The 230,686-nt window shown below is 73.8% G+C and carries 196 protein-coding genes, 3 tRNA genes and 3 pseudogenes (2 of these 202 cut by a window edge); 75 read left to right on the top strand and 127 right to left on the bottom strand.

All coding sequences use genetic code 11. From position 1 onward, the window contains the following. Window positions 1–654: the 3' portion of an alpha-hydroxy acid oxidase gene (locus Asera_RS26005; protein ID WP_030448119.1), read on the top strand. 390 nt of this gene lie to the left of the window's left edge; 654 of the gene's 1,044 nt are visible here — the last part of the coding sequence; the start codon falls outside the window, past its left edge; it ends in the stop codon at window positions 652–654. A gap of 18 nt (window positions 655–672) precedes the next feature. Here Asera_RS26005 and Asera_RS26010 read toward each other — a convergent pair whose 3' ends face one another. Next, window positions 673–2,232 (bottom strand): DEAD/DEAH box helicase, encoded by a 1,560-nt coding sequence (locus Asera_RS26010; protein WP_051802680.1) that lies wholly within the window; start codon window positions 2,230–2,232, stop codon window positions 673–675. Window positions 2,233–2,547: 315 nt separating this feature from the next. On the opposite strand from Asera_RS26010, the gene Asera_RS26015 reads away from it, so the two are divergent. After that, window positions 2,548–3,171 carry a P-loop nucleotide/nucleoside kinase family protein gene (locus Asera_RS26015; protein ID WP_211255691.1) on the top strand — a complete coding sequence of 208 codons (624 nt, stop codon included), beginning with the start codon at window positions 2,548–2,550 and terminating at the stop codon, window positions 3,169–3,171. Between the two features lie 25 nt (window positions 3,172–3,196). On the opposite strand, the gene Asera_RS26020 is transcribed toward Asera_RS26015, so the two are convergent. Further along, entirely contained in the window at window positions 3,197–3,964 is a 768-nt protein-coding gene (locus tag Asera_RS26020; protein WP_030448122.1) for an SDR family NAD(P)-dependent oxidoreductase, read from the bottom strand. A 285-nt stretch (window positions 3,965–4,249) separates the two neighbouring features. Here Asera_RS26020 and Asera_RS26025 point away from each other — a divergent pair, with 285 nt between their 5' ends. Further along, window positions 4,250–6,181: an outer membrane protein assembly factor BamB family protein gene (locus Asera_RS26025; protein WP_030448123.1), complete on the top strand. Its 1,932-nt coding sequence runs from the start codon at window positions 4,250–4,252 to the stop codon at window positions 6,179–6,181. 185 nt (window positions 6,182–6,366) lie between these two features. Here the strand turns inward: Asera_RS26025 and Asera_RS26030 are convergent, their stop codons facing one another. The 4 genes and pseudogenes from Asera_RS26030 to Asera_RS34055 all read right to left on the bottom strand — a co-directional run. Continuing rightward, window positions 6,367–6,993, bottom strand: coding sequence for an HAD family hydrolase (locus Asera_RS26030; RefSeq protein WP_030448124.1), 627 nt, complete (start codon window positions 6,991–6,993; stop codon window positions 6,367–6,369). A 115-nt stretch (window positions 6,994–7,108) separates the two neighbouring features. Next, window positions 7,109–10,675: a chromosome segregation protein SMC gene (smc, locus tag Asera_RS26035; protein ID WP_030448125.1), complete on the bottom strand. Its 3,567-nt coding sequence runs from the start codon at window positions 10,673–10,675 to the stop codon at window positions 7,109–7,111. Window positions 10,676–11,201: 526 nt separating this feature from the next. Further along, a complete protein-coding gene (locus Asera_RS26040) occupies window positions 11,202–11,396 on the bottom strand; it encodes a hypothetical protein (protein WP_030448127.1) in 195 nt (64 codons plus the stop codon). A gap of 152 nt (window positions 11,397–11,548) precedes the next feature. Then, window positions 11,549–11,767 (bottom strand): annotated as a pseudogene (locus tag Asera_RS34055) (acylphosphatase); the annotation flags it as partial. A gap of 239 nt (window positions 11,768–12,006) precedes the next feature. On the opposite strand from Asera_RS34055, the gene Asera_RS26050 reads away from it, so the two are divergent. Beyond that, a complete protein-coding gene (locus Asera_RS26050; protein WP_051802681.1) occupies window positions 12,007–12,687 on the top strand; it encodes a TMEM175 family protein in 681 nt (226 codons plus the stop codon). Here the strand turns inward: Asera_RS26050 and mutM are convergent. The 9 genes from mutM to rsmD all read right to left on the bottom strand — a co-directional run bounded on the left by mutM (window position 12,623) and on the right by rsmD (window position 19,133). Beyond that, entirely contained in the window at window positions 12,623–13,489 is an 867-nt protein-coding gene (gene mutM / locus Asera_RS26055) for a bifunctional DNA-formamidopyrimidine glycosylase/DNA-(apurinic or apyrimidinic site) lyase (protein ID WP_030448129.1), read from the bottom strand. The two genes, Asera_RS26050 and mutM, sit on opposite strands and share 65 nt — an antisense overlap. A gap of 9 nt (window positions 13,490–13,498) precedes the next feature. Beyond that, window positions 13,499–14,689 carry a mannosyltransferase family protein gene (locus tag Asera_RS26060; protein ID WP_051802682.1) on the bottom strand — a complete coding sequence of 397 codons (1,191 nt, stop codon included), beginning with the start codon at window positions 14,687–14,689 and terminating at the stop codon, window positions 13,499–13,501. Beyond that, window positions 14,686–15,420, bottom strand: coding sequence for a ribonuclease III (gene rnc, locus Asera_RS26065; protein WP_030448131.1), 735 nt, complete (start codon window positions 15,418–15,420; stop codon window positions 14,686–14,688). The genes Asera_RS26060 and rnc overlap by 4 nt, the downstream gene beginning before the upstream one ends. After that, entirely contained in the window at window positions 15,417–16,433 is a 1,017-nt protein-coding gene (locus Asera_RS26070; RefSeq protein WP_051802683.1) for a phosphate acyltransferase, read from the bottom strand. The genes rnc and Asera_RS26070 overlap by 4 nt, the downstream gene beginning before the upstream one ends. 12 nt (window positions 16,434–16,445) lie before the next feature. After that, window positions 16,446–16,619 carry a 50S ribosomal protein L32 gene (gene rpmF, locus Asera_RS26075; protein ID WP_030448133.1) on the bottom strand — a complete coding sequence of 58 codons (174 nt, stop codon included), beginning with the start codon at window positions 16,617–16,619 and terminating at the stop codon, window positions 16,446–16,448. A 192-nt stretch (window positions 16,620–16,811) separates the two neighbouring features. Then, a complete protein-coding gene (locus Asera_RS26080; RefSeq protein WP_030448134.1) occupies window positions 16,812–17,381 on the bottom strand; it encodes a YceD family protein in 570 nt (189 codons plus the stop codon). Between the two features lie 120 nt (window positions 17,382–17,501). Beyond that, entirely contained in the window at window positions 17,502–18,005 is a 504-nt protein-coding gene (locus Asera_RS26085) for a hypothetical protein (RefSeq protein WP_030448135.1), read from the bottom strand. An 88-nt stretch (window positions 18,006–18,093) separates the two neighbouring features. Beyond that, entirely contained in the window at window positions 18,094–18,579 is a 486-nt protein-coding gene (gene coaD, locus Asera_RS26090; protein WP_030448136.1) for a pantetheine-phosphate adenylyltransferase, read from the bottom strand. Then, the gene (rsmD, locus tag Asera_RS26095; RefSeq protein WP_030448137.1) at window positions 18,576–19,133 is read right to left on the bottom strand and encodes a 16S rRNA (guanine(966)-N(2))-methyltransferase RsmD; all 558 of its coding nucleotides are present in this window, start codon (window positions 19,131–19,133) and stop codon (window positions 18,576–18,578) included. Before rsmD ends, coaD begins: the two co-directional genes overlap by 4 nt. Window positions 19,134–19,443: 310 nt before the next feature. On the opposite strand from rsmD, the gene Asera_RS26100 reads away from it, so the two are divergent. From Asera_RS26100 to Asera_RS26110, 3 genes are read left to right on the top strand one after another with little or no spacing between them, the layout of a single operon-like run. Beyond that, a complete protein-coding gene (locus Asera_RS26100) occupies window positions 19,444–20,490 on the top strand; it encodes a hypothetical protein (RefSeq protein ID WP_157035032.1) in 1,047 nt (348 codons plus the stop codon). Continuing rightward, window positions 20,490–20,669, top strand: coding sequence for a hypothetical protein (locus Asera_RS26105; protein ID WP_030448139.1), 180 nt, complete (start codon window positions 20,490–20,492; stop codon window positions 20,667–20,669). The genes Asera_RS26100 and Asera_RS26105 overlap by 1 nt, the downstream gene beginning before the upstream one ends. 4 nt (window positions 20,670–20,673) lie before the next feature. Then, a complete protein-coding gene (locus Asera_RS26110) occupies window positions 20,674–21,297 on the top strand; it encodes a nucleoside/nucleotide kinase family protein (RefSeq protein WP_030448140.1) in 624 nt (207 codons plus the stop codon). Between the two features lie 9 nt (window positions 21,298–21,306). Here Asera_RS26110 and recG read toward each other — a convergent pair whose 3' ends face one another. The 4 genes from recG to Asera_RS26130 form a co-directional block, all read right to left on the bottom strand. Further along, window positions 21,307–23,514 (bottom strand): ATP-dependent DNA helicase RecG, encoded by a 2,208-nt coding sequence (gene recG, locus Asera_RS26115; protein WP_030448141.1) that lies wholly within the window; start codon window positions 23,512–23,514, stop codon window positions 21,307–21,309. Between the two features lie 71 nt (window positions 23,515–23,585). Then, window positions 23,586–24,665, bottom strand: a complete 1,080-nt coding sequence (locus Asera_RS26120; RefSeq protein ID WP_030448142.1) for a hypothetical protein — start codon at window positions 24,663–24,665, stop codon at window positions 23,586–23,588. Window positions 24,666–24,928: 263 nt separating this feature from the next. Beyond that, the gene (locus tag Asera_RS26125) at window positions 24,929–25,408 is read right to left on the bottom strand and encodes a GNAT family N-acetyltransferase (protein ID WP_030448143.1); all 480 of its coding nucleotides are present in this window, start codon (window positions 25,406–25,408) and stop codon (window positions 24,929–24,931) included. A 119-nt stretch (window positions 25,409–25,527) separates the two neighbouring features. Beyond that, the gene (locus Asera_RS26130) at window positions 25,528–26,466 is read right to left on the bottom strand and encodes a thiamine-phosphate kinase (protein ID WP_030448144.1); all 939 of its coding nucleotides are present in this window, start codon (window positions 26,464–26,466) and stop codon (window positions 25,528–25,530) included. A gap of 181 nt (window positions 26,467–26,647) precedes the next feature. On the opposite strand from Asera_RS26130, the gene Asera_RS26135 reads away from it, so the two are divergent. After that, window positions 26,648–26,881, top strand: coding sequence for an Lrp/AsnC ligand binding domain-containing protein (locus tag Asera_RS26135; RefSeq protein WP_030448145.1), 234 nt, complete (start codon window positions 26,648–26,650; stop codon window positions 26,879–26,881). Between the two features lie 156 nt (window positions 26,882–27,037). After that, window positions 27,038–27,604 carry a DUF3515 family protein gene (locus tag Asera_RS26140; RefSeq protein WP_157035033.1) on the top strand — a complete coding sequence of 189 codons (567 nt, stop codon included), beginning with the start codon at window positions 27,038–27,040 and terminating at the stop codon, window positions 27,602–27,604. A gap of 97 nt (window positions 27,605–27,701) precedes the next feature. On the opposite strand, the gene Asera_RS26145 is transcribed toward Asera_RS26140, so the two are convergent. Beyond that, window positions 27,702–28,799 carry a D-alanine--D-alanine ligase family protein gene (locus Asera_RS26145; RefSeq protein ID WP_030448147.1) on the bottom strand — a complete coding sequence of 366 codons (1,098 nt, stop codon included), beginning with the start codon at window positions 28,797–28,799 and terminating at the stop codon, window positions 27,702–27,704. A gap of 214 nt (window positions 28,800–29,013) precedes the next feature. Here Asera_RS26145 and Asera_RS26150 point away from each other — a divergent pair, with 214 nt between their 5' ends. After that, window positions 29,014–29,568, top strand: coding sequence for a universal stress protein (locus Asera_RS26150; protein ID WP_051802685.1), 555 nt, complete (start codon window positions 29,014–29,016; stop codon window positions 29,566–29,568). Between the two features lie 4 nt (window positions 29,569–29,572). Continuing rightward, the gene (locus Asera_RS26155) at window positions 29,573–30,214 is read left to right on the top strand and encodes a response regulator (RefSeq protein WP_030448149.1); all 642 of its coding nucleotides are present in this window, start codon (window positions 29,573–29,575) and stop codon (window positions 30,212–30,214) included. A 42-nt stretch (window positions 30,215–30,256) separates the two neighbouring features. Here the strand turns inward: Asera_RS26155 and Asera_RS26160 are convergent, their stop codons facing one another. The 4 genes from Asera_RS26160 to Asera_RS26175 all read right to left on the bottom strand — a co-directional run bounded on the left by Asera_RS26160 (window position 30,257) and on the right by Asera_RS26175 (window position 35,036). Beyond that, window positions 30,257–31,948, bottom strand: a complete 1,692-nt coding sequence (locus Asera_RS26160) for a sensor histidine kinase (protein WP_051802686.1) — start codon at window positions 31,946–31,948, stop codon at window positions 30,257–30,259. Window positions 31,949–31,960: 12 nt separating this feature from the next. Continuing rightward, the gene (locus Asera_RS26165) at window positions 31,961–33,112 is read right to left on the bottom strand and encodes a cystathionine gamma-lyase (RefSeq protein WP_280529747.1); all 1,152 of its coding nucleotides are present in this window, start codon (window positions 33,110–33,112) and stop codon (window positions 31,961–31,963) included. A gap of 179 nt (window positions 33,113–33,291) precedes the next feature. Then, on the bottom strand, window positions 33,292–34,296 hold the full coding sequence (locus tag Asera_RS26170; RefSeq protein ID WP_030448152.1) for an NAD(P)H-dependent glycerol-3-phosphate dehydrogenase: 1,005 nt from the start codon (window positions 34,294–34,296) through the stop codon (window positions 33,292–33,294). Beyond that, window positions 34,293–35,036, bottom strand: a complete 744-nt coding sequence (locus Asera_RS26175; RefSeq protein ID WP_030448153.1) for a lysophospholipid acyltransferase family protein — start codon at window positions 35,034–35,036, stop codon at window positions 34,293–34,295. The genes Asera_RS26170 and Asera_RS26175 overlap by 4 nt, the downstream gene beginning before the upstream one ends. Before the next feature lie 192 nt (window positions 35,037–35,228). Here Asera_RS26175 and Asera_RS26180 point away from each other — a divergent pair, with 192 nt between their 5' ends. The 3 genes from Asera_RS26180 to Asera_RS26190 all read left to right on the top strand — a co-directional run bounded on the left by Asera_RS26180 (window position 35,229) and on the right by Asera_RS26190 (window position 38,831). After that, window positions 35,229–35,426: a hypothetical protein gene (locus Asera_RS26180; RefSeq protein ID WP_030448154.1), complete on the top strand. Its 198-nt coding sequence runs from the start codon at window positions 35,229–35,231 to the stop codon at window positions 35,424–35,426. A 108-nt stretch (window positions 35,427–35,534) separates the two neighbouring features. Continuing rightward, window positions 35,535–37,934 carry an RNA degradosome polyphosphate kinase gene (locus Asera_RS26185; protein WP_084132295.1) on the top strand — a complete coding sequence of 800 codons (2,400 nt, stop codon included), beginning with the start codon at window positions 35,535–35,537 and terminating at the stop codon, window positions 37,932–37,934. Window positions 37,935–37,946: 12 nt separating this feature from the next. Beyond that, on the top strand, window positions 37,947–38,831 hold the full coding sequence (locus tag Asera_RS26190; RefSeq protein WP_030448156.1) for an NUDIX hydrolase: 885 nt from the start codon (window positions 37,947–37,949) through the stop codon (window positions 38,829–38,831). Window positions 38,832–38,930: 99 nt separating this feature from the next. On the opposite strand, the gene Asera_RS26195 is transcribed toward Asera_RS26190, so the two are convergent. The 3 genes from Asera_RS26195 to leuC all read right to left on the bottom strand — a co-directional run bounded on the left by Asera_RS26195 (window position 38,931) and on the right by leuC (window position 41,410). After that, window positions 38,931–39,299 carry a hypothetical protein gene (locus Asera_RS26195; protein WP_030448157.1) on the bottom strand — a complete coding sequence of 123 codons (369 nt, stop codon included), beginning with the start codon at window positions 39,297–39,299 and terminating at the stop codon, window positions 38,931–38,933. Between the two features lie 108 nt (window positions 39,300–39,407). Next, window positions 39,408–40,001, bottom strand: coding sequence for a 3-isopropylmalate dehydratase small subunit (leuD, locus tag Asera_RS26200; protein ID WP_030448158.1), 594 nt, complete (start codon window positions 39,999–40,001; stop codon window positions 39,408–39,410). 14 nt (window positions 40,002–40,015) lie between these two features. Continuing rightward, window positions 40,016–41,410 carry a 3-isopropylmalate dehydratase large subunit gene (gene leuC / locus Asera_RS26205; RefSeq protein ID WP_030448159.1) on the bottom strand — a complete coding sequence of 465 codons (1,395 nt, stop codon included), beginning with the start codon at window positions 41,408–41,410 and terminating at the stop codon, window positions 40,016–40,018. A 66-nt stretch (window positions 41,411–41,476) separates the two neighbouring features. Between leuC and Asera_RS26210 the strand changes: the two genes are divergently transcribed. Then, window positions 41,477–42,163: an IclR family transcriptional regulator gene (locus Asera_RS26210; RefSeq protein ID WP_030448160.1), complete on the top strand. Its 687-nt coding sequence runs from the start codon at window positions 41,477–41,479 to the stop codon at window positions 42,161–42,163. 558 nt (window positions 42,164–42,721) lie between these two features. Beyond that, window positions 42,722–43,084 (top strand): annotated as a pseudogene (locus tag Asera_RS33310) (serine protease); the annotation flags it as partial. On the opposite strand, the gene Asera_RS33315 reads toward Asera_RS33310, so the two are convergent. The 3 genes from Asera_RS33315 to Asera_RS26225 all read right to left on the bottom strand — a co-directional run bounded on the left by Asera_RS33315 (window position 43,063) and on the right by Asera_RS26225 (window position 43,808). After that, on the bottom strand, window positions 43,063–43,221 hold the full coding sequence (locus Asera_RS33315) for a hypothetical protein (protein WP_244844025.1): 159 nt from the start codon (window positions 43,219–43,221) through the stop codon (window positions 43,063–43,065). The pseudogene Asera_RS33310 and the gene Asera_RS33315 overlap by 22 nt on opposite strands. Before the next feature lie 420 nt (window positions 43,222–43,641). Next, window positions 43,642–43,714, bottom strand: a tRNA-Glu gene (locus Asera_RS26220). 22 nt (window positions 43,715–43,736) lie between these two features. Then, window positions 43,737–43,808 (bottom strand) — tRNA-Gln (locus Asera_RS26225). A gap of 411 nt (window positions 43,809–44,219) precedes the next feature. Here Asera_RS26225 and Asera_RS26230 point away from each other — a divergent pair. Together Asera_RS26230 and Asera_RS26235 are read left to right on the top strand one after the other, a co-directional pair. Continuing rightward, a tRNA-Glu gene (locus Asera_RS26230) sits at window positions 44,220–44,292 on the top strand. Window positions 44,293–44,614: 322 nt separating this feature from the next. Continuing rightward, window positions 44,615–45,451 carry a class I SAM-dependent methyltransferase gene (locus Asera_RS26235; protein WP_030448162.1) on the top strand — a complete coding sequence of 279 codons (837 nt, stop codon included), beginning with the start codon at window positions 44,615–44,617 and terminating at the stop codon, window positions 45,449–45,451. A gap of 102 nt (window positions 45,452–45,553) precedes the next feature. Here the strand turns inward: Asera_RS26235 and Asera_RS26240 are convergent, their stop codons facing one another. The 3 genes from Asera_RS26240 to Asera_RS26250 form a co-directional block, all read right to left on the bottom strand. Then, the gene (locus tag Asera_RS26240) at window positions 45,554–46,255 is read right to left on the bottom strand and encodes an HAD family hydrolase (protein ID WP_030448163.1); all 702 of its coding nucleotides are present in this window, start codon (window positions 46,253–46,255) and stop codon (window positions 45,554–45,556) included. Window positions 46,256–46,391: 136 nt separating this feature from the next. After that, on the bottom strand, window positions 46,392–47,909 hold the full coding sequence (gene gltX / locus Asera_RS26245) for a glutamate--tRNA ligase (RefSeq protein WP_211255694.1): 1,518 nt from the start codon (window positions 47,907–47,909) through the stop codon (window positions 46,392–46,394). Beyond that, window positions 47,902–48,690, bottom strand: coding sequence for a fumarylacetoacetate hydrolase family protein (locus tag Asera_RS26250; protein ID WP_084132300.1), 789 nt, complete (start codon window positions 48,688–48,690; stop codon window positions 47,902–47,904). Before Asera_RS26250 ends, gltX begins: the two co-directional genes overlap by 8 nt. 149 nt (window positions 48,691–48,839) lie before the next feature. Here Asera_RS26250 and Asera_RS26255 point away from each other — a divergent pair, with 149 nt between their 5' ends. After that, window positions 48,840–49,763: a 3-methyladenine DNA glycosylase gene (locus tag Asera_RS26255; RefSeq protein WP_244844028.1), complete on the top strand. Its 924-nt coding sequence runs from the start codon at window positions 48,840–48,842 to the stop codon at window positions 49,761–49,763. Between the two features lie 15 nt (window positions 49,764–49,778). On the opposite strand, the gene Asera_RS26260 is transcribed toward Asera_RS26255, so the two are convergent. Then, window positions 49,779–50,444, bottom strand: coding sequence for a response regulator transcription factor (locus tag Asera_RS26260; RefSeq protein WP_030448167.1), 666 nt, complete (start codon window positions 50,442–50,444; stop codon window positions 49,779–49,781). Between the two features lie 97 nt (window positions 50,445–50,541). Next, on the bottom strand, window positions 50,542–51,702 hold the full coding sequence (locus Asera_RS26265) for a sensor histidine kinase (RefSeq protein ID WP_030448168.1): 1,161 nt from the start codon (window positions 51,700–51,702) through the stop codon (window positions 50,542–50,544). A gap of 194 nt (window positions 51,703–51,896) precedes the next feature. Between Asera_RS26265 and Asera_RS26270 the strand changes: the two are divergent. Both Asera_RS26270 and Asera_RS26275 read left to right on the top strand, forming a co-directional pair. Beyond that, a pseudogene (locus Asera_RS26270) lies at window positions 51,897–52,784 on the top strand (ABC transporter ATP-binding protein); the annotation flags it as partial. 170 nt (window positions 52,785–52,954) lie between these two features. After that, window positions 52,955–53,737 carry an ABC transporter permease subunit gene (locus Asera_RS26275; RefSeq protein WP_030448170.1) on the top strand — a complete coding sequence of 261 codons (783 nt, stop codon included), beginning with the start codon at window positions 52,955–52,957 and terminating at the stop codon, window positions 53,735–53,737. A 136-nt stretch (window positions 53,738–53,873) separates the two neighbouring features. Here the strand turns inward: Asera_RS26275 and cimA are convergent, their stop codons facing one another. The 4 genes from cimA to Asera_RS26295 all read right to left on the bottom strand — a co-directional run bounded on the left by cimA (window position 53,874) and on the right by Asera_RS26295 (window position 60,028). Then, on the bottom strand, window positions 53,874–55,472 hold the full coding sequence (gene cimA / locus Asera_RS26280) for a citramalate synthase (protein WP_030448171.1): 1,599 nt from the start codon (window positions 55,470–55,472) through the stop codon (window positions 53,874–53,876). A 342-nt stretch (window positions 55,473–55,814) separates the two neighbouring features. Continuing rightward, entirely contained in the window at window positions 55,815–56,954 is a 1,140-nt protein-coding gene (locus Asera_RS26285; RefSeq protein WP_051802687.1) for a branched-chain amino acid aminotransferase, read from the bottom strand. A gap of 366 nt (window positions 56,955–57,320) precedes the next feature. Then, a complete protein-coding gene (locus Asera_RS33680) occupies window positions 57,321–58,511 on the bottom strand; it encodes a hypothetical protein (protein WP_157035034.1) in 1,191 nt (396 codons plus the stop codon). A gap of 482 nt (window positions 58,512–58,993) precedes the next feature. Next, entirely contained in the window at window positions 58,994–60,028 is a 1,035-nt protein-coding gene (locus tag Asera_RS26295; RefSeq protein WP_030448174.1) for a 3-isopropylmalate dehydrogenase, read from the bottom strand. Between the two features lie 1,409 nt (window positions 60,029–61,437). Here Asera_RS26295 and Asera_RS26300 point away from each other — a divergent pair. Further along, complete coding sequence (locus tag Asera_RS26300; RefSeq protein WP_211255695.1) at window positions 61,438–62,928, top strand: hypothetical protein; 1,491 nt, start codon at window positions 61,438–61,440, stop codon at window positions 62,926–62,928. Window positions 62,929–63,096: 168 nt separating this feature from the next. Here the strand turns inward: Asera_RS26300 and ilvC are convergent, their stop codons facing one another. From ilvC to Asera_RS26315, 3 genes are all read right to left on the bottom strand, one after another. After that, window positions 63,097–64,110 (bottom strand): ketol-acid reductoisomerase, encoded by a 1,014-nt coding sequence (gene ilvC / locus Asera_RS26305; protein WP_030448176.1) that lies wholly within the window; start codon window positions 64,108–64,110, stop codon window positions 63,097–63,099. Window positions 64,111–64,164: 54 nt separating this feature from the next. Beyond that, the gene (gene ilvN, locus Asera_RS26310; protein WP_030448177.1) at window positions 64,165–64,680 is read right to left on the bottom strand and encodes an acetolactate synthase small subunit; all 516 of its coding nucleotides are present in this window, start codon (window positions 64,678–64,680) and stop codon (window positions 64,165–64,167) included. A 75-nt stretch (window positions 64,681–64,755) separates the two neighbouring features. Continuing rightward, on the bottom strand, window positions 64,756–66,585 hold the full coding sequence (locus tag Asera_RS26315; RefSeq protein WP_030448178.1) for an acetolactate synthase large subunit: 1,830 nt from the start codon (window positions 66,583–66,585) through the stop codon (window positions 64,756–64,758). A gap of 385 nt (window positions 66,586–66,970) precedes the next feature. Between Asera_RS26315 and ilvD the strand changes: the two genes are divergently transcribed. Beyond that, on the top strand, window positions 66,971–68,866 hold the full coding sequence (gene ilvD, locus Asera_RS26320) for a dihydroxy-acid dehydratase (RefSeq protein WP_030448179.1): 1,896 nt from the start codon (window positions 66,971–66,973) through the stop codon (window positions 68,864–68,866). Window positions 68,867–68,905: 39 nt separating this feature from the next. On the opposite strand, the gene Asera_RS26325 is transcribed toward ilvD, so the two are convergent. Then, window positions 68,906–69,541: a TetR/AcrR family transcriptional regulator gene (locus Asera_RS26325; protein ID WP_030448180.1), complete on the bottom strand. Its 636-nt coding sequence runs from the start codon at window positions 69,539–69,541 to the stop codon at window positions 68,906–68,908. A gap of 94 nt (window positions 69,542–69,635) precedes the next feature. Between Asera_RS26325 and Asera_RS26330 the strand changes: the two genes are divergently transcribed. Beyond that, window positions 69,636–70,628, top strand: coding sequence for a quinone oxidoreductase family protein (locus Asera_RS26330; RefSeq protein ID WP_030448181.1), 993 nt, complete (start codon window positions 69,636–69,638; stop codon window positions 70,626–70,628). Between the two features lie 63 nt (window positions 70,629–70,691). Here the strand turns inward: Asera_RS26330 and Asera_RS26335 are convergent, their stop codons facing one another. From Asera_RS26335 to Asera_RS33685, 3 genes are all read right to left on the bottom strand, one after another. After that, a complete protein-coding gene (locus Asera_RS26335) occupies window positions 70,692–71,294 on the bottom strand; it encodes a hypothetical protein (RefSeq protein ID WP_030448182.1) in 603 nt (200 codons plus the stop codon). A gap of 70 nt (window positions 71,295–71,364) precedes the next feature. Beyond that, window positions 71,365–71,649, bottom strand: coding sequence for a ubiquitin-like small modifier protein 1 (locus Asera_RS26340; protein ID WP_030448183.1), 285 nt, complete (start codon window positions 71,647–71,649; stop codon window positions 71,365–71,367). A 5-nt stretch (window positions 71,650–71,654) separates the two neighbouring features. After that, complete coding sequence (locus Asera_RS33685; RefSeq protein ID WP_280529748.1) at window positions 71,655–71,783, bottom strand: hypothetical protein; 129 nt, start codon at window positions 71,781–71,783, stop codon at window positions 71,655–71,657. 1,537 nt (window positions 71,784–73,320) lie between these two features. Here Asera_RS33685 and Asera_RS26350 point away from each other — a divergent pair. Continuing rightward, window positions 73,321–74,271 (top strand): helix-turn-helix domain-containing protein, encoded by a 951-nt coding sequence (locus tag Asera_RS26350; protein WP_051802688.1) that lies wholly within the window; start codon window positions 73,321–73,323, stop codon window positions 74,269–74,271. A gap of 44 nt (window positions 74,272–74,315) precedes the next feature. Here the strand turns inward: Asera_RS26350 and Asera_RS26355 are convergent, their stop codons facing one another. From Asera_RS26355 to Asera_RS26365, 3 genes are all read right to left on the bottom strand, one after another. Continuing rightward, window positions 74,316–75,968: a class I adenylate-forming enzyme family protein gene (locus Asera_RS26355; protein ID WP_030448186.1), complete on the bottom strand. Its 1,653-nt coding sequence runs from the start codon at window positions 75,966–75,968 to the stop codon at window positions 74,316–74,318. A 51-nt stretch (window positions 75,969–76,019) separates the two neighbouring features. Further along, complete coding sequence (locus tag Asera_RS26360) at window positions 76,020–77,372, bottom strand: beta-ketoacyl-[acyl-carrier-protein] synthase family protein (protein WP_051802689.1); 1,353 nt, start codon at window positions 77,370–77,372, stop codon at window positions 76,020–76,022. Window positions 77,373–77,624: 252 nt separating this feature from the next. Then, window positions 77,625–80,309 carry a putative bifunctional diguanylate cyclase/phosphodiesterase gene (locus tag Asera_RS26365; protein WP_084132306.1) on the bottom strand — a complete coding sequence of 895 codons (2,685 nt, stop codon included), beginning with the start codon at window positions 80,307–80,309 and terminating at the stop codon, window positions 77,625–77,627. Window positions 80,310–80,526: 217 nt separating this feature from the next. Between Asera_RS26365 and Asera_RS33325 the strand changes: the two genes are divergently transcribed. Together Asera_RS33325 and Asera_RS26375 are read left to right on the top strand one after the other, a co-directional pair. Next, the gene (locus Asera_RS33325; RefSeq protein ID WP_051802691.1) at window positions 80,527–81,567 is read left to right on the top strand and encodes a PadR family transcriptional regulator; all 1,041 of its coding nucleotides are present in this window, start codon (window positions 80,527–80,529) and stop codon (window positions 81,565–81,567) included. A gap of 144 nt (window positions 81,568–81,711) precedes the next feature. Beyond that, window positions 81,712–82,278: a PH domain-containing protein gene (locus tag Asera_RS26375; RefSeq protein WP_157035035.1), complete on the top strand. Its 567-nt coding sequence runs from the start codon at window positions 81,712–81,714 to the stop codon at window positions 82,276–82,278. 119 nt (window positions 82,279–82,397) lie between these two features. Here Asera_RS26375 and Asera_RS26380 read toward each other — a convergent pair whose 3' ends face one another. Beyond that, on the bottom strand, window positions 82,398–83,336 hold the full coding sequence (locus Asera_RS26380; protein WP_030448191.1) for an NADP-dependent oxidoreductase: 939 nt from the start codon (window positions 83,334–83,336) through the stop codon (window positions 82,398–82,400). A gap of 164 nt (window positions 83,337–83,500) precedes the next feature. Here Asera_RS26380 and Asera_RS26385 point away from each other — a divergent pair, with 164 nt between their 5' ends. Both Asera_RS26385 and Asera_RS26390 read left to right on the top strand, forming a co-directional pair. Continuing rightward, the gene (locus Asera_RS26385; protein WP_030448192.1) at window positions 83,501–84,658 is read left to right on the top strand and encodes a PQQ-dependent sugar dehydrogenase; all 1,158 of its coding nucleotides are present in this window, start codon (window positions 83,501–83,503) and stop codon (window positions 84,656–84,658) included. A 126-nt stretch (window positions 84,659–84,784) separates the two neighbouring features. Continuing rightward, the gene (locus Asera_RS26390) at window positions 84,785–86,398 is read left to right on the top strand and encodes a metallophosphoesterase (protein ID WP_169745883.1); all 1,614 of its coding nucleotides are present in this window, start codon (window positions 84,785–84,787) and stop codon (window positions 86,396–86,398) included. 51 nt (window positions 86,399–86,449) lie between these two features. On the opposite strand, the gene Asera_RS26395 is transcribed toward Asera_RS26390, so the two are convergent. The 5 genes from Asera_RS26395 to Asera_RS26415 all read right to left on the bottom strand — a co-directional run bounded on the left by Asera_RS26395 (window position 86,450) and on the right by Asera_RS26415 (window position 91,559). After that, window positions 86,450–87,352, bottom strand: a complete 903-nt coding sequence (locus Asera_RS26395; protein WP_030448194.1) for an SMP-30/gluconolactonase/LRE family protein — start codon at window positions 87,350–87,352, stop codon at window positions 86,450–86,452. Between the two features lie 165 nt (window positions 87,353–87,517). Further along, entirely contained in the window at window positions 87,518–89,017 is a 1,500-nt protein-coding gene (gatB, locus tag Asera_RS26400; RefSeq protein WP_030448195.1) for an Asp-tRNA(Asn)/Glu-tRNA(Gln) amidotransferase subunit GatB, read from the bottom strand. Beyond that, complete coding sequence (gene gatA / locus Asera_RS26405; RefSeq protein WP_030448196.1) at window positions 89,014–90,507, bottom strand: Asp-tRNA(Asn)/Glu-tRNA(Gln) amidotransferase subunit GatA; 1,494 nt, start codon at window positions 90,505–90,507, stop codon at window positions 89,014–89,016. The genes gatB and gatA overlap by 4 nt, the downstream gene beginning before the upstream one ends. 45 nt (window positions 90,508–90,552) lie before the next feature. Further along, window positions 90,553–90,852 (bottom strand): Asp-tRNA(Asn)/Glu-tRNA(Gln) amidotransferase subunit GatC, encoded by a 300-nt coding sequence (gene gatC / locus Asera_RS26410; protein WP_030448197.1) that lies wholly within the window; start codon window positions 90,850–90,852, stop codon window positions 90,553–90,555. A gap of 167 nt (window positions 90,853–91,019) precedes the next feature. Next, the gene (locus tag Asera_RS26415; RefSeq protein ID WP_030448198.1) at window positions 91,020–91,559 is read right to left on the bottom strand and encodes a PadR family transcriptional regulator; all 540 of its coding nucleotides are present in this window, start codon (window positions 91,557–91,559) and stop codon (window positions 91,020–91,022) included. Between the two features lie 169 nt (window positions 91,560–91,728). Here Asera_RS26415 and Asera_RS26420 point away from each other — a divergent pair, with 169 nt between their 5' ends. Then, complete coding sequence (locus Asera_RS26420; protein ID WP_051802693.1) at window positions 91,729–92,454, top strand: alpha/beta fold hydrolase; 726 nt, start codon at window positions 91,729–91,731, stop codon at window positions 92,452–92,454. Window positions 92,455–92,503: 49 nt separating this feature from the next. Here Asera_RS26420 and Asera_RS26425 read toward each other — a convergent pair whose 3' ends face one another. The 4 genes from Asera_RS26425 to Asera_RS26440 all read right to left on the bottom strand — a co-directional run bounded on the left by Asera_RS26425 (window position 92,504) and on the right by Asera_RS26440 (window position 99,228). Beyond that, window positions 92,504–94,573 carry a putative bifunctional diguanylate cyclase/phosphodiesterase gene (locus Asera_RS26425; protein ID WP_030448200.1) on the bottom strand — a complete coding sequence of 690 codons (2,070 nt, stop codon included), beginning with the start codon at window positions 94,571–94,573 and terminating at the stop codon, window positions 92,504–92,506. A gap of 248 nt (window positions 94,574–94,821) precedes the next feature. Further along, window positions 94,822–96,999: an NAD-dependent DNA ligase LigA gene (ligA, locus tag Asera_RS26430; protein ID WP_244844031.1), complete on the bottom strand. Its 2,178-nt coding sequence runs from the start codon at window positions 96,997–96,999 to the stop codon at window positions 94,822–94,824. 318 nt (window positions 97,000–97,317) lie between these two features. Beyond that, entirely contained in the window at window positions 97,318–97,869 is a 552-nt protein-coding gene (locus Asera_RS26435; RefSeq protein ID WP_030448203.1) for a ferritin, read from the bottom strand. A gap of 342 nt (window positions 97,870–98,211) precedes the next feature. After that, window positions 98,212–99,228 (bottom strand): uroporphyrinogen decarboxylase/cobalamine-independent methonine synthase family protein, encoded by a 1,017-nt coding sequence (locus tag Asera_RS26440; RefSeq protein WP_030448204.1) that lies wholly within the window; start codon window positions 99,226–99,228, stop codon window positions 98,212–98,214. 272 nt (window positions 99,229–99,500) lie between these two features. On the opposite strand from Asera_RS26440, the gene Asera_RS26445 reads away from it, so the two are divergent. Both Asera_RS26445 and Asera_RS26450 read left to right on the top strand, forming a co-directional pair. Further along, entirely contained in the window at window positions 99,501–100,874 is a 1,374-nt protein-coding gene (locus Asera_RS26445) for an NADP-dependent succinic semialdehyde dehydrogenase (protein ID WP_030444497.1), read from the top strand. A gap of 281 nt (window positions 100,875–101,155) precedes the next feature. Then, a complete protein-coding gene (locus tag Asera_RS26450; RefSeq protein WP_035295142.1) occupies window positions 101,156–102,139 on the top strand; it encodes a zinc-binding dehydrogenase in 984 nt (327 codons plus the stop codon). A 46-nt stretch (window positions 102,140–102,185) separates the two neighbouring features. On the opposite strand, the gene Asera_RS26455 is transcribed toward Asera_RS26450, so the two are convergent. Next, entirely contained in the window at window positions 102,186–102,974 is a 789-nt protein-coding gene (locus Asera_RS26455) for a GNAT family N-acetyltransferase (RefSeq protein WP_169745792.1), read from the bottom strand. A 179-nt stretch (window positions 102,975–103,153) separates the two neighbouring features. On the opposite strand from Asera_RS26455, the gene Asera_RS26460 reads away from it, so the two are divergent. Continuing rightward, window positions 103,154–104,020, top strand: coding sequence for an oxidoreductase (locus Asera_RS26460; protein WP_030444494.1), 867 nt, complete (start codon window positions 103,154–103,156; stop codon window positions 104,018–104,020). Window positions 104,021–104,023: 3 nt separating this feature from the next. On the opposite strand, the gene Asera_RS26465 is transcribed toward Asera_RS26460, so the two are convergent. Next, the gene (locus tag Asera_RS26465) at window positions 104,024–105,232 is read right to left on the bottom strand and encodes an MFS transporter (RefSeq protein WP_030444493.1); all 1,209 of its coding nucleotides are present in this window, start codon (window positions 105,230–105,232) and stop codon (window positions 104,024–104,026) included. Between the two features lie 126 nt (window positions 105,233–105,358). Between Asera_RS26465 and Asera_RS26470 the strand changes: the two genes are divergently transcribed. Next, complete coding sequence (locus Asera_RS26470) at window positions 105,359–106,225, top strand: LysR family transcriptional regulator (RefSeq protein WP_030444492.1); 867 nt, start codon at window positions 105,359–105,361, stop codon at window positions 106,223–106,225. Window positions 106,226–106,346: 121 nt separating this feature from the next. Here the strand turns inward: Asera_RS26470 and mnmA are convergent, their stop codons facing one another. Beyond that, window positions 106,347–107,429, bottom strand: coding sequence for a tRNA 2-thiouridine(34) synthase MnmA (gene mnmA, locus Asera_RS26475; RefSeq protein ID WP_030444491.1), 1,083 nt, complete (start codon window positions 107,427–107,429; stop codon window positions 106,347–106,349). 120 nt (window positions 107,430–107,549) lie between these two features. Here mnmA and Asera_RS26480 point away from each other — a divergent pair, with 120 nt between their 5' ends. Then, a complete protein-coding gene (locus Asera_RS26480; RefSeq protein ID WP_030444490.1) occupies window positions 107,550–107,954 on the top strand; it encodes a hypothetical protein in 405 nt (134 codons plus the stop codon). 217 nt (window positions 107,955–108,171) lie between these two features. On the opposite strand, the gene Asera_RS26485 is transcribed toward Asera_RS26480, so the two are convergent. The 7 genes from Asera_RS26485 to Asera_RS26515 all read right to left on the bottom strand — a co-directional run bounded on the left by Asera_RS26485 (window position 108,172) and on the right by Asera_RS26515 (window position 113,654). Continuing rightward, on the bottom strand, window positions 108,172–109,347 hold the full coding sequence (locus Asera_RS26485; RefSeq protein ID WP_030444489.1) for a cysteine desulfurase family protein: 1,176 nt from the start codon (window positions 109,345–109,347) through the stop codon (window positions 108,172–108,174). Window positions 109,348–109,380: 33 nt separating this feature from the next. Further along, entirely contained in the window at window positions 109,381–109,611 is a 231-nt protein-coding gene (locus tag Asera_RS26490; RefSeq protein ID WP_030444488.1) for a DUF2630 family protein, read from the bottom strand. 135 nt (window positions 109,612–109,746) lie between these two features. After that, window positions 109,747–110,421, bottom strand: coding sequence for a hypothetical protein (locus tag Asera_RS26495; protein WP_051801591.1), 675 nt, complete (start codon window positions 110,419–110,421; stop codon window positions 109,747–109,749). Beyond that, entirely contained in the window at window positions 110,418–111,005 is a 588-nt protein-coding gene (locus Asera_RS26500; protein ID WP_030444486.1) for a biotin transporter BioY, read from the bottom strand. The genes Asera_RS26495 and Asera_RS26500 overlap by 4 nt, the downstream gene beginning before the upstream one ends. 331 nt (window positions 111,006–111,336) lie before the next feature. Next, window positions 111,337–112,296 carry an electron transfer flavoprotein subunit alpha/FixB family protein gene (locus Asera_RS26505; RefSeq protein ID WP_030444485.1) on the bottom strand — a complete coding sequence of 320 codons (960 nt, stop codon included), beginning with the start codon at window positions 112,294–112,296 and terminating at the stop codon, window positions 111,337–111,339. A 41-nt stretch (window positions 112,297–112,337) separates the two neighbouring features. Beyond that, window positions 112,338–112,865: a hypothetical protein gene (locus Asera_RS26510; RefSeq protein ID WP_211255455.1), complete on the bottom strand. Its 528-nt coding sequence runs from the start codon at window positions 112,863–112,865 to the stop codon at window positions 112,338–112,340. Window positions 112,866–112,874: 9 nt separating this feature from the next. Continuing rightward, on the bottom strand, window positions 112,875–113,654 hold the full coding sequence (locus tag Asera_RS26515) for an electron transfer flavoprotein subunit beta/FixA family protein (protein WP_030444483.1): 780 nt from the start codon (window positions 113,652–113,654) through the stop codon (window positions 112,875–112,877). A 210-nt stretch (window positions 113,655–113,864) separates the two neighbouring features. Between Asera_RS26515 and Asera_RS26520 the strand changes: the two genes are divergently transcribed. The 4 genes from Asera_RS26520 (at window position 113,865) to Asera_RS26535 (ending at window position 119,317) form a co-directional block, all read left to right on the top strand. Beyond that, window positions 113,865–114,662: a class I SAM-dependent methyltransferase gene (locus Asera_RS26520; protein WP_030444482.1), complete on the top strand. Its 798-nt coding sequence runs from the start codon at window positions 113,865–113,867 to the stop codon at window positions 114,660–114,662. A 33-nt stretch (window positions 114,663–114,695) separates the two neighbouring features. Further along, complete coding sequence (locus tag Asera_RS26525; protein WP_030444481.1) at window positions 114,696–116,210, top strand: DUF885 family protein; 1,515 nt, start codon at window positions 114,696–114,698, stop codon at window positions 116,208–116,210. 92 nt (window positions 116,211–116,302) lie between these two features. Further along, window positions 116,303–117,586: a glycosyltransferase family 4 protein gene (locus Asera_RS26530; RefSeq protein ID WP_211255454.1), complete on the top strand. Its 1,284-nt coding sequence runs from the start codon at window positions 116,303–116,305 to the stop codon at window positions 117,584–117,586. Between the two features lie 240 nt (window positions 117,587–117,826). Continuing rightward, entirely contained in the window at window positions 117,827–119,317 is a 1,491-nt protein-coding gene (locus Asera_RS26535; RefSeq protein ID WP_030444479.1) for a glycosyl hydrolase family 18 protein, read from the top strand. Window positions 119,318–119,438: 121 nt separating this feature from the next. Here the strand turns inward: Asera_RS26535 and Asera_RS26540 are convergent, their stop codons facing one another. The 6 genes from Asera_RS26540 to Asera_RS26565 all read right to left on the bottom strand — a co-directional run bounded on the left by Asera_RS26540 (window position 119,439) and on the right by Asera_RS26565 (window position 125,954). After that, complete coding sequence (locus Asera_RS26540; RefSeq protein WP_030444478.1) at window positions 119,439–121,019, bottom strand: thiamine pyrophosphate-binding protein; 1,581 nt, start codon at window positions 121,017–121,019, stop codon at window positions 119,439–119,441. Between the two features lie 60 nt (window positions 121,020–121,079). Beyond that, window positions 121,080–121,781: an acyltransferase gene (locus Asera_RS26545; protein WP_084130881.1), complete on the bottom strand. Its 702-nt coding sequence runs from the start codon at window positions 121,779–121,781 to the stop codon at window positions 121,080–121,082. A gap of 61 nt (window positions 121,782–121,842) precedes the next feature. Continuing rightward, window positions 121,843–123,186, bottom strand: a complete 1,344-nt coding sequence (locus Asera_RS26550) for a hypothetical protein (RefSeq protein WP_030444476.1) — start codon at window positions 123,184–123,186, stop codon at window positions 121,843–121,845. Further along, the gene (locus Asera_RS26555) at window positions 123,186–124,145 is read right to left on the bottom strand and encodes a class I SAM-dependent methyltransferase (protein WP_030444475.1); all 960 of its coding nucleotides are present in this window, start codon (window positions 124,143–124,145) and stop codon (window positions 123,186–123,188) included. The genes Asera_RS26550 and Asera_RS26555 overlap by 1 nt, the downstream gene beginning before the upstream one ends. 4 nt (window positions 124,146–124,149) lie before the next feature. Beyond that, window positions 124,150–124,935: an enoyl-CoA hydratase/isomerase family protein gene (locus Asera_RS26560; protein ID WP_030444474.1), complete on the bottom strand. Its 786-nt coding sequence runs from the start codon at window positions 124,933–124,935 to the stop codon at window positions 124,150–124,152. Between the two features lie 194 nt (window positions 124,936–125,129). Beyond that, on the bottom strand, window positions 125,130–125,954 hold the full coding sequence (locus Asera_RS26565; protein ID WP_030444473.1) for an ABC transporter ATP-binding protein: 825 nt from the start codon (window positions 125,952–125,954) through the stop codon (window positions 125,130–125,132). Between the two features lie 277 nt (window positions 125,955–126,231). Between Asera_RS26565 and glgX the strand changes: the two genes are divergently transcribed. Further along, window positions 126,232–128,256: a glycogen debranching protein GlgX gene (glgX, locus tag Asera_RS26570; RefSeq protein WP_051801583.1), complete on the top strand. Its 2,025-nt coding sequence runs from the start codon at window positions 126,232–126,234 to the stop codon at window positions 128,254–128,256. Between the two features lie 97 nt (window positions 128,257–128,353). Here the strand turns inward: glgX and Asera_RS26575 are convergent, their stop codons facing one another. After that, window positions 128,354–129,013: an N-acetylmuramoyl-L-alanine amidase gene (locus Asera_RS26575; protein ID WP_051801578.1), complete on the bottom strand. Its 660-nt coding sequence runs from the start codon at window positions 129,011–129,013 to the stop codon at window positions 128,354–128,356. Between the two features lie 425 nt (window positions 129,014–129,438). Between Asera_RS26575 and Asera_RS26580 the strand changes: the two genes are divergently transcribed. Further along, window positions 129,439–130,428, top strand: a complete 990-nt coding sequence (locus tag Asera_RS26580) for a LacI family DNA-binding transcriptional regulator (RefSeq protein WP_030444470.1) — start codon at window positions 129,439–129,441, stop codon at window positions 130,426–130,428. Here Asera_RS26580 and Asera_RS26585 read toward each other — a convergent pair. The 3 genes from Asera_RS26585 to Asera_RS26595 form a co-directional block, all read right to left on the bottom strand. Beyond that, a complete protein-coding gene (locus tag Asera_RS26585) occupies window positions 130,397–130,834 on the bottom strand; it encodes a GntR family transcriptional regulator (protein ID WP_084130880.1) in 438 nt (145 codons plus the stop codon). The genes Asera_RS26580 and Asera_RS26585 overlap by 32 nt on opposite strands. A 12-nt stretch (window positions 130,835–130,846) precedes the next feature. After that, window positions 130,847–133,435, bottom strand: coding sequence for an alpha-glucan family phosphorylase (gene glgP / locus Asera_RS26590; protein WP_030444468.1), 2,589 nt, complete (start codon window positions 133,433–133,435; stop codon window positions 130,847–130,849). A gap of 118 nt (window positions 133,436–133,553) precedes the next feature. Next, window positions 133,554–134,756 (bottom strand): ROK family transcriptional regulator, encoded by a 1,203-nt coding sequence (locus Asera_RS26595; protein WP_051801576.1) that lies wholly within the window; start codon window positions 134,754–134,756, stop codon window positions 133,554–133,556. Window positions 134,757–134,986: 230 nt separating this feature from the next. Here Asera_RS26595 and Asera_RS26600 point away from each other — a divergent pair, with 230 nt between their 5' ends. The 8 genes from Asera_RS26600 to Asera_RS26635 all read left to right on the top strand — a co-directional run bounded on the left by Asera_RS26600 (window position 134,987) and on the right by Asera_RS26635 (window position 145,822). Continuing rightward, complete coding sequence (locus Asera_RS26600; RefSeq protein ID WP_030444466.1) at window positions 134,987–136,312, top strand: extracellular solute-binding protein; 1,326 nt, start codon at window positions 134,987–134,989, stop codon at window positions 136,310–136,312. Window positions 136,313–136,466: 154 nt separating this feature from the next. Further along, on the top strand, window positions 136,467–137,435 hold the full coding sequence (locus Asera_RS26605) for a carbohydrate ABC transporter permease (protein ID WP_030444465.1): 969 nt from the start codon (window positions 136,467–136,469) through the stop codon (window positions 137,433–137,435). Beyond that, a complete protein-coding gene (locus Asera_RS26610) occupies window positions 137,435–138,295 on the top strand; it encodes a carbohydrate ABC transporter permease (RefSeq protein WP_030444464.1) in 861 nt (286 codons plus the stop codon). Before Asera_RS26605 ends, Asera_RS26610 begins: the two co-directional genes overlap by 1 nt. Window positions 138,296–138,351: 56 nt before the next feature. Next, window positions 138,352–139,830: a glycoside hydrolase family 3 protein gene (locus Asera_RS26615; protein ID WP_030444463.1), complete on the top strand. Its 1,479-nt coding sequence runs from the start codon at window positions 138,352–138,354 to the stop codon at window positions 139,828–139,830. 222 nt (window positions 139,831–140,052) lie between these two features. After that, window positions 140,053–140,382 carry a hypothetical protein gene (locus Asera_RS26620; protein ID WP_157034613.1) on the top strand — a complete coding sequence of 110 codons (330 nt, stop codon included), beginning with the start codon at window positions 140,053–140,055 and terminating at the stop codon, window positions 140,380–140,382. Window positions 140,383–140,521: 139 nt separating this feature from the next. Then, window positions 140,522–142,489 carry an alpha-1,4-glucan--maltose-1-phosphate maltosyltransferase gene (locus Asera_RS26625; protein ID WP_030444461.1) on the top strand — a complete coding sequence of 656 codons (1,968 nt, stop codon included), beginning with the start codon at window positions 140,522–140,524 and terminating at the stop codon, window positions 142,487–142,489. Window positions 142,490–142,559: 70 nt separating this feature from the next. After that, window positions 142,560–144,407, top strand: a complete 1,848-nt coding sequence (treS, locus tag Asera_RS26630) for a maltose alpha-D-glucosyltransferase (protein ID WP_084130879.1) — start codon at window positions 142,560–142,562, stop codon at window positions 144,405–144,407. Beyond that, window positions 144,404–145,822 (top strand): maltokinase N-terminal cap-like domain-containing protein, encoded by a 1,419-nt coding sequence (locus Asera_RS26635; RefSeq protein ID WP_169745791.1) that lies wholly within the window; start codon window positions 144,404–144,406, stop codon window positions 145,820–145,822. The genes treS and Asera_RS26635 overlap by 4 nt, the downstream gene beginning before the upstream one ends. Window positions 145,823–145,857: 35 nt before the next feature. Here the strand turns inward: Asera_RS26635 and Asera_RS26640 are convergent, their stop codons facing one another. Beyond that, window positions 145,858–146,052: a PLDc N-terminal domain-containing protein gene (locus tag Asera_RS26640; RefSeq protein WP_030444458.1), complete on the bottom strand. Its 195-nt coding sequence runs from the start codon at window positions 146,050–146,052 to the stop codon at window positions 145,858–145,860. Between the two features lie 73 nt (window positions 146,053–146,125). Here Asera_RS26640 and Asera_RS26645 point away from each other — a divergent pair, with 73 nt between their 5' ends. Further along, on the top strand, window positions 146,126–146,944 hold the full coding sequence (locus Asera_RS26645) for a MerR family transcriptional regulator (protein WP_030444457.1): 819 nt from the start codon (window positions 146,126–146,128) through the stop codon (window positions 146,942–146,944). Between the two features lie 55 nt (window positions 146,945–146,999). Then, complete coding sequence (locus Asera_RS26650; RefSeq protein WP_030444456.1) at window positions 147,000–147,674, top strand: uracil-DNA glycosylase; 675 nt, start codon at window positions 147,000–147,002, stop codon at window positions 147,672–147,674. 50 nt (window positions 147,675–147,724) lie between these two features. On the opposite strand, the gene Asera_RS26655 is transcribed toward Asera_RS26650, so the two are convergent. Beyond that, window positions 147,725–148,573, bottom strand: a complete 849-nt coding sequence (locus tag Asera_RS26655) for an FHA domain-containing protein (RefSeq protein ID WP_211255453.1) — start codon at window positions 148,571–148,573, stop codon at window positions 147,725–147,727. A 192-nt stretch (window positions 148,574–148,765) separates the two neighbouring features. Then, the gene (locus tag Asera_RS26660; protein ID WP_084130878.1) at window positions 148,766–150,643 is read right to left on the bottom strand and encodes a serine/threonine-protein kinase; all 1,878 of its coding nucleotides are present in this window, start codon (window positions 150,641–150,643) and stop codon (window positions 148,766–148,768) included. 264 nt (window positions 150,644–150,907) lie between these two features. Between Asera_RS26660 and glgB the strand changes: the two genes are divergently transcribed. After that, complete coding sequence (gene glgB, locus Asera_RS26665; RefSeq protein ID WP_244844035.1) at window positions 150,908–153,100, top strand: 1,4-alpha-glucan branching protein GlgB; 2,193 nt, start codon at window positions 150,908–150,910, stop codon at window positions 153,098–153,100. Window positions 153,101–153,182: 82 nt separating this feature from the next. Beyond that, complete coding sequence (locus tag Asera_RS26670) at window positions 153,183–154,025, top strand: alpha/beta fold hydrolase (protein WP_030444452.1); 843 nt, start codon at window positions 153,183–153,185, stop codon at window positions 154,023–154,025. 185 nt (window positions 154,026–154,210) lie between these two features. On the opposite strand, the gene Asera_RS26675 is transcribed toward Asera_RS26670, so the two are convergent. Further along, the gene (locus tag Asera_RS26675) at window positions 154,211–155,656 is read right to left on the bottom strand and encodes an MFS transporter (protein WP_169745790.1); all 1,446 of its coding nucleotides are present in this window, start codon (window positions 155,654–155,656) and stop codon (window positions 154,211–154,213) included. 256 nt (window positions 155,657–155,912) lie between these two features. Here Asera_RS26675 and Asera_RS26680 point away from each other — a divergent pair, with 256 nt between their 5' ends. Continuing rightward, on the top strand, window positions 155,913–156,548 hold the full coding sequence (locus Asera_RS26680) for a TetR/AcrR family transcriptional regulator (RefSeq protein ID WP_051801567.1): 636 nt from the start codon (window positions 155,913–155,915) through the stop codon (window positions 156,546–156,548). Here Asera_RS26680 and Asera_RS26685 read toward each other — a convergent pair. Together Asera_RS26685 and Asera_RS26690 are read right to left on the bottom strand one after the other, a co-directional pair. Then, a complete protein-coding gene (locus Asera_RS26685; RefSeq protein ID WP_157034611.1) occupies window positions 156,539–156,760 on the bottom strand; it encodes a hypothetical protein in 222 nt (73 codons plus the stop codon). The genes Asera_RS26680 and Asera_RS26685 overlap by 10 nt on opposite strands. Window positions 156,761–156,765: 5 nt before the next feature. Next, window positions 156,766–157,818 (bottom strand): MerR family transcriptional regulator, encoded by a 1,053-nt coding sequence (locus Asera_RS26690; RefSeq protein ID WP_051801565.1) that lies wholly within the window; start codon window positions 157,816–157,818, stop codon window positions 156,766–156,768. A gap of 124 nt (window positions 157,819–157,942) precedes the next feature. Here Asera_RS26690 and Asera_RS26695 point away from each other — a divergent pair, with 124 nt between their 5' ends. From Asera_RS26695 to arfB, 3 genes are all read left to right on the top strand, one after another. Next, window positions 157,943–159,052: a bifunctional NAD(P)H-dependent oxidoreductase/GNAT family N-acetyltransferase gene (locus Asera_RS26695; RefSeq protein ID WP_030444447.1), complete on the top strand. Its 1,110-nt coding sequence runs from the start codon at window positions 157,943–157,945 to the stop codon at window positions 159,050–159,052. A gap of 140 nt (window positions 159,053–159,192) precedes the next feature. Next, window positions 159,193–159,774: a DUF6642 family protein gene (locus Asera_RS26700; RefSeq protein WP_030444446.1), complete on the top strand. Its 582-nt coding sequence runs from the start codon at window positions 159,193–159,195 to the stop codon at window positions 159,772–159,774. 53 nt (window positions 159,775–159,827) lie between these two features. Further along, window positions 159,828–160,253: an alternative ribosome rescue aminoacyl-tRNA hydrolase ArfB gene (gene arfB, locus Asera_RS26705; RefSeq protein WP_030444445.1), complete on the top strand. Its 426-nt coding sequence runs from the start codon at window positions 159,828–159,830 to the stop codon at window positions 160,251–160,253. Here arfB and cydC read toward each other — a convergent pair. The 4 genes from cydC to Asera_RS26725 are packed head-to-tail and all read right to left on the bottom strand — an operon-like array spanning window position 160,222 to window position 166,040. Beyond that, window positions 160,222–161,895 (bottom strand): thiol reductant ABC exporter subunit CydC, encoded by a 1,674-nt coding sequence (gene cydC / locus Asera_RS26710; protein WP_084130876.1) that lies wholly within the window; start codon window positions 161,893–161,895, stop codon window positions 160,222–160,224. The two genes, arfB and cydC, sit on opposite strands and share 32 nt — an antisense overlap. Then, complete coding sequence (gene cydD, locus Asera_RS26715; protein ID WP_084130875.1) at window positions 161,892–163,853, bottom strand: thiol reductant ABC exporter subunit CydD; 1,962 nt, start codon at window positions 163,851–163,853, stop codon at window positions 161,892–161,894. Before cydD ends, cydC begins: the two co-directional genes overlap by 4 nt. Further along, complete coding sequence (locus Asera_RS26720; RefSeq protein WP_030444442.1) at window positions 163,853–164,788, bottom strand: cytochrome d ubiquinol oxidase subunit II; 936 nt, start codon at window positions 164,786–164,788, stop codon at window positions 163,853–163,855. The genes cydD and Asera_RS26720 overlap by 1 nt, the downstream gene beginning before the upstream one ends. 13 nt (window positions 164,789–164,801) lie before the next feature. Beyond that, window positions 164,802–166,040, bottom strand: a complete 1,239-nt coding sequence (locus tag Asera_RS26725) for a cytochrome ubiquinol oxidase subunit I (protein ID WP_211255452.1) — start codon at window positions 166,038–166,040, stop codon at window positions 164,802–164,804. 109 nt (window positions 166,041–166,149) lie between these two features. Here Asera_RS26725 and Asera_RS26730 point away from each other — a divergent pair, with 109 nt between their 5' ends. Beyond that, the gene (locus Asera_RS26730) at window positions 166,150–166,470 is read left to right on the top strand and encodes a PadR family transcriptional regulator (protein WP_030444440.1); all 321 of its coding nucleotides are present in this window, start codon (window positions 166,150–166,152) and stop codon (window positions 166,468–166,470) included. 143 nt (window positions 166,471–166,613) lie between these two features. On the opposite strand, the gene Asera_RS26735 is transcribed toward Asera_RS26730, so the two are convergent. From Asera_RS26735 to Asera_RS26755, 5 genes are all read right to left on the bottom strand, one after another. Then, window positions 166,614–167,288, bottom strand: coding sequence for a permease prefix domain 1-containing protein (locus Asera_RS26735; RefSeq protein ID WP_157034610.1), 675 nt, complete (start codon window positions 167,286–167,288; stop codon window positions 166,614–166,616). Between the two features lie 95 nt (window positions 167,289–167,383). After that, window positions 167,384–172,456, bottom strand: coding sequence for an NAD-glutamate dehydrogenase (locus tag Asera_RS26740; RefSeq protein WP_084130874.1), 5,073 nt, complete (start codon window positions 172,454–172,456; stop codon window positions 167,384–167,386). Between the two features lie 253 nt (window positions 172,457–172,709). Then, complete coding sequence (locus Asera_RS26745; protein ID WP_212804730.1) at window positions 172,710–173,846, bottom strand: arginase family protein; 1,137 nt, start codon at window positions 173,844–173,846, stop codon at window positions 172,710–172,712. A gap of 35 nt (window positions 173,847–173,881) precedes the next feature. Then, entirely contained in the window at window positions 173,882–174,808 is a 927-nt protein-coding gene (locus Asera_RS26750) for a tetratricopeptide repeat protein (RefSeq protein ID WP_030444436.1), read from the bottom strand. A 139-nt stretch (window positions 174,809–174,947) separates the two neighbouring features. Continuing rightward, window positions 174,948–175,193 carry a winged helix-turn-helix domain-containing protein gene (locus tag Asera_RS26755; protein WP_030444435.1) on the bottom strand — a complete coding sequence of 82 codons (246 nt, stop codon included), beginning with the start codon at window positions 175,191–175,193 and terminating at the stop codon, window positions 174,948–174,950. Window positions 175,194–175,400: 207 nt separating this feature from the next. Here Asera_RS26755 and Asera_RS26760 point away from each other — a divergent pair, with 207 nt between their 5' ends. Next, window positions 175,401–175,592, top strand: a complete 192-nt coding sequence (locus Asera_RS26760) for a hypothetical protein (protein ID WP_030444434.1) — start codon at window positions 175,401–175,403, stop codon at window positions 175,590–175,592. A gap of 26 nt (window positions 175,593–175,618) precedes the next feature. Here the strand turns inward: Asera_RS26760 and Asera_RS26765 are convergent, their stop codons facing one another. From Asera_RS26765 to Asera_RS26780, 4 genes are all read right to left on the bottom strand, one after another. Next, window positions 175,619–176,707 carry a TFIIB-type zinc ribbon-containing protein gene (locus tag Asera_RS26765; protein WP_030444433.1) on the bottom strand — a complete coding sequence of 363 codons (1,089 nt, stop codon included), beginning with the start codon at window positions 176,705–176,707 and terminating at the stop codon, window positions 175,619–175,621. Between the two features lie 63 nt (window positions 176,708–176,770). Beyond that, window positions 176,771–177,955 carry an SPFH domain-containing protein gene (locus Asera_RS26770; RefSeq protein WP_030444432.1) on the bottom strand — a complete coding sequence of 395 codons (1,185 nt, stop codon included), beginning with the start codon at window positions 177,953–177,955 and terminating at the stop codon, window positions 176,771–176,773. A 155-nt stretch (window positions 177,956–178,110) separates the two neighbouring features. Next, complete coding sequence (locus Asera_RS26775; protein ID WP_157034609.1) at window positions 178,111–178,680, bottom strand: WD40/YVTN/BNR-like repeat-containing protein; 570 nt, start codon at window positions 178,678–178,680, stop codon at window positions 178,111–178,113. Further along, window positions 178,677–179,177 carry a beta propeller repeat protein gene (locus Asera_RS26780; protein WP_030444430.1) on the bottom strand — a complete coding sequence of 167 codons (501 nt, stop codon included), beginning with the start codon at window positions 179,175–179,177 and terminating at the stop codon, window positions 178,677–178,679. The genes Asera_RS26775 and Asera_RS26780 overlap by 4 nt, the downstream gene beginning before the upstream one ends. A gap of 88 nt (window positions 179,178–179,265) precedes the next feature. Between Asera_RS26780 and Asera_RS26785 the strand changes: the two genes are divergently transcribed. Both Asera_RS26785 and Asera_RS26790 read left to right on the top strand, forming a co-directional pair. Then, a complete protein-coding gene (locus tag Asera_RS26785) occupies window positions 179,266–179,616 on the top strand; it encodes a helix-turn-helix transcriptional regulator (RefSeq protein WP_211255451.1) in 351 nt (116 codons plus the stop codon). Window positions 179,617–179,788: 172 nt separating this feature from the next. Beyond that, window positions 179,789–180,730 carry a pyridoxal-phosphate dependent enzyme gene (locus tag Asera_RS26790; RefSeq protein ID WP_030444428.1) on the top strand — a complete coding sequence of 314 codons (942 nt, stop codon included), beginning with the start codon at window positions 179,789–179,791 and terminating at the stop codon, window positions 180,728–180,730. A gap of 30 nt (window positions 180,731–180,760) precedes the next feature. Here Asera_RS26790 and icmA read toward each other — a convergent pair whose 3' ends face one another. Together icmA and Asera_RS26800 are read right to left on the bottom strand one after the other, a co-directional pair. Beyond that, a complete protein-coding gene (gene icmA / locus Asera_RS26795; RefSeq protein ID WP_030444427.1) occupies window positions 180,761–182,455 on the bottom strand; it encodes a coenzyme B12-dependent isobutyryl-CoA mutase large subunit in 1,695 nt (564 codons plus the stop codon). 245 nt (window positions 182,456–182,700) lie between these two features. Then, window positions 182,701–183,711, bottom strand: a complete 1,011-nt coding sequence (locus Asera_RS26800) for a potassium channel family protein (protein WP_169745789.1) — start codon at window positions 183,709–183,711, stop codon at window positions 182,701–182,703. An 80-nt stretch (window positions 183,712–183,791) separates the two neighbouring features. On the opposite strand from Asera_RS26800, the gene Asera_RS26805 reads away from it, so the two are divergent. After that, the gene (locus tag Asera_RS26805; RefSeq protein ID WP_030444425.1) at window positions 183,792–184,526 is read left to right on the top strand and encodes a nucleotidyltransferase domain-containing protein; all 735 of its coding nucleotides are present in this window, start codon (window positions 183,792–183,794) and stop codon (window positions 184,524–184,526) included. 126 nt (window positions 184,527–184,652) lie between these two features. Here Asera_RS26805 and Asera_RS26810 read toward each other — a convergent pair whose 3' ends face one another. The 9 genes from Asera_RS26810 to Asera_RS26850 all read right to left on the bottom strand — a co-directional run bounded on the left by Asera_RS26810 (window position 184,653) and on the right by Asera_RS26850 (window position 196,965). Beyond that, window positions 184,653–185,168: a MarR family winged helix-turn-helix transcriptional regulator gene (locus tag Asera_RS26810; protein WP_030444424.1), complete on the bottom strand. Its 516-nt coding sequence runs from the start codon at window positions 185,166–185,168 to the stop codon at window positions 184,653–184,655. 23 nt (window positions 185,169–185,191) lie between these two features. Then, window positions 185,192–185,497 (bottom strand): MTH1187 family thiamine-binding protein, encoded by a 306-nt coding sequence (locus Asera_RS26815; protein WP_030444423.1) that lies wholly within the window; start codon window positions 185,495–185,497, stop codon window positions 185,192–185,194. 11 nt (window positions 185,498–185,508) lie between these two features. After that, window positions 185,509–186,069 carry an Asp23/Gls24 family envelope stress response protein gene (locus Asera_RS26820; RefSeq protein ID WP_169745788.1) on the bottom strand — a complete coding sequence of 187 codons (561 nt, stop codon included), beginning with the start codon at window positions 186,067–186,069 and terminating at the stop codon, window positions 185,509–185,511. A gap of 326 nt (window positions 186,070–186,395) precedes the next feature. Next, window positions 186,396–187,490, bottom strand: coding sequence for an ABC transporter ATP-binding protein (locus Asera_RS33820; RefSeq protein WP_342344427.1), 1,095 nt, complete (start codon window positions 187,488–187,490; stop codon window positions 186,396–186,398). Then, complete coding sequence (locus tag Asera_RS26830) at window positions 187,487–188,362, bottom strand: ABC transporter ATP-binding protein (RefSeq protein WP_244844038.1); 876 nt, start codon at window positions 188,360–188,362, stop codon at window positions 187,487–187,489. The genes Asera_RS33820 and Asera_RS26830 overlap by 4 nt, the downstream gene beginning before the upstream one ends. Window positions 188,363–188,438: 76 nt before the next feature. Next, on the bottom strand, window positions 188,439–191,546 hold the full coding sequence (locus tag Asera_RS26835) for an FtsX-like permease family protein (protein ID WP_030444419.1): 3,108 nt from the start codon (window positions 191,544–191,546) through the stop codon (window positions 188,439–188,441). After that, a complete protein-coding gene (locus Asera_RS26840) occupies window positions 191,546–194,581 on the bottom strand; it encodes a hypothetical protein (protein ID WP_157034608.1) in 3,036 nt (1,011 codons plus the stop codon). Before Asera_RS26840 ends, Asera_RS26835 begins: the two co-directional genes overlap by 1 nt. A 221-nt stretch (window positions 194,582–194,802) precedes the next feature. Continuing rightward, window positions 194,803–195,780, bottom strand: coding sequence for a methylmalonyl Co-A mutase-associated GTPase MeaB (gene meaB / locus Asera_RS26845; protein ID WP_030444417.1), 978 nt, complete (start codon window positions 195,778–195,780; stop codon window positions 194,803–194,805). 3 nt (window positions 195,781–195,783) lie between these two features. Continuing rightward, on the bottom strand, window positions 195,784–196,965 hold the full coding sequence (locus Asera_RS26850; RefSeq protein WP_030444416.1) for an acetyl-CoA C-acetyltransferase: 1,182 nt from the start codon (window positions 196,963–196,965) through the stop codon (window positions 195,784–195,786). Window positions 196,966–197,077: 112 nt separating this feature from the next. Here Asera_RS26850 and mce point away from each other — a divergent pair, with 112 nt between their 5' ends. The 4 genes from mce (at window position 197,078) to Asera_RS26870 (ending at window position 202,043) form a co-directional block, all read left to right on the top strand. Continuing rightward, complete coding sequence (gene mce, locus Asera_RS26855; RefSeq protein WP_030444415.1) at window positions 197,078–197,581, top strand: methylmalonyl-CoA epimerase; 504 nt, start codon at window positions 197,078–197,080, stop codon at window positions 197,579–197,581. A 539-nt stretch (window positions 197,582–198,120) separates the two neighbouring features. Beyond that, complete coding sequence (locus Asera_RS26860; RefSeq protein WP_051801550.1) at window positions 198,121–199,440, top strand: DivIVA domain-containing protein; 1,320 nt, start codon at window positions 198,121–198,123, stop codon at window positions 199,438–199,440. Window positions 199,441–199,645: 205 nt separating this feature from the next. Further along, a complete protein-coding gene (locus Asera_RS26865) occupies window positions 199,646–201,202 on the top strand; it encodes a DivIVA domain-containing protein (protein WP_035295131.1) in 1,557 nt (518 codons plus the stop codon). A 64-nt stretch (window positions 201,203–201,266) separates the two neighbouring features. After that, window positions 201,267–202,043, top strand: a complete 777-nt coding sequence (locus tag Asera_RS26870) for a trimeric intracellular cation channel family protein (RefSeq protein WP_084130871.1) — start codon at window positions 201,267–201,269, stop codon at window positions 202,041–202,043. A 145-nt stretch (window positions 202,044–202,188) separates the two neighbouring features. Here Asera_RS26870 and Asera_RS26875 read toward each other — a convergent pair whose 3' ends face one another. Next, window positions 202,189–203,052, bottom strand: a complete 864-nt coding sequence (locus tag Asera_RS26875; protein ID WP_030444411.1) for a sulfurtransferase — start codon at window positions 203,050–203,052, stop codon at window positions 202,189–202,191. 42 nt (window positions 203,053–203,094) lie between these two features. Here Asera_RS26875 and Asera_RS26880 point away from each other — a divergent pair, with 42 nt between their 5' ends. Together Asera_RS26880 and Asera_RS26885 are read left to right on the top strand one after the other, a co-directional pair. Beyond that, window positions 203,095–203,790 carry an iron-dependent transcriptional repressor DtxR gene (locus Asera_RS26880; protein ID WP_030444410.1) on the top strand — a complete coding sequence of 232 codons (696 nt, stop codon included), beginning with the start codon at window positions 203,095–203,097 and terminating at the stop codon, window positions 203,788–203,790. Window positions 203,791–203,891: 101 nt separating this feature from the next. After that, window positions 203,892–204,515, top strand: a complete 624-nt coding sequence (locus Asera_RS26885) for a hypothetical protein (protein ID WP_030444409.1) — start codon at window positions 203,892–203,894, stop codon at window positions 204,513–204,515. 69 nt (window positions 204,516–204,584) lie between these two features. Here Asera_RS26885 and Asera_RS26890 read toward each other — a convergent pair whose 3' ends face one another. Further along, entirely contained in the window at window positions 204,585–205,187 is a 603-nt protein-coding gene (locus Asera_RS26890) for a hypothetical protein (RefSeq protein ID WP_157034607.1), read from the bottom strand. Window positions 205,188–205,414: 227 nt separating this feature from the next. Continuing rightward, window positions 205,415–206,269: an aldo/keto reductase gene (locus tag Asera_RS26895; RefSeq protein WP_030444407.1), complete on the bottom strand. Its 855-nt coding sequence runs from the start codon at window positions 206,267–206,269 to the stop codon at window positions 205,415–205,417. Window positions 206,270–206,501: 232 nt separating this feature from the next. Between Asera_RS26895 and Asera_RS26900 the strand changes: the two genes are divergently transcribed. The 4 genes from Asera_RS26900 to Asera_RS26915 all read left to right on the top strand — a co-directional run bounded on the left by Asera_RS26900 (window position 206,502) and on the right by Asera_RS26915 (window position 209,178). Beyond that, a complete protein-coding gene (locus Asera_RS26900) occupies window positions 206,502–207,122 on the top strand; it encodes a hypothetical protein (protein ID WP_157034605.1) in 621 nt (206 codons plus the stop codon). A gap of 72 nt (window positions 207,123–207,194) precedes the next feature. Continuing rightward, complete coding sequence (locus tag Asera_RS26905; protein ID WP_051801545.1) at window positions 207,195–207,626, top strand: MerR family transcriptional regulator; 432 nt, start codon at window positions 207,195–207,197, stop codon at window positions 207,624–207,626. Further along, a complete protein-coding gene (locus tag Asera_RS26910) occupies window positions 207,623–207,952 on the top strand; it encodes a thioredoxin family protein (protein WP_030444404.1) in 330 nt (109 codons plus the stop codon). Before Asera_RS26905 ends, Asera_RS26910 begins: the two co-directional genes overlap by 4 nt. A gap of 110 nt (window positions 207,953–208,062) precedes the next feature. Continuing rightward, window positions 208,063–209,178, top strand: a complete 1,116-nt coding sequence (locus tag Asera_RS26915) for a peptidoglycan recognition protein family protein (protein ID WP_030444403.1) — start codon at window positions 208,063–208,065, stop codon at window positions 209,176–209,178. Window positions 209,179–209,191: 13 nt separating this feature from the next. Here the strand turns inward: Asera_RS26915 and Asera_RS26920 are convergent, their stop codons facing one another. Further along, window positions 209,192–209,896, bottom strand: a complete 705-nt coding sequence (locus Asera_RS26920) for a peptidyl-tRNA hydrolase (protein WP_211255450.1) — start codon at window positions 209,894–209,896, stop codon at window positions 209,192–209,194. Window positions 209,897–209,959: 63 nt separating this feature from the next. After that, entirely contained in the window at window positions 209,960–210,760 is an 801-nt protein-coding gene (locus tag Asera_RS26925) for a class I SAM-dependent methyltransferase (protein ID WP_030444401.1), read from the bottom strand. Window positions 210,761–210,880: 120 nt separating this feature from the next. On the opposite strand from Asera_RS26925, the gene Asera_RS26930 reads away from it, so the two are divergent. After that, entirely contained in the window at window positions 210,881–213,367 is a 2,487-nt protein-coding gene (locus Asera_RS26930; protein ID WP_030444400.1) for a Tex family protein, read from the top strand. A gap of 466 nt (window positions 213,368–213,833) precedes the next feature. Here Asera_RS26930 and Asera_RS26935 read toward each other — a convergent pair whose 3' ends face one another. The 7 genes from Asera_RS26935 to Asera_RS26965 all read right to left on the bottom strand — a co-directional run bounded on the left by Asera_RS26935 (window position 213,834) and on the right by Asera_RS26965 (window position 220,810). Then, window positions 213,834–214,265, bottom strand: coding sequence for a protein-tyrosine phosphatase family protein (locus Asera_RS26935; RefSeq protein ID WP_030444399.1), 432 nt, complete (start codon window positions 214,263–214,265; stop codon window positions 213,834–213,836). Window positions 214,266–214,334: 69 nt separating this feature from the next. Further along, a complete protein-coding gene (locus Asera_RS26940; RefSeq protein ID WP_030444398.1) occupies window positions 214,335–215,813 on the bottom strand; it encodes a bifunctional RNase H/acid phosphatase in 1,479 nt (492 codons plus the stop codon). Next, complete coding sequence (locus tag Asera_RS26945) at window positions 215,810–216,547, bottom strand: zinc ribbon domain-containing protein (protein WP_030444397.1); 738 nt, start codon at window positions 216,545–216,547, stop codon at window positions 215,810–215,812. Before Asera_RS26945 ends, Asera_RS26940 begins: the two co-directional genes overlap by 4 nt. Continuing rightward, on the bottom strand, window positions 216,544–217,473 hold the full coding sequence (locus Asera_RS26950; RefSeq protein WP_035295129.1) for a Nif3-like dinuclear metal center hexameric protein: 930 nt from the start codon (window positions 217,471–217,473) through the stop codon (window positions 216,544–216,546). Before Asera_RS26950 ends, Asera_RS26945 begins: the two co-directional genes overlap by 4 nt. A gap of 105 nt (window positions 217,474–217,578) precedes the next feature. Further along, window positions 217,579–218,106, bottom strand: a complete 528-nt coding sequence (locus tag Asera_RS26955) for a flavoprotein (protein WP_035295127.1) — start codon at window positions 218,104–218,106, stop codon at window positions 217,579–217,581. A gap of 236 nt (window positions 218,107–218,342) precedes the next feature. Beyond that, a complete protein-coding gene (locus Asera_RS26960; protein WP_030444394.1) occupies window positions 218,343–219,596 on the bottom strand; it encodes a helix-turn-helix domain-containing protein in 1,254 nt (417 codons plus the stop codon). 323 nt (window positions 219,597–219,919) lie between these two features. After that, on the bottom strand, window positions 219,920–220,810 hold the full coding sequence (locus Asera_RS26965) for a metallophosphoesterase (protein ID WP_212804732.1): 891 nt from the start codon (window positions 220,808–220,810) through the stop codon (window positions 219,920–219,922). Between the two features lie 283 nt (window positions 220,811–221,093). Between Asera_RS26965 and Asera_RS26970 the strand changes: the two genes are divergently transcribed. Beyond that, complete coding sequence (locus tag Asera_RS26970) at window positions 221,094–223,421, top strand: alpha-L-fucosidase (protein ID WP_030444392.1); 2,328 nt, start codon at window positions 221,094–221,096, stop codon at window positions 223,419–223,421. A 138-nt stretch (window positions 223,422–223,559) separates the two neighbouring features. After that, the gene (locus Asera_RS26975) at window positions 223,560–224,411 is read left to right on the top strand and encodes a class I SAM-dependent methyltransferase (RefSeq protein ID WP_030444391.1); all 852 of its coding nucleotides are present in this window, start codon (window positions 223,560–223,562) and stop codon (window positions 224,409–224,411) included. Between the two features lie 69 nt (window positions 224,412–224,480). On the opposite strand, the gene Asera_RS26980 is transcribed toward Asera_RS26975, so the two are convergent. The 6 genes from Asera_RS26980 to ileS form a co-directional block, all read right to left on the bottom strand. Next, a complete protein-coding gene (locus tag Asera_RS26980; RefSeq protein ID WP_030444390.1) occupies window positions 224,481–225,155 on the bottom strand; it encodes an endonuclease V in 675 nt (224 codons plus the stop codon). Between the two features lie 185 nt (window positions 225,156–225,340). After that, the gene (locus Asera_RS26985) at window positions 225,341–226,357 is read right to left on the bottom strand and encodes an ABC transporter permease (protein ID WP_030444389.1); all 1,017 of its coding nucleotides are present in this window, start codon (window positions 226,355–226,357) and stop codon (window positions 225,341–225,343) included. Between the two features lie 76 nt (window positions 226,358–226,433). Beyond that, window positions 226,434–228,026, bottom strand: coding sequence for a sugar ABC transporter ATP-binding protein (locus tag Asera_RS26990; RefSeq protein WP_035295124.1), 1,593 nt, complete (start codon window positions 228,024–228,026; stop codon window positions 226,434–226,436). Next, on the bottom strand, window positions 228,023–229,156 hold the full coding sequence (locus tag Asera_RS26995; RefSeq protein WP_051801542.1) for a sugar ABC transporter substrate-binding protein: 1,134 nt from the start codon (window positions 229,154–229,156) through the stop codon (window positions 228,023–228,025). Before Asera_RS26995 ends, Asera_RS26990 begins: the two co-directional genes overlap by 4 nt. A 146-nt stretch (window positions 229,157–229,302) precedes the next feature. After that, the gene (locus Asera_RS27000; protein ID WP_030444386.1) at window positions 229,303–230,334 is read right to left on the bottom strand and encodes a LacI family DNA-binding transcriptional regulator; all 1,032 of its coding nucleotides are present in this window, start codon (window positions 230,332–230,334) and stop codon (window positions 229,303–229,305) included. Window positions 230,335–230,554: 220 nt separating this feature from the next. Then, window positions 230,555–230,686: the end of an isoleucine--tRNA ligase gene (ileS, locus tag Asera_RS27005; protein ID WP_211255467.1), read on the bottom strand. The gene runs 2,994 nt beyond the window's last position; only the last 132 of its 3,126 coding nucleotides appear in the window; its start codon lies off the right edge, out of view; its stop codon occupies window positions 230,555–230,557.

The raw sequence follows: 230,686 nt of genomic DNA on the forward strand, positions 1-230,686 counted from the left end.
GCCGAGACGTCGATCGGCCGCCGGGTCGCCCGGCGGGCGGTGGATGCCGGCGCCGGGGCGCTCGTGCTGACCATGGACACGCCGTACACGGCGGTCAAGAAACGACTCGCCGGCGTGCCGGTCGACGACGACCAGTACCTGGTCAACTTCGCCGAGCACGTGCCCGCCGGCATCGACCCGTTCCAGGCGACCACCCAGGACCCGGCCTGCACGCTGGACGCGCTGCACGAGCTGACCGGCTACGGCGTACCGGTGCTCGCCAAGGGCGTGCTGCGCGGTGACGACGCGCTGGCCTGCCTGGATGCCGGCGCCGCCGGCATCGTGGTCTCCAACCACGGCGGCCGGCAGCTCGACCGGGCGGTGGCCACCGCCGACGCCCTCGGCGAGGTGGTCGAGGCGGTCGCCGGTCGGGTCCCGGTCCTGGTCGACGGCGGGATCCGGTCCGGCCTGGACGTGCTGACCGCACTCGGGCTCGGCGCGGACGCGGTACTGCTCGGCCGGCCGATCCTGTGGGCCCTCGCTGCCGACGGCGCGGCCGGCGTCACCGCCGCGCTGGACGCGCTGCGCGACGACCTGGCCGAGGGGCTCGCGCTCGCCGGCGCCACCTCCCCGGCCGGCCTGCCGCCGGGTCTGGTGACGCGGACCACAGCCTAGGGTCGGCGCCCTGCGCGATCAGTACGAGCGCGGCGCCCGCCGGCCGAAGTCGCGCTCCCGCCCGAACTCCCGACCACGGACCGCGTCCCGATCCCGGACGGCGTCCCGGCTCCGGCCGAACTCCCGGCCCCGGACGGCGTCCCGATCCCGGACGGCGTCCCGATCACGGCCGAACTCCCGGCCGGAGCCGCGGTCGCCGCGGCCGTGGCGGGGGCCGCGCTGGCCGGGGATGCGGTCGTCGCGGCGGGGCCTGCCCCGGCGCGCCGGCTCCTCCCGGACCGGGATGCCGCTCGGCTCGCGGGCGCCGGTGACCTCGGCCAGCAGCGGGTCGATCCGCTGCGCCGTCTCGCCGAGTCGGCGCAGCCGGAGCCGGCGTGCACTCACCCCGGCCTGCTGGGCGATCGACTCGGCGAACCGGCGCTGGCGCGGCGTCACCAGCGTCACCACGGTGCCGGTCTCACCGGCCCGGGCGGTACGGCCGGCGCGGTGCAGGTAGTCCTTCGCGTCACCGGCCGGATCGACGTGCAGTACCAGGCTGACGTCGTCGACGTGGATGCCGCGTGCCGCGACGTCGGTGGCCACCAGGGCGGTGACCCGGCCCTCCCGGAACTCGGCGAGGGTACGGGTGCGTACCGCCTGGGTCTTGCCGCCGTGCAGGGCGCGCGCGGCGACGCCGACGGAGCGCAGCTGCTCCTCCAGCCGGTCGGCGAAGCTGCGGGTGCGGACGAACAGCAGGGTGCGGCCGGCGCGGTTGGCGATCTGCGCGGTTACCGCCTGCTTGTCCGGCGGGAACACCGTCACCAGGTGATGGTCCATTGTGGACACCGAGGCGGTGCCGGGGTCGGTGGAGTGCGTCACCGGATCGGTCAGGTACTTCGCCACCAGCGAGTCGACCTCGCCGTCCAGGGTGGCGGAGAACAGCATCCGCTGGCCGCCCGGGCGGACCTGGTCGAGCAGCTCGGTGACCGCCGGCAGGAAGCCCATGTCGCACATCTGGTCGGCCTCGTCCAGCACGGTGACCACCACGTCGGACAGGTCGCAGGCACCCTGGGCGATCAGGTCGGACAGCCGGCCGGGGGTCGCGACGACCAGCTCGGCGCCGCGGCGCAGCTGGCTGATCTGCTTGACGAACGGCGCGCCACCGACCACCGCGGCGATCCGCACGCCGAGGACGCGACCGAGCGGCTCCAGCGCGTCGCGTACCTGCAGGGCGAGCTCGCGGGTGGGCACCAGCACCAGACCGCGCGGCCTCGTCGGGGCGGCGGCCGGGCCATCGGCGAGCCGGACGAGCGTCGGCAGGCCGAACGCGAGCGTCTTGCCGGAGCCGGTACGGCCGCGGCCGAGCACGTCGCGGCCGGCCAGCGAGTCGGGCAGGGTCGCCGCCTGGATCGGGAACGGCGCGCGCATCCCGCGCCGGTGCAGCAGCGAGACCAGCCGGTCCGGCAGCCCGAAGTCGGCAAAGGACGGCTCGGGCGCCGCCGGGAGCGCGGTGCTGGTTTCGCGGGGGACGGTGGTTTCGGGTGAGGTGCCGGTTTCGGGCGAAGCGGAAACCTGCCCGGGGATGGAGATCGTGGGCACGACAGGGTTGTTCAACAGGAACCTTCCGGAGACAGGGCGCGTCTCAACACAGGCTCCGCAGTCCAACAGGCCTTCGGCCCAGAACACCACGGGGACACCATCACGGGTGGCGGACGATCGTCGGAAGGCCACCGGGATGAACAAGACGTGCCCGGCGCTCGGTGCGCCGATGACAGGTACCCGACGAGTTTAGCCGGCCGCGACCGCATCGATCACCTGCCGGGCGCGCCTGTGACCCGCGCCTCCGGTGGCTCCACCACCGGCGATCGGCGAAACCGGTTGCCCACCCCCGTACCCGGCCGGGACGATGCTGCCGTGACCGCGCTGCCCTCGGCCCAGAGCCCGCCCGGCAGCCGCCCGCCGGCAACCGCGCCGGAGCCGGGCCGCCCCGGGTCGGCCGAACCCGCGCCGGTCGGCGTGATCCTGGTAACCGGGATCATGGCGGCCGGCAAGTCGACCGTGGCCCAGCTACTCGCCGAGGCGCTCCCGCGGGCGGCCCACGTGCGTGGCGACGTGTTTCGCCGGATGATCGTGCGCGGGCAGATCACGCCCTCCCCGGACGCGCCACAGCACGCCCTGCGCGAGCAGCTGGAGCTGCGGTACCGGCTGTCCGCGCGCACCGCCGACGAGTACGCCGCGGCCGGCTTCACCGCCGTGGTCCAGGACATCGTGCTCGGCGCCGACCTGCCCCGCTACCTCGAGCGGCTGCGGACCCGCCCGCGGCATCTGGTCGTCCTGGCGCCGGACCCGGCGGTGGTCGCGGAACGCGAGCGCGAGCGCGGCAAGTCCGGCTACGGCGGTGGCTGGACGCCCGAACTGCTGGATCGCGAGCTGCGCGCCACACCCCGGCTCGGCCGCTGGTTGGACACCGGTGGTCACACCCCGGCCGAGACGGTCCAGACGATCCTCGCCGACCTACCCGCGGCCCGGATCGACTGACCGGGCGGCGGCACCCGCCGTCCGGTCAGCGGAGCAGGCGGCCCTCCATGCCACCGGCGATCGTCACCGTCTCGCCGGTGACGTGGCCGGACAGCCGGTCGGAGGCGAGCACCACGGTCGCGGCCGCGACATCGGCCGGCCGGCCCAGCTTGTCCAGCGCCATCGTCGCGGTACGAGTCCGGACGAAGGCCGGGTCGGTCAGCCGGTCGGCATTGCGGTCGGTGGCCGTCCAGCCCGGCGCCACCACGTTGATCCGACCTGCTGGCGCGATCCGGACGATCTCGTTCTTCAGGCTCAGCGCCAGCCCGGTCAGCCCGGCCTTCGCCGCCGCATAGTCCGCGTGATCGGCCTCCCCGAACCGGGCGGCGGTCGAGCCGACCAGCACGATCGTGCCGACGCCGGTGGTCACCACGTGCCGCAGGAACGCGCGGCAGAGCAGGAACGTCGCGTCCAGGTTCGCCGCGACGGTGGCCCGCCAGCGCGCCGGGTCCAGCTCCCACACCGGCGCCGCCGGCGTCGGGTACTTCCCCGCGTTCGCCACCAGGATCTCCAGCCCGCCCAGCGACTCGACCGCCGCCGCGACCAGACCGTCCACTTCGGACTCGACGGTCAGGTCCGCGGCGAGCGCGACCCCGCCGTACCGGGTCGCCAGTTCCTCCGCGCGCGGCGGATCGCTCCGGTGGTGCACCCCGACCCGGGCGCCCTCGGCGGCGAACGCGGCGACGATCTCGCCGCCGATCCCGCCGGTCGCGCCCGTCACCAGTACCCGCTTGCCCGCCAGCCCCGTCTCCATGCCGGCCACGGTACGGCCCGGCCCTGCCCGCCCCGACCGCGGCACCGTTCCCGCGCTGGCACCGCGGCGCGCCACCCCGCCACGCCACGCACCCTGCGCCACGCACGCCGGCCCGGCGCCGCGCCGCCCCGGGGCCGCGCCGTCCCGGGGCCGTGCCGGGCCCCGCCGGGATCGACCGGGCGCGGGGGCGGGTGCCCGCGATCCGGACGGGGCGTTGACAGCGGGACGGCGAGCACATCTAATGGGCGCCAATTGCTTTTCGGACACGACCGAAAAGGGGTCGGCATGCTCAGAGCACTCGCGGCAGGACTCGCGGCGGTCCTCGCCACGGCGCTGGTACCGGCTACCGCGCACGCCGCGCCCCCGCGGCCGGCGACACCCGCCGCCACGACCGCGCCCCGGGTCGACGACCTCGGGCCCGGCATCGTGTCGGCGCCGGTCACCGGTGCCGCGATCGACGGCAACTCGCTCTACCTGGTGACCCGCGGGCTGCAGCCGGCCGTCATCGCCCGGTACGACCTGACCACCCGCACGGTCGTCGACCACGCCGAGCTGCCCACCGGTACCGGCGGGTGGGCCGCCACGGTCGACCACGGCGCCGTGTACGCGGGCATGTACGGCGTCGCCGACATCCACCGGTACGACCCGGCGACCGGCACCGCGACCCGGCTCACCGGACTGGGCACCGACGCGTACGTGTTCGACCTGGCCGCGGCGCCGGACGGCACCCTGTACGCGGGCACGTACCCGTCCGGGAAGCTCTACGCGGTCGACCCGGACACCGGCGCGACCAGCGACCTCGGCCAGGTCAGCCCCGGGCAGCGCTACGTGCGGTCGGTCGCGGTCGCCGGCGACGGCACCGTCTACGCGGGCACCGGCGCCGCGGCGCGGCTCGTCGCCTACGACCCGGCGACCGGGCAGCGCACCGAGATCCTGCCGGAGCAGCTGCGCGGCGAGGCGTTCGTCTACGACCTCGCGGTCACCGACGACCTGATCGCGGTCGGCACCGAGCCGTCCGGCAAGCTCGCCCTGATCGACCGGCACGACCCGAGCCGGTACACGATCGTCGACACCGGGGACCGCACCGTCGACGCGATCACCATCGACGGCGACTCCGTCTACCTGACCGCGCGGACCTCCGGCTCGGTCTACCGGTACCGACGCAGCACGCAGACGTTGCAGCGGCTGGGCACCCCGGTTCCGCAGGACGAGACGCGCGGCGTGTTCGTCTCCGGCGGCCAGCTCGTCGGAGTCGCCGGCAGCGGCGAGGTGTGGACGCTGGACCCGGACACCGGGGCGACCACGGTCACCGATCTGGTCGCGGCCGGAATGCCGGCCGCGCCGGAGCCCGCGCAGTCGGTCGCGGTGCAGGACGGTCGGTACGCCTACGTCGGCGGCAACTTCGGCCTGCAGGTGCACGACCTCGCGGCCGGGACCAGCCGCCGGGTCCGCGCGTTCGGCGAGCCGAAGCGGATCGTCCCCGTCGACGGCCGGGCCTACCTCGGCGTCTACCCCGGAGGTTTCGTCGACACGTACGACCCGGCGACCGACACGATGGCCCGCCGCGGCGAACTCGGCGGCGGCCAGAACCGGCCCCGGGCGATGGCCTGGCTGCCCGACCGCGGGCAGCTCGCGATCGGCAGCCGCGCCGAGTACGGCACCGTCGGCGGCGCATTCACCCTGTACGACGTGGCCAGCGACACCGCACACCGGTACGACCCGGTACCCGGGCAGTCGATCAGCGCGGTCGCTGCCCAGGGCCACGTCGGGTACGTGGGGTCCGAGATCGCCGCGGACGGCGTGCCACCGGCGGCGACCGAGGCGCAGCTCGCCGCCGTCGACCTGAACACCGGGCGCACGCTGTGGCGCTGGACCGCGGTACCGGGCGCGACCGGCTGGTCGGATCTGCTGGCACACGGCAACCGGCTGTACGGGCTGACCTCCGCCGGCCGCCTCGTCGTGCTGGACCCGGGGAGCCAGACCGTACTCGCGAGCTACCAGCTCGCCGACGCCGGTGGCGGGCAGCTGTTCTGGCGCGGTGGCACCGTGTACGGCGTCACCAAGGACACGCTGTTCCGGCTCACCGACGCCGGGCCGGCCACCGTGCTCGGCGGCCTCGGCGGCGGCTGGTTCAACGAGCCGCAGGCCTCCTACGACCCGGCCGCCGACGTGGTCTACACCCTGCGCGGCACCGACCTGGTCCGCATCCACCTCTGAGCCTCGCCCCCGCGGCTCGCGCACCGCCCGGCCGGCGGTGCGCGGCTCGGCGTCGGCGCGGCCGGGCCGACACCAGCGCCGACGCCGGCACCGGGGAGCGCCGGCGAACCGGATCGGGCCAGCGCCGTCGGCGGCCCCGGGCCTTCCGGCGGTGGCCGGAACCAGCGCCCGCGAACAGGCAGCGGTCAGGCGGTGGCCGGGACCAGGGCGGCGGACAGGTAGGCGAGGTCGGACGGGCCGGTGTAGCGGATCGCGGCCAGGCCGGCGGCACGGGCGCCGCGGACGTTGCGGTCGCTGTCGTCGACCAGCAGGCACAGCCGGGCCGGCACGCCGAGTCGGTCGCAGGCCGCCGCGTAGAACTCGGCCGACGGCTTCGCATGCCCCAGCTGCGAGGAGTTGAGCACCCCGTCGACCTCGTCGACCAGCCCCAACTGCGCGAGATCGGCGTCGAGCCAGTCGGTGGCGTTCGAGGCGAGCAGCACCGGCACCCCGGCGGCCCGCACCGCACGCACCGCCTCGAGCACCGCCGGCACCACCACCCCGCGGTACGCCGACCAGGCGGCCACCGCCCGCTCGGCGCGCGGCCGGTCGTCGGTCGCGGCGGCCAGCGCGTCGGTGATCGAGGCGAGCCACTCGTCGTGGCTGGACCGGCCGGTCACCACGGCACGCAGCCGGTCGGGTTCGAACGCGAGGTCGGTGAGCATGCCGTCCGGCAGCCCGTGCGCCGCCGCGACGGCCCGTTCGTGGGCCGGGTCGAACTCGCGCAACACGCCGTCCAGGTCCAGCACCAGCGCCTCGCACCGCTCCCGCATCTGCTCTCCCGCCCGCGCACCGTGGTGCGGCCGGAGCGCCGCACCGGCCGCAAGGTTAACGGGCCCGCACCGACCACGGCCACCGGCCACCGGCCGGCACCGCGGGACCAACCGGTCAGCCGGCGGCGGCCTCGGCGAGGCGCTGGCTGATCACCTGGGTGACTCCGCCGCGCATCGTCACCCCGTACAGCGCGTCGGCGATCTCCATGGTGCGCTTCTGGTGGGTGATCACGATCAGCTGCGACTCGGCCTGCAGCAGCCGCATGACGTCGAGCAGCCGGCCGAGGTTGACGTCGTCGAGCGCCGCCTCGACCTCGTCCATCACGTAGAACGGGCTGGGGCGGGCCCGGAAGATCGCGCACAACAGGGCGATCGCGGTCAGCGAGCGCTCACCGCCGGACAGCAGCGACAGCCGCTTCACCTTCTTGTTCGGCGGCCGGGCCTCGACCTCGATGCCGGTGGTGAGCAGGTCGTCCGGGTCGGTGAGGCTCAGCCGCCCCTCGCCGCCCGGGAACAGCACGGCGAACACCTTCTCGAACTCGCGCGCGGTGTCCTCGTAGGCGCTGCGGAACACCTCCAGGATCCGGTCGTCGACCTCCTTGACCACGGTCAGCAGGTCGCGCCGGGTGCCCTTGAGGTCCTCCAACTGCTCGGAGAGGAACTTGTACCGCTCCTCCAGCGCCGCGAACTCCTCCAGCGCGAGCGGGTTCACCTTGCCCAGCAGGGTCAGCTCCCGCTCCGCCCGGGCGGCACGCTTCTCCTGGGTGGCCCGATCGAACGGGGCCGGCTGCGGTACCGGCTTCTCCGCCGCCTCGGCCGCGGCCACCTCGGCGGCGGTCGGCGGCACCGGCTGGTCCGGCCCGTACTCGCCGAGCAGCGTCTCGACGTCGATCGCGTACTCCTCGGCGGCCTTGGCCTCCAGCTGCTCGATCCGCATCCGCTGCTCGGCCCGCGCCACCTCGTCCCGGTGCAGCGCATCGGTCAGCCGTTCCAGCTCACCGCCCAGGTCACGCACCCGGGTACGCACGTCGGTCAGCTCCGCCTCCCGGCCGGTACGGGTGGCGGCGATCTCGTCGCGCTCGGCGGCCGCGGCGGTCAGCGACTCGCCGATGCGGTGCAGCGCAGCCTGCGCGGCGAGCGACACCGCCCGCGCGATCGTGGCGCCGCGCTCCCGGCGCGCCTTGCGGGCCGCGGCGCGTTCCCGGGCGGCCCGCTCCTGCGCGGCCTGCCGGGCCAGCCCGTCGGCGCGGCCGGACAGCGCCCGGACCCGCTCCTCGGCGGTACGCACCGCGAGCCGGGCCTCCATCTCCGCCTGCCGGGACGGGCCGACCGCGGCGGCCAGCTCGTCGCGGCGGGTGGCGTCCGGCTCCTCGTCGGCCGGGGTCGCCTCGGCCAGCCGCAGCCGCTCCTCCAGCTCGGCGAGGCCGGCCAGGTCGGCGTCGCGGGCCTGCTCGGCCTTCTGCCGGGAGGTCTGCAACCGGTCCGCCTCGCCGCGCGCCGACCGGGCTGCCGCCCCGTACTCGGCGAGCTGCCGGGACACCGCATTGCGCTGCTGCTCGGCCGACCGGCGCGACTGCTCGGCCGCCTTGGCCGCCTCGGCCCGTTCGGCCACCACCGCGCGGGCCCGTTCCAGCTGATCGCCCAGCTCCTCGACCCGCTGTTCGGCCTCCGCCCGGCGCTGCGCCGCCTCGTCGACCGCGGCCTGTACCTCGATGAAGCTCGGCGCCGAGGCGGAGCCGCCGGCGGCGTGGTCGGCGCCGAGCACGCCGCCGTCCCGGCTGACCGCGCGCAGCTCGGGCCGGTCGGCGACCAGGCTGCGGGCCGCGGCGAGGTCGTCGACCACCGCGGTGTCGCGCAGCAGCGCGGCGAGCGCGGGTCGCAGCTCGGCCGGCGCCTGCAGCACCTGCAGCGCCCAGCGGGCACCGCCGGGCAGCGTGCCGGTCGGCTCGGCGGCCGGGCCTCCGGTACCGACCAGCATGGTGGCGCGGCCGGCGTCGTCGGCCTTGAGCAGTTCGACGGCGGCGACCGCGTGGTCGACCGCGCGCACCGCCACCGCGTCGGCGAACGGGCCGAGCGCGGCGGCGACCGCGGCCTCGTACCCGGTCTCGACGGTGAGCAGGGCGGCGACGCTGCCCAGCACGCCGGGCAGCCGCTCGGCGCCGGCGGCGAGCAGCGCGCCGGCGCCGTCCTTGCGCCGCAGCCCGAGCGCGAGCGCCTCCTCCCGCGCCTTCCACTGCGTCGCCTCACGCTCGGCGGCGCGTTCGGCGGCGGTGAGCTGCTTGACGGTCGCCTCGGCGTCCTGCCGGGCCTGCTTGGCCTCAGCGAGCTGCTGTTCGAGCTGTAGATCGTCGGAGTCGATGCCGTCGGCGCTCTCCTGGGCGACGGCGAGCTCCTCGGCGGCGGTCTCGTACCGCGCCTGCGCCTCGTCGAGCGCCACGGTGAGCCGGGCGATCTCGTCCTGGGCCGCGCGGGACCGGGTCTGCAGCGCGTTGACCTGACCGGTCAGCTTCGCCAGGCCCTCGCGCCGGTCGGCGACGGCCTTGGCCGCGGCGACCAGTTCGCGCTCGGCGTCGGCGAGGTCGGCCTCGACCTGCTGCCGGTACTCGACGGTCTCGGCCAGCCGCGCCTTGTCCTCCTCCAGCGCGAGCCGCAGCTCGGTCTCCTGCTCGCGGACCCGCTCCGCCTCGCGCTCCAGCGCGTCCGGGTCGCGGCCGGTGCGCTCGTCGTCGCCGGCCGCGGACAGGAACCGGACCCGCTCGGCGGCGAGCTGGCTGGTCGAGCGGAACCGTTCCTGCAGCCCGGACAGCTTGTACCAGGTCTCCTGCGCCCGGGCGAGCACCGGCGCGTCGGCGGCCAGCGCTTCCTCCAGTTCGGCGAGCCGGCGCTGCGCGGTGCCGTACTCGGCCTCGATGCGTTCCCGGCTGCTGCGGATCGACTCCTCGTCGGAGACGTCCTTGCGCAGCGCGCCGCGGACCGCGGACAGGTCGTCGGCCAGCAACCGCAGTCGCGCGTCGCGCAGGTCGGCCTGGATGCCGGCGGCCCGGCGGGCGATCTCGGCCTGCTTGCCGAGCGGCTTGAGCTGGCGGCGCAGCTCGCCGGTGAGGTCCTGGACCCGGTTCAGGTTGGCCTGCATCGCGTCCAGCTTGCGCAGCGCCTTTTCCTTGCGCTTGCGGTGTTTCAGGACGCCGGCGGCCTCCTCGATGAACCCGCGCCGGTCCTCCGGCTTGGCGTGCAGCACCGCGTCGAGCTGGCCCTGACCGACGATGACGTGCATCTCCCGGCCGATGCCGGAGTCGGACAGCAGTTCCTGGATGTCGAGCAACCGGCACCGGTCGCCGTTGATCTCGTACTCGCCGTCGCCGGTGCGAAACAGCCGCCGGGTGATCGACACCTCGGTGTAGTCGATGGGCAGCGCACCGTCGGCGTTGTCGATGGTCAGGGTGACCTCGGCGCGCCCGAGCGGGGCCCGGCCGGACGTACCGGCGAAGATCACGTCGTCCATCTTGCCGCCGCGCAGCGCCTTGGCGCCCTGCTCGCCGAGCACCCAGGCGATGGCGTCCACGACGTTGGACTTGCCCGAGCCGTTCGGCCCGACCACGCACGTGACGCCGGGTTCCAGCTTCAGCGTCGTGGCGGTGGCGAACGACTTGAAGCCCTTCAGCGTGAGGCTCTTGAGATGCACTGGGCTGTCGATCCTCCATGCGGGTATGACCTGCGCGCAGCGCGACGACCTGCGGCTGCGGGCCCACCGACGTGCCGGCCGGGGCGAAAAGGCCCGAGTCGCAGGTTACCGTGCCGCACCGCGCCCGACGGGCAGGAGCGCACCTCCGGCGCGCCAGGGGGACCCCCGGAGCGGGTGGACCGGCCGGCGTGCGACCACGACAGGAGCACTCGGGCCGGATCGACCGGAGCGCGAAAACACGGATGCGCCGACGCGGAGCTGGGCGCCCACGCCGAGCTGGGCGTCGGCGCCGAGCTGGGCGTCGGCGCGGGCCACCCGCGGGTACCCGGTGGCGGCGTTCCGGTGGCCACCGACGCGCGGCCGCGAAGCGGCGGCCACGCCGGGGCTTGGGGGTACCGGTCCCACCGCGGCGGGACCCGTCGGTACTGCGGTGATGCGTGCGCCGTCGGCCGGTGCGCGGTCCGTACGGATCCGGGCCCGGCCGGGCGTCTGCCCCGCTGCCGGCCCGGTACGGATCAGCGCCGGCTCAGGTCAGCGCGGGTTCGGAGATCCGGAACAGATCGTCGGACTCCTGACGCGCCGCGGTCAGCCGGTCGTTCTCGGCCTGCAACCGCGCGGTCTCGAACTCCAGCGCCCGCACCCGGGCGCGCAGTCGGGTGACCTCGTCGATCAGACGCCGATCGGGCGCGTGACCGACGTGGCCGTAGAGGGCCTTCGCCATGGTGTCTCCTTGCGAATGCGTCGCCGGATGGCCGTAGGTGCACACCCGCGGCCTGATCGGCGAGACGGGCGGGTGCAGTGGCGACGTCCATATGGTGTGCCAGCACGGCCGACATCGTCAAGGATGTCATGAGTCTGGTGGACTCAACTTCATCACCCCGTCGCAAATCCAGCCAGGTCGCCGCGGGCCCGCTCCACCCGTACCACCACGGCATCCACCCGTCCCGGGGCCCGTGGACCGCCGAGCCAATCGGTGAGATCGTGACATGCAGCACGATCCCCCTCCGCGACCACCTCGACCCGCCCATCGGGGAGATTCCGGACCCAACCGGACAGGCCCAGCGCCTCCGCCCGGGACCGGGTCCGGTAGCGGAAGCCGACCCCTGCACGAGGCCACGCACCAGCGCGACCACGCGGATCGACCCGCCCGTTGCGTCCGGTACCGCCGCACCCATCCGACCGTCCAGATCAGAGCCGAGAGTGGTCCCGCTGCATACATAGCGTAGTCCGAGAGGCCCGTTCCGGCGACATTTGCCGGCCCGGTCACTCGCCGGCGCGGTCGCCGGCGCCTGCCGACGCGCGGCGGGCATCAGCCACCGATAATGCCCCGGGTGAACCCCACCACGATCACGCCGGCACGGCTGTCCGCGCTCAGCGACGCGATCATCGCGATCGCGGCGACACTGCTGGTACTCGACATCCGCGCACCGGTGGCGGCGGCCACGGTGTGGCCGGCGCTGGGCCACGAGTGGCCGTCCCTGGTCGGCTACGTCGTCAGCTTCCTGATCATCGGGATCGCCTGGATCCACCACCACAACCTGTTCCACCAGGTCCGGGCCGTCGATCGCACCCTGCTGCTGCTCAACCTCGGCATGCTGCTGACCATCGGCTTCCTGCCGGTACCGACCGCGACCATCGGCGAACACCTCGCCGACGGGCACGACGCGACCGGCGCCGCGGTGTTCTACGGCGCCGCGCTGACGCTCACCTCGGTGTGGTTCACGCTGTTCTGGCAGCACCTGTACCGGCATCCGGAGCTGCTGCAGCCCGGCGGCACCGAGACCGCCCGCCGGGCCCGGCGCACCTCGCTGATCGGCCCCGCCGGGTACCTCGCGGCGACGGTGCTGGCACTCGCCACCCCGATCGGGTCGATCCTGGTCGAGGCGGGGCTGGTGGTCTGGTTCGTCCTCGGCCGCGGCGCGCCCTCCGGGCGCACCGGTGCACCGGTCACGGACGCGGCTGGCGGGGGCGCGGCTGGCAGTGCGGGCAGCGGTACGACGAGCGGTTCATGAACGGCTCGCGCCGGATCGGCGTGCCGCACCGGTGGCACGGTTCGCCGTCCCGGCCGTACACGTCCAGCGACCGGGCGAAGTAGCCGGACTCGCCGTTGACGTCGACGTACAGCGCATCGAAGCTGGTGCCACCGGCGCGCAGCGCGTCGCCGAGCACCGCGCGCACGTCGGCCAGCAGCGCCCGCGCGACCGGGCGGGTCATCGTGTCGGTGGCACGGGCCCAGTGCAGCCTCGCCCGCCACAGCGCCTCGTCGGCATAGATGTTGCCCACCCCGGAGATCAGCGACTGGTCCAGCAGCGCCCGCTTGATGCCCGTCCGGCGGCGGCGCAGCGCCGCGACGAACGCCTCGTCGTCGAAGGCGGGATCGACCGGGTCGCGGGCGATGTGCACGATCTCCGCCGGCAGTTCGGCGCCGCCCGCGGCGAGCGACAGCCCGCCGAACGTGCGCTGGTCGACGAACCGCAGCTCGGTGCCGGCGTCGGCGAACCCGAGCCGTACCCGCAAATGCTTCTCGTCCGGCTCCTCCGGCGGCTGCACCAGCAGCTGACCGGACATGCCCAGGTGGGCGAGGATCGCGTCGCCCGGTTCGCCCGGCCCGTCCAGCGGCAGCCACAGGTACTTGCCGCGGCGGCGGGCGCCGACGATCGTGCGGCCGACCAGCGCCGCGGCGAAGTGCTCGGCACCCGGCGCGTGGCGGCGGATCGCCCGCGGGTGGCGCACCTCGACGCGCTCGATCCGCCGGCCGGCCACCCACGTCGCCAGGCCGGCACGGACGGTCTCCACCTCGGGAAGTTCAGGCACCCAGCACCTCTAGATCGTGTACGGCCAGACGGTGATCATGTACGCCCCGAACCAGCAGCCGACCAGGCTGATCGCCACCAGGCAGGGCACCAGCACCCGGGTACGCGCGTGCAGCAGCGCCGCGCCGACCGGCAGCAGCACCGACAGCACCGGAACCAGCAGGCGCGGGCGGGAGTTGAAGTAGCCGGACGCGCCGGCCACCGTGCCGTAGGCCAGCAACCCGTACAGCGCGACCGGCCACCAGGCGCCGCCGGTGCGGTCCAGCAGCGCCCACAGCACCAGCGCACCGGTGAACACCAGCAGCAACGCCGTCGCGATCTGGACGAAGCCGTCGGCGTTGCGGAACGTGTCGGCGACGAAGCGCAGGCTCGCCGCACCCCAGTCGATGCCGGTGCCCCAGCCCTGCGACTGCTCGACGAACCAGCCGTCGGCGCGGCCCAGCCGCCGCCCCACCCAGAACCAGAAGCCGGGCACCGCGGCGAGCCCGGCCACCGCCGCGACCACCGGCCGCACCCGCGGCGCACCGGCGAGCCGCCGATCGGCCCACAGCCGGTACCCGGCGTAGCAGGCCAGCGCGACCGCGGCGGCCAGGCCGGTACTGCGGGTCAGCCCGGCCGTCACCGCGAACGCGCCGGCGAGCAGCCACTGCTGCCGGTGCAGGCACAGCAGCATGGCCAGCACCAGGGCGCAGAACAACGCCTCCGAGTAGGCCATCGAGAACACCACCGACATGGGCTGCGCGCAGAACAGCACCGCGAGCACGTAGCCGAACCGCTCGCCGCGCAGCCGCCGCCCCAGCAGGTGGATCAGCACCGTACCGGCGGCGCCGGCGAGCAGCGACACCACCACCCCGGCGGCCGGGTACGGCACCCCGAACAGGGCGACGAACCGGACGCACAGCGGATAGCCGGGGAAGAACGCCAGCGTGTTGCCGATCAGGTGGCCCGACCCGTCGTACTGCAGGGCGTGGTCGTAGCCGTCCCGGGCGATCCGCAGGAAGAAGTCGGCGTCCCAGATGGACAGTCGCGAGTAGACGGTCTGGCCCGGTCGGGCCAGCAGCGCCAGCAGCACGAACTGCACCAACCGGTTCGCCGCGAAGATCGCCACCGGCGCGAGCACCTGCCGGACCACGAACTCCGAGTGCGGCGACCCGGCCGTCGCCGCCGGCGCCGCGGCACCGACGTCGAGCCGCTCGGTCACGCCCGACCGGTCGACGCGCCGCCGGATCCCTCCTCGGCCCGGGCCGACAGGTCCTGCCAGGCCTGCTCGGCGGCGCGCTGCTCGGCCTCCTTCTTGCTCCGGCCGTCACCGGAACCGAACCGCTCGCCGGCGACGACCGCCCAGGCGGTGAACGTCTTCGCGTGGTCCGGCCCGTCCTCGGCCACCTCGTACTCGGGGACGCCGAGGTTCTGGTTCGCGGTCAGCTCCTGCAGGCTGGTCTTCCAGTCCAGGCCCGCGCCGCGCCGCGACGCGTCCGCCATCAGCGGATCGAACAGCTTGTGCACCAGCACCGACGCCACATCCGTGCCGTGCTCCAGGTAGACCGCGCCGAGCAGCGCCTCGGTCGTGTCGGCGAGGATGCTCGCCTTGTCCCGGCCGCCGGTGGTCTCCTCGCCCTTGCCCAGCCGCACGTACGCGCCGAGCCCGTGCGGGCCGAGCCCGCGCGCCACCTCGGCCAGCGCCCGCATGTTGACCACCGAGGCGCGCAGCTTCGCCAGCTGCCCCTCCGGCAGGTCGGGGTGGGTGCGGTAGAGCGCGTCGGTCACCACCAGCCCGAGCACCGCGTCGCCCAGGAACTCCAGCCGCTCGTTGGTCGGCAGCCCGCCGTGCTCGTACGCGTACGACCGGTGCGTCAGGGCCCGCTCCAGCAGCGGCGGCGACAGCTCGACGCCCAGCGCCGCGGTCAGTTCGGTCGGTGTCGCACTACTCATCGCCGTCTCCGGTCGTCCTCGGCGGGACCTGTCGTCGCCTCATCGCCTCGCACACCTCCTGGCGCCCGGGTCAGCTCCCGGAACACTCGATCCATCTGCGCCACCCGCTCGATCGTGTGCCCGGTCGCCATCCGCGCGGCGAACCCGATCCCGGAGGCGACATCCGACCCGTTCGCCGCGCCGTGGCAGACCACCACCGGCGCGGCCACACCCAACAGTGCCGCGGCCCGCGGCACCCCGTCCGCGGCCGGCACGCCACCGACGCCCAGCTCGCCCGGGCCCGAACCCAGCCGCAGGGCGCCCTCGATGCCCTTGAGCAGGACGTTTCCGGTGAAGCCGTCGGTGACCACCACGTCCGCCACGCCGCCGACGGGTACGTCGTAACCCTCCACCAGGCCGGCGTACTCGGTGTCCGGCGGGAGCATCCCGGCGGCCAGCAGCCGGTCGGCGGCGCGCCGCAGCTCGTCGCCGACACCCGGCTCGGTACCGATGGACAGCAGCCCGACCCGGGGCCGGGCGACGCCGAGCGTCGCCATCGCGTACCCGGCGCCGAGGACCGCGTGCCGCACCAGGTCGGCGGCGGTCGGATCGGGCGCGGCGCCCACGTCGAGCAGGATCAGTGGCCCGCGAGCCGCCGGCACCGTGACCGCGAGCGCCGGGCGCCGCAGCCCCGGGTACCGACCGCAGTGGGCCACGGCGGAACGCACCGCCGAGCCGGTCGCACCGGCCGACACCACGGCGTCGGCGCGGTCGGCCGAGACCAGTCGGATCGCCGCGTGCACCGGCAGGGTCCCGTCGGTCTCGACCGGGACCGGTTCGACCCGGTCACTGTGGGCAGCCGGCAGCCGGGCCAGCAGGTCGTCGAGGACGGCCCGGGGCCCTACCGGCAGGAGCCGGAGCACGGGGTCGGCGTTCAGCGCCAGCAGAGCGCCGTCAACCACGACGGCGGGAGCATCGTCCCCGCCGAGGAGGTCGACGGCGATCCGCGCGGCACGCCGCTCGGATCGCGTCATGTCGCGGGCGGATCAGACCTCCACGACCTGGCGGCCGTTGTAGGTGCCGCACACACCGCACGCCGCGTGCGGCAGCTTCGGCGACCGGCACTGCGGGCACGGCTGGGTCGCCACCGCGGTGGCCTTCCACTGGCTGCGGCGAGACCGCGTGTTGCTCCGCGACATCCGGCGCTTCGGAACGGCCACGTCACTCACTCCTGATGATCTTCTCGTTGGATCGGGCACCGTGCGCCGGGGCACACGGAATCGCTCGGCTCACCGAGCTGCCCAGCTATTGTCACCCATCCGGCGCCGACGACCACTGGCGGGTCGCCCACAGCCGCTCGAACGGGGCCGGCACGACCCCGATCGCCCACGACCCGCGGCCGGCGGTACCGGTCACGAATCGCCGAGTTTGTCCTTCAGACCGGCCAGCGCGGACCAGCGCGGGTCGGCCGTCTCGTGGCTGTGGTCGGCCGGCAGCTCGGCCAGCGGCTGCCCGCACTGCGCGCACAGGCCGGCGCAGTCGGGGCTGCACAGCGGGCTGCTCGGCAGCTCCAGCACGATCGCGTCCCGGATCACCGGCTCCAGATCCGCCAGCTCGTCCTGCAGCCGGCGCACCTCGTCGCTGTCGGCGGTCTCGTCGGTGGTGCTGCCCGGGTAGGCGAACAGCTCACCGATGTGCACCGTGACCGTGTCGGAGATCTCCTGCAGGCACCGGGCGCACTCGCCGCGCAGCGGCGCGGTCACCGTGCCGGAGACGAACACCCCCTCGGAGACGGACTCCATCCGCAGCTCCAGCTCGAGCTCGGCGCCCTCCGGCACCCCGATCAGCGGCAGCCCGAGACCGGCCGGCGCGGGCGCGGTGCGCGTGACCTCGCGCATCTCCCCCGCACCGCGGGGCAGCTCGCGGGTGGACAGCACCAGCGGCGACGTGGCGTCCGGCGGACGCGGCGTGCTTTCAGCCATGATGTCTCGGTCGACCTCGATCGTGTGTGGGACGCCGGCACAGCCCGGCCGGCACCGTGGAAGGCTACCCGCGGGCGCCGGGCAGCGTCGAACGGCGGCCCGCCGCCCGCCCAGGGCCGGTCAGGACATCGACGTCTCGGACAGTTCCTCGTCGTCCGGCGCGTACGAGCCGATCTCACGCAGCGCGTGCATCTTGTCCCGGCCGCGTTCGATGGTGGCGAGCGACTTGGTCAGCAGCCGCTCGAAGTTGCCGAGCGTGGTGTCGACGTACTCCTCGCACTCCTCGCGCAGCCGCTGCGACTCCTCGCGAGCCTCGCCGACGATCCGGTTGGCCTCGTGTTCGGCGGAGACGGCGACCTCGTTGGCCGAGACCAGCCGGGCGTGTTCGGCCTCGCCCTCGGTGATGATGCGCTCGGCCTCCCGCTGGCCGGCCGCGATGATCTTGTCGCGCTCCTCCAGCAACGCCTGCGAGCGGCGCAGCTCGCCCGGCAGTTCGGCCCGCAGCTCGTCGAGCATTGCGATGATCTCGCCCCGGTCGACCATGCAGTTGCGCGACGACATCGGCACCGATCGGGCGGACTCGACGTAGTTCATGATCTCGTCGATGCGCTCCAGCGGATCCAACCCGGTCACTTCCCTCCTGCCAGGCGCGGACCGCCTGCCTTGTGCTGGTACCGGGCCCACCGCACACCGGCGCGCCCGGGCCGCCGGGTCAGGCCGTACCGGGGCGCAACCGCGTGGCGAGCCGCTGGGCCACCACGTCCGGAACGTGCGGTGACACGTCCCCGCCCCACTTCGCGACGTCCTTGACCAAACTCGACGACAGAAAAGAGTAAAGCGGGTTCGTGGCCATGAAGAGGGTTTCCACGCCGGCCAGGCCCAGGTTCATCTGAGACTGCTGCAACTCGTAGTCGAAGTCGCTGACCGCGCGCAGCCCCTTCACGATGACCGAAATGTCGTGTGCCCGGCAGTAATCGACGGTCAGCCCGGCGAACGAGTCGATCGTCACGTTCGGGTACTGGCGGGTGACCTCGGTGAGCATCTCGATGCGCTCGCCGACGTCGAACAGCCCGACCTTGGACTGGTTGACGAAGACCGCCACCACGACCTCGTCGTACAGGTTGGCCACCCGGCCGATGATGTCCAGATGCCCGTTCGTGACGGGATCGAACGAGCCGGGGCAGATCGCACGCCTCATGATCGGCGACCGTACCAAAGGGTGGTCTCGCCGTAGCGCCGTCCGCGCCGGTCGGTGATCTGCTCCGGCCAGTCCGGCTCGGGGGTACGGGTCGAGCGCTCGACCACCAGCACGGCGTCCGGCGCGAGCCAGTCGGCGGTGAGCTCGGCCAGCACCGCGGTGAGCGTCTCCTGCGCCAGCGCGTACGGCGGGTCGGCGAAGGCCAGGTCATAGCGCTGCGCCGGGGGCCGCTCCAGGGTCCGGGACACCGGGCCGGCGACGATCCGGGCCGCGCCGCCGACCCCCAGCGCCGTGGCGTTGCGCCGCAGTACGGCCGCCGCCCGGGCGTCGGACTCGACGAACAGCGCGTGCGCGCAACCGCGGGACAGCGCCTCGAAGCCGACCGCGCCGGACCCGGCGTACAGATCCAGCATCCGGGTGCCGGGCAGGTCCAGCAGCGTGCCGAGGGTGTTGAACAGCGCCTCGCGCACCCGCTCCGAGGTCGGCCGGGTGGACTGCCCGGCCGGTACGGCGAGCCGGCGGCCACCGAGGGTCCCGGCCACGATCCGGGTCATCCGCGCGCTCCGTGGGCATCCTGCACGGCGTGACGGTACCCGGCCGGGGACCGGAGGCCGGGTACCGCCCCGGCGCGACGGCGTCACCACTCTGCGTATCCGGCCACGGTTCGTCGCGGCCGCCAACCACCGGCCGCCTTCCGGCCGCTGGTCCCGGATGGTTAAGGTCGGGCGTCGAGGAGGTCGCGCGGACCGGGGCCGTGGGCGAGACCGAAGTCCTTCCCCGCGCACCGCCTCACCCGCGGTCACCGCAGCCCGTCGCGGCACCGCACGCATGGCCAACCCGATCACCCCTGTCGCGGAGTACGCCTTGCCTGGCACTGACCTGGTGCGCCGGATACCGGCGCTGCTCGCCGCCCTGGCGGTCGGGCTGTTCGGCGCGCTCACGTTCGCCGCGCCGGCCGCCGCCGCGACCCACGACGCGCCCGCGACAGCCACGCTCAGTTGCGAGAACGGCAAGGTCGCGGTGCGCTGGACGATCCGCAACGGCTGGCCGGACGTGGCCGACGTCAGCGACGTCTCGGGCAAGCCGGTCGACGTGGCCCTGAGCGGTGCCGAGCTGGAGGGCAAGGGCGACAAGATCGCCGGCAAGCAGCTGGTGCCGACCTCCGCCGACACCGCGACGCTGAGCTACACGGTGCGCTGGGCCGATCGCGTCACCACCACCCGGACCGCCACCAAGACGATTCCGGACGACGTGTGCTCTACCGCGCCGCCGAAGTGCATCGAGGCCGCGGACGCGAGCTACCAGCACAGCTTCGACGGGACGAAGGGCACCGCCACCGTCGCGCTGCTCGCCGGGCAGAAGCTGTGCAAGGGCTCCAGCCAGGACTTCTCGCTGGCCAGCTACACCGCGGCCAGCGCCGGCGGCTACTCCTCCGCACTGCCGCAGCAGCTGTTCCGGCAGCAGACCCGCACGCTGAGCGCCAAGCATCCGTCCGTGACGCTGCGGGTCGCGGTACCCGACTGTTACACCCAGGTGGTGCTGATCTGGGGCGACCACGACGAGGTGCTCACAGACTTCCGCAAGGACACCCCCAGCTACGGGGCGAAGGTGCTCGGGCACAGCGGCGCGCCCGGCAACCGGTCCATCGGTCCCGTCGGCAGCTTCCGCGGTGGCCGCACCGCCTGTGTGGTCAGCGTGACCGACTCGGCCTCGCCGTCCGAGCCGCCCGCCGCGGCGCCGGCCCGGTCCGCGTCCGCCAGCAGCGCGGCCGCCGCCACCAGCGCGAGCAGCCTGCCGGTCACCGGCGGTTCGCTCGCCGCGATCATCGTGGCCGTGGTGGTCCTCGCCGGCGGCGGGCTGGTGCTGTTCGCCGCCGCCCGCCGGCGGCGCGTCACCCCGACCGACCGCTGATGCCCGACCCGACACCGCTGCCCGGCCGAGCGCGGGTGCTCCCGGGACGGCCGCCATCCGAGCCGGCGCCGACGCCGGACCACATCTCGCTGCCCGAGCCGACGCCCGGCCGCACCTCGCTGCCCGAGCCGGCGCCGGTGCCCGGTCGCACCGTGCTGCGCCGGCCGGACGGACACTGAGCCGGTGCGGGTCGAACCGGTCACCCCGGTGCTGCTGGTCGAACGGCTGGTGGCGCGCATCGTCGCGGCCGGCCCGGGCCGTACCCGGGTGCTGCTGGACGGTGCACCGCCGGCCGGGCCCGGCCGGCTCGCCGCGGCGCTGACCGACCCGCTGCGTGCCCTCGGCCGGCCGGTGGTGACGGTGCACGCCGCCGACTTCCTGCGGCCGGCATCGCTGCGACTGGAGTACGGCCGGCACGACCCGGACAGCTACTACGACGGCTGGCTGGACGCGGCCGGGCTGGTCCGCGAGGTACTGGCGCCGCTCGGGCCGGACGGGTCCGGCCGCTACCTGCCGACGCTGTGGGATGCGGTGGCCGACCGGGCGACGCGGGCCGCCTACCGCGACGCGCCGACCGGTACCGTCCTGCTGCTCGACGGCGACCTGCTGCTCGGGCGGGGGCTGCCGGCCGAGCTCGCGGTGCACCTGGACGTGTCGCCGACCGTACTGGCGCGCCGGCTGGATGCCGACGCGGCCTGGACGCTGGACGCCTACCGCCGGTACGCCGCGGAGGTGGCGCCGCGGCGCACCGCCGACGTGGCGGTGCGCTACGACGACCCGGAACACCCCGCCCTGATCCTCGACTGACGGGCGCGATCAGCCCTTCTCCAGGTACTCGGCGCGGTCCTCGTCGACCAGGACGGCGACGGTCTCGGCCAGCAGCGGATGCTCGGTCAGCTCGCGGTCGGCCTCGATGACCCGGACCGCCTCGTCCCGCGCCTCGGCGATCAGCTTGGCGTCGGAGAGCAGCGACAGCAGCCGCAGGTGCGAGCGGCGGCCGGACTGCGCGGCGCCGAGCACGTCGCCCTCCCGGCGCTGTTCCAGGTCGAGCTCGGCGAGCCGGAACCCGTCCACGGTGGACGCGACCGCGGTGAGCCGCTCGTGCGCGGGCGACTCCGGGGCCGCCTCGCTGACCAGCAGGCACAGCCCCGGCGCCGAGCCACGGCCGACCCGGCCGCGCAGCTGGTGCAGCTGCGAGACGCCGAACCGGTCGGCGTCCAGCACCACCATGACGGTCGCGTTCGGTACGTCGACGCCGACCTCGATCACCGTCGTGGCGACCAGCACGTCCAGCTCGCCGGCGGCGAACGCGCGCATCACCGCGTCCTTCTGGTCGGCGGGCAGCCGGCCGGTGAGCTGGCCGACCCGCAGCCCGGCGAGGGGCCCGTCGGCGAGCTGCGGCGCCACCTCGGCCACGCCCAGCGGCGGGCGACGCTCGTCGTCGGCCGGCGCCCCCTCGTCCGCGTCCTCGTCGGTGGGGTCCACCCCGATCCGCGGGCACACGACGTATGCCTGGTGGCCGACGGCCACCTCCTCCCGCACCCGGGCCCAGGTACGTTCCATCCAGCGTTCCCGGTTGCCCGGCACGACGTGCGTCGCGATCGGCGACCGGCCGCGGGGCAGCTCGGTCAGCGACGACACGGACAGGTCGCCGAACACCGTCATCGCCACCGTGCGCGGGATCGGGGTGGCGGTCATCACCAGCACGTGCGGCGGCTGGGTTGCCTTGTCCCGCAACGCATCGCGCTGCTCGACCCCGAACCGGTGCTGCTCGTCGACCACGATCAGCCCGAGGTCGGCGAACTCGACGCCCTGGTACAGCAGCGCGTGCGTGCCGACCACGATGCCGGCCGTACCGGCGGCGATGTCGGCGAGGACCCGGCGCCGGGCGGCGGCCGGCAGCGACCCGGTCAGCAGCGCCAGCCCGGTCGCGCCGGCCGCCTCGTCACCGAGCGGCAGCTCACCGTCGGCCGGTGCCGGGCCGGTGCGGGCGAGGTCGCCGAGCAGCGCGGCGAGGCCCCGGTGATGCTGCGCGGCGAGCACCTCGGTGGGCGCCAGCAGCACCGCCTGCCCGCCGGAGTCGACCACCTGCAGCATCGCCCGCAGCGCGCACACCGTCTTGCCGGACCCGACCTCGCCCTGCAACAGCCGGTGCATCGGGTGCGGGCGGGCCAGATCCTCGGCCACCTCCTCGCCGACCGCGAGCTGCCCGTCGGTCAGCTGGTAGGGCAGGCGGGCGTCGAACGCGGCGAGCACCCCGTCGGTGCGCCGGGGGCGCTGCACCGCCGGCCAGTCCGCCGCGCGCGCCTTGCGCTGCACCAGCGTCAGCTGCAGCGCGAACGCCTCGTCGAAGGTCAACCGCTTCCGCGCCGCCGCGCGGGCCTGCCAGCTGCTGGGACGGTGGATGTCGTGCAGCGCGGCGGCCAGGCCGACCAGCTCGTGATCGGCGCGCAGCGACTCCGGCAGCGGATCCGGCGGCGGCTCCAGGGTGTCCAGCGCGACCCGGACGCACCGGGCGACCGTCCAGCTCGGCATCGTCGCCGCGGCCGGGTAGACCGGGATCAGCGCGCCCAGGAACTCCTCGATCTCGGTGTTGTCCTCCGCCGCCTCGCCGGGATCGGACAGCAGCTGGAAGTCGGGGCCGTTGAGCTGCCGCTTGCCGCGGAACTCGGTGACCTTGCCGGCGAACAGCCCCCAGCGGCCGACGGTCAGCTGCCGCTGCCGCCAGGCCTGGTTGAAGAACGTCAGGGTCAGCGTGCGCTGCCCGTCGCCGACGGTGACCTCCAGCAGGTTGCCGCGCCGCTGCCGCATCGGCCGCACGTTCACCCGCTGTACCTGGGCGAGCACGGTGACCTGGTCACCGACCTGCAACGCGGACAGGTCGGTGTGCTCGCCGCGCTCGGCGTAGCGGCGCGGAAAGTGGTAGAGCAGGTCACCCACCGTGGCCAGGCCGAGCGTCTCGGTCAGTGCCGCGGCGGTCTTGTCGCCGAGCACCTTGCCCAGCGGCGTGCTCAAGGTCGCCATCCGGCAACCCTAACCAGCCGCACCGACAGCCCCGGCCGCGCCGCACCACGCGGCCGGCCGGGCCAGGTCGGTCAGGGCTTCGGGCTCAGCGTGCCCGCGGCCTTGCGCATCTGCTTGTTCAGGTCGTCGTGGCCGTCCGGGACCGAGCCCCAGAAGCCGGCCGCCGTGCCGTCGCCGGCATCGAGCACCGCGATCACCACGTACTCGGTGGTCTTCTTGCCGGCCGAGCTGGTGTAGGTGACGTCGAATGCCCACAGCCACGCCTTGCGGCCGAGCTGGGTGAGCTGCTCGTCGAGGTGGTCCTTGCCGGCGTCGACCTTGGCGCCGGTGCCGTAGTAGCTCTTCAGGATCGACGTGGCCAGGTCGGACTTGACGGTCTTGAGGTCCTTCGGACCGCTGTAGTCGAACTCGTCGGACAGCTTGCCCAGCTGCATCGTGGCGTACACGTTGGTGTCGATCTTGACCGACTGGCCGACCGGGCTCTGCAGCTCCTTCGCCGCCGGCGCCACCGAGTCGACCCACGGCGAGCCGGCCTTGGTGAAGCCCCAGCCGGTCGCCGAGTCGATGATCTTGTTGCCGTGCACCCCGTCACCGGACGGACCCGGCGACGGCGTCGTGCTGGCGCTGGTCGACGGCCGGGCGCTCGCGCTCGAACTCGGGTCCGCCACCGGCGGCTTCTTGTCGTCGCCGGTGGAGACCAGAGCGATCACCGCGACGATGGCGAGCACCAGCACCAGGGCACCACCGCCGACGAACAGCCACGGCGCGATCGACCGCTTCTTCGGCGGCACCGGCCCACCCGGCGGCGGGAACCCGCCCGGGTGGGCCGGTTGGTACCCAGCGGGCGGGCCACTGGCTTGGTAGCCGGCGGGCGGGCCGCTCGGCGGTGCCATCCCCGGCGCGAGCGGCGCCCCGTACGGCGGGGGCTGCGCGCCGGGCTGCGAGTACTGCGGCGGCTGTTGCTGCCAGCCGGCGTCGAGCGAGTACTGCTCGAGGCCGGACGGCTCGTCGCCGGCGGCCGGCGCCCCCGACGAGGGACCGGCCGGCGGCCCGAACGGGTCGGCCCCGGCACCCGAGTACGGCTGCTGCGGTGGTTGGCCCTGCGGCGGCTGATCGGGCCAGCCACCGGGCGACTGCGGCGGGTAGGTCACGACCGGAGGGTAAGCGGTCGGGCCCAACACGGCCGAGGTGAGGTCGCGATACCACCGTGCGCACGAGCGCACGCACGTCCGGTGATCCGGTGCGGCCCTAGGGTCTGTTTCGGAGTCCCCGGCCGAGCGAGGCGAGTCCCGTTTGTCTGCTCGCAAGGCGGAGGGCAGTTCGGGTGCCGGGCTTGCACACGGGCTGTCCGACAACGCCGCGAGCGGGCAAACGGGGCCGCCGCAGCCGGCACGCGGGACTTGCGAAACAGACCCTAGAGGTCGCGGGCGAAGGAGAGGCAGTCGGGCTCGTCGGCGTAGTAGCCGTAGTTCGGGATCCGCCGGTAGCCGAGCTTGCCGTACAGCGCGATCGCCTCGGGCTGCTTGCCGCCGGTCTCCAGGATCACCCGGGTACGCCCGGCCCGGCGGGCGTCGGCCTCGATCGCCGCCAGTACCGCGGTGGCCACCCCGGTACCGCGGGCGGCCGGCACCGTGAACATCCGCTTGATCTCCGCGGTGCCGTCCCCGTGCGAGCGCCAGGCGCCGCAGCCCACCGGCGTCTGGCCCCGGTAGGCGACCAGGAACGCGCCGTTCGGCGGCTCGAAGTCGGCCGCGGCGATGGGCGTCTCGTCGCCCTCCCCGCCGTACCGGGCGCCCAGGTCGGCCAGCGCCTGCGCCACCAGCTGCCGGGCCACCGGCTCGGCGAAGCCGAGCCGCTCGATGCGCAGCGCGGTCGTGGTCGCGTCGTCGATCATCACCCCGCCATTGCACCAGCAGGCCGGCCCGATCGGCGAGCCGATGTGAACAACGCGACGAGCCGCACCGGAGGCGGTCGGACCGGTCCGGTGACCGCGGGCAGGATCGGCCGGCCCGGTCAGCGGAAGTGGTCCCAGCCGCCGCGGCCGGTGAACGGCTCACCGTCGACGGTCATGCCGCCGCCCGCGGCGACGCTGCCGATCACCCGCCAGTCGGCGGTCAGCACGCTGCCGGCCGGGAACGTCGCCACCAGCGCGTGGTCCTCCCCGCCGGTGAGCACCCACTCGTACGGGTCGACGCCGAGCGCGCGGGCCGCGTCCACCATCTGCTCGGGCAGCTCGAAGAGCTCGCGCCGGACGTCGATCGCGACGCCGCTGGCATCGGCGATGTGCCCCAGATCGGCGAGCAGCCCGTCCGACACGTCGATCATCGCGGTGGCGCCCTGCCGGGCGGCGACCGGACCGCACTGGTACGGCACGAGCGGCCGCCGGTGCGCGTCCACCAGCGCGCGGGGCGACCGGAACCCGCGGGAGAGCACGGTGAAGCCGGCCGCCGCCCAGCCGAGCCGGCCGGCCAGCGCCACCTGGTCGCCGGGCTGGGCGCCGGAGCGGGTCACCGGGCTCACCCCGCGCAGGTCGCCGAGCGCGGTGACCGAGATGGTCAGCGTCGGGCTCGCCACCGTGTCGCCGCCGACCACGCTCGCACCGACCAGCGCCGCCTCCGCGGCGAGGCCGTCGGCGAGCTGCTCGGCCCACTCGACCGGCAGCTCCGGCGGCGCGGACAGCCCGACCACCAGCGCGGTCGGGGTGGCGCCCATCGCGGCGATGTCGGCCAGGTTCGCACCGGCGGCGCGATGCCCGACATCGGTCGCCGAGGACCAGTCGCGGCGGAAATGCCGGCCGTCGACCAGCACGTCGGTACTGACCACGACCCGGTTGTCGGAGGTGGTCACCACGGCCGCGTCGTCCCCGGGCCCCAGCAGGCACGTCGGGCCCGGCGCCAACCGCCCGGTGACCCGCTCGATCAGCCCGAACTCGCCCATCTCGGCAACCGTCATTGCCGCTCCTCCGATCGCCGGCGGTGGATGCGCGCCGCCGCCGCTGTCGGCCGCTGTCGTCGGCTTGTTCGCATCCTGCCACCTCGGGGCCAGCCCACTCCGTACGGAGGTCGACGCGGTGCGCGCTGCGTACGGTACGTTCTGTTTCGGCCGGCAGTTCCGTCGGAGGAAGGGCACCGTCGTGGTCCAGGCGTACATCCTCATCCAGACCGAGGTCGGCAAGACGCACGACGTGGCGACCGCGATCGGGCATGTCGACGGCGTGGTCCGGGTCGACGCGGTCACCGGACCCTACGACGTGATCGCGCTCGCCGAGAAGCACACCGTCGACGAGCTCGGCAAGGCGGTCGTCAGCAAGGTCCAGTCGGTGGACGGCATCACCCGGACCCTGACCTGCCCCGTGGTGCATCTCTAGGGTCCGCCGACCGGCCGGCGGCCGGGCACATCCGCCGACCGGGCACACGGACTGCGAGGCGGGCCCCAACCGCACCGGCCCGAGCGCGGCGGCCGATCCGCCGGCGGGCACAATCGGCAGCCGATCCACCCGAGCTTTTCGCCGGAGGTGTCCTCGGTGGCCGACGCCGACTCCCGTGCCGCGGCGCGGACCGCGACGCTGATCGCCCTGCCGCTCGCCCTGATCGCCGGAGCGGTCGCGTTCTGGGCACTCGGCGGACTCGGCGGCGGCAACGGTGGCAAGCAGGCGGCCGGTTCGCCGAGCCCGCAGCCGTCCAGCACGGTACGGATGGCGGCCCCGTCGCTCGCCCCCACCCCGACCACCGTCTGCCGGGGGCTGATCGCCCAGCTGCCCAGCAAGATCCGGTCCGCGCAGCGACGCCCGGTGTCGGCCGGTGCCGAGCAGAACGCCGCGTACGGCCAGCCGGCGCTGCGGGTGGCCTGCGGTGTCGCGGCACCGAAGGTGGCGAAGACCGCCACCGTGTACGAGCTGTCCGGTGTCTGCTACCTCGCCGCCAAGCAGCGGGACGGGTCGAGCGTGTGGACCACCGTCGACCGTACGGTGCCGGTGGCCGTCACGGTGCCCGCCTCGTACTCGGGGGCCGGGCAGTGGGCGGCGGAGTTCTCCGACACGATCGCCGGCACGGTGCCCTCGTCGGACACCGCCCCGTCCGGCTGCCACTGACCGCCCCGGGCGCGCACCCGCCGGCGCCGGGCCGGCGTTACCGGATCGCGCGCGCCGGCGCCGGGCGGTACCGGACCGGGTGGCGCCGGACGAACCGTCAGCCGTGCTCGGCGCGGCGGTGCAGCGCGGTACGGATCAGCCGGGAGATCAGCTTCGGGTAGTCCAGGCCGCTTCGGGCCCACATCTTCGGGAACGCCGACGCGGCGGTGAAACCTGGCATCGTGTTGATCTCGTTGACCACCACGTCCAGTTCGGGCGTGACGAAGAAGTCGACCCGGGCCAGGCCGGCGCAGTCCAGCGCGGTGAACGCGCGGCACGCGGTCCGCCGGACCTCGTCGATCACGTGCTCAGGCAGTCGCGGCGGGATGTCCAGCTCCGGCTCGTCGAGGTACTTGGCCTCCAGGTCGTACCAGCTGTGCCGGGAGTCGATGTGCACCTCGGCCGGCAGGCTCGCCTCCGGCTCCCCGCCGTACTCGCCCTCCAGCACGCCGCACTCGACCTCGCGGACGCCGGTGAACGCGGCCTCCACCAGTACCTTCGAGTCGATCTCGCGGGCGGTGGCGATCGCCGCCGGCAGCTGCGCCCAGTCGTCGACCCGGGTGATGCCGACCGAGGAGCCGGCCCGGGACGGCTTGACGAACACCGGCAGGCCGAGCCGGTCCATGTCGGCATCGGCCAGCGACTGACCGGCGCGCAGCACCGCGTACTCGCCCACCCGCAGGCCGTCGGCGGCCAGCAGCTTCTTGGTGAACTCCTTGTCCATGCAGGCCGCCGAGGCGAACACGCCGGCACCCACGTAGGGCAGCCCGGCCATCTCCAGCAGCCCCTGGATGGTCCCGTCCTCGCCGTACGCGCCGTGCAGGACCGGCAGCACCACATCCACGTCCGCCAGGGCCGCGGCGCCCTGCGCCGGGTCCAGCGCCACGATCCGGCCGCCGGAGCCGGCCGGCAGCGCCACCTCCGTACCGGCACCGTCGGTGATCTCCGGGAACTGCCGGCCGCGGATCGCCAGCTCGCTCGGATCACCGTCGGTGAGCAGCCAGCGGCCCTGCCGGGTGATGCCCACCGGCACCACCTCGAACTCGTCCGAGTCGATCGCCGACAGCACGCTGCCGGCGCTGACCGCGGACACGGCATGCTCGCTGCTGCGACCGCCGAACACGACGGCGACGCGTGGTCTGCGTGGCGTAGTCACGCCCCCGGACATTACTCGACGTGCTCGCCACGACAGCGACGGATCGGACGATCCCACCACCTCGGGGCGGCCCGGTCACGACCGGTTGCGGGTCCGGGACCAAGGTCCCGGCCGAGGTGAACCTTGGCACCTGGTACGGCCCCGGTGCCCGATTGTTGACTGGAGGTCATTGTCGCCGTCGGGCTCGGGGGGTCGGGCCGAGGAGGTCGTCGCCATGGCAGCGTCCGGTACCGGTGTGATCGTGGTCGGGGTGGACGGCTCACCCACCTCGATCGCCGCGCTGCGCTGGGCCGCCGTCGAGGCGTCCCGGCGGGCCGGGCGGCTGCTCGCGGTCCGGGCGGTCGGCGGCGGCGAGCCGACCGCGCAGCTCGCCGCCGAGCACGCCGTGCTGTCCGCCTCGGTCCGCGCGGCGCTCGGCGTCGAGCCGGAGGTACCGGTGGTGGAGCGGATCATCGCGGCGCCGCCGCACCAGGCGCTGCTGTCCGCGGCCCGGGGCGCGGACCTGATCGTCGTCGGCTCCCGCGGCCACTCCGGGCTGCTCGGCCGCATCCTGGGTTCCACCGCGATCTCGGTGGCCCGTACCGCGTCGGTGCCGGTGGTGGTGGTGCCGGCAGCGGATACTCCGGACGAGCAGGACGATTCGGACCCGACCGAGCAGGCGGGCGCGGACTCCACCGGTCCCGGCGCCGGCTCGCTCGCCGACCCGGCACCGCCGCACCCGTTCGCCCCCGTACCGCCCCGCCGCAGGCCGGGGCAGGCCGTACGCTGACCGTGTGATCCGGGTCTTCCTGCTCGACGACCATGAACTCGTCCGACGTGGTCTGATCGATCTGCTCGCCGGCGAGCCGGACGTCGAGATCGCCGGCGAGGCGGGTACCGCCCGGCAGGCGCTCGACCGGGTACCGGCGGTGCGCCCCGACGTGGCCATCCTGGACGTGCGGCTGCCCGACGGCGACGGCGTCGAGGTCTGCCGGGACCTGCGCAGCCAGCTCCCCGCACTACGCTGCCTGATCCTCACCTCGTACAACGACGACGATGCGCTGGTGCGGGCGGTACTGGCCGGCGCGTCCGGGTACGTGCTGAAGGACATCATCGGCAACGACCTGGTCGACGCGGTACGCACGGTCGCCGCCGGCGGTTCGCTGCTGGACCCGACGGCGGCCGGCGCGCTGATGGAGGCGATGCGACGCCGCTCGGACCCGGACGACCCGCTGGCCGACCTGACCACGCAGGAACGCAACATCCTGCGGCTGATCGGCGACGGCCTGACCAACCGGCAGATCGGTGAACGGCTGTTCCTGGCCGAGAAGACCGTCAAGAACTACGTCTCGAACGTGTTCACCAAGCTGGGGCTCAACCGCCGCACCCAGGCCGCGGTGCTCGCCACCCGGATCTGGCCACGCCCCGAACGCTGAGCCTCCCGGCGCCACGCCGTGCCACGGGTCGGCGGCGGTCTCCTAGGCGTGCAGAGGCACCTGCCAGACGACGATGGTGCCGCCGCCCGCCCGGGCCTCGGCGGTCATCTCCCCGCCCAGCGACAGCGCCCGCTCCGCCAGGTTGCGCAGCCCGCTTCGACGGCCCCCGTCGGGCAGCCCGACGCCGTTGTCCGCCACGCTCAGCCGCAGCTGGCCCGATCCGACCGTGAGCTCCACGTCGGCCCGGCCGGCCCGGGCGTGCCGGGCCACGTTGGCAAGCAGTTCCCGCACCACGGCGACCAGGTGCTCGCGCAGCCGTACCGGCAGCTCGATGTCGGGGGTGAGGTCGAACCGGACGCTCGGCGCGAAGCCGAGCGCGTCGGCGGCCTGGTCGGTGACCGACAGCAGCGCCGACCGCACGTCCTCGACGGTGCCGGCCGGCGGCTCCTCCAGCTGGTAGATCGTGGCGCGGATCTGGCGCACCGTCTCGTCCAGCTCGCCGACCGCGCGCAGCAGCCGTTCCTGCACCTCCGGCAGGACCACCATCCGGGCGGTGCCCTGCAGCAGCATGCCGGTGGCGAACACCCGCTGGATCACCTGGTCGTGCAGGTCGTGCGCGATGCGCTCGCGGTCGGCGTACAGCGCGACCTGCTCGCGCCAGGTGCGTTCCCGGGCCAGCCGCAGCGCCACCGCCGCCTGGCTGGCGAACGTCTCCAGCATCCGCAACGCCACGGTCGGGAACGGCGGCCGGCCGCGGAGCCGGCTGACCATCACCACACCGAGCGCGTCGTCGGCCAGCCCCAGCGGTACCAGCGCGCACGGGCCGACCGGCGGCAGCGTGTCGGACAGCCACGGCGCCCGCCGCGTGTCCTCCCACATGTCCGGCACCACCACCGGGGTACCGGAGCGGAACACGTCACCGGCCCGCGACGCGTCCATCGGCAGCACCCGCCCCAGCGTGCTGTCTGCCTCCACCCCGTCGGCGGTACGGATCACCATGTGCTCGCGGGTCTGGTCGACGTGGAACACCACGGCGAAGTCGGCGTCGGTCAACCGCCGGGCGGTACGGATGATCGTGGTGAGCTGGCTGTCCGGGTCGGTCCCGGCGAGCAGATGGTGGGTCAGCCCGTAGTTCGCCGCGAGCCAGCGCTCCTGTTCCCGGCTCGTTTCGTACCTCCGTGCGTTGAGCAGCGCGATCGACGCGGCCGCGGCGAACAGTGCGAGCAGGCTCTCGTCGTCGGAGTCGAACGGCTTCCCGTCCCGCCGGTCGGCGAGGTAGAGGCTGCCGAGGTTGCGGCGCCCGTCGCCGATCGGTACCCCGAGGAAGGAGCGCATCGGCGGGTGGTGTGGGGGGAAGCCGGTCGAGGCCGGGTGCCGGCCGATGTCGTCGACCCGCAGCGGTCCGGAACGGCGGCGCGGCTCGCCGAGCAGCCCGTGGCCGTCCGGGAACGCGCCGATCCGGGCGGCCTGCTCGGCGCTGATCCCGGTCCACACGAAGTGCTCCAGCCGGCCGTCGGTGCCGCGCACCCCGAGCGCGCCGTAGCGGGCGCCGATCTGTTCGGCGGCGAGGTCGATGACCCGCTGCAGCACCACCGACAGGTCCAGCTCACCGGCGATCGCCACCATCGCGACCAGCAGTTCGACGAACCGCCCGCGGCGTCGGGAGCGGTTCGTGTCGCCGGGCAGCCCGCCGGGCGGACCGCCCTGCGCTCCACCGTCCGGCGAGTCACTCATCGACGCAGTGTGTCATCCGCCGCCCAGCCCGGCGCGGAGATCGTCGATCAGGTCCGCCGGGTCCTCACAGCCCACGGACAGCCTGATCAGTCCGGCCGGTACCGGGTCACCGAACTGGGCACGCCGGTCCGCCGAGGAGTGCAGCCCGCCGAAGCTGGTGGCGTTCGCGACCAGCTTCGTGGCCCGCAGGAACGCCGTCGCCGCGGCCTCGCCGGCCAGCTCGAACGTGACCAGGCCGGGCAGCCGGGTCAGCTGCCGGCGGGCCAGCGGGTCCAGCCCCGGCCAGCGCAGCCCGGTGACCTCGGGCCGGCCGGCCAGGAACTCCACCACCGCGGCGGCGTTGGCCTCCTGCCGGGCGAGCCGCAGTTCCAGGGTGGCCAGCGACCGGTGCGCGAGCCACGCCTCGAACGGGCCGCAGATCGCCCCGGTCATCGCCCGCCAGTCGCGCAGCCGTCCGGCGAGCCGCGGGTCGGCGGTGGCGACGTAGCCGAGCACCAGGTCGGAGTGGCCGGTCAACGCCTTGGTACCGGACGCCACCACCACGTCGGCACCCAGCGCCAGCGGCCGCTGCCCCAGCGGCGTCGCGGTCGTGTTGTCCACGGCGAGCACGGCACCCAGATCACGCGATGCGGCCGCGACCTCGGCGATGTCGCAGACGGCCAGCCCCGGGTTCGCCGGTGTCTCCAGCAGCACCAGCCGCGGCGCCAGCTCGGCCAGCTCGTACGGGCCGGACGTCGGCACCGTGTGCACCGTGACGCCCCGGTTGGCCAGGACCGTGCCGGCGAACTCGCGGACCTTGAAGTAGCCGTCGGAGGGCAGCAGCACCGTGTCACCCGCGGTGAGGGTGGCGAGCAGCAGCCCGGTGATGGCCGCCATGCCGGAGGCGAACGCGACGGCCTCGCCGCCCTCCAGCTCGCCGATCGCCGCCTCCAGCGCGCGCACGGTCGGGTTGTCGGTCCGCCCGTAGGCGTCGGCGCCGTCCGGCCCCTCGGCGGCCAGGTGGTACGGCGCGGCCAGGACCGGGCCGGCCCGGAACGGCGCACCGGGCGTCGCGGCCGGCTCGCCCGCGTGCACCACCCGGGTCGCGTCCCGCCAGCCCGCCGCGCCCGCGCCGCCGGACCCGCCGGCCGGGGCGGCCGGCTCCGGCTGACCGGAGCGGTCCACCCGATCGGGCCGGTCCGACTGCTCGAGTCGGCTCGCGTGATCGGGCCGGTCCGGCTGCTCGGATCGGGACGCGTGATCGGGCCGGTCCGACTGCTCGAGTCGGCCCGCGTGATCGGGCTGGTCCGGCTGCTCGGATCGGGACGCGTGATCGGATCGGTCCGGCTGCTCGATGCGGTCCATCACTCGGCCTTCATGTCGCGGCTCATCAGCTCCCGCACCGCCACCGACGGCGGTACCTGCTCGTAGCAGACCCGCTCGACCTGCTCGGTGATCGGCATCTCCACGTGGTACCGGTGCGCCAGGTCGCGGATCGACCGGCAGCTCTTGACCCCCTCGGCGGTCTGCCGGGTGGCGCGCTGCGCGGCGGCCAGGCTGTCGCCGCGACCGAGGTACTCGCCGAAGCGGTGGTTGCGCGACAGCGGCGACGAGCAGGTGGCGACCAGGTCGCCCAGCCCGGCCAGGCCGGAGAACGTGCGCGGGTCGGCGCCGAGCCGCTCCCCCAGCCGGGACGTCTCGGCCAGCCCGCGGGTGATCAGCGTCGCCTTGGTGTTGTCGCCCAGCCCCAGCCCGGAGGCCATCCCGTACGCCAGCGCGATGACGTTCTTGACCGCGCCGCCGATCTCCGCGCCGACCACGTCGGTGTTGGTGTACGGCCGGAAGTACGGCGCCGCCACCGCTCGCTGCACCAGCTCGGCGCGGTCCAGGTCGGTACAGGCGACCACGGCCGCGGTCGGCTGCCCGTGCGCGATCTCCGGCGCCAGGTTCGGCCCGGTCACCACCACGACCTGATCGGTCGGGATGCCGGTGACCTCGGCGATCACCTCGCTCATCCGCAGCAGCGTGTTCAGCTCGATGCCCTTGGCCAGGCTGACCACGCTCGCGGCCGGGTCGAGCAGCGGCTTCCAGGCGACCAGGTTGTCGCGCAGTGCCTGGCTGGGCGTGGCGAGCACCACCAGGTCGGCGCCGTCCAGCGCGACCGCCGGGTCGGTGGTGGCGCGCACCGCGTCCGGCAGGCGCACCTCGGGCACGTAGTCCGGGTTGGTGTGGCTGTCGTTGATCGCGTCGGCGACCTGCGCCCGGCGGGCGAGGATGCGCACCTCGCGACCGGCGTCGGCGAGCACCTTGCCGAACGTGGTACCCCAGGAGCCGGCGCTGAGCACCGCCGCGCGCTTGATCTCGGTCATCGTCCGCCTTCGCCGTCGGGGGTGGCCGGCCGCTTCGGCGGCCATGCGTACAGCTGCTCGGGTGGCTGCTCGTCGCGAAGCTCGGTGAGCAGCTCCCGGATGCGGTACATGATCGCGTCGGACAGGCCGCTGAGGACGGTGCGGTCCGGCTCACCGCCGGCGGCCCGCTCCCGCCAGTCGGACAGGTCCATCGGCGGGCCGGCCAGCACGCTGACCGGGGTACGCGGCCGGGGCCGCACGCTGTGCGCGACCGGATCCTGGAGTCGCTGCGCGCCCCACTGCGCCACCGGGATCACCGGTGCACCGGTGGCCAGCGCCAGCCGGGCCACGCCGGTACGGCCGTGCATCGGCCAGAAGTCCGGGTCACGGGTGGTGGTGCCCTCGGGGTACACCACGACGACGTCGCCGTCGCGCAGCGCCGCGGCCGCCTCGTCCACCGAGCGGGCCGCGTCGATGCTGCCCCGGTGCACCGGGATCTGGCCGGTACTGCGCAGCGCCGGGCCCATCAGCGGCACCTGCAGCACGCTCGCCTTGGTCAGGAACCGCGGCACCCGGCCCGTCGCGTACACGAAGCGGGCCATCACCATCGGATCGACCTGGGAGATGTGGTTCGCGGCGACGATCGCGCCGCCGGCGGCGGGGATGTGCTCGGCGCCCTGCCAGGTGTGCCGGCTGAAGACCGTGAGCGTGGAGTTGATCACCCCCATGCCGATCCGCACCCAGAAACCTCGACGCGCCACCGCACCTCCCCACCCTCGTCACCGTACCCGTGCCCACGATGATGCCCGCCCGACCACGGCACCCGGACGCGGGCCGCCCGAGCACCCGCCGACGGTGGCCACCGCGCCGCCCGGTGACTCGGGCGGCACCGCCCAAACTCCCCGGCGAACGTCGCTGCCTGTCCTGGGGGCCGGTACCGGTACGGTCGGGGCATGCAGGGGACCGTGGCGACGTTCGAGGGTGACACCGGGGCGGGCACGGCGGTGCTGGACGACGGCACCCGGGTCGCGTTCGATGCGGCCGCGTTCGCCGCCGGTGGGCTGCGCCACCTGCGGCCCGGCCAGCGGGTCCGGCTGGACACCGACGATCGGGGCCGGACAACGCGGGTCACTCTGGTCACCATGGGCTGACTGCTCGCGACGGCGGGATGCGGTGAGGCCGGTACGAGCGCCGGCTCGGCACGGTGCGGTTGACCGGTGTTTCTCGCTCGTTTGGCCGGATCGGGTCATGATGAATTCATGACGCACGCCAGCGAGGAGAGCACCCGTACGGGCGACCGGTCGACGCGGCGCGGCGCCAGCACCCGGCCCACCGCTGCCCCGCGGCAGCCCGGTCCGGAACCCGCCACGGCACCCCTGCACGGCGCACCCGACAACAGCCCCGCCCCGGCCGGCACCGACCTGCGCGGTAGCGCCGGCACGGCGGAGCGCGCCGCGGGTACGACCGCGGAGCGCCCGGCGGGTGACTCGACCGCGGTGCGCGAGGCCGGTGAGGCGGCCGCGGTGCGCGAGGCCGGTGACGCGACCACGGTGCGCGAGGCCGGTGAGGCGGCCGCGGTGCGCGGCGCCGAGCCGGTCGATCGGGAGGAGCTGCCGGACGGGCGGTTCCTCAACCGGGAGCTGTCCTGGCTGGACTTCAACGCCCGGGTGCTCACCCTGGCCGAGGACCGGGAGCAGCCGCTGCTGGAGCGGGCCAAGTTCCTGGCCATCTTCGCGAGCAACCTGGACGAGTTCTACATGGTGCGCGTCGCCGGGCTGCAGCGCCGGCTGTCCACCGGCCTGACGCTGCGCACGCCGGACCGGATGCCGCCGCGCGAGCAGCTGGAGCGGATCAGCCAGCGGGCCGCGGAGCTGGTGGGCCGGCACTCCCGGTGCTTCGCCGACGACGTCCGGCCGGCGCTGGCCGAGGCCGGGGTGCGGATCCTGCGCTGGTCGGAGCTGACCGCCGACGACCAGGAGCGGCTCCGCGGGTACTTCCGGGACCAGGTGTTTCCGGTGCTCACGCCGCTCGCGGTGGACCCGGCGCACCCGTTCCCGTACATCTCGGGGTTGTCGCTGAACCTGGCGGTGCTGGTGCGGGCGGCCGACGGCAGCGGCGAGCGGTTCGCCCGGGTGAAGGTGCCGAACAACGTGCCCCGGTTCGTCACGGTACAGCGGCCCACCGCCGGCCGCTCGGCGTTCCTGCCGGTGGAGGACCTGATCGCGGCGCACCTCGACCAGCTGTTCCCCGGTATGGACGTGGTCGACCACCACGTCTTCCGGGTCACCCGCAACGCCGACCTGGAGGTCGAGGAGGACCGCGACGAGGACCTGCTGCAGGCGATGGAGCGCGAGCTGGCCCAGCGCCGGTTCGGCCCGCCGGTGCGGCTGGAGGTGGCGTCCACCACCTCCGACCACGTGCTCGAGCTGCTGGTCCGGGAACTGGACATGACCTCGCAGGACGTGCTGCGGGTGCCCGGGCTGCTGGACCTGACCGCGCTGTGGCAGATCTACGACGCGGCCGACCGGGACGACCTGACCGACCGTCCGTTCGTCCCGGCGACGCCGGCCGCGTTCAGCGAGGGCGAGACGCCCAAGAGCGTGTTCGCCACGCTGCGCGGTGGCGACGTGCTGGTGCACCACCCGTACCACTCGTTCTCCACCACGGTGCAGCGCTTCATCGAGCAGGCGGCCGAGGACCCGGGCGTGCTCGCGATCAAGCAGACGCTGTACCGCACCTCCGGCGACTCGCCGGTGGTCGACGCGCTGGTGACCGCCGCCGAGGCGGGCAAGCAGGTGGTGGCGGTGGTGGAGATCAAGGCCCGGTTCGACGAGGAGGCCAACATCTCCTGGGCCCGCAAGCTGGAACAGGCGGGCTGCCACGTGATGTACGGCCTGGTCGGGCTCAAGACGCACGCGAAGATGGCGCTGGTGGTGCGGGCCGAGGCGGGCGGCATCCGGCGCTACTGCCACATCGGTACCGGCAACTACAACCCGAAGACCGCCCGCACGTACGAGGACTTCGGCCTGTTCACCGCCGACCCGGAGGTCGGTGCGGACGCCACCGACCTGTTCAACGTGCTCACCGGGTACTCCCGGCAGACCAGCTACCGGCGGCTGCTGGTGGCGCCGCAGGGGGTGCGGGCCGGCATCATCGACCGGATCGAGCGGCAGGCCGACCGGGTCCGGGCGGGCAAGCCGGCGCGCATCCAGTTCAAGGTGAACTCGATCGTGGACGAGCGGGTGATCGACGCGCTGTACCGGGCGAGCCGCGCCGGCGTGCACATCGACCTGGTGGTGCGCGGGATCTGCTCGCTGCGGCCGGGTGTGCCGGAGCTGTCGGAGAACATCCGGGTCCGGTCGATGCTCGGCCGGTTCCTGGAGCACTCGCGCATCTTCCGGTTCACCGCCGACGGCTTCGACGAGTTCTGGATCGGGTCGGCCGACCTGATGCACCGCAACCTGGACCGCCGGGTGGAGGCGCTGGTGCAGGTGACCGACGCCGCCGCGCAGCGTGAGCTGGCCGGCGTGCTGGATCTCGCGATGGCCGACAGCACCGGCGGGTTCGACCTGACCCCGGACGGCTCCTGGACCCGGCGCAACGGCGGCCTGAACGACATGCAGGCCGTGCTGCTACGCGAGACCGTCGACGAGACCTGACGAGGTGAGCGCATGTCCGTACCGCTGATCCGGGCGGCCGGTGGGCTGGTCTGGCGGGAGGGGCCGGCCGGTGTCGAGGTGGCGCTGGTGCACCGGCCCCGGTACGACGACTGGTCGCTGCCCAAGGGCAAGCTGGACCGCGGCGAGCACCCGCTGGCCGGCGCCTGCCGGGAGGTGGCCGAGGAGTCGGCGCTGCGCCCGGTGCCGGGGGTGCGGCTGCCGTCGGTGCGCTACCGGGTGGCGGGTCCGGGCGGCGCGACCGACAAGGTGGTCGACTTCTGGTCGATGGCTGCGGTCGACGGCGCCGGGTTCGCCCCCAACGACGAGGTCGACCAGCTGCGGTGGGTCCGGCTGGACCAGGCACCGGCGGCGCTGACCGACGACGACTACCTGCCGGTGCTGGCGGCGTTCGCCGCGCTGCCGCGGATCACCGCGACGGTGCTGCTGGTTCGGCACGCGAGTGCCGGCCGCGCGGACGCGTGGCCGGACGCCGACGAGCTACGACCGCTGGACGGGGCCGGCGTCGCCACGGCGGGCCGGCTGGCCGAGCTGCTGCCGCTGTTCGCGCCGGTACGGCTGCTGACGGCGACGCCGCTGCGGTGCGTGCAGACGATCGAGCCGACCGCCCGCCGGCTGGGCCTGGAGCCCGCTGTCGCGCCGGTGTTCGACGAGGTGGCGCACGATCCGCTGGGCGCGGTGGCCCGGTTGCGGCAGCTCGCCGAGCGCGGCGGCGCGAGCGTGGTCGCCAGCCAGGGTGGCATCATCCCCGCCGCGCTGGACGTGCTGGCGCATCAGGACGGTGTCACGGTGACCGACCCCAGCACGCCGAAGGGCGCGGTGTGGGTGCTGTCGTTCGCCGAGGACCGCCTCGCCGCCGCCGACCTGCTCCGCCCCTGACGCCGGACGCTCGAACCTCCACTGTGGACCTACCGGCGCGGCCGGGCGTCCCGCGCACCAGCCGACCTCGGTCGTCGACGCCGGCTACTCGGCGTCGGGTCAGGCTTCCGCCGGCTGCTCGGCGATCACGAGCATGGTGTGCTGCCCCTCGAGGCCCTCGACCATCACCAGCGTGCAGGCGGTGACCCGGCCCCGCCACACGCCGGCGACGGGCAGCTCCGGCCGCGGTTCGAGCGGGTAGCTGTTGGCGAAGAACGGCAGGCCGCCGTTGCCGCCCGCCGAGCCGTGCACGTGGTTCATGTACCGGATGCCGGTGTCCAGGTCGACCACCGCCGGGAAGGTGGCCGCCTCGAAGCGGCCGTCGCCGCGGCGCTTGCCGTCCGGCCGGGTGTCGGCGAACTGGGTGACCTCGACGGTGTGCCCGACCGGGATCGGCGCCGGGAAGTTCAGCCTCAGCGTGCGTGCCATCTCCCCACCGTACGGCCCGCGCCCGCGGACCGGTACCGACGCAGCGGCAGGCGTTGCAGGCCGACGCCCCTGCTCGTCCACAGTGGACAAGCAGGGGCAGCGGGTGGGTCAGGCGGTGGCGATGCTCGGCTTGAACGACGGGCGCGAGCTCTCGTACGCGGCGATGTCCGCCTCGTGCCGCAGCGTCAGGCTGATGTCGTCCAGCCCCTCCAGCAGCCGCCAGCGGGTGAAGTCGTCCAGCTCGAACGACCAGGACCGGCCGTCGGCCCGCACCTCCCGCTCGACCAGGTCGACGGTGATCTGGGTGGTCGGGTCGTGCTCGATGAGCTTCCACAGCGTCTCGACGGCGTCGATCGGCAGCTGCACCGGCAGCAGCCCGCCCTTGAGCGCGTTACCGCGGAAGATGTCGCCGAACCGAGGCGCGATGACCGCGGCGAACCCGTGGTCCTGCAGCGCCCAGACGGCGTGCTCGCGCGACGAGCCGGTACCGAAGTCGGTGCCGGCGACGAGCACCGTACCGCCGGCGAACGACGGGTTGTTCAGCACGAACTCCGGATCGTTGCGCCAGGCCGAGAACAGCCCGTCCGCGAAGCCGGTGCGGGTGACGCGCTTGAGGTACACCGCCGGGATGATCTGGTCGGTGTCCACATTGGACCGTCGCAGCGGCACCCCGGTGCCGGTGTGCACGGTGAACTTCTTCATGGCGAACTACCTCCCTACAGATCGGCCGGTGCGGCGAGATGCCCGGCCACCGCGGTGGCCGCGGCGACCGCCGGCGAGACCAGGTGGGTACGCCCACCGCGGCCCTGCCGGCCCTCGAAGTTGCGGTTGGACGTGGACGCCGAGCGCTGGCCGGGCGTCAGCACGTCCGGGTTCATGCCCAGGCACATCGAGCAGCCGGCGAACCGCCACTCGGCGCCGGCGGCGGTGAACACCTCGTGCAGCCCCTCCGCCTCGGCGGCCGCCCGTACCTTCGCCGAGCCCGGTACGACGAGCATGCGGACGCCCTCGGCGACCTGGTGGCCGGAGATCACCTCGGCCGCGGCGCGCAGGTCCTCCAGCCGGCCGTTCGTGCAGGAGCCGAGGAAGACCACGTCGACCGGGATGTCGCGCAGCTTGGTCCCGGCGGTCAGGTCCATGTAGGTCAGGGCCCGCTCGGCCGCGGTGCGCGCCGCCTCGTCGGCGAACGACTCCGGCGCCGGCACGGTGCCGGACAGCGGCGCACCCTGACCCGGGTTGGTACCCCAGGTGACGAACGGCTCGACCGCGCCGGCGTCGATGGTGACCTCGGTGTCGAACTCCGCGTCGTCGTCGGTGGCCAGGCCCCGCCAGTACTCCACCGCGGCGTCCCAGTCCGCGCCGGCCGGCGCGTTCGGCCGGCCCTTCAGGTACGCGAACGTCGTCTCGTCCGGTGCGACCATGCCGGCGCGCGCACCCCACTCGATCGACATGTTGCAGATGGTCATCCGCCCCTCCATCGAGAGGTTGCGGATGGCCTCGCCGCGGTACTCGACGATGTGCCCCTGCCCGCCGCCGGTGCCGACCTGGGTGATCAGCGCGAGGATCAGGTCCTTCGCGGTGACCCCCGGCCGCAGCGCGCCGGTCACGTTGACCGCCATCGTCTTCGGCTTGGCCTGCGGCAGCGTCTGGGTGGCGAGCACGTGCTCGACCTCGGAGGTACCGATGCCGAACGCGATCGATCCGAACGCGCCGTGCGTGGAGGTGTGCGAGTCGCCGCACACGATGGTCATGCCCGGCTGGGTGGCGCCCAGCTGCGGGCCGATCACGTGCACGATGCCCTGCTCGGCGGCGCCGAGCGAGTGCAGCGGTACGCCGAACTCCTCGGCGTTGCGGCGCAGCGTCTCCAGCTGGGTGCGCGAGACCGGGTCGGCGATCGTGACCAGGTTGTCGGTGGGTGTGTTGTGGTCCTCGGTGGCAAGCGTCAGGTCCGGCCGGCGGACCTTGCGCCCGGCCGCCCGCAGGCCGTCGAAGGCCTGCGGGCTGGTCACCTCGTGGACGAGGTGCAGGTCGATGTAGAGCAGGTCGGGTTCGCCCTCGGCGGACCGTACGACATGCGCGTCCCAGATCTTCTCGGCGAGTGTGCGCCCCATCTCACTTCTCCCACGATATGGACTTCCCGAATGATGGGAGGTATGTTTCGGCTCGTGGGACACAGTATCAGTGGTGTCGGGGTGCTCGACAAGGCCATCGTGATCCTCGAGGCATGCGTCGACGGCGCGAGCCTCGCCGAGCTCGTCGACCGGACCAAACTGCCGCGCGCCACGGCGCACCGGCTCGCCCAGGCACTCGAGACGCACCGGATGCTGGTCCGCGACCAGCACGGCCGGTGGCGCCCCGGCCCGCGGCTGGGTGAGCTCGCCAACTCCGCACCGGACGTGCTGCTCACCGCCGCCGAACCCGTGCTCACCGCGCTGCGCGACCAGACCGGCGAGTCCGCCCAGCTGTACCTGCGGCGCGCCGACGAGCGACTCTGCGTCGCCGCGGCCGAACGCGCCAGCGGGCTGCGGGACACCGTCCCGGTCGGCGCGGTGCTGCCGATGACCGCCGGCTCCGGCGCGCAGATCCTGCTCGCCTGGGAGCCGCCCGAGGCGATCCTGCCGTTGCTGCCGCGCTGCAAGTTCACCGCCCGCACCCTGGCCGAGGTGCGCCGGCGCGGCTGGTCGCAGAGCGTGGCCGAGCGCGAGGCCGGTGTGGCGAGCGTCTCCGCGCCGGTGCGCGACCGCACCGGCCGCGTCATCGCCGCGGTCTGCGTGTCTGGACCGATCGAGCGGATCGGCCGCCGTCCGGGCGACCGGCACGCGATGGCGGTCGTCCGCGGCGGCCAGCGCCTCTCCGGCCTGTAGCCGCGGTCGTCCGCAGCGGCCAGCGCCTCTCGGTCCGTCACCGTGGTCGGCTGCGGCGACCAGCGCCTCTCGGGGCCTGTAGCCGCGGCCGTACCTCGACGGATGGGCGCTATCGTGCCCGGGCATTGTCGCGTGTCCTGGCTTCTCGTGGCATGTGGCGGCACCGTGTCGGCTGACGGGGTTCCGCCGTTGTGCGGTGAACTGTCCGGTTGTGCCCGAGTCCACCGTCCTCTAACCTCATGACCTTCATCAATCCGACGTACCCGGCTGTTCCGGCGCGTCGGACGATCGTCTGGGGAGGACGCAATGCCGCGACACCTGACCCGGCGCCTGCTCGGCGTCGCCGCCGGCGCCACCCTGGCGGCGGGACTGCTGACCGCCGCCGCGCCGACCGCGCTGGCCGCACCCACCACCGACCGGCCAGCCCCGGTCGCCGACGTGTCGTTCGCCGGCACCGTCGCGCTGAGCAACTGCTCCGGCTCGCTGGTACGGGTGCCGAGCGCGACCGACGACGACCGGGCGCTGGTGCTCACCAACGGTCACTGCCTGGAGTCCGGGATGCCCGGGCCCGGCGAGGTGATCGTCGACCAGCCGTCGCACCGGACGTTCTCGCTGCTGTCCGCCGACGGCCGGGATTCGGTCGGCACGCTGACCGCGACGACCGTCGAGTACTCGACGATGACCGACACCGACGTCACGCTCTACCAGGTGTCGCAGACCTACGGCGAGATCCGGCAGCAGTACGGGATCGCGGCGCTCGCGCTGTCCACCGGGCATCCGACGGCCGGTACCGACATCGCCGTGGTGTCGGGCTACTGGCAGCAGACGTACTCGTGCGCGATCGACGGGTTCGTGCCGGAGTTGCACGAGGCGGACTGGGTCTGGAAGGACTCGGTGCGCTACACCGAGCCGTGCCACGTGATCGGCGGTACGTCCGGCTCGCCGGTGGTGGACACCGCCACCGGCCAGGTGGTGGCGATCAACAACACCACCAACGAGGACGGCGAGCAGTGCACCCTCAACAACCCCTGCGAGGTCGCCGCCGACGGCACCGTCACCGTGCACCAGGGCATCGGCTACGCCGAGGAGACCTACGGCCTGGCCACCTGCATCCAAGGCTCCACCATCGACCTCACCTCCCCCTGCCCCTCCCCAAACCCTGACCAGGGCGAGCCCCCGCCACTCGGGTCCGGACCCGCAGCCACCTCACAACGGCGACCACGGCGGGTTGGGCGATCCGAAGCGAAACCCCCACCGGGCCCACAGCGGGGGTTGGGCGAGCCGAAGGCAAAGCCCCCACAGCGACCACAGCGTGGGTTGGCGAGCCGAAGGCAAAGCCCCCACGGTGACCACAGCGGGGGTTGGGGGGTGCCGGGGGGCGGAGCCCCGCCGGCGCGGGGCCCGGGGGCTGCGCCCCCGGAAGGCATACGAAACCGACCCCATCCGCGCCCTCCGCGGATGGGGTCGGCCCATCGGTGTAGCCCCGACCGGATTCGAACCGGCGCCGCCGCCTTGAGAGGGCGGTGTCCTAGGCCGCTAGACGACGGGGCCCCAGGCGGTGCGCGGACAAAAGCTGGGGTACCAGGACTCGAACCTAGACTAACTGGGCCAGAACCAGTCGGGCTGCCAATTACCCCATACCCCATCGGTGCCCGCGCACCGGAGAGAACTGTACCCGACGATCAACGCGGCCCTCAAATCGGCCCGACCCCCACGGGCGGTGGTGGCGGCCACCGGCTCGTACCGGCGTGCCCCGGCTCGTGTCGCCGGCTCCCGCGGTGCGCCGATGTCGGGTTGCTGCGCCTCCGTAGCCGGTTCGCCCACCGGGGGAGACCGGTACGCGGACGACACCGCGAGGCGCCGGATGGCCGGTTCGACGCCGCGACCGTCGCCACCGACGGTCGCCTCGACGTCGCCGCCATCGGCACGGACGGTCGCCGTCGACGCCGCCGTCGGCACGGACGGGTCTCCGGAAGCGGCGACCGGATCGGCGGTTCGGCGCCGACCCGCCCGATGTCCGCCACGCCGGCGGCAGCCGCTAGAGTGACGCAGGTACGGCCCCGTCGTCTAGCGGCCTAGGACACTGCCCTCTCAAGGCAGCGGCGCCGGTTCGAATCCGGTCGGGGCTACACGACCTTGGTGGCCCCTGTCCGCATGAAGCGCGGACGGGGGTCGTTCCGTATGCCCTCCGGGGGCGCAGCCCCCGGGCCCCGCGCCGACAGGGCTCCGCCCCGGCACCCCCGACACACCCTGTGGTCACCATCCGTTGGCTTTAGTGACCCCTGTCCGCATGAAACGCGGACAGGGGTCTGGGCTGGAGTTTGGGGGAGAGAGAGTTCGGGTGGTTGGCGGGTGTCAGGAGGTGGGAGGGGGCGGGGGTGGGCTGGGACGCGTGGGGCGGGGGCGCCATCGTTCGGGGAGTCTGGGCGTTGGCGGGGCGGAGGCGGGCTGGTGAGCGGGGTCGATGCGGGGGCGCGGGCGGTGTGGGGCGGGCAGGCTCGTGCGTACGCGGGATCGTTCGCGGCGGTGTGTGCCCGGCCGGTCGGGGAGCTGCTCGACGCCGTCGGCGCCGGCGCCGGCGTGCGGCTGCTGGACGTCGGTACCGGGTCGGGCAACGTGGCCGTCGCCGCCTGCGGGCGCGGTGCCCGGGTGACGGCCGTCGACGCCGAGCCGGGCATGGTGGAGCTGACTGCGAACGCCGTAGCGCGGGCCGACGTCGGGGTCGCCGCGCTGCCGTCGCTGCCGTTCGCCGACGACGTCTTCGACGTGGTGACCGCGAACTTCGTGCTGGACCACGTCGGTTGGCCGCGGCGGGCGGTCGCCGAACTGGGCCGGGTGACCCGGCCCGGCGGTCGCGTCGCGGTGACGGTGTGGTCGGTACCGGCCGGCGCCGGCCACGCGCTGCTCGGCCGGGCGACCCGGGCCGCCGGCGTGCCGCGCCCCGAACACCGGACGGTGCTGCCACCGGAGACCGACTTCCCGCGTACCGAGAACGGCGTGACCGGGCTGCTCCGGGACGCCGGGCTGGCCACACCGGTCGCCCGGACGATCGCCTGGGAACACCACACCGACGCGCGCCAGTGGTGGCGCGCGGCGGAGTCCGGCGTCGGGTTCAACGGCCACCTCATCGCCAGCCAGCCGGCCGCGACCCGGGCGGCGATCCGGCGGCAGTTCGAGGCGCTCGCGGCCGGGTTCGTCGGCCCGGACGGCCGGCTCGCGCTGCCGCACCGGGCGCTGCTCGCCACCGGTACCGTCCCCGCTTCCCCGGGCCGACGACACGACTCGTGACCGCCGCGCCCGGGACCGCCGACTCGATGCCGGCACACCGTTCGCCGACCTGTACCGGATGGGCCTGTGCCGGCTGGATCCGGCGCGGCGCAACGTATCCGGTCAGTGGGCGGCGAGCCCGAGGGCGGCCGGAAGGGCGGCGAGGTCCGGGATCCGGTGCACGCCGGGCGGGGTGGCGGCCGCCGTCGACCGGCGGTCCAACCAGACGCCGGTGAGACCGGCGGCGTGGGCGGCGACCGCGTCGGTACCGGGATTGTCGCCGACGTACGCCGCCTCGTGCGGGGCGACCGCGAGCGCGCGGCACGCGTACCCGAAGATGGCCGGATCGGGCTTGGCGCAACCGGCCGTGTCGACGCACACCACGCAGGCGAACCGCTCCAGCAGGCCGGTGGCGGCGAGCTTGCGCCGGGCGTGCGCCTCGTCGTTGTTGCTGACCACCCCGACCGCCGCCGCCGCGGCCACCACCCGCAGGCAGTCCGCCACGTCGTCGAACGGGCGCATCGCAGCCTGGTAGTGCCGGCGGTACCCGCGGAACCAGGCCGCCGGGTCGGCCGGTGCCGGCCGGCCCAGCCACCGGGTCATGGCCACCGCGCGGGCGTCCTGCTGACCGGCGAAGGTCAGCTCACCGGCCAGGTAGCGGGCGAACTCCTGCTCCTGCAACGCATTCCAGTACACCGCCGCGGCCGGCCGGTCGGCGGCCGGTACGCCCAGTTCGGCGAGGTAGCCGAGGATGCCGCACCGCTCCGCCGTCGAGTAGTCGACCAGCGTGTCGTCGACGTCGAACAGCACCGCCCGCACCACCATGGCTCTCCCGCCGGTCGCCCCGGCCGCAGCCTACCGAGGCACCGGGCGGCCGTCCGGGTTGCCTGTGGGCCGACCGGCCACCGCCGCGCGGGTTCGGCCGTCGCCGACCGGTGCCGCAGCACCGGTCGGCGAGCCGTCAGCCCAGGTTCGCGCGGGCGGTACGGAGCCGGGACAGCGAGCGGTCGCGCCCCAGCAACTCCATCGACTCGTACAGCGGGGGCGACACCGTGCGGCCGGTCACCGCGACCCGGACCGGGGCGAACGCCTTGCGCGGCTTGAGTTCCAGCCCGTCGACCAGCGCCACCTTCAGCGCCTCCTCCAGGTCGGCGGCACGCCAGTCGGCGAGGCCGTCGAGCGCGGCGATCGAGGCGTCCAGGATCGGCGCCGCGTCGGCGCCGAGCGCCTTGGCCGCGCTGGCCTCCTCCGGGGCGAACGACTCCTCCGGGGTGAACAGGAACCGCAGCATGTCCGGTGCCTGGCCGAGGGTGGTGATCCGCTCCTGGATCAGCGGTGCGGCGGCGGCGATCACCGCCCGCTCGGCGTCGGTCGGCGTCACGAGCCCGGCCTCGACCAGGTACGGGACGATCCGGTCGACGAAGTCGTCCGGGGTGAGCAGCCGCACGTGCGCGGCGTTGATCGCGGCCATCTTCTTGCCGTCGAACCGTGCCGGGTTGACGTTGACGTCGGCGACGTCGAACGCCTCGACCAGCTCGGCCGGGCCGAACACGTCCCGGTCCGGGGCGATCGACCAGCCCAGCAGCGCCAGGTAGTTGACCATGCCCTCCGGCAGGTAGCCCTCCCGCCGGTACTGGAACAGGTCGCTGGAGGGGTCGCGCTTGGACAGCTTCTTGTTGCCCTCCCCCATCACGTACGGCAGGTGCCCGAACCGCGGCGTGCGCTCGGCCACGCCGATCGCGATCAACGCACGGTAGAGCGCGAGCTGGCGCGGGGTGGACGGCAGCAGGTCCTCGCCGCGCAGGACGTGGGTGATCCGCATCATCGCGTCGTCGACCGGGTTGACCAGCGTGTACAGCGGGTCGCCGGTGCCCCGGACGATGACGAAGTCGGGCACCGAGCCGACCTTGAACGTCACCTCGCCGCGGACCACGTCGTCCCAGGTCAGGTCCTCGTCGGGCATGCGCAGCCGCAGCGACGGCGTCCGCCCCTCGGCCCGGAACGCGGCCTTCTGCTCCTCGGTCAGGTCCCGGTCGAAGTTGTCGTAGCCCAGCTTCGGGTCGCGGCCGGCGGCCCGGTGCCGGGCCTCGACCTCCTCGGCGGTGGAGAACGACTCGTACGCGAAACCGGCCTCCAGCAGCCGTTTCGCCACGTCGGCGTAGATCTCGCGGCGCTGGCTCTGCCGGTACGGCGCGTACGGACCGCCGACGTCCGGGCCCTCGTCGTAGTCCATGCCGAGCCACGACATCGCGTCGAGCAGCATCCGGTAGCTGTCCTCGGAGTCGCGCGCGGCGTCGGTGTCCTCGATCCGGAAGATCAGCTTGCCGCCGGTGTGGCGGGCGTACGCCCAGTTGAACAGCCCGGTGCGCATCAGCCCGACGTGCGGGGTACCGGTCGGCGACGGGCAGAACCGCACCCGCACCTCGCTGCCGGTCGGGGCCGCCTCGCCGGCGTCGCGGGCGGAGTCGTGCTCAGTCAAGGTTCACCACCGGGTTGCTCAGGGTGCCGAGGCCGTCGATGGCCACGGTCACCGTGTCGCCGTCGGTCAGCGGCCCGACGCCGGCCGGCGTACCGGTGAGGATCACGTCACCGGGCAGCAGCGTCATCACGTGCGACACGTACGACACGAGGGTCGGGATGTCGAAGATCAGGTCCTTGGTGCGGCCGCGCTGGCGCACCTCCTCGCCGACGGTGCAGGTCACCTCGACGTCGGAGACGTCGGCGTCGGTGTCGATCCACGGGCCGAGCGGGCAGAACGAGTCGAAGCCCTTCGCCCGGGTCCACTGCCCGTCGCTGCGCTGCAGGTCGCGCGCGGTGACGTCGTTGGCGCAGGTGTACCCGAAGATCGCGGCCGGCGCGGTGGCCCGGTCGATGCGGCGGGCACCGGTCATCCCGATCACGACGGCGAGCTCCGCCTCGTGCTCGACCTGCTTGGACTGGGTGGGCAGCCGGATCGCATCGCCGGGGCCGGCCACCGAGGTGGACGGCTTGAGGAACAGCAGCGGTTCCTTCGGCACCTCGGCGTTGTGCTCGGCGGCGTGCGCGGCGTAGTTGCGGCCGACGCAGACGACCTTGCTCGGCAGGATCGGGGACAGCAGCCGCACATCGTCCACGGCCCACCGTTGCCCGGTGGTCTGCACCCGGCCGAACGGCAGCCCCTCGATCTGGGCGACGGTCAACCCCTCCGTCCCCGCCCCGGGGTCACCCTCGACCACCCCGAACGACATGCCGCCACCGTGGGCGAACCGTGCGATACGCACAACACAACCTTCCCGTCGCCGTCCGCCGCCGATCGGCCCGGCGACGGTACGAATTGCCTCTGGGAAAGAATCTAACGTTCCGCGAGGTCCCGGCGTCGACGGGATAACGCACCGGCCGGCCGGTGCGTCGTCACTGGCAGACTGGAGGCATGTCCGTACCGCCCCGTGCGCGTCCCGACGCCGGCCCGCCCGGCGCGGTGTCGACCCGCGCGCGCCCCCAGGTGCTGGCCGAACCGGAGTGGCGTCGCCGGCGGGCGCAGCACGAGCGGCGGGTGGACGGCTGGACCGGGCCGCACCTGGCCCGGCGCCGGGACGGAATCCGGCATCCGGTGCAGGACTTCCTGTTCACGTACTACTCGCACCGACCCGCCCAGCTGCGCCGGTGGCACCCGGGCGCCGGGGTCGTGCTCGCCGGTGCCGACCCGGCCGAGTTCGGCGACCGGTACGAGCCGGTCGACGGCGGCGCGGCGCTGGTCGCCGGCCCGCTGCTCGCCCGCCGCCGCGACACCCTCGCCTGGGTTCGCGACCTGCTGGTGCGCACCGCGGGCCGGCCGGCCCAGTTCGGCTGCTTCGGCCTGCACGAGTGGGCCATGGTGTACCGGCAGACGCCCGAGCAGGTGCGGCACGCGGCCTGGCCGCTGCGGCTGTCGTCGGCCGACACCGACCGGGTGGTCGCCGAGCGCGGCGTGCGGTGCAGCCACTTCGACGCGTTCCGGTTCTTCACCGAGCCGGCCCGGCCGCTCAACGTGCTGCAGCCCACCCGCGAGCGGCAACCCGAGCTGGAGCAGCCGGGGTGCCTGCACGCGACGATGGATCTGTACAAGTGGGCCTACAAGCTGTCCCCGCTGGTCGGCAGCGACCTGGTGGCGGACTGCTTCGCGCTGGCCCGGGACGTGCGGGAGATCGACATGCGCGCCTCGCCGTACGACCTGAGCGCGCTGGGCTACCGACCGATCCCGATCGAGACGCCGGCCGGTCGCGCCGAGTACGCCGCCGCCCAGCGGGCGATGTCCGACCGCGCGGCGCCGCTGCGGCACCGCCTGATCGCCGCCTGCGACGACCTGCTCCGCTGACCCGACGCGGCGGGGTCACGGTCGGGAACGGGTGCCGACCAGGCCCGCCTCGTACGCGGCGATGACGAGCTGGGCGCGATCCCGCGCGGCGAGCTTGGCGAGCAGCCGGCCGATGTGCGACTTGACCGTGCCGTGGCTCAGGTGCAGGTGCTCGGCGATCTCGGTGTTGGACATCCCGCGGCCGACCAGCGTGAGCACCTCCCGTTCCCGGTCGGTGACGCCGGCCGGCGCGGTCCGGGCCGGCCCGGCCGGCGCCGGCCGGGCGGCGAACTCGGCGAGCAGCCGGCGGGTGACGCTCGGGGCGAGGAGCGCCTCGCCGGCCGCGACGACCCGGATGCCGGCCAGCAGGTCCGCCGGCGGGGTGTCCTTGAGCAGGAAGCCGCTGGCCCCGGCGCGCAGGGCCGCGTAGACGTACTCGTCGAGATCGAACATGGTCAGGATCAGCACCCGGGTGTCCGGCAGGTCGGCGCAGATGCGGCGGGTCGCCTCGATGCCGTCGGTGCCGGGCATCCGGACGTCCATCAGCACCACGTCCGGTCGCAGCCGCGCGGCCTGGGCGACGGCCTGCGCGCCGTCCGCGGCCTCGCCGACCACGTGCAGGCCGTCCGCGGTGTCCACCAGTACCCGGAACGAACCGCGCAGCAGCGCCTGGTCGTCGGCGATCAGTACCGAGGTCGTCACGGTGCCTCCGGCGCAACGATCGATGCCCGCATCGTCGCGGTGCCCGGCCGGACGTGGGGCTCGGACCGCGCGCCCGGCGGGCGACCCGGCGACCGGGTCACGACGCGCTCCGGTACGGCAGTACCGCCTCGACGGCGAACCCGCCGCCGGCGCCCGGGCCGGCGGTGAAACCCCCGCCGTGGGCGGCGACGCGTTCCCGCATCCCGATCAGGCCGTGACCGATCGACGGCAGCAGCCCACCCGCGGGCACCCGGGTGCCGTCGTCGGTGACCTCGATGCGTACCGCGGTGTCGGTGCCGGTCACCGCGACCCGGCAGCTCGCCGGCGCGGCGTGCTTGACCACGTTGGTGACCGACTCCTGCACGATCCGGTACACCGAGACGCCGAGGCTGTCCGGGACCAGCTCGGCGCCGCGTACCGACAGCTCGACCGGCACGCCGACCAGCGCCGCCCGGTCCACCAGCTCCCCCAGCCCGGACAGGCCGGGCGCGGGCGCCAGCTCGCCCGGTTCGCCGTCGCGCAGCACGCCGAGCAGGTCCCGCATCTCGGCGAGCGCCTGCCGGCTGGTGGTCTCGATCACCCCGAGCGCGTCGTGTGCCTCGGCCGGCCGCTGGCGTACCACGTGGTTCGCCACGCCTGCCTTGACCGCGATGACCCCGAGGGCGTGGGCGACGACGTCGTGCATCTCCCGGGCCAGCCGCAGCCGCTCCTCGGCGACCGCCCGCTCGGCGGCCTGCTGCGCCCATCGGGCCGCGTACTCCCGGCGGTCGGCGACCGCCCGGCCCAGCGTCCACGAGCACCCGAGCAGCACCAGCCCGAACACCAGCATCGAAAGCGACCGGTCGGTACCGCCCGCCGCGGAGCCGCTGGTCGGCCCGGCGGCGGTCATCGCGAGCAGCCCGACGGCGCTGAGGACCCCGATCGCGACGGTCGGCACCCAGCGGCGGCGGGGTTGGGCCACGGCCACCGAGTAGAGCGCGCAGGCCGCCGGCAGCAGGGTGTACGGCGAGAGGGTGCCGGCCGCCGCGCCGAGCACCACCGCCGCCAGCGCGACCACCAGCGCCGGGCCCGGCCAGCGGCGCCGGACCAGCAGGGCGCCGGCGCCGAGCACCGCCGGTACGGCCGCCAGCGCCGACCAGCCGCCGGCGGGTCCGAGCAGCAGCGCCGGCAGCGCGTCCGCGGCGAGCACGCCGGCGGCCAGCACCGTGTCGATCGCGATCAGCTGCCGTGGGGTCAGCCGCCACCTGCCGTCCTGCACCGCTCGACGGTAACCGGCCGGCGGCCGGTGCGCCTCCGACCACGGTCCGTCGGCCCCAGGTCCCAGTCACGGCGCTGGCCGGGCCGGGTACCGGACCGGGGTGCCGGCCCACGTCCGGACCGTGGCCAGACGCGCCGGACCCGGTCGGTCCCGCAGCCTGGTGCCATGACCACGCGAGCCGCCGAGGTGCGGGCATGATCGAGTTGAGACAGCTGACCAAGCGGTACGGCCGAACCGTCGCGGTGGACGACCTGTCGTGCACCGTCGAACCGGGCATCGTCACCGGTTTCCTCGGCCCCAACGGGGCCGGCAAGTCCACCACGATGCGCATCCTGCTCGGCCTGGACGCGCCGAGCAGCGGGGCGGCCCTGATCGGCGGGCGTCGGTACGCCACGATCGACCGGCCGCTGCGCGAGGTCGGCGCGCTGCTGGACGCCACCGCCGTGCACGGCGGCCGCACGGCGCGCAACCACCTGCGCTTCCTGGCCCGTACCAACCGGATCCATCCCGCCGCGGTCGACACGGTGCTGGACCGGGTCGGGCTCGCGCAGGTCGCCCGGCGCCGGGTCGGCGGGTTCTCGCTGGGCATGAAGCAGCGGCTCGGCATCGCCGCGGCGCTGCTCGGTGACCCGGCCGTCCTGATCCTGGACGAGCCGGTGAACGGTCTGGACCCGGACGGCGTGCGGTGGATCCGGCAGCTGCTGCGCGGGCTGGCCGCCGAGGGCCGCACCGTCCTGCTGTCCAGCCACCTGATGAGCGAGATGCAGCTGACCGCGGACCGGGTCGTCATCATCGGCCGGGGACGGCTGCTCGCCGACACCACCGTCGCCGAGCTGACCGACCGGTACGCCGGCGGCGTGCTGGTGCGCACCCCGCGCCCGGCAGAGCTGGCGGCGGTACTGACCCGGGCGGGCGGCACCGTCACCACCCAGCCGGACGGGCAGCTCGGCGTCACCGGGTTGACCGAGTCCGCGATCGGTGACCTGGCCGCCGAACACCGCCTGCCGCTGCACGGCGTGGCCCGCCGCGACGCCTCGCTGGAGGAGGCGTACCTGCAGCTGACCGCCGGGTCGGTCCAGTACGAGACGCCGCGGTCGACCCCCGGTGGCCCAGCAGCGCCGGACCACCGGACGCCGGCCGCGACGACGCCGCACCCGGCACCCGCCGCGCCGCCGCCCGCCGCCGAGCCGGCCACCACCACCGGCCCGGACGCCGCCGGTACCGCCGCCACCCCGACCGGAAGGGACGCCCGATGATCGCCGTACTGTCCGCCGAGTGGCTCAAGATCCGCTCGCTGCGCTCCACGTACGCGCTGCTCGCCGTGGTGCTCGCCGGGTTGGGCGGTGCCGCGGCGCTGTGCGCCTACCTCGTCGCCGTGTACGAGGGCGCCGCGGCGGACATGCGGGCGCACATCAGCGTGGCGCCGGTGGCCGGGCTGGTCGGCAGCATGACCGAACTGCTCGCCGGCGTGCTGGGCACCCTCGCGATCACCGGCGAGTACCGCAGCGGGACGATCCGGGCCAGCATCGCCTCGGTGCCGAGGCGTGGCCGGCTGTTCGCCGCGAAGGCGGCCGCGGTCGCGGCGATCGGCCTGGTCGCCGGCGAGGCGGCGGTGTTCGCCGGGTACGCGATCAGTCACGGCATCGTCGGCGACCGCACGCTGCTGCTGGACTCCCGCGGGTTCGCCGACCAGGCGCCGCTGCTCGTCGCGCAGGGGCTGACGGTACTGCTGTTCGCGCTGCTCGGGCTGTCGCTCGGCACGCTGACCCGCTCGGCCGCCGGCACCATCCCGGTGCTGGTACTGCTCTGGTACATCCTGCCGATCGTGGCGAACCTGCTGCCGCAGCCGTGGCACGGGCGGATCGGCTCGATCGTGCCGGACTCGCTGCCCGGCCAGCTCGCCGGCGTCGGCAACGACCACTCCGTGTACGGCGCGCTGCTGCCACCCTGGGGTGCCGCCCTCGCGATGGCCGCCTGGATCGGGGTCCCGCTGGCTGCCGCCGCGACGGTGTTCGCCCGCCGCGACACCCGCTGACGCCCGCCCTCTCCCGGAGAGACGGTCACGGGATCGCGACACCTCGTCGGCGGACGGGGTGCCGCGATCCCTCGACCGACGCCGGCGGCTCGATCAACGCGGGCGGGCCTTGATCGAGGGGGCGAGCGTCAGCCGGTCAGACGGTGGCCGGGGTGGCGGCCCGGACGCCGTAGGTGAGGGCGTCGACCAGCGCACGCCAGCTCGCCTCGACGACGTTCTCGTGCACGCCGACCGTGGTCCAGTTGCGCTGCTCGTCGCCGGAGTCGACCAGTACCCGGGTCACCGCGCCGGTGCCGTGGCTGCCCTCCAGGATCCGTACCTTGTAGTCGAGAAGGTCCACTGTGGACAGATGTGGGTAGTGCCGCACCAGTGCCGCCCGCAGCGCCGCGTCCAGCGCGTTGACCGGGCCGTTGCCCTCGCCGGTGGCGATCACCCGCTCGCCCCGCACCCGTACCTTGACGGTCGCCTCGCTGACCACCGCGCCGTCCTCCCGGTGCTCGACGATCACCCGGTACGACTCCAGCGTGAACGCGGTGACCGGCGCGGCGTCGAGCTCCCCGCGGACCAGCAGCTCGAAGGAGGCGTCCGCCGCCTCGTACGACCAGCCCTGCGCCTCGCGCCGCTTGACCTGCTCGGTGACCGACGACAGCACCTCGGGACGGCCGGTCAGGTCCAGGCCGAGCTCGCGGCTCTTGAGCTCGACGCTGGCCCGACCGGCCATCTCGGTCACGAGGATGCGCATGTCGTTGCCGACGATGGCCGGATCGACGTGGTTGTACAGATCCGGGTCCACCTTGATCGCACTCGCGTGCAACCCCGCCTTGTGAGCGAAGGCGCTGGCCCCGACGTAGGCCTGGTGGGTGTCGGGGGCGATGTTGGCGATCTCGGCGATGGCGTGCGACACGCGCACCATCGTCTCCAGGCACCCGTCCGGCAGGACCCGGCGCCCGAGCTTGGTGGTGAGGTTGCCGATCACGGCGAAGATGTCCGCATTGCCGGGCCGCTCGCCGTAGCCGTTCGCGGTGCCCTGCACGTGCATCGCGCCGGCCTCGACGGCGGCGATCGTGTTGGCCACCGCGCAGGCGGTGTCGTTCTGCGCGTGCATGCCCAGCCGCGGCTCGCCGCCGAGCTTGCCGCGCAGTTCGCTGACGGTGCGGTGGACGGTGGAGGGCAGGCCGCCGCCGTTGGTGTCGCACAGCACCACCACGTCGGCGCCGGCGTCCAGCGCGGTGCGTACCACCGACAGGCCGTAGTCCGGGTCGTACCGGTAGCCGTCGAAGAAGTGCTCGCAGTCGAGGAAGACCCGGCGACCGTGCTCGACGAAGTACCGCACCGAGTCGGCGATCATCGCGAGGTTCTCCTCGCGGGTGGTGCGCAGCGCCCGCTCGACGTGCCGTACGTCGGACTTGGCGACCAGGCACACGGTGCCGGTCTGCGCGTCGAGCAGGGCGCGTACCTGCTTGTCCTCGGCGACGTCGACACCCGCCTTCCGGGTCGACCCGAAGGCGACGAGTTCCGCGTGCCGCAGCGACAGTTCGGTCCGGGCCCGGGCGAAGAACTCGGTGTCCTTGGGCATCGCGCCCGGCCAGCCGCCTTCGATGAAACCCACCCCGAGCTCGTCGAGCAGCCGGGCGACGGCGAGCTTGTCGGTGACCGAGTAGCTGATCCCCTCGCGCTGTGCGCCGTCCCGCAGCGTGGTGTCGAACAGGTGGAACTCGTCGGCGGGCGTACCCATGGTGGTGTCCTCTCCCGGGGAGGTCGGATGGCGGAACGAACTGGCTGAGGCGAAACTGGCCCGGAAAACGAAAAGACCCCCCGGGTCACGGGAGGTCTGCGCGCTGGCTCGACGGGTAGGTCGGCGAAAGCGCGCTAGGTGCCAATAATCAGGCCGCGAAGAGTCCGGGTCATGACCGACACGATGCCACGCTGTCCGCCTTGTGGCCGGCACATCCCACCATGCGGGCGGCTTCGTGATCGACTTCACGTTGCCGGGCGGTCACCGGCGGCACCGACGGCGCGGCCCCGGTACCGCATCCGGTACCGGGGCCGTGGCCTGGTCGTTCGACCCAGCGCGATGTCAGAGCAGCCGGTGCACCCAGCCGTGCGGGTCGGGCAGCTCGCCGTGCTGGATGCCCAGCAGCGTCTCACGCAGCCGCCGGGTCACCGGGCCCTCCACCCCACCGCCGATGGTGAAGTCGAGATCGGCGCCGCGGATCCGCCCGATCGGCGTGACCACCGCGGCGGTACCGCAGGCGAACGACTCGCGCAGCCGGCCGGACTCGGCGTCGGCCTGCCACTCGCTCAGCGCGTACGGCCGCTCCTCGACCCGCCAGCCGCGGTCGGTGGCGATCGACAGCACCGAGTCGCGGGTGATGCCGGGCAGGATCGTGCCGGCCAGCGGCGGCGTCACCAGCGTCACGTCGTCGCCCTCGCCGTACACCGAGAAGACGTTCATGCCACCGAGCTCGTCGACGTAGCGGCGCTCCACCGCGTCCAGGAACACCACCTGGTCGCAGCCGGCCTCGATCGCCTCGGCCTGCGCCGCCAGGCTCGCCGCGTAGTTGCCGGCACACTTCGCCGCACCGGTACCGCCGGGCGCGGCCCGGGTGTACTCGGCGGACACCCACACGTCGACCGGGTGCACGCCGCCGGCGAAGTACGACCCGGCCGGCGAGGCGATCACGCAGAACAGGTACTCCGAGGACGGCTTGACGCCGAGGAACACCTCGGTGGCGAACATGAACGGCCGGATGTAGAGGCTGCCGCCGTCCTGCGTCGGGATCCACTCCCGGTCGCGCTCGACCAGCAGCCGCACCGCGGTCAGGAACGCCTCCTCCGGCAGCCGGGGCATCGCCATCCGGTCGCAGGTGATCTGCATCCGGCGGGCGTTGGCCTCCGGGCGGAACATCGTGACGCCGCCGTCCGGCGCGTGGTAGGCCTTCAGCCCCTCGAAGATCTCCTGCGCGTAGTGCAGCCCCGCGGTGGCCGGGGACAGCGAGATCGGGCCGAACGGCTCGATTCGCGCGTCGTACCACCCTTTGGCGTCGCTGTAGCGGATCGTCGCCATGTGGTCGGTGAAGACCCTGCCGAAGCCGGGGTCGGCCAGCAGCGCGGCGCGCTGCGTCGCGGCGACCGGTGCCGGGTTCGGCCGGATCTCGAAGTCCAGCGTGGCCAAGCCAGCCGCACTGCCCGATGCTGTGTTGCTGCCAGCACTCATCGTTTGCGTACCTCCCAGGCACGTCGTTGGACCGCGGTACGTGTCAACAGGCCGAACTTATCGTCCGTTCAGCCGCCCCGGACGGTGCCGGTCGGCGCGGTCGAGGCGAGGCCTCGCACACCGACCCGGCATCTCGGCTGGGCGGGTCGACGGGGACGCATCCCGGCGACCGCGGTCGGATCGTCGTTGTGGGCGCGGCACGCGCACAGGATGCGGCGCGGCAGGGCGACCCGGCCCGCGCCCGGCCGATAGGCCACGCACGGACACCACGGTCAGCATAACCGCAGCACTGAACGTTCCCTCAGGGGCGCCGACCGGGTTCCACCGGGACGCCGACCGCACCGACGGTCGACGCCCCGGCGGCGCTCACTCGCCGAGCAGGGTGTCCTCGATGGCGTTGAAGACGCCGTTACCGGTGGAATCCGCCTTCTTGTTGCTGGGCAGTGCCCCGTCGTACCGCAGCACCGTCACGATGATCATGTACCGGTGGTACGCGCCGTAGTACGCCCGCCACCGCGGCGTCGCACCGTCGTCGCACAGGTGGCTGGAGGCGCCCGACTTCGGGCAGAAGTAGTGCAGCCCGTTGAACGCCGCGCTGCCCCCGTCGAGCCCCGACTCGACCGCGTCCGCGTCGTCGTCGGTCGGCAGCGGGATCACCATCACGCTCGCCAGCAGCTTCTTGTCCGGATCCGGGTAGTCGGCGGTCGCCATGTTCCCGCAGTCGTGCTTGCGCAGCAGCGCCTCGGTGTTGGAGTCACCGGCGTCCGAGCAGGCGCTGAAGAACCCCTCCGAGTCCAGGGTGAGGCCGGCCGCGGTCTCCGGGAAGATCGAGTCGAGCTCGAACGGGACGGGATCGGTGTCCTCGTCGTCCAGGTCGGTCGGATCGCGGTACTCGTCGGTCGGCGAGACGCTCTCGCTCGGTGACGGCGAGTCGCTGTAGCTCGGCGAGGCACTCCCCTCCGCCGCGGACGCGCTCGCGCGTGCCTGGGCCGCCCTGCGGCTCGCCTCGTTGCTGCTGTGGATCAGGAACACCAGTCCGAGCACCACCACCAGCAGCAGCGCGCAGCCACCGCCGACGATGCCGGCGATCGCGCCGCCGGACAGCTTGCCCGAGGTGGTCGGCACCGGTGCCGGTTGGCCCCACGCCGAGGTGGGCGGGCCGTACGGCGAGTTCGGGTCGGGCGGCATCCCCGGCCCATACGGTGAGTTCGGGTCGGGCGGCATCCCCGGCCCGTACGGCATGCCGGACGCCGGCATGCCCGGCTGGTCGTACGGCACACCCGAGGCCGGCCCGCCCGGCTGTTCGTAGAACGTGCCCGGCTCGGCCGCGCCCGGACCGTAGCCGGGATCCGGCATCCCCGGCGAGTACGGCGGCAGGCCGGGATCCGGCGCGCCCGGGCCGTAGGGCGGCGGCATGCCGGGACCGCCGGACGGCGGCTCCGCCCCGTACGGCGGCAGGCCCGGCCCGGGCGCGCCCGGGTAGGGCGGGCCGGACTGGGGCGGCGGCATGCCGGGGCCACCGGACGGTGCACCCGGCCCGTACGGCGGCTGTGGCATGCCGAACCCACCCGGGGGGCCGGGCTGTCCTGGAACGGGCTGGCCGGGAGCGGGCTGGCCGGGAGCGGGCTGGCCGGGAGCACCCTCGGGGTGCATCCCGTTGGTCAGGTAGGGATCGCCCCCAGGCCGGTAGCCGCCAGGCACGTTTCCCCCCGGCGGCTCCGGCTCGGACCCGGGGCGCTGATTGTCCGACATGGCCACAACATAGAGCGAACACACAACCAGCCGGAACCCGGTAGCCCGCAACCGATGCAGCACCGAGAGATCGACCCGGGTCGCTGGCCACCGGCACGACCCATCGCTGAGAAACCCTTACGGTTTCGCGGCGCCCCGGGCCCGTCGCCACGCCCCGGAGGCGCCACGTGTGGCCGCCACCGGGACCCCACGAGTCCACGCCCCGAGGCGCCAGGAGTGACCGCGCCCCGGGGCGCGGCGGGTCCGCGCGCCACGACTCGAGGCGCGGCGCGACCCGGGAGGCGAGGTCAGCCGGCGAGTGCGGTCGCGATCGCGTCGCCGACCTCGGCGGTACGCAGCTTCTCCCCCGGCACCCGCTTGGCCACCTCGGCGCCGACCGCCTCCTCGACCCGCCGGGCTTCGGCCGGGCGGTCCAGGTGGTCCAGCAGCAGTGCGGTGGACAGGATGGCCGCGGCCGGGTCCGCGACGCCCTGCCCGGCGATGTCCGGCGCCGAACCGTGCACCGGCTCGAACATCGACGGGTACGCGCGGGTCGGGTTGATGTTGCCGCTCGCGGCCAGGCCGATGCCGCCGGTCACGGCGGCGGCCAGGTCGGTGAGGATGTCGCCGAACAGGTTGTCGGTGACGATCACGTCGTACCGCTGCGGGTCGGTGACGAGGAACATCGCCGCGGCGTCGACGTGCTGGTACTCGGTCTGCACGTCCGGGTACTCGGTGGCCACCTCGGCGAACGTGCGCGCCCACAGGTCCCCGGCATTGACCAGCACGTTGTTCTTGTGCACCAGCGTCACCTTGCGCCGCGGCCGGCGCATCGCCCGCTCGAACGCGTCCCGCACCGCGCGCTCGGCGCCGTACCGGGTGTTGAGGCTCTCCTCGGTGGCGACCTCGGCCGGCGTGCCCTTGCGCACCGAGCCGCCGGCCCCGCAGTACAGCCCCTCGGTGCCCTCGCGGACCACGACCAGGTCGATGTCGCCGGGCGCGACGCCGGCCAGCGGGCTGGTGGTACCGGCCCACAGCCGGGACGGTCGCAGGTTGACGTAGTGGTCGAAGGCGAACCGCAGCTTCAGCAGCAGGCCGCGCTCCAGCACTCCGGAAGGCACGCTCGGGTCGCCGACCGCGCCGAGCAGCAGCACGTCCTCACCCGCCAGCTGTTCGAGCACCTCGTCCGGCAGCACCTCGCCGGTGCGGTGGTACCGGGCCGCGCCCAGGTCGTACTCGGTGGCCGCCACATCCGGCAGCACCACGTCGAGGACCTTGCGCGCCTCGGCGACCACTTCCGGCCCGATACCGTCGCCGCCGATGACCCCCAGCCGTACCGTCACGCCGTACCTCCCGCGGTTGCTGTCGCCGGCGGCCGCGCACCGGTCCGCCCACCCGCAAGTCTCCCGCGGAGCCGGCCGAGATCCCAGGACGCGATATCGGCTTCTCATATATTGGGAGTCGTGATGGCATCGGGCAGAACGGTGAAGGGTGGCCGAATTACGCGATGCGGACAGATGCCCGGCAGTGGCCGCATCGGCCAGCAGAAAGCCGAAGAATCATAAAAATGGCCACTACTAGTGTCGCGTTATTGACAGAGACACCAGTGTCGATCGAGTATGGGACCCCTTAGGTCAGATACGGCACGACAAAGGTGTCGGATCTTCCCGACGGAGCACGCCGAACACTGGGCGTCCGCGGACGCAGCGCACGGCCCCCGCGACCGCGGCCAGGTCACGGGGGCCGGCAGGGAGCGCGAACGCGGGGGGTGAGCGTCGCGCTGTGGGGGGTGCAGGCCCGCACGCTGCAGCATCCTCGGGCAGCCTCGCATCTGTGCACGGACCGTTCGGACCGTGACAATGACCCAAGAACCGCCAGATGGACCTCTGTATCGTGTAGCCGACATGAACGGTATCCGGAATAACGACACAGCGCAAGCGCGAGACGGCTCTGCGTTGCATCCGGCGATACGTCATGCCCGCCAGGCACATCGCGACTGATTCGTGATCAAGCAATCGACCTGCGGGAATACCGTTCGAGGCCGATCCTGGCCGCAACCGGTCGGCGCAAGACGCCAAACAAGCCCCGGGAAAACGCCCGACGCTCTTCCCTCCCGGCCATCACCATGGCACGGTACAGCCGATGCGTAACGGTCCGGGGAGTCCGCATTCCGGCAAAACCCGTATTACGGCAAACCGCGGCAACGACGGCAGCGGCTCGCTCGGACGGGTACCAGCGCGGTGCGATCGGACCGTTTCCGCCGATACGATCCAGTTGCAGGTTCGGACGAAGGGATGCACCTGTGACGTTGGGTGATCGGAACGACCGATCGTCCGACCGTTCCGGTCGGTCGAACGGTCGGCCCACCCCGGCACCGGATGCGGAGCCGCACCCAACCGCGCCCGACGACTGGCCCACCATCCCGTGGGCCGGTCCGGAGCCCGCGGTCGGCGCGCCACCGCCGCCCGCGCCCCGCCGCGCCGGCGAGGCGCCGACGACCGGCCCGACGCCGAACTTCGCCGACCACGCCGGCGACGAGAGCTACTGGACCCGGGCCGTCCGGCAGCGTCCGATCGACCCCTTCGCCGGGCCACCACAGCCCGGCTTCGTCCCACCGCCCGACCCGCCGTGGCTCCACGCGCCCGAGGCGGGTCCGACCCCGCCTCGACCGGCCGGACCGCACCCGCCCCCAACCGGGCCGACCGTCCCCCAGGGCGCCGGGCCGACCATCCGCCGGGCGGCCGGGTCGGCCATGCCACCGACGCCCGATCCGGCCTCGTCCACCGGGGCCCCCACGATGCCGTCGGACGGCGACCAGCCCCGCACCGGCTCGGCCGGCGCCGCCACCGGTGTCCGGCCCACCGATGCCGGCGTGGGTCCGGACTCCCCTCCCGGCGACGCCGGTCGGAACGACCAGGGCGGCGACCCGCTCGAACCACCGCCCTGGGTCCGGCCGGACTGGGCGCGCGGCGAGACGCCCCCGGGCCCGTTCGGTGTCCCGCCCGACGCGGCGGATGTCGGCGCGCCGCACCGATCCGGTGGCGCGCAGCGAACCGGCGCCGATCCGGCCGACACCGTCCCACCGCGGCCCGGTGCCGACCGGTCCGGCGCCGACCGGTCTGGTGCCGACCGGTCCGGTGCCGACCGGTCCGGTGCCGACCAGGCCGGTGCCGACCGGTCCGGTGCCGACCGGTCCGGTGCGACCGCGAACGGCCGGTCCAGCCCCCGAGACACCGGCCCACGAGACACCGGCCCACGAGACACCGGGCCGCGAGACGGCCGGCCACACGACACCGGGTCCTGGGACACCGGGTCCCGGGATGCCGGGCCACGCAAGGGCGGGTCGTCGGACGGCAGGACCTGGGACGCCGGATCCTCGGCTGCCGGACCACGGAACGCCGGTCGCTCGGACGGCAGGACCTGGGACGCCGGGCCCTCGCCCGCCGGGCCGGACGGTTCCCGGACCGATGACGGCGGTGGCGAGCCGTCCGACGTCGACGACGACGAGTTGCTGCCACCGGCCGGTACGGCCCGGCGTGGTCAGCTCACGGTGGCCCGGCTGCAGCCGGCCAACGTACGCCAACTGGTCCGCGCGGCGCCGCCGCAGCCGGCCGGGAAACCGCCCGGCTCGGCGAGCGCCGCCGGCGTGCTGTGCGGGATCCTCGCCGTACCGATGCTCGCGACGACCGGCGCGCTGTTCGCCACCGGCGCCCACCCGGCGCTCGCCGGGAGCACGTTCGTCATGGCGATCCTGTCGGTGGTCGGCGGGGTCCGGCTGATCCAGCGCGGCAGTCCGCTGTTGCCGCTGCTGTGTGCGGCGTTCTCGGTGCTCGGCGGCGTACTGCTGATCAGCGGTGCGGTCGGCTCCGGCGTCCTGATCAGCGTCGTCGGTACGGTCTGGCTGCTGTTCACGGCGCTGGCACTGATCATGGTGCTGCTGTTGCGGCGCCGCCGGGTGCGCCGGTGGCTGACCGCGCGCGGCAGGGAGTGGCAGCGCGGCCGGCCGGCGCCGCGGCGCTGGCGCTGGCGGCGCCGCATCCAGCTGCCGGAACGGCTGCGGGTACGACCGAAGCTGCGCCTGGTGTCCCGGCTGCGGCCGGCGCAGCAGACCCGCCGGACCCGCCGGCCGGCCAAGGTCAAGCGGGTCGGCCGGCACGTGCGTGGCGGGCGGCGGCCCGGCGCGCGGTCCGGCCCGGTCGGCTTCGTCGGCCGCGACTCCCCGGACCGGCCGCCACAGGACTGAACCACCGGCCCCGAAACCCCGCGCGCCGCAGGCGGTACCGCGGGCCGCGGGCGGGGCGCACTCCCGGAGACGGTCGCGCGAGGCTTCCGGAGACGCAGACGGGGTCGGGGACGGAGACAGAGACGGGGCCGGCACCGGTGTGCGCGGCCCCGTCCTGGTCGGTACGGCTCAGGCGGTCTCGGTGATGGGGCGGTCGACCCAGCTCATCATCGAGCGCAGCTGCTTGCCGACCACCTCGATCGGGTGGTTGGCACCCTCCTCACGCAGCTTGGTGAAGTTCGGCCGGCCGTTGTCGTCCTCGGCGATCCACTCGTTGGCGAAGGTGCCGTCCTGGATCTCGCCCAGGATCTTCTTCATCTCCGCCTTGACGTGCGCGTCGACAACGCGCGGGCCGCGGGTGAGGTCGCCGTACTCGGCGGTGTCGGAGCAGGAGTAGCGCTGCCGGGCGATGCCGCCCTCCCACATCAGGTCCACGATCAGCTTCAGCTCGTGCAGCACCTCGAAGTACGCGATCTCCGGCTGGTAGCCGGCCTCGGTCAGCGTCTCGAAACCGGCCTGGACCAGCGCCGAGGTACCGCCGCAGAGGACGGCCTGCTCGCCGAACAGGTCGGTCTCGGTCTCCTCGGTGAACGTGGTCTTGATGACGCCGGCGCGACCGCCGCCGATCGCCGCCGCGTACGACAGGGCGGTGGCGAAGGCGTTGCCGGTGGCGTCCTGCTCGACCGCGACCAGGTCCGGCACGCCCTTGCCGTCCGCGAACTGCCGGCGCACCAGGTGACCCGGGCCCTTCGGCGCGACCATCACCACGTCGACGCCCTCCGGCGGCTTGATGAAGCCGTACCGGATGTTGAAGCCGTGGCTGAACAGCAGCGTCTTGCCGGCCGCCAGGTTCGGCGCGACGTCGTTGGCGTACAGCGAGCGCTGCACGGTGTCCGGCGCCTGGATCGAGATCAGGTCCGCCTCGGCGGTCGCCTCGGCCGGGGTGAGCACGCGCAGTCCCTGCTCCTCGGCCTTGACCCGGCTCTTGGAGCCCTCCGGCAGACCGATCCGGACGTCGACGCCGGAGTCGCGCAGGTTGAGTGCGTGCGCGTGCCCCTGGCTGCCGTACCCGATCACGGCGACCTTCTTGGCCTGAATCACCGACAGGTCGGCGTCGTCGTCGTAGAAGACCTCAGCGGCCATTGTTTCCCTCTCCTCGGAACTGCTTGTTGGCGAAAACGGTGCTGCGAAGCCGGATCAGGCTGTACTACGCAGGGTGGGGCTGGTGATGGAGCGGGCGCCGCGGCCGATCGCGACCAGGCCGGACTGCACCATCTCCTTGATGCCGAACGGCTCCAGCATCCGCAGCAGCGCGTCCAGCTTGTCGCTGGTACCGGTGGCCTCGATGGTCAGCGCCTCCGGCGAGGCGTCCACCACCTTGGCGCGGAACAGCTGGACCGCCTCCATCACGTGGGTGCGGCTCTGCACGTCGGCGCGGACCTTCACCAGCAGCAGCTCGCGCTGAACCGAGGCGTCGGTCTCCAGCTCGACGATCTTCAACACGTTGACGAGCTTGTTCAGCTGCTTGGTGACCTGCTCCAGCGGCGAGGATTCGACGTTGACCACGATGGTGATCCGCGAGATGCCCGGCTGCTCGGTCTCGCCGACCGCGAGCGAGTCGATGTTGAACCCGCGCCGGCTGAACAGCCCCGACACCCGCGCCAGGACGCCGGGCTTGTCCTCCACCAGTACTGACAAGGTGTGCTTACTCATGGCCGTCCTCGCTTCGCTCCGGGCGGCCATGAGGCACGAAACGCCGTGCCCATGATTCGCTCCACTTCGTTTCGCTCATAGGTCGTCCTCATCGAAGGCGGGGCGGACACCCCGGGCGAACAGGATGTCGTCGTTGCCGACGCCGGGCGGCACCATCGGCCACACCATGGCGTCCTTGCCGACCACGAACTCGGCGACCACCGGCCGGTCGTCGATGTCCATCGCCTGCTTGATCGTGGCGTCCACGTCGTCGGCCGACTCGGCCCGCAGCCCCACGCAGCCGAGCGCGTCGGCCAGCTTGACGAAGTCGGGCACCCGGTGCTTGTGGGTACCGAGGTCGGTGTGCGAGTAGCGGCCGTCGTAGAACAGCGTCTGCCACTGCCGGACCATGCCCAGGTTGCCGTTGTTGATCACGGCGACCTTGATCGGGATGCCCTCCAGCGCGCAGGTGGCGAGCTCCTGGTTGGTCATCTGGAAGCAGCCGTCGCCGTCGATGGCCCAGACGGTACGGTCCGGCCGGCCGGCCTTCGCCCCCATCGCCGCGGGCACCGCGAACCCCATGGTGCCGGCGCCGCCGGAGTTGATCCAGGTACCGGGCTTCTCGTACGAGATGAACTGGCTCGCCCACATCTGGTGCTGGCCCACGCCGGCGACGTAGATCGCGTCCGGGCCGACCAGCTCGCCCAGTCGCTGGATCACGTACTGCGGGGCGAGCGTGCCGTCCGACGGCTCCTCGTAGCCCAGCGCGTACCGCTCGCGCAGGTCGCGCAGCTGCGCCCACCAGGCGGACAGTTCCGGGCCCTCGCCGCCGTTGTCGGCGATCTCGGCCCGCATCGCGGTCAGCAGCTCGGTCAGCACCCACTTGGCGTCGCCGACGATCGGCACGTCGGCGTGCCGGTTCTTACCGATCTCGGCCGGGTCGATGTCGGCGTGTACCACCGTCGCGTCCGGCGCGAACGAGTCAAGCCGGCCGGTCACCCGGTCGTCGAAGCGGGCGCCGAGGGCGACGATCAGATCGCTGCGCTGCAGCCCGTACACCGCGCTGACCGAACCGTGCATGCCGGGCATGCCCAGGTGCTGCGGGTGCGAGTCGGGGAACGCGCCGCGCGCCATCAGGGTGGTCACCACCGGGATGCCGGTCAGCTCGGCCAGCTCCCGCAGCTGGTCGGTGGCGTGCGCCTTGAGCACCCCGCCGCCGACGTAGAACACCGGCCGCTGGGCGGTGCGCATCAGCCGCGCCGCCTGGCCGATCTGCTTGCCGTGCGGGTGCGTCGTCGGGTGGTAGCCGGGCAGGTCCAGCGCCGGTGGCCAGCTGAACGTGGTCTGCGCCTGCAGCACGTCCTTCGGGATGTCCACCAGCACCGGGCCGGGCCGGCCGGACAGCGCCAGGTGGAACGCCTCGGCGACCACCCGGGCGATCTCCGCCGGGTCCTTGACCAGGTAGTTGTGCTTGATGATGGGCAGCGTGATGCCGCAGATGTCGGCTTCCTGGAACGCGTCGGTGCCGATCAGGGCGGTGCTCTGCTGCCCGGTGATCGCCACCACCGGCACCGAGTCCATGTACGCGTCGGCGAGCGGCGTGACGAGGTTGGTCGCGCCAGGCCCGGAGGTCGCCATGCAGACGCCCACCTTGCCGGTGGCCTGCGCGTACCCCTCGGCGGCGTGGCCGGCGCCCTGCTCGTGCCGGACAAGTATGTGCCGGATCTTGGTGGAGTAGAACAGCGGGTCGTAGGCCGGCAGGATGGTGCCACCGGGGATCCCGAAGACGACCTCGGTGTCCAGCGCCTCGAGCGCGGCGATGAGTGCCTGGGCGCCGGTCATGGGAGTGCTGGTACCGGTGCCGCCGGGGCGGGGGGCCGGGCGGGCGGCCCGACTGGCCGCCGGCGGGGTTGCGGGTTTCGTCATCGCAGTCCGATCCGGGTTGACGGTGAGCTTCAGGTGGACGGCGTGCTTCGGGCCACGGCCCCCGGCGGCCGGGCAGGTCGACCGAAGGCAAAAAGAAGGCCTGCGTGCCACACGCACACAGGCCGCGCACCGTCACCGGAGTGACGGTGCGCTAAATAAGTACTACGAGGACGTGCCGACTCGACTGCATGAGCTAACTCTGACGCATCCCAGCGCTCCCGTCAACCAGTCTCACATCGTGGTTCACGCCACTTCTCGCCGGGCAGATCCCCTGGTTCCCACGCTCGTTGAAGGCTGAATGAGGGTTAAGTAAGTGTCCCGAGTGGTGGAACGAACGACCCGGGTCGGTGTTCACCGGCCGGTTTCGCGTGACAGACTGTCCGCCATGGCTGAACTGAGGTCGCGGACCTCCACCGCGGGACGCAACATGGCCGGCGCCCGGGCGCTGTGGCGGGCCACCGGGATGACCGACGACGATTTCGGCAAGCCGATCGTCGCGATCGCCAACAGCTTCACCCAGTTCGTACCCGGTCACGTGCATCTCAAGGACCTCGGGCAGCTCGTCGCCGGCTCGGTCGCCGAGGCCGGTGGCGTCGCCAAGGAGTTCAACACCATCGCGGTCGACGACGGCATCGCGATGGGCCACGGCGGCATGCTCTACTCGCTGCCGTCCCGCGAGCTGATCGCCGACGCGGTCGAGTACATGGTGAACGCGCACTGTGCCGACGCCCTGGTGTGCATCTCCAACTGCGACAAGATCACGCCGGGGATGCTGATCGCCGCGATGCGGCTCAACATCCCCACCGTGTTCGTCTCCGGCGGGCCGATGGAGGCCGGCAAGACGGTCGCGATCGAGGGCATCGTGCACGACAAGATCGACCTGATCGACGCGATGATCGCCTCCGCCAACGACTCCGTCACCGATGACCAGCTCGACTCGATCGAGCGGTCCGCCTGCCCGACCTGTGGCTCGTGCTCCGGCATGTTCACCGCCAACTCGATGAACTGCCTGACCGAGGCGATGGGGCTCGCCTTGCCCGGCAACGGTTCCACGCTCGCCACGCACAGCGCGCGCAAGGCGCTGTTCGAGCGCGCCGGTCGGACCATCGTCGACCTGGCCAACCGGTACTACGGCAAGGACGACGAGTCGGTGCTGCCGCGCTCGATCGGCAGCCGGCAGGCGTTCGAGAACGCGATGGCGCTCGACGTGGCCATGGGCGGGTCGACCAACACCGTGCTGCACCTGCTCGCCGCGGCCCGCGAGGCCGGGCTCGACTTCGGCGTCCGCGACATCGACGCGATCTCCCGCCGGGTGCCCTGCATCGCCAAGGTGGCGCCGTCGGTCGCGAGCGGAGCGAGCAAGGACGGCGCTGCGGGCCCGGTCCGGATTTATCACATGGAGGACGTGCACCGGGCCGGCGGCATCCCCGCGATCCTGGGCGAGCTGGACCGCGGCGGGCTGCTGCACCGCGACGTACACGCGGTGCACGCCGACACGCTGGACGAGTGGCTGTCCCGCTGGGACGTGCGGGCCGCCGAACCCGCGCCGGAGGCGGTCGAGCTGTACCACGCGGCGCCCGGCGGGGTGCGCACCACCGAGGCGTTCTCCACCGACAACCGGTGGGACCGGCTGGACACCGACGCCGAGCACGGGTGCATCAGGGACGTGGCGCACGCGTACACCGCCGACGGAGGGCTCGCCGTGCTGCACGGCAACATCGCCGTGGACGGCTGCGTGGTCAAGACCGCGGGGGTACCGGAGGAGGTCTGGACGTTCCGCGGCCCGGCGAAGGTGTTCGAGTCGCAGGAGCAGGCGGTCGACGGGATCCTCGACAAGACCGTGCAGCCCGGCGACGTCGTCGTCATCCGGTACGAGGGCCCCAAGGGCGGGCCGGGCATGCAGGAGATGCTGCACCCGACCTCGTTCCTGAAGGGCCGCGGGCTGGGAAAGGCGTGCGCGCTGATCACCGACGGCCGGTTCTCCGGCGGGACCAGCGGGCTGTCGATCGGCCACATCTCCCCCGAGGCGGCCGGTGGTGGGCTGATCGCGCTGGTGCGCACCGGCGACGAGATCGCGATCGACATCCCGAACCGGTCCATCGAGCTGCTGGTCGACGACGCCGAGCTGGCCCGGCGCCGGGCCGCGCAGGAGGCGCGGGAGCGGCCGTACACGCCGGTCGACCGGCAGCGCACGGTGTCCGCGGCGCTGCGCGCGTACGCGGCGATGGCGACCGCGGCGAGCGACGGCGCCTACCGCGACGTGGACCAGATCGCCCGCTGACGACGGCTCCGGCCGGCGAGCCACGGCGCACGGCCGCGGTCAGTGGCCCGGGGCCGCGAGCAGGTCGGTGACCAGGCGGCGCATGGTGTCCCGGACCCGGCCGGCCGCACCGTCGGCAAGAAGCGTCCGGATCGGCGGGGCGTGCAGCGAGCCGAGCAGTACGTGCCCGACCAGTTCGGCATCCAGGTCCGGGCGGGCCTCGGCGATCAGCCCGGTGAGGTGCTCGTACCACCAGGCGTAGGCGTCAGTGGCGGCCTGGGTCGCGGTCGCGTCGTGGTCCTCCGGCTCGGCGCGCTGCGCGGCGGCGGATCGTTGCGGGCCGGCGGCGGCGTACTCGTAGGCGGAGATCAGCACGCTGTTGCGGCTGGCGACGTCGACCACGGCATCGAAGAACGCGGTGAGCCGCTCGACGGCGGGCGCGCCCGGGCCGAGCGGCGGCGGTCCGGTACGGATCCGCCGGGACAGGTCGTCCATCCGCTCGTCCACCAGCGCCCGCAGCAGGCCGGCGCGGCTGCCGAACCGCCGGAAGACCGTGCCCTTGCCGACTCCGGCGGCGGCCGCGACGGCGTCGACCGAGACGTGCTCGGCGTCCTCGCGGGCGAGCAGTTCCTCGGTGGCGCGCAGGATCGCGGCACGGTTGCGGGCCGCGTCCGCCCGCTCGGCGCCGATCGCCATGCTCACCCCACTAGCGGACCAACGGTCCGGATAGTATCGTCGACAGCAAGCGGACCGTCAGTCCGCTTGATTCTTGTTCTCGAAGGGGAAGCATATGCGTGCGATCGTGCTGCACCGGACCGGCGACCCGGACGTCCTGCAACCCGCCGATCTCCCGGCGCCCGAGCCCGGCCGCGGTGAGGTGCTGGTACGCACGGAGGCCATCGGCACGCACTTCGCCGAGACCCGGCTGCGGGCCGGCACGCTGCCCGGGATGCCGGCGGCACTGCCCGCGGTACCGGGGTTCGAGGCGGCCGGCGTGGTCACCGCGGCCGGACCGGACGTCGACACCGCGCTGGTCGGCGCCCGCGTCGCCGCCATGGCGGTGGGCGGCAGCGGCAGCTACGCCGAGTACCTGACGGTGCCGGTCAGCGGCGTGGTCCGGCTGCCCGCCGGCGTCTCGGCACTCGACGCGGTCGCCGTCGCCACCCCGGGGGCGGTGGCGCTCGCCCTGGTCCGTACCGCCCGGCTGACCGGCACCGAGCAGCTCCTGGTCGAGGCGGCGGCCGGCGCCGTCGGCGGCTACCTGCTGCAGTTCGCCACCGAGGCCGGCGCAGGCCGCATCGTCGCCACCGCCGGTACCCCCGCCAAGCGCGAGCACGTCCTCGACCTCGGCGCCGACGTGGCGGTCGACCACCGCCGACCCGGCTGGCCGGAGCGGGTCGCCGAACTCGCCCGCGCCGACGGGCGACGCGGGCTCGACGTGGTCTTCGAGTCGATCGGCGGCGCCTCGGTCGGCGCGCTGCTGGCCGCGATGGCGCCCGGCGGCCGGATCCTGCTGTACGGCAACCTGTCCGACCAGCCGGCCGCGATCGGCGCCGGTGACCTGCTGCCGCGCGGGCTGACGCTGATCGGGTGCAGCGGCGCACCCGGCGACGGCGCCTGGTACGACACCACTCTGGCGGCCCGCGACGAGGTGCTGGAACGGTTGGCGCGCAAGCAGATCCGGCCGCTGATCGACAGCGTGCTGCCGCTCGCGGATGCGGCCGAGGCGCACCGCCGGCTGGAGGCCGGCGGCAACACCGGCAAGATCATCCTCGTGCCCTGACCCGGCGCAGCGGCGAGCCCCGGCACGCCGCTGACGCCCGCGTGCCGCGCCGGCCGGCCGCGCTCAGGCCGAGACGAACTTCGGCTCGTGCAGGTCGATGTAGTGGACGTCGTCCAGGTGCGACATCTCCTCGTCGATGATCCGGGCCGCGTCCGGCGGCGGGGACTTGCGCTCGGCCTTCCGCGCCTCGGCCTCGCTCGTGAAGGCCACCGTCTCGGTGAAGTACCCGTCCTCGTCGATGGCAACGGTCGCGCCCACGACATCCGGGCGGTACCGGGAAATCATCTCGCCGGACTGCTCGACCAGCGTGTGCAGCCTCTCCCGGCCGTGCACGCGACCCTGGATCACCTGCACGAACCCGGCATCGTCCCGGCCGCCGGAGAGCACCGTCGTGACGTCGTGGCAGTCGTGGAACGTGGCGCCGTCGACGAAGTTGCGCTCCATCCGCGACCACCAGTCCGACTGCTCCGCACGCCGGCTGTTGCGCTCGGCCGCCTCGGCGGACTCGAACCGGACCAGGATCACGCAGGTACCGTCCGCGCTGATCCCGTACGTCGAGCCGAGGAAGCCGATGGCACCCGGTTCGATCTCCTGGTGCCACTGTTCCAGCGTTGCCATGGTCGCGTCCGCGTCGCTGACCTTGCCCTGGATGATCTGCATGAACATGTCGCTCACCCCCGCAACTTCCACGGTAGAGGCGAGCGACCGCCAGCACCTCCGTCAATCAGCGCACTCGTCAACCGCCTGCCACCGACGGGATCACGTGCAGTTCGGCGCCCGCCGGGACGGGCGTGTCGAGGCCGGCGAGACCGCGGCATTCCGCCCCGTTGACGTAAAGGTTCACGTATCGGCGCAGGGTGCCTTGCTCGTCCCGGAGGCGACGATCCAGTCGCGGGTAGCTCGCGGCCAGCCGGTCGAGGGCTCCGCGCAGCGTGGTGTCCGGCGGCAGGTCGAGCGACAGGTGACCGGAGCCGCCGGCATCGGCCCGCAGCACACCGGGAAGCAGCACGGTGACCGTCATCGTCCTCACCCCACCACGGCGGCCCGGACGCACAGCACGTCGGGCAGGTGCGCGGCGATCTGCTGCCAGTGCTCCCCCTCGTCCGGGCTGGCGAACACCTCGCCGGACCGGGTGCCGAAGTAGACGCCGGGCACCGGCGCATCGTCCACCCCATCGCGTCGCGCAGCACGGTCGGGTAGAACCGCTGCTGGGGCAGGCCCTCGGTGAGCGCGGTCCAGCTGCCGCCCGCGTCCTCGCTGCGGTACACCCGGCAGGCCGCCTCCGGCGGGATGCGGTACTCGTCGGCCTGGATCGGGAAGTTGTAGACCACGCCCGGCCGGTGCGGATGCGACACCATCGTGAAGCCGAAGTCCGACGGCAGCCCGTCGGCGATCGAGGTCCACGCCGCCCCGCCGTCGTCGCTGCGGTAGACGCCATGGTGGTTCTGCGCGAACAGCTGGTCGGGCCGGTCCGGATGACGGGCCACCTTGTGCACGCACTGGCCGAACTCCGGGTACTCGTTCGGCAGGAACTTCGCCCGGATGCCGTGGTTGTTCGCCTGCCAGCTGGCACCGCCGTCGGTGGTGGTGTAGACGCCGCCGGTCGACATCGCCACCACGACCCGGTCGGCCTCGTGCGGATGCGGCAGCACCGTGTGCACCGCCTTGCCACCGAACCCGGGCGTCCACTCCGGCCGGTGCGGGTGGTCCCACAGGCCGCGGACGAACTCGAAGCTGCGGCCGCCGTCCTCGGACCGGAACAGCGCCGACGGCTGCACGCCCGCGTACACGACGTCGGGCTGGTCGGTGGGGCCGGGGGCCAGCTGCCACACCTGTTCCAGGCTGGCCTCGGTGTCGTCCGGGAAGGCGATCGGCGCGTCGGCCGGCTCCTGCCAGGTCGCGCCGAGGTCGTCGCTGACCGACACCCCGGGACCCCAGTGCTGGCTCGCGCTCCCGGCCAGGATGCGGGGCCGGGCGCCGCGGGTGTCGATCATCGCCGCGTAGACCGCGTGCATCGGGAAGTGCGGTCCGGTGAACTCCCAGTGGCTCCGGTCGCCGCTGGTGGCAAGGAACAGGCCCTTGCCGGTGCCGATCGCCAGCGCAACGGTGCCGGCGGCCGAACCGTGCTGTGCTGTCATCGTGGTCACCCTCTCCCGCCGGTGACCGCGTCGCCCCGGCCCGGCGTGCACGAAACGTGGCCGCTAGTATGCGCCGGCCCTCCGACAGCTTTCGCCCGAACGAGCGACCTCGCGCGACGGCACCGGTGGGTACCGCCGCGCGAGGTCCGGGGATCCAGCGTGGTCATGAGGCTCGGTACCGCACCGGCCCGGTGGCGTGGTGGTGGACCGACAGAGCCAGGACCAGCCACCGAGGGTCATGCTCAACGAGCCGTGGGACAGCGGGCCGGGCGTGGAGCCGCCGGGCTGGTCACGATGGCGGCGAGCGCCAGGGCGGCGGTCATCCCCACACCGGCGAGCCGTAACAGAATACGGTGGGGCATCTGCCCCTCCTCGTGCCGAGATCCACAAGATGGACGAAAGGCGACATCGATGAAAGGTGACATGTCGCATCTTGTCGGCCCAGGCGGGCGGGCGGAACCGCCGCACGCGGCGGGAAGGTGTCGGCGGCGGCATCCCGCCGGGATCGCAGCGGCCGACGGGAGGCCGACGGGGACGGTGTTCGGGAGGAAGTCATGTTCGAGACGTTGGGGCTGTCCACCGCGGCCGAGCAGCTCTACCTGGAACTGCTGGAGCGGCCCGGCGCCCGCCCGGACGCCCTGACCCGGTCCGACCGGGATCCCGACGCCGTCGGCGCCGCGATCGGCGAGCTGCGCGGGGCCGGACTGCTGCTGCCCGGTCCGGGCTGCACCGCGGTCGCGCCGGACGTCGCGGTCGAGCTGCTCGCGCACCGCCAGGAGGAACTGCTGCGCCGGGCTCGGGCCGCGGTCGAGCCGCTGCTGCTGCGCTACCGCCAGGTCGGCAGCCCGGATCCGGTCGAGCTGGTGGCCGGCAGCGAGCAGGTGTCACTGCGCTACGAGCAACTGGTTCGCTGCGCCCGCAAGGAGATCCTCGGCTTCGACAAGCCGCCGTACGTGGTGCCCGTGCGCGATCTCGGCATGGAGCTGGCGAGCCTGGGCCAGCGGGTGCGCTACCGCGCCGTGTACGCGCGGCCCGCGCTGACCATGCCCGGCCGGCTGTCCGATGTGGACACCCTGAAGAACGCGGGCGAGCAGGCCCGGATCCTGCCCGACCTGCCGTTCAAGCTGCTGATCGTGGACCGCCGGTGGGCGATGGTTCCGGTCAGCGAGGGCACCGAGGTGGAGCGCGCGATGGTGGTCCGGCCGTGCTCGCTGCTCGATGCGCTCGTCGCCACCTTCGACTCGTACTGGCAGCGCGCGGTGCCGTTCGGCGACGCCGGCCGGGCGAGCACCACCGGCGGCCGGGCCGCGCCGGACGATCTCTCCGAGGCCGACCGGCAGGTACTGGCGCTGCTCGCCACCGGGCTCACCGACGAGCGGATCGCCGCGCACCTGGGCCTCGGCCTGCGTACCGTGCAGCGCCGGGTGCGCGGTCTGATGGACCGGCTCGGCGCCGGAAACCGCTTCCAGGCCGGCCTGCAGGCCGCCCGCACCGGGCTGCTCTGAGCAGCACCGGTCGGGCGCGGCGCTCAGGGCCGTTCGAGCAGCGCTCAGGGCCGTTCGAGCAGCACGGTGGCACCCTCGTCGGCCAGTTCGGCGCGGATCAGGTAGTGCATCTTCTTGCCGGTGGCGGTGCGCGGCAGCTCGTCGACGAACCGGTACGCCCGCGGGCGCTTGAAGTCGGCCAGCATCGGATGCTCGCGGCAGTGCCGGTCGCATTCGGCCGCGGTCAACCCCTCCCCCGCCGGCTGCACGTACGCGACGACCAGCTGGCCCCACCGCTCGTCCGGGATGCCGACCACGATCGAGTCGGCGACCAGCGGATGCTCGTTGAGTACCTCCTCGACCTGCACCGGGTGGACGTTCTCGCCGCCGGAGATGATCATGTCGTCGCGGCGGCCGACGACCGTGACGAACTCCTGCTCGTCCCAGGTGCCGAGGTCGCCGGAGTAGAGCCAGCCGTCCCGGAACCGGGCGGCCTGCTCGGCAGCGTTGTTGACGTAGGAGTAGCCGGACTTGACCGAGCGCATGATGATCTCGCCGGTCTCGGTGCCGTCCTTGGCCACCGTGTCGGTCGGGTCCGTCGGCCGGTCGTCGTACACCTTGACCACCGCGACGTCGTCGTCGGTGCAGGCCCGGCCGGCGCTGCCGGCGTGCTCGGGCAGGTCGCCGGGGCGCAGGAAGGTGTTCCAGAACGCCTCGGTGGTGCCGTACCCGTTGAAGATGCGCGGCGTGAGCACCTGCTGGTAGCGCAGGCACGCGGCCCGCTCCAGCGGCGCGCCCATCGTCACCACGCCGCGCAGCGTGGACAGGTCCCGCGGGTTCTTCTCCTGCGCGTCGGCCAGCATCGCGAGGTTGGTGGGCGCGCCGATCAGGTACGTCAGGCCGTGCTCGGCGACCATGTCCAGGCACGCGTCCGGATCGAACTTGCGCATCGTCACCCCGGCCGCGCCGGCGTAGAAGATCGCGTTCGGGCCGCCCGGCGAGATGCCGCCGCGGTGGAACCACGGCGTCATGTTGAGCGTCCGGTCGGTCGGGTCCAGCGGGAAGTGCATGATCACGTCGTGCGCGGTGAGCACCTCGGCGACGCTGGGCAGCGACACACCCTTCGGCATCCCGGTGGTACCCGAGGTGTACAGCCGCACCGTCTCGTCGAAAGCGCCGGCCGGGTGCGCCGGTACCGCGCCGTCGGCCGGCAGCCCGTCGGCGAGCAGGTCGTCGAACGCGGTGATCCCGTCGGGTGCGGGCGCCTCCGCGGTCGCCGCCGCGACGATCGCCGGGACGTGCCCCGCGCGCTCCAGCGCCGCGACGGCCATCGGCGCGATCGCCGCGTCGAACACGTAGCCGACGGGCTCGCTGTCGTCGAGCACGTGCGCGGTCTCGCCGGCGGAGAACCGGAAGTTGATCGGTGCGGCGATCGCGCCGAGCTGCTGCGCGGCGAGGTAGCACAGCGCGAACTCGCTGCCGTTGAACAGCTGGAAGACCAGCACGTCGCCGGGCGCCACGCCGCGCGCGGCCAGGCCGGCGGCGAGCCGGTTCACCTCGGCGCCCAGCTGCGCGTACGTGTAGGACCGGTCGCGCGCGGTGTCGTGCAGCGCGAGTTCGTCGGCGAACCGGTGCACGTTGCGCCAGAAGCCGGACAGGAACGTGAAGTGCTGCTCGAAGACCGCGCGGTAGGCGGTCGGATCGTAGGTGTAGGACACGGTTGCCTCTCAACACCAGTCGGGCCGGCGCCGCCGGCGCTGTCGCGGGGATCAGTCGGGTCGGGTGAAGACCGCGACGCAGTTCTGGCCGCCGAAGCCGAACGCGTCCGCGATCGCCGCGGACACCGGCAGCGTCCGGGCCGCGTGCGGTACGTAGTCCAGGTCGCACTCCGGATCCGGGGTGTCCAGGTTGATCGTCGGCGGCACCCGGCCGTCCCGGACGGCGAGCGCGCAGACCATCGCGCCGAGCGCGCCGGCCGCGCCGATCATGTGGCCGACCATCGACTTCGGGCTGGAGATCGCCAGCCGGTCGGCGGCCGAGCCGAACGCCGCGTGCAGCGCCGCCGTCTCGGTCCGGTCGTTCGCCCTGGTCCCGGTGCCGTGCGCGCAGACATAGTCCACCTCGTCGGGTTTGACGTCGGCGTTGCGCAGCGCGCCGGTGATCGCCGCGGTGGCCTGCGCCGCGGTCGGATCGGGCGCGCTGACGTGGAACGCGTCCGCGGTCAGCGCGCCACCGGCGAGCGTCGCGTACGGCGCCGCGCCGCGCCGCGCCGCGTGCTCGGCGGACTCCAGTACGGCGAGCACGGCGCCCTCGCCGAACACGAAGCCGTCCCGGTCGGCGTCGAACGGCCGGCTCGCCGCCGCCGGATCGTCGTTGCGGGTGGACAGCGCGCCCATCCGGCCGAGCCCGGCGAACATCACCGGGGTGATCGCCGCGTCGGTACCGCCGCAGATCACCACGTCCGCCTCGCCGGCCGCGATCAGCCGCCGCGCCTCGACGAACGCGTACAACCCGCTCGCGCAAGCCAGCGCGCTCGCCGTCACCGGTCCGTGCACGCCCAGGTCGATGGCCACCTCGCAGGCCGGCATGTTGGTCAGCGACGAGGCCACGAAGTACGGCGAGATGTGCCGCTCGTCGCCCGCGAGCAGCTGCCGGGTCGCGCCCTCGATCGTGTCGAACCCGGCGACCGCGGCGTTGACGATCACCCCGACCCGGTCCGCCGGTACCGCGTCGGGGTCCGGCCGGGTGCTCGCGGGCGCTGGACCGGCGTCGCCCGCGGCGCGCGCCGGGGCCGGTTCGCCGGCCGTCGCCGCGGTGCCGATCCGCAGCCCGGCGTCGGCGACCGCCTCGCGGGCCGCGGCGACCGCGAACCGGGTGAACCGGGCCGAGCGGCGCAACCGCTTGCCGGTCAGGACCGCGGCCGGATCGAAGTCGCGCACCTCGGCGGCGATCCGGACCGGCGCCCCGGCCGGGTCGAACGCGGTGATGGGGCCGACGCCGGACCGGCCGGCGAGCAGGGCACGCCAGGTGCTCTCCCGGTCGTTGCCGACCGGCGTCACCGCACCGAAGCCGGTGACGGCGACGCCGCGGGGCGCGCCCGCGGCGGATCCGGCGGCGGTCATGGCCGCCTGCTCGCCTTCGGCATCGAGCGCCTTCCTTCCTCGACCGCGGGCCACCGCCCGACATGCAGTTTCTCCGGACGTTACCCGCGCGAGCGGCTCCCGGGACGGTCCACACGGGTATAACTTGTCACGGCCGTAGCCTTCACATGGCGGACAAACCGACCAGCTGGGCAGGATCCCGGGCGAGTGAATGCGCGCGATGCCGGCACGGCGCCGTCGGTCGACGCCCCGCCGGGCCGCACGATCGGCCTGTCACTCCACAGTGGATGGACCGATGACCCGGGGAACGCCGTCGGAGTGCAGGTCGAAGAACGCCTCCACGTGCTCCACCGGCATCGGCCGGCCGAACAGGTACCCCTGGGCGTAGCCGCAGCCCGCCGCGGCGAGCGCGGCCACCTGCTCCGCGGTCTCGACGCCCTCCGCCACCACCGACATGCCGAGCCGCTCGCCGAGGCGTACCACGATCTCGGCGAGCGGCGCGGCCGGCGCACCCGGACTGACCGGCTCCGCGATCAGCGCGCGGTCGGCCTTCAGGATGTCCACCGGCAGCCGGCGCAGGTAGGTCAGCGCGCTGTGCCCGGTACCGAAGTCGTCCAGCGCCACCCGGACGCCGAGCTCCCGCAACCCACCGAGGGTGCGTACCGCGGCCGGCACGTCGGCCACCACGTCCGCCTCGCCGGCCTCCACGATCAGCGCCTCCGGCGGCACCTCGTACGCGTCGAGGACCGCGGCGACCTGGGCGACGAAGTCCGGCTCGCGCAGCTGGACCGCCGAGAGGTTGACCGCCACCTGTACCGGCCGGTCGTCGGCACGCCAGGTGGCCACCCGCCGGCAGGCCTGGTGCAGCACCCAGCCGCCGATCTCGTCGATCAACCCGGCCGCCTCCGCGATCGGGACGAACTCCTCCGGGTTCACCGTGCCCAGCTGCGGGTGCCGCCAGCGCAGCAACGCCTCCACCGCCACCGGGCGCCGGTCGCCGACCGCCACGATCGGCTGGTACAGCAGGTCGAGCTCGCCGCGCCGGTCCGCGCCGGGCAGCTCCGCGGTCAGCATCGAGCGACGCATCAGCTGCACCTCCAGCGACTCGTCGTAACGCTCGGACCTGTTGCCGCCCAACGTCTTCGCCCGCCGCATCGCCACGTCCGCGCCGGCCACCAGCTCGTCCGGCGTGGCGGTCGGGACGAACTCGGCCACCCCGGCGCTGGCCCCGAGCAGCACCCGGCCGCCGCCCACCGCGTACGGCTCGGCCAGCACGCCGATCAGCCGGGCCGCGACCCCGTCCGCGGTCGCCGGGGCGCAGCCGACCAGTACCGCGAACTCGTCGCCGCCGAGCCGCGCCAGCACGTGGTCGGGCGCCAGCGCCGCGCGCAGCCGCCGCGCCACCTCCACCAGTACCGCGTCGCCGACCTCGCGACCGCGGGTCTCGTTGACCTCCTGCACCCCGGACAGGTCGAGCACCAGTACGCAGCCGCGCCACGGGTGCGGCCGGTCATGCAGCTCGGCGAGGGTACGCAGCAGCGCCCGCCGGTTCGGCAGCCCGGTCAGCGGGTCGCTGTAGGTCAGCCGGCTGACCTGGTGGGTCAGCTCGCGGTTCGCGCTGACATCGCGCAGGTGCACCACCACCCCGGCCACCGCCGGCTCGTCCCGGTGGTCGGTCGCGCTGGACTCGGTGAACCGCCAGGTACCGAAGCCGTCCCGGAGCCGGCCGCTGACCAGCACCCGGGCGTCCGGCGGGTCGACCAGCAGCTCGCGCAGCTGCTCGGCCAGCGACGGCGCATCCTCCGGGTGGAACAGCGCGCTGAACGGTCGGCCCAGCACCTCGGCATCGGACAGCCCGAACCGGCGGGCCGCGGCCGGCGATTGCCAGCGCACGATCAGGCTCTCGTCCAGCACCATCGTCACGTCGTCCGAGCCGGCCACGATCGACCGGAACCGCGCCTCCTGCTCGGCCAGCTCGGCGGCGTAGCAGCGCACGTCGAACACCGCGAAGGCCTCCCGGCCGGCCACGGTGAGCACCACCAGCACGGCCACCCCGGCCGAGTAGGTGCCGAAGGTCCCGACGGTGGCGAGGTGGTACACGGTGGCGACCACGGCGAGCGCGACCGGCACCGACAGCAGCGGCATCCCGGCGAACGAGCTCGGCTGGGTCACGCCGGTGGTGTCGGTGCGCGTGCCGCTGCGGGAGGCGCCGAGGAAGATCAGCGCCGGCCCGGCCACGGTGCCGGCGGCGGCCGCGAACAGCGCGGCCGGGGGGACGCGCAGTAGCACCAGGACCACCAGTACCGCCTGGCCCAGCAGCACCAGCGCGACGCCCGCGCCGCAGGCGAGCGCCGCCCGCCGGTAGCGGAAGGCGCGGGCGCTGATCAGTACCGTGCAGGCCAGCGACACCGCCGCGACCAGCCAGACGAGGACGGCAAGCAGCACCCGGGGTCCGGACGGGCCCAGCCCGTCGCCCTCCAGCGGCACGATCACGAGCAGCCAGGCCGCGTAGAACACGCTGATCCCGATGCCGAACCCGTCCAGCAGCCGGCGCAGCCGGATCCGCCAGTTCGGCGCCGTACCGGGCAGCATCAGCAGGCCGAGCAGGCACAGTGCGGCCGAGATGGTGAAGCCGATCGCGAGCAACCGGGCGCCCCAGCCGTGCGGTACGGCGGCGAGCACGACCAACGCGGCGCCGGCGGCGAGCGAGCCCAGCGCCAGCATGCCGGCGCCCCGGCAGGCACCGTGCGGCAGCACCAGCGCCAGCCGCACCAGCAGCACGGCGCACAGCACCGGGCCGACGCCGATCGCGGCGAGCGCGGCGCGGGCCGGCAGCACGCCGGCGAGCGCCGCGAGGATGGCCCACCCGTACACCACCGGGGCGACCGACAGGAGCACCCAGGCTGCCGTCGACCAGCCGGAGTGTCGCAACGCCCGCGAGATGGCCGTCGTCGTCATCCGCCGTCAACCCCTCTCCGCGAGGCCCGCGTGCGCGCCGGGTGCGGCGTGCGGCCCACGCCCGCGTCCCCCTGTCGGGTGCACAGTCACCGACACAGGTGACAACGAGTCGGGGAACGCGTGGTTCCGGTCACGTTTGCAGAACCCTCGACAGGCCGATCATCGCGATATATCGTCGAACCATCGCGACCTGTTCCGATCAATCGAGGAGACGCGCATGTTCTCGCCGCACCACGGCCACGGGCCGCACCCGGCCGGTGCGCCGGTTCCGCCGGGCGCCCGGCCGTTCCACGACGCCCGCTTCGGTCCGCACCCCACGAACGCGCCGCCCCCCGTGCCGCCGCATCCGGCCCCGCCCCCGGACCGCGCCCACCCGGTCCCGCCGGCGGACTGGGTCCACCCGGTCCCGCCAGGACCGCCGGCCGGCTGGGGCCACTCCGACCCGCCGGGGCCGCCGTACGGGTGGCCGCCACATCCGGGCGCGCCACCGGAGGCGCCCGCACCGCCCGACGAGGCCGCGGACCCGTTCGACTCGATCGAGCCCGAGCCCCCGGCCGGCGACGAGCCGGGCTGGCGCCCCGCCGGCGACGAGCCGGGCTGGCGCTCCGCCGGCGACGGCGGCCCGCCCGTACCGCCGGTGCCGCCCGGCCCGCCGCCCGCGCCCGGTTTCGGCCCGAACCCCGGACCCGGCTTCGGCCCGCCGCCCGGCTTCGGCCCGCCCGGCCCCGGGTTCGGCATGCCCGGGTTCGGCGGCCCGGGGCCGTACGGGCCGGGGTTCGGTCCGGGTGCTCCGCGACGCGGCGCGCGGGTCCGGCGCGGCGACGTGCGGGCCGCGGTCCTCGCGCTGCTCGCCGAGCAGCCGCGCAACGGCTACCAGCTCATCCGCGAGATCGCCCGCCGCTCCGGCGGCGTCTGGCGGCCGAGCCCCGGGTCGGTCTATCCGGCGCTGTCCCAGCTGACCGACGAGGAACTGGTCGAGGAGTCGGGCAGTGCGCGGCGCCGCGAGTTCGACCTCACCGACGCGGGCCGAACGTACGTGCAGGAGCACCCGGACGAGCTGGCCGCACCGTTCGCCAACGCCGCCGAGGCGGCGTCGGACGAGCCGACCGAGCTGTGGCAGTCGCTCGCCGCGGTGCACGCCGCCACCGGCCAGGTGGTGCACGCCGGCACGCCCGAGGCGGTCGACGCCGCCCGGCGGGTGCTCGACCGGGCACGTCGGGACATCTACCGCATCCTCGCCGGGGATGCCGACGACTGAGCCGCCGGGCCCGGTGCGGGCCGGAGGAAGGGGCTCCGCCGGCCGCACCCGGGGGCGGCTACCGGCCGGGCCGGGGCACGGATGCCGCCGGCCCGCGCCGGGTCGGCTACCGGACCGCCGGGTGGGAGTGCGACGATGGGCGACGTGGCAACAGACGTGACCGCCCGCTTCCGCTACAACGCGGCCATGCCGATCGCGGCGTTCGTGGCGCTGTGCGGCACGGTTCCGCTCACCGTCGCCGGGTGGCCGTTCGCCTTCGTGCTGCTCATCCCGTTCGCCGTGCTGGTGTGGGGCTGGCGGGCCGGGGTGGACGTGCGCGGCGGGCGGCTGGTCGTGCGGTGGCCGGTCGGGTCCCGCACCATCGAGCCGGCCGACATCCGTGGCTTCACGATCACTCACCGGAGGGTCAGCGCGGTGCTGGCCGACGACCGGGCGGTGTGGCTGCCCGCGGTGCCCGGTACCCGGGTGCCGGTGCTCGCCGAGGCGCTCGGCCTGCGGGTGGCCGGGGCCCCCGCGGCCGCGGAGGCCGACGATGAGGGCCCCGGCGAGCCGGCCGAGCAGGCCGCCGACACCGCCGCCGACGAGGTCACGGCGTCCGACGAGGCCACGGCGTCCGACGAAGCCACGGTGTCCGACGAGGGCGCGGCGTCCGACGACGACGCGGCACCGGCCACCGGCGCCGGCGCGCGGCCGTCCACACCCGCGCGCTGACGTCGCTCGAACGCGCCGGCCCGCCGTTGTCCACACCCGCGCGCTGACATCGCTCGAACGCGCCGGCCCACCGCCGCTCGCGAAGGGCGCGCCCGTCGCCGAACAGCAGCCGCGGCCGGTCAGAAGGTGAGCACGAGGCGGCCCCGGGTGCCGCCGGCGGCGAGCCGGCGGTGCGCGTCGGCGGCCCGGTCGGCCGGGTACGTGTCGGCGACCCGCGCGGTGAGCACGCCGGCCTCGGCGGCCCGGCGCAGCCCGTCGAGCACATCGGTCCGGTGCGCCGCCGCGGCGACCCTGATGCGGTGCACGGTGATCCCGCGCCCCGGCTCGCCCTCCCAGTACCGGAGCGAGGCGATGCCGCCGCCGTCGGCCACCGCCGGCACGATCAGCTCGTCCAGCACCGCCGCGTCGATCAGGCCCGGCACCCCGTCCGGCGCCTCGTTCCGGAACCGCTGCGCCACGTCCTCGCCACGGTCCACCACGACGTCCGCGCCGAGCGCGGTGATCAGCTTCCGGTCCGCGGGCGCCGCGTCGGCGAGCACCCGCAGGCCACGCTCCCGGCCGAGCTGGATGGCGTACCCGCCGACCGCGCCGGCCGCGCCGGTCACCGCGAGGGTGTCGCCCGGCCGCAGCGCGAGCGCGTCGAGCGCGAGCACCGTCGTCAGCCCGTTCATCGGTACGGTCGCGGCCTCGACCAGGCTCAGCCCCGCGGGTACCGGGACCGCCTGGGCGGCCGGCACCACGAGCAGCTCGGTGTAGGCGCCCTTGGTCGGGCTGGTGGGGACCGCGATCGCCATCACCTGCTCACCGACCGCGCGCCCGGTGACGTCGGCCCCGACCTCGTCGATCGTGCCGGCGGCGTCCATGCCCGGGACGTACGGCGGGTCCTGCGCGGTGAGCCGGGCACGGTGGCCGCCGGCGCGCAGCCCCGCGTCGGTGGGGTTGACGGCAGCCGCTGCGACCCTGATCCGTACCTGCCCCGGGCCGGCGTGCGGCTCCGGCACGTCCAGGCTGCGCAGCTGTTCGGGCCCGCCGAACTCGGTCACACCGACGACCTTCATCGAGGTCCCCTCCCACGATCGCGCCTCATGTTCGACAACTATCGAACCATAGCGCACGGGCAGGGCAGCGCATCGCCGGTGGGCACTGCGAGCCGGCCCGCCACCCGTACGGCCACGTCGCGGGCGGTCAGCCGGTGCCCAGGCGCGGGTCCTAGGCTGGCGGGGTGACGACCCACGCCCTCCGCCGGCGGCTGGCGGCCGCCGGACTCGCCGGACTGCTCACCGTGCTGGCCAGCGCCGGCTGCGCGTTCGGGCCGCCGAACGAGGAAGACCAGGGCACGCCGCCGAAGCTGCCGAGCCCGTCGGTGTCGTCGGACTCCGACGACGGCGGCGCCACCGTGCAGGTGATCGCGAAGCGGCTGACCGTCCCGTGGGGCATCGCCTTCCTGCCCGACGGGTCGGCGCTGATCACCGAACGAGACAGCGGCAAGATCCTCAAGCTCAAGTCCCGCGGCGGCAGCGTGGCGAAGCCGACGACCGTACAGACGATCAAGCAGTCGGTGCACGACGGCGAGGGCGGGCTGCTGGGCATCGCGGTCTCGCCGAAGTACGCCACCGACAAGACGGTCTTCGTCTACTACTCGACCGCCGAGGACAACCGGATCGCCAAGCTCAAGCTCGGTGGTACCCCGAAGCCGATCGTCACCGGCATCCCGCACGCCTCGGTGCACAACGGCGGCGCGCTCGCGTTCGGCCCGGACGGCTACCTGTACGCCGGCACCGGCGACGGCACCGAGACCAGCAACGCGCAGGACAAGTCCAGCCTGGGCGGCAAGATCCTGCGGATGACCACCGGCGGCAAACCCGCGCCGGGCAACCCGTTCGGCGACTCGCTGGTCTACTCCTACGGGCACCGCAACGTGCAGGGCCTCGCCTGGGACCGCGGCAAGCGGCTGTACGCGACCGAGTTCGGCCAGGACAGGTGGGACGAGGTCAACCTGATCAAGCCCGGCAGGAACTACGGCTGGCCCAAGGCCGAGGGCAAGAGCGGCAACTCCGCGTACACCAACCCGCTGGAGACGTTCAAGCCCTCGCAGGCGTCCTGCTCCGGCGCCGCGATCTCCGGCTCGATCCTGGTGACCGGCTGCCTTGCCGGCCAGCGGGTGTACCTGATGCAGCTCGACGGCAAGGGCGGCATCCTCGGCGCACCCCAGCACACGCTGGACAAACAGTACGGGCGGCTGCGGGCGGTGGTGGCCGCGCCGGACGGCACGCTGTGGGTGTCCACCTCCAACAAGGACGGTCGCGGCTCGCCGATCGGCGACGACGACCGCATCCTGCGGCTGGTGATCTCGGGCGGCAACAAGGTGGACAAGAGCTGACTCCACGCCGCGATTTGGCGACGGTACGTCACGGCAGCGCGGGGCGCCCCGCGTGTGAAGTGGTAGCGGTCCGCACTTCGCGGCACCATGGGGGCCGGCCGTGCCGCCAACCCGACGGAGTTCAGCGTGACCAGTGACCCGCACCGCGTGGCGGCGTCCGCCGCGGGAGTCGCCGAGGCACTTCAGCCGGCCACCCGCCGGTTGCGCACCGGCGCCGGGCGGGTCCGCGCGGCGCTGTCCAGCCGGCCCGGACGGATCACCTGCCGGTACCTGTTGATGCTGGTGGTGACGCTGATCGGGATGGCCGGCGGGCTGCTGCTGGGTGGCCAGCGATCGGCCGCGGTCGGCCCGTTCCAGGCGCACCTGGCGATCACCCCGAGCCTGGTCGGCGACACCAAGGTGCAGATCCCGCCGCTCGGGTCGCTGTCGCTGGACAGCCACGACGGGCCGCTGCACCTGACCATCAACCTCGGTTCGCTGGACCGCAAGCGGGCCGAGGCGCTCGTCAGCGACCCGAACGGGATCGCCGCGGCCAGCCAGCACGCGATCGGCGACCTCAAGCACGGCATCGAGCTGCTCGCCATCCAGGCCGGTGCGTCGGCGCTGCTCGGCGGGGTGGTGCTGAACGCGCTGGTGTTCCGCCGGTGGCGGCGCACCGCGATCGCGGCCGGGATGTCGGTGCTGCTGCTCGCCGGCGCCGGCGCCTGGACCGCCGCCTCGTTCCGGCCGCAGTCGATCGAGGAGCCACGGTACGAAGGGCTGCTGACGATGGCGCCGGCGGTGGTCGGCGACGCCCGCAACATCGTGAACAACTACGGCCAGTACTCCCAGGAGCTGCAGCGGCTGGTCGACAACGTCGCCAAGCTGTACGGCACGGTCTCCAACCTGCCGGTCTACGAGCCGAGCGAGGGCACCACCCGGGTGCTGCACATCTCCGACATGCACCTCAACCCGGCCGCCTGGGGCGTGGTCGAGACGGTCGTCAAGCAGTACAACATCGACCTCGTGGTGGACACCGGCGACATCGTCGACTGGGGCTCCAAGCAGGAGGACGCCTACATCGCCAACGTCAAGAACATCAAGGTGCCGTACGTGTACGTGCGCGGCAACCACGACTCGCCGGCGACCGCCGCCGCGGTACGCAAGCAGGGCGCGATCGTGCTGGAGAACCAGGTGCGCGCCGTCGACGGGATCACCTTCGCCGGCATCGGCGACCCCCGGTTCACCCCGGACAAGGACACCGAACCGGCCAACCCGAACGACCCGGAGCCGAAGGACCTCACCGTCGAGGAGTCCGGCAAGCAGCTCGCCGGCACGATCCAGGGGTACGACAAGGACCACGTCGACGCGCCGGTGAACGTGGCGCTGGTGCACGACCCCGGTGCCGCGCCGGCGCTGGCCGGCAATGTACCGCTGGTGCTCGCCGGGCACCTGCACCACCGCGAGACGCGCAACCTGGGCAGCGGTACCCAGCTGATGGTGGAGGGGTCGACCGGTGCCGCCGGGCTGCGCGGGCTGGAGCCGAAGACGCCGACGCCGCTGGAGCTGTCGGTGCTCTACTTCGACACCCAGCACGCGCTCAAGGCGTACGACGAGATCAGCGTCGGCGGCACCGGACAGTCCGAGGTGACGCTGCAGCGGCACATCGTCGGGGACGGCAAGCCCGGCGAGTCGCCCTCCCCCAGCGGCTCGGGCTCGGGCTCGCCGTCCGGCGCGTCGTCACCGACGCCGCGCCGCTGACGGCTCCTCGCCGTCCGTCCCGGCGCACCGGCCGGCCGCCCGCGGCGCCGGTCAGCGCAGGCCGTTGATGGTGAGCCGCAACGAGTACACCGAGGTGCTGGCGGTGACGAACAGGTGGTTGCGCTTCGGCCCGCCGAACGTGAGGTTCGAGACGATCTCCGGCAGCCGCAGCTTGCCGATCAGGTCGCCGTCGGCGGCGAAGCAGTGCACCCCGTCGTGGGCGGCCGCCCACAACCGGCCCGCGTCGTCGAACCGAATGCCGTCGAACGAGCCGGCGTCGCAGTCGGCGAACACCTCGCCGCCGCCCAGCATCCCGCCGCCGAGCACCTCGTCGGTCACGTCGAACCGGCGGATGTGCTTGCGCGGCGTGTCGACGATGTACAGGCTCGTCCAGTCCGCGTCGAACGCCAGGCCGTTGGGGCGGTGGAAGTCGTCGGCGACGACCCGGACGGTGCCGTCCGGGTCCAGCCGGTACACGTGGCAGGCGCCGATCTCGCTGTCGGCGCGGTTGCCCTCGTAGTCGCTGGAGATGCCGTAGTCCGGGTCGGTGAACCAGACCGAGCCGTCCGGGTGCACCACCACGTCGTTCGGGCTGTTGAACCGCTTCCCCTGGTACCGGTCGGCCAGCACCGTGACGCTGCCGTCGTGCTCGGTCCGGGTCACCCGGCGGTTGCCGTGCTCGCAGCTGACGAGCCGGCCCTGCCCGTCCCGGGTGTGCCCGTTGGCGTACCCGGCCGGCGCCCGGAAGACACCAACGGCACCGGTCGTTTCGTCCCAGCGCAGGACCCGGTCGTTCGGGATGTCGCTGAAGATCAGGTAGCGCCCGGCCGGGAAGTACGTCGGGCCCTCCACCCACCGGCATCCGGTGTGCAACCGCTCGACCCACTCGTCGCCGTTGACCGGGCGGAACCGCTCGTCCAGCACCTCGAACTCGGTCCGAATGAGGTCAGCCATGGTCCCTCCACGCACGTCGGCGACGGCCTGTCACGCTATCCCACCCGCGCGGCGAAACGGCGACGGCCCGGCGTCTCCCGCGAGACGCCGAGCCGTCGGGCGTCCCCACGAGACACCGAGCCGTCGGGCGTCTCCCCCGAGACGCCGAGCCGTCGGGCGGGCTCGCTACTGCGCGCCGAGCCGGGCGATGATCAGCTCGCGCACCGACTTCGCGTCGGCCTGGCCGCGGGTCGCCTTCATCACCGCGCCGACCAGGACGCCGGCGGCGGCCACCTTGCCGTCGCGTACCTTCGCGGCGACGTCCGGGTTGGCCGCGATCGCCTCGTCGACGGCGGCGGTCAGCGCGCCGGTGTCGTTGACGACCTCCAGGTTGCGGGCCGCCATGACCTCGGCCGGGGTGCCCTCGCCGGCCAGCACGCCGGAAAGCACGGTACGGGCCAGCTTGTCGGTCAGCCGGCCGCCGTCCACCAGTGACTGGAGTTCGGCGACGTGCGCGGGGGTCGCGGTCAGCTCGGCGAGCTCGGCGTCGTGCTCGTTGGCGTAGCGGGACAGCTCACCCAGCCACCACTTGCGGGCCGACTCCGGGCTCGCGCCGGCCGAGACGGTCGCCTCGATCAGGTCGAACGCGCCCGCGTTGTCGATCGCCTGCATGTCCAGCTCGGACAGGTTCCACTCGGACCGCAGCCGGGCGCGCTTGGCGGCCGGCAGCTCGGGCAGCTCGGCACGCAGCTTGTCCACCCATGCGCGCTCCGGAGCGAGCGGCACCAGGTCGGGCTCCGGGAAGTACCGGTAGTCGGTGGCGGTCTCCTTGACCCGTCCGCCCATCGTCTCGCCGGTTGCCTCGTTGAAGTGCCGGGTCTCCTGGTGGATGACGCCGCCGCCGTCCAGCACCTCGGCCTGCCGCCGCATCTCGAACCGGACCGTACGCTCCACGCTGCGCAGCGAGTTGACGTTCTTGGTCTCGGTGCGGGTACCGAACTCGGTCGCACCGATCGGCATCAGCGAGACGTTCACGTCGGCGCGGATCGAGCCCTGGTCCATCCGCGCGTCGGACACGCCCAGCGCGCGGACGATGTCGCGGATGGCCGCCACGTACGCCCGGGCGATCGCCGGCGCGTCGGCGCCGGCGCCGACGATCGGCTTGGTGACGATCTCCACCAGCGGGATGCCGGCCCGGTTGAAGTCCAGCAGCGAGTGGGTGGCTCCGTGGATGCGGCCGGTGGCGCCGCCCACGTGCAGCGACTTGCCGGTGTCCTCCTCCATGTGCGCGCGCTCGATGCCGATCGTGACCGGCTTGCCGTCCACCTCGACGTCGATCGAGCCGTCGAAGCAGATCGGCTCGTCGTACTGGCTGGTCTGGAAGTTCTTCGGCATGTCCGGGTAGAAGTAGTTCTTCCGGGCGAACCGGCACCACTGCGCGATGTTGCAGCCCAGCGCCAGGCCGATCTTGATCGCCGACTCCACGCCGACCGCGTTGACCACCGGCAGCGCGCCGGGCATGCCGAGGCACACCGGGCAGATCTGGGTGTTGGGCTCGGCGCCGAACGTGGTCGGGCAGGAGCAGAACATCTTCGTCCGGGTCCCGAGTTCGACGTGCACCTCCAGCCCCATGACCACCTCGTACCGGCTCAGCACGTCGCTGAGGTCGCTCACTGCCGTGGTCATGCCGTCACCTCCGGGGTCTGGTCCGCCAGGCGCGGGGACTGGGTCGACTCCAGCGCCGCGGCCACCCGGTACATCCGGTCGTCGGCCATGGTCGGCGCCATGATCTGCAGGCCCACCGGCAGCCCCTCCGACAGTCCACAAGGGACGGAGATGGCCGGCCCGCCGTACAGGTTGGACGGGATCGTGTACAGATCCGCGAGGTACATCTGGGTCGGGTCGGCGGTGCGCGAGCCGAACGGGAACGCCACGAACGGCGTGGTCGGCGCGGCCAGCACGTCGACCTGCTCGAACGCGGCGGTGAAGTCGCGGGTGACCAGCGTGCGCACCTTCTGCGCCTGGCCGTAGAAGGCGTCGTAGTAGCCGGCGGACAGCGCGTAGGTGCCGAGGATGATCCGCCGCTTGACCTCCGGGCCGAAGCCGCGGTCGCGGGTCAGCGACATGACCTCCTCCAGCGCGCGGCTGCCATCGTCACCGACCCGCAGGCCGTAGCGCACGCCGTCGAACCGGGCCAGGTTCGACGAGCACTCGCTCGGCGCGATCAGGTAGTAGGCGGGCAGCGCGTACTCGAAGTGCGGGCAGCTGACCTCGACCACCTCGGCGCCGAGCTTGGTCAGCGTCTGCACGCCGGCCTCGAACGCCGCCACCACACCCGGCTCGGCGCCCTGCGCCGCGGCGAACTCGCGCACCACGCCGACCTTCACCCCGGTCAGGTCGCCGGTCAGGCCGCGGCGGGCCGCCTCGACGACCGGCGGTACCGGGGCGTCGATGCTGGTGGAGTCGCACCGGTCGTGGCCGCCGATGACCTCGTGCAGCAGCGCCGCGTCGGTCACCGTCCGGGTCACCGGGCCGGCCTGGTCCAGCGACGAGGAGAACGCGATCAGCCCGTACCGGGAGACGCCGCCGTAGGTGGGTTTCGCGCCGACGGTGCCGGTCACCGCGCCGGGCTGGCGGATCGAGCCGCCGGTGTCGGTACCGATGGCGAGCGGCGCCTCGCGGGCCGCGACCGCCGCGGCCGAGCCGCCGCCGGAGCCGCCCGGGATCCGGCCGGTGTCCCACGGGTTGCAGGTCGGCCCGTACGCGGAGTATTCGGTGGACGAGCCCATCGCGAACTCGTCCATGTTGGTCTTGCCCAGGACGACCAGGCCCGCCTCGCGCAGCTTGCGCACCAGCGTCGCGTCGTACGGCGGGAGCCAGTTCTCCAGGATCTTCGAGCCGGCGGTGGTCGGCATGTCCTGGGTGACGATGATGTCCTTGACCGCGATCGGGACCCCGGCCAGCGGGCCGAGCTTCTCCCCCGCCGCGATCCGCCGGTCCACCTCGGCCGCCTGCGCCACCGCGGACTCGCCGGCCACGTGCAGGAACGCGTGCACGGCGGGATCCACCGCGTCGATGCGATCCAGGTGGGCCCGGGTCACCTCGACCGCGGACGTCTCGCCGGCGGCGATCGCCGCACCCAGCTCCTCGGCCGTCCGGCCGGTCAGCTCACTCATGCCCGCTCCCCACTCGCTGCCGGGCCGCTGATCTGCGCGCGCACCTCAGGTCTCCTCGGACAGGATCTGCGGCACCCGGAACCGGTCGTTCTCGACCGCCGGCGCGCCGGCCAGCGCCGCCTCGCGGGACAGCCCGGGGCGCGGCTCGTCGGCGCGCATCACGTTGGTCAACGGCACCGCGTGCGAGGTCGGCGGGATGTCGTCGGCGGCGACCTCGCCGATCCGCGCCACCGACGACACGATCTGATCGAGCTGGCCGGCGAACGTGTCCAGCTCGTCCTCGGTCACGGCAAGCCGCGCGAGGTGCGCGAGGTGCGCGACCTCCTCGCGGGAGATGGCGGCCATCACTGGCTCCTTGTCGGTCTTGGCTTGGGTGTGATCTCGACCGGCGGGCACCGGTCCACCTGCGCATTCGTACGCGCTACGCAGCGTCTCCGCGAGTCTATTGCGGCGCCCTCGCCCGCTTCTTCCCGGTCCACCGCCAGCCAGCCCGCCCCACCGGCGCCCGGTCGCTACCGGCCGGCCAGCTCGGCCTCCAGCTCGGCGATCGTCGCCCGCAGCCATTCCTTGTCCGCCTTTCGGGTGGCGGCGCCCAGCGTCAGCATGCCCCGGCGGTACCGGTCGGTCATCTCGGCGGCGCGCCGGGGCCGGCCGCGGTCGTAGAAGAAGCTCGCCGGCTGCGAGTAGAAGTCCAGCCGGCGGCGCAGCACCGCGAGTTGGTCGGCCACGTCCGGCAAGCGCGACAGGAACGCCATCAGGACGAAGAACGAGTTGCGGTCGGTGATCTCGACCTCGCCGGGCTCGCGCAGCCGCCGCAGCAGCTCGGCCCGGCCGGACTCGGTGAGCGACAGCACCTGGCGGGGCGTCGCACCGGCCCCCTGCTGCTGATGCCGGTCGAGGTACCCGGCGGCGCGCAGCCGGTTGATCGCGGGGTAGAGCGCGCCGTCACTGACCGGGCGGACGTGCCCGGACAGCCCGGAGATCCGCGACCTCAGCTCGTAGGCGTGCAACGGCTCCTCGGCGAGGAACCCGAGGATGCACAGGCTCAGCATGGCCCTCCTGTCGGTCGGCTCACAAACCATCGTAACGAGTTGACTCGATCCGACCTACCTCTATTAGAGTCCTCACCAACATACCTCGATTCGAGATAGTCGGAGGGCGCCGTCCCTCGCGACGTGTGCCCACCGGCCGGCCGACCCTCACCGAAGGACAGGTGCCCGAATGACCATCCGCCACGCCCAGGTACGCCCCGACGCGCGGATGCGCTGGGTCGAACTACCCGGCACCGACCCGGCCCGGGTGTACGTGCACGGCCTCGGGTCCAGCTCGCCGGCGTACTTCGCCGGCGCCGCGACGCATCCGGCCGATGCCCGCCGGCGTTCGCTGCTCGTCGACCTGCTCGGGTACGGGATCAGCGACCGGCCCGCGGACTTCTCGTACACGCTGGCCGCACAGGCCGAGGCGCTCGCCGCCGCACTGGACTCCGCCGGCGTACGCGCCGCGGAGGTGGTGGCGCACAGCATGGGCGGCGCCGTCGCGATCCTGCTCGCCGCCCGCCGACCCGACCTGGTCTCGCGGCTGGTCGCGGTCGAGGCCAACCTCGACCCGACACCGCGGCGCCGCCTCGACGGCTGGGACGAGGAGTCCTTCGCCGCCGAGGGGTTCGCCCGCACGCTGACCGCGGTGGGTGAGGAGTGGGCCGCGACCATGCGGCTGGCCGACCCGGTCGCGGTCTACCGCAGCGAACGGTCCCTCGGCGCGGCCGACCTGCGCGGCACGATCACCAACCTGCCGATGCCGACCGTGTACGTGCAGGGCGCCCGCAGCGGCCCGCTGGCCGGCGCCGCCGAGCTGGCCGAGGCGGGCGTCGAGGTACGCGTGGTCGCCGACGCCGGGCACAACGTCATGCTCGACAATCCAGACGGCTTCGCCGCCGCCCTGGCGTAGTGGCCCGCAGGTACCGCCGCCAGTCAGGGCCGGGAGGGTACCGAAGGCGTCAGGTGTGGGCGGGGTCGGCGGCGTCGGCGGGCTGGCGCACCCGGGGCGGGCGGTAGCGGGCCAGCCAGCTGGTCAACTCGGCGGCCGGCATCGGCCGGGCGTAGAACCAGCCCTGGGCGACCTGGCAGCCCAGCGACGACAGCCGGCGCCAGGTGCGCTCGTCCTCCACGCCCTCGGCGACCACCCGCATGCCGAGCGCGCCGGCCAGCTCGATGATCGACCGGACGATCGCCGCGTCGTCCGGGTCCGAGCCCATGCCCAGCACGAACGACCGGTCGATCTTCACCTCGGACAGCGGCAGCCGGCGCAGGTGCAGCATCGACGAGTAGCCGGTACCGAAGTCGTCCAGCGACAGCGCGATGCCGAGCCGGTCGAGCCGGCGCAGCGTGGCGAGTACCCGGCGCGGGTCGGCCATCAGCGCGCCCTCGGTGATCTCCAGTTCGATCTGGCTCGGCGCCACGTCGTGCTTGTCCAGCAGGGCGGCGAGGTGGTCGACCAGGTCGGCGGTGTGCAGGTCACGGACGCTGACATTGACCGCGGCCCGCAGCCGCAGCCCGTCGCGCTGCCACTGCGCCACCCGCGCCACCACCTCGTCGAGCACCCGGTAGGTCAGCAGCCGCATCACCGCGGTGTGCTCGGCGGCGCGGATCACCTCCTCCGGTCCGACCATGCCGTGCTCGGGGTGGCGCCAGCGCAGCAGCGCCTCCACCCCGACCACCTCGCCGGAGTCGATCGCCACCTGCGGCTGGTAGAACACGCCCAGCTCGCCGAGTTCGGGACGGTCCGGCCGCTCCAGCGCGCGGCGCAGGTCGCCGAGCAGCCCGAGCCGGGCGGCGGAGTTGTGGTCGGCCTCCGGTGCGTACACCGAGACCGAGTCGTTGCGCTGCTTCGCCTCGTACATCGCGACGTCGGCGTGCTGCAGCAGCTCGTCGAAGTCGGTGCCGTGCCGCGGGTACACCGCCACCCCGATCGAGGACGCCACCTCCAGCGGCATCCCGTCCAGATGTACCGGCCCGGCCAGGACGGCCGCGACCCGCTCGGCGAACGCGTGCGCGGTGTCCAGGTCGCCGACCGTGGTGCGCACCACCGCGAACTCGTCCCCGCCCAGCCGTGCGACGAGCACGTCCTCGGGCAGCCGGGCCCGCAGCCGGCGGCCCGCCTCGACCAGCAACCGGTCCCCGACGCCGTGCCCGAGCGCGTCGTTGACCTCCTTGAACCGGTCCAAGTCGAGCACCAGCAGCAGCGGGCCGGGGCGCGCGTCGCCGTCCCGGCGGGCGATGTCGTCCTCGATGCGTTCCTGCAGCGCCTTGCGGTTGGCCAGGCCGGTGAGCGGATCGTGCCGGGACTCCCGGTCGCGTTCGGCGGCGACCCGGGCACTGCGGTACACCGCGAACAGCGGCACCAGGATCAGCGCGATCAGCCACGGGCTGGTGCTGATGGCACCCGCCAGCACCGGCGCGAGCAGCAGCAGCGCGCCGGTGGTCTGCAGCTCGAAGGACAGCCCGCCCCACACCGTCGACCACCAGTTGCCGCCGAACCGGAGCCGGACCGCCGTGTCCACGATCAACTCGCTGACGACGAACCACGCGGCGGCGGCGCCGACCACCGCGACCGCGTGCCAGCCGGTGGCGCGGAACACGTCGTCGCGGACGGTGTGCAGCACCAGTGCGGCGGCCCCGTAGGCGAGCAGGTACTGGGCCAGGTTGAACGCGGCGCGCCACAACTTCGCGTGCAGTCGCCAGGTCGACCCGAGGATGGCGACGACGGCGAGCAGCACGGCCGGCCCGAGGCCCCACAGCAGCAGCACGGTGAACCCGAAGCACACCGACGGGAACACCCCGACCGAGCTGCTCCGCTGGCGCGGACCGCTGAACGGACCGGCGTCCACCACCGCCGCCAGCAGGATCAGCAACCAGGCGTCGACCGGCAGGTCCGGGATGGCGCGGACGAGCCCGGGCAGGCCGAGCGCGACGACTGCGGCACCGGCGGCGATCACCGCGGCGAGGTAGCCGACGAAGACCCGCTTGTGCCGCAGTGGCGGCTCGTTGCGCAGTGCCGTCGACTCCATCCACCCCTCCGAGACGGAAGAAGGTCACCGGCGGGCCGACGCGCCGGGGCACATGCCCGCCGGTCGCCGAGGTTGCGCCGTGTGGACCCGCACAACTGGACGACCTCGGTGTGAAACGAGGTCGATCGGGCACAGTGACGCCTACCTGGCGCAGTATGGACCTGCCATCCGTGACAACGCTGAGTGTCCGCCGAACGGCGAACAAAGTCGGCCGTTTTGTTACCTCCGGGTGATGCGGCCCGATCTGGTCACTCTGCGTCGACGCCCGAGCCGGTGGTGTCCTCCGCCGGGCCGACCTGGGCGCGTTCGGCCGCGGCTTCCGGACCGTCGGACAGCAGCACCGCGAAGCCGTCCTCGTCCAGCACCGGCACCTTCAGCGCCACCGCCTTGTCGTACTTGCTGCCCGGGTTCTCGCCGACCACCACGAAGTCGGTCTTCCTGGACACCGAGCCGGTCACCTTGCCGCCGCGGGACTGGATCTCCTCGATCGCCTCGTCCCGGGAGTAAGCGGCGAGCGAGCCGGTCACCACGATCGTCGACCCGGCCAGCGGCCGTGGCTCGTCGTCGGCGTGTTCCTCCGCCATCCGGACCCCGGCGGCGCGCCACTTGTCGATGATCTCGCGGTGCCAGTCGACCGTGAACCAGTCGTGGACCGCCTCGGCGATCGCCGGCCCCACGCCGTCCGCGGCGGCCAGCTCGGCCCGGTCGGCGTTCGCGATGCGCTCGATGGAGGAGAACTCGCGGGCCAATGCCCGTGCCGCGACGGGCCCGACACGCCGGATGGACAGGCCCACGAGCACCCGCCACAGCGGCGTGGACTTCGCCGCGGCCAGATGTTCGAGCAGTGCCTGGGCGTTGCTACCGAGGGTGCCGTCCTTGTTGACGAAGAAGGGCGAGGCGGCGAGTTGCTTCGCGTCGAGCCCGAACAGGTCGCCCTCGTCGACGATGACGCCGTCGTCCAGCAGCGCGGTGGCCGCCTTGTACCCCAGCGCCTCGATGTCGAACGATTCGGGTCCGGCCAGGTGGAAGACGCGTTCCCGGCGCTGCGCCGGGCAGTACCGGGCGTTCGGGCAGCGAATGTCGGCGTCGCCCTCCTTCTCCGGACGCAACGGGGTGTCGCACTCCGGGCAGCGGCTCGGCATGACGAACTCGCGCGCGTCGGCGGGCCGCAGGTCGGCGACCGGACCGACCACCTCCGGGATCACGTCACCGGCCTTGCGCACCACGACGGTGTCGCCGATCAGCACCCCCTTGCGCTTCACCTCGGAGGCGTTGTGCAGGGTGGCGAACGTGACGGTCGAGCCGGCCACCCGGACCGGTTCGAGCACCGCGTAGGGCGTGACCCGGCCGGTGCGACCCACGCTGACCTGGATGTCGGTCAGCTTGGTGTTGACCTCTTCGGGCGGGTACTTGTAGGCGATGGCCCACCGGGGCGCCTTGCTGGTGGCGCCGAGCCGGCGCTGCACGCTCACCTCGTCGACCTTCACCACGACACCGTCGATCTCGTGCTCGACCTGGTGCCGGTGCTTGCCGTAGTAGGCGATGTAGTCCTGGACGTCGGACAGCGACGACACCACCCGCCACCGCGTCGAGGTCGGCAGCCCCCACGCCTGCAGCGCCGCGTACGCCTCGGACTGCCGGGCCGGCTCGAACCCCTCCCGGGCGCCGAGCCCGTGCACGATCAGCCGCAGCGGCCGCTGCGCGGTGATCCGCGGGTCCTTCTGCCGCAGGCTGCCGGCGGCGGCGTTGCGCGGGTTGGCGAACGGCGGCTTGCCCTGCTCCACCAGCGACGCGTTGAGCTCGGTGAACCTCTCGACCGGGAAGTAGATCTCGCCACGCACCTCCACCAGCGCCGGGACCGGGAACTCGTCGGAACCGGTCAGTTCGTCCGGGATGCCGTCGACGGTGCGCACGTTGGGGGTGATGTCCTCGCCGGTGCGGCCGTCGCCTCGGGTCGCGCCGCGCACCAGCCGCCCGCCCCGGTAGACCAGGTCGACGGCCAGCCCGTCGACCTTCAGCTCGCACAGGTAGGAGACCCGCGCGCCGCCGGCCTCCCGCTCGACCCGATTCGCCCACGCGGTCAACTCCTCCGCGGTGACGGCATTGCTCAGGCTGAGCATCCGCTCGACGTGCTCGACCGCGGTGAACTGGGTCGAGTAGGTACCGCCGACCCGCTGGGTGGGCGAGTTCGGCGTGCGCAGCGCCGGGAACTCGTCCTCCAGCCGCTCCAGCTCGCGCATCAGCCGGTCGTACTCCGCGTCCGAGACCGTCGGCGCGTCGAGCACGTAGTAGCGGTACTGGTGGTCGTCGATCTGCTCGGAGATCTCCCGATGCCGCTGCCGGGCCGCCGCGGTCGGCTCCGCGCCGGCAGCGGCCACCTGCTCGGCGGTCGGCGTGGCGTACAGCTCGTTACCGCTGGTGCTCACGATGGGCTCCCGTTCCCGGTCGGTCGCGTCGTCGCCGGCCCGCTGCCGGCACCGTTACCGTATCGGCCCGGCACCGCGTCGGCCCGGTGCTGCGTCGGCCCGGTGCTGCGTCGGCCCGGTGCTGCGTCGGTCCAGGGCGCGTCGGCCCGCTGTCGATGGACCGTCGAGACGCTCCGCGACGAGCCGTGCACCCGGTCGGCCGTTCCCGCCGGCAGCCGCGCCTCGGCTCGGCCGGCGCCCACGGCTCGGCCGGCGCCCACGGCTCGGCGGGCGCCACGATCCGCGTGGCGCTCCAGCCCAGGGCGCGCTGCGACCGGGTCAGAGGATGCCGCCGGCGGCCCGGGGCGCGGTCGGGCTCACCGACTGGTCCCCGACCCGCTCCCGGGCGAGGAAGTTCTCCACGTCGAACAGGTTGCCGTTGCTGCGGCGCACCACGTTGAGCAGGGTCGACATCTGGGCGATCTCCTCGACCTGCTCGCTGACGAACCACTGCACGAACGTCTCGCCGGAGTAGTCGTGGTCGGCCCGGGCGGCGGCCATCAGCGTGTCGATCTCGTCCGCCACGTCGCGTTCCTGCTGCAGCGCGAGCGCGATCAGCTCCTCGGCGTTGTCGAAGTCGTTGCGCACCTCGTCCACACCCGGCACCGCGACCGGCATGTTCTGGTCCATCAGGTACTGGATCATCATCATCGCGTGGTTGCGCTCCTCGAGCGCCTGCCGGTAGAAGTGCGCGGCGAGCCGCGGCAGGTCCCGGTTGTCGAACCAGACCGCCACCGCGACGTACTGCTGGGCCGCGGTGAACTCGTTGCGTACCTGGGTCTGCAACAGCTGCGCGAACTTGGTGCGGGGCAGCTTCTTCGGCACCGACATGCGCCGCACCCTACCCCGCGTCACCCCGCGACGACCCGGTTTCGCCGCGAGCGACGGCGCTGCGCCGGCTGATCCGGGCGTTGGCCGTCGACGAGCGGACACGGCATCGTGATCGACACCCGGAGCCGGGTCCGCATTGCCAGCCACCCGGCTCGCTCCGCGTGGAGCTTTGCAGAGACCTTCCAGGGTCGGTTTCGGAGTCCCGCGTGCGGCTGCGGCGGCCCCGTCTGCCCGCTCGCAGCGTTCTCGCCCAGCCCGTGTGCAGGCCCGGCACACGAACGGCTCGCCTTGCGAGCAGACAAACGCACCTCGCGTCGCTCGGCCGGGGGCCCGAAACAGACCCTAGCGGACGTCCGGTTCGTCGGCGATCCGGCGGGCGGCGTCCCGGGCGTACCGCAGGGCCGCCCTGGCCTGGTCCGGGCCGGCGCCGACCAGCCCGCACGCCTGCGTGAGCACCATCTGCCCGGGCAGCCGGGACGGCGGCAGCCCGAGCCGGTGCCAGAACTCGCGTACCGCGTCCGCCGCCGCCGCGTCCGCGCCCCGCGACGCGGTGGCCGGCACCGCACCGGCGAACAGGCCGAGCCCGGCGTCCAGCGCCTCGCCCCAGGCGTCCAGCCCCGCCGCGTCCGAGGGCAGCAGCGCGGTGTCCACCGCGACCGCGGCGGCGCCGGCGGCCCGCACCAGCCCGACCGGTACGTCGGCGGCGCAGCAGTGCACCAGCGCCGGCACCCCGCCGGCGGCCAGCACGGTGTGCAGGGTCTCGGTGGCGTCCGGCTCGGCCACCGGCCGGTAGGTGCCGAGGCCGCTCTCGGTGCGCACCCGCCCGGCGAGCACCGCCGGCAGCGAGGGCTCGTCGAGCTGCAGCAGCACCCGGGCACCCGGCACCCGGGCGGCGACGTCGGCGACGTGCGCGGCGACGCCCTCGGCCAGCGAGGCGGTCAGGTCGCGCAGCGCGCCGGCATCGCGCAGCACCGTGCCGCCGGACGGCAGCTCCAGCCCGGCCGCGAGCGTGTACGGCCCGCCGACCGCGACCTTCAGCAACCCGGTGTAGCCCTCGGCCACCTCGACGAGCTGGTCGAGGTCGCGTTCCAGCAGGTCACGGGTTCGGCGCAGGTCGCGGCCGGGGCGGGCGGCGATGCGCCAGCGGGCCGCGTACAGCTCGACCGGAAGCTCGGTGAGCAGCCCGGCGGTACGGCCGAGCAGCTCGGCGCCGGGGCCGCGGTCGGGCAGCTCGGGCAGGTACGGCAGGTCGGGCAGCTCGCCGAACACCACCCGCAACGCCTCGCCCGGGTCGGTACCGGGCAGCGATCCGACGCCGGTGGCCGCGCCGGCCGGCCACGGGTACCCCTGTTCGCTCACGACGGCAGGCTACTTGGCCGCGCCCGCACCGCCGGCCCCGGGCGCGTTGATCAAGGGCCCGCGAAGTTGATCAAGGGATCGGGACATCCCCATCTGGGACTTCGTGCCCCGATCCCTTGATCAACGCGGGCGGCGCGCGGCGGGGGCGCGGGCGGCGCGCGGGGGGCACGCGGCGGGGGCGCGCGGGGGGGGGGGGGGGGGGGGGGTGCCTGTGGCGGGCCGGATCGCCGAAACCCGCCACGGCGCGGTGCCGGCGGGGCGAGGCTGTCGGCATGGCGATCGCGACGGTGAATCCGGCGACTGGCGAGACGCTGCGCACCTTCGAGCCGTACCCGGACGAGGAGGTCGCGGCGCGCATCAGGCGGGCGTACGAGACCTTCGGTGGCTATCGGAACACCAGCTACGGTCAGCGGGGCGAGTGGCTGCGGGCCGCGGCGGACCTGCTGGATGCCGAGGCCGACCGGACCGCGGTCACCATGACCACGGAGATGGGCAAGCCGCTGCGGCAGGCGCAGGCCGAGGTCGGCAAGTGTGCCCGAGCGATGCGCTTCTACGCCGACCGGGCGGCGGAGTTCCTCGCCGACGAGCCGGCGGATGCGACCGCGGTCGGCGCCCGCCGCGCGTACGCCCGCTACCAGCCGCTCGGCGTGGTCCTTGCGGTGATGCCGTGGAACTTCCCGCTGTGGCAGGTGGTGCGGTTCGCGGCGCCGGCGTTGATGGCCGGCAACGTCGGACTGCTCAAGCACGCCTCGAACGTGCCGCAGACCGCGCTCTACCTGGGCGAGCTGTTCGAACGGGCCGGGTTCCCGGCCGGCTGCTTCCAGACCCTGCTGATCTCCTCCGGCCAGGTGGAGCGGGTGCTGCGCGATCCGCGGGTGGCGGCGGCGACGCTGACCGGCAGCGAGCCGGCCGGCCGCTCGGTGGCGGCGATCGCCGGCGACGAGGTGAAGAAGACGGTACTGGAGCTGGGCGGCTCGGATGCGTTCGTGGTGATGCCGTCGGCCGACCTGGACCGGGCGGCGCAGGTCGGGGTCACCGCCCGGGTGCAGAACAACGGCCAGTCCTGCATCGCGGCGAAGCGGTTCATCGTGCACACCGAGGTGTTCGACGAGTTCTCGGCCCGGTTCGTGACCCGGATGAAGGAGTTGCGGATGGGCGACCCCACCGACGAGATCACCGACGTCGGTCCGCTCGCCACCGAGACCGGCCGGGACGACGTGGAGGAGCTGGTGGCCGACGCGGTCGGCCGCGGCGCCACGGTACTCACCGGCGGGGTCAGCCCGGACCGCAAGGGCTGGTACTACCCACCGACCGTGGTCGGTGACCTCACCCCGGGCATGAAGATGTACGGCGAGGAGGTGTTCGGGCCCGTCGCCGGGCTCTACCGGGCCAGCGACATCGACGACGCCATCCGGATCGCCAACGACACCGGCTTCGGCCTCGGCGCGAACGCCTGGACCACCGACCCGAACGAGGCGGACCGGTTCGTCGACGAGCTCGCCGCCGGCGCGGTGTTCGTCAACGGCATGGTCACCTCGTACCCGGAGCTGCCGTTCGGCGGGATCAAGCGCTCCGGGTACGGCCGGGAGCTGTCCGCGCACGGCATCCGCGAGTTCTGCAACGTCAAGTCGGTCTGGCTCGGCTGACGGCGCGCGGCGCGGTCGACCGCCGGCACGCACCACGCAGTGCGGCACCCTGGCCGAGCCCCGGGCGGCGCAGGGCGGCACCCCGGCCGAGCGGCACGCACCACGCAGGGCACGCACCACGCAGGGCACGCACCACGCAGGGCACGCACCACGCAGGGCACGCACCACGCAGGGCGGCACCCCGGTCGAGCGGCCCGCGCGGCCCGCGCGGCGACAGGGCGGGCACCTCGGCCGGGCGCCGGTGGCGGAGATCGGGCAGTGGTGACGGGTGGGAGTACGCGATGGGCGAGACGATGCGGGCGGCGGTCTGGACCGGACCCGGCGGGCCGGAGACGATCGAGGTACGGGCCGTGCCGCGGCCGGCCGCCCGCGACGGGTGGACGCTGGTCCGGGTGCGCGCCGCCGGACTGAACCGGTCCGAGCTGATGACCCGGCAGGGCCACTCCCCCGGCGTCGACCCGCCGCGGGTGCTGGGCATCGAGTGCGTCGGCACGGTCGCCGAGTCGCTCGACCCGCTGCTGCCGGCCGGTACCACGGTCGCCGCGGTGATGGGCGGCATGGGCCGCGCCTTCGACGGCGGGTACGCGCAGTACGCGTTGCTGCCGGACCGGCTGCTGATCCGGCTGAGGACCACGCTGGACTGGCCGACGCTCGGCGCGCTGCCCGAGACGTTCCTGACCGCGCACGGCTCGCTCACGGCGCTCGGCGCCGGCAGCGGCGAGACCCTGCTGGTGCGCGGCGGTTCGTCGGCGCTGGGGTTGGCGGCCGTGTCGCTCGCCCGCGAGCGCGGCCTGAGCACGCTCACCACCACCCGCAACCCGGAGAAGGTGGCGCGGCTGGCCGCCAACGGCGCCGATCACGTGGTGCTCGACGACGGCGACCTGGCGGCCGCGGTACGCCGGATCCTGCCGGCCGGGCCGCACCTGATCCTCGATCTGATCGGCGCGCCGACGATGCTCGACTCGCTGCACCTGGTGCGGCGCGGCGGCACCGTGTGCATGACCGGGCTGCTCAGCGGCGAGTGGGTGGTGCCCGAGTTCGAACCGGTCGGCTCGATCCCGTCCGGTACCAAGCTGACCGCGTTCGGCTCGGGTGACCTGGCCGGCCGGGCCGGCGCGGATGCGTTGCGGCGCATCGTGTCCGACGTCGAGGCCGGCCGGTACCGGCCGGTCGTGGACCGGGTGTTCGAACTCGACGAGGTCGCCGCCGCGCACCGGTACACGGAGGAGAACCGGGCCACCGGCAAGGTGGTGCTGCGGTGTTGAATCCCGCTCGCGCGAAGCCAGCCGCGTCCCCCACCCCATCCGGTCGCTAGTCGGTGGCCACCGTGAACGGGGTGAACAGGCGCTTGACGTCGCCGGGTGGGGTGCCGCCGGTGGACATCAGGCTGACCCGGGCGCCCCGCTCCAGCCGGTCCGCGGCCCACGCCTCGAACTCCGGCTGGTACGAGGAGATGTCCAGCCGGATCGGCCCGTCGGCCAGGTCGGTGCACAGCGCCATCGCGGTCGCCACGTCGTCCGCGACCACCGGGCCGAGCAGGTTGTGCGCGCCGTTGCGCCAGCTCGCGCCGTACCCGCCGGCGGCGATCCGGAGCCGGCCGAAGCCGGCCAGCCGGCGCAGCAGCCGGGACCGGTCGGCGCCGAACGCGTCGGCGTCCAGCCGCAGGATCTCCGGCAGGTCGGTCGGCCAGGCCGGCCGGGTCGGTGGCAGGTCGGGGCGGGGCCCGGACAGCGTACCGACGTAGGTGACCGAACTGCCGTCGGTGGCGAACCCGAGCTGCTCGTACAGCGGGCGGCCGTTGTCGGTGGCGCGCAGGCAGACCGGGCCGCCAGCGGCCGCCAGCGCGCGCGACATCAGGGCCCGGCCGAACCCCTGCCGCTCGTACCGGGCGGCGACGAGCATCATGCCGATCGCGGCGTGCGTGTCGTACCGGGTCAGCGTCACCGCACCGGCGAGACCGCCGTCGGCCGCGTCGATCCCGTACACCTCGGCGAGCTCGATCAGCAGCGCCCAGCGGCGATCCTCGCGCAGCCAGCCGCGGTCGGCCGACAGCTCCTGACAGGCCGGCACGTCGGCTGACGTCAACCTGCGTATCTGCACGCTGATCATCCTCACCGGCGGCACCGGGCCGCGTCACTGTGTTTCGGCTCTCGCCGGCACGACCGCGGCCGCGGCGAGCCTGGTCCTCGCGCTCCCAGGACAACCGGAGCCTGGTCGCCGGCGCCGACGCGGACGACGGTGAAGACAGCCGCGGCGAGCGCCGTGGCGGAAAGGCAACGATGACAGCGAAGCAGCTTCCCGGCGGCACCTACCGCGTCGGCGACCTCGACCTCACCCGCGTGGGGTACGGCGCGATGCAGCTCGCCGGGCCCGGGGTGTTCGGTCCGCCGGCGGACCGGGACGGTGCGATCGCGGTACTGCGCGCCGCGGTCGACGCCGGCATCAACCATCTCGACACCGCCGACTTCTACGGCCCGTACGAGACGAACGAGCTGATCCACGAGGCGCTCGCGCCGTACCCGGACGACCTGCACATCGTGACGAAGGTCGGTGCCCGGCGCGACGAGCAGGGCGGCTGGCCGCCGGCCCGGCGCCCGGAACAGCTGCGCGAGCAGGTCTACGAGAACCTCAAGCACCTCGGCCTGGACGTGCTCGACGTGGTCAACCTGCGGGTCGGCGGGGTGCACTCGCCCGAGCCCGGCTCGCTGGCCGAGCCGTTCGAGGCGCTCGCGCAGCTGCGCGAGCAGGGCCTGATCCGGCACCTGGGCGTCAGCAACGTCACCGCCGAGCAGCTCGCCGAGGCGCGCGCCATCGCGCCGGTGGTGACCGTGCAGAACATGTACAACATCGCCCAGCGCGACGACGACGGCCTGGTCGCGGCGACCGCGGCGGACGGTATCGCGTTCGTGCCGTACTTCCCGCTCGGCGGGTTCTCGCCGCTGCAGTCCGACGCGCTGGACGCGGTGGCAAAGCGGCTCGACGCCACCCCGATGGCGGTCGCGCTCGCCTGGCTGTTGCGGCGCTCGCCCAACATCCTGCTGATCCCCGGTACCTCGAACGTCGCCCACCTGCGGGAGAACATCGCCGGCGCCGGCCTGGACCTGCCCGCCGACGCCCGCGCCGAACTCGACGCCATCGGTACCTGACGGTCAGGCCGGCTGCCGCGACCGGCGGCGGTCCAGGCGCAGCACCGCGAGCAGGGCGCCGAGGGACACGACCGCGACCGCGGCGGTGAACGCGATCCCGGCGGTACGCAGCCCCCACAGGGTGGCCGCCACGCCGACCGCGACGACCGGCAGCGAGATGCCGACGTAGGCGACGACGAAGAAGCTGGAGACGGTGGCCGCGCGCTCGGCCTCCGGGCTCGCGGCGGTGATCGCCGCCATCCCGGACCGGAAGCTGAGCGCCTGCCCGACGCCGATCACGACGGTACCGGCGATCAGCGCCGCGACCGACCGGCCGAGCAGGCCACCGGCGATGCCGGCCAGCCCGGCCACCAGCACCAGGCAGCCGGCCGGCAGCGCGACGCGGCTCGGTACCCGGGCCAGGCCGACCTGGCCGATCGCGGAGCCGGCGAACATGGTGAACACCACCAGGCCGGCCAGCGCGCGCGAGTCGAGCCCCAGCACGCTGGCGAGGAAGCCCGGCTCGATCGAGGTGAGCAGCCCGAACACGGCGAACGCCGCGAACGCCGCCACCGATGCCGGGACGAACACCGCCCGCGCCGGACCCGCCACCGACGGCCGCTGCACGCTCAGCCGCGCGCCGGGCCGCACCGCGACCGGCTCGGGCGCGCGCAGCACCCCGATCGCGGCCGGTACCAGCAGGACCAGGTTCGCCAGGAACGGCAGGCGCAGCGGCAGCGGCGCCCATTCGGCGAGCACCCCGGCAAGCAGCGGACCGCAGCCGAGACCGAGCATGTTGACGGTGGTGGCGACCAGCGCCGCGGTCCGCTGCCGGGCCACCGGCGCCAGGTCGACCAGGGTCACGGTCGCGGTGGTGGTGAAGATCCCCGCCGACAGGCCGGACAGCACCCGACCGACGAACAGCGCGGCCAGCCCGGCGTCGGACAGGAACACCAGGGCCGAGGCGGCGGAGGCGGCGAGCCCGACGAGCAGCACCCGGCGCCGACCGTACGCGTCGGAGGCCCGGCCGAACAGCAGCAGCGCGGCGATCACGCCGGCCGCGTACACCGCGTAGATGACCGTCGTCAGCAGGCTGCCGAAGCCGTATTCGTGCTGGTAGATCGCGTACAGCGGGGTCGGCAGGGTGGTACCGACCATCGTGACGCCGAACGCGTACGCGACGAACGCGAAGCCGACCGCCGCGCCCCGCCGGGCCGTCCGCTGCTGGGTCATGGACCCCATCGTGCCCCTTCCACCGGTTCGTCCTCGGCTCCTTGCGCCGTTCTTCCCCAGCCTGCCAAGCGGCCGGCGATCTCTCCAACGGATTGCTTCGATCCTGTCGATCGGTACGATCGATCAATGGAGCTGCGCCAACTCGACCACTTCGTCGCCGTCGCGGAGGAGCTGCACTTCACCCGGGCGGCGCGGCGGGTGCACGTGGTGCAGTCGAGCCTGTCCGGCTCGATCCGGGCACTGGAGCGCGAGCTCGGCGCCGACCTGTTCGTGCGGACCAGCCGGCGGGTCCGGCTCACCGCCGCCGGCGCGGCCCTGCTCCCCGCCGCCCGGCAGGCGCTCGCCGCCGCCGCGGACGGCCGCGACGCCGTCGCCGGGGTACGCGGCGTGCTGCGCGGCCGGCTGTCGATCGGCGTGCTGCAGACGCTCGGCGGCATCGACCTGCCGGCGCTGCTGACCGAGTTCCACCGCAGGCATCCCGGGGTGACGCTGCGGCTGACCAATTCCAGCGCGTCCGAGCTGGCCCGGGCCACCGCCTCGGGCGAGCTGGACGTCGCGTTCGTGGACCGGCCGATCGACCCGCGCGGCCTGCGCGAGATCCCGCTCGGGAGCGAGGATCTGGTGCTCGCGGTCGCTGCCGCCGACCCGCTCGCGGCGGCCGGCACCGTCGCGCTCGACGCGCTCGGCGACCGCGACTTCGTCGAGTACCGGCCGGACTCGTCGCTGCGCCGGCGCATCGACGAGGTCTGCGCCCGGTACGGGCTCACCCGCCGCGTCTGCTGCGAGGTCGACACCATCGCGCACCTGGTCGAGCTGGTCGCGCACGGGCTCGGGGTGTCGCTGCTGCCGCCGCTGACCGTGCGCGGCACCGACCGGATGGTCGGGCTGCGTACCGACCCGCCGATCCGGCGGGAGCTGCTCGCGGTCGTCGCCGCCGACCGCACCCCGCCGCCGGCCGCCACCGCCCTGCTCGCCCTGCTCCCCGACGCCTGAGCTGACACCGCCGCCGGCATCCGTGCTGCGCCGCGCTCGACGGCGCCCCGCTCACCAGCCGCACGAACGCTCGGCCGGCCCCGCACGAACACGTCGACCCGCCGCGTACGAGGGGCCGGGGTCAGGCGGCGCGGGCGGCAGCGGCGATGGTCGCCGAGCCGAGCACCACGTCGCCGGCCGGATCCGGGCGGTACGCCACGATCGCCTGGCCCGGCGCGACCCCGCTGGCCGGCGCCCGCAGCGTCGCGGTGAGCCCGGCGGCGTCGTAGTCCACGGTTGCGTCGAACACCTCGCCGTGCGCGCGCAGCTGCACCTGGCAGTCGAACGGGCCGACCGGCGGCGGCACCGTCCACACCGGACGCTCGGCGGTGACGGTGTCGACCGCGAGCGCCTCCCGGCGCCCCACCGTCACCGTGTTCTGCACCGGCGTGATGGACAGCACGTACCGAGGCTGGCCGTCGGGCGCCGGCCGGGTCAGGTTCAGCCCGCGCCGCTGCCCCACCGTGTACGCGTAGGCCCCGTCGTGGCTGCCGAGCACCTCGCCGGTGTCGGCGTCGACGATGTCGCCCGGCTCGCTGCCCAGCTCGCGGTGCAGGAACCCGCGGGTGTCGCCGTCGGCGATGAAGCAGATGTCGTGGCTGTCCGGCTTGTCGGCGACGGCGAGGCCCCGCTGCGCCGCCTCGGCCCGTACCTGCGCCTTGGTCGAGTCGCCGAGCGGGAAGACGGCGCCCGCCAGCTGGTCGGGCCGCAACACGGCCAGCACGTACGACTGGTCCTTGGCGTGGTCGACGGACCGGCGCAGCACCCCGTCGGCCAGCCGGGCGTGGTGGCCGGTGACCACCGCGTCGAAGCCCAGCGCGCGGGCCCGGTCCAGCACCGCGGCGAACTTGATCTTCTCGTTGCAACGCAGGCACGGGTTCGGGGTGCGACCCGCCGCGTACTCGGCCAGGAAGTCCTCGACCACGTCCTCGCGGAACTCCTCGGCCATGTCCCACACGTAGAACGGGATGCCCAGCACGTCGGCGGCGCGCCGCGCGTCCCGGGAGTCCTCCAGGGTGCAGCAGCCGCGCGCGCCGGTCCGGTAGGCCTGCGGGTTCGCCGACAGCGCCAGGTGCACGCCGGTCACGTCGTACCCGGCGTCGACCGCGCGCGCGGCCGCCACCGCCGAGTCGACCCCGCCCGACATCGCCGCCAACACCCTCATGTCCGTTCCCTCCTCGACGCGTACCCTGCCGAGCGTATCCGGCGCGCCGGCGCCGGCCGCTGCCGCGCCGGGGCGGCCCGGCCGATCGGACACGAACGACAGAACGGAACAAGGCGGGCGATGAAACGGCTTTCCTGGTGGCCGGTACTGGTGCTGGCGGCGCTGTGCGTGGGGAGCTTCGCGCTGCTGGCCTGGGGCGCGCACGAGGCGCGGACCGCGTACGACTGCCTCACCAACGGCGTCTACCCGGCGAGCATCGGCGACGGTGCCTGCGAGCTGCACACCCCGAACGGGATCCGGCGCATCCCGCTGCACGGACCGGGCTTCCTGGCCACCGGCATCGCCGGCGTGGTCGGCGCGGTGCTGCTGATCGTCGTCGCGGTACAGACGATCCGCCGGCTGTTGCGCGCCGGCGCCGCAAACCGGCCGCAGCCCGAACCGAGCGACCGCTCCACCGGCGAGCACGGCGTCACCGGCGCGCAGGACGGCCCGGCCGGGCGCGGATCGGTCCGCCGGAAGCGCTGATCGAGCCTCGGTACCGATCGGCCCCGGCGCCGAGAAAGCCGGTGCCGAGAAAGCCGGTGCCGAGAAAGCCGGTGCCGAGAAAGCCGGTGCCGAGAAAGCCGGTGCCGAGAAAGCCCGGCGCCCGAGACCCAGCGCGATCGGTCCTCAGCGGCGGCGGGAGACCGCGGTGGCGCGCTGCGAGAACCCCGGATCGAGAGAGCCCGGTGCCGATCGGTCCTCAGCGGCGGCGGGAGACCGCGGTGGCGCGGCGGGCCCGGTCGACCGCGGCCGGCAGCGCGTCGAGCAGGGCGGTCACGTCGGCGGCGGTCGAGGTGTGGCCCAGGGAGAACCGCAGCGAGCTGCGCGCCCGGTCGGTGTCGGCGCCCATCGCGAGCAACACGTGACTCGGCTGCGCCACCCCGGCCGAGCAGGCCGAACCGGTCGAGCATTCGACGCCGGCCGCGTCCAGCAGCATCAGCAGCGCGTCGCCCTCGCAGCCGGGGAACGAGAAGTGCGCGTTGCCGGGCAGCCGGTCGACCGGATCGCCGTTGAGCACCGCGTCGGGCACCGCGGCCCGGACCCGGGCGACGAGGTCGTCGCGCAGCGCGGCCACCCGCCGCGCCTCCTGCTGTTGCTGGGAGACGGCATGCTCCACGGCGACCGCCAGCGCGGCCACCCCGGCCACGTCGAGGGTGCCGGACCGCACGTCGCGTTCCTGCCCGCCGCCGTGCAGCACCGGCGTGCACGCCACGTCGGTACGCAGCAGCAGCGCGCCGACGCCGACCGGGCCACCGATCTTGTGCCCGGTGACGGTCATCGCGGCGGCACCGGAGGAGCCGAAGTCGACCGGGACGGCGCCGAGCGCCTGGACCGCGTCGGTGTGCAGCGGTACCCCGGCCTCGGCGGCGACGGCGGCCAGCTCGGCGACCGGGGTGACGGTACCGACCTCGTTGTTGGCCCACATGGTGGTGACCAGCGCGGCCCGGTCGCCGTGTGCGGCGAGCGCGTCGGCGAGCGCGTCCGGCGTCACCCGGCCGGCCGCATCGACCGGCACCGGGACCACCGTGACGCCCTGGCGATCGGCCAGGAAGTGCGCCGAGTCCAGCACCGCATGGTGTTCCGCGGCGCCGACCAGCAGGACGTCCCGGTCCGGTTCGGCGGCGCGCCTGGACCAGGTGATGCCCTTGACCGCCAGGTTGTCGCTCTCGGTCCCGCCGGAGGTGAACACCACCTCGCTCGGCCGGGCGCCGAGACGCTCGGCGATCTGCTCTCGCGACTCCTCGACCACCCGGCGGGCGGTGCGGCCGGAGGCGTGCAGCGACGAGGCGTTGCCGAACCGGCCGGCGGCCCGCACGTACGCGTCGAGCGCCGCCGGCAGCACCGGCGTGGTGGCCGCGTGGTCCAGATACGCCATGCCCCTCAGCCTATTGGCCCCGGTCGGCGGCGCCTATTGCAGGTAGGACTCGACCTCGGAGCTGGGGCGCACCCGCTCCGCGGTCGGGTCCTGGCCGGCGTCCTCCCGGGCCCGGCGCCGGCGCAGCAGATCCCAGCACTGGTCGAGCTGCTGCTCGACGGTGGCCAGCCGGGCCCGCTCCTCGTCGCTACCGCCGGCTTCGCGCAGCCGATGTTCCTCGGCCACCAGGTCGTGGATCTGCCCCAGTACGTCCTTGTCGTTCACCGCACCCACCCCAGTTCTGTTCACCGTGGCTCGACCGTACCGGGAAACCCGCCGGGACTGCCGATGACTTGGTACACCTCGCGCCGGCGGGCGCCCGGCGCCGGTGCGCCCGCCCGGCCGTCGCACACCGGGCCGTCAGACCGGCGCGACTCGCTCGATCCAGGGATGCCCGGGGTGGATCAGCCGCAGCGCGCCGGCCAGCCAGTCGCGCTGCGCCTCCGACAGCAGCGGCAGCGTCGCGGTGAAGTCCGCCACGTCCTTGCCCCGGGCGTGCTTGGCCTTCATCAGCAGCACCACCTCGGCCCGCTGGTACGGCACGCCGGACGCGGACCGTGCGATCGTGTCGGCGAGCGGCCGGACGAGCCGATCGTCCCGCTTGCACACCCACTGCCGGTGACTGCCCGGATCGAGGAACAGGTCGGTACGGAACACGTCGTCGGCTGCGGTGGCGGTCCACACCTGGGTGATCTGCGGCGGCGGCAGCTCGTCCGCCGGCAGCGGCCACAGCTTCCCGCCGCCGGCCGAGTACTGGGCGAGCCCGCCGCCGGCGAGCAGCGCGGCCCGGACCACCGGGAAATCGGGCCGGCAGATGCCGAACTCCAGATCCTCGTGCCCACGCAGCGGACCGGTACCGGCGTCGCGGTGGAACAGCTCGAGCGCCCAGCCGCCGCACACCCACCACGGCACGTCGATGCCGGCCAGCCGCTGTGCGAGCTGCTCGGGCGTCCACGGGCCCCAGTTGGTCAGGTCGAGGTCGGCGGGCGCGCCCGCGGCGGGTGCGGGCACGCTCTCGATCGGCGCGTCGGTCACTTGCCGAAGCGGCGTACGAGCGCCCAGGTGCCGGGCAGCACACCGGCCGCCAGCGCCACCTTGATCGCGTCGCCGATCAGGAACGGCAGCACGCCGGCGACCAGCGCGGCGGGCACCGTCATGCCGATCATGCCGACCAGCCAGGACACCCCGAACGCGTAGATCACCGCGTTGCCCAGCAGCATCGTGCCGACCGTGCGCAGCGGGGTCCGGTCGCCGGCCCGGCGGGCCAGCTCGCCGACCAGCAGCCCGGCCGCGACGTAGCCCAGGATGTAGCCGAACGACGCGCCACCGGCGCCGGAGCTACCACCGGCGAACCACGGCACGCCCGCCATCCCGACGGCAAGGTACAGCGCCATCGACGCGAGCGCCCGCCACGGCCCCAGCGCCGCCGCGACCAGCAGTACCGCGAACGTCTGGCCGGTCACCGGCACCGGGGACAGCGGCTCGATCGACACCGACAGCTGGGCGGCCAGCCCGGTCACCGCGGCACCGCCGACGACCAGCAGCGCGTTGCGGGCGACCGAACCGGGGATCAGGTCGGCGAGCACCTGCCGACGCAGCACGACCGGGCTAGTGGACACAACTTCCTCCAGGGGTGCACGTGAAGTCAACCGCGGACAGCCTAAGGCACCGCAATCGGCGCACCTGTCGGCTTTCCCGCCGGGTACGGCCGGTCACGGGGTCGGGGAGGTGCGCCACGCCCGGCGTTGCCGGGACGCGGCGCGGTGTCAAGCCCTCGCGACGACAGATCGACACCGCAGACCCTGTGCCGTGACCGGCCAGGCACGGGCCGAACCGGCGGCCGGGGGCCGGTCGGGGCGGGTACGGCCGCGTCCGGAGCCGGGTCGGCGTCGAACAGCACGAAGCGGTACGCCGCCGCTGCGACGTACCGCTTCGCTCGTGGATGCCGGGTCAGCCCTGGCGCTTGCGGATCTCCTCGACCGCCTGCGGGACGACCTTGAACAGGTCGCCGACGATGCCGTAGTCGGCCAGCTCGAAGATGGGTGCCTCATCGTCCTTGTTGATCGCGACGATCGTCTTCGAGGTCTGCATGCCGGCCCGGTGCTGGATCGCGCCGGAGATGCCGATCGCCAGGTACAGCTGCGGCGACACCGTCTTGCCGGTCTGGCCGACCTGGAACTGGTGCGGGTAGAAACCGGAGTCGACCGCGGCCCGGGACGCGCCGACCGCGCCGCCGAGCAGGTCCGCCAGCTCCTCGATCAGGGCGAAGTTCTCGGCGCTCGCGACGCCGCGACCGCCGGAGACGACCACGCCGGCCTCGGTCAGTTCCGGGCGGGAACCCTTCTGCTCGGCGACCCGCTCCAGCACCCGGGCGCCCTTCGCGGCGTCGGACACGGTGGCGTCGACGCTCACCCGCTCGCCGGCGGCCGGGGCGGGCTCCGGGGTCACCGAGTTCGACCGCACGGTGATCACCGGCAGCCCGTTCGCCTTCGCCGTGACGATGGTCGAGCCGGCGAACACCACCTGGGTGACGGTGCCATCGGCGGCGATGTCGGAGACGTCGGTCAGCAGCCCCGCGTCCAGCTTGACCGCGAGCCGGCCGGCGATCTCCTTGCCCTCCTGGCCGGAGGCCAGCAGCACCGCCGCCGGCGATACCTCGCCGGCCAGCCGGGCCAGCACCTCCGCCTTCGGCGCCACCAGGTGGCCGGCGATCTCGTCGCTCTCGGCGGCGTAGATCTTGACCGCGCCGTACTCGGCCAGCGGGCCGGCGAGCGCGTCGGCGGTGCCAGGCGCCCCCAGGACCACCGCGGCCGGCTCGCCGAGCCGGCGGGCCAGCGTCAGCGCCTCCAGGGTCACCTTCTTCACGCCGCCCGACGCTGTGCCGTCCGCGACGACCAGTACCTCAGCCATCTGTCCCTGCCTCCGCGATCGCGGTCAATGGGTGCGGGCGACTACCGCCCGGCGGCCTTCTTGACCTTGTGGTATTCGTACATGTTCCGGAAGATCGCCCACCAGTTGAAGACCAGCACCGAGCTGATCGACCACCAGCCGAACAGCAGGTTGTGCGTCTGTGCCTTGGTGTACGCCCGCCGCAGGTCCTCGACCGTGCCGGTGTGGGTGTTCGTGCTCTGCTGCCACCACAGCAGCATCCCGGTGTGCTTGAGGAAGTCCGCCTGCAGCTGCTGCTGCCCGTCCTGGCCGGGTGGGAGCTGACCGGGCTGCGGGTACTGCTGGGCCGGCGGGAACTGGCCCTGCTGCGGGTACTGCTGAGCCGGCGCGGCGGGTGCCTGCTGGTACGGCCCCGGCTGCTGGTACGGCCCTCCCTGCTGGTACTGCCCCGGCTGCGGGTACTGGCCCTGCGGCGGGTACTGCGCGGGCGGCTGCCCGTACTGGCCCGGCGCGTACTGCTGGGGTGGCTGCGGCGCGCCGGCCGGCTGCTGCCAGCCCGGCGCCGACACCTGGTTGTGGGGTGAAGTCATGGCCAGACGCTAGACGAACTTCTCAACAGCCAGGAATTCGACCAGCCTGACGCCGCCCTCGCCCTCGTCCGGCACCCGGGTGCCGGACTGCCGCGGCGGCCGCGGCTGCCCGGCCAGCACCGTGGTACGCGCGTTGGCGCCACCCACCGCGTCGGCGGCGACACCCAGATCCGCCAGCGACAGCGACTTCACCGGCTTCTTCTTGGCCGCCATGATGCCCTTGAAGGACGGGTACCGCGGCTCGTTGATGGTGTCCCAGACGCTGACCACGGCCTTGCCGGTGGCCTGGACGACCTCGTAGCCCTCGTCGGTCTGGCGCTCGATGGTCCGCGTGTCGCCGTCCACGGTCAGCTTGCGGGCGCCGGTGAGCGCCGGCACGCCGAGCCGCTCGGCGATCATGTGCGGGACGACCTGGACGCGGCCGTCGGTGGCCTCGGCACCGGCGAGCACCAGGTCCCATTCCAGGGTGTTCAGCGCGGCGGCGATGACCGCGGAAGTCTGCACCGCGTCGGAGCCGGCGATCGCGTCGTCGACGACGTGCACGGCGCCGTTCGGGCCCATCGACAGCGCCTTGCGGATCGACTCGGTGGCGCGGTCGGGACCGACGGTCAGGATCGTGACCTCACCGCCCTGCGCCTCGGTGATGCGCAGCGCCTCCTCGATGGCGTACTCGTCCATCTCGTTGATGACGTTGCTGGCCGACGCGCGGTCGACCGTCCAGTCATCGGACTTCAGCGTGCGCTCGGCACCGGAGTCCGGTACCTGCTTGACCAGGACGACGATGTTCATCGCTGCCGCAGACCTCCTGCTAACCCGAGCATTGTCACGAGACCACGACCGGTGACCGGTCGCACGCAGCCAACATAGTCTGCCGGCCGCCGGGGCCCTTCCCGGGCAATGTTACTAGTCGGTAGCCAGCGGCGCGCGGCGACCACCGCGATACATCTCACAGCCCGACCGGCCCGGCAGCCGCGCGGGCCGGCCCTCTAGGGTGCGGGCATGTCGACCGTCCCCGTGCTGCCGCTGACCGGCGAGCGCACCGTCCCCGACCTGCCGGCGGAGAACTACTGGTTTCGCCGGCACGAGGCCGCGTACCGGGCGGTCGAGCCGCTGCTGCCGGTGGGGCGGGTGCTGGAGATCGGCGTCGGCGAGGGGTACGGCGCGGACCTGCTCGGCGCGGCCGGGTACGGCGCGGACCTGCTCGGCGCGGCCGGTGCCCGGCGCCTGACCGGGCTGGACTACGACGCGGGCACGCTCGCGCACGTGCGCCGGCGCTACCCGGCGGTCGCGGTGGCGCGGGGCAACGCGGTGGCGCTGCCGGTGCGTACCGGTGCGGTGGCGGCGGTGGTCAGCATGCAGCTGATCGAGCACCTGTGGGACCAGCCGGCGCACCTGTCCGAGTGCGCCCGGGTGCTCGCACCCGGCGGCACCCTGGTGCTCAGCACGCCGAACCGGCTCACGTTCTCCCCCGGGTACGACCCGGCCACCGACCGGCCGCGCAACATCTACCACTCCCGCGAGCTGTCCCCCACCGAACTCGCCGGGCTGGTCGCCGCCGTGCTCCCGGGCGCGACCATGTACGGGCTGCACGCCGGCGCCCGGCTCGCCGAGGTGGACGCCCGCTGCCGCCGGCGCTACGGCACGGACCTGGTCGAGGCGCAGCTCGCGGTGCCGGCCGCGGAGTGGCCGGCCGGGCTCGCCGAGCTGGTCGGCTCGGTGACCGCGGCCGACTTCGTACTGTCCACATCGGACCTCGACGGTGCGCTGGACCTGATCGTGGTCGCGGCAAAAAGCTGATCATGCCGGCGGCCGGGGCGGTAGGGTCCGCGCATGGATGCACGGCTGCGCGCGCTCTGCGACCTGATGGTGCCGACCGCACGCGAGTCGGTCGGCCGGCACGAGTACGACGGCGTGGTCCAGGACCTGTCACCCGCAGGGGTGGCCGCCGCGCTGTCCCGGCTGGCCCCGGCCGGCGCGCACGTGTACCCCGACCCGCACGACGAGGCGCACGCCACGGCGGCCGAGAACGCGGCCCGGGTCGAGTACGGCGAGCTCGCGCTGCACCGCAGCAACCCGCTGCACCACGTCGCGAACCTCGACCTCGCCTGCTACGACCGGCAGTACGCGCCGGCCGCGGAGCGGTCCGCCGCCCGCAGCGCGCACCTCGCGGCGTGGCCGGACGCGGTCGACGCGGCGATCGACGCGCTCGACGCGGTACCGGCGCCGGTCGCCCGCGCCACCCTGTCGGCGGCGCGCGGCCTGGCCGGCCAGATCCGGCCGGCCGACGGTGACGCCGGCACGGCCGCCGCAACCGCCCACCGCCGGCTGCTGGACCACCTGCAGCACTGCGCCCGGACCGGGCCGGATTCCCCGGCACTGGGCGAGGCGCGGCTGGCCGGCCTGCTGTCGGCGGCCGAGGCGATGCCGGTACGGCTGGGCGATCTCGCGGTCGCCGCCGACACCGAGCGGCACCGGCTGCGCGCGATGCTCGCCGAGGCGTGCCGGCGCATCGACCCGGACACCGACCCGGCGACCACGGTCGCGGCGCTGGCCGCCGACCACCCCGGCATCGACGGGGTACTCGCCGAAGCGCGGGCGCTGACCGCCGAGGTGCTCGACTGGACCGCCCGGCACGAGCTGGTGCCGTACACCGACGGCGAGTGCCTGGTCGGCCCGGCACCGGAATCGCGGCGCTGGGCGATGGCGATGATGGCCTGGGCCGCCCCGTACGAGGCGGACGCGCCGAGCTGGTACCACGTGACGCCGCCGGAGGTGAGCTGGCCGGCCGCGGACCGGGAGCAGTGGCTCGCGGTGTTCAGCCGGACCAGCCTGCCGGCGATCACCGTGCACGAGGTGGCGCCGGGCCACTTCTCGCACTCCCGGGCGCTGCGCCGGGCGCCGTCCGCGGTGCGCCGCACCCTGATCGGCGAGGCGTTCGTGGAGGGCTGGGCGCACTACGCCGAGGAGATGGCGCTGGAGCAGGGGTTTCACGCCGACGATCCCCGGTACGCCGCGGGCGTCGCGCTGGAGGCGCTGGTCCGGGTGGTCCGGCTCACCGCCGCGATCGGGCTGCACACCGGCGCGATGAGCGTCGACGAGGCGGCCGCGCTGTTCACCTCCGACGCGCACCTGCAAGGGCCGGCCGCGCTGGCCGAGGCGTACCGGGGCACGTTCGACCCGACGTACGGCCGCTACACCTGGGGCAAGCTCGTGCTCGGACAGGTACGCGACCGGGCTCGGGCGGCGTGGGGCGCGGGGTTCTCGCTGCCGCGGCTGCATGCCGCGGTGCTGGAGCTCGGCGCGCCGCCGCTGGGGCTGCTCGACACCGCGATCGAACGCGGCTGATCCGGCCGGCCCCGCGACCGGAGCGATCCGCGGCCCGGCCCGGGCGACCCGGGGTGCGTACCGGCGGGTAACGGGTGCCAGAATCGGTGCCCATGCGCGTGCTGATGCTGTCCTGGGAATATCCGCCGGTCGTCGTCGGTGGCCTCGGTCGGCACGTGCACGCGCTGTCGGTGGCGCTCGCCGCGGCCGGGCACGAGGTCACCGTGGTGACCCGGCACGGTAGCGAGCCGGACGGCACCGACGCGCCGCTGGACGAGATCCGCGACGGGGTACGGGTGGTGCGCGCGCCGGCCGACCCGCCGCTGTTCCCGTTCAGCACCGAGACGCTGCTGGCGTTCACCATGTCGCTCAACCACGCGCTGACCCGGGCCGCCCTGCGGGTGGCCGGCGAGCAGGGCTTCGACGTGGTACACGGGCACGACTGGCTCGTCACGCACGCCGCGGTGACGCTCAAGCACCACCTGGGCGTGCCGCTGGTGGCGACCGTGCACGCCACCGAGGCGGGCCGGCACTCCGGCTGGCTGCCCGGCGAGCTGAACCGCTGCATCCACTCCGTCGAGTGGTGGCTGACGTACGAGGCGCGCCGGGTGCTGGTCTGCTCGGACTACATGCGCTGGGAGGTCAGCCGGCTGTTCGAGCTGCCGGGCGGCAAGGTACGGGTGATCCCGAACGGCGTGGACCCGGCCGCGTTCGCCGCCACCCCGGGCCAGGTGCGCGCCGCCCGGCAGCGGTTCGGCGGCGACGGTCCGCTGGTCGTGTACGCCGGCCGGCTGGTGCACGAGAAGGGTGTGCAGGACCTGATCGCGGCCACGCCGACGCTGCGCCGGCGGTTTCCCGGGCTGCGGGTGGTCGTCGCCGGCGAGGGCAAGTACGCCGAGGAGCTGGTCGCGGAGGTCCGGCGCCGGCGGCTGTCGCGCACCGTCGAGTTCGTCGGCTTCCTCGACGCCGAGCTGCCGGCGCTGTTCGCCGCCGCCGACTGCGCGGTGGTGCCGAGCCGGTACGAGCCGTTCGGGATGGTGGCGGTGGAGGCGGCGAGCGCCGGCGCACCGCTCGCGGTGTCGGCGACCGGCGGGCTCGGCGAGTTCGTCGCCGCCGGCCTCGCCGCGGTCAGCTTCGCGCCGAAGGATCCCCGCTCGCTCGCGGAGGCGGTCAGCTCGGTCCTGGCCGACGAGGTACTGGCGCGCCGGCTGGCCCGGCAGGGCCGCAGCCTGGTGGCGGAGCGGTACGCCTGGCCGGTGATCGCCGAGCGCACCCTGGAGGCGTACGGCCAGGCGCAGCGGGACGAGCGGGCACTGCGCGCGGCCGGTACCGCCGACGGCCCGATCCCGCCGATCGTGGTCCCGGACGGCAACCTGCTCCGCGACGGCTCCGCCTGACGCCGGGCGATCGTGCCGGACCGATCGACGCTCGAGCCCCGGGCGGGTTCCCTCCGTCGTGCCCGCCGTCCGACCGACCGCGCCGAGCGCGCCGGCCAAGCGGACGATGCTTGACAGGCGGGGTGAAACGTACTTAAGTGCACCTCATCAGTTAGGAAACTTTACTGATGGGCCGGGCGCGCGACCGGCCTGCGTCCCTCCGCACCTCCCCTGCGTCACACCCCGCGTCAAGGAGTCCCCATGCTTCGATCACGCCTGACCGCCGCACTCGCGGCGGCCGGTACCGTGCTCGGCGGCGCCGTCGCCATCGGGTTCGCGGTCAGCGGACCGGCGACCGCGGCGAGCACCCTGCCGTCGCACGTGTCCGCCCCGTACTTCGAGACCTACAACGGCGACAGCCTGGCCCAACTGGCCCAGCAGTCCGGCAACACGTACCTGACGCTCGCGTTCCTGCAGACCGCGTCGAAGGGCTCGTGCACGCCGTACTGGGACGGCGACACGTCGATGCCGGTCGACGCGAGCCAGTACGGCAGCGACATCGACACGATCCGCGCCGGCGGCGGCGACGTGATCCCGTCGTTCGGCGGGTACACGGCGGACAACACCGGTACCGAGCTCGCCGACTCGTGCACCGACGTCGGCCAGATCGCCGCCGCGTACGAGAAGGTGATCACCACCTACGACGTGACCCGGCTCGACCTCGACATCGAGGACAACTCGCTGACCAACTCGGCCGGCATCGACCGCCGCAACGCCGCGATCAAGCAGGTGCAGGACTGGGCCGCGAGCAACGGCCGCACCGTCCAGTTCGCCTACACGCTGCCGACGACCACCGGCGGACTCGCCAGCTCCGGGCTGAACGTGCTGCGCAGCGCGGTGTCGCACGGCGCGCGGATCGACGTCGTCAACATCATGACGTTCGACTACTACGACGGCGCGAACCACGAGATGGCCACCGACACCAAGACCGCCACCACCGGGCTGCAGAGCCAGCTCGCCGGGCTCTACCCGGACAAGTCGGCCGCCGAGCTGTGGCACATGATCGGCGTCATCGAGATGCCGGGCATCGACGACTACGGCGCGGCGGAGACGTTCACCACCGCGGACGCACCGGTCGTCGAGCAGTGGGCGCAGGACAAGGGCCTCGCCGGCCTGTCGTTCTGGGCCCTGCAGCGCGACAACGGCGGCTGCCCCGGCACCGGCGGTTCGGACAGCTGCTCCGGCATCCAGCAGGACACCTGGTACTTCAGCCACACGTTCGCCGCGTTCAACGGCGGCGGCACCAGCCCGACCACCCCGCCGACGACGCCGCCCACCACCCCACCGACGACCCCGCCGGCCGGCAGCGGCCTGGTCGACGGTGACTTCGAGGCCGGCTCGCTCGCCCCGTGGACCTGCACCGAAGGGTCCGGGAGCATCGTGTCCTCGCCGACCCACGGCGGTGCCGGCGCGCTGAAGCTGTCGCCGACCTCGTCCGACAACGCCACCTGCAGCCAGTCGGTGACGCTTCGCGCGAACGCCAGCTACACCGTCACCGCGTACGTGCAGGGCGACTACGCGTTCCTCGGCACCACCGGCGCCGCCACCGACGCGAACGCCTGGACGAACGCCGGCGAGTACACCAAGCCGTCCGCCACCTTCACCACCGGAGGCAGCGGCACCGTGCAGGTCTTCGTGCACGGCTGGTACGGGCAGGGCGCCGTCTACGTCGACGACGTCAGCGTGAGCTGACCATGCCGACAACCTCAGCGTGAGCTGGTCTACCCACAACGTCAGCGTGAGCTGACCGTATGCGGAATCGGGGTCAGGGCTCGGCGCGGTCGCGCGCCGAGCCCTGACCGTCGGGATCCGGCTACACCGGGTCGGTGCGGGGCTCGATCAACACGTTGAGCAGGTACGGCACCCGGGACTCGAACGCGCGATGCAGCGCCGGGGCGAGTTGCCGGGCGGTGGCGACCGTCTCGCCGGCACCGCCGAGCGCGGCCACCACCTTCTCCAGGCGCAGCCCCGGAGTCCGGTCGTCGGCGCCGCGCAGCCCGGCGGTGCCGAAACTGCCGTTGTTGCCGACCACCAGCACGACCGGCAGGTGGTGTCGCACCAGCGACTCGACCTCCAGTACCGAGCCGGCGGCGGCGCCGTCACCGAGCAGCCCGCACACCGGACGGTCCGGGCAGGCCAGCGCGGCACCGAGCGCGTAGCCGAGGCCGGCGCCGCCGTTGCCGTACCGGCCGCCGTCCAGCCAGCTGCCCGGCCGGCCCGGGTCGAGGTGCCGGGCGGCGGCGGTCACCACGTCGCCGCCGTCGCCCACGATGATCGCGTCGTCGGTCAGCGCCCGGCGCAGCTCCGCGTACAGCCGGGTGGCGCGGATCGGTTCGCGGTCGTCGGCGAGGTGGCCGGCCTCCTGGGCCCGGGCGGTGTCCTCGGCAACGCGCAGCAGCTCGATCCAGTCCGCGTGGTCGGCCCGCACGCCCCGGTGATCGGCCATCCCGGACAGCACCAACCGCAGGTCACCCGCCACCCAGAGCATGCCGTCGTCTCCGGCCGGCACCCCGGCCGCCGGTGGCGCGTCCACCACGTGGATCAACCGGGCGTCGGTCCCGCCGCCAAGCCGCAGGTCCGGCGCGGTACCGAGGACCGCGACCAGATCCGCCCGCGCCAGCGCGGCCCGCTTGCAGCACCGGAACGCGAGCGGATGGTCGCCGGGCAGCGCGCCGCGCGCGAGCCCGGTGGTGAAAACCGGGACCCGCCAGGTCTCGGCGCACTCGCGCAGCGCGGCGACCGCGTCGGAGCTGTACACGTCGGAGCCGGCGATGATCACCGGCCGTTCGGCCGCGGCCAGCAGCGCACCAGCCCGGGCCACCGCCGCCGGATCCGGCTCGACCGGCGGCGGCAGCGTCGGCGCCGGCAGCTGCGTCTCGCCGGTGCAGAACACCACGTCCATCGGCAGGTCCAGGAACGCCGGGCCGCGGTGCGGGGTGAGCGCCGCGACGACCGCCGCGTGCACGTCGGCGCCGATGTTGCCCACCTCGGTGCAGGTGGCGGCCGAGTTCGTCACCGAGTCGACGATGGCGACGTGGTCCAGCGCCGGCAGGCTGCCCGTACCCCAGCGCCACGCCGGCGCCCGGCCGGCCAGCACCACCACCGGGGCGGCGTTGAAGTGCGCGGCGGTGATCGCCGAGACGGCGTTGGTGACGCCCGGGCCGGCGCCGAGCACCGCCAGCCCCGGGCGGCGCAGCAGCGTCGCGACCGCCTCCGCGGCGAACACCGCCGTCTGCTCGTGCCGTACCTCGACGACGCGCATCCGGGCGGCCCGCGCGGCATCGTGGATCGCGGGCACGTGCTCGCCGGCCGGCGTGAACACCTCGCCGATGCCGTACCCGGCGAGCGCCGCCACGGCCAGCTCCCCGCCGCGCCCGGAGACCATCCGCGCCACCCCCTCCGCCCGCCGATCAACCCCCGCCGGCGCGGGGGCGTCGAGACGGGCCTGGGTCGATCATGGCCCGGCCGGTGTCGGTCCGGGCGCGAACCGGGCAGGACGGCCGGGCCGGGCGGGCGCCTCGACCCGCAGCTGCGGCAGCGGCAGCCGGCTGCGCAGCGGTCGGGCCGGCACCCCGCCGGCGATCGTGTACTCGTCGATGTCGCGGGTGGCCACCGCGTTCGCCGCGAGGACGCTGCCGCGGCCGATCCGCACCCCGCGGGTGACGGTCGCCTTGGTACCGAGCCAACAGTCCGGCCCGATGCGCACCGGAGACTTGACGATGCCCTGGTCCTTGATCGGCCGGGACAGGTCGGTCGTGACGTGGTCGAAATCGGCCACGTAGACCCAGTCCGCGATCAGTGTCGCGGCACCGACCTCGATGTCCAGGTAGCCGTTGATCCGCACGTCGGCGCCGAGCACCGCCTTGTCGCCGATGCGCACCGTGCCCTCGTGTGCCCGGATCGCCGTGCCGTCACCCAGGTGCGACCAGCGGCCCAGCACGATACGGCCCCGGCCACGCGGTGCGGTCAGCTCCACCCGCCGGCCCAGGAACACGAAACCCTCGGTCACCACGTCCGCCCGGCGCAGCCGCAGCAGCGCGAACCGCCAGTAGCGCAGCAGGTAGTACGGGGTGAACGCCCGGTGCCGCCAGATCCAGGCGAGCGACGCACGGGTCGCGAACCTCGCCTGCCGCCCATCGCGTCGCCGCCGCACCATGCCCCGAACGTACCCGACGGGCCGGTCCGGCCGGGCCACCGTTCGCCGGGCGCCGCGACGCTCAGCGCAGCGAGCCGGCCAGGGCACGCGCGGTGCGGGTGACCCCGCGGCTCGGATCCTCGATGTCCCCGGACGCGTCCAGTCGCAGCACCAGGTTGCTGCGCCGGACCAACACGGTGGTACCGGTGTCCGAGGTGACCCGGACCGCCTCGTCGCCGAGCCCGGGCAGCGTGGTGCGGTGGCGGGTGCCGGACAGATCCGAGCGGAAGCCGGCGTGCGCCATGCGCGGCGCGGACAGCGGCCCCTTCGTGCCGTACCGGGTCAGGGTGAGGGTGACCCGCGCGTTGCGGCCGGACGCGGCGCCGCCCAGGTAGGTGCAGGTCGACTCGTCGCCGGTGTCCGACGGGTAGTCGCGGACCAGGCCGGCACCGAACGCCGCCCGTACCCGCTGCGCGGTGAGCCGGGCGCACGCGTCGGGGGCATGCCCGTACGCGCCGGGGTCGGCGAACGCGCCGGTGAAGAACAGGATGCCGGCGCCGCACGGCACCAGGATGACCAGCGCCACGACGGTCAGCGCGCCGAACAGGCCCGGGTACCGCAGCCAGTGCCGCCGCGGCTCGTCGGCCCCGCCGTCCAGCGCCGCGGCCAGCTCGTCCAGCTCCCCGGTGTCGCTCAGCTGGTTGGCGCCGGGCAGTACCGACTGCGCCCCGTTCTCCTCGCCCGCCGGCGCGTCGTCGGCGCCGCCCTCAGCCGGGCCGGCCCCGCCACCCGCGGCCTCGTCCCGCAGCGCGCCGCTCTCACCGTCCTCCGGCGAGCCCGCCTCACCATCCTCGACGGCGGCGGCAGCCGCGCTCGGCACCACCACACCGCCGTCGACCGCGGCCGCATCCGCGCTGTGCGCCACCTCGACCGCGGCCTCATCCGCGCTCGGGGCCACCTCAACGGCGTCGACCGCGGTGCCGTCGGCATCCGGCGCCTCGTCGGCATCCGGCGCCTCGTCGGCGTCCAGCGCCTCGTCGGCGTCCAGCGCCTCGTCGGCGTCCAGCGCCCGCTCGTCGGCATCCCGCGCCTCGTCGGCATCCGGGATTTGCCCGTCGGCATCCGGCGCCTCACCGGCGTCCAGCGCCCGCTCGTCGGCCTCGGGCGCCTGGTCGGTGGTCGGGGCCCGGTCGTCGCCGTCGGCCGGTGCCCGGTCCTCGCCTGCGTGGGCGTCGGGGTCGGTGGCGGCTTCGGCAGACGGTGAGCCGGCCGACACACCGTCCACAGTGGACTCCGTGGCCTCCGGTTCGCCCGCGGCGGTGTCGTTCCCGGCCGGTTCCGGCCCGGTCGGGTCGGACAGCGCCGCGTCCGGCGCCGGGGTGGCGGCGCCGGACGACTGGTCGGCGGTACCGGCGATGTCCGGCACTACGGCTTCACACCCGTGATCTCGACGTTGTAGAACAGCTCCTTCGGCACGATGTGCGACAGCACGTTCGTGTCCACACTGGACAGCGCCCGCCAGGAGCGGTAGGCGAAGTTGGCCCAGCCCCAGCCGAGCTTCTCCTTCGGCACCGCCGCCTCGAAGGTACGCACCGGCCAGCCGAGCAGCGCCGCGGTCAGCTCGTCGGTGGCCACCTCGACGTCCATCGCGCCGGCCCGGATCGCGGTACGGCGCAGCTGCTGCGGATCGAACGTGTGGATGTCGACGACCGCCTCCAGCGCCGCCGCGGCGGAGGACTCGTCGAGTTCGGCCTGCGGCCGCCGCCAGTCGGTCAGTCCGGGCAGCTTCGTGAGGTTCGTGGTCGCCCACCAGGTCAGCTGGCCCAGCTTGCGGGCGTAGAAGTCGCCGACCTTGCTCGGCTCGCCACAGAACACGAACCGGCCGCCCGGTCGCAGCACCCGCAGCACCTCGCGCAGCGCCTGCTCGACGTCCGGGATGTGGTGCAGCATGGCGTGCCCAACGACCAGGTCGAAGCTCGCGTCGTCGTACCCGATGGTCTCGGCGTCGCTGACCCGGCCGTCCACGTCCAGCCCGAGCTGCTTGGCGTTGCGCAGCGCCACCTCGACCATGCCCGGCGAGATGTCGGTGACGTGGCCCTTCTCGATCACCCCGGCCTGCATCAGGTTGAGCAGGAAGAACCCGGTGCCGCAGCCCAGCTCCAGCGCGTTGCGGTACGGCCAGCCGCCGGTGCCGGCCACGTGCGCGAACCGGTCCCGGGCGTAGCTGACGCAACGCTCGTCGTACGAGATGGACCACTTCTCGTCGTAGGTGTTGGCCTCCCAGTCGTGGTAGAGGATGTTCGCCTGCTTCGGATCGTCGCGGGCGGCCTCGACCTCGGCGGCGCTGGGATGCGACTGCGTGCTCGCGTGACCGGGCTCGTTCATCGGGTCACTTCCCCGTGAAGTCGGGCTTGGCCTTGGCCACGAAGGCCCGCATGCCGACGTTCTTGTCCTCGGTGGCGAACAGGGCGGCGAACAGGTGGCTCTCCAGTGCCAGCCCGCTCGCCAGGTCGACCGACAGGCCGCCGTCGATCGCCTGCTTGGCGGCGCGCAGCGCCTGCGCCGGGCCGGTCAGGTAGGGCTGGACCGAGGCCACCGCGGCGTCCAGCACCGACTCGCCGGCCGGTACGAGCGCGTCGACCAGGCCGAGGCGCAGCGCCTCCTCGGCGGCGACGTGCCGGCCGGTGAAGATCAGTTCCTTGGCCTTCGACGGGCCGATCAGCCGGGGCAGCCGCTGGGTGCCGCCGGCGCCGGGGATGATGCCGAGGCCGATCTCCGGCTGGCCGAGCTTCGCGTCCGCCGCGGCGATCCGGAAGTCGCAGGCCAGCGCCAGCTCGCAGCCGCCGCCCAGCGCGTACCCGGCGATCGCGGCGACGACCGGCTTCGGGATGCGGGCGACAGCGTCGAACGCGGCGGTCAGCTCCGGCGCCCGGGCGGCCATCTGGGCGTACCCCTCGTCGGCCATCTCCTTGATGTCGGCGCCGGCGGCGAACACCTTCTCACCGCCGTACACGATCACGGCGCGGATGTCGTCCCGGCTGGTCGCCTCGCCCGCGGCGGCCCGCAGCTCGTCCTGGACGGCCCGGTTGAGCGCGTTCATCGGTGGCCGGGTCAGGCGGATCACGCCGACCCCCGGCTGCTCGTCGAGCGTCTCCAGCCGAACGAACTCCCCCACTGCGACCTCCTCGATCACGAAGCTGCGGGCCGGGTCGCGGCGCCGCCTGGCCCCGACCTTAACCGGTCGGTAGCCTCCGCCCAGCGCACCCCACCGGTCCGTCGATCAAGACCCGCCGAGTTGATCAAGGGCCCACTCGGTTGATCAAGGGATTGGTGCGCGGAGTCCTCGCACGATGTGGACGAATCCCTTGATCAACTGGGTAGGGGGTGGGACAGGGCGGTGTAGCGGTCGCCGATGCGGTTGACCGACAGGGGCAGGCCGAAGGTGTCGGACAGGTTGTCGCCGGTGATCACCTGGTCGACCGGGCCGGCGGCGACGACCGCGCCGTCGCGGACCAGCAGGGCATGCGTGAACCCCGGCGGAATCTCCTCGACATGGTGGGTGACCAGCACGATCGCCGGCGCGTCCGGGTCCGCCGCGAGCGTCGCCAGCCGGCGTACCAGATCCTCCCGGCCACCCAGGTCGAGCCCGGCCGCCGGCTCGTCGAACAGCAGCAGCTCCGGATCGGTCATCAGCGCCCGGGCGATCTGCACCCGCTTGCGCTCGCCGTCGGAGAGCGTGCCGTACCGCCGCCCGGCGAGCCCGGCGACGCCCCAGCGGGCGAGCAGCTCGCCGGCTCTCGCGTCGTCCATCGCGTCGTAGCTCTCCCGATACCGGCCGAGCACGCCCCAGGCCGCGGTGAGCACCGCGTCGTGCACCGTCTCGTCCGGCGGGATCCGCACCACATGATGCCCGCCGACCAGCCCGAGCCGGGTACGCAGCTCGGCGATGTTGGTGCCGCCCAGCCGCTCGGCGAGCACGTGCACCGTGCCGGTGGACGGGTAGAGCCGGCCGGCCGCCAGGTTGAGCAGGGTGGTCTTGCCCGCACCGTTGGGGCCGAGCACCACCCACCGCTCGTCCAGCTCCACCTGCCAGCTCACGTCGCGGACCAGGGCGTTGCCGTCGCGGGTGACCGTCACCGCGTCCAGCGCGACGACCAGATCGGGATCGGTGTTGGCTGCCACCGCGCCATCCAATCATGGCCGCCGCCGGGTGCGATCGGGTGGCGGCGGCGATCATGAAGGTCGGCACCGACCGGCGGTGGAGACGGAGGTCGGCACCGACCGGCGGTGGAGACGGAGGTCGGCACCGACCGGCGGTGGAGACGGAGGTCGGCACCGATTGGCGGTGGAGACGGAGGTCGGCACCGATTGGCGGTGGGAGTGGGAGCGGGTGCCGGCCAGCGGCGATCAGCGTGTCGGCGCCGATCGGCGGGGATCATGGGCGTCGGGGCCGGCAGGTGGTGGAGGTGGCATGGAGCTGGGTGCGACGCCGATCGCGGACGGGGTGCGCTTCGCGGTGTGCGCGGCGGACGCCGACGCGGTCGAGGTGTGCCTGTACGACGGCGCGGGCGGCGAGCGGCGGGTGCGGCTGAGCGAGCGTACCGACGACGTGTGGCACGGGCACGTGCCCGGCGTCGGTGTCGGCGACCGGTACGGGCTGCGCGCGTACGGGCCGTGGCAGCCGCACCGCGGGCACTGGTTCAACCCGGCGAAGCTGCTGGTCGACCCGTACGCGCGGCGGTTGACCGGGGCGCCGGCGGACCATCCGGCGTTGGGCAGCGTGGCCGCCGGTGGTGCGCCGGACGACCGCGACTCGGCGCCGTACCTGCCGCGTGCGGTGGTGACCGCGGCGCCGGCGCAGGTGTGGCGCCCGCCGTTGCGCCCGTGGACCGACACCGTGCTGTACGAGCTGCACGTGCGCGGGTTCACCGCCCGGCTGCCGGAGGTGCCGGAGCCGCTGCGGGGCAGCTACGCAGGGCTCGCGCACCCGGCGGCGGTGTCGCACCTGCGCCGGCTCGGGGTGACCGCGGTGGAGCTGCTGCCGGTGCAGCACGCCGCCACCGAGCCGTTCCTCGCGCAGCGCGGCCTGACCAACTACTGGGGTTACAACACGCTCGGGTACTTCGCGCCGGACAGCCGGTTCGCCGCGACCGCCGACCCGGTCGCCGAGTTCCGGGACATGGTCGCGGTGCTGCACGACGCGGGCATCGAGGTGATCCTCGACGTGGTCTACAACCACACCGCGGAGGGCCCGCCGACCGGCCCGACGCTCAGCTGGCGCGGCCTCGCGAACCGCACGTACTACCGGCTGGAGCCGGGCGATCCGGCCCGCTACCGCGACTTCACCGGCTGCGGCAACACCCTCGACGTCCGCCAGCCGGCGACGCTGCGCCTGGTCCTGGACTCGCTGCGGTACTGGGTGCTCGCGCTCGGCGTCGACGGGTTCCGGTTCGACCTGGCCAGCGCGCTGCTGCGGGGCGAGTCGGGCGTGGCGCAGTACCCGGGCTTCCTCGCCGCGATCGCGGCCGACCCGGTGCTGCGCGAGGTACGGCTGATCGCCGAGCCGTGGGACCTGGGCGCCGGTGGCTACCGGGTCGGCGGGTTCGGGCCGGGCTGGTCGGAGTGGAACGGCCGGTACCGCGACGCGGTGCGCGACTTCTGGCGGGGCCGCGCGGACAGCCTGGCCGAGATCGGCACCCGCCTGGCCGGCTCCGAGGATCTGTACGGCGAGGGTGGCCGCGGACCGGGGGCGTCGGTCAACTTCGTCACCGCGCACGACGGCTTCACCCTGCGCGACCTGGTCAGCTACGCGCGCAAGCACAACGAGGCGAACGGCGAGGGCGGCGCCGACGGTACCGACGACAACCGGTCGGAGAACAACGGCGTCGAGGGGGACACCGACGACCCGGCGGTGCTGTCCCGGCGCCGCCGTCAGGTGCGCAACCTGCTCGGCACGCTGCTGCTGTCGGCCGGTGTGCCGATGCTGCTGGCGGGCGACGAGCTGGGCCGCACCCAGCACGGCAACAACAACGCGTACTGCCAGGACAACGAGGTGTCGTACGTCGACTGGGACGGCGCGGACCCCGAACTGCTCGCCTTCACCGCCCGGCTGCTGGAGCTGCGCGCCGCCGAGCCGGTGTTTCGCCGCCGGCACTTCTTCACCGGCGCCGCGCTCGACGGCCGGCGCGACCTGGTCTGGTACCGGGCCGACGGCGCCGAGGTGACCGCCGCGGACTGGCACGCCGGCGGCGCCGGCACCCTCGGCGCCTTCCTCGACGGCGCTCGCGCCGACGCCGGTACCGGCGGCTCCTTCCTGATGTACCTGCACGGCGCCGGGGTGGACGCGACGGTTCGGCTGCCGCCGGCGGCGACCCGGTGGCAGGTCGTGGTCGACACCGCGGAGGCGCTGGCCGGCGAGTATCCGGCGGGTGACCGGATCACGCTGACCGCGCGCAGCCTGCTCGTGCTGCGCGCCGTCGACGTCGCGGCCGGGTGAGTGCCGGCCGGGTGAGTGCCGGACGGCTGAGTGCCGGCCGGGTGAGTGCCGGACGGCTGAGTGCCGGCCGGGCCCGCCGCCCGTGCGGGCCGGGCGATCAGGCCCGGACGAGGGCCAGGTACTTGTCCCAGTCCCAGTACGGGCCGGGGTCGGTGTGGTCGGTGCCCGGCACCTCGACGTGGCCGATGATGTGGTCCCGGTCCATCGCGATGCCGTACCGGTCGCAGATGTCGCGGGTCAGTTTCGCCGATGCGGTGTACATCGCGTCGGTGAACCAGCTCGGGTCGTCGACCCAGCCCTCGTGCTCGATGCCGATGCTGCGGGTGTTGTAGTCCCAGTTGCCGGCGTGCCAGGCGATGTCCTTCTCCCGCACCATCTGGTCGATGTACCCGTCGGCGGAGCGCGTCACGTAGTGCGCGCAGGCGGCGTGGCTCGGGTCCTGGAACAGGGTGATGGTGTCGTCGAACGTCTCCTGGGTGACGTGGATGACCACCAGCTCGATCGGGTACGTGCTGGGCCGGTTCGACCTGGTGTAGTTGCTGGTGCTGGCCGGCACCCAGTGCGCGGCCGGGTAGTCGACGCCGCTGGCACCGCGGCGAGCCGCTCCGCTGGCACCGCGGCGAGCCGCGTCGCTGGCACCGGTGCGCTGTGGTGCGGCTGCGGCGGCGCCGGCCAGGCCGGCGCCGAGCACGCCGGCGGCTCCGGCCGCGGCGGTGAACAGCGCGCGGCGAGACAGTCCTCTGTGGACCGAAGTCATGGGCACTCCCCAGAACCTGGGCCCGGCGCCGGACGGCACCGGGCGATAACCGGATAATCCGATCAGACAGGCTTAATACATCGAAATACACATGTCAATAGTTTCCAGTAGAAACAGGCATCGCGATTCTTTCCTACACGACCGGGTCGTTCCGCTCCGGCCGGCGGCGTGTGCCGTGCCCCAGTGCCCGCCGCCGGCGACCCCGACGCCGCCGCCAGCCGATACAGTCCCGGTACGAAGGGACGCGGCGTGACGGCCGCGCGAACGGGAGGTGGCATGGGGTCGACACGACGCGAGCCCAGGGCGTGGCCCGGAACCCCCGGCGCGCGGGGTTCCGCACCGCGCCCGTGGCTGCCGGGCAGCCCCCGGCAGGACGCGAGCCGCCCGGGACCGCACGGTCCCGGCGCACCGGCGAGCCGGTAGCCGTGCGCGTCACCATCCGCGACGTGGCCCGCGCGGCCGGCGTGTCGGTGTCGACCGCCTCGCGCGCGCTGACCGGCGCCCGCCCGGTCGGCGAGCAGATCGCGGTCCGGGTCCGGGACGCCGCCACCGCGCTCGGCTACCGGCAGAACCGGGTCGCGAGCGCGCTGCGCACCCAGCGCACCGACACCATCGGCATGGTCGTCCCGCAGATCTCCAACCCGTTCTACCCGGTCCTGGTCGAGGCGATCGAACGCTGCCTCGGCGACGACAACCGGCAGCTGCTGCTGTGCGACGCGCGGCGCGACGCCACCGTCGAGTCCGCCCGCATCCACGCGCTGGCCGACCGGCAGGTCGACGGGCTGATCGTCGCCCCGGTCAGTACGGTCGCCAGCGCCGCGGCGCTGACCTCGATCGCCGGCGAGGTACCGGTGGTCCAGGTCGACCGGTCGGTCGCGGACACCGCGCTGGACTGGGTCGGCGTCGACGATGTCGCCGGCCTGCGGCTGCTCACCGAGCACCTGGCGCAGGTCGGCGCGCGCACCGCCGTGCTGGTCGGTACCGTCTCCGAGTCGTCCGCCGGCCGCACCCGGCTCGCCGAGTTCGGCCCGGCCGCGGCCCGGCACGGGTTGTCGACCGCCGAACCGCTGCTCGGCGCGTACGGCGTGGAATGGGGCGTCCGCGCCGTCGACGAGCTGCGCGCGCGAGGCCCGCTGCCGGACGCCATCGTCTGCGTCAACGACGAGATCGCCCTCGGCGTACTCCAGGGGCTGCGCGCCGCCGGCATCTCGGTGCCCGGCGAGGTCGTGGTCACCGGGTTCGACGACAACGGCTTCGCCGCGCTCGCCGACCCGCCCCTGACCACCGTGCGGCAGCCGCACCAGCAGATCGCCGCCGAGTGCCTGCGGCTGCTGGACCGTCCGCGCGGCGGCCCCACCCGCCGCATCGCCCTCGCCCCCACCCTCATCGTCCGCGCCTCCACCACCCTGCGCTGAGCCCGACCGGCCGGGTCACCACGCCGACCACCCGGTCACGCGTCAACGGTCCGTACCTGCGCAAGTGGCGGTGCGCCGACGGTGTCAGGACAGGCGGTGCCTGGGCCCGGCATCGCCGTAGCTCCAGCCGCAGCGGTCCGTGCGCGGCGAGGGTGGCGTCCGCCAGCGTGCGGGTCACGAACGTACCCACGCCCGGTCTCGCCGCGACGAGCCCGTCGTGTTCCAGCTCCCGGTACGCCTTGAGCACGGTGTTGGGGTTGATCGCGAGCCGGCCGACCACGTCCTCGACCGTGGGCAGCCGGTCGCCCTCGCGCAGCATGCCCAGCCGCAGGGCGTGCCGCACCTGCTGAACGAGTTGCGCGTAGGGCGCGACGCCGGACCGCCCGTCGAGATGGAACTCGATCATCCCTTCCAGCGGTCAGGCCTGGTCCGGGTAGCGGACCAGGGGAAGGTCGGTGGGCCGGGAGAGCAGCGGGTGGGCGGGCAGGACGCGGACCGTGCAGCCGGCGGCGCCGGCGCGGGTCAGCGGGACGTCCGCGGCGTAGCTGTAGCCGGCGTCGGGATCGCCGTCGACCAGCCGCATCGGCTCGGTGACCACCCCGGTCAGCTCGTCCGAGCCGTCCTCGCCGAGCGCGCCGGTGCAGACCTGCACGCGTACCTCGGCCGGCGTCAACCGGCCGAGGCGCACCCGGGCCCGTACCCGCAGCGCCGCGCCGAGCGCGGGGGCGGTGCGGTCGTCGAGCTCCACCTGTTCGACCGCGACCGCCGGCCAGGCGGCGGTCGCCCGGCCGGCGAACTCGGCGAGCTCGCGGCCCGGTGCGCCGCCGTCGGCGGTCATCCGCCGCGACGCCAGCGCGGCCGGACGGTACAGCCGGTCGACGTACTCGGTGAGCATCCGGTCGGCGAGCACCCGCGGGCCGAGCGTGGTCAGCGTGTGCCGGACCGCCTCGACCCAGCCGCCCGGTACGCCGTCCTCGTCACGCGCGTAGAACAGCGGTACCACCTGCTGTTCGAGCAGCTCGTACAGCGCGCCGGCCTCCAGCGCGTCACGCCGGCCCGGATCGCCCACCCCGGCCGCGGTGGGGATCGCCCAGCCGTTGCGCCCGTCGTACAGCTCGTCCCACCAGCCGTCCCGGATGGACAGGTTGAGCCCGCCGTTGAGCGCCGACTTCATCCCCGAGGTCCCGCACGCCTCCAGCGGCCGCTGCGGGTTGTTGAGCCACACGTCGCAGCCGGCGACGAGGAACCGGGCCAGCCGCATGTCGTAGTCGGGCAGGAACACGATCCGCTGCCGCAGCCGCGGATCGTCGGCGAACGTGACCATCTCCTGGATCAGCCGCTTGCCGCCGTCGTCGGCCGGATGTGCCTTGCCCGCCACCACGACCTGGACCGGCCGGTCGGTGTCGGTGAGCAGCCGCTGCAGCCGGGCCCGGTCGGCGAGCATCAGGGTCAGCCGCTTGTAGCTCGGTACCCGCCGGGCGAAGCCGATCGTCAGCACGTCCGGGTCGAGCGCGTCGGCCACCCAGCCGAGTTCGGCCTCGGTGGCGCCGCGCCGCAGCGCCGACGCGCGCAGCCGGCGGCGCACCTCGGCGACCAGGTTGGCGCGCAGCTCGCGGCGCACCGCCCACAGGTCGCCGGCGGGCATCGCGGCCACCCTCGCGAACGCATCCGTCTCGTACGGCGCCTCGGCCGCGGCCGAGTCCGAGGTGTCGACGCCGGCTCGCTGCGCCAGCTCCAGCCCCGGCCTGGACACCCAGGTACCGCCGTGCACGCCATTGGTGACCGAGGTGATGGGCACCTCGGCGACGTCGAAGCCGGGCCACAGCGAGGCGAACATCTCCCGGCTGACCTGGCCGTGCAGGGCGGACACGCCGTTGGCGTGCTGGGCCAGCCGCAGCCCCATGTGCGCCATGTTGAACACCGCCGGGTCGGTCTCCGCACCCAGCGCGAGGATCCGGTCGGCCGGCATCCCGGGGCTCGCGTTGTCCCCGCCGAAGAACCGCTCGATCGTCTCGCGCGGGAACCGGTCGATGCCGGCCGGTACCGGGGTGTGGGTGGTGAACACGGTGCCGGCCCGCACGATCCGCAGCGCCGCGTCGAAGTCCAGCTCGCCCGGCTCGACCAGCTCCCGGATCCGTTCCAGGCCAAGGAATCCGGCGTGCCCCTCGTTGGTGTGGTACACCTCCGGCGCGGGCGCACCGGTGACCCGGCACCAGGCCCGTACCGCGCGGACACCGCCGATGCCGAGCAGCGCCTCCTGGACCAACCGGTGGTCGACCCCGCCGCCGTAGAGCCGGTCGGTGACGGCCCGCTCGGCCGGCCCGTTGTCCGGCACGTCGCTGTCGAGCAGCAGCAGCGTGACCCGGCCGACGTACGCCTGCCAGACCTGGGCCCGCAGGGTGCGCCCCTCGGGCAGCCCGACGCCGATCAGCACCGGCGCACCGGACGCCTCGCGCAGCAACCGCAGCGGCAGCTGGCCGGGGTCCACCGTCGGGTACTGCTCGGTCTGCCAGCCGTCCGCGGTCAGCCCCTGGGTGAAGTACCCGGCGCGGTAGAGCAGCCCGACCGCGACGATCGGTACGCCCAGATCGCTCGCCGTCTTCAGGTGGTCGCCAGCGAGGATGCCGAGCCCGCCGGAGTACTGCGGCTGCGTCTCCGTGATGCCGAACTCCGGGGAGAAGTACGCGATCGAGACCGGCGCGTCGGCCGGCAGCGTCTGGTACCAGCGGGGTTCGGTCAGGTAGCGGCGCAGGTCGGCGTGGACCGCGTCGAGCCGCAGCCGGAACTCCGGGTCGCCGGCGAGCTCGGCCAGCCGCGGCGCGGACACCTGCGCCAGCAGCCGGACCGGGTCCTGCCCGACCGAGCGCCAGCCGGCCGGGTCGATCGCCGCGAACAGGTCACGGGTGGGTGGATGCCAGGCCCAGCGCAGGTTGCCGGCAATGTCGTCGAGGGCGGCCAGCGGCTCGGGCAGGGTGGCCCGGACCGTGAACCGTCGGAGCGCTCTCACGGGTTCTGGACAGTACCGGCTGCGCGCCGCAAGCTGGGCCGAAACGCCCTAGAGCCGGTGGGGGAACCTTCGAACGAGCGAGCCGGAGTCGGTTCGCCCGCTCGCCTGAACGCACCCGTCACGGCGCGGGGTCCGGTTCGGGTTCGTCGGCGTCGTTGCCCTCGAAGATCTCCTCCCGGGCGGAGGCCAACGCGGTCAGCACCGCGCCGTGCAGCACCGGGTCGGCGGCGATGGTGGTACCGACGACCCTCGGGGCGACCGGCGCGAGCTCGCGCACCTCGCGTTCCACCCGGGCCGCGAGCTCGTCGCCGCCGGCCTGGCCCACCTCGCCGGCGAGCACCACCAGCCCGGGGTCGAGCACGACGGACACGGCGGCGGCGCCGAGCGCGATGCGCCGGGCGATCTCGTCCAGCAGCGCCCCGCCGCGGTCCGGGTCGGCGACCGCGGCGGCCACCGCCGCGGCGGCGGTGCGCTGGCGGAAGCCGTGTTCGCGGGCGAGCGCCCGGATCGGCTCGGCGCCGGCGAGCGCGCTGAACGGTGCCTTGTGCGCGCGGGTGACCCCGTGCACCAGTTCGACGCCGGGCACCGGCAGGTAGCCGACCTCGCCGGCGGCACCGAGCACGCCCTGGTAGAGCCGGCCGTCGAGCATCACGCCGACGCCCATGCCGCGGTCGCACCACAGCAGCACGAAGTCGTCCACGCCGGCGCCGGCACCGAGCCGGTGCTCGGCCACGGCGGCCAGGTTGACGTCGTTGACGATCCGTACCGGCCGGTTCAGGTCGGCGGTGAGCGCGGCGAGCAGGCCGCGGTGCCAGCGCGGGAGCTCCCAGGAGAACGACACCTCGCCGGAGCGTGGGTCGATCACGCCGGGCGAGCCGAGGACCACGTGGCGGATCTTGCCGGCCGGCACCTCGGCGGCCTTCGCCGCCTGCGCGAGCACCTCGTGCACCAGCCCGACCGGGTCGTCGGAGATGTCGGCGGCGACCTCGACCCGGCCGTGTTCGACGCCGGTGAGGTCGGCGGCCGAAGCGGTGACACCGTGCGGCCCGATCGCCATGCCCACCACGTACGCGGCGGACGCCACGACCGCGTAGAGCTGGGCGTTTGGCCCGCGGCCACCGGCGGACACGCCGACCCGCTCGACCAGGCCGCGCTGCTCCAGCCGTTCGACCAGCTGGGACGCGGTGACCTTCGACAGCCCGGTCAGCTCGCCGAGCTTGGCCCGGGTCAGCGGGCCGTGCGCGAGCAGCAGTTCGAGGGCAGCGCGGTCATTAAGAGCTCGTAACAACCGCGGCGTCCCGGGCTGACGGCGTCGACTCATCACCATTCGTCCTCTAGTCTTTAGGAAACTTTCCTATTAAATTCTCTCAGGGACACCCGCCAGCTTAGAGCGCCGTGCGGTCGCGGTTGCCGTGCGCCGCACGGTGCCCGCAGTCGACCGCGCCCGTACCGGTCGTCGACGGGCGGCCGGCAGCGGCACCGTGCCGCGCGGCGACCGGCGAGCGTGCCGGCGGGCTCGCCCTTCGAGCGCACCACATCCAGGGAGGATGCGTGAAACATCGGCTGATGGCCGCCGCCGGACTGGCCGCGGTTCTGTTGGGAGCCGCGGCGTGCGGCAACGGCAGTGGCTCCACCGGCAGTACCGGCAAGATCGACACCAGGGGCGACAAGAGCGCGACCGGCACGCTCACGGTCTGGCTGCAGGTGGACGCGCAGTCCAGCTGGCCGAACGCGGTCAAGGCCGCCACCACCTCGTTCCACAAGAAGTTCCCCAAGGTCAAGGTCAAGGTGAGCTACCAGGCCTGGAACGATCACCTGACCAAGCTGGACGCGGCCCTGACCGGCACCCACGTGCCGGACGTGGTCGAGATGGGCGACACCGAGACCACCTCGTACCTCGCCAACGGCGCGTTCCGGGACCTGACTGACTCGAAGAACCTGTTCGCCGACTCGGCCAACTGGAACTCCGGCCTCGCCGCGTCCTGCACGTACGAGGGCAAGGTCTACTGCGTGCCCTACTACTCGGGCAGCCGGATCGTGTTCTACCGCAAGGACATGTTCGCCAAGGCCGGCATCAGCGCTCCGCCGAAGACCCTCGCCGAGCTGATGACCGACGGCGGCAAGCTGAACAAGAAGTACGGCTCCGACCCGAAGTTCTCCGCCTTCTACATGCCGGGCAAGTTCTGGTACTCGGCGATGTCGTTCGTGCAGGACGCCGGCGGCACCATCGCCACCAAGAAGGGCGACAAGTGGGTCGGCGGACTCGACTCGCCGGCCGCGATCAAGGGCCTGACCCAGTGGAAGGCGCTGTCCGACCAGCTGTCGAAGGCCAGCAAGACCAACGACGAGGCGCACCCGCAGCAGTACACGGTGATGGCCCAGGGCCACGTGGCCATGATGTACGGCCTGGGGTGGGAAGGCGGCAGCGTCTCCGCCGACGGCAACGGCGGCAACCCGAAGCTGAAGGACTCCATCGGCAGCTTCGCGATGCCCAGCGGCTCGGGCAAGCAGGCCATGCAGTCGTTCGCCGGTGGTTCGGACCTCGCGATCACGGCCAAGAGCCAGCACCCGGACTGGGCGGCGGCCTGGACCGCGGCGATGACCTCGCAGTCCAACGAGACGCTGCTGATGAAGGCCGGCAACGTGCCGAACACCACCACGCTGCTGGAGCAGGCCAAGTCGGACCCGACGCTGTCCGCCGCCGCCTCGTCGGCCACCGACAGCTGGATGGTGCCGATCGCGACCGGCTGGCCGAAGGTCGAGAAGAGCAACATCCTGCAGAACGGCCTGTCCGCCATCGCGACCGGCTCCCAGAGCGTCGCGGACGCCTGTAAGCAGATGAACCAGCAGGTCGAACAGGCGCTCAACGCGTCCTGACCGACGAAGACCCGCCGGGTCGGCTCCCCTCGATCGGGTCGGCCCGGCATCCACCCCGCACGGCCGGGCCGGGCCGATCCGATCTCCGGGTCGGCCCGGCGAGCACGCGCACCGCAGAGCCGGCCGGTGTACCACACTCACCGCAGGGAGCAGCATGTCCGCGTCCACCCAGGCCCCGGCCAAAGCCGCCGGTGCGGCTCCGCCGGGGCCGCCGCCTCGCCGCCGGCGCCGTCTCGCTCCGACGGCGATCGGCTACCTGCTCATCCTGCCGACCGTGGTCGTGCTCGTCGGCGTCCAGGGGTACCCGCTGGTCAAGCTCGCGCTGCTGTCGGTGCAGGACCTGACCCAGCGGGAGCTGTTCAGCGGGCTGCCGGCGCCGTTCATCGGCCTCGGCAACTACGCGACGATCCTCTCCGACCCCGACTTCCTCCTCGTGGTGCTGCGCACCGTGGTGTTCACCGCAGCGAACGTGGCGCTGACCCTGGTGCTCGCCACCGCGCTCGCGCTGGTGATGCGGGCGGCATCGCGGTGGTGCCGGTTGCTGCTCACCGTCGTCCTCATCTGCGTGTGGGCGATGCCGCAGGTGGTGTCGACACTGGTGTTCAACTGGCTGTTCGACTACGAGTTCGGCGTGGTGAACTGGCTGATCGGACGGTTGCCCGGGGTCGACATGAACGGGCACGACTGGTACGCGAACACGATCTCCGGGTTCGGTGTGATCACCCTGATCGTCGTCTGGGGTGCGATCCCGTTCGTCGCGATCACCCTGTATGCCGGCATCTCCCAGGTGCCGAAGGAGCTGGAGGAGGCGGCCCGGGTCGACGGCGCGAACGGTCGGCAGATCTTCTTGCGGGTCACCTACCCGATCCTGCGGCCGATCTACACCATCGTCACGGTGCTGTCGGTGATCTGGGACTTCCAGGTGTTCAACCAGGTCTGGGTGGCGCGCGGCGGCCGGCCGGAACCGCAGTACCAGATTCTCGGGGTCTATTCGTTCGTGCGGGCCTTCGGCGTCAACGAGTACAGCCTCGGCGCCGCGATCGCGGTGATCACGGTGCTGCTGCTGCTGGTCTTCACGGTGTTCTACATCCGGCAGAGCCTGCGCCGAGGGGAGATCGACTGATGACGAGCGAGCCCACCAGGCCGCCCCGCCGCGGCCGGCGCGGTGGCGGCCGGATCGCCGCCAACATCGTCGGCGTGGCCGCCTCGGTCCTGCTGATCTTCCCGGTGTACTGGATGGTGCTCACCGCCTTCAAGCCGGGCGACGAGCTGCTGACCTACACCCCGCACTTCGCCACCCTGCATCCCACGCTGGCGAACTTCTCCCGCGCGATCCACGCGCCGCACTTCGGTGACGCGCTGGGCAACAGCGTGCTCATCGCGTTCAGTACGATGATCATCGCGTTGGTGCTGGCGCTGCTCGCGGCCGTCGCCATCGCCCGGTTCCGCTGGTACGGGCGGCGGGCGTTCATCTTCGCCATCCTGGTCGTGCAGATGGTGCCGATGTCCGCGCTGCTCATCCCGCTCTACCTGATGCTCAACTCGATCGATGCGGTCAACAAGCTGTCCGGGGTGGTCCTGACCTACCTCGCGTTCGTCCTGCCGTTCAGCATCTGGACGCTGCGCGGGTTCGTCGCCGGCGTGCCGGCGGAGCTGGAGGAGGCGGCGATGGTCGACGGCTGCACCCGGCTGCAGGCGTTCTTCCGGATCGTGCTGCCGCTGGTGTTCCCCGGGCTGGTGGCGACGTCGATCTACGCGCTCATCCAGTCCTGGAACGAGTACATCATGGCGTACGTGCTGCTCTCCGACCAGAAGAAGGAGACGCTGCCGGTGTGGCTGGTGTCGTTCGTCTCCGCGCACGGCGTCGACTACGGGGCGCTGATGGCGGGCGCGACGATGATGGCGCTGCCCGTGGTCGTGTTCTTCGCCATCATCCAGCGGCACGTCGCGAGCGGCCTGACCGCCGGCGCGGTCAAGGGATGAGGCAGGCAGCGCAGCTCGTCCGGGGAGCACAGTGAGCGATCGAAAGGCCGTAACCGATGACCGATGATCCGTCGTTGCGCAGCCAGGCGCTGCGCACCCTGCTCGCCGCGTTCCCGACCGCCACCGCCCCGGACTGGGTGCGCCGGCTCGGCGACCAGGGGCTCGGCGGGGTGGTCCTGTTCGGGCACAACATCGTGGACGAGTCCCAGGTCACCGGGCTGATCTCGACGCTGCGGGCCGGTCGGCCGGAGCTGATCGTGGCGCTCGACGAGGAGGGCGGCGATGTCACCCGGCTCGGCTACACCTCCGGGTCGCGCTACCCGGGCAACGCGGCGCTGGGTGCGGTCGACGACGAGAACCTCACCCGCCAGGTGTACGCGGCACTCGGCGGCGAGCTGGCCGCGCTGGGCATCACGCTCGACCTGGCCCCCACCGTCGACGTCAACTCCGCGCCGGACAACCCGGTCATCGGTACCCGCTCGTTCGGTACCGACCCGGCCCGGGTCGCCGCGCACACCGTCGCCGCGGTCCGCGGGCTCGGCGACGCCGGCGTCGCCGCCTGTGCCAAGCACTTCCCCGGCCACGGTGCGACCCGGGTCGACTCGCACGAGGCGGTACCGGTGGTCGACGCGCCGCTGTCGGTCCTGCGGGAGCGCGACCTGCCGCCGTTCGCCGCGGCCATCGGCGCCGGTGCGCCGGCGATCATGACCGCGCACCTGCGGGTACCGGCGCTCACCGGCGACCTGCCGGCCACCTTCAGCCCGGCCGCGCTGGGCGACCTGCTGCGGGGCGAGCTCGGCTTCGGCGGCGCGATCATCACCGACGCGCTGGAGATGGGCGGCGCCGCCGGCGACGCCGGCATGGGTATCGCCGCGGTGCGCTCGCTGGCCGCCGGCGCCGACCTGCTCTGCCTCGGCGCGAAGATCACCGAGGAGCTGGTCGAGGCGACGGTGGCGGAGATCGTCGCCGCGGTGCACGACGGCCGGCTGCCCGCCGAACGGCTCGCCGACGCCGCCCGCCGCTGCGCCGTGCTGGCCGCCGCCACCCGGGCCGACCGGGCCACCGGCGGCGTTTCGGTGCCGGTACCGGACGAGATCGGGCTCGCCGCGGCCCGCCGCGCGCTGCGCGTGTACGGCACGCTCCCCCGCTCGCCGCGACCGCTGATCGTCGAGCTGGACGCGCCGCCGACGATCGCGGTCGGCGAGGTGCCGTGGGGGCTGCTGCCGTACCTGGAGGCGACCGACGCGCCGGCCGATCTGGTCCGGCTGCGACCGCTGTCGGACGAGCCGGTCGACGTCGACGCGCTGGCCCGCCGGGCCGCCGGCGGGCCGCTGATCCTGGTCAGCCGGGACACCCACCGGCACGCCCGGATCCGCGAGGTGATCGAGCAGGTCACCGCCGCCTACCCGCAGGTGGTCCTGGTGGAGATGGGCTGGCCGGCGTGGCGGCCCCCGCGCGCGGTGGGCTACCTCGCCACGTTCGGCGCCGGTCCGGCGAACGCCCGGGCCGCGGCCGAGGCGCTGCTCACCGGCTGACGGGCGCACGCAGGCCGGCGGCGGGCGCGGTAGCGTGGCACGGCCAGCGCGAAGCCCGTCCGTGGAGACGTCATGTCCTACCCGCCGACCGGCGGCCCGCAGTACCCGCCGCCGTACGGTCAGCCGATGCCAGCGCCACCGATGCCGAACCCCCCGGTGCCGGGCCCACCGACGAGCGGCGCGCCCGGCGTCCCGCCGTACCGGCCCGCGCCCGCTCCGGCGATGCCACCGCAGTCCCCGCCGTACCCGTCGGCGCGGTACCAGGGCGCGCCGGGCCAGGGCGGCCCGTACCCATCGGCGCCGTACCAGGCCGGCGGTGCGCCGGCGCCGAACGGGCAGTACCCGGCGCAGGGTGCACCGCAGTACGGCCCGCCCGGGTACGACCCGTACCGGCCGATGCAGCTGGGGCAGCCGCGCTCGAGCGGGTTCGGCGAGGCCGCCGCCGGGGTGGGCAGGACGCTCGCGATCCGGCTCGCGATCCGGATCGGCGTCGCCGTGGTGGCCGCGATCATCGCGGTGATCATCGCCATCGTGAAGATCGCCGCCAGCTGACCGGCTCCGCCGCCTCGGCGGACACGACCACCGCCCGGTGACCGCCGGCCGTCCGTGACGGCAACCCGGCGACACATCGCGAGGGCAGATGAGCGCGGCGTAGTGCGCGACGGCACGTCGGTGGATACGGTGGACACCGATGACCGGACGAATTCCCATCGAATCCGTTTCCCCCGTCGTGGACTGTGGCCGGGCGCCGGCCAAGGCCGTCGTCGGCGAGTGGGTGACGGTGTCGGCAACCGTCTACCGGGAGGGCCACGACGCCCTCGGCTGCGCCGTGGTCTGGCGCAGCCCGGCCGGGTTGAAGCAGCCGTTCACCCGGATGACCGAGACCGAGCCCGGCACCGACCGGTGGGCGGCGCCGATCCGGCCCGACCTGATGGGCCGGTGGAGCTACTGCATCGAGGCCTGGAGCGACCCGTACCGGACCTGGCGGCACGCGGTGGTCGCCAAGCTGGACGCCGGGCAGGGCGTCGAGGACCTGGCGAACGATCTCGCGGACGGCGCCGAGGTGCTGGTGCGCGCCATCCGGCTGGTGCCCAAACCGGACCGGCCGCAGGTCACCGAGGCGGTGCTGGCGCTGCGCGACGCGACCGCCGATCTGGCGCACCGGGTCGCCCCGGCGCTCGCGCTGGAGCGGCTGCTGTGGCGCTACCCGGTCCGTGACCTGGTGTCCCGCTCGTCGAGCCAGGCGATCTGGGTGGACCGGCCGCGCGCCGCGTTCGGCTCCTGGTACGAGTTCTTCCCCCGGTCGGAGTCCGGCCACGCCACGGTGGAAGGCCGGCCGGAACACGGCAGCTTCAAGACCGCGGCCGAGCGGCTGCCGGCGATCGCCGACATGGGCTTCGACATCGTCTACCTGCCGCCGATCCACCCGATCGGCGTGGTCAACCGCAAGGGGGCGAACAACGCGCTGGTGGCCGGGCCGGACGACCCGGGCGTGCCGTGGGCGATCGGTTCGGCCGAGGGCGGCCACGACGCGGTGCACCCGCAGCTGGGCAGCCTGGACGACTTCGACGCGTTCGTCGCCCGCACCCGCGAGCTGGGTATGGAGGTGGCGCTCGATCTCGCGCTGCAGTGCGCGCCGGACCATCCGTGGGTGCGCGAGCATCCCGAGTGGTTCACCCAGCGGGCAGACGGTTCGATCGCCTACGCGGAGAACCCGCCGAAGAAGTACCAGGACATCTACCCGCTCAACTTCGATCGGGACCCGAAGGGGCTGCGGGCGGAGATCCTGCGGGTGGTGACGCACTGGATCGACCACGGGGTGAAGGTGTTCCGGGTGGACAACCCGCACACCAAGCCGGTCAACTTCTGGCAGTGGCTGATCGAGCAGGTGCACGCCGACCATCCCGACGTGCTGTTCCTGGCCGAGGCGTTCACCCGGCCGGCGATGATGAAGGGGCTGGCGAAGGCCGGCTTCACCCAGTCGTACACCTACTTCACCTGGCGTACCAGCAAGGCGGAGCTGACCGAGTTCGGCACCGACCTGGTGCGCAGCGCCGACTTCATGCGGCCGAACCTGTGGCCGAACACGCCGGACATCCTGCACGAGAGCCTGCAGTACGGCGGCCCGCCGATGTTCACCATCCGGGCGGTGCTGGCCGCGACCCTGTCGCCGTCCTGGGGCGTGTACTCCGGCTTCGAGCTGTTCGAGCACGTCGCCCGCGCGCCCCGCAGCGAGGAGTACCTGGACTCGGAGAAGTACCAGCTGCGCCCGCGCGACTGGGCCGCCGCGGCGGCGTCGGGGCACACCCTGGCGCCGCTGATCACCCGGCTCAACGCGGTCCGTCGGGCCAACCCGGCGCTGCAGCAGCTGCGTGATCTGACGTTCCATCACGTGGACAACGATGCGGTGCTGTGTTTCTCCAAGCGAGATGCGGCGAGCGGCAACACCGTCCTGGTGGTCTGCTCGTTGGACCCACACAACGTGCAGTGGGGGAACACCGCGCTCGAGCTGCCGGCACTGGGTGTCGGCTGGTCGGACCGGTTCGCCGTGCGGGACGAGCTGACCGGCGCCGAGTACGACTGGGGCCAGTTCAACGCGGTCCGGCTCGACCCGTACGAACAGCCGGCGCACCTGCTGACCGTGCATCCCCACGGCTGAGCCACACCTCAGACCCACCCACCCCCCACCCACACGACAACAGCGACAACGGCGAAGCGCGAGGTGCGCGGTGAGTGAGACGACCCTCCGGCGACCCCGGGAAGCGGACCGGGCGACCCCCGACGGTGGACGGCCGGACGTCGACGACGGCAGCTACGTCACCGCCGACGGGCAGGTGTCGCATCCGGTACCGGACGACTTCCGGTCGGCGCGCAGCCTGCCGGCGGATCCGCACTGGTTCAAGCGCGCGGTGTTCTACGAGGTCCTGGTGCGGGCGTTCAACGACTCGTCCGCCGACGGCTGCGGCGACCTGCGCGGGCTGACCGCGAAGCTGGACTACCTGTCCTGGCTCGGGGTCGACTGCCTGTGGCTGCCGCCGTTCTACGCCTCGCCGCTGCGCGACGGCGGCTACGACATCAGCGACTTCTACCAGGTGTTGCCGGAGTTCGGCACGGTGGAGGACTTCGTCCTGTTGCTGGACGAGGCGCACCAGCGCGGCATCCGGGTGATCACCGACCTGGTGATGAACCACACCTCCGAGTCGCACCCGTGGTTCCAGGAGTCCCGGCGCAACCCGGACGGCGACTACGGCGACTTCTACGTGTGGTCCGACGCCGACGAGCGGTACCCGGACGCGCGGATCATCTTCGTCGACACCGAGGAGTCGAACTGGACGTTCGACCCGGTACGCCGGCAGTTCTACTGGCACCGGTTCTTCTCCCACCAGCCGGACCTCAACTACGACAACCCGCGGGTGCAGGAGGAGATGCTGTCGGTACTGCGGTTCTGGCTCAACCTCGGCATCGACGGGTTCCGGCTGGACGCGGTGCCGTACCTGTTCGAGCGGGACGGCACGAACTGCGAGAACCTGCCGGAGACGCACGCGTTCCTGCGCAACGTGCGCAAGGTCGTCGAGGACGAGTACCCGGGCCGCGTGCTGCTGGCCGAGGCGAACCAGTGGCCGACCGACGTGGTGGAGTACTTCGGCGACCCGGACGTCGGCGGCGACGAGTGCCACATGGCGTTCCACTTCCCGCTGATGCCGCGCATCTTCATGGCGGTACGGCGCGAGTCGCGGTTCCCGATCTCGGAGATCATGGCGCAGACGCCGGCGATCCCGTCCGGCTGCCAGTGGGGCATCTTCCTGCGCAACCACGACGAGCTGACGCTCGAGATGGTCAGCGACGAGGAACGCGACTACATGTACGGCGAGTACGCCAAGGATCCGCGGATGCGGGCCAACATCGGCATCCGGCGCCGGCTCGCCCCGCTGCTCGACAACGACCGCGACCAGCTCGAGCTGTTCACCGCGATGCTGCTGAGCCTGCCCGGCTCGCCGATCCTGTACTACGGCGACGAGATCGGCATGGGCGACAACATCTGGCTCGGTGACCGGGACGCGGTGCGTACCCCGATGCAGTGGACGCCGGACCGCAACGCCGGGTTCAGCCAGGCCAACCCGGGCCGGCTGTACCTGCCGACGATCATGGACCCGATCTACGGCTACCAGGCGATCAACGTGGAGTCGCAGCTCAACTCGTCGGCGTCGCTGCTGCACTGGACGCGGCGGATGATCGAGATCCGCAAGCGGCACCCGGCGTTCGCCTTGGGCGACTTCCACGACCTGGGCGGCTCCAACCCGTCGGTCCTGTCGTACCTGCGGGAGTACCGCGGGCACGCCGAGGAGGGCGACGAGTCCTCGCCGGAGATCCACGACGTGGTGCTGTGCGTCAACAACCTGTCCCGCTTCCCGCAGCCGATCGAGCTCAACCTGCGGCAGTGGGAGGGCTGGGCACCGATCGAGCTGTCCGGGCTGGTGCCGTTCCCGCCGATCGGTGAGCTGCCCTACCTGCTCACGCTGCCCGGGCACGGCTTCTTCTGGTTCCAGATCAGCCCGCGGGACGAGGTCGGCGCATGACCGCCGACCGCGGCTCCGGCGCCACCGAGCGGGCGGTGGCGCTGGCCGGCGCGCTCGCCCGCTGGCTACCCGAGCAGCGCTGGTTCGCCGGCAAGCACCGGGCCCTCCAGGCGGTGACCCCGGTGTCGGCCGTGGCGCTCGGCGACGTGCAGCCGCGACTGGACCACCTGGTGGTCCAGGTCGAGTACGCGACCGGCGAACCGGAGCAGTACCAGGTGCTGGTCGGCTGGCGCACCGTGCTGTCGGAGAAGCTGGAGCACGCCCGGATCGGGACGGTCGGCGACTACGTCGGCTACGCCGGGCTGTGGGACGACGAGCTGGCCGACCTGCTGCTGGCGGCGCTGGCCGGCGGCGAGCAGCACGGCGGCCTGGTGTTCCGGCCCGAACCGGGCGCCACGATCACCCGCGGCCTGCCCAGCCGGGTGGTCGAGGTGGAGCAGTCGAACTCGTCGGTGGTGTTCGACGAGGAGTCGATCCTGAAGCTGTTCCGCCGCCCCACCCCCGGCGCCAACCCGGACGTCGAGCTGAACCGGGCGCTGCGCCGGGTCGGCTGCCCGCACGTGGCGCCGCTGCTCGGCGAGATCGGCGGCGAGCTGTTCGGCGCGGCCGTCTCGTACGGGATGCTGTCGGCCTACGCGGCGAACTCGGCGGACGGCTGGGCGATGGCGACGGCGAGCGTGCGGGACCTGTTCGCCGAGGGGGATCTGAAGGCGGACGAGGTCGGCGGCGACTTCGCCGCCGAGGCGCACCGGCTCGGCGAGGCGGTCGCCGCGGTACACGCCGACCTGGTCACCGCGCTGGGTTCCGGCCAGCGGGACGCCGACGGGCACGCCGAGCTGTCCGCGGCGATGATCGGCCGGCTCGCCGACGCGGTGCGCACCGTGCCCGAGCTCGCCCGGTACGCGCCGCGGCTGGGCGCGGAGTTCACCGCCGTCGCCGATCTCACGGCGTCGTACCCGATCCAGCGCATCCACGGCGATCTGCATCTCGGCCAGGCGCTGCGGACCCCGACCAGCTGGCTGCTGATCGACTTCGAGGGCGAGCCGGTCAAGCCGCTGGCCGAGCGGGTGCGGTCGGACTCGCCGCTGCGCGACGTCGCCGGGATGCTCCGCTCGTTCGACTACGCGGCCGAGCACCTGCTCGTCGGCGAGGGCGCCGACCACCAGCTGGAGTACCGGGCGCAGGAGTGGGCGGCGCGCAACCGGTCGGCGTTCACGGCCGGGTACACCGACGCCGCCGGCCAGGACCCCGGGCGGCACCGCACCCTGCTGCGCGCGTACGAGCTGGACAAGGCGGTGTACGAGGTCGTGTACGAGGCGCGGCACCGGCCGGCGTGGCGGTGGATCCCGCTGCGCTCGATCGCCCGGATGCTCGGCTTCGAGGTACCGGCGCCGGGCGACCTGCCCACCGCCTGACCGCCGCGGCGGGCCGCCGGCCGCCGGCCGCCGGCTCAGCGGCGGCGCCCGAACAGCAGGTAGGCGAGACCACCGATCGGGACCGACCGCACGCAGATCACCACCCAGACCATCCGCGGCAGCAGCAGGAGGTCTCGTTCGTCGGCCCGGGCGAGGTCGGTCACGCAGTACGCGGCGAAGCCGGCCGCCACGACCGCGACCATCAACGCCGCCGTCAGCGACGCGCACATCGGGCAGACTTCCCGCTGGTCATGTGGTGATTGTCGACCCCGATCCGGCGGGAGACCAGACGAGGATGGCGTCATGTTGACGATCGGGGACTTCGCCCGGCACGGCCGGGTGTCGGTGCGGATGCTGCGGCACTACGACGCGCTGGGGTTGCTCGCGCCGGCCCGGGTCGACGCCGCCACCGGCTACCGCTACTACACCGCCGACCAGCTGGCCCGGCTGAACCGGATCGTGGCGCTCAAGGATCTCGGGCTGAGCCTGGCGCAGGTCCGCGCGGTCCTCGACGACCGGCTGACCGCCGAACAGCTGCGCGGCATGCTCCGGCTGCGGCACGCCCAGCTGCGGCAGCAGATCGAGGCGGACACCGCCCGGCTGGCCGGCGTCGAGGCGCGCCTCGCGATGATCGAGCGTGAGGGGCACCTGCCCGCCGCGGAGATCGTGGTCAAGAACCTCCCGGCGGTCCGCCTGGCGCAGCTGACCGGTGTGGCCGCCGGCTGGGACCCGGCCGACATCACCCCGGTGATCGTCCCGCTGTACGGGCGCCTCCGCGCCCTGCTCGACCACCACGACGTGCGACCCGTCGCGCCCGACATTGCCTGGTACACCGACGATCCGGGTGGCGGGATGCTGGTGCACGCCGGCGCGCAGGTGGACGTGGCGCCGGCGGCGGCGTACCCGTTCGAGGTGGTCGACCTGCCCGCGGTGGCGACCGCGGCGACGCTGGTGCACCGGGGGGCGATGGCGGACTCCGACCCGTCGTTCCAGGCGCTCGGGCGGTGGATCGGCGACAACGGGTACCGGTCCACCGGGTACCGCGAGCTCTACCTGTCCTGCCCGGGGCCGGACCAGTCCGGCTGGGTCACCGAACTCCAGGAACCGGTGGTACCGGCGTGACCGGCGGGCACCCGATGTGTGCCCGTGTCGTACCCGGTGGGTAGGCTCCGCGGTCATGACTGGGCAAGGTTTGGCCGAGGTCGTCGACGCGAGTTGGGCGCAGGCGTTGGCGCCGGTGGCAGAGCAGATCAGCGCGATGGGCGACTTCCTGCGGGCGGAGAACGCGGCGGGTCGCGGCTACCTGCCGGCCGGCGACCGGGTGCTGCGCGCGTTCACCCAACCGCTCGCCGACGTGCGGGTGCTCATCGTCGGGCAGGACCCCTACCCCACCCCGGGTGACGCGGTCGGGCTGTCGTTCTCGGTCGCGCCGGAGCGCCGCATCCCGGCCAGCCTGCGCAACATCTTCCGGGAGTACTGCGACGATCTGGGCTACCCGAAGCCCGCGACCGGCGACCTGACCCCGTGGGCCGAGCACGGCGTGCTGCTGCTCAACCGGTGCCTGACCGTGCAGCCGGGCAAGCCGGCCGCGCACCGCGGCAAGGGCTGGGAGAAGGTCACCGACGCGGCGATCCGGGCGCTGGTGACGCGCGGTGGCCCGCTGGTGGCGATCCTGTGGGGGCGCGACGCGCAGTCGCTGCAGCCGCTGCTCGGCGACACGCCGGTGCTCAAGAGCGTGCACCCGTCGCCGATGTCGGCCGATCGCGGCTTCTTCGGTTCCCGGCCGTTCACCCGCGCCAACGACCTGCTGGTCCAGCAGGGCTCCGCCCCGGTCGACTGGAAGCTCCCCTAGCCGCTCGGCCCGCCGGTCCGGGCGCACGGTTCGGGCCGGTACGGTGCGGCTCAGTCGAGGTGGGCGTCGAGCAGGGCCAGGTCGGGCGGGATCAGCGTGGTGGACAGCATCAGTTCGTGCAGCAGGTTGTCGTTGAGCGCGTTGCCGACCGGCTCGCCGACCTCGTCCCGGGTCAGCCCGGCGACCCCGGCGGCCGACAACCGGGTACGTATCGCGGCGACGTGATGCTCGACCCGCTTCGGCGTCCACCCGGCGTCCGGGAACAGCTCGGCGAGCTGGTCGGCGGCCTGCCGCCAGGCGAGCGGCTGCGGGTGCGCGTCGTGCCGCAGGTAGCGCTGGCCGAGCACGATCAGTACCGCGCGTTCCTCGTCCGCCAGGTGCCACAGCCGGGGCGGCTGGGTCTCGTCCAGCGGGCGTTCGCCGGGGCGGTCGCCGGCATCGGCGGCGACGTACACCTCCAGCAGGTGGTCGCGGTCGGCCGAGCCGCGTACGAACAGCGGCGAGTAACCGTGCGCGAGCGGTACCGGCTCCTCGCCGTGGAACAGCAGCCGCGAGCCGGGCAGCCGGATCGGCAGCCGGCCGGTGTTGCGCACCCACCAGCGGCCGTCGCTGTGCAGCAGCACCCCGTGCCGGCGGCTGACCCCGCGGTCGTCGACGCCGACGCAGACGTGCACGTCCTCCGCGTTGCGGCCGAACAGGATCGTGCGCCCCTCGCGGGGTCGCATCTCGATGCCGCCGCGGAGGGCGAGGACGAAGATCGTGCCCGGCACCGACTCCGGCACACCGAACGCCAGGCTGTCGTGGCCGGGCGGCAGCTGCTGGCCACTGCCACCGGCTCGTCGCCGCGCCCCGCCCTGCACGAAGACCTCCTGGAGCTTCGTCCGGTTTACCCCTAGCATGACCGATCCGTGCCGCCGCCGGGCGCCCGCCCCGGCCGGGTACGGGACCCCTCCCGGGCCGACCGCAGAGAATCGGCGGGGTGCGCGTGCCCGGCACGAACCGCGGCTCGGGGGCGGCGAGGTGGTGCGCGGCGGCCGGCTGGCCGTCGCGCACGATCTCGCCGGTACGGGGATCGTCGGCACGGCGGGTCGTCAGCGCGGCGGCAGGCGGCGGGCCGCGGCACCGGCGAGCCGCTCGGCGAGCGGGCAGCGCCGGGCGCCGGCCCCGTCGCCCTGCACGACGAGGTACAGCAGCTCCTCGGTCGGGCCGTTGGCCGGGTCGTCGTAGCGGCGTTGCACGACCTGGACCAGGCAGGTCCCGTCGCCGTCACCGTCCGCGGTGACGAACGCGGACCGGCCGGCCAGCCGCACCGGTCGACCGTCCTCGCTGGTCAGCGGCTCATTCCGGTCGAAGCGCCAGCGCAGCGAGGTGTGCTCGGCGCCGTCCGCGGCGCAGTCCCAACCGGCGAATCCCCGCTCGATCGGGGTAGCCACCCCGGGTACCCCGCGCAGCAGGGCGCAGCCGTCGACGCGGCCGAGCGAGCCGGCCGGGAACGGGTGGCGCCGCGGCACCGTCCCACGGCGCAGCACGGTCGCCGCCGCCGTGGTCGCGGTGTCGGCGACCGGGCACAGCTCGGCGCTCCCGTCGCCGTCCAGTACCGCGACCACCCAGACCCGGTAGCCGCCCGGCACCGGGATCTCCCGCGCGCACGCGCCGTCGTCCTGCTTCTCCCGGTGCACCGGGAGTCCAGCGACGGTGGCGCGCGGGCCCGGCACCGTACCGACGTCGAACTCGACCTGCACGTCGAGATCGCCGCCGTGCTCGCGGTCCACGATCACGTCGCACCGGTTGAAGTTGCCGTAGGCGGTCTGCAGGTCGACGTCGCCGTAGCGGCGCAGCCCGGACGGGTCGAGCAGCGCGCACGGGTCGGCCGTCGCGGGGTCGCCGAGCGAGGGCCGCGGCGCCGGCCGGACCGCATCACCGCCGACCGCGACGGCGAACGCCGCGGTGAGCGCGGCCACGGCGACCGCGGCGGCGGTACGGCCCAGCCGCCGGGGCCGTGGCCCGGCGGTCGCGGTGAGCAGCTGCCGGGTGGTGGCGGCCTCCGGCCGGGCAGCCGGGTCGGTGGACAGCAGCGCGGTGAGCGCCGGCGCCAGGGTCCCGGCGTGCGGCGCCGGCAGCAGCGCGCCGGCCAGCGCCCGCCGGTGCAGCGCGGCGGGGTGGCTCACCGGGCCGTACGGCGAGTGCCCCTCGACCGCCGCGTACAGCGTCGCACCGAGCGAGAACAGGTCGGCGGCGGTGGTGGCCGGCCCGCCGGCGGCGACCTCGGGTGCCTGGAACGCCGGCGTGCCGCCGACCGTACCGGCGTCGGTCGTCGACGAGGTCGGCCCGCCGATCCCGGCGCGCTCCGGCCGCCCCGCGACGCCGTCGCGCTGCCCCGCCGTACTACCGTCGCCGTCCCCGGCGGGAGCGCCGGCGGCGGACGGTCCGGTGCGAGGGCCGGCCGGCACCGGGCCGGCCGATCCGGGCGGCCGCCGGGGACCCGGCACGCTCGGCACCGGCCGGGACAGGCCGAAGTCGATCAGCTTGACCGCGTCCTGCGGGCCGACGAGCACGTTGCCCGGCTTCACGTCGGCATGCACGACTCCCTTGGCGTGTAACGCATCCAGCGCCTCGGCGAGCTGGACGCCGAGCGCCGCGGCGCGGGCCGGGCCGATCGGGCCGGACTCGGCGAGCAGCTGCGCCAGGCTGCGCCACGGCACGTACTCCATCACCAGCCAGCGCTGCTCGCCGTCGGTGACGACGTCGTAGAGCGTGACGACGTGCGGGTGTTGCAACACCGCGGCGGTACGCGCCTCCCGGCGCAGCGCCCGCCCGGCGCGCGGCCCGGTCTCCTGCGAGCGCTTCACCGCGACCGTACGGCGAAGTTCCAGATCGGTGGCGCGCCAGACCAGCCCCATGCCGCCCAGCCCGACCTGCTCCTCCAGCCGGTACCGGCCGGCGATCGGTCCAGCCATCGGCCCAGTCATCCGGGCACCCTCCCGGCAACGCGCGGTCGGCGGTCGCGGGGCATCGTCCCGACGGCGGTCGGGGCCGCCCCAGGACGCGACCGGTGATCTTCCGGCCGGCTGCAGCGGAAGGCCACGGGACGCGCCCACGTGGTCAGTTCGGCAGCATAGCCCTGTTTCCTGGCGAATCGACGCGGGCGCCGGAGCGCCACCGTACGCGACAAGCCGGGCACCCACCGGTGCGTCCGGGGCGCGGTCTGGCAGCCGGGCGCTTAGGGTTGTCTGGTGGCGACATCGGTGGACTCAGAAGTGCTCGGCCGTCTCGTCCGGGGCGAGGCGTACGACCCGCATGCCGTGCTCGGCGCGCACCCGCTCGGCGGCGACCGGACCGTGGTGCGCACGCTGCGGCCGGACGCGTTGCAGGTGGTGGTGGTCGACGGCGACCAGCGGTTCCCGGCGCGCAAGGTGCACGACGGCGGCGTGTTCGAGGCGACGCTGCCCGGCGCCCCGCGCGACTACCGGATCGAGGTGACCGACGACGCCGGCGAGCAGCGGCTCGTCGACGACCCGTACCGGTGGCTGCCGACGCTGGGCGACACCGACCTGTACCTGATCGGCGAGGGCCGGCACGAGGAGCTGTGGCGGGTGCTCGGCGCACATCCGCGCAGCTACTCGACGCCGAACGGGCCGGTCACCGGGGTCGCGTTCGCGGTCTGGGCGCCGAACGCACGCGCGGTGCGGGTGATCGGCGACAGCATCGGCTGGGGCGCGTACGACGGGTTGTCGATGCGCTCGCTCGGCTCGTCCGGGGTGTGGGAGCTGTTCGTGCCGGAGTTCGCGCCGGACGGGCTCTACAAGTACCGCATCCTCGGGCCGGACGGCCGGTGGCGGGAGAAGGCCGACCCGATGGCGCAGGCCACCGAGGTACCGCCGCGCACCGCGTCGCGCGTCTACCGCTCGGCGTACGAGTGGGGCGACGCGGACTGGCTCGCGACCCGCCGCCGCACCGCGTGGCACGAGCGGCCGGTGTCGATCTACGAGGTGCACCTCGGTTCCTGGCGGCCCGGCGCCACCTACCGCCAGCTCGCCGACGAGCTGGTGTCCTACGTGTCGGAGGTCGGCTTCACGCACGTGGAGTTCCTGCCGGTGGCCGAGCATCCGTTCGGCGGTTCCTGGGGCTACCAGGTCACCAGCTACTACGCGCCGACCGCGCGGTTCGGCCCGCCGGACGACTTCCGCTACCTGGTCGACCGGTTGCACCAGGCCGGCATCGGCGTCTACCTCGACTGGGTACCGGCGCACTTCCCGCGGGACGAGTGGGCGCTGGCCCGCTTCGACGGGACCACCTGCTACGAGCACGCCGACCCGCACCGCGGCGAGCATCCCGACTGGGGCACGTACGTGTTCGACTTCGGCCGGCACGAGGTGCGCAACTTCCTGGTCGCGAACGCGCTGTACTGGTGCGAGGAGTTCCACATCGACGGGCTGCGGGTGGACGCGGTCGCCTCGATGCTCTACCTCGACTACTCGCGCAACCCGGGTGAGTGGACGCCGAACGAGCACGGCGGCCGGGAGAACCTGGACGCGGTGTCGTTCCTGCAGGAGACGAACGCGACCGTGTACCGGCGCCATCCCGGCGTGGTGATGATCGCCGAGGAGTCGACCGCCTGGCCCGGCGTCACCCGGCCCACCTACCTCGGCGGGCTCGGTTTCGGGTTCAAGTGGAACATGGGCTGGATGCACGACACCCTGTCGTACGTCTCGAAGGACCCGATCTACCGGCAGTACCACCATCACGAGATGACGTTCTCGCTGATGTACGCGTGGAGCGAGAACTTCGTGCTGCCGATCAGCCACGACGAGGTGGTGCACGGCAAGGGTTCGCTGTTCGGCCGGATGCCCGGCGACGACTGGAAACGCTTCGCCTCGGTACGGGCGCTGTTCGGCTTCATGTGGGCGCACCCGGGCAAGCAGCTGCTGTTCGCCGGCTGCGAGTTCGCCCAGGTCGGCGAGTGGAGCGAGGAGCACGGCGTCGACTGGGCGGCACTGGACTGGCCGGCCCACGCCGGGGTGAAGGCGATGGTCACCGACCTCAACGCCCGGTACAAGGATGCGCCGGCGCTGTGGACCCAGGACACCTCGCCGGCCGGGTTCGCCTGGATCGACGCGAACGACGCCGCCGGCAACGTGTTCTCGTTCCTGCGCTGGGGATCCGACGGGACCGTCGTGGCCTGCGTGGCGAACTTCGCCGGCGGCCCGCACGCCGACTACCGGCTGGGGCTGCCCCGCGCCGGACGCTGGGTCGAGCTGCTCAACACCGACGCGGAGTCGTACGGCGGGTCCGGCTGGGGCAATCTCGGCGAGGTGGTCGCGACCGACACACCGTGGCACGGCCAGCCTGCGTCGGCCACCATCCAGGTCCCCCCGCTCGCCACCGTGTGGCTGCGGCACGACCCGGGCGGCCCGGAAACGACGTGACGGGCGCCCCGCCGGCGGCGATCATGTCCGGGGCGTACGGCACGCAGCCGTACCCGGACGACCGACCCGACGAGGACACCGCATGAACACCGCCGCGTACCAGGACTTCCAGCTGACCACCGACGACGGGGTGTCGCTCGCGGGCCGCCACGCCGGGCTCGGCGAGCCGGTGCTGTTCCTGCACGGTTCCGGCGGCGGGCTGCACTCGTGGGCCGGGATCGCCGACCGGCTGGCCGACGAGTACCAGGTGTGGCTGGTGGCCCGCCGCGGGTACGGGCCGAGCGGGCAGCCGGCGCCCGGCAAGCGGTTCGCCGACGAGGTCGCCGACGTGCGCCGGCTGGTGCGCCACATCGGCGCGACCCACGGCACCGACCAGCCCGCGGTGCACCTGGTCGGCGCCTCGTACGGGGCGAGCCTCGCCCTGCACGCCGGGCTCGACGCACCCGGCGGGCTGCGCAGCCTCGCGCTGTTCGAACCGCCGCTGTTCGCCGCCGGCCCGCGGATCGTGCCGCTGGCGCGGCGGTACGCGGAGGCCTTCGAGCTCGGCGACAGCGACACCACCGCCGCGATCCTGAACGAGGTCACGCAGGTACCGGCGGAGATCGTCGCGGCCTTCGCCGCGGCGGCGCCGGCCCGGCCGGATCCGGTGGAGGCTCGGCGATCCGGACTCGGCTGGCGGCACGATCTGGACGCGCTCGCGGCCGACGGCACCGACCTGACCCGCTGGTCCGGCGTACGGCTGCCGACCCTGCTGATGACCGGCACCGAGACGTGGTCGCCGATGCCGGAGACGATGCGCGGTCTCGCCGCCGCGCTGCCGCAGGTCACGCTCGTGCCGCTGGCCGGCCAGTCGCACTTCGCCACGATGACCGCGCCGGACCTGGTCGCCGACACGATTCGCACCTTCCTCGCCGAACGCGGCTGACGGCTCCCTCGCCACACTCGGCCGACGGTTTCCTCGCCACACTCAGCCGACGGCTCCCTCGCCGCACTCGGCCGATGGTTCCCTCGCCGCACTCGGCTGACGGCCGGGCCCGGCGTCGACCGGGCCCGGCCGCACGGGAGATCGTCCGATCGGCCGGACACCGTCGTCGGGAGCGGCGGTGCCGGTCAGCCGGTCGCCACGGGAAGGTCGGTGCGGCGAAGCAGCAGCGGCGCGACGAGGGTACCGGCGACGAGCAGCGCAGCGGCGACGACGATCGGGGCGCGCAGGCCGTACCGGTGGGCGACGAAGCCGGCGGCCAGCGCGCCGAGCGGGCCGACGCCGAGCGTCACGAGCCGGAACGCGCTGGTGACCCGGCCGAACAGCGCGTCGGGTACCAGCGACTGGCGCAGCGAGACCGCGACCACGCCCCACAGCCCGTTCGCCGCGCCGAAGACACCGACTGCCACGGCCGCCGGTACCGGGTGCGGGGCGAGCGCGATGCCCGCCGCCCCGAGCGCACCGAGTACCAGCGCGGTCAGCAGCGCCGGCCGGCCGCCGATCGCCCTCGCGAGCCGACCGGCCAGCAGCGAGCCGAGCACGCCGCCGACCGCGAAGGCCGCCACGAGCAGCCCGTACCCGAGGCTGTCCAGGTGCAGCACGTCGCGGGTGTAGAGCACCAGCAGCGCCACCGCGACCGTGGTGACCAGATTGATCAGCGCCCCGTACCAGCAGAGGCGGCGCAGCAGCCGGTGCGCGAGCAGGAACCGCAGCCCGGCCCCGATGTCGCTGCGCAGCGACGTGCGGGTGCGCCCGGCGTGCACCGGCGAAGCAGCGCCGACGCCGCGTACCGACGGGGCCGCAGCCTCGCCGCGCACCGGCACCGCAGCCTCGTCGCGCACCGGCACGGCGGCGTCGTGGGCAGGCGCCGCGAGCGTTCCACCGGTACCCGCCGGCGCGGCGGTCCGGTCGCTGCGGGTCGGCGCGGCGGTGCGGAGGGTGTGCGGTGCGGCGGCCACCGGGATCGCCGCGACGAGGGCGGCGGCGACCGCGAAGCTCGCCGTGTCGACCAGGAACGGGGCGGCGGCGTACAGCGTGAACAGGGTGGCGCCGACCGGCGCGCCGAGCAGCGTGTCGGCGACCAGGGTGCCGGCTTGCAGCCGCCCGTTCGCGGCGGGTCGCTCGGCGACCGGTACCAGGGCCGGGACCATCGCCGCCGAGGCGGCGTCGTAGACGGTGCCGACGGTGGTCAGGGTGAACGCGACGAGCAGGACGACCGGCAGCGTGACGCTGTCGGTCAGTACGGTGCCGGCCAGCACGGCGACGATGCCGGCGCGGACCAGGTCGAGCCGCCAGAGCACCCGGCGGCGGTCCACCCGGTCGGCGAGCGCGCCGGCGAGCAGCCCGAACAGTACCCACGGCAGTTGTTCGGCGACCGACACCAGCGAGACCAGGCGCGGGTCGCTGGTGACCGACGCGGCCAGCAGCGGCAGCGCGATCCAGTGCACGCCGTCGCCCAGCGCCGAGATCGTGCCGGCGCCCCACAACAGCCCGAACGGTCGTGGCCGCCGCAGCGTCCGCCAGCGCCCGGCGGTGCCGCGGGCCGCCCCGTCGAGGTCGCTCTCACGCCGCACCCGGTCGCCCGCGGCGCCGCCGGCACGGCCACCGGCGCGATCGGCACGGCCACCGATGGCACTGCCCGCGGCGCGATCGGCGGCATGGCCGGCTCCGTCGGCGGCACGGCCACCGGCGGCCCAGCCGACACGGCAACCGGGGGCAGGGCCGGCTCCGTCGGCGGCGGCACGGTGGGCGGGCCGGTCAGCTGCCATGGCCTACCCTGGGTGCATGCAGGACGGACATGAACCGGAGTCTGGTTCAGGTTTTGCCGCGATGTCAAGCCGCGGCACCCCGCGACAGCAGCGAAGCAGGGCAAAACGGGATCAGATCCTGGACACCACCGCGGCGCTGCTGGCGGAACTTCCGTACCCGGAGATCGGTACGAAGCTGATCGCCGAGCGCGCCGGCGTCTCGGTCGGCTCGCTGTACCGGTACTTCGCCGACAAGGACGAGATCACCCGCGCGCTGGTCCTGCACTGGCTCGATCGGATGATCACGGTCCTGGACGGCGCGCTGGCCGATCCGCCGGCGACGCCGGGCGGGCTCGTCGACCGCGTGGTCGACGCCTTCGCGCGGTTCTACCGGTCCGAGCCGGGCTTCCACCAGGTCTGGTTCTTCAGCGGGCCGGCGGGGCACCTGGACCGTTCCGTCGGCGACGCGCACGATGCCGCGCTCGCCACCCGGCTGCGCGCCGCGCTCGCCGACCCGCGGTACGCCCTCGACGTGTCGCTGCGGCAGGCGCTGGTCGCCGTCAGCGTCGGCGACAAGCTGCTGAGCGAGGCGTTCCGCGACGATCGGGACGGCGACCCGGAGATCGTGGCCGAGCTGAAGCTGGTTCTGCGGCGCTACCTGCTGCCGGCCGACCGGTCCACAGTGGACCGGTCGGCCGGCGGCCCGGGTCAGCAGTAGCCGGCCCGGACCCCGTAGTCCTTCGCGATGTCCACATCGGACAGTTTGTGCATCGCGACGTGGATCGAGGTGAGGTGGTTCGGCCCCCAGCCGCCGCTGGTGTTCTGCTTCGAGCGGTCGACCTCGTCCAGGATGCCGAGCACCGTGCTGCCGCCGAGCCACCACCCGTACCCGGCACGTCCGGCCACCGCGCCGGCCGAGCGCCGGCGCACCGCCGTCACGGCAGGCGCACGGGCATCAGGATCGAGTAGGTGGTGGGGTCATCGGGGTCGCGGATGGCGAGCGGGTGGCTCGGGCCGGCGAAGTCGAGAACGAGCTGCCCGGCGGGCGCCGCGGCCACCGCGTCGAGCAGGAAGTCGCGGTTGACCGCGGCGAGCAACCCGCCGTCGGCGGCGTCGAGCACCGCAAGCGTGCCGGCGGCGTCCACGCCGAGTGCGGCGACCGGGCCGGCACACTCCGGTACGGTGCGCAGCGGGCCGGCCGACAGCAGCTCGCGCAGCCGCTCGCCGTCGGTGGGAATCCGTTGTCCGCCAATCGATGCGGTCACCTGCTGGTAGTCGGGGTACTCCCCCGGCTGGGCCGCCAGCTGCAGTTCACCGAGCCGCATCACCTCGCCGTCGATCCGGCCGTCGAGGTGGTCGCCGGTGAGCGCGGCGATGCGGGGCAGCTCGACTCGCGGCACGCACAGCCGGCCGTTCGGCCCGGTCCGGTCGGTGACCGGCACCGAGCTGACCGCCAGCCGGTACCGGTCGGTGGCGACCAGCGTCAGCCGGTCGGCAGCGACGTCGAACAGCACCGCGTCCAGCACGCCGGAGTCCTCGGCGGCCGACGGAACGGCGTGCGTGCCGGTACCGGACGGCAGCGCGAAGGTGACCGCGGCGAGGGCGCGGCGCAGATCGGCGGGCGTGACGCGGAAGGTCGTCACGGCGGGATCGGTCTCGGACACGACGTGCTCCAGTTCTCGTCGGGCGTCGGCCAGCCCGGCCTCCAGCCGGGCCAGGTGTTCGGCGACGAGCGCACCGACGAGCCGCCGGTCGTGCCGGGCGGCCAGCAGCAACCGCATGTCGGCCAGCGGCATGCCGACCCGGCGCAGCCGCGCCACGAGCCGGGCCGCGGCGACCTGGTCCGGGCCGTACCGCCGGTAGCCGCTGCGCGGGTCGACCTGCGCCGGCACCAGCAGCCGCGCCCCGTCGTAGAAGCGCAGCGCGCTGACCGGCAGCCCGCTCGCGCGAGCCAGCTCCCCGATGCTCAGCAGTCCCCCGTCGAACACGCCTCGAACCCTCCTCCCTCGACCAACTTCAGGGTCAAGTCTCCGTCCGGAGGGTCGGCCACGCGGGTGGGGTCGTCGGCCGCCACATTGACATGTCAAAGAATGGTGCGCTAGTCTCATTGACATGTCACAGACATTCTCCGTACTGCTGCTGAGCGCAAGCACCCGGCCGAACCGCATCGGTCCCGCCGTCGCCGACTGGTTCCGGCGCGCGACCCGCGACACCGCCGCCGACCTGCACATCGACCTCGACCCGGTCGACCTCGGCGATCTCGCCCTGCCGATGCTGGACGAGCCGGCAGAGCCGAGCGAGGGCGACTACCAGCACCCGCACACGCTCGCCTGGAGCGCCCGGGTCGCCGCCGCCGACGCGATCGTCGTGGTGACCCCCGAGTACAACGGGGGCATGCCGGCGGCGCTGAAGAACGCGCTGGACTACCTCTACGACGAGTGGGCGTTCAAGCCGGTGCTGTTCGTCGGGTACGGCAACACCTCGGCCGGCACCCGCAGCGTGCAGATGGCCCGGCAGGTCACCACCGCGCTACGGATGGTGCCGACCGGCGCCGACCTGTTCCTGCGGCTCGCCGACAGCCGGTTCGGCGACACCGTGGCGCCCGGCGCCGCGTTCGACCGCCGCGCCGCGACCGCGCTCGCCGAACTGCACCGCATCGGTACCGCCGTCCGGCCGCTCACGCTCGCCCGAAGGCCGGCGCCGTCGGCTCCGGTGGCGTCCCCGTTCGGCCGCGAGCTGTGGCTGCACCCGGCCGGGCCGCGGGACGCGGCGGAACTGCTCGTGCTCCAGCGGTGCTGCTGGGTCGACGAGGCGATCGCCAACGCGACGCTGGAACTCGGCGCGCTGCGGGAGAGCCTCGACGACGTGACCGCCTGGCTGGCCGAGTGGTCGACCTGGTGCCTGCGGCGAAACGGCAGGCTGATCGGCGCCGTACGGGCGCGCCGGGTCGGCGACAGCTGGCTGATCGGCCGGCTCATGGTGGCGCCCGACCAGCGCGGCCGCGGCCTCGGCCGCGCCCTGCTGCGCCATGCCGAGGCGGCCGCGCCGGCGTCCGGGATCGGCACGCTGACCCTCAGCACCGGCCGGGACAGTACCGACAATCTCCGGCTCTACCGGTCCAGCGGCTACCGGGAGTCCGGCCCGGACGGGCCCCTCGCCGTACGGCTGGTGAAGCGGGTCGCGGTGCCGGTCGGCGCCGACCCGTCCGGACCGGCACGCTGAGGACACGCAGCGTTGCGTTCCGAGCGCGTGGAGTGTATATGCGGCGGCCCGCGGCGAGCCTCTCTTTCGGGCGATGTACTCCTGTCAGGGGCACTGCTTAGACTCCGCACGGCGCCGTACGGCGAAGGGAGCGCTGCGGAATGTCACGGGGTGGCGTGTTCTGCGTGGAAGGTCAGTGGGCGCGCGACATGACCAGTCGCGGCTCGGTGCTCCCCACGCTGGAGCTGCTGGAGCGCATCCAGAGCATCAGGTACATCCACAAGGACGTCGCCACCGCCCAGGAGCTGGAGTACTACCTTGACCGCTGGACCCTCAAGCAGTACGACGACTACAACGTCGGCTTCTTCGCGGTGCACGGTGAGCCGCAGCGGCTGCTGCTGACCGAGTTCAACCACCACGACAACACCATCGAGCTGGACGAGGTGGGCGAGATCCTCGCCGGCAAGTGTCCCGGCCGCCGGCTGTTCTTCGGCAGCTGCGCGGTGCTCAAGGCGCCCGACCGGATGCTGCGCGACTTCCTCGACCGCACCGGCGCGGCCCTGATCTGCGGCTACACCAAGGCGGTCGACTGGGTGGAGGCGGCCGCCTTCGAGACGGTGCTGCTCGACCGGCTGGTGAACGGCAAGCGGGTCGACTCGGCCGAGTCGACGATGCGCTCGGCCCGATTCGCTCCCTTCGCCGACCACCTCGGCTTCCGCGTCGTCTACCGCAACGGCCGCTGACCGCGCGGTAATGCGGTGACGTCGGTCGATGGGTACGACATAGGCTGGGGATCATGCCCGAGCCGCTGACCGTGACCCGTTCGATCTCCATTCCGGGGGTCGAGCTGCGGTGGCGGTTCTCCCGGTCCGGCGGGCCCGGCGGGCAGGGCGTCAACACCGCCGACTCCCGGGTCGAGCTGTCCTGGGACCTGGTCAACTCGCCGGTGCTGTCGCCGACCCTGCGGGACCGGGCGGTCGAGCGGCTCGGTTCCCGGTTGGTCGACGGGGTGCTGACGGTGGCCGCGTCCGAGCACCGGGCGCAGCTGGACAACCGCCGTGCCGCCGCCCAGCGCCTCGCCGAGCTGGTCCGACGAGCCATCGCGCCACCGCCGCCGACCCGCCGCGCGACCAAGCCGTCCCGCGGTGCGGTGACCCGCCGGCTGAACGCCAAGCGCCGTCGCGGCGACATCAAGAAGCTGCGCCGCGACACCAGCGACTGACCCGATCCCGACCCGCTGCCGCGGCGCCGAGGTCGAGGACCTGGTCGGCGTGTGCGAGGGCGGCCGGGTCGTGGCTGACCAGGATCGTGGTGCGGCCGGCCGTGGCGGCGAGCAGGTCGCGCAGCAACCGGTCCGCGTCGGTGGCGGGCAGCCCCTCGGTCGGTTCGTCCAGCAGCAGGATCTGCGGGTCGGCGAGCAGCGCCCGCGCGAGCAGCACGCGCTGTCGCTCGCCACCCGACAGGGCGCTGCCGTCCTGGCCGAGTTCGGCGTCCAGCCCGCCGGTGAACCGCTCGCCCAGGCCGACCCGGTGCAGGACGGCCCGGAGCTGGTCGTCGGTCGCCGCGGGGTCGCCGAGGCGCAGGTTCGCGGCCAGCGTGGTGTCGAACAGGTACGCCTCCTCGCCGACGCCGCCGATCAGCCGCCGCACGTCCGCCCCGGCGTACGCGTCGATCGGCGCGCCGTCGAGCCGGATCTCGCCGGCCGCCGGAGCGACGAACCGGCGCAGCGCGGCGAGCAGGGTGCTCTTGCCCGATCCGCTCGGCCCGGTCACGACGAGCCGGCTGCCGGGCCGCACGTCGACGCTCACCCCGGCCAGCGCCGGCGCCCGGTCGTCGGCGTGACGCACCCACAGGTCACGGATCGTCAGCTCGACGCTCCCGGCCGGTACCGGCAGCGGCGCGGCCGGTTCGGCCACCGGCGCCGGGGCGGCGAGTACCGCGTGGACCCGGCGCAGCGCCGCCCGCGCGTCGACGAACCGGCGGGCGGCCACCGGCAGCGCCAGCGACGGCTCCAGGGCCACCAGGGTGGTCAGCGCGACCACCGCGACCGCCGGGCCGCCGGCCGGCGCGGCAAGTACCGTCGCGGCCGCCGTGGCGAGCCCCTGCAGGGCGATGCCGACCGCGGCCAGCAGGCCGGCCACCCGCGCCTCGGTGCGCTCCCGATCGGCCCGGTCGGTGTGCGCGGCGGTTGCCGCGGCCAGCGCGACCGGCTCGGCGGAGTACGCGGCGAACTCGGCCGCACCGTCCAGCAGGTCGGTGGCGGTCACCGCCACGGCGGTGTCGTCCGCGGGCGCGCTGCGGCGGCGTTGCCGGCCGGCGCACGCCGGCAGGACCAGCCCGGTACCGAGGAGGGCGACGAGCAGCGGCGGCACCGACGCCGGGGACAGCGCCGCCAGTACGACCAGGCCGAGCCCGCCGGCGAGCGCTGCGCCGGCGGCCGGCACCAGGCAGCGCACGACGAGATCCTGCACCGCCTCGGTGTCGGTGACCATCCGGTGCAGCAGCTGCGCCCGCCGCCAGCCGGGCAGGCCGCCGGGCGCCAGCGGGACCAGCGCCGCGTACACCCGTTCGCGCAGCCGGGCCAGCGCCTGCAGCGCCGCGCGGTGCCCGGTGAGCCGTTCGGCGTAGCGCAGGGTGCCGCGCAGCAGTGCGCACGCGCGGACCGCGACGATCGCCACCGACAGCGCCGCGAGCCCAGGCTGTTGTGCCGCCCGCGCGAGCAGCCAGGCCGCGGTCGCGAGCAGCGCGGTACCGGCCAGCTCCGCACCCGCGGCGGCGGCCGCGGCGAGCGCCACCGGCCAGCACACCGCGCGCAGCACCGACCCGCCGCACTTCCCTTGCACCACAACCGATTCCTTCATCATCGCAACTCCGCGAGGTCGGTTCCCGGCGCCGCCGCCACCGGGTGATGTGGCGCAGCCGGCGACGGTACCGCCCGGTCGACGCCGACCGCCTCCGGTGGCGACACCGCCCGGGCATCGGCGGCCTGCCCCGACGCGGCCCGGTCCGGGGCAGCCGGCTCGGGGCGCAGCGGACTTGCCCGGTCGGCGCCGGTCATCGGCGGCAGCAGCGGTACCGGTCGCGCGGCGGCGATGGCGGCCGGCCGGTGCGCGACCGCGAGCAGGGTACGGTCGGCCGGCAGCCGGGCCGCCGCGGCCAGCACCGCCGCTTCGGTCGCCGTGTCCAACCGGGCGGTCGGCTCGTCGAGCAGCAGCAGCGGCGCGTCCCGGCACAGCGCGCGGGCCAGCGCCACCCGCTGCCGCTGCCCCGCGGACAGCCCGTACCCGTTCTCGCCGAGCATGGTGTGCAGCCCCGCGGGCAGGCCGGCGACCACCTCGCCCAGGGCGGCGGCCCGGATCGCGCGACGGATCCGCGCCTCGTCCGCGCCGGGTGCCCCGAGCGCGACGTTGGCGGCGAGCGTGCCGGCGAACAGCCGGGGCCGTTGCGGCAGCCAGCCAAGCCGGGCCCGCCAACCGGCCAGCTCCGTCCGGTCCATGGCGGCGAGATCCCGCCCGCCGAGCAGCACCCGGCCGCGCGTCGGCCGGACGAAACCCAGCACCAGCGCGAGGACCGTGCTCTTGCCGACCCCGCTCGGGCCGGTCAGCACCAGCCGGTCGCCGACCGCCACGGTCAGCTCGAACCCGCACAGCGCCGGCCCGTCCCGGCCGGGGTACCGGACCGTCACGTCCTCGCACCGCACCAGCACCGACCCCGGACCGGCCCGCCGAGCCCGCCGCGCGCCCCCACCGACGGCACCGATGCTGGCCGCACCAACACGGCCACCGTCCGCCACACCGACACGGTCGCCGTCCACCGCACCGGCACGGCCGGCGGCGGGCACGGCAGGGGCGGTGGCCGCGGTGTCGAGTACCGCGAAGGCGTCGTCGGCGGCGGCGAGGCCGGCGGCACCGGCGTGGAAGCGCGCGCCGAGCGCCCGCAGCGGCAGGTACGCCTCGGGGGCGAGCAGCAGCACGATCAGCGCGGTACGCAGATCGAGCTCGCCGGCGAGCAGCCGCAGCCCGATCGGCACCGCGAGCAGGGCCAGCGACAGCGCCGCGACCAGCTCCAGGACCAGCGAGGTGAGGAAGGCGACGCGCAACGCGGTCATGGTGGCGCGCCGGTGCGCGTCGGCGACCGCCCGCAGCCGTACCGCGTGCGCGCCGGCCCGGCCGAACGCGCGCAGCGTCGGCAGCCCGAGCACCGTGTCCAGAAAGTGTCCACTCAGGACGGACAGCCGGCGCCACTGCCGGCGGGTGGCGAACCGGGCCTGGCGGCCGGCGAGCGCGCCGAACAGCGGGATCAGCGGCAGCGTCGCGGCCACCACCAGTGCCGAGGTCGGATCGGCCCAGCAGAGCCGGATCAGTACCGCGACCGGCACCGCGGCGGCCAGCGCGAGCTGCGGCAGGTAGTCGCGCAGGTACGGGGTGAGCGCGTCGATGCCGCGGTCGGTCAGCGCCACCAGCTCGCCGGTGCGCCGCCCGGAAACCCAGTGCGGACCGAGCTGCTGCGCCGCGGCGAGTACCCGGTGCCGCAGCGCCGCGGTGGCCCGCGCGGCGGTGCGCCCGGCGAGCGCCTCCCGGCACCCGGCCAGTACCGCGCGCGCCACCGTGACCCCCGCCAGCGCCATGGCCAGCCCGGCCACACCCCGGCCGCCGAGAACCGTGCCGCCGCTGTCGATGACCGCGACGATCAGCCGGGCCAGCAGCTCCAGCTGCGCGACGGTCAGTACGGCCAGGCCGGTGGCCGCCAGCCAGCCGACCGCAAGGAGCCGGCGCACCTCGGGCAGCCGGCCGACGCGGGCGCGGGTTCGGTTGCCGGACATCAGAAGAACGCGACCGTACGGCCGGTGACCGGGCGCCGGAACAGCCACCACAACAGGCCCTGGTGGGCGAGCACGACCGGGACCGCGGCGAGCAGCAGCACCGCCACCACCCTCGAGTCGCCGGCGATCGCGACCAGGTGCGGGGCCGCACAGCCGAGTACGGCCAGTGCCGGCGCCGCGGCGGCGACCGCGGTACCGGCCGCGGCGCGCCGGCGCTGCTGGTGTCGCAGTGCGCGTCGGGCGAACAGCAGCCCGAGCGGGGAGAGCAGGACGAGGGCGGCGGCCGACGCGAGCTGGGCGCGTACCGCGGGCAGGGTCAGGCCGGCGAGCGTCACCAGCAGCGTCGTCACGGCGGCGGGCAGCGCCAGCCGGTCGGCGAGGCGTACCGCGCGGTCGGCCGCCGACGGCACCCGGAGCGCGGTGACCGCGGCGCCGTGCGTGGCGAGCACGAGGGCCACCGCGACCCCGCACGCCGGGCCGAACCAGACGGTCGCCGGGTCGGTCAGGCCGAGCGCGCTCGGCAGGCCGAGGGCGAGGCCGCCGAGCAGCAGCCCCCAGCAGGCCGCGAACACCAGGCTGCCCAGCGCGTACGCACCCTCCCACCAGCGGCGCCAGCGGACCGTGTCGCGGCGGCCGCGCAGCCACAGGCCGGCATCGCGCAGCACCCAGGCGCACAGGCCCGGGACCACCGCCGGCCAGGCGTCGGCCAGTACCCGCTCGGCGGCCGGGAACGCGCCGGCGACCAGCCCGGCCGCGGCGACCAGCCACATCTCGTTGGCCAGCAGCACCGGGCCGACGCCGGTGAGGACCCGCCGGCGCGGCCAGCCGGGCGGTGCCAGCCGGTGCAGCAGGATCCCGGTGCCCAGCCCGTACCCGTCGAGCACGAACCAGCCGGCCACGAGCAGCAGCAACACGGCGGTCAACGCAACGTCCATCTCTCGTCCCCTCTCACACCACGGCGGGTTCGGTCGCCGCGGCCGGCTCGTCGTCGCCGAGCACCCGGCCGAGCGCCAGCCGGTGCGGGCCGCGTCGCGCGAGCATCAGCAGTACCAACCAGTTCGTCCCGGCGAGGCCGACCACGACGACGCCGAACAGCGCGAGCGACACCGCGACCTGGCCGGTCGACAGCGAGGTGGCGTCCGCGGTGCGCAGCACCCCGTAGATGGCCCACGGCTGCCGGCCCACCTCGCGCACCAGCCAGCCGCAGACCACGGCGACGAAGGGCAGCGGGATCCACCAGGTCATCACCCGCAGCAGGATCCGCCGGCGCACGATCCAGCGGCGGATCAGGAACGGCAGCAGGAACAGCCCGAGATAGGCGGAGTACTCGCCGAACTGCTGCATGATCGAGAACGGCAGCGCGATCCACCCCGGTGGCCGGTCGGTCACCGGCCCGGCGTCCTTCGACGGCATGATCGCGTCGACCTTGCCGGGCTGATCGGTGCGCAGGTAGTCCAGCTGCGCCCAGCCGAAGGCGAACGTGAAGAACGCGCCGGCGACACCGACCAGCACGCCCATCCGCAGCGAGCGCAGGAACACGTCGGTGTCGTCCGGGTGCCGGCGCAGCTGCCAGGCGCTGATCCCGGCGACCACCATGCCGCCGAGCATCAACGCCGCCGGTACCAGGTGGCGCAGCGCGCCGACGGCCTCCGGGTTGGTGAACAGCGCGCGCAGGTCGGTGATGCGCGCGGTGCCGTCGCGCAGCACGTACCCGACCGGGTGCTGCAGGAAGCCGTTGGCCACCATGACGAACACCGCCGAGGCGTACGCGGTGATCGTGACCAGGTAGAACGAGATCAGGTGCACGACCTTCGGCAGGGTGCCCCAGCCGAAGATCCAGATGCCGAGGAAGGTCGCCTCGGCGAAGAAGGCGACGATCGTCTCGAGTGCCAGCGGCGCACCGAACACCTGCCCGGCCACCCGGTCGACGCCGGTCCAGGCGAGGCCGAACTGGAACTCCATCACCAGCCCGGTGACGATGCCCAGGCCGTAGTTGACCACGTAGAGCTGGCCCCAGTAGCGCGTCATGGTCAGGTGCACGGCCCGGCCGGTCAGCACGTACCGGGTCTGCATGATCGCGATGATCGGCGTCAGGCCGAGGGTCAGCACCACGAACAGGAAGTGCACGTTCGCGGTGAGCGCGAACTGCACCCGGGCCAGGTCGACGGCGGTCACGAGCTCTCCCATCAGTTGACGCCCTACCTGTAGACACGCTACATGTAGAAGGGCGACACGCAACCCCGAGATCACCCTGAGGCAGTGGGCGCCGAGATCGGCGGATGGGTAGGTTGGCGACATGAAGGCGGACCGGCTCCGCGGGCACCTCGACGCACTGGTGCTCGCCGTCCTCGACGGCGGCCCCCGGCACGGGTACGCGATCGCCGAGGCACTGTCGGCACGCAGCGGCGGCGCCGTCACCATGCCCACGGGCACCCTCTACCCGGCGCTGCGCCGGCTGGAGCGGGCCGGCTACCTGCGCAGCGAGTGGGCCACCGTGGCCGGCCGCAAGCGCCGCACCTACTGGATCACCGACGCCGGCAGCCGGTTCCTCGCCGCCGAACGGGCCGACTGGCGCGACTTCAGCGCCGTCATCGAAGGCGTCCTCGGCACCGGCTGACCGCAGCGCCCGCGGTCGGCCGCTGCGGCGCCGCCGCGATCAGGCCGGACGTGGTGCCGCCGCGGTCAGACCGGACGTGGCGCCGCCACGATCAGGCCGGACGTGGCACCGCCCCGGTCAGGACGGACGTGGCACCGCCACGGTCAGGCCGGACGTGGCGCCGCCGCGACGAGCGAGCGGCGGGCACTGGCCGCGATCAGCCCGGCCGGCACCGCGGCGGCCAGCACCGACGTGGTCACCGAGCCCACACTCGCCAGGCCCGGCGTGGCCACCGACATCACCGCACACGAGACCAGCATCGTCGCCGCGACGCCGAAGCCGAAGACGCCGGAGGCGCGGGCCAGCAGCTCGGGGCGGGAGAGCACCCGCTGGCCGTAGGTGAACGCGACCAGCACCGCGCACAGCGCCAACCCGGCCGGGATCAGCTGCAGCGCGTCCACCGCACGGGCCAGCAGCCGGTACCCCGCGGACGGCGTCGCGCTCGACCACACCTGATGCTCCGCCAGCCGCCAGGACAGCTCGGAGAACAGCCACACGTTCAGCTGCACCGCCGCGGTCAACAGCAGCGTGCGGCGCCCCTGCGACAGCGCCAGCTCGGTGCGGTACTCGCCGGCCAGCTCACCGACGGTGCCGAAGTCGGCGACCGCCAGCTGCTCGGCCCGCCCGGTCGGGTAACCGGCCGCCCGGTAGGCGGTGGCCGCGTCGACCAGGCCGTCCCGGGCCTCGCCAACCAGGCTCGCCCGGGCGCGCGCCGGACCGGGCAGCGCCGCGGTCAGCGCACGCACGTACTCCTCGATGGGGCCCACTTCGCCGCGCATCCCCCCAGGATGCCGCACCGCCGCGGGTCGCGCGTCCGGGATTCTCCCCCAGTCCCCGCGCCGGACCCGGCGATGCGCCGGGCCCGGGCTCGGGGTCAGTTCGCGGCCAGCGCCGAGGTGCGGACCACGGTACGGATCTGCCGCAGCAACACCGACAGGGCGGCCAGGTCCGAGCTGGTGCCGTGGAACTCGCCGATCGCCGACAGCGCGCGGCCGATCGGCGTGGCGTTCTGCTGCGCCCACGCGTCGACCCGTTCGGTGGCCGGCAGCGACTCGTCGGTGGCCGCCAACGCCTCGGCGGTCAGCGCCGCGAGTGCCGCGTACAGGTCGTAGCGCAGCGCCTGCCGGGCCTGCGTCTGCCAGCGGTCGTGCCGGGGCAGGTCGGAGATCTTGTCCAGCAACTCGTCCACCCGGAACCGCTCCGACATCGCGTAGTAGACGTCCGCGATCTCTGCCAGCGGCCGGCCCGTCGCGTGCCCCACCTCGACCACGTCGAGCAGGCCGAAGCCCCACAGCACCCGGGTCGCCCGGTCGGCGAGCTCGGCCGGTACCCCCTCGGCCACGAGCTCGTCGCGGTGCTCGGCGTACGCCTCCTGCTCGGCGCCGCGGTACAGGGTGCCAACCTTCGGCAGCAGCTCGGCCATCCCCGGCGCGAACCGCTCGATCTCCTCCGGTACCGACAGCGGGCTGCGCCGGTTCTGCAGGATCCAGCGCACCGCCCGATCCAGCGCCCGCCGGGTACGCAGCAGCGCGTCGATCTGCGCGGCCGCCGGCACCGTGTTGTCCAGCGCCTCCAGCCCGCGCCACAGCGGCGCCAACCCGAACACGTCCCGGGTGATCACGAACGCCCGCAGCACGTCGGCGGCGCTCGCGCCGGTCTCCTCCATCGCCCGGTACACGAACGAGATGCCGCCCCGGTTGACGGTCTCGTTGACCAGCAGGGTGGTGACGATCTCGCGGCGCAGCGGGTGCTCGGCCATCTGGTCGGCGTACCGCTCGCGCAGCGCGGTCGGGAAGTAGTCGATCAGCGTCTGCGCGGTCCACGGCTCGTCCGGCAGGGTGGAGTCGAGCAGCTCGTCCTCCAGCGCGATCTTGACGTAGGCGAGGATCACGCAGAACTCCGGCGAGTACAGCCCGAGGTTCTGCTTGTCCCGGAGCGCAAGCTCCTCGTCGGTCGGCAGCCCTTCCAGCACCCGGTCCAGCCGGCCGGAGCGCTCCAGGTCGGTGATCAGCCGCCGGTGCACCGGCAGCAGCGGGTACGCCTGGGCGCGGGCGCAGCCCAACGCGGTGTTCTGGTCGTAGTTGTCGAGCAGGACGTGCTCGCCGATCTCCTCGGTCATGCTGGCCAGCAGGTCCCGGCGCGCCTCCTCGGTCAGCTCACCGGCCGCCTTCGCCCGGTTCAGCAGCACCTTGATGTTCACCTCGTGGTCGGAGGTGTCCACCCCGGCGGAGTTGTCGATGAAGTCGGTGTTGATCCGGCCACCGGCGGCGGCGAACTCGACCCGGCCCAGCTGGGTGCAGCCCAGGTTGCCGCCCTCGCCGACGATCTTGCAGCGAAGCTGGCCGCCGTCGACCCGCACCGCGTCGTTGGCCTTGTCGCCGACCTCGGCGTTGTTCTCGGTGCTGGCCTTGACGTAGGTACCGATGCCGCCGTTCCACAGCAGGTCGACCGGCGCCAGCAGGATCGCCCGGATCAGCTCCGGCGGCGACAGCGACGTCACGTCGTCGGGCAGTCCCAGCGCGGCGCGCGCCGGGCCGGCGATCGGGATCGACTTCGCGGTCCGCGGCCACACCCCGCCGCCGGCCGAGATCGTCGAGGTGTCGTAGTCGGCCCAGCTGGACCGCGGCAGGTCGAACATCCGCCGCCGCTCCGCGTACGAGCGGGCCGCATCCGGGTTCGGGTCGAGGAAGATGTGCCGGTGGTCGAACGCGGCGATCAGCCGGGTCGTCTCGCTGCACAGCATCCCGTTGCCGAACACGTCGCCGGACATGTCGCCGACGCCGACCGCGGTGAACGGCTCGGTCTGGCAGTCGGTACCGGCCTCCCGGCCGTGCTCGTCGCGTCCTCGAACAAGTTCTCGGAAGTGGTACTTCACCGACTCCCACGCGCCGCGCGCGGTGATGCCCATCTTCTTGTGGTCGTAGCCGACCGAACCGCCGGACGCGAACGCGTCGCCCAGCCAGTAGCCGTAGTCGGTGGCGATCTGGTTGGCGATGTCGGAGAACGTCGCGGTGCCCTTGTCCGCCGCCACCACCAGGTAGGTGTCGTCGCCGTCGTGGCGCACCACGTCGGCCGGGTGCACCACCGCACCGGACGGGTCGATGTTGTCGGTGATGTCCAGCAGCGCCGAGATGAACATCTGGTAGCAGGCGACGCCCTCGGCCTGGAACGCCTCGCGGTCGCTGGCCGGCGGCGCCTGCTTGAGCACGAACCCGCCCTTCGCGCCCACCGGCACGATCACCGCGTTCTTCACCATCTGCGCCTTGACCAGGCCCAGGATCTCGGTGCGGAAATCCTCCCGGCGGTCCGACCAGCGCAGCCCGCCGCGGGCCACCGCGCCGAACCGCAGGTGCACGCCCTCGAACCGGGGCGAGTACACGAAGATCTCGAACCGGGGTCGCGGCTTCGGCAGCACCGCCACCCGCTGCGGGTCGAGCTTGACCGCCACGTACGGCTTGGGCCGGCCCGGGCTGCGCTGGAAGAAGCTGGTGCGCAGCGTCGCCTCGATCAGCGTCAGCAGGTTGCGCAGGATCCGGTCGGCCTCCAGGCTCGCCACCTCGTCCAGCTGCGCGGTGATCGCCTCGATCAGGTGCTGGCCGTGCTCGGTGCGTGCGGCGTCGGACAGCTGGATGCGCGGATCGAACCGGGTCTCGAACAGCGCCACCAGCAGCGTCGCGACGCCCGGGTAGGCGACGATGGTGTCCTGGATGTAGTCCTGGCTGAACACCGTGCCGGCCTGTCGCAGGTACTTCACGTACAGCCGCAGGATCACGATCTGGCGCCAGGTCAGCCCGGCCCGCAGCACCAGCTGGTTCAGACCGTCCACTTCGGACTCGCCGCGCCAGGCGGCGGAGAACGCGTTCTCCACCTTCGCCCGCACCTGCGACATGTCCAGCGCGTCCGCCGGCGGCCGCAACCCGAAGTCGTACAGGTAGATCGTGCCGTCGGCGCGCCGGATCTCGTACGGCCGCTCGTCGGCGACGGCCACGCCGAGCGAGTGCAGCACCGGCAGCAGCGCCGAGAGCATCATCGGCTCGCCGAGCCGGAACACCTTGAAGCGCAGGTCGTCGTCGTTCTTGCGGCGCCGGTACAGGTGCATCGCGAGCTCGCCCGGCTCGTCCAGCAGCTCCAGCTTCGCCAGGTCCTTCGACGCCTCGTACGGCGTGTGCTCGTCCTTGTAGGTCTGTGGCAGCGCCGAGGCGTACCGCTCGTACAGGTAGCGGGACTGCTCGTCGCCGAGCTTGGCGCCCAGCACCAGCCGGAAGTCGTCCTCCCACAGCCGGGTCGCGTCGGCCAGCTCGTGCTGGATCGCCTCCAGATCCAGCTCGCCGGGCGGGTTGCCCGGATCGGTGCGCACGATGACGTGGATGCGCGCCAGCTGGCCCTCGGTGACCCGGGTCGAGTAGTCCAGCCCGATGCCGTTGAGCCGGTCCATCAGGATCTGCTGGATGCGCAGCCGGTTGCGGGTGGAGAACCGGTCCCGGGGCAGGAACACCAGGCAGGAGATGAACCGGCCGTACGCGTCGCGGCGCACGAACAGCCGCAGCTGCCGGCGACCGGCCAGCCGCAACACGCCCATCACCGTGCGGTAGAGCTCCTCGGTGGAGATCTGGAACAGCTCGTCGCGCGGGTAGGTCTCCAGGATCTCCATCAGATCCCGGCCCGAGTGGCTGCGCGGTGACAGCCCGGACCGGCGCAGCACCTCAGACACCTTGCGCCGCACCACCGGCAGCTGGCGGGTGGACTGCACGTACGCGGCGGAGGTGAACAGGCCGAGGAAACGCTTCTCCCCCACCACGTTGCCGGCCCCGTCGAACGTCTTGATGCCGATGTAGTCCAGGTAGGCGTTGCGGTGCACGGTGGCCCGCGAGTTCGCCTTGGTGATCGTCAGCAGCCGCTGCTCCAGCGCCTTCGCCTCCGCCTCCGGCGCCATCGACGACAGGCTGCGCGGCTTGCTCGGCGCCCCCCGCAGGATGCCCAGCCCGCTGCCCTCCACCGGCACCAGTAGCTGCTCACCGTCGCGCTGGGCCAGCTGGTACTCGCGGTAGCCGAGGAAGGTGAAGTGGTCGTCGGCGAGCCACTGCAGCAGCTCGACGGCGTCCTGGATGTCCTTGTCCGGCACCGGAAGCTGGGCGTCCTGCAGCGAGCCGGCGAGCCGCCGGGCCTGGTCGACCATCGCCGGCCAGTCCTCGGACACCTCGCGGACATCGGTGAGCACCCGCTCGATGTCGCTCGCCAGCGACGCCAGCGCCGCCTCGTCCTGCTGCCGGTCGACCTCGAAGGTCATCCAACTTTCCACCGTGTCGTCCGGACCGGCCTGGTCGGCCTCCAGCCGGGGCAGCACCGCCACCAGCTCGCCCGCGGCGTTGCGGCGCACCACCACCTGCGGGTGCACCACCAGGTGGATCTCCAGGTCGTGCGCGACCAGCGCAGCGGTCAGCGAGTCGACCAGGAACGCCATGTCGTCGGTCACCACGGACAGCACCGTGTGACCGCTGTCGTCGGGGTTGCGCAGCTCCACCCGCGGCGCGCCGCTGCTGCGCTGCTGCGCGAGCGTGCGGTGCCGGCAGGTCGTCTCGTACAGCTCGGCACCGGTGCGGCCGACCAGCTCCTCGTCCGGCACCAGCCGCCAGTAGAGCCGAACCAGGTCGGCCATCTCCTCCGGGGTGGTGCCGGCCGCCGGCTGCGCGCTGGCGAGGCCGGCCGCCTCGGCGAGCAGCGCCTCGCGGTTCTCCACCGCCTCGGCCAGCGCGGCGTCCTCGGCCACCTCGTCCAGGGCCGCGCCGGTCGGCTCACCCGCCGTCGGCGGTGCCCCGGCGTCGTCCGACGCCACCCGGCGTCCGGTCGGGAGGTCCGAGCCGACCGGACCGGCTCCCCCCGATGTCTCGTCCGCTACGGTCCGGCCTGCCCCGGCCGCCGAAGGATCCGTCGCCGAACGGCGATTCATGGGTAGCCACTCCCCTCGCCCCACCACGCTGTGGGTCATCCGGCTCCACCCTATGACCTTCGTGCGGGGTGGAGCCATCCGGTGCGGCCGGATGCGCAGCGTACGCAACCCGACTACACACGGGCGGATGACGGCTCACCGGACATACCGGCGCCGCGTTGTCCAACCCCGTGGGGCAAGCGTGGTCACGTACCGACGCCGCACAGTGATCCAGCCCATGCGCCGCCCGGCCGGGCGAGCCTCGCCAGCGGGACTATTCGGGCCAACCGAGCCGGGACGAGGTGCCGGCTGCGGACTCCGCGGACGGGTCGTCCGGCGGCCAACCCAATCCGGTCGACCGGCGGGCCACGGCGCCCTCGGTGTCGGCCGCGGGCGGCGCGGCGAGCGCCACCGTGATCGTCGCGTGCCGCGGGCCGGAGCCCGCCGCGATCGGCGCCGACCGGCCGGCGGGGTCTGGCGGTTCGCTTTCCGCCGGCCCGTCCGGCACCGCCGGGCGGTCCCACCTCGGCCGCAGCCCGGCCACCAGCGCGTCCACCAGCTCCCCGGCAAAGCGGCCGTCCGGGTCGTAATCCGGGTCGAACACGGTGACCTCGATGCCCAGGCAGCCCGGAACCGCGACCAGGTCGGCCACCAGGTGCTCCAGCTCGCCGTACCCGATGCCGCCGTCGCTGGGCGCGTCGACCGCCGGCAGCACCGTCGGGTCCAGCACGTCGGTGTCCAGGTGCACCCAGAACCCGGCGGTGTCGGACAGCAGCGAGGCCGCCCACGCGGCGGTGCGCGGCATCCCCTCCGCCCGCAGTACCGGCACGGTGCGGTGCGGGATGCCGGCGGCGGTGATGTCCATCCGGTACGCGTCGTCGTCGCGGATGCCGAGCACCACGATGTCGGACTCCCGCAGGTACGGCTTGAGCCCGTCGATGTTCGTCAATCGCGCGTCGCCGCGCCCGGTGACCAGCGCCAGCTCCTCGCCGCCGGCGGCCCCGACGTAGTCGGCGTTGCCGGGATGCCGAAAGTCGGTGTGCCCGTCGATGAAGACCAGCCCGTACCGGGTGCCGTCCTCGGCGCCGCGCCGGCGCAGGGCGAGCGCCGACCCGAGCAGGATCGAGCAGTCACCGCCCAGCACCACCGGGAACGCGTCGCCGGCGAGCAGCGTGGCCAGCCGCTCGGCCAGCCTCACCGCGTAGTCGGCGACCTGGTCGGCCTGGTTCACCCCGTCGCCGGGGGCCCAGTCGCCGGGGTCGTAGCGCGGCGGCACGACGCACCCGGCGTCGTGCGCGTCGAGCCGGGCGAGCAGGTCGTGGTCACGCAGCGCGCCGGGTGCCTTGGCACACCCGGGGACCGCGCCCGCCGTCGGGGGCGTCAACCCCAGGTTGGACGGCGCATCCAGCACCGTGACCGGCTTGGCCCCCGCTCGCCCGCCATCTCCTAGAACAACGCCGACGCCAGGTCACGGCGGGCCGCGGCGACCGCCGGGTCGTCCGGTCCGGCCACGTCGAACAGGCCGAGCAGGTGCTTGCGCACCGCGTCGCGCTCCGGGCCGCGCAGCCGGCGCACCGTGTCGACCAGCCGCTGGTACGCCTCCTCGGCGCGGCCGTTCATCACCTCGACGTCGGCCGCGAGCCGCTGCGCGTCGGCGTCGTCCGGGCGCTCCTGCGCCTCGGCCAGCACCCGCCGCGAGTCGACCGTCTGCACCCGGCGCATCAGCGCCACCTGGGCCATCCCGGAGGTGGCCAGCGGGTCGTTCGGCCGCTCGGACAGCACCTGGGAGAACAGCTCCTCGGCGCCGTCCAGGTCGCCGGCGGCCAGGTTGTCGTCGGCGTCGATGATGCGGGGGTCGACCTCCGACTCGGCCGGGGCGGCACCGCCGGCGGCGCGCACCGCGTCGATCCACTGCCGCAGCTGCTGCTCACCGATGCCGCCGGTGAACCCGTCGACCGGCTGGCCGCCGACGATCGCGTAGACGGTGGGGATGGACTGCACCCGGAACGCCTGGGCGAGCCGCGGGTTGGCGTCCACGTCGACGGTGGCGAGCACCCAGCTGCCGCCCGCCTCCGCGGCGAGCTTCTCCAGCAGCGGGGACAGCTGCTTGCACGGCCCGCACCACTCCGCCCAGAAGTCGACCACGACCGGGACCTGGAGGCTGCGCTCCAGCACCTCGGCCTGGAAGTTGGACTCGTCGACGGCGACGGACACGCCGGACGGCGGCGCCCCTGCCGCGGGGCCTGCGGAGTCGGTGGGCGGGGCCGGCTGTGCCGGCGCGGACGGGCTGGCCGCGGGCGGCCGCAACGCGCCGAGGTCCACCGCTCCACGGGTGAACGACGACGGAATCGAACGGGGGTCGAGCTGACTCATGCCACCTAGTCTTCCACCTGGATGCGCGTAGCCGCCGCCCGGCGCCGGAGGTAGCGGACCGTTCACGCGGTACGCACATATTGCCGAAAACGTCCGCCCCCGTGATGCTCCGCCACGCCCGCGGCGACGGGGGAATTCGCTATTCGCCGTCTCGCCGGACCGGCGTCGCGACGAAGGTGCCGCGCTGCGGCAACGTGACCACCAGACCCCGCTCGCGCAGGTCGACCAGCGCGCGCCGGACGGTGTTCTTGCCGACCCCGAGATCCCGCGCCAGGTCTCCCTCGCTCGGCAGCCGGCCGGAGTAGCCGCCGGCAGCGATCCGGGCGGCGATCACGTCCGCCACCTGCCGCCACACGTACTCCGGCTTCCCAGGATCGATGCTCACGCCGCAATCGTGCCCACCCCGGTAAGCCCAGCGAAGATGGTGTGTACCAGGGTTCACCTGGTGACAGTAGGAATCAGTAGGGTTTAGTATCACGACGATCCGCATCGATCACGGGCGCCGATCAACGCCCGATACGCGAATGGAGCACCACTGATGGCTCGTCATCTGTTTCACCGCACTGCGCAGGCGCCTCGGGCGGGGTCGGAGGTGTGGATCAGCCCGGCGGCCGGGGTACACGGGCTCGGCTCGTTCTGGGCGATGGTCGTGTCGACCACTCCGGCGCTGGTCGCGGGCGCGGCCTACCTGCGGGTGGTGCCCATCGACGACATCGACGGCGACCCCGTCGTCCGCACCTACTACGTCCGCCTCACCGGCCTGCTGGTCCGCGAGCCGCGCTAGCCGACCGCGCGACGACCGGTCGGAGATCAGTGCTGGGACAGGACGATCAGGGTGATGATGGCGGCGATGAGCAGGACGCCGGCGGTGATCGCGGCGGCGATCTTGGCCGCGCTGTACGGCCGCTCGCCGTGCACCTCGCCGCTGCGCGCGTTGATCATCACGTGGTAGGTCTTGCCGCCGTAGACGTAGTTCGCGAGCCACACCGGCAGCAGCATCAGCTTGTACATCAGCTGCGCGTACTGAGTGTCGAACCAGTCGATGCGCTGCACGTCGCCGCCGATGTCGCGGCGGATGTCGCCCTTGATGACCACGGCCATCTTGCCCTTGGCGACCTCCAGCCCCTGCTCCGGCTCGACGTCGTAGCGCAACGTCTGGTAGCCGGCCAGGAACGCCGGCTGGTAGGGCACCGACTGCTGCAGCGGCCACGGCTCCAGCTTCTCGGTGCGGGACGCGTCGAGCTGCCGGGTGCCGACCACGAGCACGTCGTCGAAGAACCGCCGCACCTCACCGGACGCCGGGTACCACCGGGTGTGCCGGACCTGGCGGGTCTGCTGGTTGCCGTTGGAGTCGGTGTAGGTCTCGGTGGTGTAGTAGTGCTCGCCGCGGGCGCCGGTGTAGCGCGAGGCGGTGTGCGCGTCGTAGGTCCAGTGCGGCAGGTAGGTGCCCTTGGTCGACTCGGCGGTGGCGACCTTCTTCAGCGCGCTCGGCGCGAACCAGCGGGACGAGGTCCACTTGCGCAGCGCGCCCCGGGCCGCCTTCTCGTCCAGCTGGAACGGCAGCACCGCCTCCGGCACGACCTGCTCGCCGCCCGTCAGGTCGGCCACCATCGGTGCGCCGCAGAACTGGCACGACTGCGACAGGGTGGTGCCCTGGGTGCGGGCGCCGCACTTGCGGCAGGCGTACTGCTGGGGGGCGAGCCGCGCGACCGGCTTGCGCGGCAGCGTGGCGAGCTCCTCGATGTGGTGCTCCAGCACCTGCCGCTGGGCGAGCGGGATCGCCTGCTCGTGCCCGCAGTACGGGCAGCGCAGCGTGTTGGTGCCCGGGGCGAACTCGACCCGCGCACCGCACGAGGCGCAGGGGAAGGCGTGCGGCGTCGAGGTGGCTTGCTCGGTCATGAAAGGGGCCCTACTCGAACGGACGGTCGACGGGGTGCGCGCCGGGACGGGGCCGGCGCGCGGTCAGGACTGCGGCGGCAGCGGCGGCGGGATCGCGCCGAAGAGGGTGGCCAGCTCACCGACCTGGCTGGCGGCGGTCCACTGCGCCATCCCGTTGCGCCACACCAGGGTGTCGCGGGTGAGCGCGCCGGTCGACACCTGACCGGACAGGCCGGCGGCGTCGAACGGGCCCTGCTGGGCGCCGTTGACCGCGATGTACCACTGCGGCTGCGGCGGCAGCGGCGGCGGGCCGGCCTGGGCCGGCGGCTGCTGGTAACCCTGCTGGGGCGCACCCTGCGGCGGGTAGCCCGGCGCGGCGGCCGGCGGGTACTGCTGCTGCGGGTAGCCCTGCTGCGGGTTGATGTTCTGCGCGAAGCGCTGGCCGGCGGCGACGCCCATGCCCAGGCCGAGGCCCTCCCCCATGCCGCTGCCCGGGGTCCCGGCGGCCTCGGCGATCGCGTTCGCCGTCTGGTACTTGGTGTACCTGTCCAGATCGCCGACCACGCCCATCTCGGTGCGCTTGTCCATCGCCTTCTCCACCTCGGGCGGCACCGAGATGTTTTCGATGATGAACTTCGGGATGGCGATGCCGACCTCGGCGAGCTCCTGGCTGAGCGCGCCGGCCAGCCGGTCGCCGATGTCCTGCTGGTGTGCGGCGAGATCCAGCATCGGCACCTCGGCCTTGGCCAGCGCGCCGGACAGCCGGCCGACCAGCATCTGGCGCAGGTATTCCGACACCTCCTCGGTGCGGAACTGCGGGTCGGTGCCGACCAGCTCGGTCAGCAGCCGGCGTGGCTCGACCACCCGCATCGAGTAGGCGCCGAAGGCGCGCAGCCGCACCATGCCGAACTCCGGGTCGCGCACCATGACCGGGTTCTGGGTGCCCCACTTCAGGTCGGTGAACTGCCGGGTGTTGACGAAGTAGACCTCGGCCTTGAACGGCGAGTGGAAGCCGTACTTCCAGCCCTTGAGGGTGGACAGGATCGGCATGTTCTGGGTCTGCAGCTCGTAGGTGCCCGGCCCGTACGCGTCGGCGATGCGGCCCTCGTTGACGAACACCGCGACCTGCGACTCGCGCACGACGAGCTTCGCGCCCATCTTGATCTCGTTGTCGTACCGCGGGAAGCGCCACACGATCGTGTCGCGCGTCTGGTCGAGCCACTCGACGATGTCGATGAACTCGCCCTTGATCTTGTCGATCAACCCCATGAGCTTCCCTTCGCGCACGCACCACCCGGTCGAGCCGCCGCTCAGCGTAACAACGGCACGCCAGAGCCCGGATCGACCGTACGCCGGGTGGGCGCACGGTCGGTCCGGGCCGCGAGTGCGGCCGATCGGACGAACCGGCCGGCCGCACCGGTGACTCAGCCGCGCAGCCGGAGCCGGTGCACGCCGCCGTCGGCGGTGCCGGCGAACAGCCACCGGCCGTCCGGGCTGCCGGCGAGGCTGGTCCCCGCGGTACTGCGCAGGCCGCTGGACACGTTGTGCCAGGTGCGACCGTTGTCCGTGCTGCGCAGTACGCCCCGAGCGCCCTGCGGCAGCCCGTTCGCGGCGGACGAGGTGGTCGCCGCGTACAGGGTGTGCCCGGCGCCGGGCGGCGCGTACAGGTCGCTGACCCGCATCGGCAACCCGCCGCTGTCCGCGGTGGCGAAGTGCCTGCCGCCGTCGGTACTGACCCGGATGGTCGAGCCGCCGACCACGATGCGTGACCCGGTCACCAGGATCGAGCCGTCCGGGCCGCCAGCCACCTTGACCGCGGTCACACCGCCGTCGCCGGAGCGGTACAGCCCGTCCGCGGCGCCGAGCCAGAGCCGGTCTGCGTCGCGCGGGTCGCCGGCGATCGCGGTGTACGCTCGCGGGTGGTACAGGTTCTTCCAGGTCGCGCCGCCGTCGGCGGTGCCCCGCAGCCCGTACCCGTGGGCGTAGCTCTTCATCGACACCACCACCCGGTCCGGTCCGCCGGGCTGGCCAGCACCGCGTACGCGACGCCGTTGGTGCGGTCCGCGCGGGTCCAGGTACGCCCGCCGTCGGTGCTGGTCTGCAGCTCGTAGCTGTCCACCGCCGGGAACCCGAGCGACGTGACGGCCAGGCCGGGCCGCTTCGGTGACACCCCGTAGTGCGGCGCCGAGTAGTTGCAGCCCTCCTTCGCCGGACCCCACTCCGCGGTACCGGCGTCGATCCGCCCGGTCGGCAGCGGCGTGCTGTAGGTGCCGGCACCCGGCGCGCCGGCGAGCAGGTGCGCCGCGCCGTCCGCGTCCGTGGCCACCGCGAGGTCGGCGACCTCGGCCCCGGGTACGCCGATCCGCCGGTAGTGCTCGCCGTGGTCGGCGGTGGTGTAGAGGCCACCGTTCTCCTGCGACACCAGCAGCGCGTCGTCGCCCGGCCAGCCGTCGGCGTCGGCGTCGACCGGGCCGCGGGCCGGGCGCGGCATGGTCGCGGACTGCTGCTGAAGATGACCATCGCCGACCGGCGCCGCGCGTTGCTGCCGCTGAGCCTGGACTTCACCGAGGTCCGCCGTGGTGGTGCACCGTTCCACGCTGCTCGACGGCGTCGTCGACCTGTTCGAGGCGTACTGGCGCCGTGCCGTACCGCTGTCGACCGTGCTCGCCGACCGGGCCGGCCACGACGCCGGGCCGGGTGACGGCGCGGCCGCCGAGGCGGTCGCGCGCAGTGCCGGCGAGGACACCGACCCGGACGACCGGGGACTGCTCGCGATGCTGGTCAGCGGGTTGAAGGACGAGGCGGTGGCGCGCCAGCTGGGCTGGTCGCTGCGCACCATGCGGCGCCGGGTACAGCGGCTGCACCAGCGGCTCGACGCCACCAACCGGTTCCAGGCCGGCGTCCAGGCCGCTCGCCGCGGCTGGATCTGACGCCCCCGCCGCACGGGTGCGGCCACGCGCCGGACGCCGCGGTGACGGGTGCTGGCACGCGCCGGACGCCGCGGTGACGGGTGCTGGCACGCGCCGGACGCCGCGGCGCCGCGCGGACCGGCCGATCGCCCGGCCGGCGGCACCGAACCCGGCGGCGTGAGACGGTGGGGGCATGATCGCACTGACCGAGATCCAGGCGGCCGCGAGCCGGATCGCACCGTACGTGCTGCGCACCCCGACGGTGGCCTCCCCCGGCCTGTCCGCGCTGCTCGGCGTCCCGGTCACGGCGAAGCTGGAGGTGCTGCAGCGCACCGGATCGTTCAAGGTGCGCGGCGCGACCAACACGCTGCTGCAGCTCGGCGACGCGGACCGGGGCGCCGGCGTCGTCGCGGTCAGCGGCGGCAACCACGGGATCGCCGTGGCCGTGATGGCCGGCGAGCTCGGCGTCAAGGCGACGATCGTGATGCCGCGCTCGGCACCCGAGCACGCCCGCCAGGCCGCCGCCGATGCCGGCGCCACGGTACGGATCACCGACGACATGCCCGGCGCGTTCGCGCTCAGCGCGGCGTTGCGCGCGGACGGGCTGGTCGCCGTGCACCCGTTCGACGATCCGGCGGTGCTCGCCGGCCAGGGCACCGCCGGCCTGGAACTGGCCGACGACGCCGGCGAGCTCACCGACGTACTGGTCAGCATCGGTGGCGGTGGCCTGATCGCCGGCATCGCGGCGGCGCTGCACGCCCGCCGCCCCGGGGTACGGGTCTGGGGCGTGGAAACCGAAGGGGCGCAGGCGATGTCCGCCGCACTGGCAGCCGGCGGTCCGGTCGACGTCGAGCTGTCGTCGGTGGTGACCACGCTGAGCGCACCCCGCGTGTCACAGCTGACCTACGACCACGTCGCCGAGCTGGTTACCGACGTGGTCGTGGTGTCCGACGCCGAGGCGGTACGCGGCACCCTGGACATCGCCGACCACGCCAAGGTCTGGACCGAGCCCGCCGCCGGGTGCCTGCTGCCGGCCGCCCGGCGCGTCCTCGACCGGGTCGGCCCGCAGGCCCGGATCGGCCTGGTGCTGTGCGGCGGCAACGCCACCACCGCCTCGCTCGGTGTGGGCCGCTGACCGGCCCGGCCGGGCCGGCCCATCCGTCGGTCAGAAGCGGGCCGGCTCGGTGTAGGCGCCCCAGGTGTCGCGCAGCGCGGAGCAGATCTCACCCAGGGTCGCCTCGGCCCGGCAGGCGGTCAGCATCGCCGGGATCATGTTGCCGTCGCCGCCGGCGACCGCGACCAGCTCGGCCAGCGCCGCCCGTACCGCCGGCTCGTCGCGATCCTCCCTGCGCCGGGCCAGCAGCGCCTTCTGCTCCACCTCGACCTCGTGCGACACGCGCAGGATGTCCAGCTCGCGGCTGACGGTGTTGAGCTGGGTGTTGACGCCGACGATGCGCTTGTCGCCCTTCTCCAGCGCCTGCTGGTAGGCGAACGCGGAATCGGCGATCTCGCCGGTGAACCAGCCGTCCTCGATCCCGCGCAGGATGCCGGAGGTCATCGGCCCGATGGCGTGCTCGACGGAGTCGCCGCCGCCCATGGCGAGGATCCGGGCGAAGATCTGCTCGGCCTGCTGCTCGATCCGGTCGGTCAGCGCCTCCACGTACCAGGAGCCACCGAGCGGGTCTGCCACGTTGGTGACGCCGGTCTCCTCCATCAGCACCGACTGGGTCCGCAGCGCGATCTCGGCGGCCTGCTCGGTGGGCAGTGCCAGCGTCTCGTCCAGCGCGTTGGTGTGCAGCGAGTTCGTGCCACCGAGTACCGCGGCGAGCGCCTCCACCGCCGTGCGCACCACGTTGTTGTACGGCTGCTGCGCGGTCAGCGAGACCCCGGCGGTCTGCGTGTGGAACCGCAGCCACTGCGCCTTCTCGCTGGTCGCACCGTACCGGTCGCGCAGCCACCGGGCCCAGATCCGCCGCGCGGCGCGGAACTTCGCGATCTCCTCGAAGAAGTCGACGTGCGAGTCGAAGAAGAACGACAGCCCCGGCGCGAACGTGTTCACGTCCATCCCCCGGGACAGCCCCAGCTCGACGTAGCCGAACCCGTCCGCCAGCGTGAACGCGAGCTCCTGCGCGGCGGTCGAGCCGGCCTCCCGGATGTGGTACCCCGACACCGACAGCGGCTTGTACCGCGGGATCTGCGCGTTGCAGTACTCCATCAGGTCGCCGATCAGGCGCAGGTGTGGCTCGGGCGCGAACAGCCACTCCTTCTGCGCGATGTACTCCTTGAAGATGTCGGTCTGCAGCGTGCCGTCCAGTGTGGACAGATCGGCGCCCTGCCGCTCGGCGGCGACCAGGTACATGCAGAAGACCGGCACCGCCGGACCGGAGATCGTCATCGAGGTGGTCACGTCGGCCAGCGGGATGCCGTCGAACAGCACGTCCATGTCGGCCGCCGAGTCGATCGCCACCCCGCAGTGGCCGACCTCGCCGAGCGAGCGCTCGTCGTCGGAGTCCCGGCCCATCAGCGTCGGCATGTCGAACGCCACGCTGAGCCCGCCACCACCGGCCCCGAGCAGCATCTTGTACCGCTGGTTGGTCTGCTGGGCGTTGCCGAACCCGGAGAACTGCCGGATCGTCCAGGTGCGCCCGCGGTAGCCGGTGGCGTGCAGCCCCCGGGTGTACGGGAACTCGCCCGGCCAGCCGATGCGCTCGAAACCGGGCACGTCCGCGCCGGGCGGCGGGCCGTACACCGGGTCGACGTCGTCGCCGGACAGCGTGCTGAAGTCGGCGTCGCGCCTGCGCGCCGCGTCGTACCGCCGCTGCCAGCGCTCGCGGCCCGCCTCGATGTCGGCCGAATCCATCAGCACTCCTCGCGTCCTTAACGATCCCTCAGCCACACGATACTAGGACGCCCAACTATCCGCCCACCACCCACCGCCCACGGCGGTTGATCAAGGGATGCGGTCACATCGACCGAGAGGAATGCGCCCCGATCCCTTGATCAACCGCGCGATCCCTTGATCAACCCCACGGTCCCTTGATCAACCGGGCGGGGTGGGGCCGGGGGCCGGACGGGGCGCGCGGGCGGGTCTGGGTGGGGGTGGGGTCAGTCGTCCGGGAAGCGGACGAAGACCAGGGCGTCACCGGCCGCCAGCGGCGCGCTCGCGGCCGGCAGCGGTACCGGCGCGTCCGAGCCGGCGGGCACCACCGCGAGCACCACCTCGGGCAGCTCGGCCGCACGCCGGCCCACCTCGTCCGGCGTCACCGGGCGCTGCTTGAGGTCCAGGCCGTGCCCGTAGGAGAACAGGTCCTGCGCGATCGTCGCCACCGACGGCTTGCACGCCGACAGCCCGACCAGCCGGCCCGCCGTCTCCGACGAGGTGACCACGGTACGGGCACCGCTCTGCCGCAGCAGCGGAACGTTCTCCTGCTCGCGGACCGAGGCGAACACGTCGATGGTCGGGTTGATCTGCCGGACGGTCAGCGTGATCATCGCAGCGTTGTTGTCGTTGTGTACGGTGACCAGCACCGATGCCGCCGACTTCAGCTCGGCCTGGTGCAGCGTCTCGGTCCGCTCCGCGTCCGCCTGGACCACCGCGAGGCCCATCGCCTCGGCCGCCAGCACCGCCTCCTGCCGCGGATCGACCACCACGATGCGCCGCGGGTTGGTGCCGTCGGCGATCAGGGCCCGCGCCGCCGCCCGGCCCTTGGTACCGAACCCGCAGATGATGGTGTGTCTGCGCACCGACGACCTCCAACGCGAAACCCGCAGCTGCTCGCGTCCCCGCTCGGTCAGCACCGCGAGGGTGGTACTGACCAGGATGACGAGGAACAGGACCCGCAGCGGGGTGATGAGCAGGATGGTGAGCAACCGGGCCCCGGAGGTGAACGGCACGATGTCGCCGTACCCGGTGGTGGTCAGGCTGACCGTCGCGTAGTACAGCGCGTCCAGGAAGCTCAGCGGGCCGCCGGCCGAGTCGTGGTAGCCGTCGCGGTCCAGGTAGACCACGACGGCCGAGGCGAACAGCAGCGCCAGGGCGAGCAGCACCCGTAGCCCCACCTCGACCAGCGGCGGTCGTTCCCGGCGGGGCAGCCGTACCAGAGGGCGACGCCACACGCACCAGACAGTACGGTGCGCCGGCCACGGCATCGTGCCGGCCCACCGGGCGGGTCGCGGATGCGTGCCATGCTGCTGGTGTGTCGACCTCGCCGGTACAACCGCTGCTGGACCGGTTCGTCACCGACCTGCGGGAGGCGGTCGGGCCGGTCGCCGTGTGGGCGCACGGCTCGCTCGCGCTCGGCGACCACCAGCCCGGCCGCTCCGACCTCGACCTGCTCGCCGTCGTGGACTCCGCACCGGACCGCGACCGGATCGGCCGGTTGCACCGGCGCCTCGATGCCGAGCCGTTCGCCGACAAGCTGCACTGCTCGTACCTGCGCCGCGACCAGCTGACCGACCCCGGCCGACGCCACCTGACCTGGGCGCACCGGCACCTGTTGGAACGGCCGGTGACACCGGTGACCCGGCGCGAGCTCGCCGTCGGCGGCCACACCCTGTACGGCCCGGAGCCGGTCGAGCTGATCCCGGACGTCACCGACGCGCAGCTGGCCGCGTTCGTCCGTACCGACCTGGCGGAGTTCTGGCGGCCGGCGACGCGGCACCCCACCTGGTGGCTGCGCGACGTGTGGGTCGACCTCGGTCCGCTCACCGTGGCCCGGGCGGGCGTCACGTTGACGCAGGGGCGGCTGATCAGCAAGGGCGAGGCGCTGCGGCTGCTGTCCGCCACCGGCGCGCCGGCGCCGCTGTGCGACGACATCCGCCGCCGCCGCTACGAGACGCCCGCGCGGCTCGGCCCGCTCGCCCGGCTGCGCCGCGGCGGGCTCGCCCGCCACCTGGTCCGGGAGCGCATCGACGCGCTGCTCGCCGGCTGAGCCGGCGGGGCCGAACCGCCGGTGGGGCCGAACCGGTGGGGCCGAACCGGTGGGGCCGAACCGGTGGGGCCGAGCCGGCAGCGAGAGGCGTGCTCCGCACCGGGATCACGGTGGCGGCCCGGCCGGTCAGGGGTGATCGGCGACGAAGTCGCCGGCGGCGAGCCGCACCCGGCGCAGCGCCGCGAACACCGCGTCGCGCTCGTTCTCGGCCAGCGCATCCAAGCCGAAGCCGGCCGCCATCAGCTCGTCGGTGGCCTCCGCGGCCACCCGGCGACCGGTCGCGGAGATCGCGGCCAGCACGCCCCGGCCGTCGGTCGGGTTGCGCCGACGGGTCACCAAGCCCTGCCCGACCAACCGGTCGACGATGTTCGTCGCGCTGGTCGGATGCACCATCAGCCGCTCGCCGATCACCCGCATCGGCAGCTCACCGTGCCGGGCGAAGGACAGCAGCACGAGCGCCTCGTACCGGGCGAAGGTCAGCTCGTAGCGCTTCAGCAACGCATCGAACGAGGCGAGCAGCAACTGCTGCACCCGCATGATCGAGGTGGCCACCATCATCGGGCCGCTCGGACCGAACTCGGTCTCCCACCGCGCGCCGGCCCGTTCGATCGGGTCGAACGGCAGGTTCAGCTCTTTGCCCACCGCCCCACCGTAGCCAGCGGCGGTCACTGGCCGGCGAGGCGCTCCTCGACCCGCTGCACCTTCGTCTCGATCGCGTTGCTGACACCGTCCCGGATGTCCGCCTTGAGCACCAGCGAGACCCGCGACGAGCGGGCCTGGACGGCCTCGGTGGCCCGCCGGACCACGTCCATCACCTCGTCCCACGACTCGCCCTCGATCGTGGTGAACATCGAGTCGGTGCGGTTGGGCAGCCCGGACTCGCGGACGATCCGGACCGCCTCCGCCACGTACTCGGCGACCGAGCCGTCCACCCCGCTCGGCGCCACCGAGAACGCCACCAGTACCGACATGGGCCCGCCCCTCAGTCCTCGACGTGGATGTCGTCGATGATCACGTTGCACTCGCCGACGTCGGTGGCCATCATCGTCTCCACCGCCGCGATCACGTTCTCCCGGACCTGCTCGGCGACCTGCATCGCCGGGTGGCCGAACTGGACGACCAGGGTCAGCGTGATGCGCAGCTGCTGCTCGGTCAGCTCCACGTGCACGCCGCGCCGGGAGGTGCCCTCGCCGATCGCGAGCGACTCGCGCACCGTCGAGATCGCCCGGGCCACGTCGCCGCCCAGGTCGTACACCCCGTCGACCTGCTCGGCGGCGAACGCCGCGATCTTCTCCACCACGTCGCCGGCGACCGCCGTGGTACCGCGCAGTCGCGCCGGCCGCTCCCCCGTCGCCTCGGCGGCCGCCACCGGAACCACCGCCGGCTCCGTCGTCACGTGCGAACGACCCGGCCGCGGTGCCGGTACCGGCGCGACGGCGGCCGGCGGCAGACCGTCGGCCGGGATGCGCGGAATGATCGTGGTCGAGTCGTTGTCCGAAAGCACCGGCAGGTCGGCGACCGCGGTCGCGGCCGATCCGTTCATTCGTCGGTCCGGATCGTCCGCGGCGTGCGCCGGCTTCCCCCCGCGCGGTCCCGCCGCATGCGATCCCGCGTTACGCCCAGCTTCGGTCTCGGTCATGCCCTCTCCGTATGATCTCTGCCCGCCCCCGTCGGCACGGTGATACGCGAAGGCGAGGGTACCGGCACCGACATCCCGACCCAACCGGCCGTGCCGAGTGTCGTCCGGTCGTCGGGTGACACGCCCGACACCCGGCACTGCCGCCACCACCGGGTCCCGCCCACGTCAGTGTCCAACGACCGGCGCGGCCCGCAGCCACCGGCAGCGATCACCGAATTGTGGCCGGCCGGTCAGTCACCGCCACGGATCAGCTCGCCCTTGCCGTCCCGCAGGTGCAGCTCGGCGTCGCAGGCCGCGGCGGCGTCCGGGTCGTGGGTGGCGAACACGACGGTGGCGCCCTGCCACGCCTGCTCGCGCAGCAGCTCCACCACCCGCTGCCGGTTCTGCGCGTCCAGTTCGCTCGTCACCTCGTCGGCCAGCAGTACCCGGGCGTTCGCGGCCAGGCCGCGGGCGATCGCGACCCGCTGCTGCTGGCCACCGGACAGCTCCTCGACCAGCTGGTCGGCCTGCCCACCGAGCCCGACCGCCGCCAGCGTCCGCTCGGTACGGGCCACCGCCTCGTCCGCGGGCACCCCGGTGGCGAGCAGCGGTACCAGCACGTTCTCCTGCGCGGTGAGGATCGCGGCGAGGCCGTTGTCCTGCGGGATCAGCGCCACGCCGGCGGCGAGGGTCTGGTCCCGGTCGCGTACCTGCTGCTCGTCCAGCCGGACCGCGCCGGTGTCCGGGGCGACCAGGCCGGCGATCGTCCACAGCAGCGTGGTCTTGCCGGCTCCGGACGGCCCGGTGACCGCGAGCAACTGACCGGGCATCGCCCGCACCGACACGTCGGCGAGGACGGGGTGCCCGCCGTAGCTGATCGTGATGTCGTCGACGCGGACCACCTGACCGGCCCGGCTGCCGGCGGACCCGTCCGTGTCGGCGGCATCGCCCTCGGCCGCCGCGGACGGCCCGGGCGACCGGTCGCCGCTCCGCCCGGTTCCACCGGCCCGCGGACCGGCGCCGATGCCCTCGGTGTCGCCGGCGCGCGAACCGGCGCCGGGATCCGGGGTGTCGGAGCCGGACACCGTCGGCGCCTCGCCGCCGAAGTCGACGATGGCCTCGTCCCGGTAACCGCCCAGCTCGGCGTGGTAGCGCGGGCCCGGGTCGAACCGGGCCATCGGATCGGCGCCGGCCACCGCACCGGACGGCCGGTCGCCGACGTCGCCCCCCGTTTCCGCGGCGTCGGCGGTGCGTCCGGTGCGGTGGCCGTCGACCCCGGCGGCGGGGTCGGCATCGGTGCGGTCGGCGGGTTCGCCGGTGGTGCGGTCGGTGTCGAGGGGTTTCACCGCGGCTCCTCTCGGGATGCGTCCTGCGCCGGGGTGAGCCGGACCGCCGTACCGTCGATCAGCTCCACCCGCAGCAGCGTGCCCGGCACGATCTCGTCGAGCACGTCCGGCGGCAGGTGCACCGAGCCGTCCCGGCCGACCACCGAGTACTCCTCGCCGCGGCGGCCCTCCGCGCCGACCCGGCCGTCCCGGATCGTCACGGTGCGGCCCATGCTGCCGCCGACGTCCGGGTCGTGGGTGACCACCACGACCGTGCGGCCGGCCCGGTTGACGGCCGACAGCACCTCGAGCACCTCGTCCCGGGCGGCGGTGTCGAGCTGGCTGGTCGGCTCGTCGGCGAGCAGCAGCCCGGCGCCGTTGGCCAGCGCGGTGGCGATCGCCAGCCGTTGCCGGGCACCCGGCGCCAGATCCGGCGGTCTGGTGTGCGCCTGGTCGGCGAGGCCGACCATGTCCAGCAGTTCGCGCGGCCCGGCGAGCCCGGTCCGCCGCGCCTTCGGCACACCGGACTGCGCGAACCGCACGTTCTCGGCGGCCGACACGTACGGCAGCAGGTTGCGCATCGCGCCCTGCAGCATCACGCCGACGTCGGTGGACCGCAGGTACGACAGCTCGGCCGCACCGGCGCGCGCCAGGTCGTGTTCGCCGACGGTCAGCCGGCCGGCGGCCGGGGTGAGCAGCCCCGCCAGCAGCGACAGCAGCGTCGACTTGCCGGCGCCGGACGGACCGAGCAGCGCCACCGACTCGCCGGGCTCGATGTCCAGGTCCACCCCGGACAGCGCGACGACGTCGTAGCCCTCCAGCCGGTAGATGTAGACCAGCCCGCGGCAGGTCACCCCGATCCCGGCGACCTCGGTCACGCTGGCGGTACTCACGACCCGCCCCCTCTCGTGGAACTCGCGGACCTTCCTCCTGCGTCGCAACGCCCCCGATTCGCTCGCTGGCGCATGCTCATGTCGACCCCTCCCGGAGGCGTTCCGGTCGGCCGCCCCGCACCGCTGCACCGACCGCCACGGCCGCGGCGAAGCCCAGCAGCAGCACCGATGCGGCCAGCGCACCGCCCGGCCACCACGCCCCGGGCAGCCACAGTGGCGGTGGCCCGCCGTTCGCGGTGACCTGCGGCAGCCGCGGTACCGCCAGCGCCGCGCCGATGCCGCCGGCGACCGCGCCGGCCAGCACCGCGGTGCCCAGCAGCAGCCCGTACTCGCGCCAGCCGGCGCGGCGCAGCAGCCGCCGGGACAACCCGACCACCCGCAGCGCGGCCAGCTCGTACCGCAGCGGCCGGGCGGTCAGGTGCGCGGTGACCAGCACGGCGGCCGCGGCCAGCAGCAGCGCCACGAACGCGGCGACCAGGTACAGCCGCAGCGCGAGTGCCGGCCCCTGGCGGGCCAGCCGGGCCTGGTGCGCGGCGAGCGTGTCGGTGCCGGTGATGGTCAGCCCGGCGGCGGTCAGCCGGGACCGCAGGCTCGCCGGCGCGCCGGCGGCGGCCCACACCTGGTAGACCATCGGGGTGTCCAGCGACGAGCCGTCCGGCGCGGAGCGGTCCGCGTAGGTCAGGTCGACCAGCAGGCCGTTGCGGATCGCCGGTACGGTCCGCGCCCGCGCCACGACCCGGTACGGCTGGTCCAGCCCGTACAGGCCGGGACCGGTGCTGCGGCCCAGCTGCCGGTCGATCCGGCCGGTGCTCACCGCCGGCAGCGGGTTCGGCGCGTCCACCCGCAGTACCCGCAGGTCCTCGCCGCCGGGCGCGTCGAACCGCACGGAGGTACCGCCGGAGCCGACGGCCACCGTACTGACCGGCTGGTGCATGGTGGGCTCCACGCCGCGCCAGGACCCGGGCCGGTTCATCGGGGCAAGTTCGCGGCCGGCGCCGGTGAGCGTCGTGACGGTCAGGTCGCCGCGGATGCGCGCCGGCGCGTCCGGCCCGCGGTACAGATCGAACCCGACGACCCGGCAGCCGCTGCCGCACCCGTTCAACCGACCGGTCAGCCGGTACCGGCCGGTGTGCAGCCCGCCGAGCCGCACGACGTGCTGGCCACGCCGGTCATCGGACAGCAACGCCACCAGGGTGACGTCCCGGCTGATGGCGCGGACTCGCAACCCGACGCCGAGGGCGCCGTCCCGGGCGGTGAGCATCGGCGGCGCGGGCGGGCGCAGCAGCCCGGCAAGGCGCGCCGGGGAGTCCGCCGCGAACGACGACTGCCAGTAGGCGACGTCCGCGAACCGGCTGGAGTCGACGGCGAGCACCTCGGTGGTCTTCGCCCCGTTGCCGTACAGCCCGCGGGCCACCGCCATCGCCTGGTGCCCGGACGGGTCGGCCTGGCGGACCGCGTCGCGCAGCAGCTGCGCCGAGGCGACCTGCACCGAGTAGACGGTCGGGGCACCCATCTCGGCGCCGGCCCGCTGGGCCTGGTTGCGGCCGGCCACGTCCCACACCACCGCGCCGTAGCACAGCAGCGCGACGGCCACCGTGGTCAGCGCGACGGTGCGGGGCACCTGCCCGCGCCGCGCCACCCGCGCCGCGGCGAGCAGCGCACCGATCCGGCCACGGCGCCGGGCCCGGGCCACGCCGCGGCGCATCGCCAGCGGTACCAGCCGGCCGGCGAGAATGCCGGCCACCACCGCGACCAGCCCGCCGGCGAGCAACCCGAGCCGGCCGCCGGCGCCGGTGAGCAGCTCGTAGCAGGCGGCGACCGCGATCGCGACCAGGGCACCCTCGGCGATGCCGGCGCGCAGCCGGCCCGACCGCGGTGGCACCCGGCGCAGCAGCTCGATCACCGGCGTCGCAACGGTACGCCGGGCGGCCAGTGCGGCGGCCACGAACGCACCGGCGAACGCGCCGGCCGCGGCGGCGAGCACCGGCCAGCGCAGCTGCGCGTGCGCGCCGGCGGCGAGCCCGAACCGGGCGTACAGCTCGCTGCCGGCGAGGCCCAGCAGGATGCCGACCGGCACCGCGGCAAGCACCAGGACGCCGATCTCGGCCAGCCCGAAGCCGGTGACACCGCGGCTGGGCAGACCGCGCAGCTTGGCCAGTGCCAGCTCCGGTACCCGCTCGTCGATCGCCGCCCGCACCACGCCGAACAGCACGAACCAGCACAGCAACACCAGCTGCACCGCGACCAGCAGCGCCGCGGTGACCACCTGGTCGCGCTCGCGGTCCACATCGGACAGCACACCGGGCAGCGGGGTGGTGGCACGCAGCCCGGCCGCCTCGATCCGGGTGGCGCCGGCGGCCAGCCGCGCCTGCAGGGTCGCAACGTCGTCCAGCCGGACCCGCTCGACCAGCAGCCGGAAGTCGGCGACGTTCTGGAACTGGCCGACACCGATCGAGCGCACCGTCGCCTCGGTGCCGAAGAACGAGTCGATCCGCCGGACCTCCTCCTGCTCGTCCATGTACACCGCGGCATCGAAGTAGCCGTGGCCGAACCAGTAGTCCGCCGCGCCGCCCGGCGCCCGGTACCGGCCGGCCACCCGCACCGTGGTCGTCCCCGGCGTACCGGCGTCCGCGCTGGACACGCCGCTCGCGGTGACCGGGATCCGCTGCCCCGTCCGGTACGGCGAGCGGCTGCTCACCAGCACCTCGCCGGTCGCCGTCGGGCAGTGCCCGGACGTGATGGTCAGGTGGTGGCAGAAGCCGTGCCGGTACACCAGCCGTCCGGTGGTGCGGTCGCCGGAGATCCTCGGCAGCGCGACCGCGGTGACCACCCCGCCGATCGGTGCCGCGTAGTAGTGCTGCGCCTGCATGGTCCGCGCGGCGTGCCGGGTCAGGTAGCCGACCGGGATCCGGGCCAGCGCGTCCGACGACGGCGAGGGGCCGCTGCCGCCGGTCACCACGGCCGGGGACTCGTCGCCGGCGGTACCGATGGACCCGACGGTGAAGCCGGTCAGCCAGCTCGGCTCGGCGCGCAGCCGGTCGAGCAGGATCGACTGCTCGGCCGCGCGGGCGCTGGCCGGCCCGATGACCGCGGCCGCCACCGCGACCGCCGCGATCAGCCCCACCACCACCGACCGGGCGCCGCGGTACCGCAAGCCGGCGAGGGCCAGCCGGAACGTGTGCACTATCGTGCCCCTCCCCGTAGCAGCACCGGTTCGATGCGCTCCAGCAGCCGGGTGGCGACCACGGTCACCGCGACCATCACCGCCACCGCGGCGAGTACCGCGCCGGGCAGCCAGAACGGGCCGAGCGCGTAGCTGCGGTGCACCCCGGCGTCGGTGGCGGTCACCAGCTTGATCACCGGCAGCAGCAGGGCCGCGCCCACGGCGCCGGCGGCCAACCCGGCCAGCAGCGGAATGCCCAGTACGGCCCGGAACTCGGTGCGCAGCGCGCGGCGCAACTCCGCGGCCGGCACCCCGGCGACCGCGAGCGCGGCTGTCTCGTACCGGCGGGTGGCGGCGCCGGCGTAGCAGCTCAGCAGCACCGCACCCAGCGCCAGCAGCACCGCGGCGACCCCGGCCACCAGGTACAGGTGCAGGGCGAGGCCGGGCGCCTGCCGGGCCAGCCGGTGCTGCTCGCCGGCGAGCGTGGCGGTACCGGTCACCGGCACGCCGGCGGCGGCGAGCCGGGCCGGCAGGTCGCTGGGCGCGTCCGGGCCCGCCCACACCTCGTAGGTCGGGGTGGCGTCGGCCGTCGCGTCCGGCGTGATCGCGACCAGCCGCTGCAGCCCGGTCAGGTCGGTCAGCAGCGCGTGCCGCCCGGCCCGCGGGATCTCGCGGTCGTGCCCGACGACGGTGAACGGGATCGGGGTGCCACCCAGCGCCGGGAACGCGAACCGGGTCGCGTGCGGGTCGTCGGCCGGCGCCGGCCCGGCCAGTACCGCGGGGAGCCGGCGCGGGACGCTCGCGTACCCGAGCAGCGCGTCGGCGTCCTGCTCACCGGCGTACCCGAGCACCAGGCCGTCGGAGGTGGACGGTTCCAGGGTGAACCCGGAGTCGGCGCCCATCGCCCGCCACCGGCCGTCGGTGCCGAGGCCGGCGTCGAGGGCGGCGCCGTGGTCGGTCAGCGCGGTGATCGCGAGCCTCGCCCTGACCTGGGTGGCGTCGCCCGGATAGCGGGCGATGCCGAGGCCGACCAGGTCGCATCCGCGCGCGCACCCGGGCAGCGTCGCGGAGTACGGGTGGGTCCCGGCGCGCAGCGTGCCGAGCTGGACCGTGCGGGCGGCGCCGGCCGCATCGGCGACCTGCGCGGTCAACGTCAGGGCGTGGGCACCGGTCGGCGCGTCGTCGACCCGTACCGTCGCCACGAACGGGCCGCGCACCGCGAGCGGCGCGGCGGTGTGGCTGGGCAGCGCGGCGACCATCGACCGCAGCGACCCGGCGGCACGGCCGGGCCAGGTGGCCGCGGCCGGCAGCCGGCCGGAGTCGACCGCGAGCACCGACACGGTGCCGTCGCCGTAGTGCACGCTGGTCTGCATCGCCGCCATCAGGCCGTGCCCGCCGGGATCGACCCGCCGCACCGCGGTGAGCAGCTGCTGCGCGCTACCGGCCCGCACCGTGTACACGGCGTGCGCGCCGACCCGGTCGGCGGCCACCACCGAGCGGTTGTGCGCGGCCACGTCCGTTGCCACCACGGCGAACCCGAGCAGCGCGACGGCCACCGTGACGGCCAGCACCAGCCGCTGCGCGAGCGGCCGCCGGGCCAGCTGCGCCCGGGCCAGCAGCCGGTACGGGCGGACCCGCCCGGCCCCGGCCGCCCGGCGGCGACCGGCGAGCACCGCGGTCAGCCGGGCCGCGGCGAGCCCCACCACCAGCGCGATCAGCGGCGGGGCGAGCAGCCCCACCTGCGAACCCGGATCCGACAGCACCTGGTACAGCGCCGCGGCGGCAAGCGCCGCGATCGCACCCTCCAGCACGTTCGCCCGCCACCGGCCGCGCGCCGGCACCCGGCGCAGCAGCGCCAGCGGCGCCGCCCGTACCGTGTGCCGGGCCGCCACCGTGGCCGCCGCGGCGGCGCCCAACAGCGCCAACCCGGCCGCGGCGAGGACGGGCAGCGACAGCGCGACGTGCGTGCCCGGCGCCAGCACCAGGGCGGCGAGCAGTTCGGTGCCGCCGAGCCCGGCAAGCAGCCCGACCGGCACCGCCAGCACGATCACCAGCAGCGTCTCGGCCAGCCCGAACCGGGCCGCGCCGGCGCCACCGAAGCCGCGCAGCTTGGCCAGCGCGATCTCCGGGCCGCGCTCCTCGGTCACCGCGGCCACCGCGAGGTAGAGCACGAACAGGCACAGCAGCACCAGCGGGACCACCACCACCGGCACCGACGACAGGATCGCGCCGCGGTCCCGGCCGGCCGCGCCGATCGCCGCCGGCAGCGCGGTACTCAGGTGGCTGCCGGCCTGTTCCACCGCGACGCCCGCGTCGACGGTCGCGGTGCGCAACGGTGCCGCGTCGGCGAGCGAGATGCGGTCCGGCAGCACCTCGATGTCGACCTCGGCGGCCTGGTCGCGCAGGCCGGGGAAGGCGACCGACCTCGGGTTGGTGGACAGCAGCGGTTCGGCGTCCAGCGTGCCGAACAGCCCGCCGCCCCACCAGTAGGTCGCACCGGCGTCGGGCAGCCGGTACAGCCCGACGATGCGGTGCCGGTACCGGCCCGGCTGCTCGCCCTTCGGGTCGTCGTCGCCGCGCTGGAACCGGACGGTGTCCCCGACCGACAGCCCGTACCGCCGGGCGGTGCCGGCCTCGGCGAGCAGGCCGGTGTCGTGGCTCGACGGGCAGTGCCCGGCGGTGAGCCGCAGCTGGCCGCACAGTCCGGACCGGTACACCAGCGCCGCGTCCGGCAGGCCCGACTGCGAGGCGAGGCTGACCGTGCCGGACGCGCCGGACCAGCGGCGGCCGGTGACCGCGGCCAGCCGCGGGGTGTCGCGCAGCATCCCGTCCGCGGTGGCGTCCAGCGTGTCCGGTTCGTCCCCGGAGACCGTCAGGCCGAGCGACGCCGCCGGCCGGGAACGCAGCTGGTCGGTCAGGGCGGACTGCTCGGCGGCGAGGGTGTAGCCGGGTACCAGCACGACCGCGGTGGTGGCGACCACCGCCAGCACGAACACCACCAGCGACCGGCCCGCGCGGTACCGGATCCCGCGCACAGTCACCCCGACGGCAGCCACCGCACCTCCCCGGCACCGCACGGCCGCGCGGGTCGCGGCCATGCCCTGACTGCTCGACCCGCGAGCGGGCCGGCCGGTTCAGCCCGGCGCAGGGTCCGTGACCCGATCGTTGCCGGTACGCGGTTCCGTGACGTCGCCGTGGCCACCCCGCAACGCGCTCACCGCCCGTGCCAGCGCGTACCGTGACGCCCCGATGCCGCACCGCGGTGCACCGGGGCCGCTCAGCGGCCGGTGAGGGTGTGCACCAGGGTGTCGGCCGCCGCGTACGGGTCGAGTTCGCCGGCGACGACCCGCTGCGCCAGCGCGCCCGCCGAGGCGTCCGGCGCCAGGTCGTCCAGCCGCCGGCTCAGCTGCCCCATCGCGATCGCCCGTACCTCCGCCGCGGCCCGGGCGGCCCGGCGCCGGGTCAGCTCGCCGTGCTCGGCCAGGTGCGCCCGGTGCTTGTCGAGCGACTCGACCAGCTCGTCCAGCCCGTCGCCGGTGGACGCGACGCAGCGCAGCACCGGCGGGCGCCACTCGTGCGGCTCGCGGCGGGCCAGCGCGAGCATCCCGCGCAGGTCCCGCGCGGCGGCGTCGGCGCCGTCCCGGTCCGCCTTGTTGACCACGAACACGTCGGCGATCTCCAGCACGCCGGCCTTGACCGCCTGGATCGCGTCGCCCATGCCGGGCGCGGTGAGCACCACCGTGGTGTCGGCCAGGCTGGCGATCGCCACCTCCGCCTGCCCGACGCCGACCGTTTCCACCAGCACCGTGTCGCAGCCCGCCGCGTCCAGGATCCGTACCGCCTGGGGGGTGGCGGCGGCCAGCCCGCCGAGCTCGCCGCGCGACGACATCGAGCGGATGAACACGCCCTCGTCGAGCGCGTGTTCCTGCATCCGCACCCGGTCGCCGAGGATGGCCCCGCCGGTGAACGGCGAGGACGGGTCCACGGCGAGCACGCCGACCCGTTCGCCGCGCGAGCGCAGCGCACCGACCAGCGCCGAGGTGGTGGTCGACTTGCCGACGCCGGGGGCGCCGGTCAGCCCGACGACCCGGGCACCGCCGGTGTGCGGGGCGAGCGCCGCGGCCACCTCCCGCAGCTCCGGCGCGCCGTCCTCGACCAGGCTGATCAGCCGGGCCACCGCCCGCGGCCGGCCGGCCCGCGCCGCGGCGACCAGCTGCGCCACGCTGGCCCGTGGCGCCGCGGACCGGTCAGGCACCGGTCACTCCCCCACCGACAGCAGCAGCGCGTCGCCCTGCCCGCCGCCACCGCACAGCGCGGCGGCCCCCAGGCCGCCACCGCGGCGGCGCAGTTCCAGCGCGAGGGTGAGTGCCAGCCGGGCGCCGGACATGCCGATCGGGTGGCCGAGCGCGATCGCGCCCCCGTTCACGTTCACCCGGTCGGCGTCGACGCCGAGCTCCTTGCTCGACTGCACGGCGACCGCGGCGAACGCCTCGTTGATCTCCACCAGGTCCAGATCGGCCACGCTCCTGCCGGCCCGGTCCAGGGCCCGCTTGATCGCGTTCGCCGGCTGCGACTGCAGCGAGTTGTCCGGCCCGGCGACCGTGCCGTACGCGCCGATCTCGGCCAGCCAGGTCAGCCCCAGCTCCTGCGCCTTGCGCTTGCTCATCACCACGACCGCGCAGGCGCCGTCGGAGATCTGCGAGGCGGTTCCCGCGGTGATGGTGCCGTCCGGCAGGAACGCCGGCCGCAGCTTCGCGAGCGTCTCGGCGGTGGTGTCCGGCCGGATGCCCTCGTCGGCGGCGAACTCGATCGGCTCGCCCTTGCGCTGCGGCACCGACACCGGGGTGATCTCCTCGGCGAACACGCCGTTCTTGGCCGCGGCGGCGGCGAGCTGGTGGCTGCGGGCGGCGAACGCGTCCTGCTCGGCCCGGCCGATGCCCAGCCGGGTGTTGTGCCGGTCGGTCGACTCGCCCATCGCGACCTGGTCGTACGCGTCGGTCAGGCCGTCGAGCGCCATGTGGTCGCGCAGCGTCACGTCGCCGTACTTGTACCCGGTGCGCTGGCCGGTGAGCAGGTGCGGCGCGTTGGTCATCGACTCCATCCCGCCGGCGACGACGATGTCGAACTCGCCGGCCCGGATCAGCTGGTCGGCGTGCGCGATGGCGTTCAGGCCGGACAGGCAGACCTTGTTCACGGTCACCGCCGGGGTGGTCATCGGGATGCCCGCGGCGACCGCCGCCTGCCGGGCCGGCAGCTGCCCGGCGCCGGCCTGCAGCACCTGCCCCATCACCACGTACTCCACCTGCTCCGGCGTGATGCCGGCCCGCTGCAGCGCGGCCGAGATCGCAACGCCGCCCAGCGCGGTCGCCGGGAAGCTCGCCAGGCCGCCGAGCAGCCGGCCCATCGGGGTACGGGCGCCGTGCACGAGCACGCTTGTCATGGTGATGTCCCTCCACGTCTCACACCGTCGCGGTGCACCGGGCCGGTCGGCGGGCGACGCGGTCCCGGCCGTACCGCTGGCTTAACGACCGTTCACCAGCCAGACTACCGACATGCCCACCGATCACGAGTTGCGCAGTACCGACGCCGACCATCTCACCACCGGCGTACCCGGCGCCGACGAGCTGGGCGTGCTGCGCGTCGACCACGTCGGCATCGCGGTGCCCGAGCTGGACGCGGCGATCGCCTTCTACACCGAGACGTTCGGGATGACCTGCGTGCACACCGAGACCAACGCCGACCAGGGCGTACGGGAGGCGATGCTGCGGGTGGGCGACGACCGCGCCGGTGCCCAGCTGCAGCTGCTCGCCCCGGTGTCACCCGACTCCTCGATCGCCCGGTTCCTGGACCGGCGCGGGCCGGGCGTCCAGCAGCTGGCGTACACCGTCCGCGACGTGCGCCGCGCCGCCGCCATGCTGCGCGAACGCGGGCTGCGGCTGCTCTACGACGAGCCCCGGACGGGCACCGCGGGCTCCCGGATCAACTTCGTCCATCCGGCGGATGCGGGCGGGGTCCTGGTCGAGCTGGTCGAACCGGCCGACAATCACACATCGTGATCGGACGTGCCGGCAGGGTACCGATACGGCGCAGGCCGTCCCCTTCGGCGCGATCGGTCGTTGTGCGTGTCGGACCGACCGCTGTGCCGTGCCCGCTGCGGTGTGGCACAACCGCCGCCCGCACGGGTGGAGCAATCCGGTGCACAGGCCTAAAGTGGCGCACACGGATGCACGTGGCCAAGGTCACTGATCCGACCCGAGACACCCGTCCAGACGTTGGGGGACTATGTCGGCTGACGCGACGAACCGTACCGCCGGTGACGCCGCCACTCCGCATGGTCCGTTCGGCCCATCAGGTCGAGCATCGGACAGCAGCGCCGCACCGATACCCACCGGTCGGGTCTGACGCGGAGTCCGGCATTTCCGGCTCGGCACGACAGATCTCGGGCTAGTACGATCGGCCCCGGATAACCCCACCAACCATCGGCAAACCGACAAATGACATCCCCCCGCAACGTCGGTGGTCGCCGTTCTCCCCCCGGTACGGACAGGGACCTGCGGCCTCCCTCGGCAGCCCGGGGGTCTGCGAGGATGTGTCCATGGCCCAGCAGCAGCCCTCCCTGAACTTCTTCGACCAAGCCAACAGCCAGCCCGACTTCACCGTCGTGCTGCGCGGCTACGACCGTGCCCAGGTCGACGACTTCGTGCAGCGCCTCAACGCCGCGCTCAGCCAGTCCGAAGGCAACCGCGGCGAGGCCGAGCAGCGGATGAACGACGCGCAGCGCCGGCTGCGTCAGGCCGAGCAGCGCAACGCCGCGCTGGAGCAGAAGCTCGGCGACCAGTCCAAGCAGCTGGAGGAGAACAGCCGCCCCACGCTGTCCGGACTCGGTACCAAGGTCGAGCACATCCTGCGCCTCGCCGAGGAGCAGGCCAACGAGCACCGCGCCGAGGCCAAACGGGAGGCCGAGGGCATCCTGTCCGCGGCCCGGCTGGAGGCGCGCGAGATCACCGACAAGGCGCGGGCCGAGTCGGCGGCGGTCAAGTCCGGCGCCGAGCGGGAGGCCACCGCCACCAAGACCGCCGCCGAGCGGGAGGCCTCCGAGACCCGGGTGCAGGCCCGCCGGGAGTCGGACAACCTGCGCGCCGACGCCGAGCGCGAGACCAAGCAGCTGCGCACCGCCACCGCGCACGAGATCGCCGAGACCAAGGCGACCGCCGAGCGCGAGGTGTCCACCATGCGGGCCACCGCCGAGCGCGAGATCACCCAGCTGCGGGCCAAGGCGATGCGCGAGGCCGAGGAGCGCCGGGCCGAGGCGGCGAAACTGCTCGCCGAGGCGAAGGACAAGCGCGACAAGGAACTTCAGGCGCTGGCGCTGGAGCTGGCCGAGCGGCGGGAGAAGTCCGAGCGCGAGGAGTCCGAGCGGCACACCGCGGCGGTCGCCCAGACCCAGAAGCTGGTCAGCGAGGCCGAGCAGCGGGCCAAGGCGGCCGAGGAGCGGGCCAAGGAGATCGAGCACCGCGCCGAGGCGCGCCGGCAGGAGTCGGAGCGTACCGCCAACGAAACCGTCGACAAGGCCAAGGCGCTGGCCGACAAGACGCTCTCGGACGCACAGGCCGAAGCCACCCGGGTCACCTCGGAGGCGCGGTCGGAGGCCGACATCACCACCACCGCGGCCCGCCGCGAGGTGGAGGACCTGACCCGGCAGCGCGACCAGATCACCGCACAGCTCGGACAGCTGCGCGAGATGCTGGGCGGGTTGGCCAACTTCGGCGGCGCACCGGCCGCCGCGGCGGCCGCGGTCGCCGAAGGTACGGACAGCAAATCCGAAGCGAGTTCGGAGAAGTCGTCCGGCAAGTCGGCCGGCAAGTCCGGCAGCGACGACCAGACCCAGCGCATCCCCGCCACCAGCGGCAGCTGAGAATCCTTACCCAGTACGGAAAATCGCACCGGACGGCACGCGCGTCCGGTGCGATTTTTTCGTTCGGGCACGCCTGTGTACTCTCGTCGGGTCGGCCGTCCCGAGGCAGGCGTGCCGACCAGAATCCAGCAGGCAAACGAAACGCGACCCCCGTCACTGTGCTGCCTTCCGTGTGTGACGGGCCGTCACGTGTGAGGATGGGACCATGGCGCACGGCGGGGAACAGGGTCTCTTCTCGTTGACCGATGGTGGCTCGCGGGGCGAGGCGAGCTTCGAGATGGTGCTGCGCGGATACGATCGGCGCCAGGTCGATCGGTTCGTGGCACAGGTCGAAGCCGACCTCACCGCACTGGCCACCGAACGAAACGACGCGTACACCCAGCTGCAGCAGGCGGCCAGCCAGCTGCAGCAGGTGCAGACCGAGCTGATCGATCTGCGCCGCCGCGCCGCCGTCGACGAGCAGCCCTCCTACCGCCACCTCGGCCCCCGGGTCGAGCAGATCCTCGCACTCGCCGAGGAAGAGGCGGATGCGATCAAACACGGCGCCGAGAAGGAGATCGCGGACAACCGCGCCCAGGCCGAACAGGTGCTCGCCGAGGCCCGGGAGAAGGCCGAGCAGGCCCGGCACGACTTCGAGACCGCACTGGCCGCCCGCCGGGCCGAGACCGAGGAGGCCGAGGAGGCGCACCGGGCCGAGGTCGAGGCCGAGTTCGCGGAGAAGTCCGAGCGCGCCCAGCGCCTGCTCGCCGAGGCCGAGCAGCAGGCCACCGCGCTGCGCGCGGCCACCGAGGAGCACGCCGCGACGCTGCGCGAGCAGACCGAGCAGGAGATCACCGCGCAGCGCGCGGAGGCCGAGCAGGAGCGGGCCGCGGTCGCCGAGGAACTGCGCACGCTGCGGGAAGAGACCACCAGCTACGCGAGCCGGGTCCGCAGCGAGGCCGAGCAGATCGCCCAGCAAACCACCGCCGCCGCCGAGCAGAAGGCGGCCGAGCTGCGCACCGCGGCCGAGACCGAGGCCGAGCAGATCCGGCACGACGTCGCCGCACACGAGGCGAACGTCCGCGGCGACGCCGATGCGTACGCGCAGAAGACCCGGCAGGACGCCGACTCGTACGCCGAGCAGGTGCGCACCGAGGCCGAGCTGGCGGCGCAGCAGCTGCGCACCGCGGCCGAGGAGCACTCCCAGGCGGTCCGCAGCAAGGCCGAGGAGTCGGCCCGGCAGGCGAACGAGTCGGCCCGGCGGGACGCCGAGGCGATCCTCGGGACCGCCCGGGCGCAGGCCGACCGGATCGTGGCCGAGGCCGGCCGCAAGGTCAGCGAGCTGGACGAGCGGCGCAAGGTGATCAAGCGCGACATCGGCAAGCTGCGCGAGACGCTGACCCGGCTCACCGGCGCCAGCGCCGCGCTGCTGGACGATGACGACGACGAGCAGGCGGTGCCGCTCGCCGAGGCGGACGAGCCGACCCGGATCAACGGGTCCGCCGCAGCCGAGGAACCGACCCGGATCAACGGGTCCGCCGCAGCCGAGGAACCGACCCGGGTCAACGGGTCCGCCGCAGCGGACGAGCCGACCGAGTCGGCGACCGCCGCGGAGGACACCGCGGTGCTCACCGACAGCACCACCATCCTGGAGCCGATCACCGCCGACCCGGCTGCCGACCACAACAACGGCAACGGGTCCCGCGACGACCGGCAGAACAACCGCACCCCGCGCCGCGCCCAGTACCTGCAACCGCAGCAGCCCGGCCAGGGCCGTCGCTGACCCGGTGCGCTGGGGCGTACCCGGTGGATCTTGGCCGTACCCGCCCTGAGCCGGCGGCGGGCCGATGGCCGCGCTGAGCGCCGACACCCTGTCGGAGGTCACCCGGGCCATCGACCTGGCCGGTGTGTTCGCCAACGCGGTCCTGGGCGGCGCGCTTGCGGCCCGCGAGCGGCTGGACGTGATCGGCCTGGTCACCCTGGCGGTCATCGCCGGCACCGGGGGCGGGCTGATCCGCGACACGCTGTTGCAGCGCGGTACTCCGGTCGCGCTGACCGACTACGCGTACCTGCTGACCGCACTGGCCGGCGCCGGCGTGGCCTTCCTGATCAAGGTGGAGGGGTCCGCGTGGCGGCGGCCGCTGCTGTTCGTCGACGCGCTGGCGCTCGGTTTCTGGGCGGTCGCCGGCGCGCAGAAGACGCTGGAGAGCGGGCTGGGCTGGCTGCCGGCGGTCCTGCTCGGACTGATCACCGCGGTGGGCGGCGGCGTGGTGCGCGACGTGCTGATCCGCCGGGTACCGGCGATCTTCGGCGGCACCCTGTACGCCGGGGCCGCGCTCGTGGCGAGCATCGTGGTCGTGCTCTGCACCCAGCTCGGCCAGCCCACGATCGGGGTCGCGGCCGGGGTACTGGTGGGTGCCGGGCTGCGGCTGCTGAGCATCCAGTTCCACTGGACCCTCCCGCAGGGCCGCAACTGGACACTGCGGGACGGTCGGGAATGGTGGGCGCGCAGCAGCCCGCTGCTGCGGCCGGCGCGCGGTCAGCAGCAGCGGGCGAAGCGGTGGGAGTCGTGGCGGGCCACCCGGCTGTCCCGGCGCGGCGGCCGGGATCACCCCAAGCAGTAAGTCACCCCACGCCGCCGAGCGCCCGGAGCAGAACCCGCGAACGCGACACCCACCGCCGAGCGCCCGGACCAGGAAACCGCGGACGCCACGCCCACCGCCGGGCATCCGGGTTTCCATGAGCTGACCCGGCGGTCGGCTCCGGGCGCTACTCTCCCGTCGCCACCGGGCGGGACGGGTCGGAGATCCAGTCGCTCCACGACCCGACGTACAGTGCGGGCCGGAAGCCGGCGACGGTCAGCGCCAGGGCGGTGTGCGCCGCGGTGACGCCGGACCCGCAGTACGCGCCGACCGGTGCGCCGTCGCGCACTCCGGCCGCCGCGAACAGCTCGCGCAACCGGGCCGGGTCGAGCAGCCGGCCGTCCGGTCCGACGGTGCCGGTCTTCGGCACGTTGACCGCGCCGGGGATGTGCCCGGCCACCGGGTCGATCGGCTCCCGCTCGCCCCGGTAGCGCTCCGCGGCCCGTACGTCCAGCAGCACCCCGGTGGCCGGCAGCGCGGCGGCGGCCGCGGCGTCGAGCGTCGGCAGTTGCCCGGGCCGTACCGTCACGTCGCCGGGCGCCGGCTCGGGTACGGCGGTCTCGACCGGGCCGCCGGCGGCGAGCCAGGCCCGGTAGCCACCGTCGAGGACGGCAACCCGGTCGTGCCCGGCCCAGCGCAGCGTCCACCAGGCCCGGGCGGCGGGCAGCCCGTCGCCGTCGTCGTACACCACCACGGTCGAGTCGGCACGGACGCCGGCGGCGCGCAGCACCTCCTGCAGCCGGTCCGGATCGGGCAGCGGGTGCCGGCCGCCGGTCGGGCCGTGCCGGCCGGTCAGATCGTCGGACAACTCGACGAACACGGCGCCGGGCACGTGCCCGGACAGATGGTCCGGACGGGCCGACGGCGCGCCGAGCCGCCATCGGACATCCAGGATCGTCAGGGGGTACTGGTAGGAATCTGCTGGGGATTCGGCCTGGTCGAGGGCCGCGCGCAACCAGGCGGGATCGACCACGGTGCCGGGAGTCGTCATGGGCGTCACGACCCCAGTGTTCCGCAATCATTTTCAGGTAGCATGGTGCCCCGGGAGGGTGTGTTGAACGATCTGGTTGACACCACAGAGATGTACCTCCGCACGATCCTCGAGCTCGAGGAGGAGGGCGTCGCCCCGCTCCGCGCCAGGATCGCGGAGCGGCTGCACCAGAGCGGCCCCACGGTGAGCCAGACGGTCGCCCGGATGGAGCGGGACGGTCTGCTGCGGGTCGAGGGTGACCGGCATTTGGCGCTGACCGATGCCGGCCGGGAGCACGCCGTCGCGGTGATGCGCAAGCACCGGCTCGCCGAGCTGCTGCTGATCAACGTCATCGGGATGAAGTACGAGGCGGCCCACGACGAGGCCTGCCGATGGGAGCACGTGATGAGCTCCGACGTCGAACACCGGGTCTACGAGCTGCTCGGCCGGCCGACCCACTCGCCGTACGGGAACCCGATCCCCGGGCTGCACGTGTTCGATCCGGCGGCGGTCGAGCCGGCCGCGAGCGACGAGCACAACCTGGCGAGCGCGACCGTGCGCGGCGCGGTGACCGTGGGACGCATCTGCGAGAGCGTGCAGACCGACGCGGCGTTGCTGGAGCGGTTGCATGCGGCGGGCATCGACCCCGGTGCGAAGGTCCATGTCGAGCAGGACGGCGACACCGTCACCATCACCCATGACGGGGCGGAGCTGCGACTGCCCTCCTCCGTCGCCAGCCGGGTGTTCGTCACCGCCTGAGCGGTCCCGTCCGCCGACATCGACCACCGTCACTGCTCGTGCGGTGCGACTTTCCCGGATTCGGGCTGGTGCCAACGGTTTTGCGTGGTACCCAGAAGTGGATGAGCGCACCGGTACGCCCGGCGGACGGTCAGCTGTTCCAGCCGGGAGAAGAGATCTTGTGGTGGCTGCGGCCGACCGAGGCCGGCAGCCGCGGCGGCTACCTGGTCCGCCGGTTCTCCCGTGCGGTCGCGGCGTTCGCGATCGCGGGAGTGGCCAGCGTGCTGACCTTCGGCGTGGTGCTGCCGCTGCTGTCGTCGGTCCGGCCGGACGTCACGGCGTGGCTGCTGCCGCTGCTGGCCGGCGCGGCGCTGGTGGTGGCCGGCGGCGTGCTGCTGCTCGCGGTCGGCGTGCTCGCCCTGCTGGTACCCGAACCGGCGTGTCCCCCGCCGCCGCGGGTGGTGTCCGACCTGCTGTACGTGATCACCGACCGGCGGCTGCTCGTGGTGCGGACCTCCCGCGGCTCGGGCCGGGAGTACTCGCCGGACGACCTCGCGCCGACCGGCCAGGTACCGCCGACCTACCGGATCGACGAGGTCGGGCCGGGCGTCGGCAACATCCTGATCGGGGCGCAGTCGCCGAGTGGCTGGATCCCGCGGATGAGCCTGTGGTCCGTGCCGGAGCCGGCGAAGGTGGTGGCCCGGATCCAGGAGTGGGCCGGCGGAACGGTCCAGCCGGCGGACTGACCGCGCGGGCGACACGAGCCGCCGAACCCGGGCCGGTCGGGCGCCCGAGCGTCGGGCGCGACGCCGGCCTCAGCGCTTGGCTTCGAGCTTGCGGGCGTAGTCGGCGAGCTTGCCGACGTTCTCCCGGGCGGTGTGCGCGCCTACGTTCTGGGGATAGGTGTAGCGCAGCGTCACGATCTGCTGGTGCTTGCCGAGCCAGGCGATCTCGACGGCCGGACCGGCGCCGTCGCCAGCGGCGAGGATCCGGCTGTACGCGGCCGAGCCCAGGTCGGCCACGTCGTCCGCGTCGTCCGAGGCGGCCTTGCCGAACGCCTTCGCGTCGGCCTCGGTGCCGATCACGCTGAGCACCAGAGACGGGTAGTCGGAGTAGAGCACCTGCAGTGCGCAGGCCTTCGCGCCCGAGTTGCTGCTCGCCGCCGCGACCTGGAACTCGGTACCGGTGGCCGCCTGCACGCTGGCGTAGTCGAGCAGGGTGCAGGTGCCGCCCGCCTTGCTCGGCGGGGTGGGTGACGCCGACGGGCTCGGCGCCTTCTCGAACTCCCCGGCGCCGACGGGTGCCGGTGTCGCGGTCTTCGGCTCGTTCGCGGTCGGGTGCTCCAGCCGGGCGCAGCCGGACAGTGCCGCCACGCCTGCCAGCAGGGCACCGGCGAGCGTCATGCGTCTCGTACGCATCGTGTCGGTCTCCCGGGTCAGTCGGTCGGCCGCGCCGCGCGATCGGCTCGTGCGGCGGGCGGTGCGCGTGGCCGGGGTACGGCCCGGCCGGCTCCCCACCGTACGCGGCAGGTGCCGGCGGGGACGGACCGCACGTGCGTGAGCTGGGCCGCATCGACCCGAATATTCGCCAGTTTCCGGTGCGAAACAGCTCAATGTTCCGCGGACAACGCGATCACGCTACGTGTTCAGCCGGCGGACAGTTCACGCATCTCCTCGTCGCTGAGCGTCAGCTGCGCGGCGGCGGTGTTCTCCTCCACGTGCGCGACCGAGCCGGTGCCCGGGATCGGCAGCATCACCGGCGAGCTGGCGAGCAGCCAGGCCAGCGCGACCTGGGCCGGCGTCGCGTCGTGCGCGGCGGCGATCCGGGCCACCGTGCCGGACAGCTCGCCGGCCGCGATCGGGTACCACGGGATGAAGCCGAGGCCCTCCGCCGCGCAGTAGTCCAGCACGTCGGCCGACCGCCGCTCCATCAGGTTGTACAGGTTCTGCACGGACACGATGTCGGCGATCTCGCGGGCCTGGCGGATCTGCTCGACACTGACCTCGGACAGCCCGAGCTGGCCGATCTTGCCCTCCTGCTGCATCATCCGCAGCTCACCGAGCTGGTCACCGAGCGGTACGGCGGGGTCGATGCGGTGCAGCTGGAACAGCTCGAGGCGCTCCACGCCGAGCCGGCGCAGGCTCATCTCGACCTCCTGGCGCAGGTACTTCGGGTGCCCGACCACGTGCCACTCGTTGGGGCCGGTTCGCACGAAGCCCGCCTTCGTGCCGATCACCAGGTCGTCCGGGTACGGGTGCAGGGCGGTGCGGATCAGCCCCTCGGAGACGTACGGCCCGTACGAGTCGGCCGTGTCGATGAACGTCACGCCCAGCTCCACGGCACGGCGCAGCACCCGTACCGCCTCGTCCGGGTCCGCGGGCGGGCCCCAGATACCGGGGCCGGTGATGCGCATCGCACCGAAGCCGAGCCGGCGCACGGTCAGCGCGCCGCCGAGAACGAACTCGCCGCTCGCCGCGGCGACGGGACTGTTCCGGGTCACGATCTGCTCCTTACCTGCTCGCGCCGCCGCTCCGGGAAACGATCTGCGCCCTGCCTGCTCGCGCCGGCGCGCCGACGGTGTGCCTTCGACCCTAACGACGGCGGCGCGGCCGGAGAGGGTGAACCGGGTCGCGGTAACGCGGGAAGCCGCGGGCCGTTAGACACCGCGGAGTGAGCGCAGCACGACGCTGCGCCGTCGAACCTCATGCCGTCGAACTGCCTTAGGAGACCCCGTGCGCGCCACCATGGCCCTCGCCGCCCTCACCACCGCCGCCGCCCTGGTACTGGCCGGCTGCGGCAGCGCCCCCGACCGGCACGCGGCGGCGAAGGCGAGCGCCTCGGCCAGGCCCAGCGCCAGCGCCAGCCGCGCGAAGCCGGCGTCCCCGTCGCCGGCGCCCACCCGGTCGGGCGGGCCGCGCAGCCTGCTCGCGGTCAGCGAGGCGCCGATCGAGCTGTCCGAGACGCAGCAACCGCCCGCCGACGCCGTCGTTGCGTACTGGACCCGCTACGGCACCGCGGTCTCCACCCGGGACCTGCCGGGTTCCGGGCTCGCGGAGGTCGTGACCAGCAAGACCGGAGTCGCCGGTACCGGCAAGCTGGTGGACGCGCTGGCCGCGAAGAACCAGCGGTACCGGGGCAAGCTCGTGGTGAACATCCGCAGCGTCGGGATGGGCGGCGACACCGCCACGGTGGACGCCTGCATCGACCAGAGCCGGTCCCGGCTCACCGATGCCAACGGCAACAAGGTCGCCGAACCGGGCAAGCAGAACATCCTGCCGATCGCGCACACGCTGGTGCACGAACACGGTCACTGGCTGATCGACCGGATCCAGCAGGGCGGCTTCACCTGCTGACCCCGCCCGGGTCAGGCGATGACCCCCGTTCGGTTGGCGTTGACAGCGGTGTGCATCGCTAGCGTGGGGCGCATGCGGATCGGCGAACTGGCGGAGCGGTGCGGTACCAGCACCCGGATGCTGCGCTACTACGAACAGCAGGGGCTGCTGGCCGACCGGCGCGACAGCCTCGGCTACCGGCGCTACCACGAGTCGGACGCCCGGCTGGTGCAGGAGATCCTTGCGCTGCAACGGATCGGGTTCACGCTGGCGGAGGCGAAACCGTTCGTGGAGTGCCTGCGTTCCGGGCACGACAGCGGGGATGCCTGTCCCGCCTCGCTGGAGGTGTACCAGCACAAGCTGGCGGCGCTGGACACCGGCATCGCCCGGCTGACCGCCGCCCGCGACCAGGTCCGCAGCCAGCTCGCCGCGGCCCTGGCCCGCCGTACCGGCGCGCTCGCCGAACCGTGCTGCGAGTTCACCGCCGCCGATCCGGCGGCATCGACCCGAGAGGGGCAGTCATGATCGACACCGGCGAGGTCCGGCCCGTCACCGACGACACGTTCGCCGCCGAGGTGCTCGGCGCCTCGCTGCCGGTCCTGGTGGACTTCTGGACCGACTGGTGCCCGCCGTGCAAGCGGCTCGCCCCGGTGCTCGCCGAGCTCGCCGTCGAGTACGCGGGCCGGGTCGAGTTTCGCAGCATGGACGCCGACGACCAGCCGGAGACCGCGCGTGCGCTGCACGTGCTGGCGTTCCCCACGCTGGCGCTCTACCGCGACGGCGAGCTGATCCGTACCGTCGTCGGCGCGCAGCCAAGGCACCAGCTGCGCAAGCTGCTCGACGCCGCCTGACCGCGGCGGCGACCACGGCCGGTCCGGCGGGTCGCGCACCGCCATGTGCGGCAATATCCTTCTTTGGTCAGCGAACGGCAGAAAGTCATCAACGGATGGAGTTCGCCACGATGACCGAGGATCACTCCGCGCTGGACCGGCGCACCCTGTTCAAGGCCACCCTCGGCGCCGCGACCGTCGCGGTCGTCGGCTCCGAGCTGGCCCCCACCGCGGCCTCGGCGGCCGACGGGTTCGACTTCGTCGTCGACTGCGACGACTGGGGCGCGCGCCCGCCGTCCAGCCCGATCCAGTTGAGCGGCAACGTCACCAACAAGATCATCGTGCACCACATGGAGTTCCCGAACAGCACCGACTACTCGCTGGAGCACGCGAAGCAGCTCGCCCGGGACTGCCAGGACCTGCACATGGACACCAACGGCTGGGCCGACACCGGCCAGCACTTCACCGTCAGCCGCGGCGGGTACGTGCTGGAGGGCCGCCACCGCAGCCTGGAGACGCTGGAAGCCGGTCAGCAGCAGGTGATCGCCGCACACTGCCCCGGCGAGAACGGCAACGCGATCGGCATCGAGAACGAGGGCACGTACTTCACCGAGACCCCGCCGCAGGCGCTGTTCGACGCGCTGACCACGCTGTGCGTCACCGTCTGCCGGCAGTACCGGTTGCACGCGTACGACCTGTTCGGGCACTGGGACTTCCGCGACACCGACTGCCCGGGCGCGGCGTTCTACCGCGAGTTCCCGCAGCTGCGGCGCGCCGTGCAGGCCGGACTCGGGGAGTCCGCGGCCGATGCGCCGGCCCGGCGCTGGCCGGACATCTGGCAGTTCGTCGGCGGACCCGTCGTCCAGCTCGGCCAGTACCTGCTGATCGCCAGCGGCGCGAAACTCACGGCGAGCGGCACGTTCGACCAGAAGACGATCAAGGCCGTGCAGAAATGGCAGTCCCAGCACGGCATCCCGGTCGACCCGGACGCCACCTTCACCACCGCGACCTGGGAGACGCTGGTACCGGCGCTCGAGCCCGGCGCGACCGGCGCCGCCGTCACCGGAGCGCAGACCATCCTCGCGCACAAGGGCTACGCGGTGAGCGCGACCGGCAACTACGACGCGGCGACGCAGGCCGCGGTCACCGCGATCCAGCAGCTGCACGGCCTGCCCACCACGGGCTCGCTCGACCTCACCACCTGGTGCGCGGTCGCCGGCGGCACCGTCCGGGAGTCCCTGTCCTGACCCGGCCGGGCGATCAGTGGCGCAGCGCCGGGTGGTCGCCGATCACGGTCGCGGAGTCGGCCGGGATCTCGGTGAAGCCGGCGTCGTGCACGACCGGCAATCCGGCCGTCGCGAGCCGGCGCCACGCCGCGGTCGCCGCGGTGCGTACCGCGAGCGGGAAGCCGGCGTCGGCCCAGATCTCCCGGGCCGCCGCCGGCAGCGCCGCGTAGGTCAGCTGGGCGCCGTGTCCGGTCTGCGCCATCGCCTTGCCGGCGGTCATCGACAGCGCCGGGTTCAGCCACAGCACCGGGGTACCGGCGGCCGGCGCGGCGGGCGGTTCGGTGTCGTCGAAGTCGGTACCGCCGACCTGCAGCCGGGCGAGGTCGGCGGGCCAGCCGTCCAGCGGTACCGGCGGGAACACCCGCACGGTCGCGGTGCGATGCTGCAGCGTCAACCCGTCCAGCGCCTCGGCCCGCCGCCACTGCGCGCCGCGGGCCCGGCGTACCACCTTGCGGATCCGGCCGTCGGTCCACGCGGTCACCGCGTCGTGCCACTCCCCCGCCGGCTCGGTGCTGCGCGGGTCGGTCAGGAACGTCAGCACCGCCCGGGCGGAGGCCTCCAGCGCGTCGGTGCGCTCCGGCGGCGCGTCCCGCTCCAGCCGCACCACCAGCGGCAGCACGTACTGCGGGGCAGCGTCACGGGGATCGGTGTCACCGGGGTCGGTCGCCGCGTCGTCCACGGCCCGCAGCATGCCACGCGGCCACGCCGGGCGAGCCGCCGACACCACCCGGCGCGGCGCCGATCACCGGTCCGCGTGCCGGTGGGCGACCGTGATCAGGTGGCTGGAGGCGCCCAGCAGGCTCGGCTCCGCCTCCACCCTGCGCAGCTGGTCGAGCACCAGCCGGGTGGAGTCGGGATCGGCCAGCAGCTCGCTCAGTCGATCGCCGAGCTGCCACAGCGACCCCTCCACCGCCAGTACCCGGTCGACCGCCAGGCCCGCCTCCCGCGCCTCGTCGACCGGCTCCTCGGGGCGGTGGAAGTACGCGTCGGTGAAGAAGCCGCGACCCGGTTCGGTGTTGCGGTGCACGCCGGTGTCCAGCGCCCGGTCCACGATCGGGCGGAACCGTGGATCGGCGTAGTGGCCCCGGACGAAGCCGTCGTGCAGCGAGGCGAACCGGCTGATCGTCGCCGCGAACACGACGCCGCCCGGGCGCAACACCCGGGCCGCCTCGCGCCACGAGGTGACCCGGTCGGCCCGTTCCAGCAGGTGGTAGAGCGGGCCGAGCAGCAGTACCGCGTCGACGCTCGCGTCGGGCTGCCGCAGCCGGCGCGCGTCGCCGACCTCGGCGGTCACCCCCGGCACCGTCCCGGCCCGCTCGACGTGCTCGGGTACCGGATCCACGACGTGCACCCGGTACCCGCCGGTGGCGAGCGCGCCGGCGTACGCACCGGTCGCGCCGCCGACGTCCAGCACACTCGCCGGCGGGGCGGGCAGGTACCGGGCCAGGATGTCTCGGGTCCGCAGCGCTTCCAGCAGCCCGGCGCCGGCGCCGAGCCGGGTCTGCTCGCCGCCGCGCCGGTAGTACTCCAGGATGTCGGCCATCCACGAATCGTCACCGCCGAGGACCCGGTGCGACAACCGGTTTGGGCGGGTTGGCCGTGGGGTTGTCGGGGGCGGGCGGCAGAATGCTTCGCAACACGACGTCGTACGAAGGTGGCTCTCGTGGCAGTCAGTGTCAACCAGCGGATCGCCGAGGAGCTCGGGGTGCGCGACGGCCAGGTGGCCGCCGCCGTGCAGCTGCTCGACGCGGGCAGCACCGTGCCGTTCATCGCCCGGTACCGCAAGGAGGTGACCGGCGCGCTGGACGACGCGCAGCTGCGCACCCTGGAGGAACGGCTGCGCTACCTCCGCGAGCTGGAGGAGCGCCGGACCGCGGTGCTGGACGAGATCCGCGGCCAGGGCAAGCTCGACGACGCGCTGGAGCAGCAGATCCTCGCGGCCGACTCGAAGGCCCGGCTGGAGGACATCTACCTGCCGTTCAAGCCGAAGCGGCGGACCAAGGCGCAGATCGCCCGCGAGGCGGGTCTGGAGCCGCTGGCCGACACGCTGCTCGCCGACCCGACCCAGGATCCGCAGCAGGTGGCGGCCGGCTTCGCCACCGACGGGGTGGCCGACGCCGCCGCGGCGCTGGACGGGGCGCGGGCCATCCTGGTCGAGCGGTTCGCCGAGGACGCCGACCTGATCGGCGAGCTGCGCGAGCTGATGTTCTCGCGCGGTCACCTGGTCTCGAAGGTGCGCGACGGCAAGCAGCAGGACGGCGCCAAGTTCGCCGACTACTTCGACTTCGCCGAGCCCTACCCGAAGCTGCCCTCGCACCGGATCCTCGCGCTGCTGCGCGGCGAGAAGGAGGAGGTGCTGGAGTTGTCGTTCACCGCCGACGCGCCGCCCGCCGAGGGGGCCGCACCGGCGCCCGGCCCCACCACGTACGAGCAGCGCATCGCGGCGCGGTTCGGGGTGCGCGACGAGGGACGTGCGGCCGACCGGTGGCTCGCCGACTCGGTGCGGTGGGCCTGGCGGACCCGCATCCTGGTGCGGCTGGGCATCGACCTGCGCACCCGGCTGTTCGCCACCGCCGAGGAGGAGGCGGTGCGGGTGTTCGCGGCGAACCTGCGCGACCTGCTGCTCGCCGCGCCGGCCGGCGAGCGCGCCACGATGGGCCTCGACCCCGGCTTCCGGACCGGCGTGAAGGTGGCAGTGGTCGACGCGACCGGCAAGGTGGTCGACACCGCGACGATCTACCCGCACGTACCGCAGCGCAAGTGGGACGCGTCGCTGGCGACCCTGGCCGCTCTGTGCGCCAAGCACTCCGTCGAGCTGATCGCGATCGGCAACGGCACCGCCTCGCGGGAGACCGACCGGCTCGCCATCGACCTGATCAAGCAGCATCCGGAGCTGCCGCTCACCAAGGTCGTCGTGTCCGAGGCCGGCGCGTCGGTCTACTCGGCCTCCGCGTACGCATCGTCCGAGCTGCCAGAGCTGGACGTGTCGCTGCGCGGCGCGGTGTCGATCGCCCGCCGGTTGCAGGACCCGCTGGCCGAGCTGGTCAAGATCGATCCGCAGTCGATCGGGGTCGGCCAGTACCAGCACGACCTGTCGTACGGGAAGCTGTCCCGCTCGCTCGACGCGGTCGTCGAGGACGCGGTGAACGCGGTCGGCGTGGACGTCAACACCGCCTCCGCGCCGCTGCTGACCCGGGTGTCCGGCATCGGCACCGGGCTGGCCGAGAACATCGTGCTGCACCGCGACGCGAACGGCCCGTTCGCCTCCCGCGCCGCGCTCAAGTCGGTGCCGCGCCTGGGCCCGAAGGCGTACGAGCAGTGCGCCGGGTTCCTGCGCATCCGCGGCGGCGACGACCCGCTGGACGGCTCCGCGGTGCACCCGGAGGCGTACCCGGTGGTGCGCCGGATCATCGAACGCACCGGAACCGGTGTCACCGAGCTGCTCGGCAACGGCCGGGTGCTGCGCGCGCTGAAGCCGGCCGACTTCGTCGACGAGACGTTCGGCGTGCCGACCGTCACCGACATCCTGGCCGAGCTGGAGAAGCCGGGCCGGGATCCGCGGCCGGAGTTTCGCACCGCGACGTTCGCCGAGGGTGTCGAGACGCTCGGTGACCTGAAGCCGGGCATGGTTCTGGAGGGCACGGTCACCAACGTCGCCGCGTTCGGCGCGTTCGTGGACATCGGGGTGCACCAGGACGGCCTGGTGCACGTGTCGGCACTGTCGAACACGTACGTGTCGGACCCGCGCGACGTGGTCAAGTCCGGCGACGTGGTCAAGGTCAAGGTGCTCGACGTGGACATCGCGCGCAAGCGGATCTCGCTGACGCTGCGGCTCGACGACGAGCCGGGCGCCGCCGGGGAGCGTCGCGGCGGCGGCCCGCGGCGCGGCCAGCCGGGCGACCGCGCCGGTCAGCGCGGCCAGGGAGGCGGCCAGCACGGTCCGGGGTCCGGTCAGCGCGGTCAGGGGGCTGGTCAGGGGGCTGGTCAGCGCGGTCAGGGGGCTGGTCAGGGGGCTGGTCAGCGCGGTCAGGGCACCGGGCAGCGGGGCGACCGGCGGCAGTCCGGCGGCCGTGGCCGGCCGGGCCAGGCGGCACCGGCCGACACCGCACTCGCCGACGCGCTGCGCCGCGCCGGCCTGGTCAAGGACTGACCGCGCCGGCCTGGTCAAGGACTGACCGCGCCGGCCCGGCCAGCCGACCACGGTCCCGCTCGGGAGGCCGGCTTTCTCGCTCAGGGAGTCGGCGGCTCCGGCTGCGGCGGTAGCGGTGGTTCCGGGACCGGCGGCGCCGGTGTCGGTGGCGTTGGCGCCGGACCGGGCGGGGCCGGTGGGCCGCCCGGCTCGGGCGGGAGTGGCTCGGGCGGCTGCGGCGGCGGACCGGGCGGTCGCTGCGGCGGTACCGGTACGGGATTGGTCGGGTCCGGGACCGTCATCTGCGCCTCTGTCTCCGACCGGCCGGTACCGCGCCGGCACCGACCGGTCCGCCGCCTCTCGGCGACCCCGGCGGCGTACCCCCCAGCCGCCACTCCGGGGTCATCTACCGGTGTGCCCAGCGGGTCCCGGCGATAAACCCCGGTACCGATCGCGGCGAACCGGTCACCGCGCCCATCGGGCCTGGTCAGGCCCGGAAGGCGCGAACGTAGCGGCGCTGCCACGGGGTCTCCACGGCGTGCGGCGAGTAGTGCGTCCGGACGTAGTCGACCGCGTCGGCGGCGGGCACCCCGTCGAGCACGGCGAGACAGGCCAGCGCGGTCCCGGTACGGCCCTTACCGCCGAGGCAGGCCAGCTCCACCCGCTCGGTCGCCGCGCGGCGCCACGCCTCGCGCAGTGCCGCGGCCGCGTCGTCCGGGTCGGCGGGGAGCCAGAAGTCGCGCCACCGTACCCAGCGCGCCGCCCACCGGGTCTGCGGCGGGCGGTGGCCCAGCAGGTACACGCCGAACGCGGGTTCCGGGCCGTCCGGCAGCGGTCGGCTCAGCCCGCGGCCCCGCACCAGCCGACCGGACGGCAGCCGCAGCACACCCGCCGCACCGTCCTGCCACAACTCGCTCACCCCACCGACCCTAGGCGGTGACTGCTCGGCGCAACGACCCTAGGCGGTGACTCGTTCAGCGCAACAACCCTAAGCGGTGAGATGGGCGGTGTCGTTGATGGTGGGGACCGCGGCGTTGCCGTCGTCGAACAGGTCGACCACCGACAGCCCGGCCGGATCGACCTGAATGGTGTCCAGGAAGCGCCGGCCGGCGTCGAGCACGTCACGCAGCATCAGCTTCACCATCGAACCGTGCCCGACCAGGACGATCGTCCGCTCGTGCTGGTGTCGCCGCACCTCGTTCAGCGCCTCGCTGTACCGGGCACCGGCCGAGTCCATGCTCTCCCCACCGGGCGGCGGAACCGAGGTGGCGGCGAGCCACGCGTCCAGCTCGGCCGGCCAGCCGACCGCGACCTGGTCGAACGTCAGCCCGTCCCAGGCGCCGTACGAGACCTCGACCAGCCGCGGCTCGACCCGCGGCACGGTGTCCAGCCGGTGCGCGATCGCCTCGGCGGTCTGTCGGGCCCGGGCCTGCGGAGAGGTGACCAGGACGGCGTCGGGCGCCAGTACGGCCAGCCGGTCGGCCAGCGCCGCCGCCTGCCGCCGCCCGATCTCGTCGAGTTCCGGATCGCACTCGGCACCGCAGAACGCGCCGCGCCGGGTCTGTGCGGTCGCGGCGTGCCGGACCAGGATCAGCCGGGTACGGCCGGCCACCGGTGCGGCGGACGCCGCCACCGAGCCGCCGGGTCGCGCCGCGGCGACACCCGGTCCGCCGACCATGGCCCGCAACGCGGCGTCGACCGGATCGTCCGCGCCCTCGGCGAGGGTCGCGGTGTCCACATCGGACCGCGCCGCGTCGGCGGTCGCCCCGGCACCGTCCACATCGGACCGCCCCGCGTCAGCGGTCGCTCCGGCGCCGTCCACATCGGACCGCCCCGCGTCAGCGGTCGCTCCGGCGCCGTCCACATCGGACCGCGCCGCGTCGGCGGTCGCTCCGGCGCCGTCCACATCGGACCGCCCCGCGTCGGCGGGATTGTCGGAGCCGGGTGCGGGCGCCGCATCCGCAGGTGGGTCGTTCGGCCGGGCCGGACCGGAGCCGTCCGATGTGGACGGATCGGCGAGCACGTCGACCAGTTCCACGGTGCCGAACTCACCGGCGTCCATCGCCTTGTTCGCCAAGGCGTCCGCGTGCGTGTTGCGGGCCCGCGGGATCCACTCGTAGCCGATCTCGGCGAACCCGTCGGCGAGCTTGGCCGCCTCGGCGTGCAGCGGCCGCAGGCCGGGATGCTTGACCTGCCATCGGCCGGACATCTGCTCGACCACCAGCTTGGAGTCCATCCGGACCGCGACCTGCCGGGCGCCGAGCGCCGCGGCCGCCTTCAGCCCGGCGATCAGGCCGGAGTACTCGGCCACGTTGTTGGTGGTCACGCCGAGGTAGGCGGCGCGCTCGATCAGCGTCTCGCCGGTGTCGGCGTCGAGCACGGCCGCGCCGTACCCGGCCGGGCCGGGGTTGCCGCGGGCCCCGCCGTCCGCCTCGACGACGACCCGCTCGTGGCGGTTCGCAGTCACAGCCCCGACTCGTCGGTGCGTACCAGGATCCGGCCGCACTCCTCGTGCCGGATCACCTCGTCCGCCGCGGCCGCCCGCACCTGCGCCAGCTCGGAGCCGGACAGTTCCAGCCGGCAGCCCTCGCACCGGCGGGCGCGCAGCATCGCCGCGCCGATGCCGGTGTTGGCGCGGATCCGCTCGTACAGCGCGAGCAGCTCCGCCGGCAGCGCGGCGGCCAGCGGGTCGCGTTCGGCCCGCCGCTGCTGCTCCTGCTCGGACAGCTGCACCAGCGACTCGTCCCGCCGCTGCTCGGCGGCGTCGCGCAGCTGCCGTACCTCGGACTGCTGCTGGGTGGCGGTGGCGAGCGCCGTGGCGGCCTGCTCGCGCTGCTCCATCAGCTCCAGCTCGGCGTCCTCCAGCTCGCTCTGCCGCCGGCCCAGCGACGCCAGCTCGTGCTGCAGGCTCTCCAGCTCCTTGGCTCCGCCGCGGCCGGACTCCAGCAGCGCCTGGTCCTTCGCCGCGCGGGTACGCACCTGCTCGACGTCGCGCTCGGCCCGGCTGATGTCGCGGTCCAGGTCGTCGACGGCGGTCTGGGCGCGGACCTGCTCGTCGGTGGCGGCGCGCAGCTCGCCGTCGAGCTTGTCCACTTCGGCGAGTTCGGGCAGGTGGTTGCGCCGGTAGGCCAGCTGGGTCAGCGCGGTGTCGGTGGCCTGCAGGTCCAGCAGTCGGCGTTGGTCAGCCGGGTCGGCCTTCACGAACGAAACTCCTCACTTCCGCTGCCGTCGGCGGCAGCGGAACTCGTACCGCCGGCGGCGGAACCCGCGCCGGCGGTCCCGGACGCGGCGTGCACGGTCCACGGATCGGTCACCACCGAGGAGACTATTCCCTCCACGGCGAGTCGGTCGGTCAGCCCTGCCGCGACCCGCGACAGCCACGGCCATTCGGTGGCCCAGTGCGCCGCGTCCAGCAGCGCCGGGCCGCCCTCGGAAAGATGTTCGCTGGCCGGATGGTGGCGCAGGTCCGCGGTCAGGTACGCGTCGGCGCCGGCCGCGGTGGCGGCGTCGAGGAACGTATCGCCCGCGCCGCCACAGACCGCCACGGTCCGGACCATCCGCGCCGGGTCGCCCGCGGCGCGCACCCCCCAGGCGGTGGCCGGCAGCGCCGCCGCGACCCGCCGGGTCAGCTCGGCCAGCGGTACCGGCGCTGGCAACGTACCGATCCGGCCGAAGCCGCGGCCGTCGCCCGCGGCGGCGCCCTCCGCCGGTACCAGCGGGTGCAGGTCGGCAAGCGCCAGGGTGGCGGCGAGCGCGTCGGAGACGCCGGGCACGCCGGCGGCCGCATCGGGCTCGGTCGCGGCGCCGGTCCCGGCCACGTCGGCGTTGGTGTGCGCCACGTACAGCGCGATCCCGGCGCGGATCAACCGGTGCACCGCCCGGCCCTTGTAGCTGGTCGTCGCGACGCTCGACACGCCGCGCAGCAGCAACGGGTGGTGCGCCACGATCAGTTCGGCACCGACCTCGATCGCCTGCTCGACGGTCGCCGGCACGCAGTCGACGCAGTACAGCACCCGGCGGACCCGATCGGCCGGATCACCGACGACCAGCCCGACCCGGTCCCACGGCTGGGCCCACTGCTCCGGGTACCACCGCCGCATCGCGTCACACACGTCCGCCACTGTCACCACTGAGGCAGGCTACCGTCCGGCCGGCCACCGCGGCCCGCCCGCCCGCGACGCCGCGGGGCCACCGGCCGGGTCTGGCCGGATCGCGTCCGCTGCGCCCGCGCGTCAGGCGCGCTGCGGGGTACGAGCGAGCGCATCCAGCGCGAGCCGCCAGGGCAGCGGGGCGGACGTGGTCTCGCCGGGCAGCGGCAACGGGCAGACGTCGTCGCCGAACAGCACTCCAACACCCCAGTCGCGCAGCCGGTCCAGGCTGGCCCGAAACGCCGGATGGGCCGCGTGGAACCGGTTCGAGTACGGCACCGCCACGATCGGCAGGCCCCGCCCGTACGCCTCGACGACGATGCCGAGCAGCAGCGTGTCGCTGATCCCGGCGGCCCACTTGTTGACGGTGTTGCAGGTTGCCGGGGCGACCAGGATCGCGTCCGGCTCGGGGAGCAGATCCGGCGCACCGGGCGACTTGTACTCGCTGCGGACCGGGAACCCGGTCTGCGCGACCAGCGCCGGCACGTCGAGGAACCGCAGCCCGGACGGCGAGGCGAGCACGCAGACGCGCCAGCCGTCCCGCTGTGCCGCGGTCACCAGCCGCCCCACCCCGGCCGCGGCCGGAGAGCCGCACACCAACGCGTAGAGCACCGGCCCGGACCCGCCCGCCCCAGACCCGCCCGCCCCAGACCCGCCCGCCCCGGAACCGAGCGGCCCGGAACCGAGCGGCCCGGAACCGAGCGGCCCGGAACCGAGCGGCCCGGACCTGCCCGGCCTGGGCCCGAGCGGCTCGGAGCTGGACGCGTAGGAGCCGGACGGGCCGGAGCCGGACGCTGCGGGACCGGGCACTTCGGGGCCGGCCGGCGGGTGATCGCCGGCGGGTGCGCTCACACCGCGACGCCGAGATGGTCGGCGAGTTCGGCCAGCGGCGCGGCCGGGGCGCCGTGACTGCGCCGCAGCACGCCGGTGAGCACCTCGTGCGCGTGCGGCCGGCAGCGGATCTCCGACGGCGCCAGCCGGTCCGCCTCGACCAGCAGCTCGGCGGCCTTGTCCAGGTCGCCGAGCTGGGTGTACGCCCGGCACACGTCGACCAGGTGGTGCGCCCGGCGCTCCGGCAACATCGCGCCGAACGCCTCCAGTTCCAGCGACTCGTGGGTGCTGATGGCGATGCCGTGCTCGCCGAGATCGACGGCGGCGGCGGCGCGGTGCAGTGCCACGTTCGTCGGGCCGAACACCGTCCAGTAGTGGTTGGCGTCGCGGCCGAGCCGCTCGGCCGCCTCGTCGGCGGCGCGCAGCAGGTCGCGGCTGGTGGCGAGGTCGCCGACCCGCGCCGCGGCCATCGCGCCCTGCAGCAGCAGCATCCCGTACACGCTGAGCCGCTGCGGCGTGGCCTCGGCACCGGACGCGGGGGCGAGCCGGTGCGCCACCTGCACGTTGAGATCCAGCGCCGGCCGGGCCCGGCCGAGCGCGAGCATCGCGTTCGCGACCCGGAAGGTGGCGACGCCGGCGAGCAGCGGATCACCGGCCCGGTGCGAGACGCCGATCGCCCGGTCGGCGGCGAGCCAGCCCAGCTCGTGCTCGCCGAGCTTACGCAGCACCGACGCGGCGATCTGGTACGTCTGGGCGAGCAGGTGCGCGGCGTTGATCCGGGTGCCGTTCTCGGTCGCGGTCACCGCCGAGCCCTCGTGCGCGGCGTCGGCGCTCTGCGCGTCGCGCAGCAGCTTCGGCAGCGAGCGCGCGACCATGCCGTACTTGGCGTGCTGGAACGAGGCCCAGGCGTGCGAGATGGCCTTGCGCAGCTCGTCCAGGGAGACCTGCTCGACCAGCGGCGGCTCGAAGAACGCCACCACCTGGTCGTAGTTCTCCAGCGCGGCCCGGATCTCCTCGACCTCGACCTGGTCGACGCAGTTGACGCTGTCGGGCTGCCGGTGGCTCTCGCCGCCGAACAGCACCTGCGGGTCGACCTTGAGCACGTCGGCGATCTCGTACAGCACGGAGAACTTGTCCAGCCGCCGCACGCCGCGCTCGACCTTGTCGACCCAGCTCTTCGACTTGCCGATCTGGTCGGCGAACAACTGCTGGGACATCCTTCGTCGGGCCCGCCAGTAGGCGACTCGGCGCCCGATAGGCAGCTCGTCCATTCCTGACCCCCTGTGCGCCGCTCGGCTGCGGGTCGGCGGATCACCGACGCCATCGACACGGTCGGGCCCTCGCGGGGGCGGCCGCGCCTGCCGGAACTCGTACGAACATCACCGGTCTTGCGCTGCGCAACTAACCATCGTGGTCGCGTTTCATAAGATTTCTACCATCTTGGTCGACCACTTCATATGGCGCAACGAACCGGAACGGGGGCAGGTGACGAGAATTCGGCCGTTCGCGTCACCCGGCCCGGTGACTGTCGCAATCGGCGCAGTTGATCGTTACGCGCCCGGCCGGGCTTCGGCGGACCGGCCGGGCGGTCCGGCTATCGCGCGGCGGCCCGGTAGGGCAGCCGGGTGACCAGGCACGGGCCGCCGGCGAACAGCCCGCCGTCGACCGACAGGGCGCGGCCGTCGGCGTACAGCAGCGGCTCGGTGACCTCGCTCGGATCGACGGCGAGGTGTTCCGGAATCGGGCTGTGTCCGTGCACGTACTGGTGGCCGCCGAGGGTGTCCAGCATCTCCGCCACCCGGGCCACGCCGTCCTCGCCGCGGAAGTCGTGTCGCCGGGTCAGCTGCCGGAAGCACTCCCACCACCGCGGTGCGTCCCCGTCGACCAGCTCGGCGCGCAGCGCGGCGACGATCTGCTCGACGCTGTCGCCGTAGTCCAGGTACGCCACCGTGTCGGAGTGCGCGAGCAGGAAGTCGTCGGCGCGCACCATCGCGGCCCGCTCGGTCAGCCACTCCGCCTCGTCGTCGGTCAGCGCGTCCAGGTCGCTGTCCCGGCCACCGTTGAGCTGCCAGGTGGTGCGGAAGCTGCGGGCACCCGCCGGCAGGTCGATCAGCTCGTCGCCGAACCGCCGGCTGCCCAGCAGCAGGATCTCGTGGTTGCCGAGCAACGTGTCGACCCGGCCGCCGACCGGCGCCGCCTCGCCGCCGAGCCGGCGCACCAGCCGGACCACCCCGATCCCGTCCGGGCCACGGTCGGTCAGGTCGCCCAGGAACCACAGCCGGGTGGTACCGCCGGACCAGTGTCCGTCGGCGTCGACCAGACCGTTGGCGGCGAGCGTGGCGAGCAGCGGCCCGTACTGGCCGTGCACGTCGCCCACCACGTACAGCGGGGACGGCGCGGCGCCCGGGGTCGCGGACTCGACCGGCACGAACCCGGCCGGCGCGGTCGACCCGGGCGCGGACGGTTCGGAACTGGAGATCGGCACGGGCACATGCTAGATGGCCCGACGTCCGGGTGCGGCACCGTCCGAGTGGTTCGGTGTGCCGCCCGGCGCGCCGCAGTGGACATGTCGGCCGTGCCGGGGCGGACCGCCGGGTGATCGCGCCGGTGCGTACCCGGTCGTCGGGGTTGACGTCTTCGCCCGGTCGCGGTCCAATGGCGCGTGGTCGATACATCCGACCTCTTTCCGGCCCGGTCCCGCGTTGATCCGCAAAACACGGCGGCTGACCGATTAGAGATCGGGTGAAACCACGGATCGGGAGGACTGCATGGGACTGCCCAGAAGACACCTGCTGACCGCCGCCGCCGGTACCGGCGGTGCCCTCGCGCTCGGCGCCGCGGCGCCCGCCCTGGCCGCACCGGCCGGCACCGGCAAGACCGCCGCCGGCGGGTCGGAACCGGCCGCCCCGGTACCGGTACCGATCGCCGCGAAGTATGACAACAACGGCATCGGCACCGCGCCCGGCGACGCGAACATCGACGGCAGCGGGTACGGGTTCCCGGCCGGCCAGCTGCCGTCGGGCAGCGTGACCGTCGACGGCGTGCCGTACGAGTTTCCGGCCACGACCGCCGCCGGCGCACCGGACAACCTCGTCGCGGCCGGCCAGACCATCGACCTGCCGCCCGGCCGGTACCTCGCCGCGTACCTGCTCGCCACCGCCACCTACGGCCCGGCCGGCGGCGACGCGACCGTGCACTACGACGACGGCAGTACCAGCACGGCACCGCTGTCCGCGCCGGACTGGTACGCCACCTCGGGCCAGCTCGCCACCACCGACCGGTACTCCCCCAGCGGGACCGACCACCACCCGGTCTCGATCTTCCCGGTGTCGGTGTGGTGCGACCCGAACCGCACCGCGACCGGGCTGACCCTGCCGACCACCGCGCAGCCGGCCGCGGGCAGCGCCAGCCTGCACGTGTTCGCGCTGTCGATGCAGCCGGTGACCGCCGGCAGGGCCGTGGCGGTCCGGGCCGCCGCGTCCACCACGCTGTGGCTGGGCACCGGGCGCTCGCAGGTCGTCGCGGTCACCGTGGCCAACCTGGGCAGCGAGCCGGTCACCGCCGCGCACCAGCTGACGGTGCGGGTCGTCGCCGACGGCGTGCACACCACCGCGCCGGCCCGCATCGCCCGGCTGCTGCCCGGCGAGCAGGCCCGGGTGCAGGTCGGCATCCGCTCGCCGGGCCTGCCGGCGGGGACGAAGGTCGACGGCACCGTCGAGGTCACCGGGCAGGGCGTGTCCGCGCAGCGGGACGTGACGCTGACCGCCGGCATCCCGCGCTACCGCGGCACCGAGGCGTCGCTTTCCACCCACCAGGCGCCCGACTGGTACGACGACGCCAAGTTCGGCATCTTCATCCACTGGGGCGTCTACTCGGTGCCCGCCTGGGCACCGGTCGGCAAGGAGTACGCCGAGTGGTACTGGGCGCAGATGAACAACCCGGACGACCCCACCTACGCCCACCACGCACAGACCTGGGGCGAGGACTTCGCGTACGACGACTTCATCCCCCGGTTCACCGCGGCGGCGTTCGACCCGGTGGCGTGGGTACGGCTGTTCGAGCAGGCCGGCGCGCGCTACTTCGTGCTGACCGGAAAGCACCACGAGGGGTTCGCGCTGTTCGACTCGCACGTCTCGGACCGCACCGCGGTACGGATGGGGCCGCGCCGGGATCTCGTCCGGGAGCTGTTCGACGCCGCCCGGCGGCACGCGCCGTCGCTGCACACCGGCGTCTACTACTCGCTGCCGGAGTGGTACAACCCGGCCGACCCGTGGCGCGGGCACGGTCCGCAGAATCCCTACACCGGGGCAGCGGAGCCCTACACCGGTGACCGGGGTGAGACCGACTACCTGCACCAGCTGCAGATCCCGCAGCTCAAGGAGCTGATCACCCGGTACCGGCCGGACGTGCTGTGGGGTGACATCGGCACGCCCGCAACGGATCCGTCGGTGGTGGCGCTGCACTTCAACCAGGCGCTGGAGTCCGGCCGGCAGGTCACGGTGAACAACCGGATGGGGCTGTCGACCAGCGACTTCAGCACTCCGGAGTACGCGTCGTCGTTCGCGCTGTCGACGGCGAAGTTCGAGGCGTGCCGGGGCATCGACCCGTTCTCGTTCGGCTACAACGCGGCGACCCCGGACGACGCGTACGCGACCGCCGAAGAGCTGGTCGGCCAGCTCGTCGACGTGGTCAGCAAGAACGGCAACCTGCTGCTGGACATCGGCCCGCGGGCGGACGGCACCATCCCGGAGATCATGGCCACCCGGCTGCGCGAGATGGGCTCCTGGCTGGATGTCAACGGCGAGGCCGTCTACGGCACCACCTACTGGGACAAGGGCGCCGCCGAGGGCGACCTGCGGTTCACCGTCGCCGGCGACCGGGCGTTCTACGTCAGTTCGCTGGTACGGCCCGGCTCCCAGCTGGTGGTGCACGCGCCGGTGCCGGTCACCACCGGCGACCGGGTGCACCTGCTCGGGTACCGGCCGGAGCTGTCCTGGCACCACCGCGACGACGGCGCCCTGGTCGTCGACGTGCCGTCCGCCGCGGCCGACGCCGGCCGGTACGTGTGGACGTTCCGCATCTCCTGGCCGGGCTGACCGGCCCGGCGGTACCGAGGCCGTCGGCTACACCCCCGGGGAGTACCACCGGGGATGTAGCCGGCGATGCGCCCGTGGCACGATGTCCGGCCCGGGGTGCCGGTGCGATGCTGGCGAAAACACCCCCGGGAGGTATTCATGGCGCAGCCCGCCAACACCGATCAGGCGCAGGCGTGGAACGGCTACGAAGGCCGGCACTGGGCCCGGCACCAGGACCGGTACGACGCGTTGAACGCCGAGCTGAACGGGCCGCTGTTCGCCGCCGCCGGCATCACCGCGGGCGACCGGGTGCTCGACGTCGGCTGCGGCAACGGCGCGACCACCCGGCTCGCCGCCCGCGCCGCCCGGCCGGGACGGGTGCTCGGGATCGACCTGTCCGGGCCGATGCTCGCCACGGCCCGGGCGAGCACCACCGCCGAGCGGCTCGACAACATCGACTACGTGCAGGGCGACGCCCAGATCTACGACCTCGGCGCCGCCGGCTTCGACGTCGCGATCAGCCGGGCCGGGGTGATGTTCTTCGCCGACCAGCGGGCCGCGTTCGGCAACATCGGCCGCGCGTTGCGCCCCGGCGGGCGGCTCGCGTTCGTCTCGCTCGGCGCGCCGAACGCCGACGACGAGATGTGGCAGCTGTTCGGCACCGTGCGGGCGCACGGCACGGCGACGCCGGACACCGGCCCGCAGCCGGACTCCCTCGCCGACCCGGCGCACATCGCCGCGGTACTGAGCGACGCCGGGTTCACCGACATCGCCGTCGAGCCGGCCCGGGTACCGCTGCGGTGGGGGCACGACGCGGCCGACGCGACCGAATTCCTGCTCGGCTGGGGCCCCGTACGGCACTGGCTGCGCGACGCCGCTCCGGCCGCCCTCGACGCCGCCCGTACCGACCTGCACGCCGCGCTGGCCCGGCACGAAGGCCCGGACGGCGTGCACACCTGGTCGACCTGCCTGGTCACCAGCGCCCGGCGCCGGGAGTCCGACACCCGCTGACCACCGCCATCGTCGGCCCGGCGTCCCACGGCGGTCAGCAGCCATCGTCGGCCCGGCGGGCCGCGGCGGTCAGCCGCCGGCGGCGAGGGCGTCGCGGCTGAGCCGGTCGGCGCGGCGGGTGGTTTCCGGCAGCCGGTACCGCGGGGTCAGCCGCAGCGCCAGCGCGCACGCCGCGTCGAGGTCGAGCCGGTGACCGACCGAGACGTACACCGGCTTGACGCCGTCGCGGGTGCGCAGCGCACGCCCGACCACCTCGCCGTCGGCCACCAGCGCCGAGCCGTCGCCGCGGCGCGGGCCGGGCTGCTCGTACCGGCCGGACAGCGGGGTCTTGGCGATGCCGACCGCCGGCCGGTCCAGCAGTACGCCCAGGTGGCAGGCGAGGCCGAACCGGCGCGGGTGCGCCAGCCCGTGTCCGTCGCACACCAGCACGTCGGGCACCGTGGCCAGGGCCGCGAGCGCCGCCAGCAGCGCCGGCAGCTCGCGGAACGCGAACAACCCCGGTACGTAGTCGAACGCGGCGACACCGACCGCGGTGGCCTGGTCGACCGGGGCGAGCGTGTCCGCGTCCAGCACCACGACCGCGGCGGCCAGCCGGTCGTCGGCACCGTACGCGACGTCCAGGCCGGCCACCGTGCGCAGCGGCGCCGGCAGCGAACCGGCAGTGCGCACCAGTGGCCGCAGCCGGTCCTGTTCGGCCCGGGCCTGCGCGGCGGTGGCCGGCCGGTCGAACTCGGGTACCCGCACCCGGCAACGGTAACGGGCGGTGCTCCGCCGCCCGCCTGCCCCCACCGCACGGCCCGGCGGAGTCACACCGCCCGGCCGAACCACACCGCCCGGCGGCCCGCACCGCCATACCGCCCGGCCGGCCCGCACCGCTCGGGATCGCGCCGCCTGCACCCCGGTCCGCGCACCGCATGGCGGTGCGTCGCTCACTCGCTGCTGCGTTCGCCACCCACCAGCCGGGACAGGGCGAGGGCGACCAGAATGACCGCGCCGTCCACCGCGTCGATCCAGTAGCTCTGCACCTGGGCGAGTGCGAGCAGGTTCTGCACCAGTCCGAGCAGTACCACACCCGTTGCGGCGCCGAGCATGTTGCCGCGCCCGCCGTTGAGGCTGACGCCGCCGATGACCGCCGCGGCGAACACCGTGAAGATCAGGTTCGTGCCCTGGTTGGCGGTGACCGCGACGACCCGGCCGGCCTCCATCAGCCCGCCGAGCGCGGCGAGGCCGCCGCCGACGATGAACACCCCGATGCGGATCCGGTCCACCTTGATGCCGGCCGCGCGGGCCGCCTCCCGGTTGCCGCCGATCGCGTACAGCGACCGGCCGGTCCGGGTGTACCGCAGGTAGAGCCCGGCGACCACGAAGATCACCGCGGCCACCCACACCGAGATCGGGATGTCGGCGAAGTAGAACGAGCCGAGCGCGATGAACGACTTCGGCAGGCTGCCGACGGTGTGTCCGGACACGATGCCGGTCTGCACCCCGGCGAGCAGGATGTACATCGCGAGCGTCAGGATGAACCCGTTGATCTTCGCCTTGACGATCATCGCGCCGTTGAACAGTCCGATCAGCCCGCCGACGATCAGCCCGGCGAGCAGCCCGAGCAGCGGGTTGATCTCGATGCCCAGCCCGGACGAGGCGGCCGGCGCCACCAGCCACGCCGCCACCATCGCCGACAGCCCGTAGTTGGACTGCAACGACAGGTCCATGCTGCCGGCGATCAGGATCAGCGTCTCGGCGACGACCACCACGCCGAGCGCGGAGATCTGCTGGCCGACGTTGGCGAGGTTGGTCAGGGTCAGGAACGAGTCGCTGACGAACGCGCCGACCACGCACAGGATCACGATCACCGGGATCAGCGCGAACTGCTGGATCAGGTTGACCGCGGCACCGCGCCGGGCGCCCGCGGCCACCAGCGCCGGCTCGACAGTCGTGTCGCTCATCGTCGTTCCTCCTCCGTCGGAACGACGATGAGGCACCAAGGCACCCGATGCCCATGATTCGCTCGCTGGCGCTCGCTCATTGCTGCGCTTCTCCCTCGGTACCGGCCTGCCTGCCGTCCTGCTTGTCCACAGTGGACGATGTAGCCGCGCCGGCCAGCCCCTCGGCCGCGGCGATCAGCCGCTCCCGGTCCCAGGGCGGTTCGGTGAACTCGGCGAACACGCTGCCGCGGACCAGCACCACGATCCGGTTCGCGATCGCCAGATCGGCCAGGTCGTCGGAGACCAGCAGTACGCCGGCGCCACCGTCCCGGGCCTGCTCCAGCGCGCCGAGCAGCGACCGCTTCGACGCGACGTCGACGCCCTGGGTCGGCGCGACCGCCACGACCACCTTCGGCTCGCGCGCCAGCGCCCGCGCCACGACCACCTTCTGCTGGTTGCCGCCGGACAGCTCGCCGACCGGCTGTGCGGTACCGGCGGAGACCACGTCGAGCCGGCCGGCCAGAGTGCGGGCGGCGGACCGGTGCCGGGCCGGGGCGAGCACCCCGTACCGGGTCAGCCGGTCGTTGATCGTCATGGTGATGTTGTCGGCCACCCCGAGCAGCGGCACGTAGCCGCGGTCGTGCCGGTCCTCCGGCACGTAGCCCACGCCGCGGTGCAGCGCCACGTCCGGCCGGCCCGGCGGTACCACCCGGCCGTCCAGCAGGATCTGGCCGCTGAGCGCCTTCACCAGGCCGGCGACCGCATCGGCCAGCGTGGTGGTACCCGAGCCGGCCAGGCCGAGCAGCCCGACGCACTCGCCGGGTCGCACGTCCAGGCTCACCCCGGTGACGCTGCCCCGGCCGTCGACCGCGGTCAGCTCCCGCACGCTCAGTACCGGTTCGGCGGTGGTGTCGCCGGTCGGTGCGGCGTCGATCGTGGTGGCGTGCACGCCGGCCGCGTCGGCGGCGCCGACCATCGCGGCCACCAGCTCGTCCTGGCCGATCTCACCGACCGGCGCGGTCCGCACGTGCCGGCCGTCGCGCAGCACGGTGACCTCGTCGCAGATCTCGTACACCTCCTCCAGGTGATGGGAGATGTAGAGGATGCCGACGCCGGCCGACAGCAGCGGCCGGATCCGGTCGAACAGCCGGCTCACCGCCGCCCGCTCCAGCGCCGCGGTCGGCTCGTCCAGGATCAGGCACCGGGTACCGGCCGACAGCGCGCGGGCGATCTCCACGATCTGCCGCTGCTCCACCGAGATCGCGCCGGCCAGCGCGGTCACGTCGAGCTCGACACCCCAGTCGGCCAGCACCCGCGCCGCCTCGGTACGCATCGCGGCCGGGCTGATGAGGCCCCACCGGCGGCGCGGCTGCCGGTTGAGGAACATGTTCTCGGCCACCGTCAGCGTCGGCACCAGCATCGAGTGCTGGTACACGCAGGCCACCTTGCGGCGCCACGCCGCCGGGTCGCCGACCGGCGGGGCCGGCTCGCCGTACAGCCGGACGTGGCCGGCGTCCGGGCGGCGCAGCCCGGTCAGGATCGACACGATCGTCGACTTCCCGGCACCGTTGCGGCCCACCAGTCCCAGGCACCTGCCCGGTTCGATGGCCAGACTGACGTCGTCGAGGGCGCGGGTGCGACCGAAGGTCTGGGACAGGCCCGCGGCCTCGATGACGGCGGTCGAGGTCACTTCGTGGCCGCCTGGTTGCCCCACAGGCTGGGGTCGTCGACGTTCTGGCTGGTGACCAGCGGCGCCTTGATCGGGTCCTCCAGGTTGCTGCCGACCGTCACCAGCGGCCCGGCGCCGGACGCCGCCTGCTGCCCCTTGGCGTACTTCTTGCCCATCAGGGCGTCCCGCGAGTAGGACACCGCGTACTTCGCGTAGAGGGTGGCCGGCTGGGAGACCGTCGCGTCCAGCACGCCGTCCCGGATGTCCTTCATCTCGAACGGCACGCCGTCGTTGGACACCATGATGATGTGGCCCGGCTTGCCGACCGGCTTGTACTTCCCGGCGCTCTTCTCGGCCTGGATGATGCCCGGCACCGGGCCGCTCCACTGGGTGTAGATGCCGACCAGGTCCTTGTGGCTGGACATCGCGGTGGCCGCCGCCGTGGTCGCGGTGCTCGCATCCCACTTCGTCGGGTACTTCGCGACCTTGAGCTTCGGGAACTTGCTCGCCATGCACTTCTCGAACGCGGTCGAGCGGTCCCGGCCGTTCAGCGACGACAGGTCACCCTGCAGCTCGGCGACGGTACCGGAGGTGGCGTGCTTGCCGATGTACTCGCACGACTCGGTGCCGTACAGCTCGTTGTCGGCGCGCACGATCATGTACGTGTCGCCGGCGGTCGGCGCCACGTCGACGGAGACGACCGGGATGCCCTTGCTCCTGGCGTAGTCCAGCGCCGGCTTGATCGCCGCCGAGTCGACCGGGTTGACGATCAGCGCCTGCGCGCCCTCCGAGATCAACGTACGGATGTCGGAGATCTGCTTGCCCGAGTCGTTGTTGTTGACCAGCGGCCCGATCAGCTTCGCGTGGTACTGCTTGGCGTACTGCTTCTGGTAGCCGATGTAGGAGGTCCAGAAGTCGGTGTTGTTGAGCGCCAGCGAGACGCCCAGCTTGAACGTCTCGGTCTTGCCGAGCTTGCTGCCGCCGGAACCGCCGGACGCCGAGCCCGGGCCCGACTCGGAGCAGGCCGCGAGCGGTCCCACCAGCAGCGCCGCCACCGCAGCCAGGCCGATCAGCCGTCGGGCGCCGCGCCTGGTCGAGCCCACCTTGCGCGGCCACACCGTACCGGTACGCCGCGTACCATCCGTGCCCACCTGTCCCCCTCCGCCGGATCGGTTCCCGCGTGGACCGTCTTGGATAGACAATTCACGTCGCAGCGCGACACTAACCAGGCAGTCATCGGATGACAAGACCGCACGAATGCCGAAACAGGCGAGACAGTGCCGGAATCAGCGGTTGCTCATCGGATGTCAGCGGCTGCGCGCTCTCCGGAGCCGCGCGGAATGATCCGGGTCGGCAGGACCACGGTGCGGTGCGGGCTGTCGTCCCCGTTGAGCCGGGCCACCACCCGCTCGGCGGCGATGCGCCCCATCTCCTCCGGCTCGTGGCCCACCACCGTGATGCCGAGGACGTCGGCCAGGTCGAAGTCGTCGAAGCCGACCAGCGCCGGCGGCGTGGGCACCCCGGTCAGCGCCCGCAGCGCGCCGGCGGTGTTGACGTTGTTGCTGGTGAACAGCGCGGTCGGGGCCGGATCGGTGGCCAGCAGGTCGCGGGTGCTGCGGGCCGCGGTGGCCTGGTCGTGCGAGTCGGCTCGCACGTACCGCTCCCACTGCAGCACGCCGGCCGCCTGCATCGCGTCGGCGAAGCCGGCCATCCGCTCCCGCTGGGTGGCGAGCCGGGACAGGTCGCCGACGAACCCGATCCGCCGGTGCCCGGCGCGCAGCAGGTGTGCCACGCCGGCGCGGGCACCGGCCCGGTTGTCCACCAGTACGGTGTCGACGGCCAGCCGCACCGGCGGGCGGTCCAGGAACACCACCGGAGTCCGGCCGTGCTCCGGCTCCAGGTAGGCGTGGTCGGTACCGCTGGGCACCACCAGCAGCGCCCGCACCCGCCGCTCCAGCAGCTCCTCGACCAGCGACCGCTCCTGGGTCGAGTCCTCGTCGGTACTCGCGGTCACCAGCTGCAGGCCGGAGGCGCGCAGCACCCGTTCGGCGCCGCGGGCGATGCGCGAGTAGAACGGGTTCGCCAGGTCCGAGATGATCAACCCGACCGAGGTCGAGGTGGCGCCGGAGCGCAGCTCCCGGGCGATCCGGTTGAGCCGGAAGCCGAGCGCGTCGGCCGCACCGCGCACCCGCGCCGCGGTGGCGTCCGAGACGTGCGGATGCCCGTTCAGTACCCGCGAGGCGGTCTTGAGGCTGACCCCGGCCTCGGCCGCCACCTGGCGCAGCGTCGGCCGTGCCGCCCGCCCGCCCACCGCATCCGGACCTTCCATCGTCACCCCTCGCTGTCGGGCGCCCGTACCGCAGCAGCGTAACGACCGCGGTCGCCGGCACCCGACCGCGCCGGTGACCGGACGCCGGACCGTACCGACGACACGGCGCCCAGCCCCGGGCGGTACCGACGACCCGGCACGGCAGCCGGGCCGTACCGACGACCCGCCACGGGGCCGTACCCGTCGGGCGCCGTGCCGGCTGCCGGTACGGCCCCGCCGCTCAGGCCCGGCGGAGCCGGAACGTCAGGCCGAGACCGTCGTCGGTGAACGGCGTGCCGAACCCGTTGCCGTCACCGGTACCGTGCGCGAAGTCGACCGCGAGGACCTCGTCGGCGACCAGCGCGGCGTGCTC

This window comes from Actinocatenispora sera (assembly GCF_018324685.1).
GTDB classification, from domain to species: Bacteria; Actinomycetota; Actinomycetes; order Mycobacteriales; family Micromonosporaceae; genus Actinocatenispora; species Actinocatenispora sera.

Excerpts from the sequence above, each read along its gene's own strand:
- cydD (WP_084130875.1), bottom strand. The coding sequence starts at position 163,853 with ATGTCCGGCAACCGAACCCGCGCCCGCGTCGGCCGGCTGCCCGAGGTG.
- Asera_RS26910 (WP_030444404.1), top strand. The coding sequence starts at position 207,623 with ATGATCGACACCGGCGAGGTCCGGCCCGTCACCGACGACACGTTCGCC.
- ilvD (WP_030448179.1), top strand. The coding sequence starts at position 66,971 with ATGGCTGAACTGAGGTCGCGGACCTCCACCGCGGGACGCAACATGGCC.
- Asera_RS26025 (WP_030448123.1), top strand. The coding sequence starts at position 4,250 with ATGCTCAGAGCACTCGCGGCAGGACTCGCGGCGGTCCTCGCCACGGCG.
- icmA (WP_030444427.1), bottom strand. The coding sequence starts at position 182,455 with ATGGATTCGGCCGACATCGAGGCGGGCCGCGAGCGCTGGCAGCGGCGG.
- Asera_RS26905 (WP_051801545.1), top strand. The coding sequence starts at position 207,195 with ATGCGGATCGGCGAACTGGCGGAGCGGTGCGGTACCAGCACCCGGATG.
- Asera_RS26750 (WP_030444436.1), bottom strand. The coding sequence starts at position 174,808 with ATGAGTCAGCTCGACCCCCGTTCGATTCCGTCGTCGTTCACCCGTGGA.
- Asera_RS26595 (WP_051801576.1), bottom strand. The coding sequence starts at position 134,756 with ATGAGTCGACGCCGTCAGCCCGGGACGCCGCGGTTGTTACGAGCTCTT.
- gatA (WP_030448196.1), bottom strand. The coding sequence starts at position 90,507 with ATGAGTGAGCTGACCGGCCGGACGGCCGAGGAGCTGGGTGCGGCGATC.
- Asera_RS26820 (WP_169745788.1), bottom strand. The coding sequence starts at position 186,069 with ATGAACGGATCGGCCGCGACCGCGGTCGCCGACCTGCCGGTGCTTTCG.
- glgX (WP_051801583.1), top strand. The coding sequence starts at position 126,232 with ATGGAGCTGGGTGCGACGCCGATCGCGGACGGGGTGCGCTTCGCGGTG.
- arfB (WP_030444445.1), top strand. The coding sequence starts at position 159,828 with ATGCCCGAGCCGCTGACCGTGACCCGTTCGATCTCCATTCCGGGGGTC.
- Asera_RS26185 (WP_084132295.1), top strand. The coding sequence starts at position 35,535 with ATGACGCACGCCAGCGAGGAGAGCACCCGTACGGGCGACCGGTCGACG.
- Asera_RS26875 (WP_030444411.1), bottom strand. The coding sequence starts at position 203,052 with ATGACGACTCCCGGCACCGTGGTCGATCCCGCCTGGTTGCGCGCGGCC.
- gatB (WP_030448195.1), bottom strand. The coding sequence starts at position 89,017 with ATGACCACGGCAGTGAGCGACCTCAGCGACGTGCTGAGCCGGTACGAG.
- Asera_RS26635 (WP_169745791.1), top strand. The coding sequence starts at position 144,404 with ATGACCGCCGACCGCGGCTCCGGCGCCACCGAGCGGGCGGTGGCGCTG.
- Asera_RS26505 (WP_030444485.1), bottom strand. The coding sequence starts at position 112,296 with ATGGCTGAGGTACTGGTCGTCGCGGACGGCACAGCGTCGGGCGGCGTG.
- Asera_RS26865 (WP_035295131.1), top strand. The coding sequence starts at position 199,646 with ATGGCGCACGGCGGGGAACAGGGTCTCTTCTCGTTGACCGATGGTGGC.
- Asera_RS26645 (WP_030444457.1), top strand. The coding sequence starts at position 146,126 with ATGTTGACGATCGGGGACTTCGCCCGGCACGGCCGGGTGTCGGTGCGG.
- Asera_RS26525 (WP_030444481.1), top strand. The coding sequence starts at position 114,696 with ATGGATGCACGGCTGCGCGCGCTCTGCGACCTGATGGTGCCGACCGCA.
- cydC (WP_084130876.1), bottom strand. The coding sequence starts at position 161,895 with ATGATGAAGGAATCGGTTGTGGTGCAAGGGAAGTGCGGCGGGTCGGTG.
- Asera_RS26510 (WP_211255455.1), bottom strand. The coding sequence starts at position 112,865 with ATGACTTCACCCCACAACCAGGTGTCGGCGCCGGGCTGGCAGCAGCCG.
- Asera_RS26255 (WP_244844028.1), top strand. The coding sequence starts at position 48,840 with ATGTCCGTACCGCCCCGTGCGCGTCCCGACGCCGGCCCGCCCGGCGCG.
- Asera_RS26435 (WP_030448203.1), bottom strand. The coding sequence starts at position 97,869 with ATGTCGGTGCCGAAGAAGCTGCCCCGCACCAAGTTCGCGCAGCTGTTG.
- Asera_RS26770 (WP_030444432.1), bottom strand. The coding sequence starts at position 177,955 with ATGGGGTTGATCGACAAGATCAAGGGCGAGTTCATCGACATCGTCGAG.
- Asera_RS26575 (WP_051801578.1), bottom strand. The coding sequence starts at position 129,013 with ATGACTTCGGTCCACAGAGGACTGTCTCGCCGCGCGCTGTTCACCGCC.
- Asera_RS26360 (WP_051802689.1), bottom strand. The coding sequence starts at position 77,372 with ATGACCGCCGCCGGATCCGCCGCGGGCGCGCCCCGCGGCGTCGCCGTC.
- Asera_RS26240 (WP_030448163.1), bottom strand. The coding sequence starts at position 46,255 with ATGGTGGTGCGGGCGGTGCTGTTCGACGTCGACGACACGCTGGTCGAC.
- ilvC (WP_030448176.1), bottom strand. The coding sequence starts at position 64,110 with ATGGCCGCTGAGGTCTTCTACGACGACGACGCCGACCTGTCGGTGATT.
- Asera_RS26640 (WP_030444458.1), bottom strand. The coding sequence starts at position 146,052 with ATGTGCGCGTCGCTGACGGCGGCGTTGATGGTCGCGGTCGTGGCGGCC.
- mce (WP_030444415.1), top strand. The coding sequence starts at position 197,078 with ATGCCCACCGATCACGAGTTGCGCAGTACCGACGCCGACCATCTCACC.
- Asera_RS26650 (WP_030444456.1), top strand. The coding sequence starts at position 147,000 with ATGACTGGGCAAGGTTTGGCCGAGGTCGTCGACGCGAGTTGGGCGCAG.
- Asera_RS26520 (WP_030444482.1), top strand. The coding sequence starts at position 113,865 with ATGTCGACCGTCCCCGTGCTGCCGCTGACCGGCGAGCGCACCGTCCCC.
- Asera_RS26700 (WP_030444446.1), top strand. The coding sequence starts at position 159,193 with ATGTCACGGGGTGGCGTGTTCTGCGTGGAAGGTCAGTGGGCGCGCGAC.
- ilvN (WP_030448177.1), bottom strand. The coding sequence starts at position 64,680 with ATGAGTAAGCACACCTTGTCAGTACTGGTGGAGGACAAGCCCGGCGTC.
- Asera_RS26620 (WP_157034613.1), top strand. The coding sequence starts at position 140,053 with ATGCCACCGCAGTCCCCGCCGTACCCGTCGGCGCGGTACCAGGGCGCG.
- Asera_RS26330 (WP_030448181.1), top strand. The coding sequence starts at position 69,636 with ATGCGTGCGATCGTGCTGCACCGGACCGGCGACCCGGACGTCCTGCAA.
- Asera_RS33325 (WP_051802691.1), top strand. The coding sequence starts at position 80,527 with ATGTTCTCGCCGCACCACGGCCACGGGCCGCACCCGGCCGGTGCGCCG.
- Asera_RS26180 (WP_030448154.1), top strand. The coding sequence starts at position 35,229 with ATGCAGGGGACCGTGGCGACGTTCGAGGGTGACACCGGGGCGGGCACG.
- Asera_RS26380 (WP_030448191.1), bottom strand. The coding sequence starts at position 83,336 with ATGAAGGTCGTCGGTGTGACCGAGTTCGGCGGGCCCGAACAGCTGCGC.
- Asera_RS26485 (WP_030444489.1), bottom strand. The coding sequence starts at position 109,347 with ATGGCGTATCTGGACCACGCGGCCACCACGCCGGTGCTGCCGGCGGCG.
- Asera_RS26040 (WP_030448127.1), bottom strand. The coding sequence starts at position 11,396 with ATGGCGAAGGCCCTCTACGGCCACGTCGGTCACGCGCCCGATCGGCGT.
- Asera_RS26985 (WP_030444389.1), bottom strand. The coding sequence starts at position 226,357 with ATGAGCGACACGACTGTCGAGCCGGCGCTGGTGGCCGCGGGCGCCCGG.
- recG (WP_030448141.1), bottom strand. The coding sequence starts at position 23,514 with ATGGCGACCTTGAGCACGCCGCTGGGCAAGGTGCTCGGCGACAAGACC.
- Asera_RS26615 (WP_030444463.1), top strand. The coding sequence starts at position 138,352 with ATGACCGATGATCCGTCGTTGCGCAGCCAGGCGCTGCGCACCCTGCTC.
- Asera_RS26415 (WP_030448198.1), bottom strand. The coding sequence starts at position 91,559 with ATGCTGAGCCTGTGCATCCTCGGGTTCCTCGCCGAGGAGCCGTTGCAC.
- Asera_RS26315 (WP_030448178.1), bottom strand. The coding sequence starts at position 66,585 with ATGACGAAACCCGCAACCCCGCCGGCGGCCAGTCGGGCCGCCCGCCCG.
- Asera_RS26335 (WP_030448182.1), bottom strand. The coding sequence starts at position 71,294 with ATGTTCATGCAGATCATCCAGGGCAAGGTCAGCGACGCGGACGCGACC.
- Asera_RS26790 (WP_030444428.1), top strand. The coding sequence starts at position 179,789 with ATGATCGCACTGACCGAGATCCAGGCGGCCGCGAGCCGGATCGCACCG.
- Asera_RS26350 (WP_051802688.1), top strand. The coding sequence starts at position 73,321 with ATGTTCGAGACGTTGGGGCTGTCCACCGCGGCCGAGCAGCTCTACCTG.
- Asera_RS26535 (WP_030444479.1), top strand. The coding sequence starts at position 117,827 with ATGCTTCGATCACGCCTGACCGCCGCACTCGCGGCGGCCGGTACCGTG.
- Asera_RS26870 (WP_084130871.1), top strand. The coding sequence starts at position 201,267 with ATGGCCGCGCTGAGCGCCGACACCCTGTCGGAGGTCACCCGGGCCATC.
- Asera_RS26160 (WP_051802686.1), bottom strand. The coding sequence starts at position 31,948 with ATGAGTGACTCGCCGGACGGTGGAGCGCAGGGCGGTCCGCCCGGCGGG.
- Asera_RS26625 (WP_030444461.1), top strand. The coding sequence starts at position 140,522 with ATGACCGGACGAATTCCCATCGAATCCGTTTCCCCCGTCGTGGACTGT.
- Asera_RS26020 (WP_030448122.1), bottom strand. The coding sequence starts at position 3,964 with ATGGAGACGGGGCTGGCGGGCAAGCGGGTACTGGTGACGGGCGCGACC.
- Asera_RS26515 (WP_030444483.1), bottom strand. The coding sequence starts at position 113,654 with ATGAACATCGTCGTCCTGGTCAAGCAGGTACCGGACTCCGGTGCCGAG.
- Asera_RS26170 (WP_030448152.1), bottom strand. The coding sequence starts at position 34,296 with ATGACCGAGATCAAGCGCGCGGCGGTGCTCAGCGCCGGCTCCTGGGGT.
- coaD (WP_030448136.1), bottom strand. The coding sequence starts at position 18,579 with ATGAGGCGTGCGATCTGCCCCGGCTCGTTCGATCCCGTCACGAACGGG.
- Asera_RS26970 (WP_030444392.1), top strand. The coding sequence starts at position 221,094 with ATGGGACTGCCCAGAAGACACCTGCTGACCGCCGCCGCCGGTACCGGC.
- Asera_RS26480 (WP_030444490.1), top strand. The coding sequence starts at position 107,550 with ATGAAACGGCTTTCCTGGTGGCCGGTACTGGTGCTGGCGGCGCTGTGC.
- Asera_RS26885 (WP_030444409.1), top strand. The coding sequence starts at position 203,892 with ATGAGCGCACCGGTACGCCCGGCGGACGGTCAGCTGTTCCAGCCGGGA.
- Asera_RS26555 (WP_030444475.1), bottom strand. The coding sequence starts at position 124,145 with ATGAACGAGCCCGGTCACGCGAGCACGCAGTCGCATCCCAGCGCCGCC.
- Asera_RS26130 (WP_030448144.1), bottom strand. The coding sequence starts at position 26,466 with ATGACGGTTGCCGAGATGGGCGAGTTCGGGCTGATCGAGCGGGTCACC.
- Asera_RS27000 (WP_030444386.1), bottom strand. The coding sequence starts at position 230,334 with ATGGAAGGTCCGGATGCGGTGGGCGGGCGGGCGGCACGGCCGACGCTG.
- leuC (WP_030448159.1), bottom strand. The coding sequence starts at position 41,410 with ATGGGGCGCACACTCGCCGAGAAGATCTGGGACGCGCATGTCGTACGG.
- Asera_RS26815 (WP_030444423.1), bottom strand. The coding sequence starts at position 185,497 with ATGTCGGTACTGGTGGCGTTCTCGGTGGCGCCGAGCGGGGTGGACGGC.
- cimA (WP_030448171.1), bottom strand. The coding sequence starts at position 55,472 with ATGGGTACGCCCGCCGACGAGTTCCACCTGTTCGACACCACGCTGCGG.
- Asera_RS26545 (WP_084130881.1), bottom strand. The coding sequence starts at position 121,781 with ATGGTGCGGCGGCGACGCGATGGGCGGCAGGCGAGGTTCGCGACCCGT.
- Asera_RS26365 (WP_084132306.1), bottom strand. The coding sequence starts at position 80,309 with ATGACGACGACGGCCATCTCGCGGGCGTTGCGACACTCCGGCTGGTCG.
- Asera_RS26925 (WP_030444401.1), bottom strand. The coding sequence starts at position 210,760 with ATGGCCGACATCCTGGAGTACTACCGGCGCGGCGGCGAGCAGACCCGG.
- Asera_RS26775 (WP_157034609.1), bottom strand. The coding sequence starts at position 178,680 with ATGAAGAGCTACGCCCACGGGTACGGGCTGCGGGGCACCGCCGACGGC.
- Asera_RS26080 (WP_030448134.1), bottom strand. The coding sequence starts at position 17,381 with ATGGCTGAAAGCACGCCGCGTCCGCCGGACGCCACGTCGCCGCTGGTG.
- leuD (WP_030448158.1), bottom strand. The coding sequence starts at position 40,001 with ATGAAGAAGTTCACCGTGCACACCGGCACCGGGGTGCCGCTGCGACGG.
- Asera_RS26850 (WP_030444416.1), bottom strand. The coding sequence starts at position 196,965 with ATGACAAGCGTGCTCGTGCACGGCGCCCGTACCCCGATGGGCCGGCTG.
- Asera_RS26395 (WP_030448194.1), bottom strand. The coding sequence starts at position 87,352 with ATGGCTGACCTCATTCGGACCGAGTTCGAGGTGCTGGACGAGCGGTTC.
- Asera_RS26285 (WP_051802687.1), bottom strand. The coding sequence starts at position 56,954 with ATGAGTGCTGGCAGCAACACAGCATCGGGCAGTGCGGCTGGCTTGGCC.
- Asera_RS26880 (WP_030444410.1), top strand. The coding sequence starts at position 203,095 with ATGGTGCCCCGGGAGGGTGTGTTGAACGATCTGGTTGACACCACAGAG.
- Asera_RS26125 (WP_030448143.1), bottom strand. The coding sequence starts at position 25,408 with ATGATCGACGACGCGACCACGACCGCGCTGCGCATCGAGCGGCTCGGC.
- rsmD (WP_030448137.1), bottom strand. The coding sequence starts at position 19,133 with ATGACCCGGATCGTGGCCGGGACCCTCGGTGGCCGCCGGCTCGCCGTA.
- Asera_RS26740 (WP_084130874.1), bottom strand. The coding sequence starts at position 172,456 with ATGAATCGCCGTTCGGCGACGGATCCTTCGGCGGCCGGGGCAGGCCGG.
- Asera_RS26780 (WP_030444430.1), bottom strand. The coding sequence starts at position 179,177 with ATGCCGCGCCCGGCCCGCGGCCCGGTCGACGCCGACGCCGACGGCTGG.
- Asera_RS26445 (WP_030444497.1), top strand. The coding sequence starts at position 99,501 with ATGGCGATCGCGACGGTGAATCCGGCGACTGGCGAGACGCTGCGCACC.
- Asera_RS26735 (WP_157034610.1), bottom strand. The coding sequence starts at position 167,288 with ATGCGCGGCGAAGTGGGCCCCATCGAGGAGTACGTGCGTGCGCTGACC.
- Asera_RS26655 (WP_211255453.1), bottom strand. The coding sequence starts at position 148,573 with ATGCTAGGGGTAAACCGGACGAAGCTCCAGGAGGTCTTCGTGCAGGGC.
- Asera_RS26340 (WP_030448183.1), bottom strand. The coding sequence starts at position 71,649 with ATGACGGTCACCGTGCTGCTTCCCGGTGTGCTGCGGGCCGATGCCGGC.
- Asera_RS26890 (WP_157034607.1), bottom strand. The coding sequence starts at position 205,187 with ATGCGTACGAGACGCATGACGCTCGCCGGTGCCCTGCTGGCAGGCGTG.
- Asera_RS26670 (WP_030444452.1), top strand. The coding sequence starts at position 153,183 with ATGAACACCGCCGCGTACCAGGACTTCCAGCTGACCACCGACGACGGG.
- Asera_RS26190 (WP_030448156.1), top strand. The coding sequence starts at position 37,947 with ATGTCCGTACCGCTGATCCGGGCGGCCGGTGGGCTGGTCTGGCGGGAG.
- Asera_RS26465 (WP_030444493.1), bottom strand. The coding sequence starts at position 105,232 with ATGACCCAGCAGCGGACGGCCCGGCGGGGCGCGGCGGTCGGCTTCGCG.
- Asera_RS26860 (WP_051801550.1), top strand. The coding sequence starts at position 198,121 with ATGGCCCAGCAGCAGCCCTCCCTGAACTTCTTCGACCAAGCCAACAGC.
- Asera_RS26150 (WP_051802685.1), top strand. The coding sequence starts at position 29,014 with ATGGCAGCGTCCGGTACCGGTGTGATCGTGGTCGGGGTGGACGGCTCA.
- Asera_RS26720 (WP_030444442.1), bottom strand. The coding sequence starts at position 164,788 with ATGGACGTTGCGTTGACCGCCGTGTTGCTGCTGCTCGTGGCCGGCTGG.
- Asera_RS26425 (WP_030448200.1), bottom strand. The coding sequence starts at position 94,573 with ATGGAGTCGACGGCACTGCGCAACGAGCCGCCACTGCGGCACAAGCGG.
- Asera_RS26325 (WP_030448180.1), bottom strand. The coding sequence starts at position 69,541 with ATGGCGATCGGCGCCGAGCGGGCGGACGCGGCCCGCAACCGTGCCGCG.
- Asera_RS26470 (WP_030444492.1), top strand. The coding sequence starts at position 105,359 with ATGGAGCTGCGCCAACTCGACCACTTCGTCGCCGTCGCGGAGGAGCTG.
- Asera_RS26605 (WP_030444465.1), top strand. The coding sequence starts at position 136,467 with ATGTCCGCGTCCACCCAGGCCCCGGCCAAAGCCGCCGGTGCGGCTCCG.
- Asera_RS26695 (WP_030444447.1), top strand. The coding sequence starts at position 157,943 with ATGTCACAGACATTCTCCGTACTGCTGCTGAGCGCAAGCACCCGGCCG.
- Asera_RS26680 (WP_051801567.1), top strand. The coding sequence starts at position 155,913 with ATGTCAAGCCGCGGCACCCCGCGACAGCAGCGAAGCAGGGCAAAACGG.
- Asera_RS26195 (WP_030448157.1), bottom strand. The coding sequence starts at position 39,299 with ATGGCACGCACGCTGAGGCTGAACTTCCCGGCGCCGATCCCGGTCGGG.
- Asera_RS26765 (WP_030444433.1), bottom strand. The coding sequence starts at position 176,707 with ATGACCGAGCAAGCCACCTCGACGCCGCACGCCTTCCCCTGCGCCTCG.
- Asera_RS26960 (WP_030444394.1), bottom strand. The coding sequence starts at position 219,596 with ATGGACGAGCTGCCTATCGGGCGCCGAGTCGCCTACTGGCGGGCCCGA.
- Asera_RS33680 (WP_157035034.1), bottom strand. The coding sequence starts at position 58,511 with ATGCCACAGCCGCCGTACGGGCCGGGTGCACCGTCCGGTGGCCCCGGC.
- Asera_RS26530 (WP_211255454.1), top strand. The coding sequence starts at position 116,303 with ATGCGCGTGCTGATGCTGTCCTGGGAATATCCGCCGGTCGTCGTCGGT.
- Asera_RS26730 (WP_030444440.1), top strand. The coding sequence starts at position 166,150 with ATGAAGGCGGACCGGCTCCGCGGGCACCTCGACGCACTGGTGCTCGCC.
- Asera_RS26105 (WP_030448139.1), top strand. The coding sequence starts at position 20,490 with ATGCCCGACCCGACACCGCTGCCCGGCCGAGCGCGGGTGCTCCCGGGA.
- Asera_RS26450 (WP_035295142.1), top strand. The coding sequence starts at position 101,156 with ATGGGCGAGACGATGCGGGCGGCGGTCTGGACCGGACCCGGCGGGCCG.
- mnmA (WP_030444491.1), bottom strand. The coding sequence starts at position 107,429 with ATGAGGGTGTTGGCGGCGATGTCGGGCGGGGTCGACTCGGCGGTGGCG.
- Asera_RS26460 (WP_030444494.1), top strand. The coding sequence starts at position 103,154 with ATGACAGCGAAGCAGCTTCCCGGCGGCACCTACCGCGTCGGCGACCTC.
- Asera_RS26660 (WP_084130878.1), bottom strand. The coding sequence starts at position 150,643 with ATGACTGGGCCGATGGCTGGACCGATCGCCGGCCGGTACCGGCTGGAG.
- Asera_RS26610 (WP_030444464.1), top strand. The coding sequence starts at position 137,435 with ATGACGAGCGAGCCCACCAGGCCGCCCCGCCGCGGCCGGCGCGGTGGC.
- Asera_RS26070 (WP_051802683.1), bottom strand. The coding sequence starts at position 16,433 with ATGACGCGATCCGAGCGGCGTGCCGCGCGGATCGCCGTCGACCTCCTC.
- Asera_RS26275 (WP_030448170.1), top strand. The coding sequence starts at position 52,955 with ATGATCGCCGTACTGTCCGCCGAGTGGCTCAAGATCCGCTCGCTGCGC.
- Asera_RS26725 (WP_211255452.1), bottom strand. The coding sequence starts at position 166,040 with ATGGGAGAGCTCGTGACCGCCGTCGACCTGGCCCGGGTGCAGTTCGCG.
- rnc (WP_030448131.1), bottom strand. The coding sequence starts at position 15,420 with ATGAGTAGTGCGACACCGACCGAACTGACCGCGGCGCTGGGCGTCGAG.
- Asera_RS26585 (WP_084130880.1), bottom strand. The coding sequence starts at position 130,834 with ATGATCGAGTTCCATCTCGACGGGCGGTCCGGCGTCGCGCCCTACGCG.
- Asera_RS26030 (WP_030448124.1), bottom strand. The coding sequence starts at position 6,993 with ATGCGGGAGCGGTGCGAGGCGCTGGTGCTGGACCTGGACGGCGTGTTG.
- gatC (WP_030448197.1), bottom strand. The coding sequence starts at position 90,852 with ATGGCCGCCATCTCCCGCGAGGAGGTCGCGCACCTCGCGCACCTCGCG.
- Asera_RS26300 (WP_211255695.1), top strand. The coding sequence starts at position 61,438 with ATGCCACCGACGCCCGATCCGGCCTCGTCCACCGGGGCCCCCACGATG.
- Asera_RS26420 (WP_051802693.1), top strand. The coding sequence starts at position 91,729 with ATGACCATCCGCCACGCCCAGGTACGCCCCGACGCGCGGATGCGCTGG.
- Asera_RS26915 (WP_030444403.1), top strand. The coding sequence starts at position 208,063 with ATGACCGAGGATCACTCCGCGCTGGACCGGCGCACCCTGTTCAAGGCC.
- Asera_RS26975 (WP_030444391.1), top strand. The coding sequence starts at position 223,560 with ATGGCGCAGCCCGCCAACACCGATCAGGCGCAGGCGTGGAACGGCTAC.